General features: G+C 71.6%; 209 protein-coding genes, 1 tRNA gene, 1 other RNA gene and 2 riboswitches (2 of these 213 cut by a window edge). Of the genes, 89 read left to right on the forward strand and 122 right to left on the reverse strand.

Annotation, left to right across the window (positions count from 1 at the left end; translation table 11 throughout):
• The 4 genes in view from ACFC96_RS14150 to ACFC96_RS14165 are tightly spaced (at most 32 nt apart) and all read right to left on the reverse strand, a layout consistent with a single transcriptional unit that may run on beyond the window.
• Nucleotides 1-1,878, reverse strand: the beginning of a protein-coding gene (locus ACFC96_RS14150) for an SAV_2336 N-terminal domain-related protein (protein WP_376612413.1). 2,739 nt of this gene lie to the left of the window's left edge; the window shows 1,878 of its 4,617 coding nt (coding positions 1-1,878); the start codon lies at nt 1,876-1,878; its stop codon lies off the left edge, out of view.
• Nucleotides 1,868-2,899 (reverse strand): AAA family ATPase, encoded by a 1,032-nt coding sequence (locus ACFC96_RS14155; RefSeq protein ID WP_376225976.1) that lies wholly within the window; start codon nt 2,897-2,899, stop codon nt 1,868-1,870. Before ACFC96_RS14155 ends, ACFC96_RS14150 begins: the two co-directional genes overlap by 11 nt.
• A gap of 32 nt (nt 2,900-2,931) precedes the next feature.
• Nucleotides 2,932-4,638 carry a trypsin-like peptidase domain-containing protein gene (locus ACFC96_RS14160; protein ID WP_376612415.1) on the reverse strand — a complete coding sequence of 569 codons (1,707 nt, stop codon included), beginning with the start codon at nt 4,636-4,638 and terminating at the stop codon, nt 2,932-2,934.
• Nucleotides 4,635-4,979, reverse strand: coding sequence for a CU044_2847 family protein (locus ACFC96_RS14165; RefSeq protein ID WP_376266000.1), 345 nt, complete (start codon nt 4,977-4,979; stop codon nt 4,635-4,637). The genes ACFC96_RS14160 and ACFC96_RS14165 overlap by 4 nt, the downstream gene beginning before the upstream one ends.
• A 257-nt stretch (nt 4,980-5,236) precedes the next feature.
• Between ACFC96_RS14165 and ACFC96_RS14170 the strand changes: the two genes are divergently transcribed.
• Nucleotides 5,237-8,908 (forward strand): S8 family serine peptidase, encoded by a 3,672-nt coding sequence (locus ACFC96_RS14170; protein WP_376612416.1) that lies wholly within the window; start codon nt 5,237-5,239, stop codon nt 8,906-8,908.
• Nucleotides 8,909-9,340: 432 nt separating this feature from the next.
• Nucleotides 9,341-10,213, forward strand: a complete 873-nt coding sequence (locus tag ACFC96_RS14175; RefSeq protein ID WP_376612418.1) for an LLM class flavin-dependent oxidoreductase — start codon at nt 9,341-9,343, stop codon at nt 10,211-10,213.
• A 377-nt stretch (nt 10,214-10,590) separates the two neighbouring features.
• On the opposite strand, the gene ACFC96_RS14180 is transcribed toward ACFC96_RS14175, so the two are convergent.
• Together ACFC96_RS14180 and ACFC96_RS14185 are read right to left on the reverse strand one after the other, a co-directional pair.
• Nucleotides 10,591-11,943, reverse strand: a complete 1,353-nt coding sequence (locus ACFC96_RS14180) for a carboxyl transferase domain-containing protein (RefSeq protein WP_376612420.1) — start codon at nt 11,941-11,943, stop codon at nt 10,591-10,593.
• Nucleotides 11,936-13,393 (reverse strand): acyl-CoA synthetase, encoded by a 1,458-nt coding sequence (locus tag ACFC96_RS14185; RefSeq protein ID WP_376612422.1) that lies wholly within the window; start codon nt 13,391-13,393, stop codon nt 11,936-11,938. The genes ACFC96_RS14180 and ACFC96_RS14185 overlap by 8 nt, the downstream gene beginning before the upstream one ends.
• 168 nt (nt 13,394-13,561) lie before the next feature.
• Between ACFC96_RS14185 and ACFC96_RS14190 the strand changes: the two genes are divergently transcribed.
• Both ACFC96_RS14190 and ACFC96_RS14195 read left to right on the forward strand, forming a co-directional pair.
• Nucleotides 13,562-14,272, forward strand: a complete 711-nt coding sequence (locus ACFC96_RS14190; protein WP_376266013.1) for a FadR/GntR family transcriptional regulator — start codon at nt 13,562-13,564, stop codon at nt 14,270-14,272.
• 73 nt (nt 14,273-14,345) lie between these two features.
• Nucleotides 14,346-15,248 (forward strand): RimK family alpha-L-glutamate ligase, encoded by a 903-nt coding sequence (locus ACFC96_RS14195; RefSeq protein ID WP_376612424.1) that lies wholly within the window; start codon nt 14,346-14,348, stop codon nt 15,246-15,248.
• On the opposite strand, the gene ACFC96_RS14200 is transcribed toward ACFC96_RS14195, so the two are convergent.
• The 9 genes from ACFC96_RS14200 to ACFC96_RS14240 all read right to left on the reverse strand — a co-directional run bounded on the left by ACFC96_RS14200 (nt 15,238) and on the right by ACFC96_RS14240 (nt 26,360).
• Complete coding sequence (locus tag ACFC96_RS14200) at nt 15,238-15,837, reverse strand: hypothetical protein (protein ID WP_376612426.1); 600 nt, start codon at nt 15,835-15,837, stop codon at nt 15,238-15,240. The genes ACFC96_RS14195 and ACFC96_RS14200 overlap by 11 nt on opposite strands.
• Nucleotides 15,838-15,869: 32 nt before the next feature.
• Nucleotides 15,870-16,100: a Trm112 family protein gene (locus ACFC96_RS14205; protein ID WP_100591888.1), complete on the reverse strand. Its 231-nt coding sequence runs from the start codon at nt 16,098-16,100 to the stop codon at nt 15,870-15,872.
• Complete coding sequence (locus ACFC96_RS14210; protein WP_376612693.1) at nt 16,087-17,016, reverse strand: hypothetical protein; 930 nt, start codon at nt 17,014-17,016, stop codon at nt 16,087-16,089. Before ACFC96_RS14210 ends, ACFC96_RS14205 begins: the two co-directional genes overlap by 14 nt.
• A 14-nt stretch (nt 17,017-17,030) precedes the next feature.
• The gene (locus ACFC96_RS14215; protein ID WP_376612428.1) at nt 17,031-17,762 is read right to left on the reverse strand and encodes a class I SAM-dependent methyltransferase; all 732 of its coding nucleotides are present in this window, start codon (nt 17,760-17,762) and stop codon (nt 17,031-17,033) included.
• Nucleotides 17,759-19,057, reverse strand: coding sequence for a condensation protein (locus ACFC96_RS14220; RefSeq protein WP_376612430.1), 1,299 nt, complete (start codon nt 19,055-19,057; stop codon nt 17,759-17,761). Before ACFC96_RS14220 ends, ACFC96_RS14215 begins: the two co-directional genes overlap by 4 nt.
• On the reverse strand, nt 19,054-23,184 hold the full coding sequence (locus tag ACFC96_RS14225) for an alpha-(1->3)-arabinofuranosyltransferase family protein (RefSeq protein WP_376612432.1): 4,131 nt from the start codon (nt 23,182-23,184) through the stop codon (nt 19,054-19,056). Before ACFC96_RS14225 ends, ACFC96_RS14220 begins: the two co-directional genes overlap by 4 nt.
• On the reverse strand, nt 23,181-23,930 hold the full coding sequence (locus tag ACFC96_RS14230; RefSeq protein ID WP_376266029.1) for a class I SAM-dependent methyltransferase: 750 nt from the start codon (nt 23,928-23,930) through the stop codon (nt 23,181-23,183). Before ACFC96_RS14230 ends, ACFC96_RS14225 begins: the two co-directional genes overlap by 4 nt.
• A complete protein-coding gene (locus ACFC96_RS14235; protein ID WP_376612434.1) occupies nt 23,927-25,078 on the reverse strand; it encodes a glycosyltransferase family 4 protein in 1,152 nt (383 codons plus the stop codon). Before ACFC96_RS14235 ends, ACFC96_RS14230 begins: the two co-directional genes overlap by 4 nt.
• Nucleotides 25,079-25,349: 271 nt before the next feature.
• Nucleotides 25,350-26,360, reverse strand: coding sequence for a DUF3068 domain-containing protein (locus ACFC96_RS14240; protein ID WP_376612436.1), 1,011 nt, complete (start codon nt 26,358-26,360; stop codon nt 25,350-25,352).
• 187 nt (nt 26,361-26,547) lie between these two features.
• Between ACFC96_RS14240 and ACFC96_RS14245 the strand changes: the two genes are divergently transcribed.
• The 8 genes from ACFC96_RS14245 to ACFC96_RS14280 all read left to right on the forward strand — a co-directional run bounded on the left by ACFC96_RS14245 (nt 26,548) and on the right by ACFC96_RS14280 (nt 34,680).
• Nucleotides 26,548-26,700 carry a hypothetical protein gene (locus tag ACFC96_RS14245; protein WP_376263073.1) on the forward strand — a complete coding sequence of 51 codons (153 nt, stop codon included), beginning with the start codon at nt 26,548-26,550 and terminating at the stop codon, nt 26,698-26,700.
• A 3-nt stretch (nt 26,701-26,703) separates the two neighbouring features.
• Nucleotides 26,704-27,996, forward strand: coding sequence for a helix-turn-helix domain-containing protein (locus ACFC96_RS14250; RefSeq protein ID WP_376263072.1), 1,293 nt, complete (start codon nt 26,704-26,706; stop codon nt 27,994-27,996).
• Between the two features lie 224 nt (nt 27,997-28,220).
• Nucleotides 28,221-28,997: an IclR family transcriptional regulator gene (locus tag ACFC96_RS14255; RefSeq protein WP_376612438.1), complete on the forward strand. Its 777-nt coding sequence runs from the start codon at nt 28,221-28,223 to the stop codon at nt 28,995-28,997.
• A complete protein-coding gene (locus tag ACFC96_RS14260) occupies nt 28,994-29,842 on the forward strand; it encodes an SMP-30/gluconolactonase/LRE family protein (protein WP_376612440.1) in 849 nt (282 codons plus the stop codon). The genes ACFC96_RS14255 and ACFC96_RS14260 overlap by 4 nt, the downstream gene beginning before the upstream one ends.
• Nucleotides 29,843-29,998: 156 nt before the next feature.
• Nucleotides 29,999-31,357: an extracellular solute-binding protein gene (locus tag ACFC96_RS14265; RefSeq protein ID WP_376263063.1), complete on the forward strand. Its 1,359-nt coding sequence runs from the start codon at nt 29,999-30,001 to the stop codon at nt 31,355-31,357.
• Nucleotides 31,354-32,295: a carbohydrate ABC transporter permease gene (locus ACFC96_RS14270; protein ID WP_376612442.1), complete on the forward strand. Its 942-nt coding sequence runs from the start codon at nt 31,354-31,356 to the stop codon at nt 32,293-32,295. The genes ACFC96_RS14265 and ACFC96_RS14270 overlap by 4 nt, the downstream gene beginning before the upstream one ends.
• Nucleotides 32,292-33,161: a carbohydrate ABC transporter permease gene (locus ACFC96_RS14275; protein ID WP_376263058.1), complete on the forward strand. Its 870-nt coding sequence runs from the start codon at nt 32,292-32,294 to the stop codon at nt 33,159-33,161. The genes ACFC96_RS14270 and ACFC96_RS14275 overlap by 4 nt, the downstream gene beginning before the upstream one ends.
• Nucleotides 33,162-33,174: 13 nt before the next feature.
• The gene (locus ACFC96_RS14280; RefSeq protein WP_376612444.1) at nt 33,175-34,680 is read left to right on the forward strand and encodes an alpha-N-arabinofuranosidase; all 1,506 of its coding nucleotides are present in this window, start codon (nt 33,175-33,177) and stop codon (nt 34,678-34,680) included.
• 65 nt (nt 34,681-34,745) lie between these two features.
• On the opposite strand, the gene ACFC96_RS14285 is transcribed toward ACFC96_RS14280, so the two are convergent.
• The 7 genes from ACFC96_RS14285 to ACFC96_RS14315 form a co-directional block, all read right to left on the reverse strand.
• The gene (locus ACFC96_RS14285; RefSeq protein WP_376612445.1) at nt 34,746-37,721 is read right to left on the reverse strand and encodes a beta-galactosidase; all 2,976 of its coding nucleotides are present in this window, start codon (nt 37,719-37,721) and stop codon (nt 34,746-34,748) included.
• 19 nt (nt 37,722-37,740) lie between these two features.
• Entirely contained in the window at nt 37,741-38,979 is a 1,239-nt protein-coding gene (gene mmsB, locus ACFC96_RS14290) for a multiple monosaccharide ABC transporter permease (RefSeq protein ID WP_376263051.1), read from the reverse strand.
• A 5-nt stretch (nt 38,980-38,984) separates the two neighbouring features.
• A complete protein-coding gene (mmsA, locus tag ACFC96_RS14295) occupies nt 38,985-40,526 on the reverse strand; it encodes a multiple monosaccharide ABC transporter ATP-binding protein (protein WP_376612447.1) in 1,542 nt (513 codons plus the stop codon).
• Between the two features lie 43 nt (nt 40,527-40,569).
• Complete coding sequence (gene chvE, locus ACFC96_RS14300) at nt 40,570-41,679, reverse strand: multiple monosaccharide ABC transporter substrate-binding protein (protein ID WP_376612449.1); 1,110 nt, start codon at nt 41,677-41,679, stop codon at nt 40,570-40,572.
• 51 nt (nt 41,680-41,730) lie between these two features.
• A complete protein-coding gene (locus tag ACFC96_RS14305) occupies nt 41,731-42,699 on the reverse strand; it encodes a hypothetical protein (protein WP_376263045.1) in 969 nt (322 codons plus the stop codon).
• Between the two features lie 92 nt (nt 42,700-42,791).
• Nucleotides 42,792-43,796 (reverse strand): zinc-binding dehydrogenase, encoded by a 1,005-nt coding sequence (locus ACFC96_RS14310; protein ID WP_376612451.1) that lies wholly within the window; start codon nt 43,794-43,796, stop codon nt 42,792-42,794.
• Nucleotides 43,793-44,956 (reverse strand): mandelate racemase/muconate lactonizing enzyme family protein, encoded by a 1,164-nt coding sequence (locus tag ACFC96_RS14315; RefSeq protein ID WP_376263119.1) that lies wholly within the window; start codon nt 44,954-44,956, stop codon nt 43,793-43,795. Before ACFC96_RS14315 ends, ACFC96_RS14310 begins: the two co-directional genes overlap by 4 nt.
• Nucleotides 44,957-45,182: 226 nt before the next feature.
• On the opposite strand from ACFC96_RS14315, the gene ACFC96_RS14320 reads away from it, so the two are divergent.
• Nucleotides 45,183-45,863, forward strand: a complete 681-nt coding sequence (locus tag ACFC96_RS14320; RefSeq protein ID WP_376263041.1) for a hypothetical protein — start codon at nt 45,183-45,185, stop codon at nt 45,861-45,863.
• A 270-nt stretch (nt 45,864-46,133) separates the two neighbouring features.
• On the opposite strand, the gene ACFC96_RS14325 is transcribed toward ACFC96_RS14320, so the two are convergent.
• Nucleotides 46,134-46,640, reverse strand: a complete 507-nt coding sequence (locus ACFC96_RS14325) for a MarR family winged helix-turn-helix transcriptional regulator (RefSeq protein ID WP_376612453.1) — start codon at nt 46,638-46,640, stop codon at nt 46,134-46,136.
• A 71-nt stretch (nt 46,641-46,711) separates the two neighbouring features.
• On the opposite strand from ACFC96_RS14325, the gene ACFC96_RS14330 reads away from it, so the two are divergent.
• The 5 genes from ACFC96_RS14330 to ACFC96_RS14350 all read left to right on the forward strand — a co-directional run bounded on the left by ACFC96_RS14330 (nt 46,712) and on the right by ACFC96_RS14350 (nt 50,284).
• The gene (locus ACFC96_RS14330) at nt 46,712-47,743 is read left to right on the forward strand and encodes an NADP-dependent oxidoreductase (protein ID WP_376612455.1); all 1,032 of its coding nucleotides are present in this window, start codon (nt 46,712-46,714) and stop codon (nt 47,741-47,743) included.
• 73 nt (nt 47,744-47,816) lie between these two features.
• The gene (locus tag ACFC96_RS14335) at nt 47,817-48,239 is read left to right on the forward strand and encodes an organic hydroperoxide resistance protein (protein WP_266564579.1); all 423 of its coding nucleotides are present in this window, start codon (nt 47,817-47,819) and stop codon (nt 48,237-48,239) included.
• A 68-nt stretch (nt 48,240-48,307) separates the two neighbouring features.
• Entirely contained in the window at nt 48,308-49,090 is a 783-nt protein-coding gene (locus ACFC96_RS14340; RefSeq protein ID WP_376263036.1) for an EI24 domain-containing protein, read from the forward strand.
• Nucleotides 49,091-49,125: 35 nt separating this feature from the next.
• Nucleotides 49,126-49,935, forward strand: a complete 810-nt coding sequence (locus ACFC96_RS14345) for an NAD(P)-dependent oxidoreductase (protein WP_376263034.1) — start codon at nt 49,126-49,128, stop codon at nt 49,933-49,935.
• 19 nt (nt 49,936-49,954) lie between these two features.
• On the forward strand, nt 49,955-50,284 hold the full coding sequence (locus tag ACFC96_RS14350) for a YrdB family protein (protein ID WP_376263031.1): 330 nt from the start codon (nt 49,955-49,957) through the stop codon (nt 50,282-50,284).
• A gap of 19 nt (nt 50,285-50,303) precedes the next feature.
• Here ACFC96_RS14350 and ACFC96_RS14355 read toward each other — a convergent pair whose 3' ends face one another.
• The gene (locus ACFC96_RS14355; protein ID WP_376612457.1) at nt 50,304-50,921 is read right to left on the reverse strand and encodes a TetR/AcrR family transcriptional regulator; all 618 of its coding nucleotides are present in this window, start codon (nt 50,919-50,921) and stop codon (nt 50,304-50,306) included.
• Between the two features lie 94 nt (nt 50,922-51,015).
• Between ACFC96_RS14355 and ACFC96_RS14360 the strand changes: the two genes are divergently transcribed.
• Nucleotides 51,016-53,454, forward strand: coding sequence for a glycoside hydrolase family 3 protein (locus ACFC96_RS14360; protein WP_376612459.1), 2,439 nt, complete (start codon nt 51,016-51,018; stop codon nt 53,452-53,454).
• 245 nt (nt 53,455-53,699) lie between these two features.
• On the opposite strand, the gene ACFC96_RS14365 is transcribed toward ACFC96_RS14360, so the two are convergent.
• Complete coding sequence (locus ACFC96_RS14365) at nt 53,700-54,692, reverse strand: aldose epimerase family protein (RefSeq protein WP_376612461.1); 993 nt, start codon at nt 54,690-54,692, stop codon at nt 53,700-53,702.
• 30 nt (nt 54,693-54,722) lie between these two features.
• Entirely contained in the window at nt 54,723-55,643 is a 921-nt protein-coding gene (locus tag ACFC96_RS14370; RefSeq protein ID WP_376263019.1) for an SGNH/GDSL hydrolase family protein, read from the reverse strand.
• Nucleotides 55,644-56,024: 381 nt separating this feature from the next.
• On the opposite strand from ACFC96_RS14370, the gene ACFC96_RS14375 reads away from it, so the two are divergent.
• Nucleotides 56,025-56,519 carry a DUF3145 domain-containing protein gene (locus ACFC96_RS14375; RefSeq protein WP_376263016.1) on the forward strand — a complete coding sequence of 165 codons (495 nt, stop codon included), beginning with the start codon at nt 56,025-56,027 and terminating at the stop codon, nt 56,517-56,519.
• A gap of 129 nt (nt 56,520-56,648) precedes the next feature.
• Here the strand turns inward: ACFC96_RS14375 and ACFC96_RS14380 are convergent, their stop codons facing one another.
• From ACFC96_RS14380 to ACFC96_RS14400, 5 genes are all read right to left on the reverse strand, one after another.
• Nucleotides 56,649-57,920, reverse strand: a complete 1,272-nt coding sequence (locus ACFC96_RS14380; protein ID WP_376612463.1) for a beta-ketoacyl-[acyl-carrier-protein] synthase family protein — start codon at nt 57,918-57,920, stop codon at nt 56,649-56,651.
• Nucleotides 57,921-58,003: 83 nt separating this feature from the next.
• Complete coding sequence (locus ACFC96_RS14385; RefSeq protein WP_100591921.1) at nt 58,004-58,252, reverse strand: acyl carrier protein; 249 nt, start codon at nt 58,250-58,252, stop codon at nt 58,004-58,006.
• Nucleotides 58,253-58,322: 70 nt separating this feature from the next.
• Nucleotides 58,323-59,354: a ketoacyl-ACP synthase III gene (locus tag ACFC96_RS14390; protein ID WP_116502273.1), complete on the reverse strand. Its 1,032-nt coding sequence runs from the start codon at nt 59,352-59,354 to the stop codon at nt 58,323-58,325.
• 17 nt (nt 59,355-59,371) lie between these two features.
• Complete coding sequence (locus ACFC96_RS14395) at nt 59,372-60,310, reverse strand: ACP S-malonyltransferase (protein ID WP_376612465.1); 939 nt, start codon at nt 60,308-60,310, stop codon at nt 59,372-59,374.
• 89 nt (nt 60,311-60,399) lie between these two features.
• The gene (locus ACFC96_RS14400; RefSeq protein ID WP_266670200.1) at nt 60,400-61,614 is read right to left on the reverse strand and encodes a CdaR family transcriptional regulator; all 1,215 of its coding nucleotides are present in this window, start codon (nt 61,612-61,614) and stop codon (nt 60,400-60,402) included.
• A 97-nt stretch (nt 61,615-61,711) separates the two neighbouring features.
• Between ACFC96_RS14400 and ACFC96_RS14405 the strand changes: the two genes are divergently transcribed.
• Nucleotides 61,712-62,368 (forward strand): pirin family protein, encoded by a 657-nt coding sequence (locus ACFC96_RS14405; RefSeq protein ID WP_376263116.1) that lies wholly within the window; start codon nt 61,712-61,714, stop codon nt 62,366-62,368.
• A 57-nt stretch (nt 62,369-62,425) separates the two neighbouring features.
• Here ACFC96_RS14405 and ACFC96_RS14410 read toward each other — a convergent pair whose 3' ends face one another.
• Nucleotides 62,426-63,235, reverse strand: coding sequence for a serine hydrolase domain-containing protein (locus tag ACFC96_RS14410; protein ID WP_376612467.1), 810 nt, complete (start codon nt 63,233-63,235; stop codon nt 62,426-62,428).
• 154 nt (nt 63,236-63,389) lie between these two features.
• Between ACFC96_RS14410 and ACFC96_RS14415 the strand changes: the two genes are divergently transcribed.
• On the forward strand, nt 63,390-63,851 hold the full coding sequence (locus ACFC96_RS14415; RefSeq protein WP_376612469.1) for a MerR family transcriptional regulator: 462 nt from the start codon (nt 63,390-63,392) through the stop codon (nt 63,849-63,851).
• Between the two features lie 5 nt (nt 63,852-63,856).
• Nucleotides 63,857-64,903, forward strand: a complete 1,047-nt coding sequence (locus ACFC96_RS14420) for an aldo/keto reductase (RefSeq protein ID WP_376612471.1) — start codon at nt 63,857-63,859, stop codon at nt 64,901-64,903.
• Nucleotides 64,904-64,972: 69 nt separating this feature from the next.
• Here the strand turns inward: ACFC96_RS14420 and ACFC96_RS14425 are convergent, their stop codons facing one another.
• The 7 genes from ACFC96_RS14425 to ACFC96_RS14455 form a co-directional block, all read right to left on the reverse strand.
• Nucleotides 64,973-66,190 (reverse strand): acyltransferase, encoded by a 1,218-nt coding sequence (locus ACFC96_RS14425; protein WP_376612472.1) that lies wholly within the window; start codon nt 66,188-66,190, stop codon nt 64,973-64,975.
• A complete protein-coding gene (locus ACFC96_RS14430) occupies nt 66,187-67,317 on the reverse strand; it encodes an alpha/beta hydrolase (RefSeq protein WP_376612474.1) in 1,131 nt (376 codons plus the stop codon). The genes ACFC96_RS14425 and ACFC96_RS14430 overlap by 4 nt, the downstream gene beginning before the upstream one ends.
• 186 nt (nt 67,318-67,503) lie before the next feature.
• Nucleotides 67,504-68,181 carry a response regulator gene (locus ACFC96_RS14435; protein ID WP_376262993.1) on the reverse strand — a complete coding sequence of 226 codons (678 nt, stop codon included), beginning with the start codon at nt 68,179-68,181 and terminating at the stop codon, nt 67,504-67,506.
• A gap of 16 nt (nt 68,182-68,197) precedes the next feature.
• Nucleotides 68,198-69,562, reverse strand: a complete 1,365-nt coding sequence (locus ACFC96_RS14440) for a sensor histidine kinase (RefSeq protein WP_376612476.1) — start codon at nt 69,560-69,562, stop codon at nt 68,198-68,200.
• Between the two features lie 168 nt (nt 69,563-69,730).
• The gene (locus tag ACFC96_RS14445) at nt 69,731-70,588 is read right to left on the reverse strand and encodes a DUF4429 domain-containing protein (protein ID WP_376612478.1); all 858 of its coding nucleotides are present in this window, start codon (nt 70,586-70,588) and stop codon (nt 69,731-69,733) included.
• Nucleotides 70,589-70,664: 76 nt separating this feature from the next.
• The gene (locus ACFC96_RS14450; RefSeq protein WP_376262985.1) at nt 70,665-71,873 is read right to left on the reverse strand and encodes an alpha/beta hydrolase; all 1,209 of its coding nucleotides are present in this window, start codon (nt 71,871-71,873) and stop codon (nt 70,665-70,667) included.
• 160 nt (nt 71,874-72,033) lie between these two features.
• On the reverse strand, nt 72,034-72,678 hold the full coding sequence (locus ACFC96_RS14455; RefSeq protein WP_376262983.1) for a TetR family transcriptional regulator: 645 nt from the start codon (nt 72,676-72,678) through the stop codon (nt 72,034-72,036).
• A 115-nt stretch (nt 72,679-72,793) separates the two neighbouring features.
• On the opposite strand from ACFC96_RS14455, the gene ACFC96_RS14460 reads away from it, so the two are divergent.
• Together ACFC96_RS14460 and ACFC96_RS14465 are read left to right on the forward strand one after the other, a co-directional pair.
• Nucleotides 72,794-74,404: an MFS transporter gene (locus ACFC96_RS14460; RefSeq protein ID WP_376612480.1), complete on the forward strand. Its 1,611-nt coding sequence runs from the start codon at nt 72,794-72,796 to the stop codon at nt 74,402-74,404.
• A 219-nt stretch (nt 74,405-74,623) separates the two neighbouring features.
• Complete coding sequence (locus ACFC96_RS14465) at nt 74,624-75,019, forward strand: peptidase inhibitor family I36 protein (protein WP_376612695.1); 396 nt, start codon at nt 74,624-74,626, stop codon at nt 75,017-75,019.
• Between the two features lie 79 nt (nt 75,020-75,098).
• On the opposite strand, the gene aceE is transcribed toward ACFC96_RS14465, so the two are convergent.
• Nucleotides 75,099-77,846, reverse strand: coding sequence for a pyruvate dehydrogenase (acetyl-transferring), homodimeric type (gene aceE, locus ACFC96_RS14470; RefSeq protein WP_376612482.1), 2,748 nt, complete (start codon nt 77,844-77,846; stop codon nt 75,099-75,101).
• A gap of 437 nt (nt 77,847-78,283) precedes the next feature.
• Here aceE and ACFC96_RS14475 point away from each other — a divergent pair, with 437 nt between their 5' ends.
• From ACFC96_RS14475 to ACFC96_RS14500, 6 genes are all read left to right on the forward strand, one after another.
• The gene (locus ACFC96_RS14475) at nt 78,284-78,721 is read left to right on the forward strand and encodes a DUF3052 domain-containing protein (RefSeq protein WP_376612484.1); all 438 of its coding nucleotides are present in this window, start codon (nt 78,284-78,286) and stop codon (nt 78,719-78,721) included.
• A gap of 168 nt (nt 78,722-78,889) precedes the next feature.
• A complete protein-coding gene (locus tag ACFC96_RS14480; protein WP_100591938.1) occupies nt 78,890-79,348 on the forward strand; it encodes a peroxiredoxin in 459 nt (152 codons plus the stop codon).
• Between the two features lie 179 nt (nt 79,349-79,527).
• Nucleotides 79,528-80,103: a TerD family protein gene (locus tag ACFC96_RS14485; protein WP_116502287.1), complete on the forward strand. Its 576-nt coding sequence runs from the start codon at nt 79,528-79,530 to the stop codon at nt 80,101-80,103.
• A 98-nt stretch (nt 80,104-80,201) separates the two neighbouring features.
• Nucleotides 80,202-80,777 carry a TerD family protein gene (locus ACFC96_RS14490; protein ID WP_100591940.1) on the forward strand — a complete coding sequence of 192 codons (576 nt, stop codon included), beginning with the start codon at nt 80,202-80,204 and terminating at the stop codon, nt 80,775-80,777.
• 73 nt (nt 80,778-80,850) lie between these two features.
• Complete coding sequence (locus ACFC96_RS14495) at nt 80,851-81,999, forward strand: DUF475 domain-containing protein (protein WP_376262971.1); 1,149 nt, start codon at nt 80,851-80,853, stop codon at nt 81,997-81,999.
• Nucleotides 82,000-82,098: 99 nt separating this feature from the next.
• The gene (locus tag ACFC96_RS14500; RefSeq protein WP_116502289.1) at nt 82,099-82,839 is read left to right on the forward strand and encodes a Tellurium resistance; all 741 of its coding nucleotides are present in this window, start codon (nt 82,099-82,101) and stop codon (nt 82,837-82,839) included.
• Between the two features lie 105 nt (nt 82,840-82,944).
• Here ACFC96_RS14500 and ACFC96_RS14505 read toward each other — a convergent pair whose 3' ends face one another.
• Nucleotides 82,945-83,889, reverse strand: a complete 945-nt coding sequence (locus tag ACFC96_RS14505) for a TerD family protein (protein ID WP_376612486.1) — start codon at nt 83,887-83,889, stop codon at nt 82,945-82,947.
• Between the two features lie 187 nt (nt 83,890-84,076).
• Between ACFC96_RS14505 and ACFC96_RS14510 the strand changes: the two genes are divergently transcribed.
• The 3 genes from ACFC96_RS14510 to ACFC96_RS14520 are packed head-to-tail and all read left to right on the forward strand — an operon-like array spanning nt 84,077 to nt 88,565.
• Nucleotides 84,077-85,243, forward strand: a complete 1,167-nt coding sequence (locus ACFC96_RS14510; protein ID WP_376612488.1) for an HpcH/HpaI aldolase/citrate lyase family protein — start codon at nt 84,077-84,079, stop codon at nt 85,241-85,243.
• A 26-nt stretch (nt 85,244-85,269) separates the two neighbouring features.
• Nucleotides 85,270-87,735: a phosphoribosyltransferase gene (locus ACFC96_RS14515; RefSeq protein ID WP_376612490.1), complete on the forward strand. Its 2,466-nt coding sequence runs from the start codon at nt 85,270-85,272 to the stop codon at nt 87,733-87,735.
• Nucleotides 87,732-88,565, forward strand: coding sequence for an HAD family hydrolase (locus ACFC96_RS14520; RefSeq protein WP_376612491.1), 834 nt, complete (start codon nt 87,732-87,734; stop codon nt 88,563-88,565). Before ACFC96_RS14515 ends, ACFC96_RS14520 begins: the two co-directional genes overlap by 4 nt.
• Before the next feature lie 72 nt (nt 88,566-88,637).
• On the opposite strand, the gene ACFC96_RS14525 is transcribed toward ACFC96_RS14520, so the two are convergent.
• From ACFC96_RS14525 to ACFC96_RS14560, 8 genes are all read right to left on the reverse strand, one after another.
• Nucleotides 88,638-88,865: a zinc ribbon domain-containing protein gene (locus tag ACFC96_RS14525; protein WP_376262957.1), complete on the reverse strand. Its 228-nt coding sequence runs from the start codon at nt 88,863-88,865 to the stop codon at nt 88,638-88,640.
• Between the two features lie 32 nt (nt 88,866-88,897).
• On the reverse strand, nt 88,898-89,614 hold the full coding sequence (locus tag ACFC96_RS14530; protein WP_376612493.1) for a sugar kinase: 717 nt from the start codon (nt 89,612-89,614) through the stop codon (nt 88,898-88,900).
• 48 nt (nt 89,615-89,662) lie between these two features.
• Nucleotides 89,663-89,830 carry a hypothetical protein gene (locus ACFC96_RS14535; protein ID WP_376612495.1) on the reverse strand — a complete coding sequence of 56 codons (168 nt, stop codon included), beginning with the start codon at nt 89,828-89,830 and terminating at the stop codon, nt 89,663-89,665.
• Between the two features lie 41 nt (nt 89,831-89,871).
• Nucleotides 89,872-90,492, reverse strand: coding sequence for a bifunctional 4-hydroxy-2-oxoglutarate aldolase/2-dehydro-3-deoxy-phosphogluconate aldolase (locus ACFC96_RS14540; RefSeq protein ID WP_376612497.1), 621 nt, complete (start codon nt 90,490-90,492; stop codon nt 89,872-89,874).
• 80 nt (nt 90,493-90,572) lie between these two features.
• A complete protein-coding gene (gene dgoD / locus ACFC96_RS14545; RefSeq protein ID WP_376612499.1) occupies nt 90,573-91,718 on the reverse strand; it encodes a galactonate dehydratase in 1,146 nt (381 codons plus the stop codon).
• A gap of 47 nt (nt 91,719-91,765) precedes the next feature.
• On the reverse strand, nt 91,766-92,542 hold the full coding sequence (locus ACFC96_RS14550) for a FadR/GntR family transcriptional regulator (RefSeq protein WP_376612501.1): 777 nt from the start codon (nt 92,540-92,542) through the stop codon (nt 91,766-91,768).
• Nucleotides 92,543-92,568: 26 nt separating this feature from the next.
• Nucleotides 92,569-93,231 (reverse strand): DUF4383 domain-containing protein, encoded by a 663-nt coding sequence (locus tag ACFC96_RS14555; RefSeq protein ID WP_376612503.1) that lies wholly within the window; start codon nt 93,229-93,231, stop codon nt 92,569-92,571.
• A 238-nt stretch (nt 93,232-93,469) separates the two neighbouring features.
• A complete protein-coding gene (locus tag ACFC96_RS14560) occupies nt 93,470-94,831 on the reverse strand; it encodes a hypothetical protein (protein ID WP_376263114.1) in 1,362 nt (453 codons plus the stop codon).
• Between the two features lie 194 nt (nt 94,832-95,025).
• On the opposite strand from ACFC96_RS14560, the gene ACFC96_RS14565 reads away from it, so the two are divergent.
• A tRNA-Val gene (locus ACFC96_RS14565) sits at nt 95,026-95,097 on the forward strand.
• Between the two features lie 71 nt (nt 95,098-95,168).
• Here the strand turns inward: ACFC96_RS14565 and ACFC96_RS14570 are convergent.
• Nucleotides 95,169-96,002: a tyrosine-type recombinase/integrase gene (locus ACFC96_RS14570; protein ID WP_376263111.1), complete on the reverse strand. Its 834-nt coding sequence runs from the start codon at nt 96,000-96,002 to the stop codon at nt 95,169-95,171.
• 49 nt (nt 96,003-96,051) lie between these two features.
• Between ACFC96_RS14570 and ACFC96_RS14575 the strand changes: the two genes are divergently transcribed.
• Entirely contained in the window at nt 96,052-96,741 is a 690-nt protein-coding gene (locus ACFC96_RS14575; RefSeq protein ID WP_376612505.1) for an XRE family transcriptional regulator, read from the forward strand.
• A 19-nt stretch (nt 96,742-96,760) separates the two neighbouring features.
• Entirely contained in the window at nt 96,761-97,237 is a 477-nt protein-coding gene (locus tag ACFC96_RS14580) for an NUDIX domain-containing protein (protein ID WP_376262934.1), read from the forward strand.
• Nucleotides 97,238-97,307: 70 nt separating this feature from the next.
• On the opposite strand, the gene ACFC96_RS14585 is transcribed toward ACFC96_RS14580, so the two are convergent.
• Nucleotides 97,308-97,682, reverse strand: a complete 375-nt coding sequence (locus ACFC96_RS14585; protein ID WP_376227966.1) for a VOC family protein — start codon at nt 97,680-97,682, stop codon at nt 97,308-97,310.
• Nucleotides 97,683-98,265: 583 nt separating this feature from the next.
• Here ACFC96_RS14585 and ACFC96_RS14590 point away from each other — a divergent pair.
• Nucleotides 98,266-98,613, forward strand: a complete 348-nt coding sequence (locus ACFC96_RS14590) for a hypothetical protein (protein ID WP_376612507.1) — start codon at nt 98,266-98,268, stop codon at nt 98,611-98,613.
• Between the two features lie 478 nt (nt 98,614-99,091).
• Here ACFC96_RS14590 and ACFC96_RS14595 read toward each other — a convergent pair whose 3' ends face one another.
• The 6 genes from ACFC96_RS14595 to ACFC96_RS14620 all read right to left on the reverse strand — a co-directional run bounded on the left by ACFC96_RS14595 (nt 99,092) and on the right by ACFC96_RS14620 (nt 104,579).
• Nucleotides 99,092-100,999, reverse strand: a complete 1,908-nt coding sequence (locus ACFC96_RS14595) for a hypothetical protein (RefSeq protein ID WP_376612509.1) — start codon at nt 100,997-100,999, stop codon at nt 99,092-99,094.
• 272 nt (nt 101,000-101,271) lie between these two features.
• Nucleotides 101,272-101,718 (reverse strand): hypothetical protein, encoded by a 447-nt coding sequence (locus tag ACFC96_RS14600; protein WP_376262925.1) that lies wholly within the window; start codon nt 101,716-101,718, stop codon nt 101,272-101,274.
• 444 nt (nt 101,719-102,162) lie between these two features.
• Complete coding sequence (locus tag ACFC96_RS14605) at nt 102,163-102,669, reverse strand: GNAT family N-acetyltransferase (protein WP_376612510.1); 507 nt, start codon at nt 102,667-102,669, stop codon at nt 102,163-102,165.
• Nucleotides 102,666-103,085 (reverse strand): arsenate reductase ArsC, encoded by a 420-nt coding sequence (locus ACFC96_RS14610; RefSeq protein WP_376612512.1) that lies wholly within the window; start codon nt 103,083-103,085, stop codon nt 102,666-102,668. Before ACFC96_RS14610 ends, ACFC96_RS14605 begins: the two co-directional genes overlap by 4 nt.
• Nucleotides 103,078-104,175 carry an ACR3 family arsenite efflux transporter gene (arsB, locus tag ACFC96_RS14615; protein WP_376262919.1) on the reverse strand — a complete coding sequence of 366 codons (1,098 nt, stop codon included), beginning with the start codon at nt 104,173-104,175 and terminating at the stop codon, nt 103,078-103,080. The genes ACFC96_RS14610 and arsB overlap by 8 nt, the downstream gene beginning before the upstream one ends.
• Nucleotides 104,172-104,579 (reverse strand): ArsR/SmtB family transcription factor, encoded by a 408-nt coding sequence (locus ACFC96_RS14620; protein ID WP_376262916.1) that lies wholly within the window; start codon nt 104,577-104,579, stop codon nt 104,172-104,174. Before ACFC96_RS14620 ends, arsB begins: the two co-directional genes overlap by 4 nt.
• Before the next feature lie 79 nt (nt 104,580-104,658).
• Between ACFC96_RS14620 and ACFC96_RS14625 the strand changes: the two genes are divergently transcribed.
• On the forward strand, nt 104,659-105,144 hold the full coding sequence (locus tag ACFC96_RS14625) for an ArsI/CadI family heavy metal resistance metalloenzyme (RefSeq protein ID WP_376612514.1): 486 nt from the start codon (nt 104,659-104,661) through the stop codon (nt 105,142-105,144).
• Nucleotides 105,145-105,439: 295 nt separating this feature from the next.
• Complete coding sequence (locus ACFC96_RS14630; protein ID WP_376262904.1) at nt 105,440-105,604, forward strand: hypothetical protein; 165 nt, start codon at nt 105,440-105,442, stop codon at nt 105,602-105,604.
• Between the two features lie 45 nt (nt 105,605-105,649).
• Here the strand turns inward: ACFC96_RS14630 and ACFC96_RS14635 are convergent, their stop codons facing one another.
• Complete coding sequence (locus ACFC96_RS14635) at nt 105,650-105,994, reverse strand: hypothetical protein (protein WP_376262901.1); 345 nt, start codon at nt 105,992-105,994, stop codon at nt 105,650-105,652.
• A gap of 130 nt (nt 105,995-106,124) precedes the next feature.
• Between ACFC96_RS14635 and ACFC96_RS14640 the strand changes: the two genes are divergently transcribed.
• On the forward strand, nt 106,125-106,367 hold the full coding sequence (locus ACFC96_RS14640) for a DUF2277 domain-containing protein (RefSeq protein WP_116502304.1): 243 nt from the start codon (nt 106,125-106,127) through the stop codon (nt 106,365-106,367).
• Nucleotides 106,368-106,390: 23 nt separating this feature from the next.
• Here ACFC96_RS14640 and ACFC96_RS14645 read toward each other — a convergent pair whose 3' ends face one another.
• The 6 genes from ACFC96_RS14645 to ACFC96_RS14670 form a co-directional block, all read right to left on the reverse strand.
• Nucleotides 106,391-107,014 carry a DedA family protein gene (locus ACFC96_RS14645; protein WP_376612516.1) on the reverse strand — a complete coding sequence of 208 codons (624 nt, stop codon included), beginning with the start codon at nt 107,012-107,014 and terminating at the stop codon, nt 106,391-106,393.
• A gap of 157 nt (nt 107,015-107,171) precedes the next feature.
• On the reverse strand, nt 107,172-107,618 hold the full coding sequence (locus ACFC96_RS14650) for a hypothetical protein (RefSeq protein WP_376612518.1): 447 nt from the start codon (nt 107,616-107,618) through the stop codon (nt 107,172-107,174).
• A 350-nt stretch (nt 107,619-107,968) separates the two neighbouring features.
• The gene (locus tag ACFC96_RS14655) at nt 107,969-108,433 is read right to left on the reverse strand and encodes a DoxX family protein (RefSeq protein ID WP_376612520.1); all 465 of its coding nucleotides are present in this window, start codon (nt 108,431-108,433) and stop codon (nt 107,969-107,971) included.
• A 57-nt stretch (nt 108,434-108,490) separates the two neighbouring features.
• A complete protein-coding gene (locus tag ACFC96_RS14660) occupies nt 108,491-110,452 on the reverse strand; it encodes an FAD/NAD(P)-binding protein (RefSeq protein ID WP_376612697.1) in 1,962 nt (653 codons plus the stop codon).
• 122 nt (nt 110,453-110,574) lie between these two features.
• Nucleotides 110,575-112,251, reverse strand: a complete 1,677-nt coding sequence (locus ACFC96_RS14665) for an alkaline phosphatase D family protein (protein WP_376612522.1) — start codon at nt 112,249-112,251, stop codon at nt 110,575-110,577.
• A 96-nt stretch (nt 112,252-112,347) separates the two neighbouring features.
• The gene (locus ACFC96_RS14670) at nt 112,348-112,995 is read right to left on the reverse strand and encodes an HNH endonuclease family protein (protein ID WP_376262888.1); all 648 of its coding nucleotides are present in this window, start codon (nt 112,993-112,995) and stop codon (nt 112,348-112,350) included.
• A gap of 472 nt (nt 112,996-113,467) precedes the next feature.
• On the opposite strand from ACFC96_RS14670, the gene ACFC96_RS14675 reads away from it, so the two are divergent.
• The 3 genes from ACFC96_RS14675 to ACFC96_RS14685 all read left to right on the forward strand — a co-directional run bounded on the left by ACFC96_RS14675 (nt 113,468) and on the right by ACFC96_RS14685 (nt 117,519).
• On the forward strand, nt 113,468-114,046 hold the full coding sequence (locus ACFC96_RS14675) for a TMEM165/GDT1 family protein (protein ID WP_340461076.1): 579 nt from the start codon (nt 113,468-113,470) through the stop codon (nt 114,044-114,046).
• Between the two features lie 134 nt (nt 114,047-114,180).
• Complete coding sequence (locus ACFC96_RS14680) at nt 114,181-114,852, forward strand: HAD-IA family hydrolase (RefSeq protein ID WP_376612699.1); 672 nt, start codon at nt 114,181-114,183, stop codon at nt 114,850-114,852.
• A gap of 696 nt (nt 114,853-115,548) precedes the next feature.
• The gene (locus ACFC96_RS14685) at nt 115,549-117,519 is read left to right on the forward strand and encodes an MDR family MFS transporter (RefSeq protein WP_376612701.1); all 1,971 of its coding nucleotides are present in this window, start codon (nt 115,549-115,551) and stop codon (nt 117,517-117,519) included.
• 6 nt (nt 117,520-117,525) lie between these two features.
• Here ACFC96_RS14685 and ACFC96_RS14690 read toward each other — a convergent pair whose 3' ends face one another.
• The 4 genes from ACFC96_RS14690 to ACFC96_RS14705 all read right to left on the reverse strand — a co-directional run bounded on the left by ACFC96_RS14690 (nt 117,526) and on the right by ACFC96_RS14705 (nt 119,591).
• Nucleotides 117,526-118,032, reverse strand: a complete 507-nt coding sequence (locus ACFC96_RS14690) for a GNAT family N-acetyltransferase (protein WP_376612524.1) — start codon at nt 118,030-118,032, stop codon at nt 117,526-117,528.
• 118 nt (nt 118,033-118,150) lie between these two features.
• On the reverse strand, nt 118,151-118,567 hold the full coding sequence (locus ACFC96_RS14695) for a hypothetical protein (RefSeq protein WP_376228389.1): 417 nt from the start codon (nt 118,565-118,567) through the stop codon (nt 118,151-118,153).
• 255 nt (nt 118,568-118,822) lie between these two features.
• Nucleotides 118,823-119,140, reverse strand: a complete 318-nt coding sequence (locus ACFC96_RS14700; RefSeq protein ID WP_376262882.1) for an antibiotic biosynthesis monooxygenase family protein — start codon at nt 119,138-119,140, stop codon at nt 118,823-118,825.
• 37 nt (nt 119,141-119,177) lie between these two features.
• A complete protein-coding gene (locus ACFC96_RS14705) occupies nt 119,178-119,591 on the reverse strand; it encodes a DUF1992 domain-containing protein (protein ID WP_376612526.1) in 414 nt (137 codons plus the stop codon).
• A 108-nt stretch (nt 119,592-119,699) separates the two neighbouring features.
• Between ACFC96_RS14705 and ACFC96_RS14710 the strand changes: the two genes are divergently transcribed.
• On the forward strand, nt 119,700-120,095 hold the full coding sequence (locus ACFC96_RS14710) for a hypothetical protein (RefSeq protein WP_376262876.1): 396 nt from the start codon (nt 119,700-119,702) through the stop codon (nt 120,093-120,095).
• Nucleotides 120,096-120,125: 30 nt separating this feature from the next.
• Here the strand turns inward: ACFC96_RS14710 and ACFC96_RS14715 are convergent, their stop codons facing one another.
• The 3 genes from ACFC96_RS14715 to proP form a co-directional block, all read right to left on the reverse strand.
• Nucleotides 120,126-120,806, reverse strand: coding sequence for an O-methyltransferase (locus ACFC96_RS14715; protein ID WP_376612528.1), 681 nt, complete (start codon nt 120,804-120,806; stop codon nt 120,126-120,128).
• 41 nt (nt 120,807-120,847) lie between these two features.
• Entirely contained in the window at nt 120,848-121,981 is a 1,134-nt protein-coding gene (locus ACFC96_RS14720) for a DUF2330 domain-containing protein (RefSeq protein WP_376612530.1), read from the reverse strand.
• An 85-nt stretch (nt 121,982-122,066) separates the two neighbouring features.
• On the reverse strand, nt 122,067-123,482 hold the full coding sequence (gene proP / locus ACFC96_RS14725) for a glycine betaine/L-proline transporter ProP (protein ID WP_376612532.1): 1,416 nt from the start codon (nt 123,480-123,482) through the stop codon (nt 122,067-122,069).
• Between the two features lie 368 nt (nt 123,483-123,850).
• Here proP and ACFC96_RS14730 point away from each other — a divergent pair, with 368 nt between their 5' ends.
• Nucleotides 123,851-125,899 (forward strand): bifunctional glycosyltransferase 87/phosphatase PAP2 family protein, encoded by a 2,049-nt coding sequence (locus ACFC96_RS14730; RefSeq protein ID WP_376262865.1) that lies wholly within the window; start codon nt 123,851-123,853, stop codon nt 125,897-125,899.
• A 255-nt stretch (nt 125,900-126,154) separates the two neighbouring features.
• Here the strand turns inward: ACFC96_RS14730 and ACFC96_RS14735 are convergent, their stop codons facing one another.
• Complete coding sequence (locus ACFC96_RS14735) at nt 126,155-127,399, reverse strand: cytochrome P450 (RefSeq protein ID WP_376612534.1); 1,245 nt, start codon at nt 127,397-127,399, stop codon at nt 126,155-126,157.
• 222 nt (nt 127,400-127,621) lie between these two features.
• Between ACFC96_RS14735 and ACFC96_RS14740 the strand changes: the two genes are divergently transcribed.
• Nucleotides 127,622-128,791 carry a steroid 3-ketoacyl-CoA thiolase gene (locus tag ACFC96_RS14740; protein ID WP_116502320.1) on the forward strand — a complete coding sequence of 390 codons (1,170 nt, stop codon included), beginning with the start codon at nt 127,622-127,624 and terminating at the stop codon, nt 128,789-128,791.
• 220 nt (nt 128,792-129,011) lie between these two features.
• On the opposite strand, the gene ACFC96_RS14745 is transcribed toward ACFC96_RS14740, so the two are convergent.
• The 8 genes from ACFC96_RS14745 to ACFC96_RS14780 form a co-directional block, all read right to left on the reverse strand.
• On the reverse strand, nt 129,012-129,896 hold the full coding sequence (locus ACFC96_RS14745; protein WP_376262860.1) for an ECF transporter S component: 885 nt from the start codon (nt 129,894-129,896) through the stop codon (nt 129,012-129,014).
• Nucleotides 129,893-131,581, reverse strand: a complete 1,689-nt coding sequence (locus ACFC96_RS14750) for an ABC transporter ATP-binding protein (protein ID WP_376612536.1) — start codon at nt 131,579-131,581, stop codon at nt 129,893-129,895. Before ACFC96_RS14750 ends, ACFC96_RS14745 begins: the two co-directional genes overlap by 4 nt.
• On the reverse strand, nt 131,578-132,780 hold the full coding sequence (locus ACFC96_RS14755; protein ID WP_376612538.1) for an energy-coupling factor transporter transmembrane component T: 1,203 nt from the start codon (nt 132,778-132,780) through the stop codon (nt 131,578-131,580). Before ACFC96_RS14755 ends, ACFC96_RS14750 begins: the two co-directional genes overlap by 4 nt.
• Nucleotides 132,781-132,802: 22 nt before the next feature.
• Nucleotides 132,803-133,489: an SCO2322 family protein gene (locus ACFC96_RS14760; RefSeq protein ID WP_376612540.1), complete on the reverse strand. Its 687-nt coding sequence runs from the start codon at nt 133,487-133,489 to the stop codon at nt 132,803-132,805.
• Complete coding sequence (locus tag ACFC96_RS14765; protein WP_376612542.1) at nt 133,486-134,691, reverse strand: prenyltransferase/squalene oxidase repeat-containing protein; 1,206 nt, start codon at nt 134,689-134,691, stop codon at nt 133,486-133,488. The genes ACFC96_RS14760 and ACFC96_RS14765 overlap by 4 nt, the downstream gene beginning before the upstream one ends.
• A 137-nt stretch (nt 134,692-134,828) precedes the next feature.
• Nucleotides 134,829-134,898, reverse strand: a riboswitch (cobalamin riboswitch).
• Nucleotides 134,899-135,033: 135 nt separating this feature from the next.
• Nucleotides 135,034-136,230, reverse strand: a complete 1,197-nt coding sequence (locus ACFC96_RS14770; protein WP_376612544.1) for an SPFH domain-containing protein — start codon at nt 136,228-136,230, stop codon at nt 135,034-135,036.
• 12 nt (nt 136,231-136,242) lie between these two features.
• Nucleotides 136,243-136,506 (reverse strand): hypothetical protein, encoded by a 264-nt coding sequence (locus tag ACFC96_RS14775; RefSeq protein WP_376262842.1) that lies wholly within the window; start codon nt 136,504-136,506, stop codon nt 136,243-136,245.
• 155 nt (nt 136,507-136,661) lie between these two features.
• Nucleotides 136,662-137,699 (reverse strand): MBL fold metallo-hydrolase, encoded by a 1,038-nt coding sequence (locus ACFC96_RS14780; RefSeq protein WP_376612546.1) that lies wholly within the window; start codon nt 137,697-137,699, stop codon nt 136,662-136,664.
• Between the two features lie 191 nt (nt 137,700-137,890).
• Between ACFC96_RS14780 and ACFC96_RS14785 the strand changes: the two genes are divergently transcribed.
• Nucleotides 137,891-139,372 carry an aldehyde dehydrogenase gene (locus ACFC96_RS14785; protein ID WP_376612548.1) on the forward strand — a complete coding sequence of 494 codons (1,482 nt, stop codon included), beginning with the start codon at nt 137,891-137,893 and terminating at the stop codon, nt 139,370-139,372.
• Nucleotides 139,372-139,605 carry a ferredoxin gene (locus ACFC96_RS14790; protein WP_376262833.1) on the forward strand — a complete coding sequence of 78 codons (234 nt, stop codon included), beginning with the start codon at nt 139,372-139,374 and terminating at the stop codon, nt 139,603-139,605. The genes ACFC96_RS14785 and ACFC96_RS14790 overlap by 1 nt, the downstream gene beginning before the upstream one ends.
• A 61-nt stretch (nt 139,606-139,666) precedes the next feature.
• Nucleotides 139,667-139,843: riboswitch (TPP riboswitch) on the forward strand.
• 64 nt (nt 139,844-139,907) lie between these two features.
• Here the strand turns inward: ACFC96_RS14790 and ACFC96_RS14795 are convergent.
• On the reverse strand, nt 139,908-140,528 hold the full coding sequence (locus tag ACFC96_RS14795; RefSeq protein WP_376262831.1) for a TetR family transcriptional regulator: 621 nt from the start codon (nt 140,526-140,528) through the stop codon (nt 139,908-139,910).
• Between the two features lie 236 nt (nt 140,529-140,764).
• Here ACFC96_RS14795 and ACFC96_RS14800 point away from each other — a divergent pair, with 236 nt between their 5' ends.
• Genes ACFC96_RS14800 through ACFC96_RS14810 form a run of 3 tightly spaced genes read left to right on the forward strand, consistent with a single transcriptional unit; the run spans nt 140,765 to nt 143,966 of the window.
• On the forward strand, nt 140,765-142,159 hold the full coding sequence (locus tag ACFC96_RS14800; protein ID WP_376612550.1) for a glycosyltransferase family 4 protein: 1,395 nt from the start codon (nt 140,765-140,767) through the stop codon (nt 142,157-142,159).
• A complete protein-coding gene (locus ACFC96_RS14805) occupies nt 142,153-142,884 on the forward strand; it encodes a class I SAM-dependent methyltransferase (RefSeq protein ID WP_116502333.1) in 732 nt (243 codons plus the stop codon). Before ACFC96_RS14800 ends, ACFC96_RS14805 begins: the two co-directional genes overlap by 7 nt.
• The gene (locus ACFC96_RS14810; protein WP_376612552.1) at nt 142,881-143,966 is read left to right on the forward strand and encodes a prenyltransferase; all 1,086 of its coding nucleotides are present in this window, start codon (nt 142,881-142,883) and stop codon (nt 143,964-143,966) included. Before ACFC96_RS14805 ends, ACFC96_RS14810 begins: the two co-directional genes overlap by 4 nt.
• On the opposite strand, the gene ACFC96_RS14815 is transcribed toward ACFC96_RS14810, so the two are convergent.
• Nucleotides 143,960-144,256, reverse strand: a complete 297-nt coding sequence (locus tag ACFC96_RS14815) for a hypothetical protein (protein WP_376263101.1) — start codon at nt 144,254-144,256, stop codon at nt 143,960-143,962. The genes ACFC96_RS14810 and ACFC96_RS14815 overlap by 7 nt on opposite strands.
• Before the next feature lie 185 nt (nt 144,257-144,441).
• Here ACFC96_RS14815 and ACFC96_RS14820 point away from each other — a divergent pair, with 185 nt between their 5' ends.
• A complete protein-coding gene (locus tag ACFC96_RS14820; protein ID WP_376612703.1) occupies nt 144,442-144,960 on the forward strand; it encodes a hypothetical protein in 519 nt (172 codons plus the stop codon).
• Between the two features lie 120 nt (nt 144,961-145,080).
• Here ACFC96_RS14820 and ACFC96_RS14825 read toward each other — a convergent pair whose 3' ends face one another.
• The 7 genes from ACFC96_RS14825 to ACFC96_RS14855 form a co-directional block, all read right to left on the reverse strand.
• Nucleotides 145,081-146,091, reverse strand: a complete 1,011-nt coding sequence (locus ACFC96_RS14825) for an LLM class F420-dependent oxidoreductase (protein ID WP_376612553.1) — start codon at nt 146,089-146,091, stop codon at nt 145,081-145,083.
• Between the two features lie 111 nt (nt 146,092-146,202).
• Nucleotides 146,203-147,045 carry a hypothetical protein gene (locus tag ACFC96_RS14830; protein ID WP_376612554.1) on the reverse strand — a complete coding sequence of 281 codons (843 nt, stop codon included), beginning with the start codon at nt 147,043-147,045 and terminating at the stop codon, nt 146,203-146,205.
• A 147-nt stretch (nt 147,046-147,192) separates the two neighbouring features.
• Nucleotides 147,193-148,206: an N-acetylmuramoyl-L-alanine amidase gene (locus ACFC96_RS14835; protein ID WP_376612556.1), complete on the reverse strand. Its 1,014-nt coding sequence runs from the start codon at nt 148,204-148,206 to the stop codon at nt 147,193-147,195.
• 125 nt (nt 148,207-148,331) lie between these two features.
• Nucleotides 148,332-148,982, reverse strand: coding sequence for a class I SAM-dependent methyltransferase (locus tag ACFC96_RS14840; RefSeq protein WP_376612557.1), 651 nt, complete (start codon nt 148,980-148,982; stop codon nt 148,332-148,334).
• Nucleotides 148,983-149,106: 124 nt separating this feature from the next.
• Nucleotides 149,107-150,432 (reverse strand): M20/M25/M40 family metallo-hydrolase, encoded by a 1,326-nt coding sequence (locus tag ACFC96_RS14845; protein WP_376262813.1) that lies wholly within the window; start codon nt 150,430-150,432, stop codon nt 149,107-149,109.
• Nucleotides 150,429-151,802, reverse strand: a complete 1,374-nt coding sequence (locus tag ACFC96_RS14850) for a cytosine permease (protein ID WP_376612559.1) — start codon at nt 151,800-151,802, stop codon at nt 150,429-150,431. Before ACFC96_RS14850 ends, ACFC96_RS14845 begins: the two co-directional genes overlap by 4 nt.
• On the reverse strand, nt 151,799-152,764 hold the full coding sequence (locus ACFC96_RS14855) for a DUF1177 domain-containing protein (RefSeq protein WP_376262807.1): 966 nt from the start codon (nt 152,762-152,764) through the stop codon (nt 151,799-151,801). Before ACFC96_RS14855 ends, ACFC96_RS14850 begins: the two co-directional genes overlap by 4 nt.
• A 149-nt stretch (nt 152,765-152,913) precedes the next feature.
• Here ACFC96_RS14855 and ACFC96_RS14860 point away from each other — a divergent pair, with 149 nt between their 5' ends.
• Nucleotides 152,914-153,735 carry an IclR family transcriptional regulator gene (locus tag ACFC96_RS14860; protein ID WP_376262804.1) on the forward strand — a complete coding sequence of 274 codons (822 nt, stop codon included), beginning with the start codon at nt 152,914-152,916 and terminating at the stop codon, nt 153,733-153,735.
• A gap of 104 nt (nt 153,736-153,839) precedes the next feature.
• On the forward strand, nt 153,840-154,568 hold the full coding sequence (pepE, locus tag ACFC96_RS14865) for a dipeptidase PepE (protein ID WP_376262801.1): 729 nt from the start codon (nt 153,840-153,842) through the stop codon (nt 154,566-154,568).
• Here pepE and ACFC96_RS14870 read toward each other — a convergent pair.
• Nucleotides 154,531-156,324, reverse strand: coding sequence for an MFS transporter (locus ACFC96_RS14870; RefSeq protein ID WP_376612561.1), 1,794 nt, complete (start codon nt 156,322-156,324; stop codon nt 154,531-154,533). The two genes, pepE and ACFC96_RS14870, sit on opposite strands and share 38 nt — an antisense overlap.
• A 211-nt stretch (nt 156,325-156,535) precedes the next feature.
• Between ACFC96_RS14870 and ACFC96_RS14875 the strand changes: the two genes are divergently transcribed.
• The 8 genes from ACFC96_RS14875 (at nt 156,536) to ACFC96_RS14910 (ending at nt 168,385) form a co-directional block, all read left to right on the forward strand.
• Complete coding sequence (locus ACFC96_RS14875) at nt 156,536-158,773, forward strand: acyl-CoA dehydrogenase (RefSeq protein WP_376612563.1); 2,238 nt, start codon at nt 156,536-156,538, stop codon at nt 158,771-158,773.
• 66 nt (nt 158,774-158,839) lie between these two features.
• Nucleotides 158,840-159,754 carry a LysR family transcriptional regulator gene (locus ACFC96_RS14880; RefSeq protein ID WP_376262794.1) on the forward strand — a complete coding sequence of 305 codons (915 nt, stop codon included), beginning with the start codon at nt 158,840-158,842 and terminating at the stop codon, nt 159,752-159,754.
• Between the two features lie 207 nt (nt 159,755-159,961).
• Nucleotides 159,962-161,302, forward strand: coding sequence for an MFS transporter (locus ACFC96_RS14885; RefSeq protein ID WP_376612565.1), 1,341 nt, complete (start codon nt 159,962-159,964; stop codon nt 161,300-161,302).
• Between the two features lie 17 nt (nt 161,303-161,319).
• Nucleotides 161,320-162,996, forward strand: coding sequence for an acyl-CoA dehydrogenase family protein (locus ACFC96_RS14890; RefSeq protein ID WP_376612567.1), 1,677 nt, complete (start codon nt 161,320-161,322; stop codon nt 162,994-162,996).
• Nucleotides 162,989-164,197 (forward strand): CaiB/BaiF CoA transferase family protein, encoded by a 1,209-nt coding sequence (locus tag ACFC96_RS14895; RefSeq protein ID WP_376612569.1) that lies wholly within the window; start codon nt 162,989-162,991, stop codon nt 164,195-164,197. Before ACFC96_RS14890 ends, ACFC96_RS14895 begins: the two co-directional genes overlap by 8 nt.
• Before the next feature lie 2 nt (nt 164,198-164,199).
• Entirely contained in the window at nt 164,200-165,381 is a 1,182-nt protein-coding gene (locus ACFC96_RS14900; RefSeq protein WP_376262782.1) for an acyl-CoA dehydrogenase family protein, read from the forward strand.
• A 110-nt stretch (nt 165,382-165,491) separates the two neighbouring features.
• Nucleotides 165,492-166,685 carry a lipid-transfer protein gene (locus ACFC96_RS14905; protein WP_376262779.1) on the forward strand — a complete coding sequence of 398 codons (1,194 nt, stop codon included), beginning with the start codon at nt 165,492-165,494 and terminating at the stop codon, nt 166,683-166,685.
• Between the two features lie 260 nt (nt 166,686-166,945).
• Nucleotides 166,946-168,385: an MFS transporter gene (locus ACFC96_RS14910; RefSeq protein WP_376612571.1), complete on the forward strand. Its 1,440-nt coding sequence runs from the start codon at nt 166,946-166,948 to the stop codon at nt 168,383-168,385.
• Between the two features lie 15 nt (nt 168,386-168,400).
• Here the strand turns inward: ACFC96_RS14910 and ACFC96_RS14915 are convergent, their stop codons facing one another.
• From ACFC96_RS14915 to ACFC96_RS14930, 4 genes are read right to left on the reverse strand one after another with little or no spacing between them, the layout of a single operon-like run.
• Nucleotides 168,401-169,033: a response regulator gene (locus ACFC96_RS14915; protein ID WP_376263096.1), complete on the reverse strand. Its 633-nt coding sequence runs from the start codon at nt 169,031-169,033 to the stop codon at nt 168,401-168,403.
• Nucleotides 169,034-169,071: 38 nt separating this feature from the next.
• Nucleotides 169,072-170,355 carry a sensor histidine kinase gene (locus tag ACFC96_RS14920; RefSeq protein WP_376612572.1) on the reverse strand — a complete coding sequence of 428 codons (1,284 nt, stop codon included), beginning with the start codon at nt 170,353-170,355 and terminating at the stop codon, nt 169,072-169,074.
• An 18-nt stretch (nt 170,356-170,373) separates the two neighbouring features.
• Nucleotides 170,374-171,090, reverse strand: a complete 717-nt coding sequence (locus ACFC96_RS14925) for an ABC transporter permease (protein ID WP_376262771.1) — start codon at nt 171,088-171,090, stop codon at nt 170,374-170,376.
• The gene (locus tag ACFC96_RS14930; protein ID WP_376612573.1) at nt 171,087-172,058 is read right to left on the reverse strand and encodes an ATP-binding cassette domain-containing protein; all 972 of its coding nucleotides are present in this window, start codon (nt 172,056-172,058) and stop codon (nt 171,087-171,089) included. The genes ACFC96_RS14925 and ACFC96_RS14930 overlap by 4 nt, the downstream gene beginning before the upstream one ends.
• A gap of 299 nt (nt 172,059-172,357) precedes the next feature.
• Between ACFC96_RS14930 and ACFC96_RS14935 the strand changes: the two genes are divergently transcribed.
• The 3 genes from ACFC96_RS14935 to ACFC96_RS14945 are packed head-to-tail and all read left to right on the forward strand — an operon-like array spanning nt 172,358 to nt 175,293.
• Nucleotides 172,358-173,212, forward strand: coding sequence for a MaoC/PaaZ C-terminal domain-containing protein (locus ACFC96_RS14935; protein WP_376262766.1), 855 nt, complete (start codon nt 172,358-172,360; stop codon nt 173,210-173,212).
• 34 nt (nt 173,213-173,246) lie between these two features.
• Nucleotides 173,247-174,323 carry a Zn-dependent alcohol dehydrogenase gene (locus tag ACFC96_RS14940; protein WP_376262763.1) on the forward strand — a complete coding sequence of 359 codons (1,077 nt, stop codon included), beginning with the start codon at nt 173,247-173,249 and terminating at the stop codon, nt 174,321-174,323.
• Between the two features lie 19 nt (nt 174,324-174,342).
• Nucleotides 174,343-175,293: a 3-oxoacyl-ACP reductase gene (locus ACFC96_RS14945; RefSeq protein ID WP_376612575.1), complete on the forward strand. Its 951-nt coding sequence runs from the start codon at nt 174,343-174,345 to the stop codon at nt 175,291-175,293.
• A gap of 55 nt (nt 175,294-175,348) precedes the next feature.
• Here ACFC96_RS14945 and ACFC96_RS14950 read toward each other — a convergent pair whose 3' ends face one another.
• Entirely contained in the window at nt 175,349-175,507 is a 159-nt protein-coding gene (locus ACFC96_RS14950; RefSeq protein WP_376262757.1) for a hypothetical protein, read from the reverse strand.
• 44 nt (nt 175,508-175,551) lie between these two features.
• The gene (locus tag ACFC96_RS14955) at nt 175,552-176,712 is read right to left on the reverse strand and encodes a hypothetical protein (protein WP_376612705.1); all 1,161 of its coding nucleotides are present in this window, start codon (nt 176,710-176,712) and stop codon (nt 175,552-175,554) included.
• An 830-nt stretch (nt 176,713-177,542) separates the two neighbouring features.
• Between ACFC96_RS14955 and ACFC96_RS14960 the strand changes: the two genes are divergently transcribed.
• From ACFC96_RS14960 to ACFC96_RS14975, 4 genes are all read left to right on the forward strand, one after another.
• Nucleotides 177,543-178,604: an ABC transporter substrate-binding protein gene (locus ACFC96_RS14960; RefSeq protein WP_376262754.1), complete on the forward strand. Its 1,062-nt coding sequence runs from the start codon at nt 177,543-177,545 to the stop codon at nt 178,602-178,604.
• A gap of 105 nt (nt 178,605-178,709) precedes the next feature.
• A complete protein-coding gene (locus ACFC96_RS14965; protein WP_376262751.1) occupies nt 178,710-179,567 on the forward strand; it encodes a Nif3-like dinuclear metal center hexameric protein in 858 nt (285 codons plus the stop codon).
• A complete protein-coding gene (locus tag ACFC96_RS14970; RefSeq protein WP_376263090.1) occupies nt 179,564-180,307 on the forward strand; it encodes a zinc ribbon domain-containing protein in 744 nt (247 codons plus the stop codon). Before ACFC96_RS14965 ends, ACFC96_RS14970 begins: the two co-directional genes overlap by 4 nt.
• 8 nt (nt 180,308-180,315) lie before the next feature.
• A complete protein-coding gene (locus ACFC96_RS14975; RefSeq protein WP_376262748.1) occupies nt 180,316-181,557 on the forward strand; it encodes a bifunctional RNase H/acid phosphatase in 1,242 nt (413 codons plus the stop codon).
• Nucleotides 181,558-181,585: 28 nt separating this feature from the next.
• On the opposite strand, the gene eda is transcribed toward ACFC96_RS14975, so the two are convergent.
• Complete coding sequence (eda, locus tag ACFC96_RS14980) at nt 181,586-182,206, reverse strand: bifunctional 4-hydroxy-2-oxoglutarate aldolase/2-dehydro-3-deoxy-phosphogluconate aldolase (protein WP_376612577.1); 621 nt, start codon at nt 182,204-182,206, stop codon at nt 181,586-181,588.
• A 74-nt stretch (nt 182,207-182,280) separates the two neighbouring features.
• Complete coding sequence (yaaA, locus tag ACFC96_RS14985) at nt 182,281-183,087, reverse strand: peroxide stress protein YaaA (RefSeq protein ID WP_376612579.1); 807 nt, start codon at nt 183,085-183,087, stop codon at nt 182,281-182,283.
• Between the two features lie 321 nt (nt 183,088-183,408).
• Between yaaA and ACFC96_RS14990 the strand changes: the two genes are divergently transcribed.
• The 3 genes from ACFC96_RS14990 to rnpB all read left to right on the forward strand — a co-directional run bounded on the left by ACFC96_RS14990 (nt 183,409) and on the right by rnpB (nt 186,004).
• A complete protein-coding gene (locus tag ACFC96_RS14990) occupies nt 183,409-184,857 on the forward strand; it encodes an RNB domain-containing ribonuclease (protein ID WP_376612580.1) in 1,449 nt (482 codons plus the stop codon).
• Nucleotides 184,858-184,967: 110 nt separating this feature from the next.
• Nucleotides 184,968-185,555, forward strand: coding sequence for a Uma2 family endonuclease (locus ACFC96_RS14995; protein ID WP_376612582.1), 588 nt, complete (start codon nt 184,968-184,970; stop codon nt 185,553-185,555).
• Nucleotides 185,556-185,587: 32 nt separating this feature from the next.
• An RNA gene (rnpB, locus tag ACFC96_RS15000) (RNase P RNA component class A) lies at nt 185,588-186,004 on the forward strand.
• Nucleotides 186,005-186,087: 83 nt separating this feature from the next.
• Here the strand turns inward: rnpB and ACFC96_RS15005 are convergent.
• The 6 genes from ACFC96_RS15005 to ACFC96_RS15030 form a co-directional block, all read right to left on the reverse strand.
• Nucleotides 186,088-186,363 (reverse strand): DUF1876 domain-containing protein, encoded by a 276-nt coding sequence (locus tag ACFC96_RS15005; RefSeq protein ID WP_376262735.1) that lies wholly within the window; start codon nt 186,361-186,363, stop codon nt 186,088-186,090.
• An 87-nt stretch (nt 186,364-186,450) separates the two neighbouring features.
• Nucleotides 186,451-187,305, reverse strand: coding sequence for a glycosyltransferase family 2 protein (locus ACFC96_RS15010; RefSeq protein WP_376263087.1), 855 nt, complete (start codon nt 187,303-187,305; stop codon nt 186,451-186,453).
• Between the two features lie 132 nt (nt 187,306-187,437).
• Complete coding sequence (locus ACFC96_RS15015; RefSeq protein ID WP_376262732.1) at nt 187,438-188,028, reverse strand: GrpB family protein; 591 nt, start codon at nt 188,026-188,028, stop codon at nt 187,438-187,440.
• Entirely contained in the window at nt 188,028-188,585 is a 558-nt protein-coding gene (locus ACFC96_RS15020) for an MOSC domain-containing protein (RefSeq protein ID WP_376612584.1), read from the reverse strand. Before ACFC96_RS15020 ends, ACFC96_RS15015 begins: the two co-directional genes overlap by 1 nt.
• A gap of 158 nt (nt 188,586-188,743) precedes the next feature.
• Entirely contained in the window at nt 188,744-189,109 is a 366-nt protein-coding gene (locus tag ACFC96_RS15025; protein ID WP_376262726.1) for a MazG-like family protein, read from the reverse strand.
• 23 nt (nt 189,110-189,132) lie between these two features.
• On the reverse strand, nt 189,133-189,705 hold the full coding sequence (locus tag ACFC96_RS15030; RefSeq protein ID WP_376262723.1) for a DoxX family protein: 573 nt from the start codon (nt 189,703-189,705) through the stop codon (nt 189,133-189,135).
• A gap of 187 nt (nt 189,706-189,892) precedes the next feature.
• Between ACFC96_RS15030 and ACFC96_RS15035 the strand changes: the two genes are divergently transcribed.
• Entirely contained in the window at nt 189,893-190,216 is a 324-nt protein-coding gene (locus ACFC96_RS15035) for a nuclear transport factor 2 family protein (RefSeq protein ID WP_376262720.1), read from the forward strand.
• A gap of 34 nt (nt 190,217-190,250) precedes the next feature.
• Here ACFC96_RS15035 and ACFC96_RS15040 read toward each other — a convergent pair whose 3' ends face one another.
• From ACFC96_RS15040 to ACFC96_RS15050, 3 genes are all read right to left on the reverse strand, one after another.
• Nucleotides 190,251-191,111 carry a PhzF family phenazine biosynthesis protein gene (locus tag ACFC96_RS15040; protein ID WP_376612586.1) on the reverse strand — a complete coding sequence of 287 codons (861 nt, stop codon included), beginning with the start codon at nt 191,109-191,111 and terminating at the stop codon, nt 190,251-190,253.
• Nucleotides 191,112-191,230: 119 nt separating this feature from the next.
• Nucleotides 191,231-191,692, reverse strand: coding sequence for a lamin tail domain-containing protein (locus ACFC96_RS15045; RefSeq protein WP_376262714.1), 462 nt, complete (start codon nt 191,690-191,692; stop codon nt 191,231-191,233).
• A 105-nt stretch (nt 191,693-191,797) separates the two neighbouring features.
• Nucleotides 191,798-192,589 carry an SDR family oxidoreductase gene (locus ACFC96_RS15050; RefSeq protein ID WP_376612588.1) on the reverse strand — a complete coding sequence of 264 codons (792 nt, stop codon included), beginning with the start codon at nt 192,587-192,589 and terminating at the stop codon, nt 191,798-191,800.
• 134 nt (nt 192,590-192,723) lie between these two features.
• Between ACFC96_RS15050 and ACFC96_RS15055 the strand changes: the two genes are divergently transcribed.
• Nucleotides 192,724-194,373 (forward strand): alkaline phosphatase D family protein, encoded by a 1,650-nt coding sequence (locus ACFC96_RS15055; RefSeq protein WP_376612590.1) that lies wholly within the window; start codon nt 192,724-192,726, stop codon nt 194,371-194,373.
• 205 nt (nt 194,374-194,578) lie between these two features.
• Here the strand turns inward: ACFC96_RS15055 and ACFC96_RS15060 are convergent, their stop codons facing one another.
• Nucleotides 194,579-195,577 carry a Gfo/Idh/MocA family protein gene (locus tag ACFC96_RS15060; protein ID WP_376612592.1) on the reverse strand — a complete coding sequence of 333 codons (999 nt, stop codon included), beginning with the start codon at nt 195,575-195,577 and terminating at the stop codon, nt 194,579-194,581.
• Nucleotides 195,578-195,699: 122 nt separating this feature from the next.
• On the opposite strand from ACFC96_RS15060, the gene ACFC96_RS15065 reads away from it, so the two are divergent.
• The 3 genes from ACFC96_RS15065 to ACFC96_RS15075 are packed head-to-tail and all read left to right on the forward strand — an operon-like array spanning nt 195,700 to nt 199,182.
• Nucleotides 195,700-197,010: a multidrug effflux MFS transporter gene (locus ACFC96_RS15065; protein ID WP_376263085.1), complete on the forward strand. Its 1,311-nt coding sequence runs from the start codon at nt 195,700-195,702 to the stop codon at nt 197,008-197,010.
• On the forward strand, nt 196,944-198,134 hold the full coding sequence (locus ACFC96_RS15070) for a serine hydrolase domain-containing protein (RefSeq protein ID WP_376262702.1): 1,191 nt from the start codon (nt 196,944-196,946) through the stop codon (nt 198,132-198,134). Before ACFC96_RS15065 ends, ACFC96_RS15070 begins: the two co-directional genes overlap by 67 nt.
• Nucleotides 198,135-198,165: 31 nt before the next feature.
• Nucleotides 198,166-199,182, forward strand: a complete 1,017-nt coding sequence (locus ACFC96_RS15075) for a small ribosomal subunit Rsm22 family protein (protein WP_376262699.1) — start codon at nt 198,166-198,168, stop codon at nt 199,180-199,182.
• Between the two features lie 171 nt (nt 199,183-199,353).
• Here ACFC96_RS15075 and ddaH read toward each other — a convergent pair whose 3' ends face one another.
• Nucleotides 199,354-200,178, reverse strand: coding sequence for a dimethylargininase (ddaH, locus tag ACFC96_RS15080; protein ID WP_376262696.1), 825 nt, complete (start codon nt 200,176-200,178; stop codon nt 199,354-199,356).
• 238 nt (nt 200,179-200,416) lie between these two features.
• Nucleotides 200,417-200,599 carry a DUF6243 family protein gene (locus tag ACFC96_RS15085; protein ID WP_116502378.1) on the reverse strand — a complete coding sequence of 61 codons (183 nt, stop codon included), beginning with the start codon at nt 200,597-200,599 and terminating at the stop codon, nt 200,417-200,419.
• A gap of 166 nt (nt 200,600-200,765) precedes the next feature.
• Between ACFC96_RS15085 and ACFC96_RS15090 the strand changes: the two genes are divergently transcribed.
• Complete coding sequence (locus tag ACFC96_RS15090) at nt 200,766-201,392, forward strand: TetR/AcrR family transcriptional regulator (protein WP_376262693.1); 627 nt, start codon at nt 200,766-200,768, stop codon at nt 201,390-201,392.
• Here the strand turns inward: ACFC96_RS15090 and ACFC96_RS15095 are convergent.
• On the reverse strand, nt 201,379-202,224 hold the full coding sequence (locus ACFC96_RS15095; protein ID WP_376262690.1) for a glycerophosphodiester phosphodiesterase: 846 nt from the start codon (nt 202,222-202,224) through the stop codon (nt 201,379-201,381). The two genes, ACFC96_RS15090 and ACFC96_RS15095, sit on opposite strands and share 14 nt — an antisense overlap.
• A gap of 180 nt (nt 202,225-202,404) precedes the next feature.
• Between ACFC96_RS15095 and ACFC96_RS15100 the strand changes: the two genes are divergently transcribed.
• Nucleotides 202,405-203,130 carry a bifunctional DNA primase/polymerase gene (locus ACFC96_RS15100; RefSeq protein ID WP_376263082.1) on the forward strand — a complete coding sequence of 242 codons (726 nt, stop codon included), beginning with the start codon at nt 202,405-202,407 and terminating at the stop codon, nt 203,128-203,130.
• A gap of 37 nt (nt 203,131-203,167) precedes the next feature.
• Here ACFC96_RS15100 and ACFC96_RS15105 read toward each other — a convergent pair whose 3' ends face one another.
• The 4 genes from ACFC96_RS15105 to efeO all read right to left on the reverse strand — a co-directional run bounded on the left by ACFC96_RS15105 (nt 203,168) and on the right by efeO (nt 207,557).
• Entirely contained in the window at nt 203,168-204,154 is a 987-nt protein-coding gene (locus tag ACFC96_RS15105) for a hypothetical protein (protein WP_376262687.1), read from the reverse strand.
• Nucleotides 204,155-204,223: 69 nt separating this feature from the next.
• Nucleotides 204,224-205,081 carry an iron uptake transporter permease EfeU gene (efeU, locus tag ACFC96_RS15110; RefSeq protein WP_376262684.1) on the reverse strand — a complete coding sequence of 286 codons (858 nt, stop codon included), beginning with the start codon at nt 205,079-205,081 and terminating at the stop codon, nt 204,224-204,226.
• Nucleotides 205,082-205,088: 7 nt separating this feature from the next.
• Nucleotides 205,089-206,372, reverse strand: coding sequence for an iron uptake transporter deferrochelatase/peroxidase subunit (efeB, locus tag ACFC96_RS15115; protein WP_376612594.1), 1,284 nt, complete (start codon nt 206,370-206,372; stop codon nt 205,089-205,091).
• 30 nt (nt 206,373-206,402) lie between these two features.
• On the reverse strand, nt 206,403-207,557 hold the full coding sequence (gene efeO, locus ACFC96_RS15120; RefSeq protein WP_376262679.1) for an iron uptake system protein EfeO: 1,155 nt from the start codon (nt 207,555-207,557) through the stop codon (nt 206,403-206,405).
• A 206-nt stretch (nt 207,558-207,763) separates the two neighbouring features.
• Here efeO and ACFC96_RS15125 point away from each other — a divergent pair, with 206 nt between their 5' ends.
• Nucleotides 207,764-208,405 carry a PhzF family phenazine biosynthesis protein gene (locus tag ACFC96_RS15125; RefSeq protein WP_376262677.1) on the forward strand — a complete coding sequence of 214 codons (642 nt, stop codon included), beginning with the start codon at nt 207,764-207,766 and terminating at the stop codon, nt 208,403-208,405.
• On the opposite strand, the gene ACFC96_RS15130 is transcribed toward ACFC96_RS15125, so the two are convergent.
• The gene (locus ACFC96_RS15130; RefSeq protein WP_376612596.1) at nt 208,406-209,056 is read right to left on the reverse strand and encodes a heme oxygenase (biliverdin-producing); all 651 of its coding nucleotides are present in this window, start codon (nt 209,054-209,056) and stop codon (nt 208,406-208,408) included.
• A 146-nt stretch (nt 209,057-209,202) separates the two neighbouring features.
• Nucleotides 209,203-210,060: a type I methionyl aminopeptidase gene (gene map, locus ACFC96_RS15135; protein ID WP_376612598.1), complete on the reverse strand. Its 858-nt coding sequence runs from the start codon at nt 210,058-210,060 to the stop codon at nt 209,203-209,205.
• Nucleotides 210,061-210,118: 58 nt separating this feature from the next.
• On the opposite strand from map, the gene ACFC96_RS15140 reads away from it, so the two are divergent.
• Nucleotides 210,119-210,352: a hypothetical protein gene (locus tag ACFC96_RS15140; protein WP_376262669.1), complete on the forward strand. Its 234-nt coding sequence runs from the start codon at nt 210,119-210,121 to the stop codon at nt 210,350-210,352.
• A 390-nt stretch (nt 210,353-210,742) separates the two neighbouring features.
• Here the strand turns inward: ACFC96_RS15140 and ACFC96_RS15145 are convergent, their stop codons facing one another.
• A complete protein-coding gene (locus tag ACFC96_RS15145; protein WP_376262666.1) occupies nt 210,743-211,345 on the reverse strand; it encodes a hypothetical protein in 603 nt (200 codons plus the stop codon).
• Between the two features lie 82 nt (nt 211,346-211,427).
• Here ACFC96_RS15145 and ACFC96_RS15150 point away from each other — a divergent pair, with 82 nt between their 5' ends.
• The 3 genes from ACFC96_RS15150 to ACFC96_RS15160 all read left to right on the forward strand — a co-directional run bounded on the left by ACFC96_RS15150 (nt 211,428) and on the right by ACFC96_RS15160 (nt 213,532).
• Nucleotides 211,428-212,510, forward strand: coding sequence for an exo-alpha-sialidase (locus ACFC96_RS15150; protein ID WP_376612707.1), 1,083 nt, complete (start codon nt 211,428-211,430; stop codon nt 212,508-212,510).
• A 9-nt stretch (nt 212,511-212,519) separates the two neighbouring features.
• Nucleotides 212,520-213,224: an NADPH-dependent F420 reductase gene (gene npdG / locus ACFC96_RS15155; RefSeq protein ID WP_376262663.1), complete on the forward strand. Its 705-nt coding sequence runs from the start codon at nt 212,520-212,522 to the stop codon at nt 213,222-213,224.
• A gap of 110 nt (nt 213,225-213,334) precedes the next feature.
• Nucleotides 213,335-213,532: a hypothetical protein gene (locus tag ACFC96_RS15160; RefSeq protein ID WP_227294380.1), complete on the forward strand. Its 198-nt coding sequence runs from the start codon at nt 213,335-213,337 to the stop codon at nt 213,530-213,532.
• Here the strand turns inward: ACFC96_RS15160 and ACFC96_RS15165 are convergent.
• A complete protein-coding gene (locus ACFC96_RS15165; protein ID WP_376612600.1) occupies nt 213,522-214,322 on the reverse strand; it encodes a site-2 protease family protein in 801 nt (266 codons plus the stop codon). The two genes, ACFC96_RS15160 and ACFC96_RS15165, sit on opposite strands and share 11 nt — an antisense overlap.
• Nucleotides 214,323-214,571: 249 nt before the next feature.
• Here ACFC96_RS15165 and ACFC96_RS15170 point away from each other — a divergent pair, with 249 nt between their 5' ends.
• Nucleotides 214,572-217,937: a BTAD domain-containing putative transcriptional regulator gene (locus tag ACFC96_RS15170; RefSeq protein WP_376612602.1), complete on the forward strand. Its 3,366-nt coding sequence runs from the start codon at nt 214,572-214,574 to the stop codon at nt 217,935-217,937.
• 20 nt (nt 217,938-217,957) lie between these two features.
• Here ACFC96_RS15170 and ACFC96_RS15175 read toward each other — a convergent pair whose 3' ends face one another.
• The 3 genes from ACFC96_RS15175 to panB form a co-directional block, all read right to left on the reverse strand.
• Nucleotides 217,958-218,782, reverse strand: coding sequence for an ABC transporter permease (locus ACFC96_RS15175; RefSeq protein ID WP_227294377.1), 825 nt, complete (start codon nt 218,780-218,782; stop codon nt 217,958-217,960).
• Complete coding sequence (locus ACFC96_RS15180; RefSeq protein WP_376262654.1) at nt 218,779-219,810, reverse strand: ATP-binding cassette domain-containing protein; 1,032 nt, start codon at nt 219,808-219,810, stop codon at nt 218,779-218,781. The genes ACFC96_RS15175 and ACFC96_RS15180 overlap by 4 nt, the downstream gene beginning before the upstream one ends.
• A gap of 165 nt (nt 219,811-219,975) precedes the next feature.
• On the reverse strand, nt 219,976-220,842 hold the full coding sequence (gene panB, locus ACFC96_RS15185; protein WP_376262652.1) for a 3-methyl-2-oxobutanoate hydroxymethyltransferase: 867 nt from the start codon (nt 220,840-220,842) through the stop codon (nt 219,976-219,978).
• A gap of 206 nt (nt 220,843-221,048) precedes the next feature.
• On the opposite strand from panB, the gene ACFC96_RS15190 reads away from it, so the two are divergent.
• The 3 genes from ACFC96_RS15190 to ACFC96_RS15200 all read left to right on the forward strand — a co-directional run.
• A complete protein-coding gene (locus ACFC96_RS15190; RefSeq protein WP_376262649.1) occupies nt 221,049-222,641 on the forward strand; it encodes an MFS transporter in 1,593 nt (530 codons plus the stop codon).
• An 85-nt stretch (nt 222,642-222,726) separates the two neighbouring features.
• Nucleotides 222,727-223,335 carry a TetR/AcrR family transcriptional regulator gene (locus tag ACFC96_RS15195; RefSeq protein WP_376262647.1) on the forward strand — a complete coding sequence of 203 codons (609 nt, stop codon included), beginning with the start codon at nt 222,727-222,729 and terminating at the stop codon, nt 223,333-223,335.
• A gap of 177 nt (nt 223,336-223,512) precedes the next feature.
• Nucleotides 223,513-223,750, forward strand: the beginning of a protein-coding gene (locus ACFC96_RS15200; protein WP_376262645.1) for an endonuclease/exonuclease/phosphatase family protein. The gene runs 791 nt beyond the window's last position; the window shows 238 of its 1,029 coding nt (coding positions 1-238); it begins with the start codon at nt 223,513-223,515; its stop codon lies beyond the right edge, outside the window.

Below are 223,750 nucleotides of genomic sequence, written 5' to 3' on the forward strand. Positions count from 1 at the left end.
GAGCTGGTTCATGACGGAGGCGCGCAGAGGTGCCGGGAAGAGGTAACCCCCGGTCGAATAGAGGGTGTTGAGCGCGACACCCTCCAGGAACTCCATGACCGTGAACGCCGTGCCGTCCGCCTCGACGCCGAAGTCGTGGACCGTGACCACGTTCGGGTGGTCGATGCGGGTCAGCACGCGCGAGGCGTCGAGGAACGGGCGGCGCTGTCGCGGCGGCATCTGCCCGTACAGCTTCACGGCCACGACGCGGTTCAGCTCCTCGTCCCTGGCCTCCCACACCGTTCCGCCGGGCCGGAGCCGCCGCAGCAACCGGTACCGGCCCCCGAGTCCGCGCGAGGGTGTCCCGCCCGACAGCCTCCGCACGCTCTCCTCGCTGACCGTCGCGAACGCCTCCCCGTTCGCCCCTCGCGTCGCCGCCCGGAACTCCCCGGCCGCCATGCCGGCCCGCTCGTCGATCAACGCGCCCACCCGGCCCAGGAGCTCGGACGTGCGGCTGCGGGCGGTGCGGGGCAGGGAGCGCAGCAACAGGTCCCGTACGCCGTCCCGGAACACGTACGAGCCAGGGGGCCCCGGAGCCGTCGCGAGCATGCCGCTGAGGATCACCTCGGCCAGGTGCTGCGGGCGCGGTTCGGGTTCCAGGGCCGCGTGGACCAGGCGCATCACCGGCAGGTGCGGGACCCCGACCGCCAGGTGGCCCGCGAGGCGGACGGCCTGCGGGGACGCCGTCGCGCGAAAGCGCAGGACGAGGTCCTCGGGGGTGAGCGACGCGACGTCCTCGCGGGGCTCGTCCGTGACCGGCGACATGGCCAGCCAGGCAGCCGCGCCCGGGACGTGGACGCCCCCCGCGGTCGCGGTCATGCGGGACCAGTTCGCCAGCCAGGCCGGAGCGGGTTCGAGCACCGGCAGGGGGACCGCGTCCGGCTGCCGGGGCGGGCCGGGTTCTCCGCCGTCGTACGGGGTGAAGCCGAGGGAGGAGAGCGGGGCCGCGGCGTGCGGTGCGGTGAAGCGCCCCGGGCGGGCCGGGAGCGCCGTGGTGCGCCAGAGATGTTCGGGCAGCGGCTGGATCACGGCCACGGGCATGCGCGACGCGAGGGTGTGAAGCGTGCGGAACCAGCGTCGCCCCGCCTCGCCCTGCCGCCACTGCGGGCCCGTGCAGTCGCTCAGCAGGAGGGCGACCGTGCGGCCGTCGTGCGGCACGGTCGGATGCTCGACGCGGCCGTCGGGGGTGGCGCGGTGCACGGTGACCGTGCGGAAGATGCCCGACTGGGCCAGCGCGGCATGCAGTTCGCGGGCCAGCGGCCGCCAGACCGGCATCGTCGGGCCGGTGTCGTGGAGCAGGACCAGACGCAGCCACCGTTCGGGGGCGGGGCGCAGGACGGGCACCCAGGACGAGGGGTGCGCGCCGAGGCGGGCGATGCGGTCGGCCGTGGCCCTCTCGTCGAGGACGCGCCCGCCCGTGAGTGACGGGACACTGCGCTTCAGGGGGCGCAGCGCCCGTTGGAGGGGGAGCGGGTGGCGCAGCATCGGGGGCGCCGGGGCGAGCAGGGAGGCGGGGGTGGCGCCGGCGGGATCGTCCGACTGGTCCGGGTACAGGGGGACCCGGTCGCGGATACGGGGTGTGCGGTGTGAGGGCGCGGGTGCGGGTGTACGAGGGGTGGGCTGCGGGGGGTGGGAGACCGGTGCGGCCCCGGGCGCCGGATCCGGCGGCGGGCTTTCGCGCGGGGGCTCGGCCGATGGCCCGGAGTGGCGGTCGGCGTCCTCCATGTGCCCCGCCAGCCAGAGCAGTTCCGCCAGTTCCACCGGTGTCGGTGCGGTGCCGCCCGACGCCGCTGTCAGGGCGGCCGCGAGGTCGGTGAGTTGGGCGCGTTCAGTGCGCATCGGGGCCGGCCGCCCGGCTCAGATACGGCATCAGGCGCTCCGCCAGCTCGTCGCGGGAGGTCTCGTCCAGGCCCGCCGCGCCCGTCAGGTAGATCGCGTTGAGGAGCTGGTCCGTGGCGAGTTCGCCGCTGCCCGCGCGGGCCAGGAAGCGGGCGATCAGGGGCCGGGCGTGCTCGTCGGGCTCGCCGAGGTGGGCACGGACGATCTCGGCGAGGTGGGTCTCGTCGGGGCGGTGCAGGCGCAGCGTGACGCAGCGGCGCAGGAACGCCGGCGGGAACTCGCGCTCGCCGTTGCTGGTCAGGACGACGAACGGGAAGGCGCGGCAGCGGACCCGGCCGCGCACGACCGGGACCCGCGCGTCCGTGCCGTGCGCCATCACCTCGGCGCCGGCGTCGGGAATGTGCCGCGCGGCGCGGGCCAGCTCCGGGATCTCGTACTGGCCCTCCTCCAGGATGTTGAGGAGGTCGTTGGGCAGGTCGAGGTCGCTCTTGTCGATCTCGTCGATGAGCAGTGTGCGGGGGCGTGTGTAGGGGAGGAGCGCCGTGCCGAGGGGGCCGAGGCGCAGATGGTCCTCGACGCCGCTGTCGGCTCGGCCTTCTCCGCCGGGCCGGGGCCGGTCGGTGCCCCGGGCTGCGTACAGGCGTGACAGCGGGTCGTACTGGTAGAGGCCGTCGGCGAGCGTGCTGCGGCTCGTGATGTTCCAGCGCAGGACCGGGCCGAGGCGCAGCTCGCGGGCCACCGCGTACGCGAGCGACGACTTGCCGGTGCCGGGCGGACCCGTGACGAGGAGGGGGCGGCGCAGGTAGAGCGCGGCGTTGACGAGTTGGACGCTCTCAGAGGTGGCCCGGTAGGTGTGAGCGCGGTGCACGCGGTCCGGGGAGACCGCGGCCGTGTCGTCGCCGTCGGCCGGGGCGGGCAGGGCGGGACCGCCGTCGAAGGCACGCCACGGCGGGGGAGCGGGGAGCTGGTCGATGCCGTCGTGCGGCTCGGTCGTACCGGTGTAGACGGGCCACAGGGGCATGATCCGGATCTCCGTAACGGGGGGAGGCGTGGTCAGGCGACGGGTGAGTGGAGGTGGGTGGTCGTGGTGTGCGGGTCCGGGAAGCAGCGCGGGTCGTCCCACAGGAGCTGGACGTCCCTCGCCCAGTGTCCGTCCGGGTCGTCCGCCGCGTCGGCCGTCTCGCGCAACGAGTGGATGTGACGCGGCAGTTCGGCGGCCGTCACTCCGGCGAGGTACGGGCCGATCGCGTCGAGGAATGCCGAACCCGCGCAGCCGCCCTGTCCTTCGGTCGCCACCTCGTCCGTCCGCGCCCCCGCGTGCTCGCCGCCGCACCCCGAGCGCGGCCACAGCAGGACCGGCACCGGCTTGGTCAGTGCCGTGTCGAAGCGGGGGCGGGAGTGCTCGGCCGCGGGCGGCGCCGCGAACCCGGCGACGTCGGCCGCGCGCAGCCGCAGCCGCAGCTTCCTCGGGTCCTCGTCGCTGTCGCACTCGACGCGGTGCACCAGCGTGTTCGCCCCCGCGTCGATCCCCTGCCACCGGCGGGTGAGCCGGTGCCGCAGGCCGCCCCTGCGCCGCGCGTGGTCGGTGACGACGAGCGGGTACGAGCAGCCGAGCGGCGTGGGATCGTCGGGGCCGCTCTCCCACCGGTCGACGTCCCAGTTCAGCCACTCGCGGGGCAGCGCGAACGCGATCAACTCGTGTGTGTCGGGGGCGAGATGGGAAAAGGCCTCGTCGATGCGCTCGCGGACGTACGGGCGCAGCTCGCCGTGCGCCAGGGTGCGCGAGTCCACCGGGTGGCGGCGGCCCGCGCTGTACGCCGACACCTCGACCACCACCTGGTCGCCGCCCGCCCCGCTGCGGTCGATCTCGACGAGGATCGGCGACCAGTCGGGCCGGGCGTGGCGCGCGGCCGTCCGCGGCGCGTCGAGGAGGGCGTCGAGCCGGTCCGCGAAGCGGGTCACCGCCTCCGGGTCGTCGAGCTCGCACAGGACGTACCAGGCCGCGGCCCACAGGGAGTCGAAGCCGCCGGGCGGCACCGGCGGGCCGAACGGGCCGGCCGCGTCGAGGTAGAGGCGCTGCGGCGAGCAGGCGAGGCCCGAGCGCGCCGCCTTCGCCACGAGGACGTGCAGCCGGTCCCGGTCCGCGTCCTCGTGGGCCGGGGTGGGCAGGCGCTCGCCGAGCTCGGGCCAGTAGCGGGCCATGACGTGGGTGGGCAGCATCCGGCCGTTGCGCATGCCGCGGCCGCCGGTGGCCGTGACCATCCCGACGACCTCACCGGTGCCGGCGAGCGCCACCGCGGCGCCGCTGAACCCGGCCTCCAGGGGCTGGCCGTGCCCGTTCCACGCCTCCAGCTGGATCCATTCGCCGCCGATCAACTGGGCCGCGGTGGCACGGTATTCGGCGAGCGTCCCCTCGTCGTAGCCACGCGGGAAGCCGTACGCGACGAGCTTGCGCGGCGGTTCGCCGAACGCGGCGTCGGCCGGGGCGAAGGCGGCCGGGCCGACCGGCACGTCCTCGTCGAGTTCGAGTACGGCGAGGTCGCCGGGGTCGGTGGGGCGGCCGCCCCAGCCGCCGTGCGACACGACCCGCGCCGGTACGGCGACCGCGCCCGCCTCGTGCGGGAACGTGACTGTGACGGGCTCGGCGCCGCTGTCCGCGATCACATGGGCGCAGGTCAGGACCTTGCGGCCGGTCACCAGGAAGCCGGCTCCGATCCGGCGGCCGCACTCGATCCTGGCGTGCCAGCGCGCGCTGTTCACCCGCCGTCCGTGGTCGCGCGGTCCGGCGCCGACCAGCTGAGCTTCACCACCAGATGGCCCTCGGCCGTGCCCTTGGCGATCACCGCGCCCGCCTCGGCGGACATCTTCACGCCGAACTCGATCTCCACGCCGTCCGGCTTGAGCGGCCCCTCGCGAAAGACCCGCAGCGCCGACTCGGCCGCCGAGCGGGCCCCGTCGAGCGCGGACTCGAACGTGCCGACCGCCTGTGCCGTGGGAAGGCCCCCGCGCGAGACGAGCCGTACCCCGGAACCCGTCTCGTCGGACGCCTCGAAGACGACGGGCGCGCCGTCCTCGGTCTCGTACTCCACCAAACCGTCCATGCCGCCCCCGTGGAACCGGTCGAAACGTGTGACACATGCCTGACGCCATTGTGGCCGAGGGCTGTTGGGGCTGTCAGCCGCACGCCGGCGCCGGCGTCGGGACGGCGTCCGGACCGTGTCCGGATCGTTCCCTGGCGGGAAGGCGCCAGGGCAGCTTCCCGCCAGGTCCGGTCAATGTCGCGGTAACAGTGGGCACTTCACACTCTTCGCAGTGCTCGGGTAACACCCCGACCCGAGGCTTACGAAGAGAGGCAACGATGACCAGAGGACCAGCGAGACGGGGCGCGGCCCTGCTGTCGGCCGGGCTCGCGCTAGCGCTGCTTCCGGGCGGGCAGGCCGTCGCAGGTGACACCACCCCGGCGGCCCGTGCCACCACGCCGGCCGCCCGCGCCGCTCACACAGTGACCCTGGTGACCGGCGACAAGGTGACCGTCACCGACCTCGGCGGCGACAAGAAGGCCGTCACCGTCGACCGCGCGAAGGGTGCGACCGGCGCCGTCAGGACCCAGGTGAACGACGGCAGGATCAGCGTCGTACCCGACGAGGCGCGCCCCTACCTGGCGGCCGGGACGCTGGACGCCCGGCTCTTCGACGTGAGCGGGCTGATACGCCAGGGCCTGTCCGACACCAAGGCCGACGCGACCCCGCTCATCGTGTCGTACAGCGGGAAGAGCGCCCGCTCCGCGGCGCGCACCCCGAAGGGCGCCGACCGGACCCGCGCTCTCGCCAGCATCGGCGGCGCCGCCGTGGACGCCGGCAAGGGCCGCACGTTCTGGAACGCCGTGACCGCCCCCGAGGGCAAGGACTTCGCCGACGGCATCGGCAAGATCTGGCTCGACGGCCGCGTCAAGGCCGACATGGCCGAGAGCAACGAGCAGATCGGCACCCCCAAGGCCTGGGAGGCCGGGCTCACCGGCAAGGGCGTCAAGGTCGCCGTCCTCGACACCGGCTACGACGCCGCACACCCCGACCTCGCGTCGCGCGTCACCGAGTCCAAGTCCTTCATCGAGGGCCAGGAGGTCGCGGACCGCAACGGCCACGGCACCCACGTCACCTCGACCGTGGGCGGCAGCGGCGCCGCCTCCGACGGCAAGGAGAAGGGCGTCGCCCCCGACGCGACCCTCGCCGTCGGCAAGGTCCTCAGCAACGAGGGCTCGGGCAGCGAGTCGCAGATCATCGCCGGTATGGAGTGGGCCGCCAAGGACATCCACGCCAAGGTCGTCTCGATGAGCCTCGGCTCGTCCGAGGCCAGCGACGGCACCGACCCGATGGCCGCCGCCGTGAACTCCCTGTCCAAGGAGACCGGCGCACTCTTCGTCATCGCCGCGGGCAACTCCGGCGCCCCCGGCTCCATCGGCTCGCCCGGCGCGGCCGACTCCGCCCTCACCGTCGGCGCCGTCGACTCCTCCGACCAGGCCGCCTACTTCACCAGCAAGGGCCCCCGCTTCGGGGACAACGGGCTCAAGCCCGACCTGTCCGCGCCCGGCGTCGACATCCTCGCCGCCCGCTCCTCGCTGGTCTCCGGCAGCGGCCCGTACACCACCATGAGCGGTACGTCGATGGCGACGCCGCACGTGGCCGGTGTCGCCGCGCTGCTCGCGCAGAAGCACCCCGACTGGACGGGCGAGCAGCTCAAGGACGGGCTGATGTCGACGTCCGAGGAGCTCTCCGACTCCGCCTACGACCTGGGCTCGGGGCGCGTCAGCGTGCCTGACGCCGTGAACGCGGACGTCACCGCGACCGGCAGCGCAGATCTCGGGTACTACAAGTGGCCGTACGACAGCAACAAGCCGGTGACGAAGACGGTCACCTACAGCAACTCCTCGGACAGCGCGGTGGAGTTGACGCTGGCCGCGCAGGGCGCGGCCGACGGCGTCGTCTCGCTCGCCGACAGCAAGCTGACCGTGCCCGCGCACGGCACCGCCTCCACCACCGTGACCGGTGACGGCGCCAAGGCCGCCGTCGGGAACACCAGCGGGCGCATCGTCGCGTCCGTGGATGGCAAGCCTGTCGCGCACACGGCGTTCGGCCTGGTCAAGGAGGAGGAGCGGTACACGCTCACCGTCCATGTGAAGGACCGGGACGGCGCCGCGACGGCCGCGTACCTCGGCGTGCAGCAGCTTGTCGGCAGCACCGATCCGTTCCCCGCCACGGTCGGCGACTCCGGTACCGTCCAGCTGCGCCTGAAGCCCGGCTCGTACTACGTCGAGTCCTACCTCGACGTGCGCGGCAGTCACGGCAAGGACTCCCTCGGGCTCGGCTACCTCGCCGACCCCGAGGTCAAGCTCGACCGGGACCGCGAGATCACCCTCGACGGGCGGCAGTTGAAGGAGGTCAAGGCCGACGTCGGCCGGACCACCGAGACCCGCCACCTGCTCATGGAGGCCGACCGGAAGGCGGGCGGCGCCGACTACATGAGCGCGGTCCAGCTGCCCGTCAAGTACGACAGCATCTTCGCGGCGCCCACCCACAAGGTCACCGACGGATCGTTCGAGTACCGCACCGTGTGGCGCCTGGGGAAGCCCATGCTCCAGGTGGACGGACTCCGTGACGCCGTCGTCCAGCCCGGCGGCACCCTGACCGAGGGCCGCAGCCGGCTCGCGGTCGTGGACGCCGGGGCAGGCGCGCCGGCCGACTACACGGGCAAGAACGCGCGCGGCAAGGCCGTCCTCGTACGGCGCACCGACGCGCTCTCCCCGGCCGAGCTCGCCCAGGCCGCGCAGGACGCCGGCGCCAAGGCACTGTTCGTCACCGACGACGCAGCGGGCCGGCTCAACGCCTGGTTCGGCACCGACGACGACAGCGACCGGCCGCTCCAGATCGCCACGGTCGACGCCGCGGACGGCGCGAAGCTCGCCGCGGACGCGAAGGCGGGCCGCAGCGTCACGATGACGGGCACCCGCAACACGCCCTGGGTGTACGACCTGACCGACGAGCACAAGGGAGCCGTCCCGGGCGGCGACCTGACCTATCGGCCGGGCAAGTCCGAACTCGCCGTGCTGGACGCCAAGTTCCACGCCGTGAAGCCTCAGGCGGGCGGCGAGTTCCGCTACTCCATCACCGACGCCTTCCCCATCGGCCTCGGCTTCCTGGAGAAGATCGACTACCCGGCCGAGCGCACCGACTACGTCTCCACCGGCACCGGCCAGAAGTGGCACGAGTCCGTCCAGACCGGCCCCACCGACCTGGAGCAGCGCAGCGGCCTCATCACGTACAAGGGCGGCACCCACAAGGAGCTCGACTGGTTCAAGCCGGTCTGGCACCCGTGGCTGGGCACCGGTCTCGGCTGGGGCCAGCAGCGCTCCGGCAACAACCTCCGGTTCAACGTGCCCGGCTGGGGCGACTCCGGCCCCGACCACACCGGCTTCGGCGACGTGTGGAGCGACCCCTCCCAGACGCAGACCTCCGAGGTGTACGTCGACGGGGTGCTCGAGGACCGCAAGACGAGCTCCGGGGTGTACGTGTGGGACGCCGACCCGGCCGAGCACACCTACAAGGTCGTCACCGACACGGCGCTCGACCCCGCGCGCTGGAAGCTGGCCACGAAGGGCCACTCGGAGTGGACGTTCAGGTCCGCCGAGACCCCCGACGACCGGTTCACGTTCCTGCCGCTGCTCAACCTCGGCTTCGACGTCGACACCGACCTCGCGGGCAACGTCCGCGGCGGGCACCAGGTTTCCGTCGGGATCAGCTCCGAGTACGTCAAGGGCGCCCCGGACACCGGGAAGATCGGCGGCGGCACCCTGGAGGTGTCGTACGACGACGGCAAGACCTGGACGAAGGTCGCGCTCGACGGGCACGGCGCGTCCTGGAAGGGCACGCTGAGGGTGCCGGGTGACGCTCAGTACGTGTCGCTGCGCGCCTCGGCGAGCGACGACCGAGGTGGCAAGGTCACTCAGGAGATCATCCGGGCGGTGGGGGTCAAGTAGCCCTTCTGGTAAGGATGTTCTGACCTGTACGGGTGCACTGACCTGTGCGGATGTCTGACCGAGGGCCCGGCGCTGCAGCCAGCAGCGCCGGGCCCTCGCGTGCGTCTTCGCATCCTTGGAGTCCATCCAGTGATACGCCACTGTCCGCCATGCGGGAACGCCCTTGTGGGGGCGTCGCGGCCGCGTACAGGATGCGGACATGGCTCCGGTACTCGTCTCGCGCGTGCTCGTCTCGCGCCGCCACGTGGATCTTCTGCGGGTGTCGACGATGCTCTGTCCGGCCGCTTCCGGCACCGACGCCCTTTACTGAGGCGCCCCGGGGGCATCCCCTCGCCCGGCCCGCCCGCGTCCCGTGTCCTGCGAGCCGTTCCGGCGGCCCCGTGTCCGTTCCCGCAGTAGTCCACGCCCCCGCGCGATTCCCGAGGTGTCGTCATGCCCGAGAACCACCCTCTGCTGCACTGGTACCTGCCGGCCCGCCGGCCGGCCGACATCGACTCGCTGGCCCCCACGGCCCTGGCCGCGGAGCGCGCCGGGTTCGACTCCCTCTCGATGCCGGCCGGCGGCCCCGATCCGTGGGCGCTCGCGTCCGGGCTCTGTCGGCGCACCGAGCGGATCGGCTTCCTCGTCGCGCTGCCCACCGGCAGTGCGGGCCCCACCGTCATCGCCCAACAGGCCGACGCGTTCCGCCGGTTCGCGGGCGGTCGCCTCAGGCTCGACGTCGGCGCGCACGGCGCCGGGCTGACCCACGACCAGCGCTACGGGCGTACCGACGAGGTGATGGCTGTCGTGCGGGACCTGCTCGACGGCAGGCGCATCGACTTCCAGGGAGAGCATGTGCAGGTCGAGGGAGCCCGGTTGAGCGACCCGGCCGTCGAGCATCCGGTGCCGCTCTACTTCGGGGGCGAGTCCCCGGCCGCCGACGGCATCGCGGCCCGGCGGGCCGACGTCCGGCTGGTGAGGAGCGCCCCGCCGGCCGTCGTCGCGGAGCGCGTGGCCCGCTCGCGGGACCGCAATCCGCGGCTGCGGTACGGGCTCCGCCTGCGTCTGGTGGGCCGCGCGCAGGCGTCCGAGGCGCGGGACGCGGCGGACCGGATCCTGGACGACGGCAGGGGCGGACCGGCGGGGGACGCGGTCGTCGGTACGTACGACGAGGTGGCGCGGCGGCTGTGCGCCTACCGGCGGCTCGGCATCGACGAGTTCGTCCTCTACGGCTGTACGGGTCCCGGCGAGCCGGCCCGCGTCGCCGGCGAGATCCTTCCGCGGCTGCGTGCCCTCATGGACACGGCCGCGGTGTGCGGGGCGTGACGCGCGGCGGCGCCGCCTCCCCGTGGGACCGGGGGAGACGGCGCCGTCGCGGTTGACTCCGCGTGACCTGTGCGGTCCGGCTCAGACGAGCCAGCCGACGAAGTGGACGAGGCCGGCGAGGATGTCGGTGATCAGGTTCATGGTGACGCGTTCTCCTAGCGGTGTTGCCTGTGTGGGACCGATTCCCCGGCCACGTAAGGGACATGGGCCGGGCGGCAATCACGGTCTGCAGCCCGTTGCTTGCGCACCGTAAGCATCGTCGGTCACCGACGCCTCATGCAATTCCTGGCGGAACGATCACCTGTTCGAGGGAACAACTGCGCCCCTGTTCGTATTTGCGAGGCCGGGCGATGTCTCGTCAGGCCGTACGGAGTCGCTCACGGCGTCGCCCCCGCGATGCCGCGCACCACGCCGAGGTCCACCAAGTCCTGTGGTCTGAGGTGGAGTTGGTCGGCCGTCGCGTCCGTCTCGTCCGGGGCGCGTTTGAGGATCGCGGCGGCGAGTTCGGGCGCGATGACGGAGAAGTAGCTGTCCGGCGTCGCCCACGTGTTCTGCGGTGCGGCCAGGGCGAGCGCCCCGCCCGAGCCGCCCTCGCCCACGACCAGTGTGGTGACCGGTACCGGTGACGCGGCGAGCGCCGTGAACAGGTCCGCGATGGCGGCACCCGCCCCGGACCGCTCCGCCTCCGCGTCGTTGGCCGCGCCCGGCGTGTCCACCAGCGTCAGCACCGGGACGCCGAGCTGCCCGGCGAGCCGCACCAGGCGCGCCGCCGTCCGGTAGCCGGCCGGCCGGGTCGCCGTACCGAGCTGTGCGGCGTACGCGACCGTCCTGCCGTCCCGGGCGCTCGCTCCGAAGCCGCACAGCACACCGTCGTCGGTGCCGCCGCAGCGGTCGCCGCCGACCGTGACCCGGGACGTGAAGTAGGAGTCCAGGTACGCGTCCGCGCGCGGACGTTCCGTGGCCCGGGCGCGGCGGACGGCGTCGCGGCCCGTGGCGGGCAGATCGCCGCGGCCGAGCGCGTACGGGACCGGGGCGGGGTCGTCGGACGGGCGCGTGAGCAGCCGCAGCCACCCGGCGAGGGTGCTCGCCAGGTCGTCGTGGCGCACCACCGCGTCGACCGCGCCGGCCGCGAGCTGGCCGTGCGCCGAGTACGCCGCCGGGTCCGCGTCCGCCGGTCTCACCCGCGAGCCCGCGAAGCCCACCTGCGCCGACTCGAGCGCCAGGATCACGTCGGCGCCCGCGCCGAGCGTCGCCCAGCCGCCGCCCGTCGTCGGGTCGCGCAGGACCGCGACCTGCGCCAGGCCGGCCTCCCGCGTGAGCGCCGACTGTCGTGCCACGCGCTGGAGTTGGACCAGTGCCCGCATGCCCTCCTGCATCCGGCTGCCGCCCGTCGCGACCAGTGGCACGACGGGGAGGCGGTGCGTGCGGGCGAACGTGTACGCGGCCTCTATGCGGTCGCCGGTGCGCTCGCCGAGCGAGCCGCCGAGGAAGCCGAACTCGAAGGAGACCAGAACGGCCCTGGTCCCGCCGACCGACGCCGTTCCGCACACCACGGACTCGGCCTCGCCGGTGCGGGCGGTGGCTCGTGCCCGCGCTGCGTCGTAGCCGTCCCAGGACAGCGGCCCGTCGGGCGCGTACGTGCCGTCGGGGGCGGGCAGTTCGGTGAAGGTGCCGGGGTCGGTGACGGCGGCGAGGGCCTCGCGGGCGGAGAGCCGCACGGTGTCAGCCACGGGGGAGCGCCCGCTTCATGATCTTGCCCATGTCGTTGCGGGGCAGTGCCTCCAGGTAGCGCACCACGCGCGGGCGCTTGTGCGGGGCGAGGCGGTCGGCGACATGGGAGGCCAGTTCGTCGGCGACCGGGGGGTGTTCGGCGTCGGCCGGGACGATCCAGGCCACGATGCGCTCGCCGAGGTCGTCGTCGGGCTCGCCGGTGACGGCGGCCTCGCTCACCCCGGGGTGCTCCAGGAGCGCGTTCTCGATCTCGCCCGCGCCGATCTTGTAGCCGCCGCTCTTGATGAGGTCGGTGGCCTTGCGGCCCACGATGCGGACGTAGCCGTCCGGGTCGCGGACCGCCATGTCGCCGGTGCGGAACCAGCCGCCCTCGGCGAACGCGGCGGCCGTCGCGTCGGGCCGGTTCAGGTACTCGGTGAAGAGGTTCGGGCCCCTGACCTGGATCTCGCCGACCGCCTCCGGGTCGCCGGCCGGGATCTCCGTGACGCCGTCGTCCTCCACGAGCCGCACCGAGACGCCCGGCAGCGGCACGCCGACCGTGCCCGCCCGCGCCTCGCCGTCCGCCCGCACGCTCGTGTTCATCAGGGTCTCCGTCATCCCGTACCGCTCGATGACGCGGCGGCCCGTCGCGGCGGCGATCCGCTCGTGGTCGTGCACGGGCAGCGCCGCGGAGCCGGACACCAGGAGGCGTGCCCCGGACAGGGCCTTCGCCAGCTCCGGCTCGGCGGGCAGTGCCTCGGCGATGCGGTGGTACATCGTCGGCACCCCGAACAGCATGGTCGCCCCGCTGCCGAGCTCGCGCGCCACACCCTCCGTGCTGAACCGGCCCAGGTGGCGCACCGATCCGCCGCGGCGCAGCGGTCCGAGGATGCCCAGGATCAGACCGTGCACATGGAACAGCGGCAGGCCGTGCACCAGGACGTCGTCGCCGGTCCACTCCCACGCGTCCTGGAGCGCGTCCAGGGTCGAGGTGACCGCGCGGCGCGGCAGGACCGCGCCCTTGGGCGGGCCCGTCGTGCCGGAGGTGTAGACGACGAACGCGGGCGCCGACGCGTCCGGCTCGGGCCACTCGCGGGCCGGGACCGGCGCGGCAGTCGTGTCGATGTCCGTGCCGACGAACGTCAAGTCACCGAGCGCGTCGGGGAGTTCGGTCCCCGGCGCGGCGAGCACGACGTCCGGGGCGCTGTCGGCCACGATGTGCGCCAGTTCGCCGCTGCCGGACTTCGGGTTGAGCGGCACGGCGGGCACGCCCGCAAGCAGCGCCGCGACGACGCCGACGGCGGTCTCCAGGGTGGGCGTCGCCCACACGGCGGCCCGGCTCGCGCCGTCGAGACGCGCGGCCAGGGCTCCGGCCGCCGCGGCCAGCTCCCCGTAGGTGAGGGAGCGGTCGCCGAAGCGCAGGGCGGGGCGGTCGGGGTCGTGGGCCAGGGCGGGGAAGAGCAGGGACACGGGTGGCGCTCCTAGCGGCGGTCGACAGTGACGGCAGTGGCCAAGTGGCTGAACCAATGTGGGGGTGGCGTCGCCCGTACGTCAAGGATGCGCCGCAAGATTGGTTCAGCCACTGGGCCATTTCCTCGGTCCGCTGTTACGCTGCGGAACCCCAGGGAGGAGGGCCCCATGACCGACGCACTGCGGCCGATGACCGCCAGGCCGCGCCTGTACGAGCAGGTCCTCGACCGGCTGCGCGCCTACGTCGCCGAGGGCGGCCTGCGCGCCGGTGACCGCCTCCCGCCCGAACGCGACCTGGCCGCCCGCCTCGGTGTGAGCCGGGCCTCCGTGAAGCAGGCCATCGTCGTCCTGGAGGTCCAGGGTCTCGTGGAGGCCCGGCACGGCGGCGGCACGTACCTCATGCGCGACAGCCTCGACGCGGAGCCCGTCGAGCACATGGTGGAGCGCAGACGACGGCTGCCCGACGTCCTGGAGGCCCGCGAGGCCCTGGAGACCAAGCTCGCCGAGCTGGCCGCGGAGCGCCGCACCGACGAGGACCTCACCGCACTGCACGAGGCGCTCGACCACATGGCGGCCGACATCGAGGAGGGCGGCCACGGCGTCGAGGGCGACCGGCTCTTCCACGCGGCCGTCACCGCGGCCGCCCACAGCGCGCTCCTGGCCGAGTTCATGCGGTCCATCGCCGAGCAGGTCACCGAGTCCCGCACCGAGTCCCTGCGCCAGCCGCGCCGCCCCGCCCGCTCCCTCGCCCAGCACCGGGCGATCCTCGAAGCGATCGAGTCGGGCCGCCCCGCACAGGCCGCGACGGCGATGCGCCGCCATGTACGGACCGTGGCGAAGGTGCGGCTCCTGGACTGGGACCCGGACGAGGGCGAGTAGCCGGTACCCGCCAGGGCGGTTGTTAGCCTGCGGAGCGGTAATTCGTACGACCGTACCGACGCATGGAGTTCCCGTGGCAGACGCCCCCGACGGCAGCACGAGCCGGATCGCCCTGGTCACCAGCCGGCCCGGCATCGAGATCGACGGGGACCTGCCGCTGCTCGTGAAGGCGCTGAGCGAGCGGGGCGCCGAGGCCGAGACCGTGTTCTGGGACGACCCCGAGGTCGACTGGGCCTCGTTCGACCTCGCCGTCATCCGCTCCACCTGGGACTACAGCTGGCGCGCCGCCGAGTTCGTCGCGTGGGCCGAGCGGTGCTCGACGCTCACCCGGCTCGCCAACCCGGTGGACGTCGTGCGCTGGAACACCGACAAGCGGTACCTGGGTGAACTGGCCGGACGCGGGGTGCCCGTCGTCCCCACCCGCTACTTCGCGCCGGGCGACACCCCCGAGTTGCCCGCCGACCGCGCGTACGTCATCAAGCCGACCGCGGGCGCGGGCGCCCGGCTCGCCGCACGTTATCGGCCCGCCGAGAGCGACACCGCCCTGCGCCAGCTGGCCAGCATGCACGACGCGGGCCTCACCGCGATGATCCAGCCCTACGTCACGGACATCGACGTCACCGGCGAGCGCGCCGTCGTCTTCTGCGGCGGCCGCTTCCTGCACGCCATCCGCAAGGGCGCCGTCCTCGCCGAGGGGGTGGCCTACGACGCGCACAAGACGCCCCACCCGGCGCTGGAGCCCTGGGAGCCCACGGCCGCCGAACTCGACGTGGCGCAGCGGGCACTGGCCGCCGTGCCGGGCGCCCCCGAGCTGCTCTACGCGCGCGTCGACCTGGTCGACGGGAACGACGGGCAGCCGTGCGTCATGGAGCTGGAGCTCGTCGAACCCAACCTGTTCCTCGCGGCGGTCCACCCCGGTTCCCTGCCGGTCGTGGCCGACGCGATCATCGAGGCGGCCGCCGGAGTCAGCCGGTGAGCGTCCAGCGCTGGAGCAGCCCGTAGGTGAACTCCGCCCTCACCTCCCGAAGCGTGCCCTCCGCGTCCGGCGCCGCGAAGGCGAGGCCCCAGCGCGTGGGCGCCGAGCCCTCCAGCGGGCGGGCCGGCGGGAACGCCTCGGACACCTCGTCCACGGTGCAGGACCAGGGGACGAGGTCGTCGAGGGTGCGGAGCGTGGGGGCGGGCGCGCCGGGGGCCCGGACCAGCCACTCGTTCCACACCGCGCCGTTCGGGCCGGCCAGCGCCTCGAAGAGCAGACCGGGCCAGAGAGGCACTCGCCATCGGAGGGCCTCGCAGGTCAGGTCGCCGATCTGCCGGGTGACGGCCTGTTCGGGGGCGCCGAGGAGCGAGCGGTACAGGGACCGCGTGGTGAGCGGGCCCCTCACATGGCGCCTGGCCTGGTAGCGGCGGTTCGCCTCCCGCATCTGCGCCACCGACGCGCCGAGTTCCCGGCGCGCGTCCGCCACCAGCTCCGGGTTGTGGTCCGCCATGCGGCGCAGCAGGACCAGCTGGAAGTCGGTGACCGTGAACGGCTCACCGGTGGGGGCGGGCCCGCGTCGCGCTGACATACGGTCCATGGTCGCGCACGGCGGCCGCGCCGTCAGGGCGACATCCGATCGAGCAGCCGCTCGTGCTCGTCCTCCGGGACCTGCTCGCCCGACGAGGGCAGAAGCTGAGGGATGCCGTCGACGATCGGGTAGCGGCGCCGCAGGCGGGGGTTGTAGAGCGCCTCGCCCGACAGGAGAGCGTCCTCCTCGGGCGGGAGGAGGTGCAGCGGGCCCTTGTCGAGCGGGCAGGCCAGAATCCTCAGCAGCGGGTCATCGGGCTTCACGGTGGGCCAACTCCTTGGCGGGCGAGGGTGGTGGGGGCGGCGGGTCGTCGTGCTTCGGCATGAGGAGCAGGACGGACACGGCGAGGACCGTGCCGGTCAGTCGCAGTGTCAGGGGCACCGGCTCGCGCGGCAGTGACTCGCCGAACGCGAGTGTGCCGAGCACGGCCGTGAACAGGCACGTCACCGTCGAGCACACCGGCACGATCAGGGAGGCGCGGCACCGCTGGAGCGCCGCCTGCGACATGACGAGCCCGAATCCACCCGTGCACAGCAGGAGATAGGGGTAGGGCGAGGTCAGCAGGTGCCGCGCGGCCGCGCCGAGCCGGTCCGTGGTCAGACACCCGGCCACCCCCTTGATGGCCAGCGAGCTCACGCCGTAGAGCAGGCCCACCGCGACCCCGTACTCGACGCCGGTCGTCGGGAGGCGGTGCCGGCGGCGCGTCCTGCGCTCGGCGAGGCCGTACAGGAGGAGCCCGGCCGCGAGCGTGGGCACGCACACCCCGAGGATCAGCGCGGCGGGCGCGCCCTTGCCGACCGTGTCGCTTCCCTGGCGCAGGGACAGTACGACCATGAGGAGCGCGGCGAGGATCGCCCCGATCGCGTACCGCTCCCGGCCCGTCGTGCGTTCCCCGAGGAGCGCCGAGGACAGGAGCAGCAGGAGGACGAGTCCGGAGACGAAGATGGCCTGCGCGGCGGCTATGGGCAGCGTTCTGTAGACCGCGAGCTGTGCCCCGAACCCGGCGGCCAGGGCCAGGGAGCCACCGAGCCACAGGGGGCTGCCGGCGACCAGGCGCACCAGGTGCGCCGGGCGGCGCACACTGACCTGCGGCAGCCCGGCGAGTGCCCGCTTCTCCAGGACGAACCCGGTGCTGTAGAGGACGTTCGCGAGCAGCGCCGCGCCGACGCCCCACCCCATGGCGGTCATCCCGCTCACGTCTTCCTGGCGTGCAGCAGGAGGATCGAGGAGAGGGACGGCGCCGCGCAGGCGAGCCGGTCGAGGGGGCGCAGCGGGCGCGGCACTCCGTGGAAGGGCGCTCCCGTGACCCGTACGACGTCGAAGCCCGCCGCGGCCACGAACGAGCGCAGCGCGCGGGCCGTGTACAGCCGCAGATGGCCCACGACCTCGCTGCCGGGGCGGCCGTGCACGCCGCGCAGGCTGACCTCGGAGAAGACGGGCTGCACCCCGGCGAGCAGCAGCGCCCGGTTGTACCAGGCGGCGAGGTTCGGCGTGGACAGCATGAGATGGCCGCCCGGGCGCAGGATCCGGCGGATCTCGTCGAGCGCGGCATCGGGGTCGACAAGGTGCTCGATCACCTCGCTGAACAGGACGGCGTCGGCGGTTCCCGCCGCGAACGGCAGCCCGCTCGCGGTGAGTTCACCGCGCACCACGTCCGGGATACGGGCCCTGGCCCGCTTGAGGGCGTCCTGCGACCAGTCGACGCCGACGATGCGGTGGCCCGCGAGGAGCGGCGCCGCGGTGGCCGCGGCCTGTCCGTCGCCGCAGCCGATGTCGACGACGGTGGCGGGGAAGGGCGCGGGCGGGCCGAGCGCGGCGGCCAGCGCGCGGGCCTGGCGGTGGGAGCGCTGTGCGCCGGAGGCGACCGGCGTCGCCGGGTTCTCGTAGAAGTCCCGCAGCCCGGGCGGGGCGGACGTGGTGGTCATGGCGTCGCCTCCTGCGTCGCGTGCAGGTAGTGCTCGAACAGGTCCCGCAGCCGGTCGCCGTCGCCCGGCCCGAGCAGGGTGCGCGACCAGCGCAGGGCGAGGTGCAGCCGGCCCGCCGTGGACGCGGTCGTCACGGTCAGGCCGCGCGGCATGCGCGCGGGCGCCGAGAACCAGACGGCGTGGGCGCGGCCCGCGTCGCCGAAGTCGAGCGGGTAGGGGACGCGGCCGATGTTGCTGAGCAGCGTCGTCGACGTCCAGGGTGCGGCGGCCCTGCGCAGCCCGCGCGTGACCGCGGCGCGCCAGGCGACCGGGGCGAGCGGGGCGGTGAGGAGAGCGGCGCCGTGACCGAGCTGGGGCCGGTCGAGGGCCTTGAGCGCGCGGGTGCGGACCGCGGTGCGGTGCAGCAGGAGAGGGATGCCCGTGGAGGTCAGCTCCGCCGGTTCGAAGGTGACGTCGACGAGGCGGGTGCCGTTGCCGATGGGCATGTCCGCGCCCCGGGGCCGGTCGTCCACCGGCATCGTGATGCGCACAGGGCGCGGGCGCGCGCCGTGCTCCCTGTTCCAGTGCGTGATCATCAGGGCTGTGGCGGCCATGAGCTGGTCGTTGACGGTGTACGGGGCGCCGGAGGGCCGGTGCGGCACGGGCAGGTCCGCGACGAGGAGGCCGTTGCCGGGCGGGAGGGCCGGCGAGGTGTCCGGGGTGCCCGGGGCGACGCGGGCGGGCGGGGACCACGGCGAGGGCCCGCGCAGGTCGGGCCCCGGAGCCCCGGGCGGCGCCCGGTGTGGCGCCGGCGCGCCGGGGGCATGGGTGTGGCCTCCGTAGATCTCGGCCGCCGTCGCGAGGACGCGCAGGCAGGCCGGGCCGTCCAGAGCGGTGTGGTTGATGGTGAGGAGCAGGACCGCGGCACCGTCCTCCCGCTGCCGCACCACCTCCAGACGGATCGGCGGCGACGCGGTCAGCGGCGGGGTGCGGGTCAGCGCGCGCGTCCGGGCCTCCTCGAGCGCGTCCGGTCCCGGCGGCGGGAAGGCGACCACGTCCACATCGGGTCCGTGGGTCAGCTCCCACTCGTAGCGCCGCCGGTACCAGGGGCCCGCCGCCTCCCGCATCAGGACGCGCGGATGGCGGCGCAGCGCCTCGGCGAAAGCGGCCGTCAGCCGGGCGGGGTCCGGGGAGCCCGGCAGATGGACCTCGATGTGGACGGTCTCGGGCTCCTCGTCCTGGAGACAGTGCCGGGCGACCTCGTCGACCACGGGAAACGGGACGCGCCGCGGCGCGACGGGGGCCGGCACGCTCATGCCGATCCTTCCTGAGAGGGGCCGCCGGGCGGCCGCGGCGGTTCGGCCGGGGCCCCCGCCGGCCTCTGAGTGGTCGCCAGCGCCGCGAACAGGGCGACCAGCGCCAGGAGTTGGGCCACCGGGCCGAAGGCGCCCGCGGACGACCGGGACGGCTCCCCGGCTCCCGTCGCGGCGGCGACGCCGGCCCCCGCCATCGCCAGGAACGCGATCGGGACGAGGAGCGCGTGCCGCCGCCACGCCACGAGCGCGAGCGCCGGGACGAGCAGCGCGAGCGGACCCGCGATCACCGCGCCGACCAGGGTGAGCGCGACCGTGCCGAGCAGCAGCCCGGGCGGGGGTGCGGGCGGCGTCGCCTCCGCGGCCGCCGCGCGCCGCCGGAACAGGGTGATCCCGGCGAGCGCGAGCACGCCCGCGGCCCCGCCGAACAGTCCCGCCTCGTACGTCCGCGCCGGTTCGTAACTCAGTTTCACGGTGCCGCCCGCGCCCTGGGGGACGAGGAAGCCCTGCTGCCAGCCGTCCAGACGCAACGGGGTCAGCTCCTTGCCGTCGAGGGTCGCCCTCCAGCCGTCGTTGACGTTCTCGTACGTCGTCAGGTAGGTGGCGGGGCCGGTGCCGACGCTCACCTCCCTGCGGTCGCCTTGCCAGTCGCGGACGCGCAGGGCGCGGCCGGCGGGCGGGGTGGTGGAGGGTGCGTCGGTACGGGTGAGGGTGGCGTCGGCGAGGCGGAGGGGGCCCTTGTCCTGCTCAGTCTCCAGGGTGTGGGTGCCGGCGGGGAGCGTCAGTGACGCGGGGGCGGCCTGCCCGCACAGGGTCACGGCGATGGGGCGGCGCTCCACTAGGTCCCTGACCGTCCCCTTCGCGCCGGTCCGGTGGCGTGTGCCGTCGACCGTGACGTCCGGGCCCTTGCCGCACGGCAGGCTGAACGTGCGGGTGGGGGACGGCTGAGGCGTGCGGTACCGGTCGAGCGCCGGGAGGTACGCCTCCGTCAGGCCGACCGGCAGTTGCAGATCGGCGTCCGCCACCGGGTTGTGGACGGTGAGGGGCGCCGTCGCGGTGACGGTGATGTCCAGGCGGTCCGTGGTGATCGGGTCGAAGCGGGCGACGCCGTTCTCGTCGACGCCCGCCACGGCCGCCCCGTCCGGCGAGCTGATCTCGATCTTCTCGGGGCGGGTGGAGAGGCCGCCGGCGGCGGCGAGTACGACTTCTCCCACCGGCTGCTTGTCCGGCCAGCGCAGATGGATGGTGGGCCGGTCGCCCGCGATCCACGCCGTCGTCAGGTCGCCGTCCGTGAGATTGCGGGCCGACAGGTCGCCGCCGAGCGCGGACGTGGAGTCCGCGGTGGCCGTGATGCGGCGGCGCTGATCGGGCGCCACCTCGTAGAGGAGTTTGTCGAACGCGTCGCCCGGAGCGGGCCGCGCGCTCGCCCTGAGGGTGTACGTGCCGTCTTCGGCGGTCGTGAACCGGCGCCCGAGGCTCGGCTCCCCGGTGGTCGCGTGGAAGCTGAACTGCTGTGCGTCCGTGGAGTCCTGGGGCAGCCGAAGCAGCCGGGTCACCCGGACGCCCGGGATGTCGATGTCGGAGAAGCCCGCGCCCGCGAGACCTGTGTGGCCCGCCTGCGCGCCCAGGATCGTGATCCGCAGCCAACCGCTGCTCCCCGCGGCGGCCTTGACGGTCTGGCGCCTGCCGTTCGGCTGGAGGGTGGAGGTGGCCGAGCCGGATTCCGTCTGTATGCGGATCCGGGTCGGCGCGGCCCTGACTCCCTCCTGCGGCAGGGGAGTCACCTGGAGCGTGCCGGGCACGGGTGTCTTCGAGGAGAACGCGATCCGCAGCCACTGCCCGTCGGGCGTGCCCGGTGTTCCCTCCGCCCATGCCGTGTCGGGGTTCCCGTCGAACGCGTTCACCGGGTCGTACTGCGGCAGGTGGAACAGCCAGTTCCCGCTCGACGACGCCGTGACCCGCGCGGCGCCGCGCAGCACGGCGGTCGTCTGATGGCGGATCCCCTCACCTGGCAGGATCTGCCGCGGTTTCGCCCCCGGGTCCTGCGTGCTGCCCGGCGAGTTCCGCTCGGTCGGCGTGTACGTGTACGAGGTGTTGGAGCCGACCAGGCCGAAGCGGGTGTCGGCGCGGCGAAGGCCGTCACCGGCCGTGCGCAGCGCGGGCGTCCCGGTGCCCGGGTGGTTGTCGCCGGCCAGGACGGTGGGCCTGCCGCGCATCGCCGGGTCGGCGGACCGCGGCAGGAGCGACTCGGGGCCGCCGCTCACCTCCGCCGTGCCGGAGACCGGCAGCAGGGCGGCCCGGCCGGGGCGCCGCGCAGTGCCGGGTGCGTAGATCTCCACCGCGCGCCGGCGCGGATAGAGCCCCTCGACCTGGAGCGGGGTGCCCTCGGCGATGCGCCCGCCGGTCGTGACGGGCCCGAACCCGGTGACGCGCCGGTACCCGGACTCCTCCAGGGTGCGCTCGACGGTCGCGGTCGGTACGTAGCCCAGCTGGTCGGGGTCGAGGTCGTTGCGGACGACGACGTAGTGCAGGCCCGCCCGGCTCAAGTAGTCCTGGAGACCGGGAACTTCACCGCCCGTGGTCAGGGCCTGCTCGACGGCGTCGAGGGCGCGGCGGTTGCCGGGCGTGCCGAAGGGGACGAAGTCGCGCTGTGCCCAGGGCGAGTCGGCGAGGACGTCGAGGGGCTGGTCGATGGGGGAGCCCCAGGTGTAGATGCCGTGCGCGGTGGCGGGCACGACGAGGGCACGTGAGTCGGGCGAGTGCTTCTTCAGCCAGTGCGCCGTGGTGTCCCAGTACGCGGGCAGGGAGCGGAACGAACCCGGCTGCAGGATCGAGCCGTTGAGGTACGGCCAGGCGAGACCCGGCAGGATCAGCACCGCCGCCACGAGGGGCGCGAACCGGCGGTGGCGCAGGGGGCGGGCGCCGCGCGGCTCGGCCGCGACCGCCGTCACATGCATCAGTCCGAAGGCCAGGGTGAGCCCGAGGCCGGTCTGGAACTTGTAGATGTTGCGGAACGGGACCAGGCCGCCGTTCAGCCAGGACTGCACCGTGGTGTGGAAGGGCGCGCCGAGCGCGCCGCCGTAGCCCGCGAGGGTGATCAGCGCGACCGTGAGGACCGTCAGGACGAGCCAGCGGCGTTCCGGCAGGTCGCGGCGGGCGAGCCCGGCGAGCCCGCAGGCCGCCGCGAGCGCCGACCCGACGACGGTCACGGCCGCCGTCGCGACCGTCCAGCCCGCAGGGAGCCAGGCCTCGCCGAAGTGCAGGTACGCCACCCAGTTCCCGGCGCCGCGCAGGGACTCGGCGGCCGACATGGTGGCGGTCGTGGTCTGTGAAGTTTCCACGTACGGAAGGAAGTTCTCGCCGTACACGCCCAGGAGGAGCAGCGGCAGGATCCACCAGGCCGTCGCGAGGATCACCGACGGGGTCCACCACGCGATCAGCTTGCGGCGGCGCGGGCCCGCCGGACGGGAGAGGAGATAGAGACCCACCGGGAGGAGGGAGGCGAGCGTGGCCGCCGCGTTCACCCCGCCCATGAACGGGACGAGGAGCGCCGAGCGCGTCGCCGCCACACGCGCGCTCGTGCGGTCGTTCGTGAGCGGCAGCAGCACCCATGGCAGGAACGCGCCCGGCAGGGCGGCCGCCGACGTCGAGCCGACGACGATCGTGAACGCCGGCCACAGCGCGTAGGCCACCGCGCCGAGCAGCCGGGTCCGCGGACTGCCGATCCTCAGGCGTTCCGCCAGGCGCAGGGCACCCCAGAACGCCACCGTCACGATGACCGACAGCCACAGCCGCTCGGCCAGCCACACCGGAAGGTGCGTCAGCCGCGCGAGCCCGTAGTAGGGCAGCATCGGGAACGAGTAGCCCACGTACTGGTCGAAGATCCCGCCGAAGCCCGCCCGGTCGTGCCACAGGTCGCCCAGGTCCGTGAGGAACTTCCACGGGTCGAGCGCGACACCCAGCTTCGTGTCGAAGGTCATGCGCCCGGGCGACACCGCCACGAACAGCACGAACAGCGTCGCCCAGAAGCCCAGCAGCCAGCGCCGCGAGCGGGGCCCCCGCCCGTGTCCTGGCCGGGAGGGGGCGGGGCGGGCCGCCGCCGGGGGCGGCGCCTGGACCGTGCTCGTCATGGAGAACACCGCCGGAGGATGAGGAGGAGGTTCCAGGTGGCGAACTCGCGCACCCCCGGCACCTTCGCGACGGTCGTCGCGAGGAACGGCCAGTAGCGGGAGCGCGCGCAGACGACGGTGATGTCGTCACGGGCCCTGACCTGGCGCAGCGTCGGGCCGATGTGATGCGCGAAGAGGTTCTCGCCGAGCGTGTGCTTGGGCGCCCTGCCCGTACGCCGCCGGTAGCGGGCGCGGGCCCGGTCGGCGCCCAGGTAGTGCCAGGGCGCCCACTCGTGACCGCCCCACGGGGAGAGCCAGTTGGTGAACGAGAGATAGATGATCCCGCCGGGCCGTGTCACCCGGACCAGCTCGCTGAGGAACGTCTGCGGGTCGTCCACGTGCTCCAGGACGTTCGAGGAGAACGTGACGTCGGCAGCGCCCTCGGCGAGCGGCAGCAGGTAGCCGTCCGCCACGACAGCGGGCGTGGCGGGCCGCGCGCCCAGCTCCCTCGCGTCGGGCTCGAAGAGGACGCCGTGCGCGCCGCGCCGCCGGAACTCCCGCGTGAAGTAGCCGGACCCGCCGCCCACATCGACGACGACCTTCCCCGCGACGCCCCCGCAGACCGCCTCGACCTGGTCGGCGGCGTCGCGGGCCAGCAGGGAGTAGCAGGCCTCGGGGTCCTGCTGTTCGCGCAGGAACGCGCGGAACAGGGCGAGCGAGCGGCGAAGCGACGGGTCGGGCGGGGACGTCCGTGTCGAGTGCGTCATGGCGCGGGGCTCCTCACCGCCTCGGCGGCCACGGCTCTGAACTGCCGCACCGTGTGCGCCCAGCGGAAGGTCGCGGCGCGCTCCTCGGCGGCCTTGCCCATCAGCCGGCGCCGCTGTCCGGACAGGGCCAGCGCGCACCAGGCCGCGGCGAACGACGACTCGCCGCGCGCGAGAAGACCCGTGACGCCGTCCTCGACGGAGTCGCGCAGCCCCGGCACGTCGAATCCGATCGCCGGGGTCCCGCGCGCGGCGGCCTCCGTGACGACCAGGCCCCACCCCTCCACGGCGGAGGGGTGCAGCAGCAGCCACGCCGCGCACAGCAGCCGGTTCTTCTCCGCCTCGGAGACATGACCCATGAACTCGACGCCGGGGCCGACGAGTTGTTCGAGGCGGTCCCGCTCGGGTCCGTCGCCGACGATGAGGAGCCGGCCGCCGGTGACCGGCCGCACCCGCTCCCACAGGCGCAGCAGCAGATCGATCCGCTTGTACTCGACGAGCCGGCCCATCGCGAGGAAGAGCGGCTCACGGGAGCGGTCCGCGCGAGGGCCCGGCTCCTCGACGCCGTTGTGGACGACGCGGATGCGTTCGCGTTCGACGCCGAGTGCCCGCAGCGCGGCAGCCGTCGACGGCGAGACGGCCACCAGCAGACCGCGGCGCTCGGCGCCGGAGAGCGCCCAGTGCTCCAGTCGTCGCCCGAGCCGCGCGGCCGGCGCGAGCGGCCCGCCGAAGCGCATGCGCCACAGATCGGTGTGGACGTGGTTGACCAGGCGCAGCGTCGGGCCGCGGTGCCACAGCGGCGCGAGGTACGGCATGCCGTTGCACACCTCCACGAGCAGGTCGCAGTCGCCGACCTGGCGCGCGAACGCGGAGCGCGCCCGCAGGTAGTGGCCGAGGTCGCCGCCGGCCGACACGACGCGGTAGTCGCGGAACGCGGCGGGCCCGCCGCACAGCAGCGTCACCTCGTGGCCCAGGCGGGTCAGCCCGTCGGCCAGCCGGTCGACGAGGAGTTCGGAGCCGCCCGCAGCCGCGTTGCCGAGGTCGCGGTGGGCGAGGAAGACGATCCGGCGCGGCGGCGGGGGAAGCGCCGGGTGGGGACGTGCGTCGCCGGGGTGGGGCGTGCGCAGGGGGGTGGGCACGTGCTGGGGCATGGGTGCTCCAACTCGTCTCGGGGTGCGGAACTGTGTGGGGGGAAGGGCGCGGAGCGTTCAGGGACGAAGCCTTTGCGGACGCCGTCAGGGGGACGGGCCCAGGCTGCGGAACGGGGTGCCGGGGCGGCTGTGGCGAAGGAGCTGTGCCGGGGCTGTGCGGGGGCCGTGCATGAACTGTGCGGGGGGTGGGGTGGGACAGTTTTCGCCGAGCTGTTCGATGCGGCTACTCACCGAGGTGACAAATTCTCAGCTTTCCTGAGCTGACGTCTCATCACATCGTGGAGGGTTCCAGCACTGTTGGGGACGAATCGGGATTCGACGGCTCGCTCCCGTCGTTACCGCCCCGTCCGCCCCTGCCCCGGACGACGCACACGGCACCCAGTGCCGCGAGCACCAGGCCGGCCGAGCCCGCCCCGAGCGGGAGCGTCGTGCCGAGGAGGCGGAGCCGGCCGCTGTCGTCGCCGGCGAGAGCGACCTGCTGCCGCTGCGTGGCCGGGGTGAACGCGATGCTCTCGCTGTCCAGGAGTACCACCGCGTCCTTCGCCGAACCCGGGGCGCGCAGCGTCTTGCGCGGGCCGATCGCCGCGTAGACGATCCGGCCCGTCCTCGGATCGGCGACCAGCTCGATGCCGTGGTTCGCGTACCACTCCTCGGCCAGCACCTGATTCCGCTTCGGCTGTCCCACGATCGTCCCGGGCACCAGACGTGACCCGGTCCTCGTGGCGGGGACGGTGCCGGTGAAGCGGTAGCCCTCGTAGCCCTGGATCCTCTTCGTGCCCCGGTAGGAGAGCGTGACCGTCGCGCCGAGCGTGTCGTCCCACCAGCGGTAGGCGCGCTTTCGCACGTCGAAGGGGAACTTGAGGTACGCCTCGCCCTCGAAGGACGGCTGCTCGCCGCAGCAGTGCACCGGCGCGTTGGTCCTGCGGTCGGTGACCCAGCGCTCCAGGGTCCACTGGAGCGCGTCGTGCGGGTCCGCCGCGGGCAGCGACGCGTCGGTGTCGACGGACGTGGACACGTCCCACACCGCCCGGCCGCTCTTCTCGGACGCGGCCACGTCGCCGCGCACCTGGCGTGTGACGGTGATCCTCCTGCCGTGCACGGTCTTCACCGCGCCGGTGTCGAAGTAGCTTCCGTTTCCGGTGAACACGGTCGTCGTGTCGACGTCGACGGGGGTGCGTTCGGCGCGGGGCTCGACGTACCACGCGAGCAGCGGGGCCAGGGCGAGCAGGAACGCGCCGAGACCCAGTGTGAGCAGGGAGAATGGTGAAGCTGTACGACGCATCCGGCACTCCTGGAGGTGGGGGAGGGAGGTCTGGTGCGGGCGCAACGCGACTAGGGCCGGGAACCGTAGGCGCACCCTTGACGGAGTGTCAATGCATTGCGGAGACTGGGCACTTGCCGGAACGGGGCCCGGCACGCGCTGCGCACGGGTGGGGATTCGACCTCCAGAACGAGAGGCTGACCCTGCGATGAACCGACTGCTCGCCGCCGCCCTGACCGTCGCGGCAGGTGCCCTGCTCGCCCTCGGCGCCTGCCTGGGCGTCATCGCCCTCCTGAACGCCACCCCGGACCAGCCGAACGTGCCGCTCGTGACGTACGAGACGGCCGGCCGGGAGCGCTGAGGAGTGCCCCCCGTTCCGTCGGGCGGCCCTGCCGCCGACAGCGCCGTGCGGCCCGAGCGGTCGGCCTGGCGCGATGTGCCCCGGCTCCAGGTGAGGCGGTTCGCCGGGCTCGCCATGGCCGAGGCGCCCGCCCTCGCGGAGGACATCCTTCGGGAGATCCGCCGCGAATACCCCCACTTACCCCTCGTGCTCGACGAGTCCGGCGAGCCCATGGCGCTCGTCGGCATCCGCAGAGCCATCGAGGGCTTCGTGCAGCTCCAGCTCGCCGACGCGGAGGACCGGCCGCGCTCCCATCCGGCCGTCTTCCAGGAGTTCGGCCGCGGCCAGAGCCTGCACGGCCGCAGCCTCGACTCCCTCCAGGCCATGTACCGGCTCGGGGTACGCCTGGCCTGGCGCCGCCTCGCCGAACTCGGCCAGCGGGCCCTCATCCCGCCCCCCGCCATGTACGAACTCGCCGAGTCGGGGTTCGAGTACCTCGACGGACTCGTCGACCAGTCCGTACGCGGCTATGCCGAGGCCGCCGCCCGGCAGGCCGGCGAACGCCTGCGCCTCCAGCGCAAACTCATCGACCTGCTGCTCACCGAGCGGACCGGGCACACCGACCACCCCGAACGCGGCGCCGCCGCCCCGCCCGACCCCGCGCGGGCGCTCGCCGAACGGGCCGCGCGGATCGGCTGGCCCCTGCCCCGCCGGGTCTCCGTCGGAGTCCTGCTGCGCCCCGCGCGCGAGGCCGTCGCGCCCGCCGTCGGGCAGGGCGTGCTCCTCGACATGGAGACCGAGCAGCCCCGCATGGTCGTGCCCGACCCCGACGCGGCGGGCCGCCCCGAACTCCTGCGCCGCGCCATGGCCGGCTGGTCCGGCGCGATCGGCCCGCCCGTGCCGCTGCCCGACGCGGCGAAGTCCCTGCGCTGGGCCGAGGCCGCGGTCCGGCTCGTGGAGCGCGGGCTGCTCCCGGCGGGCGAGGTGCTCCACTGCACCGAACACACCCAGGCCCTCGTGCTGCTCCAGCCCGAGGAACTCATCGACGACCTGTCGCGCCGCGCGCTCGCGCCCCTCGCCCACTGCGGCCCCACCCACGCCCGCCGCATGGCCGACACCCTCCTCGCCTGGCTGGAGACGCGCGGCGGCGCACCCGAGGTGGCCGCCAGGCTGGGCGTCCACCCGCAGACCGTCCGCTACCGGCTGCGTCAGATCCGCGAGCTGTGGGGCGACGAGATCGACGACCCGGACCGTCGCTTCGAGCTGGAACTGGTACTGCGGGCACGGCGGTTGAGGGATCTGCGCGGCGGGCCGTGACCGGCCCTTCGGCCCGCCGGTCGCCGGCGGGCCCGCCGGCCCTCGCGGTCGACCGCCCACGGGTCCGGCACCGGGCCCAGGCGTGAGCGGCGTCACAAGGGCGCGCTCCCGTGCGCGGAGGCAATCTGCGGGCCCATTGCCCGGTCAACGCTGCTGTGAGTAGCCTATGTTCGCGATACCGACCGACTGTTGAAATTTCGAACATAAGAGAAGGGGGGCCGGCCGTGGGGCGTCTCGTACCCGCCGTGACCCGGGCTCTCGACATACTCGAGCTGTTCCTGGACGGGGACGGCACCCTGTCCGCCCCGGACATCGTCCGCAAGCTCCAGCTGCCCCGCACCACCGTGCACGAGCTGGTCACGACGCTGGCCGCCCGCTCCTACATCGTGACGGTGCCGGGCGAGCCCGGCCGCTACCGCCTCGGGGTGCGCCCGTACCAGCTCGGCAGCCGGTACGCGGAGCAGCTCGACCTCGCCGCCGAGGGCCAGCAGGTGGCCCGCGAGGTCGCCGAGACCTGCGACGAGACCGTGCATGTGGCGATCCTCGAGGACACCGACGTCATCTACATCGCGAAGGTCGACAGCACCCACGCCGTGCGGATGGTCTCCGCCGCGGGGCGCCGGCTGCCCGCGCACTGCACCTCCGTCGGCAAGATGCTCCTCGCCTCGCTGCCGCAGCCCGAACTGGCGGCCCGCGTCCCGGACGACGCCGAGCTGGTGGCGATGACGGAGAACAGCATCACCGACCCCGCCCTCCTGCGCGAGGCCCTCGCCGGCATCCGGGAGCGAGGCGTCGCCGTCGAGAGCCGCGAGTCCAACCCGGACGTCAGCTGCGTCGCCGCCCCCGTGCGCGACCGTTCCGGACGGGTGGTCGCCGCGCTCTCCGTGTCGGTGCCGATGATCCGCTGGAGCGCGCCCCGCGAGGACGAGCTGGCGCAGCTCGCCGTGAAGGGCGCCGCCGACCTGTCGGAGCGGCTCGGGTACCGGGGGGCCGGCCGATGAGGCCGGAGGTGGCCGTCCGGGCGGAGGCCACGCTCGGGGAGGGCCCCACCTGGGACGCGGAGGCCGGCCGGCTGATCTGGGTGGACATCCTCGGCAGCCGGGTCCACACCTACGACCCCGCGACCGGGCGCCGCACGGTCATGGTCACCGAGCAGCACGTCGGCGCGGCCAAGCCCCGGGCGGGCGGCGCGGGACTCGTCGTCAACCTCCGGGACGGCATCGGCCTGTACGGTCCCGGCGGCGCCGACTTCCATTGGCTGCACCGCGACCCCGTGCCCGGGCGGCGCGGCAACGACGCGGCGATCGCCCCGGACGGCTCGCTCTGGGCGGGCAGCATGGCGTACGACGAGACGCCGGGCGGCGGCAACCTCGTGCGGATCGCCGCCGACGGCGCCGCGACCGAGATCCTTGGCGACGTCACGGTCAGCAACGGCACGGGGTGGAGCCCCGACGGCACGCTCATGTACTACATCGACACCCCGACGCGGCGCATCGACGTCTTTGACGTGGACGGTCAAGAGGCTGTGCGGCGGCGGGAGTTCGCGGTCGTCGAGGAAGGTGCGGGCCATCCGGACGGGCTCACCGTCGACGCCGACGGCTGTGTGTGGGTCGCCCTCTGGGACGGCTCGGCGCTGCGCCGCTACACCCCGTCCGGCGCGCTCGACCGCGTCGTGGAGCTGCCCGTGAAGCGCCCCACCGCGTGTGCCTTCGGCGGCGCGGATCTCACCGACCTGTACGTCACGTCGGCCCGCGTCGGCCTCGACGTCCCGTCCCCGTACGCCGGTTCGCTGCTCGTCCTGCGCGGCATGGGCCATGGTCTGGCCCAGCCCGCGTTCGGAGGCTGAGCCCGGACCGAGTGCCCGGAAGGTGCGGGACCCCCACTCCGGTGGGGGTCCCGCACCTTTCTGTTGCGCAACCCATTGACGCCGTCGCGTCCCGAACCTACGGTCCCGTTCGAAGTTACGGGCACCATTCGGTATATCGAACAGTAAGGGCAGGGAATGGGACGACCTGGCCTGAACCGCAGGCAACTCCTGGCCGGACTCGGCGGGTTGACGGTGGCGGGCAGCTTCGGCTTTGCGGCACTCGGCACGGGCGCCGACGCGCTCGCCTCCAGCGCGAGCACACGCGTGCGCTACTGGAACCTCTTCAGCGGCGGCGACGGCTACAACATGATCGCGATGCTGGACTCCTTCCGTGCGGAACACCCCGGCATCGACGTGAAGGACTCGACCCTCCAGTGGGGCAGCCCCTTCTACACCAAGCTCGCCATGGCAGCGGCGGGCAACCGCGCACCGGACCTCGGCGTCATGCACCTGGGCCGCGTCACCGGGTTCTCGCCCGGCCGCCTCCTGGACCCCTGGGACGTCGGCCTGCTCGCCAAGTACGGCGTGAAGGAGGCCGACTTCAACCCGGCGCTGTGGAAGCGCGCCGTCATCGACGGCAAGCTCTACGCCCTCCCGCTCGACATCCACGTCCAGCTCTGCTTCTACCGCAAGGACGTACTCAAGAGGGCGGGCCTGCTCGGCGACGACGGGCGGATCGTGCCGGTCACGTCCACCGACGAGTGGTTCGACGTGCTCAAGAAGGCGAAGAAGGCCACGAAGAAGGGGCTGCAGACCATCGGTCTGTGGGCCAACGACCAGAACTTCCAGTGGTGGTTCTTCGTCGCCTTCTACACCCAGCTCGGCGGCACCTGGTTCAACGCCGCCGACTCCGAGGTCACCTTCGACACCGACAAGGCCACCCAGGTCCTGGAGTTCATGCGCCGGCACATCACCGACGGGTACTCCAACCCGGGCTTCGCGGGCGCCGCCGGCGCCGAACAGTTCATCAACGGCTCCCCGTTCTGCTGGGAGGGCAACTGGTCGGTGCCGGTGTTCTCCGGGGCGAAGATCGAGTACGGCGCGACCCCGCTGCCGCCCGTCTTCGGCAAGCGGGCGACCCACGCCGAATCGCACTCCTTCGTCCTGCCGCACCAGTCCGACCGCGGCGGCCCCGCCAACGAGGCCGCCCACCAACTCGCCGCCTACGTCGTCAGGCACGCACAGCAGTGGGCCGCCGGCGGCCACATCCCCGCCTATACGCCGACGCTGTCCACGGCCGCGTACAAGAAGCTCGAACCGCAGAACGAGTACGTCTCCGCGATGAACCACCAGGCCACCGAGCCGAAGGTGTGGTTCGCGGGCTCCACCGGCATCCTCGCCCAGCGCGTCGGGCCGATCGCCGCGTCCTCGATGCTGGGCTCCGCCAAGCCGGAGGCCGCCGCCCGCCGCATGAAGAGCACGCTGGCCCAGCTCCTCGCCATGAAGAACCCCATGGACGGCAGAACCGCAGCGCAGGGAGGTGCGGTCGCATGACGACGACCAGCCCACAGACCGTCCTCGCGCCCGCCCGCGCGAGAACTGCCGCCGACAGCGCCACGGCCCGCCGCAAGCAGGGCTTCCAGCACGGGGGCTGGTTCGTCGCCCCGTTCCTGGTCCTGTTCGCGCTCTTCGTGATCTGGCCCCTGCTGCGCGGCGTCTACCTCAGCTTCACGGACGCCAACATCTCCGGCGACGGCGCGGGCTTCATCGGCCTCGACAACTACCGCGAGGCCCTGCACGACCAGTTGATGTGGGACTCGCTCGGCCACAGCGCCTACTTCACGCTGCTCGTCGTGCCGTGCATCACGGTCCTCGCCTTCCTCCTCGCGATGCTCGCCCACCACATCGAGCGCGGAAAGTGGCTGTGGCGGCTGTGCTTCTTCATGCCGTTCCTGCTGCCCTCCACCGTCGCGGGCAACCTGTGGCAGTGGCTGTTCAACCCCGGTACGGGCATGGTCAACTACCTCTTCGGTCTCGAGACGCCGTGGCTGACCGACACGTCGTACGCGATGCTCGCCGTCGTCATCACCACCCTGTGGTGGACGGTCGGCTTCAGCTTCCTGCTCTACCTCGCCGCGCTCCAGGGCATCCCCGCGCACCTCTACGAGGCCGCCAAGCTGGACGGCGCGAACGGCTGGCACCGCATGGTCCACATCACCCTGCCCATGCTGCGCAACATCACGGGTCTCGTGATCGCGCTCCAGATCCTCGCCTCGCTCCAGGTCTTCGACCAGGCCGTCGTGATGCAGGACTTCGGCCCGGGGCCGGAGGGGTCGACCCGCACCTTCGTGCAGTACACGCTCGAAGAGGGCTTCACCAGCTATCGCGTGGGCTACGCCTCCGCCATCTCCATCATCTTCTTCGTGATCATCGCGGCCGTCGCCCTCGCGCGGATGTGGCTGCTGCGCAACCGTGAGGAGGGCGGCCGATGACCACCGACGCCGCGCAGATCCGTGTCAAGTCCCGTACGCACAGCGCCTGGTCACCGGGCCAGATCGTGCTCACCCTCATCGGCGTCGCCGTCTCCGTCGTCTTCCTGGCGCCGCTCGCCTGGGCCCTGTTCACCTCCCTCAAGTCGGAGACCGAGGCCGTCGAGGTGCCGACGCACTGGCTGCCGGAGCACTGGACGGGCCAGGCGTGGAAGGCCCTCTTCGACACCGGCAACATCACCGACTGGTTCGTGAACTCGCTCGTCGTCTCGGTGTGCGTGACCGCCGTGGTGCTGCTCGTGAGCGCGCTCGCCGGATACGGCTTCGCCCGCACCGAGTTCAGGGGCAAGCCGGCCTTGATGGGCGTGGTGATGGCGGGCCTGATGGTCTCGCCCGCCGTCCTCGGTGTCCCGCTGTTCACCACCGTCCAGCAGATGGGGATGGTCGACACGTACTGGGGCATGATCCTGCCGCAGTGCGCGCCGGCCGCGATGGTCTACATCCTCTACAAGTTCTTCCAGGGCGTCCCCAAGGAGCTGGAGGAGGCCGCGTTCATCGACGGCGCCGGACGGTGGCGGGTCTTCTTCACCGTCGTCGTGCCGCTCGCCCGCCCCTCGCTCGCGGCGGTGGGCATCTTCACCTTCATCGCGTCGTGGAACAACTTCCTGTGGCCGTACATGGTCACCAACAACCCCGACCTGATGACCATGCCGAACGGCATCGCGACCGTCATGAACTCGTATGGGATCCAGTGGGCCCAGCTGATGGCCGGCGGCCTGATGGCGGGCCTGCCCCTGATCGTCGTCTTCGTCTTCTTCCAGCGCCAGATCGTCAGCGGCGTGGCCCACACGGGCCTGGCCGGCCAATAAGGGGAAGGAACCCATGCACACCGCACGCTTCACCCTCGACCCCGCCTTCACCGTCGGTGAGGTGGACCCGCGCCTGTTCGGGTCCTTCGTCGAGCACCTCGGCCGCTGCGTCTACACCGGGATCCACGAGCCAGGTCACCCGGCCGCCGACGATGCGGGCCTGCGCACCGACGTTCTCGCGCTGGTCCGCGAGCTGGGCGTCACCGCGATCCGCTACCCCGGCGGCAACTTCGTCTCCGGCTACAAGTGGGAGGACTCGGTGGGCCCGGTGGACGAACGGCCCCGCCGTCTCGACCTCGCCTGGCGCTCCACGGAGACGAACCGCTTCGGCCTGTCCGAATACATCGCGTTCCTGAAGAAGGTCGGCCCCCAGGCCGAACCCATGATGGCCGTGAACCTCGGCACCCGCGGCGTCGCCGAGGCCCTCGAACTCCAGGAGTACGCCAACCATCCCGCGGGCACCGCCCTGTCCGACCTGCGCGCCTCCCACGGCGACAAGGAGCCCTTCGGGATCCGCCTGTGGTGCCTGGGCAACGAGATGGACGGGCCCTGGCAGACCGGTCACAAGACCGCCGAGGAGTACGGCAGGCTCGCCGCCGAGACCGCGCGCGCCATGCGCCAGATCGACCCCGGGGTCCAGCTCGTCGCGTGCGGCTCGTCGGGGCAGGGCATGGAGACCTTCGCCGCGTGGGAGGCGACCGTACTGGCCGAGACGTACGACCTCGTCGACTACATCTCGCTGCACGCCTACTACGAGGAGCACGACGGGGACCGTGACTCGTTCCTGGCCTCCGCCGTCGACATGGAGTCGTTCATCGAGAACGTCGTGGCGACCTGCGACCACATCGGCGCCCGCCTCAAGTCGAAGAAGCGCATCAACCTCTCCTTCGACGAGTGGAACGTCTGGTACATGTCCCGGACCCAGGCCGAGGTCTCGGCCCTGGACTGGCCCGAGGCGCCCCGGCTCCTGGAGGACGTCTACTCCGTCACCGACGCCGTGGTCTTCGGCTCGCTGCTCATCGCGCTCCTGCGCCACGCGGACCGCGTCACCGTCGCCTGCCTCGCCCAGCTCGTCAATGTCATTGCGCCGATCATGACGGAGCCCGGCGGCCCGGCCTGGCGGCAGACGACGTTCTTCCCGTTCGCGGCCGCGTCGGCGCACGGGCGCGGCCAGGTCCTCGACGTCCGTGTGGACTCGCCCACCTACGACACGAAGCGGCACGGCACCGCGGATCTGCTGCACGCGACGGCGGTGCGCGCCGAGGACGGCACGGTCACGGTCTTCGCGGTCAACCGCGACCAGAGCGAGGCACTGCCCCTCGAAGTGGCCCTGAACGGGCTCGACCTGACGTCGGTCGTCGAGCACAGCGCCCTCGCCGACGCCGACCCGGAGGCCCGCAACACCCGTACGGAGCCGGAGCGCGTCACCCCGCACCCGGTGACCGGCACGGACCTGGCGGACGGCGTCCTGACGGCCACCCTGGAGCCCCTGTCCTGGAACGTGATCCGACTGGCCTGACGCGCACACGCGAAAGCGGGCCGGCCCCTCGTGGGCCGGCCCGCTTCGTGTGCGCGGCGGATGGGTCAGCGAGCGGCGCCCGGCGACTCCACCGGCTCCACCCGCACCCCTCCCGCGGCGCTTCGCATGAGCGTCAGCTTCACCTCGCCCGGCCCCGACGGTGTGGTCCCGTCGGACAGGACGGCCAGGGCGAGTGTGTTGCGGCCCCTCGTGCGCAGCACCCCGTTCGGCAGGGCGAAGGTGTGCTGCGGCCCTACGTCGTTGATGTACTGGCCCATGTTCCAGCCGTTGAGGAAGATCTGGACGCGATAGGCGCGGCTCGCGTCGTCGGTGAAGGTGAGGCCGACGGCGGCGTCGACGTCGTGGTCGATGGCGAGCCGGAAGCCGGTGCGGTACCAGGTGACCCCCTGCCGCTGTCCGTCCGCCGGTGACGGCAGCGTGGCCGGATGCCAGTCGTCGTCCCGGAAGCCCGGCAGGTGCCACCCGTGCCGCTCCCCGTACAGGCCACCGTTGTTGAGCGGGCCGCGCACGGGGTCGGGCACCGTCTCGCCCTGGATGCGCCAGGTGAGGTCCGGGGCGGCGCCGGCGAACGTCACCGCCGTCAGGCCGCGCGCAGCCTTGTGGGAGTCGCGCGCCCCGCCGTCCTCGTCGTGCTGCATCCGGCGCACCAGCACGGACAGGGTGTGCCGGCCGGGGGTGCGCAGTGACGCGGGCACGGCGAGCGTGGCGGTGGCCGTCCATGTGCCCTGCGTGCTCTGTGACTTGTCCGGGACGGGCATCCGGTGCGTGCCCAGCGGCTCCCCGTCCAGCCACGCCATCAGCAGCCCCTGCGTCCCGGTGAGGTACGCCAGGGACACCGACTCGGCGCCGCTCGCGTCGTCGAAGGCCGCGCGGTACCAGACGTCGCCGTAGTGGAACCCGTAGTCGTCCGCGAAGAGCACGGGCCGGTCGGCGGGCACGGGCGTCGTGCTGTGGGAGGACCTCCTGTCGGCGACCTGCCAGTCCGAGTCGTCGAAGCCGGGCTCCGCCTCCGGGTTCTCGCCGCGGCGGCGCCAGCCGGTGAGCGCGGGCAGCGCGACGTCGGGCACCCCGGCGAGGCGCGCCCGGGACCGCAGGCTGCCACTGGGCGTCGGGCGCGTGGACACGGGCGCTTCGTTCCACGTCACGCGGCTGATCCCGCGCGGCGCCCACACCTCCAGGTCGGCCGCCTCGACGGTGTCGCCCTCGAGGTGGACGCTCGCTCCGTGCAGCGCGGCGGTGCGCAGCAGGGCGGGCCCGCGCACCAGGACGGGACCGGAGGGCGTGTCATGGCGCCACAGGCGAGCGGTGGCCTCGTCATCGGCGAGCAGCAGGAGCAGCGGCGTCGCCGCACCGCCGCCCTCGACCAGCACACGCGTCAGCCCACCGAGCGTGCCGCTCACGCGCAGCACACCGCTCCCGCTGTCGTACGCGGACGTGGCGGCCCCGTCCAGGACCGTGACCTTCGGCGCGCCCGTGCACTCCAGGGCCGTCACCGTCGCCTCGCCCGCCCGGCCCGTGAGGACGGCGATGTCGTGGCGAGCGGCGCCGAGCTGGAGCATGGGCTGCGCGGTGGAGTACCGCAGCCGCCGCCGGCCGACGGCGATCCCGGTCGCGAGGAGTTTGGCGTCGCGCGCGCCGACCGTGACGTCCACGGTCGTGGAGCCCCCGTCATGAGTGACGTCGAGGGCCGACGTCACCTCCGCCGTCGTGTCGTTGCGCAGGACGTAGACGTGCGCGCCCGACTCGGGGTTCACCAGGTGGTAGACCTTGATCCGCTCGTCCCCGGCGGCCGTGTCGGCAGCCCGGTCCAGCTGGGTCAGGTCGGGCACGGTGGCGAGGAGCTGCCCGATCTGATGCATCGGTACCAGCTTGGACGTGATGCCGCGCGCCTCGTCGAGAGCCGCCCCGTAGTCGTACGACGTGTAGACGACGGGCGCGGGCAGCCAGCCCCATGAGGTGCCGCCGAACGTCATGTAGACATTGTGGACCTTGATCCCGTTGGCGAGGTTGGTGAGGTAGAACCTGCGCTCGTACGCGGCGTCGCGCGTCCTGCGCGCCTCCTCGTAGCCCTTGCCCGCGAACTCGCCGCCACCCCACGGATCGAACCAGCCGCCGCCGAACTCGGCGAGGAACCCGGCGGTGTCCGGGCTCGCCGTGGAGCCGCCCTTCGCGCCGCCGGTCCCGAAGTACCCCCAGTCCGGCGGGTTCCCGGAGGGCGAGGGGTAGCCGTCGAAGGCGTACATGTAGCGGCCGCTCTCGCCGCCGGTGGGGAAGGAGCCGGGGACCCAGTAGCCGTTGCGGCCCTTGTCGTTGTGGAAGAGGGGGACGTCGATGCCGTCGGCGCGCACCTTGGCGTGGAGGTGACTCATGTAGTCGCGGCCCGCAGGGCTCGTGACGTTCGAGGCGTACTCGTTCTCCAGCTGGTAGAGCACGACCGTGCCCTCACCCTTGGTGTACAGGTGGCGGGCCGCGATCTCGTCCACGGCCGTCAGCCACTCGTCGACGTGTCCCAGATAGGTCGGGTCGGAGGTGCGGGCCGTGCCTGCGGTGGTGGTGAGCCAGCCGGGGAAGCCGCCCGCGTCGACCTCGGCGTTGATGTACGGGCCGGGGCGGAAGATGACGTACAGCCCGCACTCGGCGGCCGTGCGCAGGAACAGGTCGAGGTCCCGCACGCCGGTGAAGTCGTACGAACCGGGCGCGGGGGAGTGGTAGTTCCACGCCACGTAGATGCTCACGCTGTTGTAGCCGTGGGCGCGCAGCTTCTGCAGGACGTCCCGCCACAGGGACGGGCTCGGCAGCCGGAAGGGGTGGACCTCGCCCGACCACAGGGCCGTGCGACGGCCGTCGATGATCATGGAGTACTTGTCGAAGGCGACGGTGTGCGCGGTGCCGTCGGCCACCGGTGGCGCGGGCCGTGCCTCCGGCACGGCCGCCTGGGCCGTGCCGGACGGGCCGGTGAGCGCCCCGCCGAGGGCGGCCGCCCCCGTGAGGGCGGTGAAGGAGCGTCTGCTGAGCTCCAAGGAGGGCCTCCTGGAAGAATTACGAACCGACCTTGCGCTTGTTCCACACGTCGAAGCCGACCGCCGCGAGCAGGACCAGGCCCTTGATGACCTGCTGCCAGTCGGTGCCGACGCCGACGAGGTTCATGCCGTTGTTCAGGACGCCGAGGACGGTGCCGCCGATGATGGCGCCGAGCACCGTGCCGACGCCGCCGCTCATCGACGCGCCGCCGATGAACGAGGCGGCGATCGCCTCGAGTTCGAAGTTGACGCCCGCCTTCGGCGACGCGGCGTTGAAGCGGGCCGCGAAGACCAGGCCCGCGAGCGCCGCCAGCATCCCCATGTTGAGGAAGACCGCGAAGGTGACCTTCTTGTCCCGGACGCCGGAGAGCTTCGCCGCCGGCAGGTTGCCGCCGATCGCGTACACATGGCGGCCGATCACCGCGTTGCGCATCACGTAGCCGAAGGCGACGAGGAGCACGGCCAGGACGATCAGCACCACGGGCGCGCCCTTGTAGCTGGCGAGCAGCAGGGTGAAGACGAGGACGGCGGCGACCAGCGCGGTGAGTTTCAGCGCGAACAGCTTCGCGGGCAGCACGTCGAGCGCGTACTCCTGCTGGCGCTTGCGGTCGCGCACCTCCTGCCACACGACGAGGGCGATGAGTCCCAGGCCGAGGAGCAGGGTGAGGTTGTGGTAGTTGGTGTCGGGGCCGACCTCGGGCAGGAAGCCGTTGGCGACCTTCTGCAGCCCGTCGGGGAACGGGCCGAGCGTCTGCCCCTTGAGGAAGATCTCCGTCAGACCGCGGAAGAGCAGCATGCCCGCCAGGGTCACGATGAACGACGGTATGCCGAGGTAGGCGATGAAGAAGCCCTGCATGGCCCCCGCGAGCGCGCCGACGGCGAGGACCACGAGGGCGGCCACCGGCCACGACCAGTGGTGCGTGACCATGAGCACCGCGGCGAGCGCCCCCGTGAACGCGGTGATGGAGCCGACCGACAGGTCGATGTGGCCCGCGATGATGACGATCATCATGCCGATCGCCAGGATCAGGATGTAGCTGTTCTGCAGCACCAGGTTCGAGACGTTGCGCGGCAGCAGCAGGTCGCCGCCCGTCCAGACCTCGAAAAGGATCACGATCAGGCCGAGGGCGAAGAGCATCCCGTACTGCCGCATGTTGCGGCGCATGCCGTCGATGATCAGCCGGCCGAGGCCGCCGTCGTCCCCGGCCTTCGGGGCCGCGGCGCCGGCCGGCGACCCGGCCTTCAGGTTCGTGCTCATCGGTCCTACCTCTTGTCCTTGGTCATGTGCCGCATCAGCACTTCCTGGGTGGCCTCCGCTCGCGGGACCTCACCGGTGAGCCGTCCGGCCGACATCGTGTAGATCCGGTCGCACATGCCGAGCAGCTCGGGCAGTTCGGAGGAGATGAAGACCACGGCCTTGCCCTGGGCGGCCAGTTGGTCGATCACCGTGTAGATCTCGTACTTCGCTCCCACGTCGATGCCGCGGGTCGGCTCGTCGAGGATCAGCACATCGGGCCCCGCGAAGATCCACTTGCTGAGGACGACCTTCTGCTGGTTGCCGCCGGAGAGCCGGCCCACGGGTTCAAAGACGTTGGGCGCCTTGATGTTCATGGAGGTGCGGAAGCCCTCCGAGACCTTCCGCTCCTCGTGCTCGTCGACGACCCCGCGCCGGGCGACCTTGCCCAGCGCGCTCAGCGAGATGTTGCGGTTGATGGAGTCGATGAGGTTGAGGCCGTAGTGCTTGCGGTCCTCGGTGACGTACGCGATGCCGTGCCCGACCGCCTCCGGGACGGTGCGGGTGCGGATCTCGGTGCCGTCCTTGAGGACGCTGCCGCCCGCGTACTTCCCGTAGGCCCGCCCGAACACGCTCATCGCGAGTTCCGTGCGGCCCGCGCCCATCAGCCCCGCGATGCCGACGATCTCCCCGCGGCGCACGTTCAGGGACACCGAGTCGACGACCTTGCGCTGCTGGTCGATGGGGTGGAAGACGGTCCAGTCGCGGATCTCGAGGGCCGGCGCCGCGGTGAGGTCCCGCGGGTGCGGGGTGCGCTCGGGGAAGCGGTGGTCGAGGTCGCGGCCGACCATGGCGCGGATGATCCGCTCCTCGGTCGTCTCCGCGGCCTTCACGTCGAGCGTCTCGATCGAGTGCCCGTCGCGGATGACCGTCACGGAGTCCGCGACCCGGGCGATCTCGTTGAGCTTGTGCGAGATGATGATCGAGGTGATGCCCTGGCCCTTCAACTCCAGGATGAGATCGAGGAGTTTGCCGCTGTCCTCGTCGTTGAGCGCGGCCGTCGGCTCGTCGAGGATGAGCAGCTTCACCTCCTTCGACAGGGCCTTGGCGATCTCGACCAGCTGCTGCTTCCCGACGCCGATGTCGGCGACGCGCGTCTGGGGGTGCTCGTTCAGACCGACCCGCCGCAGCAGGTCCGTGGCGTGCTTGAGGGTCTCGCCCCAGCTGATCACGCCCCGCGTGGCGTGCTCGTTGCCGAGGAAGATGTTCTCGGCGAGCGAGAGGTACGGCACCAGGGCGAGCTCCTGGTGGATGATCACGATGCCGCGCTTCTCGCTCGCCCCGATGTCCTTGAACCGGCACGGCTCGCCCTCGAAGAGGATCTCCCCCTCGTAGCTGCCGTGCGGATGAACGCCGCTGAGGACCTTCATCAGCGTCGACTTCCCGGCGCCGTTCTCCCCGCAGACGGCGTGGACCTCGCCCGCGCGGACGCTCAGGGAGACGTCCGCGAGCGCCTTGACGCCGGGGAAGGTCTTGACGATCGAGCGCATTTCCAGGACGGGTCCCGCCATGGTCGTGCCTTTCTGCTCCGTGTGAACCGGTGGTGTGGGCGGGCTACTTGAGGTCGCTCGCCTTGATGTAGCCGCTGTCGACGAGCACCTTCTGGTAGTTGCTCTTGTCGACGCTCACCGGCTGGAGCAGATAGGACGGCACGACCTTCTTGCCGTTGTTGTACGACGTGGTGTCGTTGACCTGCGGCTTCTTCCCCTTCAGTACCGCGTCGACCATGCTGGACGCGACCTTGGCCAGCTGCCGGGTGTCCTTGTAGACGGTCTGGGTCTGCTGGCCCGCGACGATCGACTTCACCGAGGCGACCTCGGCGTCCTGCCCGGTGACGACGGGCAGCGGCTTGCTCGCGGAGCCGTAGTCGTCGGACTTGAGCGCGGACAGGATGCCGATCGAGATGCCGTCGTACGGGGAGAGGACGGCGTCCACCTTGGCGGACGAGTACGACGAGGTGAGCAGGTCGTCCATGCGCTTCTGCGCGGTGCCGCCGTCCCAGCGCAGCGTGGTGACCTTGTTCAGTGCCGTCTGGCCGGACCTGACCACGAGCTGCTTCTTGTCGATGTAGGGCTGGAGCACCTTCATCGCGCCGTTGAAGAAGTACTTGGTGTTGTTGTCGTCGTTCGAGCCCGCGAACAGCTCGATGTTGAAGGGCCCCTTCTTGGAGCCGTCCTTCAGACCCAGCTTCTCGGTGATGTACGTGCCCTGGAGCCGGCCGACCTTCTCGTTGTCGAAGGAGGCGTAGTAGTCGACGTAGGGGGAGTTGAGCAGGAGGCGGTCGTAGGAGATGACGGGGATGTGCGCGTCATGGGCCTCCTTGAGGACGTTGGAGAGCGCGTCGCCGTTGATCGCGGCGATGACCAGCGCGTCCACGCCCTGCGTGATCATGCCTTCGAGCTGCTGGACCTGCTGGTCGACGTCGTCCTCGCCGTACTGGAGGGTCGTCTTGTAGCCGGCCTTGTGCAGCGTGGTGACCATGTTCTTGCCGTCGGCTATCCAGCGCTCGGACGACTTGGTCGGCATGGCGATGCCGACGGTCATCTCCTTCTTGTCCTTCGCTTCCTTGCTGCCGCCCTCACTGCTCTGCCCGCAGGCGGTCAGGGCGAGGGCGAGAGCGGCGGCTCCCGCCACGGCGGAAACGGCACTTCTGTGGTTGCGCATGGTCATCAGTCCTTGTCGGTCGCGTCGGGGAGCGGAAACGTCCATGGGAAGTCAGCGGGAGAAAGCCGGCGGGAAACGGTCGAGAGCGCCCGGCAGTCGCGAGCCCAGCGGCGACATGCCGCCGTCCGCGCCGTGCCGGGCCAGCAGATCGAGGGCGAGCCGGCCGCGGCGCACGCGCTCACGGGCGGTGTCGAGCGTGACGTCGCGCAGGTGGGCGCCGTACGGGTAGATGGCGGGGGCCTTCGCGAGCCCGAACTTCAGGTACAGCGGCGCCCCGCGGCGGATCAGCTCCGCGATCTCGTACATCCGTACATAGCCGCCGAGGTCGTCCGGCGCCTCGATGTACAGGTCCATGGGCGCGGCGGAGACGCGGCGGATCTCGGTGAGATGAGCTGGTGTCAGGTCGCTCGGCACGTTGAGCGAGTCGGCGCCGAGCCGCTCGTAGACGGCGTAGGAAGCCGGGTTGACCGGGCCGATGAGCGCGGAGACCTTGAGCGTGGTGTCACCGGGGATCACCCCCTGCTCGCGCGCCCGGTGCAGCGTCCACAGCACGCCTTCGTCGGCGACGAGCAGGCACTTCACGCCCAGCTCCGTCGCCCGGACGGCGTCTTCCACACATCCGGCGACGGCGTCGTGGCCGCGGGCGCGCAGGCCGGCGCCGTGCGAGTCGGTGCGCACGGAGGCGCCGGTGTCCCAGGTGCCACGCGGGCCGGTGAACAGGCACAGCTCGATGTCCCGCTCGGCGACCGACTCGACCATCTCGGTGATCTCGGCGTCGGTGAGCATCCACACGCCGCTGCCCTGGCTGATCCGGTGGACCGGCACGTCGAGTCGCGAGGCCTCCTTGAGGACCACGGCCAGCGCCTCGGGCCCCTCGACCGAGGGGATCTCGGTGCGCCAGGTGCCGCCGTCGGGGAAGGTGTGCGGGGAGGTGTCGCTGTCGTCGGTACAGGGGGCGGACAGGCCCAGGGCCGCGAGGGCGGGTTCGCCGGGGCGGCGGGGAGAGGGGGAGTCGGTCACGGGCAGTCCTTCACGTTCGGTGGCGTTCGGTATTTCGAACGAAGTTCGGATCGATGGGTGCGGCACGCCCGGAACGTGCCGGGCGGCGGGAGCTAGGGGAGCAGCAGCACCTTGCCCACCTTGGGGTCACCGGATCCCACCAGCTCGATGGCGTACGGGAATTGATCCAGTCGCAGCTCGTGCGTCACCAGCGGCAACGGATCCAGGAGCCTCGCGCCGAAGACCCGCACGGCATGCGCCCAGGCGGCCGGCGGTGCCCCGAACACGGTCCGTACCTCCAGCTGCCGCACGACGAGTCCGGTCGGATCGAGTCCCGCGGCGCCGGACGCCGGGAGGCCGGTGAGCACGAGCCGCCCCCCGCGCCGCAGCAGCGACGCCGCGGTACGGGCCGACTCCGCGGACCCGGCGGTCTCGATCACCACATCGAAGTCGCCGGGCAGTTCCTGGCCGGGCGTACGGAAGTCCGTCGCGCCGAACTTCTCGGCCAGAGCGGCCCGTTCGGGCCGGGTGTCGACGGCGAGGAGCTCGGCGGGGGAGCTCGCCGCGAGGAACTGCACGGCGAGCATGCCGAGGGTGCCCGCGCCGACGACGGCGACCCGTTCGCCGGGCCGCGCGTCCGCCTTGAGCGCGGCCGCGGCGACGCAGGCCGCGGGTTCGAGCAGCGCGGCCGCCGTCAGGTCGGCGTCGTCCGGCAGGACGTGCAGGAGCCGGGCGGGCAGGGTCAGTGTGGCGGCCATGGCGCCGGGCTGCGTGAACCCGGTCTCCTCGTACCCGGCCGTGCACAGCGTGGTCTCGCCGGCGTGACACCGGTCGCAGACCTGGCAGTTGCGAAAGCCCTCGCCGACGACCTTCCTGCCGACGAGCGACTGCGGGGCGCCCGGCCCGACGGCCTCGACGGTGCCGGACCACTCATGGCCCAGAGTGAGCGGGTACCGCACGTAGCCCTCGGGCCGGCTGCCCTGGTACACCTCGCGGTCGCTGCCGCAGATGCCCACGGCGTGGACGCGGACCAGCACCTCCCCGGCACCCGGCGGCGTCGGCTCGTGAGGGACGATCCGGTGCGCGCCCGGCGCCTCGACGACGACCGCGACGCTCACCGCGTCCCCTCCGGCCGGCGCTGCTCCCAGCCCTCCGCCCACAGGTCGAACCGCGCCTGCTGCTGCGGGAACTCGGCCGCCGCGTCCACGTCCAGCTCGACCCCGAGCCCCGGCTCGTGCGACAGCTCGAAGCACCCGGTCTCCGGGTCGACCTGCGGCGCGCCCTTCACGACCTTCTTGATGTCCGCGTCCGCGAAGTCGTTGAAGTGCTCGAGGACCTTGAAGTTCGGCGTGCTGAAACCGACCTGGAGCGAGGCCGCGGTCAGCACGGGGCCGCCCACGTTGTGCGGCGCGACCAGCACGTAGTGGGACTCCGCCGTCGCCGCCAGCTTCCGCGTCTCCCAGATGCCGCCGATGTGGCCGACGTCCGGCTGGATGATGTCCGCGGCCTGGCTCTCGAACAGCTCGCGGAACTCGATCCGGTCATGGATCCGCTCACCCGTGGCGACCGGGATGTCCACCCTCGCGGCCACTTTCTCCAGCGCCTTGAGGTTCTCCGGCGGCACCGGCTCCTCCAGCCACGCGGGCTTGAAAGGAGCGAGATCGCGCGCCAGCCGGATGGCGGTGGAGGGGGAGAACCGTCCGTGCATCTCCAGCATCAGCTCGGCGTCGGGCCCGATCGCGTCGCGCACCGCCTCGATCAACGACACGGCGTACAGGCTCTGTTCGTGGTCGAGCTCGTAGTGCCCGGTCCCGAACGGGTCGATCTTCAGCGCCTTGTACCCGCGCTCCATCACGGCCTGTGCCGCCTTGTGGTACGCCTCCGGGGTGCGCTCGGTGGTGTACCAGCCGTTCGCGTACGCCTTGACCCGGTCCGTCACCTTGCCGCCGAGCAGCTGCCACACCGGGACGCCGAGCGCCTTGCCCTTGATGTCCCAGCAGGCCATCTCGATGACCGCGACACCGGACATCACGATCTCCCCGGCCCGCCCGTAGTCGCCGTACTTCATGCGCCGTACGAGGTCCTCGGTCGCGAAGGGGTCCGAGCCGACGATGTGGTTGGCCTGAGCCTCCTTCAGATAGCCGACGAGCGCGTCGGTGTGCCCCAGCATCCGTGTCTCGCCGACACCCGTGATTCCCTCGTCGGTGTGCACCTGGACGTAGGTCAGGTTGCGCCAAGGCGTCCCGACCACATGTGTGCTGATTCCCGTGATGCGCACGGCAGTTGCCCCCTGCGACGTTCGATATTTCGTCATGCGTTCGAAATCTTGGCGTGACAGTAAGGAGGTGCGTGCGGGGTGTCAATGGTTCGCGCACCAGGTCGCCTCGTACGCCGTGCGCAGAAGCCGTATGGAGGGTCAATTCTTTGGAACACGCGGTTCCGCACAGAACATTCACAGCACCGGCTTTTTCCGTTACCGGCACGGCGCCTAGCCTCCATGCGTCATGGATTACTGCCACCCGTGCCGAAGGCACCTCAACGGCGCCCTCGCCTGCCCTGGGTGCGGCACGCCTGCCGAAGCCTGCCGCGAGCACGCGGAGGCGCTCGCGGCGCAGGAGTCGGCCGAGGAGGCCGGCTCCTCTTACGCCGACGAACCCACGCACACCCGCCGCTCCCGCAGGGAACGCCGTGAGCGCGGTGCCCGCAGGGCCCACCGGCGCCGGCGCAACAAGATCGTGATCGCCGCCGCGGGGCTCGCACTCGCCGCGGGCGGCCTCAGCTTCGCGGAACTCGGCACCGAGTCGTCGGCAAGCGGCGACGGGCAGGGCTCGTCCACGTCGGCCGAGGAGGCCGCCGACCAGGAGGCGGAGGCCGCCGCGTCCTCCGCGGCCGCCACCCCGACCGGCGCCGCCGCTGCCGAGGCGGACCCGCAGACGTCCGGCCCCTCGGCGTCCCCCTCCCCGTCGGCGTCGGAGTCCAAGGGCGCGAAGGACGACAAGGACAAGACGACAGGGGAGACGAAGGAGGGGACCGAAGGGCGCGCCACCTCGGTGCCCGCGGTCACCCCGACCCCGGACACCCCGGCCGGCCCCGGTACGCCCGCCCCCGGCCCCACCACGACACCGCCCCCACCGCGGCCCACCCCGACGAAGACGTGCGACCGCTTCCTGTGGTGGTGCACCTGAGGGGTGCGCCGTGCGGCCGGTGTCGCTTTCCTGGCGGGGGCCGTGGTTTGTCGCTGTAGGTCACGGCCGGTGTCGCTTTCCTGGCGGGGGCCGTGGTTTGTCGCTGTAGGTCACGGCCGGTGTCGCTTTCCCGGCGGGGACCGCGGTTCTCGCCGTAGGTCGCGGCCGTGGTCTCTCTCGCGGCAAAGGCCGTGGATCTCGCCGGAGGTCACGGCCGGTGTCGCTCTCCTGATGGAAGCCGCGGCTTGTCGCCGGAAGCCGCGGCCGGTGTCAGGCCGTGGTGTCGCCGTCCATCATCTTGGCGAGGAGTCCGCGCAGTGCGTCCCGCTCGTCGCCGGTCAGCGAGGCGATGGCCCCGCGAGCGAAGCCCAGGTTCCCCTGCACGCCGCGCGCCATCCGCATGCCCTCCTCCGTCGGCGCGGCCAGTTTCACGCGCCGGTCGGCCGGGTCGGGGCGGCGTTCGACGAGGCCGCGCGCTTCCAGGCGGTCGATGAGGCCGGTGATGTTCGACGGCTCGCAGTTCACCTGCTGGGCTATGCGCCGCATGGGCATCGGCTCGCGGGAGAGCAGGTCGAGGACCCGTGCCTGCGCCGTGGTGAGCCCCTGGCCTCCGGCGGCCTGCTCGTACTCCTTGTAGTGACGGGAGACCAGCGCGCCGATCAGCTCGACCAGGTCGGCGGTCACCGGGTCGGCTGTCACGGGGACGGCTGTCGCAGGGTCGTCTGTCACGGGTCTCGGGGCGGAGCTGCTTGCGGCCATGTACTCCAGAGTACCCATTTACTTGACACTATGAAATATCGAGGAGCATGGTTGTTTCAGTAAGTGAAGCAATCAGGAGGCGCCCCGCCATGTCTGTCGACACCCCTCAGATCCCCGCCACCAGCCGCGAGTGGCACCTGACCAGCCGCCCGGTCGGCTGGCCCAAGCCCGAGGACTTCCAGCTCACCGAGGTGGAGATCCCCCAGCCCGGCCCCGGCCAGGTGCTCGTCAAGAACCTGTACGTGTCCGTGGACCCGTACATGCGCGGCCGCATGAGCGCCGCCAAGTCGTACGTCGCCCCGTACGAGCTCGGCAAGGCGATGCAGGGCGGCGCGGTCGGCGTGGTCGTCGCCTCGAACGACGAGGGCGTGGCCGTCGGTGACCACGTGCTGCACTTCAACGGTTGGCGCGAGTACGCCACGTTCGACGCCAAGCAGGCCGTGAAGGTCGACCCGGAGGCCGCGCCGCTGTCGGCGTACCTCGGTGTCCTCGGCATGACGGGCCTCACCGCGTACGCGGGTCTTCTGCGCACCCTCTCCTTCAAGGAGGGCGACACGGTCTTCGTCTCCGGCGCGGCCGGTGCCGTCGGCAGCCAGGTCGGCCAGATCGCCAAGCTCCTCGGCGCCGGCCGCGTCGTCGGCTCGGCGGGCTCGGCGGAGAAGGTCAAGCTCCTCACCGAGGAGTACGGCTTCGACGCGGCGTTCAACTACAAGGACGGCTCCGTCTTCGACCAGCTCACGCAGGCGGCGCCCGACGGTATCGACGTCTACTTCGACAACGTCGGCGGCGACCACCTCGAAGCGGCGATCGGCCGGCTCAACCGGGACGGGCGCATCGCGATCTGCGGCGCGATCTCGGTCTACAACAACACCGAGGCCGCCCCCGGCCCGCGCAACCTGTCCCGCCTGATCCAGACCCGTGGCCGCATCGAGGGCTTCCTCGTCGGTGACCACTACGACCTCCAGCCGCAGTTCGTGCAGCAGGTCGGCGCCTGGATCCGCTCCGGCGAGCTCAAGTACCGCGAGACCGTTGTCGAGGGCATCGAGAACAACCTGGAGGCGTTCCTCGGGGTTCTGCGCGGCGACAACATCGGAAAGATGGTCGTCAAGCTGGGTGAGTGACCCCGGTCACGCTCGTTCCTTCCGGGATTCGGTAATCTCTTTCCGCCTACCGGATCGAATGAGGGAGTACGGGATGCCCATCCAGCAGTCGGACGTCGTCTACACCGCCGTGGCCACCGCGGAGAACGGCCGTGACGGCCGCGTCTCCACGGACGACGGCAAGCTCGACGTCGTCGTGAACCCGCCCAAGGAGCAGGGCGGCAGCGGCGCCGGAACCAACCCGGAGCAGCTGTTCGCCGCCGGCTACAGCGCCTGCTTCCAGGGCGCGCTCGCCGTGGTCGCCCGCCAGGAGAACGCCGACATCTCCGGCTCGACCGTCACCGCGCACGTGGGCATCGGCAAGAACGACGAGGGCTTCGGCCTCATCGTCGAGATCTCCGCCAAGATCCCGAACGTGGACGAGGCCACCGCCAAGTCCCTGGTCGAGAAGGCCCACCAGGTGTGCCCGTACTCCAAGGCCACCCGCGGCAACATCACGGTCACGCTCTCCGTGTGACCGATGCGGCCCGGTCCCGGCCCGTACCCCGCGCAAGGGGTGCGGGCCGGTCCCATAGGGTGGGGCCCATGCGTGATCTCGGGGCGGGCTTCGGCTACTTGATGAAGGGCCAGCGCTGGGTCTCCCAGCACGGCAAGCAGTTCGGCATGGGGCTCCTGCCCGGTCTGATCACCCTCGTCCTGTACGCGGCCGCGCTGATCTGCCTGGCCGTGTGGGGCGACGACTTCATCACCTGGGCGACCCCCTTCGCCGACGACTGGACGTCTCCGTGGGCCGGCCTGTTCCGCGGCTTCCTGACCGCCGTGCTCTTCGCCCTCGTCCTGCTGCTCGCCGTGCTCGCGTTCACCGCCGTCACCCTCCTGATCGGACAGCCCTTCTACGAGTCCCTGTCGGAGAAGGTCGACCTCGCCGAGGGCGGCCACGCCCCCGAGTCGGGCCTCCCGCTCTGGCGCGAACTGTGGGTCTCCGCCCGCGACAGCCTGCGGGTCCTCGTGCGCGCCGCGCTCTGGGGCGTCCTGCTCTTCGCCCTCGGGTTCGTCCCGTTCGTCGGCCAGAGCGTCGTCCCGGTGATCGGCTTCTTCGTCACCGGCTTCTTCCTCACGGAGGAACTCGCCGCGGTCGCGCTCCAGCGCCGTGGCGTCGAACTCCGCGAGCGCCTCGCCCTGTTGCGCTCCCGCAGGGGCCTGGCCTGGGGATTCGGCACGCCGCTCGCGGTCGCGTTCCTGGTGCCGGTCGTCGCGGTGTTCCTGATGCCCGGAGCGGTGGCGGGCGCGACCCTGATGGCCCGGGACCTGCTCGCAGAGGCGCCCCCGGAACCGGCACCGGAGTCCGGGGAACCGGCCACGCACTGACCCCGGGAGTCGCCGACAGGGGCTAGCGTCGGAGCATGGAAAAGATCGCCTTCCTCGGCCTCGGTCACATGGGCGCGCCCATGGCCCGCCATCTCCTCGACGCAGGACACCCGCTGACCGTCTGGAACCGCAGCCCGGCGAAAGCCGCCCCGCTCGTCGAACGGGGCGCCGTGCTCGCCGACAGCCCCGCCGACGCCGTGCGCGACGCGGATGTGGTCATCACGATGCTCGCCACCCCGGACGCCGTGTCCGAGGTCGCCGACGCCATCGCGCCCGAGCTGCGGCCCGGCACCTGCTGGGCGGAGATGTCGACCATCGGCCCCGAGGCCGTACGGCAGCTCGCGGCGCGCCTCGGTGACGGGGTGACCCTCGTCGACGCCCCGGTCATGGGCAGCACCGACAAGGCCGAGGCGGGCGAGCTCGGCATCCTCGCGGGCGGCGACGCGGACCGGATCGAAGGCGTGCTCGCCCATCTCGGTACGGTCACCCGTACCGGCGCGCCCGGCTCCGGCGCCGCACTCAAACTCGTCGTCAACACCGCCGTCATCGGCGGCGTCGGCCTGGTCGCCGAGGCCATGGCGCTCGCGGACGCGCTCGGCCTGCCCGAGGACGTCGCGAAGGGCGCGCTCGCCGCGGGCCCCCTCGGCGGAGCCGTCGCCCGCGCCTTCGCCCAGGGCGTGCACTTCGGCTCGGACCTGGCCGTCAAGGACATCGCCCTGGCCACCGGGACCACCGAACTCCCCGCGATGGAAGCCGTGTTGGGTCACTTCAAGGAGGCCGCGGCGGACCCGTCCCTCGCCCATGAGGACATCGCGCGGGCCGTCACCCGTATCCGTGAGCGGTAGGCCGGGCCATACTGCCCCCATGAAGACGGCGAACCTGGGTGTGCTCTTCCTCATCGAACTGGCCGCCCTCGGGGCCGTCGGGCGCTGGGGGTTCACTCGCGACGTCTCGGCCCCGCTCGCCTGGCTGCTCGGCCTCGGGGTCATCGCGGTGATGATCACGCTGTGGGCGCTGTTCGGGTCCCAGAAGGCGTCGTACAAGACACGGGGCGCGGGCCGGGTCGCCTTCGAGCTGGTGTGGTTCGGGGCGGGCGCGGCCGCGCTTGTGCTGGCCGGGGCCGTCGGCTGGGCCGTCGCCTACGTCCTGGTGTGCGCGGTGAGCAAGACGCTCGCGGTCGTCTGGCACCAATAGCCGCCGCGCGCACGGGAGTTCACCCGGGGGCTGTCTCTCCTGTGTCGCCCCGGTCGCCCCGGTCGCCTTCGACGAGTGCCAGGAAGTCGCGGAACGCGCCCGGCATGTCCACCGACTCCGGGTCCAGCAGCCACTGGTACTGCAGCCCGTCCATCACCGCCACGAGCAGCGGCGCCGCCCGCTCGGGTGTGAGGCCGCCGGGCAGCCGCTCCCCGTACTCGGTGCGCAGCACGGCTGCCATGCTCTCGCGCACGTTCCCGTACCGCTGTGTGAAGTAGGGCCGCGCCGGGTGGTCCTCCGTGACGCTCTCGCCGAGCAGGGCGGAGAACGTCTGCACGATGCCGGGGCGCATCGCGTTGTACTCGACCAGTGAGGCGAGCAGGTCGAGGCGCCATCGGCTGTCCGGCACCGCGTCCCACTGGTCGCGCTCCTCCAGGACCGCGACGAGCAGCGCTTCCTTGGTGCGGAAGTAGTGCAGCAGCCCCTGCTGCGTGAGCCCGACGCGCTCGGCCACCGCCCCCAGTGTCGCGCCGCGGTACCCGCGCTCGGCGATCACCTCCAGGGCGGCACGGAGGATCTCCGCGCGCCGTTCCTCGCTCCTGGCGGTTCTCGTACCCATGCCGTCACCGTACGACATCGTTCATAACGGCAAGATAACAAAACCTACCGATCTACAGGTGGCGGGTGCAGGATGACGGACAAGGGCCGGACTTCAACGAGGAGGCGCCGTCGTGGCGGACACTCAGCAGGACCAGGTACGCGAGGCGGTCGTCGAGGCCGCACTCGGCAAGCTCGACCTCGACACCAAGGCGGGCCTCCTCGCCGGGCAGGACATGTGGTCCCTGCCCGCCGTGCCCGGCATCGGCCTCGCGTCCCTCGTGATGTCGGACGGCCCGATCGGCGTCCGCGGCATCCGCTGGACCGCCGACGACCCCTCGATCGCGCTTCCGTCACCGACGGCGCTCGCCGCCACCTGGGACCCCGAACTCGCTCGCAGGGCAGGGCGGTTGCTCGCCCAGGAGGCTCGGCGCAAGGGTGTGCACGTGCTGCTCGCCCCGACCGTCAACCTGCACCGCACGCCCGTCGGGGGCCGGCATTTCGAGGCGTACAGCGAGGACCCGTACCTGACCGGCGCGATCGGCACCGGTTACGTACGCGGCGTGCAGTCCGGCGGAGTCGGCACCACCGTCAAGCACTTCGTCGCCAACGACGCCGAGACCGACCGCTTCACCGTGGACAACGTGGTCAGCGCCCGCGCCCTGCGTGAGCTCTACCTCGCCCCCTTCGAGGCGATCGTCGCCAACGCCCACCCCTGGGGCATCATGACCGCCTACAACACGGTCAACGGCACGACGATGACCGAACACCGCTACCTCGTGAACGAGGTGCTGCGCGGCGAATGGGGCTTCGACGGCTTCAACGTCTCCGACTGGATGGCCGCCCGCTCCACCACCGGCGACATCGCGGGCGGCCTGGACGTGGCCATGCCCGGCCCGGAGACGGTGTACGGGCCCGCGCTCGCCGCCGCCGTCCGTGCCGGAGAGGTCGAGGAGTCCACCGTCGACGAGGCCGTGCGCAACGTGCTCCGCCTCGCCGCCCGCGTCGGCATCCTCGAAGGCGCCGAGCCCGTGGTCACCGAGACCCCCGCCGAGATCGACGGCGAGGCACTCGCCCGCGAGATCGCCCGCCGCGCCTTCGTCCTCGTACACAACTCCGGTGCGCTTCCGCTGCGTCCGGGTGGCGGTGTCGCCCTCATCGGAGCCGCCGCCCGTGACGCCCGTGTCCTCGGCGGCGGCTCCGCCACCGTCTTCCCCGCCCGCGTCGTCTCCCCGCTCGACGGACTGAGCGCCGCGCTTCCCGAGGGCACGCTCACCTACGCGATCGGCGCCGACCCGAACGAGGAACTCGCCGCCGCGGGCGCCGGTTTCGAGCTCCGCGCCCGCTGCCTGGACGCCGCCGGGGACGTCATCGGCACCGCCTCCGTGCCCGGCGGCCGCATCCAGTGGATCGGCGCCGACCTGCCCGACGGAGTCACCCACGACACCCTGCACACCGTCGAGTTCACCGGCACCTTCACCCCGCGCACCTCCGGGCCGCACACCTTCGGCACCCAGGGCATCGGCGGCTTCACCCTCACCGTCGCCGGACAGGTCCTCTTCGACGGGGAACAGCCGCTGGCCTCCGCCGCCGACCCGTTCGAGGCGTTCTTCGGCAGTCCCGTCGGCCGCGGGGACGTCGACCTCGTCGCCGGTGAACCCGTGGACGTGTCCCTGCGCTATGTCGTCTTCAAGCCCGAGGGCGCCCCGCTCCAGGCCGTCGCGTTCTCGCTGGTCCACCGCGAGCCGCAGCGCGACCCCGACGAGCTGATCGCCGAGGCCGTCGAGGCCGCGCGCTCCGCCGACACCGCCGTCGTCGTCGTGGCCACCACCGAACGCGTCGAGTCCGAGGGCTTCGACCGCAAGGACCTGCGCCTGCCGGGCCGCCAGGACGACCTCGTGCGCGCCGTCGCCGCCGCCAACCCGAACACCGTCGTGGTCGTGAACTCCGGCTCCCCGGTGGAACTCCCGTGGCGCGAGGACGTCGCGGCCGTGCTTCTGAGCTGGTTCCCCGGCCAGGAGGGCGGTGACGCCCTCGCCGACGTCCTCACCGGAGCCGAGGAGCCCGGCGGTCGGCTGCCCACCACCTGGGGCTCGTTCGATGACGCACCCGTCACCGAGGTCGCCCCCACCGAGGGCCGGCTCGCCTACACCGAGGGCGTGTTCATCGGCTACCGCGCCTGGGAGCGGTCGGGCGCCACCCCCTCGTACGCCTTCGGCCACGGCCTCGGCTACACCGACTGGGCGTACGAGGCGATCGAGGTGTGGGACGGGGGCGCGACCGCCGTGGTCCGGGTGCGCAACTCCGGCGAGCGGTCCGGTCGCGAGGTGGTCCAGGTCTATCTGGCGCCCGAGCAGGCCGACCCCGCCCGCCCGGCCCGCTGGCTGGCCGGCTTCGCGGGTGTCGAGGCGGCACCCGGCGAGAGCGTCGAGGTCACCGTCCCGCTGCCGCGCCGGGCCTTCGAGATCTGGGACGAGAACGCCGACGCGTGGGCCCACCAGCCGGGTGCGTACGAGGTCGAGGCGGGCCGCTCGGTCGCGGACCGCCGCGTGAGCGCGAGGATCAAGGTCTGAGCGGATTCGCGGGGGCGAGGCCTGGGCGCCCGGGCGGGTGCGGGTGCGGGGTGCGGGTACGGGTGCGAGCGTTTGTGCGAGTGCCAGGGCCGGTGGGAGTACGGGTTCCGGTTTCGACTCCGATTCTGTCTCCGGTCCGGCTTCCGGCCCCGGCGGTTCAGGCGCGGGTGCCGAACCGCCCGGGACCGGCCCTGCGGCGGCGTGCGCCGGGACCGGCGCTGCCGCGACCGGCCTGCCCCGGCGGTTCAGGCGCGGGTGCCGAACCCGTACACCGTCTCCGACCGGAACACCTGACCCGGCCTCAGTTCCGTCGACGGGAACCGGGGCCGGTTGGGGGAGTCCGGGAAGTGCTGGGTCTCCAGGGCGATCCCGGCGCCGGGCGCGAACGGCAGCGTCGCGTCGAAGTGGTCGGCGGTGTACAGCTGGAGACCCGGCTCGGTCGTCGCGACGGTCAGCGTCCGCCCCGACGCCGGGTCGTGCAGCTCGGCGACCTCCACCGGCGCCTCGGTGACCCCCTTGTCGAGCACGTAGTTGCGGTCGTGGCCGAGCCCTGGCTTCCGCGGCTCGCGGAAGTCGAAGGCCGTCCCCGTCACCTCGGTGAACTCCCCGGTCGGGATGAGATCCCCGTCCGCCGCGGTGAACCGCGAGGCCGCGATCCGCACCTCGTGCCCGCCCGCCGCGTCACCGGAGCCCGCGCCGCCCAGATTCCAGTACGAGTGGTTCGTCAGGTTCACGACGGTCGGTGCGTCGGTCACCGCCTCGTACGCGATCCGCAGCGCCCCGCCCTCGTCGAGCGTGTACGTCGCCGAGACCTCCATGCGCCCCGGGAAGCCCTCTTCGCCGTGCGGGCTCACCCGGTGCAGGCGCACACCGTGCTCCAGCCGGTCCGCGTCCCACACGCGCTTGTCGAAGCCGCGCTCGCCGCCGTGCAGCGCGTTCGTCCCGTTGTTCTGCGCCAGGTGGTGGAGCCGGCCGTCGAGCGGGAAGCGGCCGCCCGCGATCCGGTTCGCGTACCTTCCGACCAGCGCGCCGAGGAAGGGACCCGGGTGGGCGAGGTACCCGTCCAGTGAGGGGAACCCGAGTGCCACATCCGCCGTGGCACCGGCCCGGTCGGGAACCTCCGCCGACTGCACGATCCCGCCGTACGTCAGGACGCGCACCCGCACCCCGTCGCGTTCGAGGGTCCAGCGGTGGACGGGTGTGCCGTCGGGGAGCGTGCCGAAGAGTTCGCTGCGCATGTTCGAGACCCTACGCCCGGGAGCCCCGGCTCAGGTGATCGGCTCCTTCGCCGTCACCCGGCGGTACGCCATCGCCGCGAGCCGCGACTGGCCGTCCTTGCTGGGGTGGAACCAGTCCCAGTGACTCAGCTGCCGCCCGTCGAACCGGTAGTCGAAGACCGCCCCGCCGTCGTACCGGCACCGACGGTCCTTCGCGCACACGTCCCGGAGCACCTCGTTGTACGCCACCACGCGGTCCTGCACCGACGCCCGGCGCCGCGTCGCCGCCGCGGCGAGATCGTCCGGGTCGGCCAGCATCGACGAACAGATGCCGAGTTTCCACACCTGCTTGCCCAGCGGGTTCGTCCGGCCCGCCGACCACAGGCGCTTGAGGTCCGGCACGCTCGACACATACACCTGTGCTGTGGGCACCTCGCGCCGCAGCGTGCGCATCGCGTCCTCGAAGTCGGCGCGGAACGCGTCGACCGGCGTCATCGAGGCGGGTGTCGGCCGGCACGCGTCGTTGGCTCCCGCCATCACCGTGACCAGGCCCGGCGACACCGCGGCCGCCTGCTCCATCTGCGCGGGAAGGTCAGCCATACGGGCGCCTGTGCGCGCGTAGTTCCAACTGTGCGTGGCCGCTCGGTCCTTCCCGAGGAGCCGGACCGCGAGACTGCGCACCGAGGTGTCGGAACCGGTCGCCCACGAAACCTCCGGGCAGTCCGTGAGGACCGAGCAGGCGTCGAAGCCCCGGGTGATGGAATCGCCCACGGCGGCGATGGAGCGCGGGCTCGTGTCCCACGTCGGAGTGGGCTTCGGGGACGGCTTCGTGCCGGCCGTACTGCCCTTCGGCCCCGGGGAGTTGCCGCCGATCGCGTCGCACGCGGCGAGGCCCGCGGCGCCGAGCAGAACCGCCGTCACACCGGCGACGGCGGCCTGGACGGCAGCTGACCGATGGCTTCGGTTCCGCATTCCATCGTCCTCTCTCACCGCTCCTGGCCGCTGCCGGCGCCTCTGTCGTCGAACGTGACGCCGTGCACCGCGCCGCGGTTGAGTCCCCGCGGGTGAAACGTCGGCGTTTGAGGGCACCGGGACCGACGGTACGTCACACTCCTTGCGCCGCCACACGGTAGCCTCGCCCCGTGGCGGCCCGGCCACTGCTGTCACCGGCAGCGACAGCACGGTCGGCCGATCCGATGCAACCCCGCAGGACAGCTTCCGCTAAATTACATCACGTCACATCTGTCCCTTTTTTCCTGGTTCCCCTGGTTCAACCGGTCTTTGGGGAAAACTGCTCGGCACGGGCGCGAGGCCGCCGGAGAAGGCGAACCTCGTCCCACACTGGAGGTCCCGGTGACGACACGTGGAGTTCTGTACGTGCACTCCGCACCGCGCGCGCTGTGCCCGCACGTCGAATGGGCAGTCGCGGGCGTGCTCGGCGCGCGCATCAACCTCGACTGGATCCGCCAGCCGGCGGCGCCGGGAACGTGGAGATCCGAGTTCTCCTGGCGCGGTGAGGCGGGCACCGCCTCCAAACTGGCGTCCGCGCTGCGCGGCTGGCAGCTCCTGCGCTTCGAGGTGACGGCGGAGCCCTGCCCCACGGCCGAGGGCGAGCGCTACAGCGCCACCCCCGAACTGGGCATCTTCCACGCCGTCACCGGCATCCACGGCGACATCCTCATCCCCGAGGACCGGCTGCGCGCCGCGCTCGCCCGCTCCAAGGGCGGCGAGACGGACCTGGAGGCCGAACTCGCCAAGCTCCTCGGCAAGCCCTGGGACGACGAGCTGGAATCCTTCCGCTACGCGGGCGAGGGCGCCCCCGTGCGGTGGCTGCACCAGGTGGTGTGAGGCGTTTCGATGTAGTGGTTCGCAGTGGTTCGCAGTGGCCGAATGGCCGAACAACCGAGTACCGAACAGCCGGAGGGGCCCCCACCGTGATGGTGGGGGCCCCTCCGGCTACGTGCGTGTACGCGCGGGTCAGACCGAGCGGAACGCCAGCACGACGTTGTGTCCGCCGAAGCCGAACGAGTCGTTCAGCGCCGCGATGCGGCCCTCGACGGGCAGCTTGCGAGCCTCGCCGCGGACGATGTCGGCGGCAGCCTCCGCCTCCGGGTCGAGGTTCTCGACGTTGATCGTCGGCGGAGCCACCCGGTGGTACAGGGCGAGCACCGACGCGACCGACTCGATACCGCCGGCGCCGCCGAGCAGGTGGCCCGTCATCGACTTGGTGGCGGAGACCGCCATGTGGTCGGTGTCGTCGCCGAAGACCTGGCGCAGCGCCTTCAGCTCGGCCACGTCACCGGCCGGCGTCGAGGTCGCGTGCGCGTTCACGTGCACGATCTCGGCCGGGTCCAGGTCGGTGTTGTCGAGCAGGTTCTGCAGGGCCTGCGAGATGCCGCGGCCGCCCGGCTCCGGCTGGACGATGTCGTGGCTGTCGGCGGAGATGCCCTGGCCGACCGCCTCCGCGTAGACGCGGGCACCGCGCTTGGCGGCGTGCTCGGCGGACTCGAGGACCAGGACACCGGCGCCCTCGCCGAGGACGAAGCCGTCCCGGCCGACGTCGTAGGGACGCGAGGCGCCCTGCGGGTCGTCGTTGTTCTTGGACATCGCCATCATGTTGCCGAACGCGGCGATGGGCAGCGGGTGGATGGCGGCCTCGGTGCCACCGGCGACCACGACGTCCGCACGGCCCGTGCGGATCATCTCGATCGCGTAGCCGATGGCCTCGGCGCCGGACGCGCAGGCGGAGACCGGGGTGTGCACACCCGCGCGGGCGTTCACGGCCAGGCCGACGTTGGCCGAGGGGCCGTTCGGCATGAGCATCGGGACGGTGTGCGGGGAGACGCGGCGTACGCCCTTCTCCTTCAGCACGTCGTACTGGTCGAGGAGCGTCGTCACGCCGCCGATGCCGGAGGCGATGACCGCGCCGAGCCGGTCGGGGGCGACGGCGGGGTCCTCACCGGCCTTGTCGGTGTAACCGGCGTCGGCCCAGGCCTCCTTGGCCGCGATCAGCGCGAACTGCGCCGAGCGGTCCAGGCGACGGGCCTGCGGGCGCGGGATGATCTCGGTCGGTTCCACGGCGATCTGCGCCGCGATGCGAACCGCCTGGTCGGCGGCCCACTCCTGTTCGAGGGGGCGGACACCGGAACGACCGGCGACCAGACCCTCCCAGGTGGACGTCGCGTCGCCACCCAGCGGTGTGGTTGCGCCGATACCGGTGACGACCACGGTGCGATTGGTCGGGCTCACAGGAATTCTTTCTCCAACGGATGCGAGGGATTCAGCGGCGCCACCGCCGGGTGGCGGAGCGGCAGCACTAGGCGAGTTGTTGATCAGGCCTGGTGCTTGACGATGTAGTCGGTGGCGTCACCGACGGTCTTGAGGTTCTTGACGTCGTCGTCCGGGATCTTGACGTCGAAGCGCTCTTCGGCGGCGACGACGACCTCGACCATGGACAGCGAGTCGACGTCCAGGTCGTCGGTGAAGGACTTGTCCAGCTGGACGTCCTCGACCGGGATGCCGGCGATCTCGTTCACGATCTCCGCGAGACCGGCGACGATCTCTTCCTGAGTGGCGGCCATGTTGGCGCTCCTTCTTATGTATCCAGAGGGTGTGGCGGCGTTCTTGCCCGGAGTGATCCGGACGGTCTGCCTAGGGGAGGGTAACGACCGTGGCGGCGTAGACGAGACCCGCCCCGAAGCCGATGACGAGGGCGGTGTCGCCGCTCTTCGCCTTCCCGGTCGCCAGGAGCCGCTCCATCGCGAGCGGAATCGAGGCGGCCGAGGTGTTGCCGGTGGTCTCGATGTCACGGGCGACCGTGACATGCTCCGGCAGTTTCAGAGTCTTCACCATCGAGTCGATGATTCGCATGTTTGCCTGGTGCGGAATGAAGACGTCCAGGTCGTCCGCGCTGATCCCGGCCGCGTCCAGCGCCTGCTGGGCGACCTTCGCCATCTCGAACACGGCCCAGCGGAACACCGCCTGGCCCTCCTGCGTGATCGCAGGGAACTTGATGTCGCCCTTGCTGTCGAGCGGCAGCTTCGACACATCACCGACGCGGAACTCGTCCCACGGCACGGTCTGCTTGATCGTCTCGGACTTGTCGCCCTCGGAACCCCAGACGGTGGGGCCGATGTGAGGCTCCTGGGAGGGGCCCACGACGACGGCGCCGGCGCCGTCACCGAACAGGAAGGCCGTCGCGCGGTCCTCCAGGTCGGTCAGGTCGCTCAGCCGCTCCACGCCGATCACCAGCACGTACTCGGCGCTGCCCTCGACGACCATGCCCTTGGCGAGGGTCAGGCCGTAGCCGAAGCCCGCGCACCCGGCGGAGATGTCGAACGCGGCCGCCTTGGCGGTGCCGAGCTTGTCCGCGATCTCGGTGGCGATGGCCGGGGTCTGCTTGAAGTGCGACACGGTCGACACGACCACGGCGCCGATCTGCTCCGCGCTGATCCCCGCGTCCGCGATGGCCTTGCCGGAAGCCTCGATCGACATCGCCGCCACGGTCTCCGAGTCGGAGGCCCAGTGGCGCGTCGCGATGCCCGAACGGGAGCGGATCCACTCGTCGGACGAGTCGATCTTCTCGAGGATCACCTCGTTCGGCACGACCCGCGTCGGCCGGTAACCGCCGACGCCCATGATGCGCGCGTACGGGGCGCCCTGACTGGGCTTGATCTTCGACATGCTCTCGGGGCTCCTTGTCAGGCCGTCTGCGTGTCCGCCGCGGCGGAGGAGTGCTCGGCGATCAGGGCGCGGGCTGCGTCGAGGTCGTCGGGGGTCTTGAGGGCGAGGGTCTTCACACCGGGCAGGGCGCGCTTGGCGAGTCCGGTGAGGGTGCCGCCCGGGCACACCTCGACGAGCGCGGTCACGCCGAGCTCCTTGAAGGTCTCCATGCACAGGTCCCAGCGGACCGGGTTGGCCACCTGGCCGACCAGGCGCGAGACGACCTCGGCACCGGTGGAGACCGTCCGCCCGTCCTTGTTCGACACGTACGCGACCGTGGGGTCGGCGGGCATCAGGGCCTGGGCGGCCTCGTCCAGCTTCGCCACCGCGGGAGCCATGTGGCGGGTGTGGAACGCGCCGGCCACCGTCAGCGGCACGACCCGGCGTACGCCCTCGGGCTTGTCGGCCTCGAGCGCGGCGAGTTCCTCAAGGGTGCCCGCGGCCACGATCTGGCCGGCGCCGTTCACGTTCGCCGGGGTCAGACCCAGCTTCTCCAGGTGCGCGACGGTGACCTCCGGGTCGCCGCCGAGCAGGGCGGACATACCGGTCTTGGTCACGGCGGCCGCATCGGCCATGGCCAGGCCCCGCTTGCGCACGAGCTGGAGGGCGGCGGTGTCGTCGAGAACCCCGGCGAAGGCCGCCGCGGTGATCTCACCGACGCTGTGGCCCGCGACGGCGTCAGGAGTGATGTCGCCGAGCGCGGCGGCGGACAGGATTCCGGCCGCGACGAGCAGAGGCTGAGCGACGGCCGTGTCGCGGATCGCGTCCGCGTCGGCCTGCGTGCCGTAGTGGGCAAGGTCGAGCCCGATGGCGTCCGACCACGCGGCTACGCGGTCTGCGGCACCGGGGAGGTCGAGCCAGGGAGTCAGGAAGCCGGGCGTCTGGGCGCCTTGGCCGGGAGCGACGAGTACGAGCACTCTCACACTCTCTCTTGTGGACGGCCACGGCCGCCCGTGGGGACAGGGACGAAGAACCGAAGGGGGAATTGTAGACCCCCGACAAACGACTACGACTGAGGATCTGCGTCGGCCAGGCGCCCCAGGATCAGCGCGATCCGCAGCGTGAACGCCGACCTGACATCGGAGGGTGACCAGCCGGTGACGTCCGTCACACGTCGGAGCCGGTAGCGGACGGTGTTCGGGTGGACGAAGAGCATTCGGGCCGCTCCTTCGAGACTGCTCGCCTGTTCCAGATAGACGCTGAGCGTTTCCAGAAGTGCCGAGCCGGCTTCCTCGAGCGGTCTGTAGATCTCCTCCACCAACTGCTCGCGCGCGGCAGGGTCACTCGCGATCGCCCGCTCCGGAAGGAGATCATCCGCCAGAACGGGGCGCGGAGCGTCCTGCCACGCCCCGCACGCCTTGAGTCCGGCGGCCGCGGCCTGTGCCGACCTGGTGGCGGCGAGCAGGTCCGGCACCACGGGGCCGGCCACCACAGGCCCCGCCGCGTACGGGCCGATCAGCGACTTCGCGACCTGGAGCGGATTGTTGTTGCCGCCCGCGATGACGACGAGACGGTCCCCGAGCACCCCGGTCAGGACCTGGAGCTTGGCGTGCCGGGCGGCCCGTCGGATCGCCTCGACCGTCAGCTCGCTGTCCCCTTCGGGAGCGGTGCCGAGCACCACGCACACGTGCTCCGGCGAATTCCACCCGAGCGCCGCGGCCCTGCTGACGGCACCCTCGTCGGCCTCGCCCGAGAGGACCGCGTTGACCACCAGGGACTCCAGCCGGGCGTCCCACGCCCCTCGCGCCTCGGCCGCCTGCGCGTAGACCTGGGCGGTCGCGAAGGCGATCTCCCGTGCGTAGACGAGCAGTGCCTCACGCAGGATCGACTCGTCGCCGGGCGCCGCCACCTCGTCGATCGCGGACTCCATGACCTCGATGGTCGTGCGGACCATCTCCACGGTCTGGCGCAGCGTGATGGCTCGGGTCAGCTCGCGCGGCGCGGTGCCGAACACGTCGGTCGAGATCGCCTGGGGGGCGTCCGGGTGCCGGAACCACTCGGTGAAGGCTGCGATACCGGCCTGCGCGACCAGCCCGATCCAGGAGCGGTTCTCCGGTGGCATCGCCCGGTACCACGGCAGCGTCTCGTCCATGCGCGTGATGGCCTGCGCGGCGAGGCTCCCGGACGACTTCTCCAGGCGCTTCAGGGTCGCGGAGTGCGGGTGGGGGTTCGCACGGTGGTCGCGATGGTCCGGGGCTTCGTTCGCTGAGGGTTCGGGCACGGGGACAAGACTGCCTTATCGGGACGGCTCAGCGGAGTGGAGGGTGCAAGGTGGCCGCGCGGACGTCCCCGTCCCGGGGTCTACCGTGTACGGCGTGATGGATGTACGTCGCTCCGGCGACCGGTACCCCGGCGGCGAGCCGGACGCCGGAATCGAGTCGTTCCACGCCTTCTCCTTCGGGCCTCACTACGACCCCGACAACCTGCGCTTCGGGTCGATCCTGGCCTGCAACGAGGAGCGCCTCGCCCCGGGCGCGGGGTTCGACGAGCATCCGCACAGCCACACCGAGATCGTCACCTGGGTCGTCTCGGGCCGGCTCACCCACCGCGATTCGACAGGGCACGAGTCCGTGGTCGCTCCGGGCGACGTGCAGCGCCTCAGCGCGGGCGGCGGGGTGCGTCATGTCGAGCGCAACGACGGCCCCGACCCGCTCGTCTTCGTCCAGATGTGGCTCGCCCCTCTGGAGCCGGGGGGCGACCCGGTCTACGAGGTCGTGCACGGCATCGCCGACTCCACCCCCTACGACGTGCCCGAGGCCGGCTCACTGCTGCATGTGCGCCGCCTCGGACCGGGGGAGCGAGCCGCCGTCCCCGACGCGGCCCAGGTGTACGTCCATGTCGTCCACGGCGAAGTGGTGCTCGGTGGTGAGGAGTTGGGCCCGGGCGACTCGGTGAGGATCGCCGGGGAATCCGGTCTCGAGGCCGTGGCGTCAGGACCGGCGGAACTGCTGCTGTGGGAGATGGCCGCCGGCTGAGGTCCCCCTTGCGGACGGCCGCGCGCCCCTCGGGCGCGATCCCTCACGCCCGACCCCTCACACGTCGGCGAGCACCGCGTCCGTGAAGGGGGGCCACACCTCGGCCGCCCACGGCCCGAAGGCCCGATCGGTCAGCGCCACACACGCGACACCCGCCTCGGGGTCGACCCACAGGAACGTGCCCGACTGCCCGAAGTGCCCGAACGTCCGCGGCGACGACGAACTGCCCGTCCAGTGCGGCGACTTGGAGTCCCTGATCTCGAACCCGAGCCCCCAGTCGTTCGGGTTCTGGTGCCCGTACCCCGGCAGTACGCCCTTGAGGCCCGGGTACTGCACGGTCATCGCCTCGGCGACGGTGCGGGGATCGAGCAGCCGGGGAGCCTGCACCTCGGCGGCGAATCGTGCCAGGTCGTCCACCGTCGACACCCCGTCCTTGGCGGGTGAGCCCTCCAGGGTGGTCGAACTCATCCCGAGGGGTTCGAGAACCGCTTGGTGGAGATACTCCGCGAACGGGATCTCCGTCGCCTTCGCGATGTGGTCCCCGAGCACCTCGAACCCCGCGTTCGAGTACAGCCGCCGGGTGCCGGGCGCCGATGTCGCCCGGTGCTCGTCGAAGGCGAGGCCGGAGGTGTGCGCGAGGAGGTGGCGCACCGTGGAGCCCTCGGGTCCGGCCGGGTCGTCGAACTCGATCGCGCCCTCTTCATAGGCGACGAGGGCCGCGTAGGCGGCGAGCGGCTTGGTGACCGAGGCCAGCGGGAAACGGTGGGCCGTCGGGCCGTGCGCCCCGAGGACCGTGCCGTCCGCGCGGACGACGGCTGCGGCGGCGGTCGGTACCGGCCAGTTCTCGATCATCGCAAGGCTCTGCATGGCCACGAGCCTAACGGGCCCCGCGTAGACGCCCTCCTACGCCCACGGTCAGGGCCGAACCGTCGCGCGGGCCGCGTCACGTCGGCGCACGCCGTCCGGAATTCCTCCCCGATGCGCTTGCTTCGAGTGCACTTCAACGTTCTAGCGTGGGGGCATGACGGTGATGGAGACCACCCCCGCACCCAGCAAGGCCGACGTCTGCGCACCGGGCCCCACCGCTCACCCGCGCCCGGACGGCCAGGACCACTACACGATCAGTGAGGTCGTGGCCTTCACCGGACTGACCGCCCACACGCTGCGCTGGTACGAGCGGATCGGGCTGATGCCTCACATCGACCGCTCGCACACGGGTCAGCGCCGCTACAGCAACCGCGATCTCGACTGGCTCGCCTTCGTCGGCAAGCTGCGGCTGACCGGGATGCCGGTCGCCCACATGGTGCGCTACGCCGAACTCGTGCGGGTCGGTGAGGACACGTTCGAGGAGCGCCGCGAGCTTCTCGAATCGACGCGCAGGGACGTGCTGTCCCGGATCGCCGAACTCCAGGACACCTTGTCCGTACTCGATGTCAAGATCGACTTCTATGCGGGCGCCCGACGGGCGTCGGAGAGGGCCTGAACCGTATGAGCAGCACGGAACAGAAGCAGCACACGGGGGAGCCGCAGCGGATTTCCACTGTGGAATTGGGAAACAACGGGCCCTTGGTGGGCGTGCAGGGCCTCGGCTGCATGGGCATGAGCTGGGCCTACGGTCCGACGGACGCCGACGAGGCGCGGGCCACCCTGGAGCGGGGCCTGGAACTCGGCGTCACTCTGTACGACACCGCCGACGCCTATGCCGCCGGCGAGAACGAGAAGTTCCTCGCCCCCTTCCTCAAGGCACACCGTGACGAGGTGGTGCTGGCCACCAAGTTCGCCCTGGGTGTGGACCCGAGCGACCCCACGAAGCGCGTCATCAACAACGATCCCGCGTACATCCGCGCCTGCATCGACGCCAGCCTTCAGCGTCTCGGCGTCGACACCATCGACCTGTACTACATGCACCGCCGCGATGTGAACGTGCCGATCGAGGAGACCGTCGGCGTGATGGCCGAACTCGTCGCCGCCGGCAAGGTCAAGCACCTCGGCCTCAGCGAGGTCACCGGCGGCGAACTGCGCGCCGCCCAGGCAGTCCACCCGATCGCCGCCCTCCAGTCCGAGTGGTCGCTGTTCAGCCGCGACATCGAGAAGGAGGTCGTGCCGACCGCCGCCGAACTGGGCGTGGCCCTCGTGCCGTACTCGCCTCTCGGGCGCGGCTTCCTCACCGGTTCCTTCGTCAGCGCCGACAAGGAACTCGATCCGGACGACTTCCGCCGCCAGCAGCCCCGCTTCACCGGCGACAACGCCGCCACCAACGCGGCTCTGCTCGAGCCGGTGCGCCAGGTCGCCGAGGCCCATGGCGCTTCCCTCGGCCAGATCGCCCTGGCCTGGGTGCAGCAGCAGTCGCAGGCCTTCGGACTCCCCGTCGTCCCGATCCCCGGCACCCGCAAGCGCAGCCGCATCGAGGCGAACGCCGCGGCCACCCGCATCACCCTCACCGACGACGAACTCGCCCTGGTCGCCCCCATCGCTTCCCAGGTCGCGGGCAACCGCTACGCCGACATGACCTTCACCTCGGCGGGGCGCGAGTAACACCCGGGAGCCACCTGCCCGGTCCGTCGCCGGGGGCATCCCCTGCCCCGGCGGCGACCGGCCGGCACCTCACGCGAGCCCCAGGGCGAACGCGGCGAACCCCGCTGCCAGCAGCCCGGCCAGCACGCGCCGCACATGAGTCGCCCGCTTCCAGGGAGCCTCGAAGCCCCGCGTGTACCTGCCGATCAGCACGAGCAGCCCCGCGAAGACCGGAAGCCAGGCGATCCTCGCTGCTATCCAGCCCAGCGAGTCCGGACTCGTCGTCAGCCCCGGTATCGCGCCGGCGAAGGAACCCGGTATCGCCGTTGCCAGCAGCGCCGTCTGATGCCAGCAGAGGATCGTCATCGCCGAGAGGTTGATGACGACGACCGGTGCCCACAGCGCGGGCCGCCGCAGCAGCCTGCCGATCCGGTCCCGCAGGAGCATCGCCGCACCGCTCTGCGCGGCCGCCAGCGCGAGCACCAGCAAGGACGGCGGATGGGAGTTCGTCCGCGCCTCGCCCGGCACGCCCACCATCGACTCCGGGTAGTGGAACGCGAGGAGCAGCGTCGCGAACAGGGCGGCGCCTCCGATCAACAGCGCCCACGCGCCACGCCTGCCGATCCTCTTCTCGCCCCAGCAGACGCCCAGCTGGTAGGCGAACATCCAGCCGGGGAGCAGATTGAGCAGGCTCAGCCAGGACGGCATGGCGTCCGCGTACGGCCCGTACCGCAGGAAGTCGATCAGGGCCACGGACCCGAGCAGCGGTGCCGCCGCCCACGCCCCCAGCCTTCGGGCGGCGCGTACGCAGTACGGCGTGAGCGCGGTGATCACCGTGTAGACGCCCACGAACCACAGCGGCTGTATCACCAGCGTCGATCCTGTGTGGAGGGTTTGCTCCGGCACCCCGAGCGTGTACAACGCGGGGATCAGCGCGGCGCATACCGCCGTCACCCCGAGGACCGGGCGGCCCAGGCGAGCCAGCCGGCCACGCAGCCAGGCGCTCGTCGACCCGCCCGCCTCCAGCGTCCGGCGGTACGACAGAACGGATGCGTAGCCCCCCACCAGGAAGAAGATGCCGAGCATCTGCAGCACCCAGCTGATCGGGGCGAGGAATCCGAAGGAGGACAGCGGGCTCGCGTTGTGCAGCGCGCCCTCGCCGTCGCGTGAGAAGCCGCCGAGGAGCCAGTGGCCCATGGGCACGGCGAGCAGGGCGAGCGCGCGCAGACCGTCTATCGCCCGGTCCCGGTGGGCCGGTGTCCTCGCGTCGATGGCGGACGCGGTCCTGCGCAGGTTCGCGATACTCATGACGTGGCTCCGGTGGCGATGAGAGTGAAGGCGCGCAGCGAGTCCGTGCCGGGCTCGAAGTAGCCGGTGTGACCCTCGGCGTGGTGGGCCGGAATGCGGCGGGCGCCGAAGGAAGGGTCGGTGGGGTCGGTGCCGTGGCCCAGGCCGAACAGCTCGACGTTCGGCACACGGCCGATCCAGTCGCTGTCGTCCCGCGCGGCCCAGACACGGGCCTCGGTGCGCAGATCGGCCACCGTGTCGGCGCGCAGACCCGGGGAGCCGAGCACCACGAGGTCGGACGCGGGCAACCGGTTGGCGGAGAGCCCACAGACCACCGATCCGTAGCTGTGGCAGAACACTGCGGGACGGGGCGCGCCCGAGGCCGTCAGACCTTGGACGAAGCGGGTCAGCCTCGGCGCGCCCGCCTCGGCGAGCCGGCCGGTGGCGGCATCGGGTCCCAGGCCGACCGGCGTCGTGTACCCCACCCACGCCACGACCGCAGTGCGGCCGCCCGACGCCTCGTACAGCGAGCGAGCCATCCCCGCCGGGGTGCCGTACGGGTCCTTGGCACGGTCGAACGAGCTCAGGTCGATGTCCGAGCCGGGCACGACGACGGAGACATGCTCGGCGGTTGCCAAGTCCCCGAACACCTCGGCCACCTGGCCGCGACCGCGCGGGTCGAAGGCAAGTATCTGCCGTCCGTGCTCCAGGAGTTCGGTGTATCGCGTGACGAGGAAGCGAGCCTGCGCGTGATCCTGAGACGTGAGCGACGCGTCCTTTGTTCGCGCCCGGACTCGGTCGCGCTCGGCCTTCAGCGCACGGACGTTGGCCTCGTAGCGAAGGCCCACCGGAGCGCCGTCCAGATTGCCGACCACGGTCGGATGCCGCTCGACCAGTTCCTGTCGCCGGGCGTCGTCCAACCCGCGGAAGAATGCTGCCACCTGGGCCGGCTTCGCAGTCGCCGGATCGGGCAGCTCGACACCGAGCGCATGGTCCGCACGCCACGATGCCGCACCGGGCGGCGGCCCGGTGAGAGGGCTCTGCTCGCTGCCGACGGCCCAGCCCGTCGTGCCCGCCACGACGGTCGTCGTGAGCGCGGCGGCGACCAGTGTCCTACGGCCGCGTTGTTTCCATGAGCGCAGGCGCATCGCCCGTCTCCCCTCCGTCCGGTGGCGTGACGAGGGGAAGGTAGGGAGACGACGCACGGCTCCACGTCACACCGGGGAGCCAACTCTCGGGTGATACCCGGGTATTCGGAGGTGCTACTCAGGTAGGGGGTGCGCAGCGAAGGCCCGCGCCGACCTGGGTGCGGCGGGTGATACCGGAGCCCGAGCCTACGGTGCGCCGGGCGTGACGAGACCGGTCTCATAGGCGAAAATCACGGCCTGCGCCCTGTCTCGCAGCCCCAACTTCGCCAGCACACGGCCGATATGGGTCTTCACGGTCTGCTCCGCGAGCACCAGCTTCTCCGCGATCTCCTGGTTGGACAGACCCCGGGCGATGAGTTCGAGGACCTCGGTCTCGCGTGGCGTCAGACAGTTCAGCTCCGGCGAACGGTCCCTGCGGCCGGACGGGCGCTGCCTGGCGATGTCCTCGATGAGCCGGCGCGTGACCGTCGGGGCGAGCAGGGCCTCTCCGGCGGCCACCACGCGCACCGCGGCGATGAGATCGGCCGGCGGGGCGTCCTTGAGGAGGAAACCCGAAGCGCCGGCGCGCAGCGCCTCGTACACATAGTCGTCCACGTCGAACGTGGTGAGCATCAGGACCTTGGGTCGGTGGATCACGCCCGGTGGAGGGTCGAGGAGCGCGCGGGTCGCGGCGATCCCGTCCATCTCGGGCATCCGCACGTCCATGAGGACGACATCGGGATGTGTGGTCCGGCTGACCTCGACACCTTGCTTGCCGTCCGGAGCCTCGCCCACGACGTCGATGTCGCTCTGCGCGGCCAGCAGCGCGGCGAACCCCGCTCGCACCATGGCCTGGTCGTCGACAATGATCACGCGGATGGTCATGCGGTGCCGAATTCCTTCATGAAGAGGTGGAGTCGGGGTCGACCAGTGGGAGTCGGGCCGCGACGCGGAAGCCTCCCCCGGGCAGCGGGCCCACGTCGAGTGTGCCGCCGACCAACCGTACGCGTTCGTGCATCCCGATGAGACCGTGTCCCGTGCCGGTCGTCTCCACGGGCGAGGCGTGCTCGCCCGCCGGGCCGTTGACCACGATCACCAGCAGGGCGTCCTCATCCCTGGAGACGGAGATCTGCGTACGGGCACCGGGAGCATGCCGTACGACATTGGCCAGGGCCTCCTGCACGATGCGGTATGCCGAGAGGTCCACCGCCGGCGGCACATCGGTCAGCTCCCCGACCAGGGTCAGCTCGGGCATCGACAACTCCGCCGGGACGCCGCCCCGCACCGTGGCCTCCACCAGCTGCTGAAGCCGGCCGAGACCTGGCTGGGGCGCACGCTCACCACCCGACGCGTCCTCGCTGCGCAGCACCGCGAGGAGCCGCCGCATCTCGCCGAGCGACTCCCTGGCACCCGCCGCTATCGAGCCGAACTCTTCGCACGCCTCGGGCGTCAGTCCCTGGAGCCGGTACGGCGCGGAGTCCGCCTGCACCGTGATCACCGACATGTGATGAGCCACCACATCGTGCAACTCCCGTGCGATACGAGCACGTTCCTCAAGAAGAGTGCGCCGGGAACGCTCGGCCTCGTTGATCGTCTCCTGCTCGACGAGTCTGCGCTGCGCTTCCCCGCGCTCGCGCAGCAACGCCCCGAACAGCAGCACCCCACCGCTCAGCACGATCATCAACACGCTCGTGGCCTGGCTGTCCGAAGGACGGAACAGGTCGAGGGCGAGTCCGGACACCACCGTGACCAGCCAGACCCCCAGGAGCGTGCGTCTGCCCTCCCGCAGGGAGAGGGCGAAGCACAGGGCCAGATATCCCACGATGACCATGGGAGTCCAGGGCGCGGCGTGATGGGAGGCCGAACCCAGGATGACGATCGCCCCGACGACGTCCGCGACGATCACGATGCCCCATGCGAGCAACGGCCGACTGACGGCGAGCACCAGCGGAGCGGCCTGTGCGACCGCCAGGGCGCCGGCGAGTCCACCGGGGACCCCGTAGTCGTTCGACAGGACCTGGGTGGTGACCGGGATCAGTGTGGCGACGAATCCCAACGCGATCACATAAGGGACCAGCCGCACCCAACGCCTCGAGGACCGCCCGAGCAGAGGCTCGGCCGGTCCCGCGGGAGCGGCGAGCGACGCCCCGGCCGCCCGCAGCCCGCCGACGACGGTGGCGAGCGCGCGACGCAGGCCCCCCGGCGACGCGGCCTTGCCGTCCGGCGGGCGGGGCTCCTGATCAGGTGCAGTCGATGTGGTGCTCATGGCCTGCTCAGCGTAGGCAACAACCACCCGCGGCGCCGTCATACCTAGGAGCTCACCGGACCCCGTACCCAGGTATGACATGACGGGCCCGTCGATGGACGCCGAACCTCGACGAGGCCTCCTGCGCCCGACCGCACCCCATGCCGGGGTCGCCCGCGCGAGGCCGCCCTACAGCTCCGCCAGCAGCTCGGCCTTCTTCGAGGAGAACTCGGCGTCGGTGACGAGGCCGGCCTGGTGCAGCTCGCCGAGGTGACGGATGCGGTCGGCGATGTCCGCCGGGTCACGCCGGGCGGGGGAGGCGCCGGACGCGGGCGGGGCCGAGCCCTCGGCCCGCACCGCGGCGAGGACGGACGCGGCGAAGGGCAGCGACTCGTGCACGGGCCCGTATCCGAGACCGAAGATCACGGCGGCCGGGTCCTGGTCGGCCTGGGCGGGCTGCTCGGGTGTGTCCCGGTGCAGAAGTCGCAGATGTCCCTCGAAGACCTCGGGCGAGCGCCATTCGACGCCGCTCAGATCCGAGACGGGAAAGCTCTTGTCGCCGGCCTTCCACTTCGCGGACGACGCCCCGGTCCAGAACCAGCGGAACGCCACGGACCTGCCGTCGAAGGAGGCCTTGCCGTCGTAGGCCTTGAAGTGCAGCGGCGCCTCGGGAGCTGCCACCAGGTAGCGGCCCGTCGGCGCGCTGCCGTCCAGGGGCAGGACGCCACGCAGCTCGTCGGCGTAGTACTCGGCGAGTGTCTCGCGCTCGGCGGGCAGGACGAGCCGGTAGGGGTCGCACCCCTCCTTGAGCTGTCCCGCGGCCGCGTCCATCAGAGGATCGGCGCCCGGTCTCGGCGTGGCGCGCAGGACGACGGTCCCGCGCTTGCCGGGAGTGAGTGTCACGGCCGCGATCGCCTCATAGGGGATGCGGCGCTCACCGAGTGCATTCAGCAGCCTCGGCGTGCGGATTCCCCGTTCGAAGCGGATGAGCACGGAGTCGGACTCGAACTCCCAGGCGGCATGAAATCCGGCCAGTACATCACCCATGCGGCTCATCGTATGCGGCACGCGCGCCTCCGTCCCCTGTTGCGTCGTGCCCCTGTTTCACCGATTTCTACGCGCGTCAGGCGGACGTGGCGCCGGAAGATCCGTCACGACAGGTGTCATGCCCGCTCGCACACCGCAGGGTGCGGTACGACCCGACGCCGATGTCGGCGAAGTTGCTGAGGCTCTCCGTACCGGGCTCGAAATAGCCGGTGTGCCCATGTGCGCCGGCGGCCGACAGGACCCGGGCGCCGAATCCCCGGGAGACGGGGTCGGCGCCGTGGCCGATCCCCCCGACCTCCAGATACGGCACGTCCTGGATCCAGTCGTCGCTGTCCCGCATCGCCCACACGCGCGCGTGGGTACCCAGCTTCGAGGCCTTCCCGGCGCGCATGCCGGGGCTACCGGCCACCGCTATGTCGCTCACCCGGGAGGGCAGCTTGTGTGCGGCGACACCGCACACCACGGAGCCGTAACTGTGGCAGTACAGGGCCACGGGGGTGCGGCCCGGCAGGGCGCGCACGAGGGCGTTGAGCCGGGTGGCGCCTTCGTCCGCGCGCATCGCGGTGGCCGCGTCGACGCCGAGACCCGCGGGCGTCGTGTAGTCGGCCCAGGCGATGACGGCGGTCCGTGTGCCGGGTGCTGCGGCACGCTCCGCGTCGTACAGCGAGCTAGCCATGCCGACCGGCGCCGAGTACTTGCGGAAGGTCCGTTGGAAGGTGAGGAGGTTGGTGTCGACTCCGGGAATCACGACCGAGATGCGCTGGGCCTTGTCGAGGTCCCCGAAGACCTCGGCGACGCGGCCGGTGCCCAGAGGATCGAAGGCGAGGATCTTGCGGTCGGGGCGCATCAGCGACGCGTACCGGTTCATGCGCTGGCCGGCGTCGCGCTGTCCCGCGGTGGAGAGCCGGTTGTCGTGGGTGCTTTTCCGCGCCGCCTTGCGCGCCTGGTCGAGGGCGATGCGGTTGGCGCGATAGCGCAGTTCCACCGGCGCGCCGTTCATGTTGCCGACGGCGAGCGGGTAGTCGGTGACGAGCCGGGTGCGCTGCTGGCTGGTGAGGGAGGCGAAGAACTGCGCGAGGCGGGCGGGCGAGCCGTCCGGGTCCGGCAGGGCGCGCCCGTTGAGGTGGCCGTGTTCCCACGCCGTGATGGCGGCGTTGACCGGCGAGGTGACGCCCTTGTGGCGCACGGCGGTCCAGCCGGTGGTCGCCAGCATGACGAACACGACGGCCAGAGCGAGCAGTGCGCGCCAGACGCTGAGTTGCGGGGATGAGTCGAAGGAAGTCACTGCGGGACACCCTAGGAGAACCGCGGACCAACCCGCGAAAGCGGTGAGGCAGATCACGTTTCCGTCGGGGTAATTGAGACAAAACGGACCTAGCTCAGGTGGTGTCATCACGCTCTGTAGGTGCCGCTTCCGCCCCTCGCGCACGGGAGTGCACGGTCGGTCACTCTGAGCGCCACTTCCCCGCCAACACCGGCCCCAGCTGGTCGAGATAAGACTCCGTGACCTCGCGGATCGACTCGACGCTGATGTCCTCGCCGGCGCCCCATAGTCGCCCGGCCATGCGCATCACGCCGCTGAATGCGGCCACCGTCACGCGGGGGCGTAGATCCGTCTCCACGTCGAGGCCCTCACGCTCGGCGATCACGCGCGCGATCTCCTCCTCCAGCTCCGTGGAGCGGCGCAGGTGGAGGGCGATCAGGGAGGGCGTGGATTCGATCATCTGGTAGGTGCGCATGTGGAGTTCGACCGGAACGACCTCCTCGATGGGCTCGCCGAGGGTGTCCCAGGCGTCGAGCACGGCACCGCGCAGGGCCTCGAACGGACTGTCGGTCGCCGGGCGTTCGCGCAGGAGGGTGACGAAACGGGACTCCACCATGTCCTGGACCGCGAACGCGGTCTCCTCCTTGCTGGTGAAGTACCGGAAGAAGGTGCGCTGCGAGACGTCGACAGCCTCCGCGATCTCGTCAACCGTCGTGCGGTCGTACCCCTTTGTGGTGAAGAGTTCCAGTGCGGAGCGCAGCAGGGCGTCGCGGGTGCGCTGCTTCTTGCGTTCCCGTAGTCCTGAACGCGCTTCTTGCGTCTTCACTCGCGCCCCTCTTTGCGTCTGTTTGCCCAGCTCAGCTTACCTGTGAGCAACATGACAGTTACCGACTTGTGAATTGGTTGGTCAACTGTCAGTGGCTGTCATTAGCCTCGGACGCATGACTAGTCAGACCACCGTCGACAAGGCGGACAAGGCTCCGGAGCCCCTGTCCGTTCCGGCCCCGGCCAAGGGGCTTCGTGGCCACCCCTGGCTGACGCTGTTCTCCGTCGCGATCGGCGTGATGATGGTCGCCCTCGACGGCACCATCGTGGCCATCGCCAACCCGGCCATCCAGAAGGATCTCGGCGCGAGCTTCGCCGACGTCCAGTGGATCACCAACGGCTACTTCCTCGCCCTCGCGGTCACGCTGATCACGGCCGGCAAGCTCGGCGACCGATTCGGTCACCGGCAGACCTTCCTCATCGGCGTCATCGGATTCGCCGCGGCCTCGGGCGCCATCGGCCTGTCGGACAGCATCGCCCTGGTGGTCACCTTCCGGGTGTTCCAGGGCCTGTTCGGCGCGCTCCTCATGCCGGCCGCGCTCGGCCTCCTGCGGGCCACCTTCCCCGCAGAGAAGCTGAACATGGCGATCGGTATCTGGGGCATGGTGATCGGCGCCTCGACCGCGGGCGGCCCGATCCTCGGTGGGCTGCTCGTTCAGCACGTCAGCTGGCAGTCCGTCTTCTTCATCAACGTCCCCGTCGGCGTCATCGCCCTCGTCCTCGGCCTCCTGATCCTCAAGGACCACCGTGCCGAGAACGCGCCGCGATCCTTCGACATCCTCGGCATCGCGCTCCTTTCCGGCGCGATGTTCTGTCTGGTCTGGGCCCTCATCAAGGCCCCGACGTGGGGCTGGGGCGATGGCCTGACCTGGACGTTCCTGGGGGCCTCCGTGCTGTGCTTCGCGCTCTTCGCGATCTGGGAGACGCGCGTCGAGGAACCGCTGATCCCGCTGGCCCTGTTCCGTTCGGTGCCGCTGTCGGCCGGTGTGGTCCTGATGGTGCTCATGGCCATCGCCTTCATGGGCGGGCTCTTCTTCGTCACCTTCTACCTGCAGAACGTGCACGGCATGAGCCCTGTCGACTCCGGTCTGCACCTCCTGCCGCTGACCGGAATGATGATCGTGGGCTCGCCGCTGGCGGGTGCGATGATCACGAAGGTGGGTCCGCGCATCCCGCTCGCGGGCGGCATGCTGCTCACCGCCGTCGCGATGTACGGCATGTCCACGCTGGAGTCGGGCACGGGCAGCGGCGTCATGTCGCTGTGGTTCGCCCTGCTCGGCCTGGGTCTCGCTCCCGTCATGGTGGGCGCCACCGAGGTCATCGTGGGCAACGCCCCGATGGAACTCTCCGGAGTCGCGGGCGGCCTCCAGCAGGCCGCCATGCAGATCGGCGGAAGCCTCGGCACCGCCGTGCTCGGCGCCGTGATGGCCTCGAAGGTGGACAACGATCTCGCGGGCAACTGGACCGACGCCAAGCTTCCGCCGCTCACGCCCGCCCAGCTGGACCAGGCGTCCGAGGCGGTCCAGGTCGGTGTGGGCCCGGTCCCGAAGGGCACCCCGGCCGTGCTCGCCGAGAAGATCACCTCGGTCGCGCACGACACCTTCATCTCCGGCATGAGCCTGGCCTGCCTGGTCGCCGCGGGTGTCGCCGTCGTAGCGATCTTCGTGGCGCTGCTGACCAAGCGCGGGGCGAACGCGGAGGCGGGAGCGGGGGCCGCGCACATCTAGTGCGCGTTGGGGGCCCTCGTCGGAGATCCGCACTCATCGGGGAACCGCCCCTCGGGGGAAACCCGCAAGCGACCCCCGCACGCACCCCGAAATGCCCTCAGGGAAATCCTGGGGGCATTTCGCATATCCGAGTGATCTGATCTGTCAGCTCTTCCCGTTCGGTCGCCCACCGGTTCAGAGTGCAGACAAGTGACCGGCACGACACGGGGGTTGATCGATATGGGTACGAGGATGCGCGCCGTGATGGGTACGACGCTTCCGGTGACGGCCGCGGCCGCGCTGGCGGCCGTCCTGCTGACGCCGGTTCATGCGGGCGCCACCGCCCCGCCGACATCGGGGGACTGCGCGGCGGGGGAGCTGTGCCTGTGGGAGAAGCCGGAGTTCAAGGGGCATCGGCAGGCGTACGAGCTGTCCGGGATCGACATCGAGAGCTGCGTCGCGCTGCCGGAGGGGGGTAGCGCGCAGGCTCTCGCCAATCGCACCGGACGTCCGGTCACGGCCTATCAATCCGCCGAGTGCGCCGAGACGGGGGAGTTCCAGACCTATCCCGGCAGCGGCACATGGGCGCCGCAATCCCCTTATCGGGTAGGGGCGTTCAAGGTCTGGGAGCGCTGAGATGAAAGAGAGCGAGGTGTGGCGCGACCTCCGTGGCCGCACCACACCTCGAACCTCTACGACAATCGGGACCAGGCCCCTACGCGTCGCCGCCCGCAGGGCCGGGGTCGGCCGCCGTGACGTCGAGGAGCTGGTAGCGGTCGATCGCCTGCTTCAGGACCGAGCGGTCGACCTTGCCCTCCCGGGCCAGTTCCGTGAGCACACCCACCACGATCGACTGGGCGTCGATGTGGAAGAAGCGCCGGGCCGCGCCGCGCGTGTCCGCGAAGCCGAAGCCGTCCGCGCCGAGCGACTGGTACGTGCCCGGTACCCAGCGGGAGATCTGATCGGGCACGGACCGCATCCAGTCGGAGACCGCGACGAACGGGCCCTCCGAGCCGGACAGCTTCTGCGTGACATAGGGGACGCGCTGGTCCTCGTCGGGGTGCAGCAGATTGTGCCGCTCCACCTCGACGGCCTCGCGGCGCAGTTCGTTCCAGGAAGTCGCCGACCAGACGTCCGCCCTGACGTTCCACTCCGCGGCGAGGATCTGCTGCGCCTCCAGGGCCCACGGCACCGCGACACCCGAGGCGAGGATCTGTGCCGGGATGGTGCCCGAAGTCCCCGGGCTGAAGCGGTGGATGCCCTTGAGGATGCCCTCCACGTCGACATCGGCGGGCTCGGCCGGGTGCTGCATCGGCTCGTTGTAGACGGTGAGGTAGTAGAAGATGTCCTCGCCGTGCGGGTGCTCGGCGGTGGCGCCGTACATCCGTCGCAGGCCGTCCTGCACGATGTGCGCGATCTCGAAGCCGAAGGCCGGGTCGTAGGCGACGCAGGCCGGGTTGGTCGAGGCGAGCAGCTGCGAGTGGCCGTCCGCGTGCTGCAGACCCTCACCGGTCAGGGTCGTCCGGCCGGCGGTCGCACCCAGCACGAAACCACGCGCGAGCTGGTCGGCCATCTGCCAGAACTGGTCGCCGGTGCGCTGGAAACCGAACATCGAGTAGAAGACATAAACAGGGATCAGCGGCTCACCGTGCGTCGCGTACGCCGATCCCGCGGCGATCAGCGAGGCCGTGCAGCCCGCCTCGGAGATGCCGTCGTGCAGCATCTGGCCCGTCGGCGACTCCTTGTACGCGAGCAGCAGCTCGCGGTCCACGGACTCGTACTGCTGGCCGAGCGGGTTGTAGATCTTCGCGCTCGGGAAGAACGAGTCCATGCCGAACGTGCGGTACTCGTCCGGTGCGATCAGCACGAAGCGGCGGCCGATCTCCTTGTCCCGCATGAGGTCCTTGAGCAGCCGGACGAACGCCATGGTGGTGGCGATCGACTGCTGGCCGGATCCCTTCTTCACACTCGCGTACGCCTTGTCGTCGGGGAGAGCCAGCGGCTTGGACCGTACGACGCGGGTCGGGACATAACCGCCGAGCCCGTGCCGGCGGTCGTGCATGTACTGGATCTCCTCCGAGTCGCGGCCCGGGTGGTAGTACGGCGGGGCGCCGTCCTCGAGCTGCTTGTCGGTGATCGGCAGGTGCAGCCGGTCGCGGAAGCCCTTGAGGTCGTCGACCGTCAGCTTCTTCATCTGGTGGGTCGCGTTGCGGCCCTCGAAGTTGGGGCCGAGGGTCCAGCCCTTGACCGTCTGCGCCAGGATGACCGTCGGCTGGCCCTTGTGCTCCTTGGCCGCCTGGAAGGCCGCGAAGATCTTCTTGTGGTCGTGGCCGCCGCGCCCCAGGTGCAGGATCTGGTCGTCGGTCATGTGCTCGACCATCGCGCGCAGCCGGTGGTCGCCGCCGAAGAAGTGGTCGCGGATGTACGAGCCGGGCTCGGTGGCATACGTCTGGAACTGGCCGTCCGGTGTGGTGTTCAGCTTGTTCACCAGCACGCCGTCGCGGTCCTGCGCGAGCAGCGGGTCCCAACTGCGGTCCCAGACCAGCTTGATGACGTTCCAGCCGGCACCGCGGAACTGCGATTCCAGCTCCTGGATGATCTTGCCGTTGCCGCGCACCGGGCCGTCGAGGCGCTGCAGGTTGCAGTTCACCACGAAGGTCAGGTTGTCGAGGCCCTCACGGGCCGCGATCGACAGCTGGCCGAGCGACTCGGGCTCGTCCATCTCGCCGTCGCCGAGGAAGGCCCAGACGTGCGACGCGGAAGTGTCGGCGATGTCGCGGGCCTGCATGTAGCGGTTCATCCGCGCCTGGAAGATCGCGCCCAGCGGGCCGAGGCCCATGGAGACGGTGGGGAACTCCCAGAAGTCCGGCATCAGCCGGGGGTGCGGGTACGACGACAGGCCGTACGGAGCCTTCGACTTCTCCTGGCGGAAGGAGTCGAGCTGGTTCTCGGTGAGGCGGTCCAGGAGATACGCGCGGGCGTAGATGCCCGGCGACGCATGGCCCTGGAAGAAGATCTGGTCGCCGCCCTTGCCGTCGTCCTTGCCGCGGAAGAAGTGGTTGAAGCCCACGTCGTAGAGCGAGGCGGAGGAGGCGAAGGTGGCGATGTGGCCGCCCACCCCGATGCCGGGGCGCTGGGCGCGGGACACCATCACCGCGGCGTTCCAGCGGGTCGCGTTCAGGACCTTGCGCTCGATCTCCTCGTTGCCGGGGAAGAAGGGCTCGTCCTTGGTCGCGATCGTGTTGATGTAGTCCGTGCTGCGCATCTCGGGCACGGCCACACGCTTCTCGCGGGCGCGCTCGATCAGCCGGAGCATCAGGTAGCGGGCCCGCTCGCGCCCGCGCTCGTCGACGGCGGCGTCAAGAGAGTCGAGCCATTCCCGGGTCTCTTCGGGATCGAAGTCCGGGACCTGGCTGGGGAGGCCGCCAATGATGATCGGATTGCGATCGGATCCGGAAACCACGCTGTTCCTTCACTGTCGGTCGAGATGTGCAATTGGGGTGCAATAGGGCTGCGCCGCTCCCCATCGTGTACCTCGGGGGCACAATCGTCACCTCTACCGCGGGGTAATCCGAGTGATTCCCCGGGGTTCCCCGGACGGGTGCGGCCAAATCGCAACGATACGCTCATGTGGTTCACCGGTTTCGTGAGGCCGTTCGGCCGAGGTGGACGACCGTCATCCGTAGGGTGGGCAAATCCGGCAGAACGGTGTGGCATACATCACCGGCCTGCGGGGATCCTTGACTGAAGATGCGGTGACACCGCCTGGAACGTCACCGTTTCGGCGGTCTCGGGGGCCGGGTACTTGCGCGATCCGCCCCGCCCGTGTGGACTACGGCCAACGCTTCGCGCACGCGCGAAGCAGCAGACAACTTCGTAAACATGATCAGGAGGCAATCCGTGAGCGCGACCGCGGACCACGCGGAGGAGCGGACCAACCCTGCCGCGAGGCTGGGTTTCCAGCCCGAGCAGGTGGTCCAGGAGATCGGCTTCGACGACGACGTCGACCAGGAGCTCCGCGAGTCCATTGAGGAAATCATCGGCAGCGAGCTCGTCGACGAGGACTACGACGACGTCGCTGACGCGGTGCTGCTGTGGTTCCGCGAGGACGACGGCGATCTGACGGACGCGTTGGTAGACGCCAGCCAGCTGGTCGACGACGGTTCCCCTGTCTTGCTGCTGACCCCGAAGACCGGCCGCGACGGTTATGTCGAGCCGAGCGACATCAACGAAGCCGCGCAGACCGCGGGTCTCTCGCAGACCAAGAGCATCAACGCGGGCAAGGACTGGGCGGGCAGCCGCCTCGTCACGCCGAAGGCGGCCGCCAAGAAGCGCTAGCCGACGAAAGACCCCAGCAGACACTCCGTGCGGCCCCCGCCGACGCCATGACGCGTCGACGGGGGCCGCACGCTTGCCCGGCGACACGCGGGGCCCCACGCGGGAGTACCGCCTTCGGCGCCTAGGCTGGGACTCACCCGAACGGCTCCACGGAAGGAAAGCTTGACCATGACGATCGAGGTCGGTACGAAGGCTCCGGATTTCGAGCTCAAGACGCAGCATGGCGAGACCGTGCGGCTCTCGGACTTCCGGGGTGAGAAGAACGTGGTGCTGCTCTTCTACCCGTTCGCCTTCACCGGCGTCTGCACCGGCGAGCTGTGCGCCCTGCGTGACGAGCTGCCGAAGTTCGTCAACGACGACGTCCAGCTCCTCGCCGTATCGAACGACTCGCCGTTCAGCCTGCGCGTCTTCGCCGAGCAGGAGGGCCTCGAGTACCCGCTCCTGTCGGACTTCTGGCCGCACGGCGAGGCCTCGCGCGCGTACGGCGTCTTCGACGAGGAGAAGGGCTGCGCGGTGCGCGGCACCTTCATCATCGACAAGGAGGGCGTGGTCCGCTGGACCGTCGTCAACGGCCTGCCGGACGCCCGTGACCTCAACGAATACGTCAAGGCGATCGACACCCTCTGACCCCTCAGGGTTCACAGGATGCGTGTCGCGCATCTCTCGGGGATGTCCCGGGGATGACACCCTGGGATTCTTCGGGTGCGGAGCCTGTGGCCGCCGGGAACCGGTCACTAGGATCCAGACGTTGATCCGATACCAACGCACGACGGGGCTCCCCGCCCCCGACACCAATGGGAGGACTCGTGGGAGTCAGCCTCAGCAAGGGCGGCAACGTATCGCTGACCAAGGAGGCTCCTGGCCTGACCGCGGTCATCATCGGCCTCGGGTGGGACGTCCGTACCACCACCGGTACGGACTTCGACCTCGACGCCAGCGCCATCCTGACGAACGCGGAGGGCAAGGTCAGCAGTGACGCCAACTTCGTGTTCTTCAACAATCTGAAGAGCCCGGACGGCTCGGTCGAGCACACCGGCGACAACACCACGGGTGAAGGCGAGGGTGACGACGAGCAGCTCAAGGTCAACCTCGCCGGCGTCCCGGCCGATGTGGACAAGATCGTGTTCCCGGTCTCGATCTACGACGCCGAGAACCGCCAGCAGTCGTTCGGCCAGGTGCGCAACGCGTTCATCCGCGTCGTGAACCAGGCGGGCGGGGCGGAGATCGCTCGGTACGACCTCTCCGAGGACGCCTCGACGGAGACCGCCATGGTCTTCGGCGAGCTCTACAGGAACGGCGCGGAGTGGAAGTTCCGCGCCATCGGCCAGGGCTACGCCTCGGGTCTGCGTGGCATCGCGCAGGACTTCGGCGTCAACGTCTGAGCCGAGCACGACCGTATGACCGTCCGGCGCCGCACGTGAGTGCGGCGCCGGACGCGCTCGACAACTCAAGCGACATCACACCGGGGAGGACCACGATCATGGGCGTCACGCTCGCCAAGGGGGGCAATGTCTCCCTCTCCAAGGCCGCACCGAACCTCACGCAGGTGCTGATCGGACTCGGCTGGGACGCGCGTTCCACCACCGGAGCCGACTTCGACCTCGACGCCAGCGCGCTGCTGTGCAAGGACGGCCGGGTGCTCGGCGACGAGTGGTTCATCTTCTACAACCAGCTCACCAGCCCGGACGGCTCGGTCGAGCACACCGGTGACAACCTCACCGGTGAGGGTGAGGGCGACGACGAGTCGATCCTGATCGACCTGTCCAAGGTGCCGGCATTCTGCGACAAGATCGTCTTTCCGGTCTCGATCCATGACGCGGACAACCGAGGACAGACGTTCGGCCAGGTCAGCAACGCGTTCATCCGCGTGGTCAACCAGGCGGACGGTCAGGAACTCGCCCGCTACGACCTGAGCGAGGACGCGTCCACGGAGACCGCGATGATCTTCGGTGAGGTGTACCGGTACGGCGGCGAATGGAAGTTCCGCGCTGTCGGACAGGGGTACGCGTCGGGCCTTCGAGGCATCGCTCTAGACTTCGGGGTCAATGTTTCGTAAAGCCGTGCGCGGAGCGGGGGAGCCCCGTCCTACCGGCGCGGGGGAGACCCGTACTCACCTGATGGGGTAGCCAGTGGTTTTGAAAACCTTCGGCTGGTCGTTCGCAATCACTGCGCTCGGCCTGGTCGCGGCGGTGTTCTACGACGGATGGACAGCATTCGGGGTCGTCGCGATCCTTGCCGTCCTCGAGATCTCGCTGTCCTTCGACAACGCGGTGGTCAACGCCGGAATCCTGAAGAAGATGAATGCCTTCTGGCAGAAGATCTTCCTCACGATCGGTGTGCTGATCGCGGTCTTCGGTATGCGGCTGGTCTTCCCCGTCGTGATCGTCGCGATCAGTGCGAAGCTCGGTCCGATCGAGGCGGTGGACCTGGCGTTCAACCAGCCCGACCGTTACCAGCAGCTGGTCACGGACGCGCACCCGTCCATCGCCGCCTTCGGTGGCATGTTCCTGCTGATGATCTTCCTCGACTTCGTCTTCGAGGAGCGCGACATCCAGTGGCTGCGCTGGATCGAGCGGCCGCTGGCCAAGCTCGGCAAGGTCGACATGCTCTCGGTCTGTGTCGCCCTCATCGCGCTGCTGATCGCTTCGGTGACCGTCGCGACGCAGGCCCACCAGCATGGTGGTGTGCACGTCGACAAGGCGGCGACCGTTCTGCTCTCCGGCGTCGCCGGCCTGATCACGTACCTGATCGTCGGTGGCCTCTCGGGCTTCTTCGAGAACCGTCTCGAGGAAGAGGAGGAGCGCGAGCACGAGGCTGAGGAAGCGGCCAAGCGGGCCGGCAAGAAGCCCACGGCCGTCGTCCTGGCGGGCAAGGCCGCGTTCTTCATGTTCCTGTACCTCGAGGTCCTGGACGCGTCGTTCTCCTTCGACGGCGTGATCGGCGCCTTCGCCATCACCAACGACATCGTGCTGATGGCGCTCGGCCTCGGTATCGGCGCCATGTACGTCCGTTCGCTCACGGTCTACCTGGTCCGCCAGGGCACCCTGGACGACTACGTGTACCTGGAGCACGGCGCGCACTACGCGATCGGCGCCCTTGCCGTGATCCTCCTGGTCACGATCCAGTACGAGATCAACGAGGTCATCACCGGCCTCGTCGGCGTCGTGCTGATCGCCTGGTCGTTCCTCTCGTCTGTGCGCCGCAACAAGAAGCTCGCGGACGCCGAGGGAAAAGCGCCGACCTCGGGCGAGAAGGCTGAGGTTTCGTCCGGGCTCTGATCCTGGAACGCTGTGAGCGGGGCGGTCTGCGAGGAGAACTCCTCACCGGCCGCCCCGTCGGCGTAACTGGACCATGAAACATGGGCACTTGGGGGCGAAATGTCCTTCTGGGACGGACTGTGGCGGGGGCGTGCGGCGGAGTTCGAGTCGGGCAGCGCCGCGTCGAACTCCATCGAACTCACCAAGCGGCACCCGGTTGTCTCGCTCACCAAACAGGGGGCGGCCACCGGAAATCTGCGCATCAACCTGTCCTGGCGGATGCGGACCTCGGACATCGGCGGCCCCGAGCGCGAGAGCCTGCTGAGGCACCCCTTCAAGCTGTTCAAGCCTGATGTGGTGCAGGCCCATACGCAGAGCATGGTCAATGTGGACCTTGATCTCGGCTGTCTCTACGAACTGACCGACGGGGAGAAGGGTGTGGTGCAGCCGCTCGGCAGCTTCTTCGGCGCGCTCAACGCGCCGCCGTACGTGAAGCTCAGCGGTGACGACCGGTTCGGCTCGGCGTCGGGTGAGACCATCTACGTCAATCTCGATCACCGCGAGTCCATCAAGCGACTGCTTGTCTTCGTCTACATCTACGACCAGACACCGGCGTTCGACCGTACGCACGCTCACGTCACGCTCTACCCGAGCAACGGACCACGCGTCGAGATCAGCCTCGACGAGCGCGCCCCACAGGCCCGCTCCTGCGCCGTCGTCACGATCGAGAACGTCAAGGGCGAGCTGATCGTGCGACGCGAGGTGAAGTTCGTGTACGGGTTCCAGGCCGAGCTGGACCGGCTGTACGGGTGGGGACTTCAGTGGGGTCGGGGGTACAAGTCCAAGGTCGGGGAGCGCTAGGGCCCGTCTTCGCCTTCCCGCCTGCCCTGCCGGGTCTGGACCCGGCACGGGGGCCTCCGCCCGCCGCCCTGTCCGGCCCCGAGTCGCCCGGGGCCGGTCGCGGACTCAGCGGGAGATGAACTGCGGGCCCTGCGGCGGCAGGGTGAAGTTCGGGTCGGGCAGCGGCTGCACCGGCTGCGGATAGCCGTACGCGGGCTGCGTCGCCGGCACCGGCATGGCGAGCGGCGCGGGCTGCGTGGGCGCCGCCGGGGGGTAGCCGTACGACGGCTGAGAGACGGGCTGGGGCGCGGTCTGGGGGAGCGGCGCGGCGAGGGGCTGCGGCGCGGGCGCCTGCGGATACCCGTAACCCGAACCCGCCCCCGAGCCGGATCCCCAACCTGCCCCCGACCCCGAAGCAGACCCAGATGCCGGTCCCGTGAACGCGGTGTCGGGGGCCGGGGGCGGGAACGGCGGTTCGGCGGCCGGCATCGGGCCCGGCGGGGACGACGGAAGGTCCGGAGTCGGCTCCGACTCGTCCACCGAGATGCCGAAGTCCGTGGCCAGGCCGACCAGGCCGTTCGAGTAGCCCTCGCCCAGGGCCCGGAACTTCCAGCCCTCACCGCGCCGGTACAGCTCGCCGCAGATCAGTGCCGTCTCGGCGCCCGTCTCCGGCTTCACGTCGAAGTGGGCGAGCGGCTCGCCGTCGGCGGCCGCGGCGTCGTACAGGAGGATCCGCAGGGCGGGTACGCGGTCGAAGGGGACGTCGTCCGCCGAGGCCACGAGCAGGACGCGGCCGACCTCGGGGCCGAGGCCGGCCAGGTCCGACTGGATCGTGTCGGTGAGTCCGTCGGCGACGTGCTTCTTGCCGAGCCGCCAGACCTTGCCCGAGGGGTGCCGGGGCTGGTTGTAGAAGACGAAGTCCTCGTCGGACCGTACGCGACCGTCGGGGCCGAGGAGCAGGGCCGAGGCGTCGACGTCGGGCACGCCCTGGCCGCTGGTCCAGCGCAGCACCGCGCGGACCGCCGTGGCTTCGAGAGGGACGTTCGACCCCTTCAGCATCGCGTGCGTCATGCGGTCATCCTGCCTTCCCTGACCTGGCCAGGACAACGCGGGGGCCGGAGGCGGCTGGGCCGAGCGACATACTCGACATGGGCGGGTTACCTGAATTTCATGCCCGATGGGAACCCTTGACATGGGTCCCTACGTACTATTACCGGCCACTTGAATTCTGACCTGAGCGGCACGACGGGGGAGTCTCATGCGTCATTTCGGGCACATCGCCCCTGAGGTGCGGCAGCGCCTGTTCTACCGGGAGCCCGGTGACTTCACCGCGGACTCGTCGCCCCGCCTGCTCGCAGCCGCCCTCGGGGCCACGCTCTACAGCCCGGCCACGCGGCCGCGCCTCGCCGACGACGTCCTCAAGCAGGCGGGCCGGGGTGTCGTCTCGATGGTGCTGTGCCTGGAGGACTCGATCGACGACGCCGAGGTCGTGGACGCCGAGGAGAACCTGGTCAGACAGTTCGCCGATCTCGCGGCCCGGCCGGACGCGCAGCCCCCGCTGCTGTTCATCCGCGTCCGCGCCGCCGGGCAGATCACCGACCTCGTGCGCCGCCTCGGCCCCGCCGTGCGGCTGCTGTCCGGATTCGTACTGCCGAAATTCACCGAGGAGCGGGGTGTGCCGTTCCTGGAGGCGCTCTCCGTCGCGGAGGCGGCCACCGGGCGGCGCCTCTTCGTGATGCCCGTCCTGGAGTCGCCCGAGCTCCTGCATCTGGAGACGCGGGGGGACACCCTCGCCGGGATCGCCCGCACCGTCGACAAGTACCGCGACCGCGTCCTGGCCCTGCGCCTCGGCGTGACCGACTTCTGCTCCGCGTACGGGCTGCGCAGGCCGCCGGACATGACCGCGTACGACGTCCAGATCGTGGCCTCCGTGATCGGGGACGTGGTCAATCTGCTCGGGCGCGCCGACGGCACCGGCTTCACCGTGACCGGCCCTGTCTGGGAGTACTTCCGGCATCAGGAGCGGATGTTCAAGCCACAGCTGCGCCGCAGCCCCTTCCTGGAGAACCGGGCCGGCGAGCTGCGCGAGGCGCTCATCGAGCACGACATGGACGGCCTGCTGCGCGAGATCGAGCTGGACCGGGCCAACGGCCTGCTCGGCAAGACCTGCATCCATCCCTCGCACGTGATGCCCGTGCACGCACTGTCCGTGGTCAGTCACGAGGAGTACGGGGACGCCCAGGACATCCTGCGGCCCGAGCGGGGCGGCGGCGGTGTCCTCAGGTCCGCGTACACGAACAAGATGAACGAAGTGAAGCCGCATCGGGCCTGGGCCGAGCGGACTCTCCAGCGGGCCGAGGCCTTCGGCGTCGCCCACGAGGACGTCGGCTTCGTGGAGCTGCTCGACGCCGGCCTGCCCGCGTGACGAGCGCGCGAGTCATGATGAAAGCAATGAAAAGGGGCGAAGTGGTCTGGTCGGGGATGTGGGTCGCACAGCGGCTGGGAGTCGAGCTCGTCGGTGACGAGGAGATATCCGGGCTGCTGGGCCTTGCCCTGCGCCGCAATCCCAAACGGGCCCATCTGCTCGTGTCGAACGTCCTCGGCAAGCACGTGCCGCAGTCGCCGGACGTGGTCTGGCGCGCCGGGTACGACCTCGGTCTGCGGGTGCGCGAGGTGCTCGGTGACGACGCGGCGCGGCGGGCCGTCGTGCTCGGATACGCCGAGACGGCGACGGGCCTCGGGCACTCCGTGGCCGACGGCCTGGGCCTCGCGCCCTATCTGCACTCGACGCGGCGCCCCGTCGACGGGGTGGCGCGCGCGGGCGGCTTCGAGGAGTCCCACTCGCACGCCACCTCGCATCTGCTGCTGCCCGAGGACCCCCGCCTCCTCGCGGGCGACGGGGCACTCGTCCTCGTCGACGACGAGTTCTCCACGGGCAATACGGTCCTGAACACGATCCGCGCCCTGCACGAGCGCTACCCGCGCGAGCACTACGTCATCGTCGCCCTCGTCGACATGCGCTCGCCCGACGACCGGGGCCGTCTGGCCGACTTCGCCCGCGAGATCGGCGCCCGCGTCGACCTGGTCGCGTCCGCCTCCGGCACCGTCAAGCTCCCCGACGACGTCCTCGCCAAGGGCCAGGCCCTGGTCGCCCGTCACGAGTCCCTCGCCGAGGCCCCGACCGCGCGCACAGAGCCCGGCCGCGTGACGCGTGTGGACCTCGGCTGGCCCGCGTCCGTACCCGACGGGGGCCGGCACGGCTTCACGCCGGAGCACCGAGCGGCGCTCGACGCGGCGCTGCCCGCCATGGCCGCCCGCCTCACCGCGCCCCTGGGGGACGCCCGCCGCGTACTCGTCCTCGGCTTCGAGGAGTTGATGTACGCGCCGCTCGCCCTGGCCCGCGAGGTCGAGAAGGGCACGCAGGCGCAGGTGCGCTACTCCACCACGACGCGTTCGCCGGTCCTCGCCGTCGACGACCCCGGCTACGCGATCCGCACCCGCCTCGTCTTCCCCGCCCACGACGACCCGGCCGACGGGCCGGGTGAGCGGTACGCGTACAACGTCGCGGGTGGTGACTTCGACGCGATCGTCGCCGTCGTCGACTCCACGGCGGACACACCCGAACTGCACGCCCCCGACGGCCTGTTGGCGCGCCTCGCCGAGCACACCCCGCATGTGCTGCTGGCCGTCGTCCCCTCGTACGTCCCTGACGGGGCCGCCCCCGCAAAGGCCCTCTCCGAGTGGGCCGCCCCCGAAAGGCCCCTCGTGTCCCCCGCGCTCCCCGAGCCCCTCCGTGGCCCCGCCTTCTCCTCGTACGCGCCCGACGAGGTCGGCTGGCTGCTCCAGGACCTCTCGGACGTCGAGCTGGAGGCCCCGACCGAGGAGCGCGAGGAGGCGATCCAGGGCGGTGGCGCGCACTACGCCGAGTCGCTGCCCGTCGAGTACCAGCCGAGTGCCGAGTACCAGGCACTGTTCCAGTCCGCCCTGGAGGTCTCGGCCGCGCGGATCGCGCAGGCCGTCGGCGTCGTGACCGAGACCGTGCTCGCGGAGCGGTCCCCGCGCCCCGTACTCGTCTCGCTCGCCCGCGCCGGCACGCCCGTCGGTGTGCTGATGCGCCGCTGGGCGCAGGCGCGGCGCGGCCTGGACCTGCCGCACTACGCCGTCTCGATCGTGCGCGGCCGCGGCATCGACGCGAACGCGCTGCGCTGGCTCGCCGCCCACCACGACCCGGCCGACGTCGTCTTCGTCGACGGCTGGACCGGCAAGGGCGCGATCACCCGCGAACTGGCGGAGGCCCTCAAGGAGTTCCCGGGCTTCGACCCCGAGATCGCGGTGCTCGCCGACCCCGGTTCCTGCGTGCGCACCTACGGCACCCGTGAGGACTTCCTCATCCCGTCCGCGTGCCTCAACTCGACGGTCTCCGGCCTGATATCGCGTACGGTGCTGCGCGCCGACCTCGTCGGGCCGCACGACTTCCACGGCGGCAAGTTCTACCGCGAGCTCGCCGAGGCGGACGTCTCCACGCACTTCCTCGACACGGTCGAGGCCCGCTTCGACGAGGTCGCCGACGCCGTGGACGCCCAGGTCAAGGAGATGCTCTCCGCCGACCGCGCGCCCACCTGGGAGGGCTGGGCGGCCGTCGAGCGGATCAGCGAGGAGTACGAGATCCACGACGTGAACCTCGTGAAGCCCGGCGTCGGCGAGACGACCCGCGTGCTGCTGCGCCGCGTCCCGTGGAAGATACTCGCCCGCACGGGCGCCGGCGCGGACCTCGACCACGTACGCCTGCTGGCCGAGCAGCGCGGGGTGCCCGTCGAGGAGGTCGCCGAACTCCCGTACACCTGTGTCGGGTTGATCCATCCGAAGTACACGCGGGGCGCCACCGGCGCGGACGGCAAGGCGGTGGGCGCGAAGTGAGCGCGACGCCCGTCACCCTGGTCGCCAGCGACCTCGACCGCACCCTGATCTACTCCGCGGCAGCCCTGGGCCTGACCGTGCCCGACGCCCGAGCGCCGCGCCTGCTGTGCGTCGAGGTCTACCAGGGCAAGCCCCTCTCCTACGTCACCGAGGACGCGGCCGCGCTGCTCGGCGAACTCGGCCGCGGCGCACTCTTCGTCCCGACCACGACCCGCACCCGTGAGCAGTACGGACGCATCCGTCTTCCGGGACCCGCGCCGCAGTTCGCGATCTGCGCCAACGGCGGGCACCTTCTGGTGGACGGGGTGTCGGACCCGGACTGGCGCGCCGCTGTGGACGAGCGGCTCGCCGCCGAGTGCGCGCCGCTCGACGAGGTGCGGGCGCATCTGGCGCGGACGGCCGACCCGGCGTGGCTCCTGAAGGAACGCGTCGCCGAGGACCTCTTCGCGTATCTCGTGGTCGAGCGGTCCCTGCTCCCGGAGGGCTGGGTCAAGGAGCTGGCCGTGTGGGCGGAGAGCCGCGGCTGGACGGTCTCCCTCCAGGGCCGCAAGATCTACGCGGTCCCGAAGCCGCTCACCAAGAGTGCGGCCATGCGTGAGGTGGCCCGCCGCTCGGGCGCCGACCTCACGCTGGCGGCCGGCGACTCCCTGCTCGACGCGGACCTGCTCCTCGCGGCCGACCGTGCCTGGCGCCCCGGCCACGGCGAGCTGGCGGACGCGGGGTGGACGGCGCCGCACGTCACGGCCCTGGAGGACCGGGGTGTCGCGGCGGGCGAGACGATCCTGCGGGAGCTGATCGGGGAGGTCCGCAACCCCCGCCCGTCCCCGTAGGGGCCACCCGCACGCCGTACGTACGGGTCAGGCCCCCGGGCGCTCACTCTCCTCGCGCTCGTCTGCCGCAGGTCACCCGCAGCAGCCTCCGCCGCAGCAGCCCCCGCCTCCGCCTCCGCCGCCCGCGGGGCGGGCCGGGGCGGAGCTCGCCGCGGTGCCGCCGACGGCGACCGTCGACAGCAGCTTCACCGTGTCGTCGTGGCCCGCGGGGCAGTCCGCGGGGGCCGAGGACTCGGCCATGGGGCGGCTCAGTTCGAACGTGTCGCCGCAGGTCCGGCAGCGGTACTCGTAGCGTGGCATGGGCACAGGTTAGCGGCCGCGCCCGGCGGACGTCAGCGCACGACGGTCCCCTGGCCCGCCCCGAGCAGCCCGAGTTCCGCCCGCGTGGGCGCCCCCTCCCAGTCGCCCGGCTGCGCGACCGCGAAGGCGCCCGTCGTCACGGCCCGGTCGAGGCGCGCGGCGATGTCCTCGCCGTCGAGGAGCGCGGAGAGATGGCCGGCGACGAAGGCGTCACCGGCCCCGACGGCGTCCACCGCGCTCACCGGCCGCGCCGGGACGCGCAGCTCACCGTCGGCCGAGTGGGCGACCGCCCCGTCGGCACCGAGCTTGACGACGACCTCGCGCACCCCGAGATCGAGCAGGGCCTTGACCGCGTCCGGTCCGGGCGGCGCGCACAGCGGCAGCTCGTCGTCGGAGGCGATGAGGACATCCACGTACGGGACCCAGTCGCGCAGTTCGGCGGCGGCCTCCTGTGAACTCCACAGCCGAGAGCGATAGTTGGCGTCCAGGGTGACCGGAACGCCGTGTTCGCGGGCAAGCCGCAAGGTGCGTTGGCAGGCCTCGCGCGCGGGGGTGATCCCCGTCAGATGCAGGACGCGGGGCGGACCGGCCGTGAAGGCCCGCTCGACGCGGGCGGCGTCGAGCCGCGAACCCGCCGGGTAGTACTGGACCCGCGTCACCTCGGGCAACCGCGGCTCGAACAGGATCAGGCCCGTCGGGGCGCCGGTGTCACGGGTGACGCAGGACGTGTCGACGCCCTCGGCGCGCAACGTGCGCAGGACCAGTTCGACCGCCTCGTCGGCGCCGACCGCGCCCGCTCAGCGGACGCTGTGGCCGAGCCGGGTGAGCCCGATGGCGACGTTCGACTCGGCGCCCGCGACGGACAGGTCCATCGAGCCGCCCAGCTTGAACGGCCCGTGGCCGCGCAGCGCGACCATGGTCTCGCCGAAGGTGAGCACGTCGACGGGGGAGGTGGTGGGGGGCACGGCCGGGAAGGGGCTCGACCCCGAAGTCGGTCCCGACGCCGTCATCCGCACACCGCCTTGAACTCGGCCGCCCGCTTGCGCAGCCGGCCCAGGTCCCCGCCGTCCGCCGCGTCGCCGATGAGCGGCGAGCCGACCCCGACGGCGATGGCGCCGCTCTCCAGGTAAGCGGTCGCCGCCGCCGCGTCGACCCCGCCCACCGGCACGAACGGCGTCCGGGGGAACGGCCCCCGCAGCGCCTTCAGGTACGACGGGCCGCCCATCGCCGACGCCGGGAAGATCTTCAGGGCCGTCGCCCCGGACGCCTCGGCCGCGATGACGTCGGTCGGGGTGAGCACCCCGGCGAGCACGGGCAGGCCCTGCCGCAGGGACTCGTCGACTCCGGGGCCGAGCCCCGGCGTCACGATGAGGTTCGCCCCGGCGGCGGCCGCCTCGCGGGCGTCCTCGGCGGTCAGGACCGTGCCCGCGCCCAGCCAGACGTCGTCGCCGAGTTCGTCCCGCGCCCTGCGGATCACCGTGAGGGCGTCACGGCCGCTGAGCGACACCTCCACCAGCGGGATTCCGGCCTCGGCCAGGGCCATGACCGTACGGAACGACGCGTCGGGATCGCTTCCCCGGACGATCGCCACGAGGCGCTCGGCACGCAGTGCGGTAGTGAAGTCCATGGTGCTCTTCCTCGGTTCCTTTCAAGGGGCGCATCGGGGCGTTCAAGGGCGTTTTATACAGCTTGAACACTCGGCTCGGGTCACCACTCGGCGAACGAGCCGTCCTCGTACCGCCACACGGGGTTGCGCCAGGCATGCCCTTTGGCGTCGGCGGCGCGCACGGCCGCCTCGTCGACGTCCACGCCGAGGCCGGGTCGTTCGGTGCGCAGCAGCGATCCCCCGTCGAAGCGGAACGGCTCGCGATCGGCGACGTAGTCGAGGAGTTCGGCGTCCTTGTTGTAGTGGATGCCGATCGACTGCTCCTGGATCAGGAAGTTCGGTGTGGTGAAGGCGACTTGGAGGCTCGCGGCGAGGGCCACGGGGCCGAGCGGGCAGTGCGGCGCGATGTGGGCCCCGTACATCTCGGCGAGCGCGGCGATGCGGCGCAGCTCGGAGATGCCGCCCGCGTGCGAGATGTCGGGCTGCACCACGGCGACGCCGGCCTGGAGCGGGGCGAGGAACTCGCGTCGGGTGAAGAGCCGTTCGCCGAGCGCGAGGGGGATGTTGGAGGCGTTCACCAGGTCGGGGACGGCGTGCATGTGTTCCGAGAGGACGGGCTCCTCGACGAACAGGGGCGCGTACTCGGCGAGCAGCGGAAGGAGCCGACGGGCGTTGGCGGGGGAGACGCGGCCGTGGAAGTCGAGCGCGAAGTCCCTTTCGTCACCGAGGACTTCATGGGCCGTCTCCGCGCGCAACAGGCAGGCGCGGACCTCCTCGCGCGTGGCGAGCGGCGTCATGCGCCCACTGGCGTTCATCTTCACCGCCGTGAACCCGGCCTCGACTTGGGCGCTCACCGCGTCCCTGACCTCGCTCGGCTCGTCACCGCCCACCCACGCGTACGCGCGGATCCGCTCGCGCACCGGCCCGCCGAGCAACTGGTGCACCGGCTGCCCGTACGTCTTGCCCTTGATGTCCCACAGCGCCTGGTCGAGCCCGGCGACGGCGGACGACAGGACCGGCCCGCCGCGGTAGAAGCCGCCCTTGGTCATGACCTGCCAGTGGTCCTCGATGCGCAGCGGGTCCTGGCCGACCAGATGTTCGGCGAGCACCTCGACGGCGGCCCGCACCGGCTCCGCGCGCCCCTCGACGACTGGCTCACCCCAGCCGACGACCCCTTCGTCGGTCTCCACGCGGACGAACATCCAGCGGGGCGGGGCGAGGAAGGTCTCGATGCGGGCGATCTTCACGTACGGGTTCCTCTCGGGGTGTCACGGGGGTGGGGGCGGGGTCGGTGTCAGGGGTGTCCGCGCCGGGACAGCTCGATCACGTCGAGCATCGCGGCGAAAGCGCCGTCCTGGTCCCGTGCGCGCACGCGTTCGGCGACCCGGGCGTGGGCGGGCAGCGGGTGCTCGTGCCGTCCGGCGTGCACGAGCCGGTCCCGTACGACCAGGGCCGGAATGATGACGCGCCGCATCTGTGCGAAGAAGGGGTTGCCCGAGGCGGTGAGGAGCGCCGTGTGGAAGGAGGCATCGGCGCGGACGGCGAGAACGGGGTCGCCTTCGGTCATGACGGCGTCGGTCGTGACGGGCGTCTGCTCGGCGGCGGCCATCGCGCTCAGTGCGGCGTCGAGGGCGGCCAGGTCCGCGTCCGTGCGGTGCGACGCGGCGAGCGCGGCCGCGGCGGGCTCGACGGCGCGGCGCAGCTCGAGGAGATCGGTGAAGAAGGCGCCGGGCGCGCCGGAGTCGATGGTCCAGCGCAGCACGTCGCTGTCGAGGAGGTTCCAGTCGTCACGCGGGCGTACGAAAGTCCCCCGCTTCTGCCGGGCGTCCAGCAGGCCCTTGGTGGTCAGCACCTTGATCGCCTCGCGGAGCACGGTCTGGCTGACGTCCAGCTCGGCCATGAGCCCCGGCAGATCGAGGAGATCCCCCTCCGCGTACGTCCCGTCGAAGATCCGCCGCGCGAGCGCCTCCACGGCGATCCGGTGGATGCCGCGTCCGGTGTACGAGACCCCCGCCGCGCCGGCCGGGCTCGGGCTGTCCGTGCGAGGGATGCCCCTGTCCTTGCGCGTCATGGAGGGCAGCTTCGCACGTGATCCGGTTATTTATCAATTATTCTCGGCGGCCCGGGCCCACCAGTGATCTTTGTGGTCCTGGTGGCGCCGGAGACCTCGGTGGCCCAGGCGGCCTTGGCGACCTCGGGGGTGGGGTGGGGCCGCCGGGCGGCGTGTGCGCGGTCCTCGCGGGCGGCGGCCTCCGGGTGGCGGGCGCGCCAGTAGGGGTTGTCGTGCGGCAGCGTTCCGCTGACGCGCCCGTACATCCCGAAGGCCATGAGCATCACGCCGACCACGAAGCTGAACAGCACGTTCTGGATCTGGAACGCGAGGAAGTTGTAGCCGGTCTGGAGAAGGGCGAGGTTCACGAAGCCGCTGAGGATGAACAGGATGCCGAAGGTCATGTTGACCGTCGAGGCGACGTTCCGTCCGATGAGCATGCCCGCGAAAAGGATCAGACCGACGCAGATCGACAGGACACTGAGGGCACCGTTGGTGTTCAGGCCGGCGACCTTGTCACCGCCGGTGTCGAAGAATCCGATGTGGTCGATGAGCCCCAGAATGCCGAAGGCGACCAGCACGAGCCCCATCAGGCCCGCACCTATCCGGTAGACCTTGCTGAGTCCGTGGTCGACGGGCAGATGATCGTCGAGGACGACGCGCTGGTGCCGGAACCGGGCCGAGCGGGCTTCGGGTACGTGCGCGGCCATGATCGCCTCCCTTGCACATACGTACTTCAAGGATCCGCCCGCAGCCGGGAGGGCGCCAACAGGACGGCTCGGGGGTCGGGCGGGGACGGTCAGCGTCAGCCCAGGAGCCCGCTCGGGACGGGCAGCTCAGGAGGGTGCCGCTCGCAGAAGGGCCGCTCATAGGAGGGGCCCCTTGGGAGAGCGCGGTTGAAGAGAGAGTGCGCCTCAGAAGTGGGTGTGGCTCAGGAGTGGGTGCGGCTCAGGAGTGAGCTCCCCGCTCCTCCCTGATCTGGGCGACGACGCGGGCGACCGTCTGCCGGACGGCCTCCGTCTCCGTGAGGAAGTGCCAGTAATCGGGGTGGCGTCCCTCAAGAGCGGCGACGGCGCGGTCGAGGCGCCCCACGGAGTCGTCGAGGGGACGGGCGTGCCGCGGCTCGGGCGTGCTCCGCCCCGACATGGCGAGCCGCTGCGCGTCCCGGATGGCGAACCGCGTCCGGTCGATCTCCTGCTGCGGGTCCTTCGCCACGGCGTTCAGCCGCTGCAGCCGGTCGGACGCGGCGGACACGTCCTCGTCCGTCGTGTTCAGCAGGGCCCGGACCGTCGACAGACGCGACGTCGCGTCAGGCCATCGCTGCTCGTCCCGCGCCGCACGCGCCTCGCCGAGCTTCAGCTCCGCCTGCCGTACGTTCTCCGCGGCGCGCTCCGGCACGTGCTGGAGGTCCTGCCAGCAGGGGGCCGTGAACCGTCTGCGCAGTTCGCTCAGGATGGGCTCGACCTGCCCGGCCCGCGTGGTCAGGGCCTGCGCGCGGGTCCGCAGCGACACGAGGCGGCGGTCGATCTCGGCGGCACGCTCCGGCAGCCGCTGGGCCTCGGCCCGCACGGCCTCGGCATCCCGGGCGACGCGCTCGGCGCGCTCCAGGGTGTCCGGCACGCCGTGGCGGCCCGCGCCTTGGTTGAGCCGGGTGAGTTCGGGCCCGAGGGCCGCGAGGCGGGCGGCGAGATCGTCGGCCTTGAGCCCGGCACCGCGCACGGCGTCCAGGGAGTTGCTCGCCGCGAGGAGCGCCTGCCGCGCCCGCTCGACGGCGGGGGCCAGCCGCGCCAGTTGTGTCTCGGCCTTCCCGAGCAGCGGCCCGAGACCCTGCGAGAACCGGTCGAGGTCGAGCTTCACCTTGGCCAGCTCGTCCTTGGCCCGGCTCAGCTCGGCGCGCGCCCGCGAAGCGACCGACGCCTCCAGGTCGTCCCGGTCGAGGTCGTGCGCGTCCACGGCGGTGATGTACTGCAGGCTGGCCTCGTCGATCCGCCGGCCGAGAGCCTCGAAGTCGGAGACGGTGCGGCGCGCGGCGGGCGAGTCGTCGACGGCCGTGATGGTCTCGATGGAGATCCGCAGATCGCGCTGGGCGGTGTCCAGTTCGTAGAACGCGGCCGCGGCGGCGTCCTTGGCGGCCTGCGCCTCCGCCCGCTGCCCTTCCCCGCGCCCGAACCAGCGCCGGGTACCGCCCCCGGCGAACGCGGCCGGTGCCGCGGCGACGGCTACGGCGACGAGAGGCAGCGGAAGCAGGACGAGCCCGAGCAGATCGCGAAGCGCGGCGCGCGGTCGCGTGGACGACGCATACGGCCGCATCGGTGGTGTCGCCGTCACTACCCTCTCCCGTGCTGCCCTCGCCCGTGCTCTCATCCGCCCTGCCCGCTGTCATTCTCCCACCGGTTAATGACGAACACACGAGCCGGATAGTTCGCTCTGAGCTCGGGGACTTTGCCGGACGATACGGGTTTGCGGGGTACCACCACGGGCAAGGTAGGCTGTCGAATCATCCCGGGCGCGTAGCTCAGTGGTAGAGCGCTGCCCTTACAAGGCAGATGTCGGCGGTTCGAAACCGTCCGCGCCCACCTGGGAAAAGACCCCCGGCCGTTTACGGTCGGGGGTCTTTGACATCCAGAGCTGACATCAACGCCCATGATCACTCACGGTCGAGCCGCCTCCTGAGCAGCCGATCCATGTGGCTGACAGCCTCACGCTGCGTGTCCTGGACGACGTGCGTGTAGACGTTCATGGTGACCGCGATCTGACTGTGCCCAAGGATCTCCATCACGACACGAGGCGCCACGCCGGCGGCGGTGAGCAGGGTCGCGGTGCTGTGTCGAGCGTCATGCAGCCGGATCACACGCAGTCCGACGTTCCCGGCGACACGGGTGAAAGAGCGATACACATTCCGCGGCTCGATCGGCCGACCGGTGCGTGTCGTGAAGACGTAGTCGCTCTCCGCCCACCGATCCCCGGCACGCTCGCGCAAGGCCGCCTGACGCAGCCGCTGCCAACGAAGTGGCGCGACGCAGATCGCGGGAAGCGGCAAGGCCTGCTTGCGTCGCCGTCCCTTCGGATCATCGTCGTAGACCTCTCCACCGACGCGCTGCCGTTGCTTCCGGACCCGGATGACGCGCTTGTCGAGGTCGACGTCCTGCCACCGGAGACCCACGATCTCGCCCCGACGGAAGCCGAGTGCGATCGCGAGCACGAACGCGGCGTAGAGCGGATCCCTACGAGCCGCGGTGAGGAAGTCGAGGGTCTCGTCCAGCGACCAGGGCGACAGGTCCCGCGACTCGACCTGGGGCGGTTCGACGAGCGAGACGACGTTGCGCGTGATCAGTTCCTCGTGGCAGGCCGCCGACAGGGCCGAGCGCAGAACCTTGTGCGACTCCTTGGCAGTTGCCGCGGTCGACTCCCGCTCCAGTCGATTGAGGAAGCGGCGAACATCGGCGACGCTCAACGATTCGAGACGCTTCGTGCCGAGCATCGGCACCAGGTAAAGCCGAACGTGCACCTCGTACTTGGCGGGCGCTGCGATGGTTCTCACCAAGCTTGGAGCGACCGACCTTGCGTGGATCGCGGCGGACCGCGGGTTGGCCGCGGCTCAGCAGTCCGGCAACACGGTAGTCACTGGGCCGCTCTTCCGGTCCGTGGCTCACTTCCTCTTGTCCAACGGTCGGTTCGACGCTGCGGTACAGCTCGTCGGCGACGCATCGGACCACCTTCGCCCGGGACTCGACGATGCCAGTCCCGAGTTCCTGTCGGTCTACGGGACGCTCTTCCTTGCTGGCTCCATGGCCGCGGCTCGCACAGAGGCCCGCTCGACCACCCAAGCGTTTCTGGCCGAGGCAGACCAGGCCGCACAGCGACTTGGCCACGATGCCAATCACGTCTGGGCCGCCTTCGGGCCGACCAACGTCGCGCTTCACCGCGTGGCTACGGCGGCCGAGTTTGGAGACATGCAGGTTGCCATCGATCTCGGGCCGCAAATCGATGCGAGTGCTCTGCCGACCGAGCGACGGACCCGACACAACATCGAGATGGCCAGGGCCCTCAGCGCACATAACCGCGTAGATGATGCTCTGTCGATGATTCTCGAAGCAGCGCGGCGGGCCCCGGAGCAGGTACGCAGCCACTACCTCACTTGCGAGCTCGTACTGAGCTGGGTTCGCGGCCGACCGAGCCGAGACATGGCGAATCTGGCCAACCGGTTGCACGTCGTGTGACGTAGGTACGCTCGGGCGCATGGCAGCGATGAACGAGCACGAGGCGAAGATGGCGCATCCGCGAATGGCCGCGGGTGTGCTCTTCTTTGATGCCGAGGGGCGCGTCCTCATGGTCGAGCCCACGTACAAGGACTACTGGGAGATCCCTGGCGGTTACGTCGAGACGGGGGAGTCGCCGCTACAGGCTGCCGTTCGGGAGGTGGAGGAGGAGTTGGGAATCACTCCTCCGGTGGGGAGCCTGCTTGCCGTCGACTGGGCACCCAGCACCGGCGAGGGGGACAAGGTCCTGTACATCTTCGACGGCGGCCGGCTCACGCCCGAGAGCCTTGCCGCGGTGACCTTGCAAGCGGATGAGCTCAAGGACTTTGCCTTCCTCTCTCCCGACGAGATCAACGGGCGCACGATTCCCCGTTTGGCCCGCCGCATCCTGGCCGCCGTAGAGGCCCGGTCCAAGTCGACGCCGATCTACCTCGAACACGGTCAGCAGCCCGAATAGCGCTGTCACGTAGCCATAAGTCTGCCCCGGATTCGTGAACCTCAGCCGATGCGGGATGCCGACGCAACCACTACGCGTAGCCAAGGCCCGGTGGCGGATCGAATACACAGAACTCGTTACCCTCCGGGTCGGCAACGACAACCCAGCGAAATCCGTGTTCGCTCTGTTCTTCAGAGATCTTTTGGGCGCCGAGCCGTTTGAGGCGATCAACCTCGGCGTCCAGGTCCTCGGTGTCGAAGTCGAGGTCAAGATGCATCCTGTTCTTGCCCTGCTTTGGCTCCGGGACTTGCTGCAAGAGAAGCGTTGGTGCCAGCGCGGGACCAACTAGGCTCAGATAAGGCGGTCCATCGAAGCCGCGCCGATATCCCAGCGGGGCGAGCGCAGCGAGCCAGAATCCCGCCTGCGCCTCGGTGTCAAGACAGTCCAGTGTCACGACGATCTGCATGGCGAAACGGTAGGGGGCTTGGGCAGCCTTGACGATCCGATTTCGGCAACACCGATTCCCTCTTGGACCCGTGCCACACCCGTGCCAGGTCGGCCGGGGAACCACGGGGAACGGCAGGTATGAAGTCGGCCGTGCCGAAAGGGCGTTAGGACGCTCCCTCGCAGTTCAGAGGCCAAACTCCCCTAGATCACCCGAGCTTCCCATGCTTATGGCGCAAGGCCCCGGGCTCGGCCATCATGAGGTCCATGTCCGAGTTCCCTTGGCCTCCGGAGTCACCGTCGAGTTCCGGCGGGGCGCTCAGGCTCCAGGATGGCGGGGGCGCCGTTCGCGAGTGCCGGCCGATTGGTGGCGTGTGCGGGGAGCTCCCATCCCAACTGCCATCGACCCAGGCAGAGCCGAGCTGACGCGGCCCAGGGGGCCGTCTCCGTTTCCGGGAAGGCCCTGCGACCGCTGAACCAATCTGACGCACCGTACTGACAGTAGGTGCCCTGGGGGTTTCAACTCACCCAAGGGCGCGGAGGCTTGACGGCAGCACCTGTGCCGTGGCCATCAACCCATCCCGTCGCGGCACTAGGGTGCCGCAATGAGGTTGCGCGGAGTGTTCATCGCATTTTTCCTGGTCCCGCTGGCGTGGGGGGTGATCACCCTGCTGAGGGCCGGGGCGGCCCACGGCGTCCCGGACTGCCCGGGGCTCCAGCTGGGCGAGGACGGCGAGGACCACCCCGGCCCCATGCGGCAGGGCTATACCTGCGCGCTCGACTACAGCGTCCACGGCGGCGATTCGACCGGCACGGCCACGTACGACCAGCTCAAGTACGCCCAGGAGGTGAAGCGCGGCGACCTCCTGGGCCAGGGTCTGCTGTACACGCTGTACGGAACGGCGGGCACGGTCGCCACCGTGATCGCCACCCGGAAGCGCGCCGACGGCTAGTGGCGATGAGGGATCACCGCAGAATGAGGCCGCGCTCCGGAGCGCCATCGAGGCGAGTGGACCAGAACAGGTCCATGGCCGGCGCGCTGTTCGTCGTGCGCTCATGGCGGCGGCCTCACCCCAGATGTCAGGTACGTGCGGAACCGCTCCTGACATCCACAGGTGACATCAACGACAGCGGACAGCGGCATCCCGAGGTGACCGACGGGGACGTCCAGGCCGCCGAATCGCGCCGTCGATGTTGACTCCAGAGAAGGGGTACGTCGTTGCTGGGGCGGTCGGCTCCCCTGTTTCAGCCGGTCATTTTGCCGCGAGCCTAGAAGATCATGGCCCCAACGTCGCGCTTTACCGGGCAGGTTCACAGACTGCCCGACTCGCTGGAACCTCACGGGGCCATGATCACTCGCACCACAGCAGTGCCAGGCCGTCATCGCTCGGCCGACCTGGCACGCCCGACGGCGGTATTACTGGGCCGCTGTCATCTGGGCTGCGTGCTGGTCTGGGCGGGGCAGGCGGTTGAGCTGGTCGTTGCCGGGCGTGCGGGTACCGGGGTCAGGGGTGTGCAGACGGGGGTGGCGGCTCCGATGAGTTCAACCAGGCCGGTGCCACCGGTGGGTGGGACGAATTTGGACCAGTTGTTGGCCAGCCAGACGTTGCCGGACTGGTCGATCTGGATGGCGGTGAGGTGCTGGATGGAGTTGCTGCGGTAGCCATGGGGCGGCGTCAGCAGGGAGCCGGTGGAGGAGCCGGGCGGGCAGGCGCTGGTGTTCACGCCGCACAGGACGGAGACGGAGGGGGCGCCGAAGCCGGCGATCCATATGCGGTCGGATCCGTCGATGGCCAGGGACCAGGGTGCGATCGTGGTCGGCAGTTTGTACTCGCCTGTGATCTTTCCGCTCGGCCCGATTTTGGTGACCGAGTTGCTGACGAAGCTGGGCACCCAGACGTTGTTCTTGGAATCGACGGCGAGTGCGAGGGGCCAGTCGAATGAGTTGTCCTTGATGGGGGAGAACGAGGTCGGCTTGAAGTCGGGGCCGATCACGGTGACGCTCCCGCCGACGTGGCCCTTGGGTACGCGTGTCTCCAGGAGTTTTGCCCCGTTGAGGCGGGCGTTGCTGACCCAGGCCCGGCCGTAGCCGTCGATCTGGATGGAGAACGGGTGGTCGAGGCCGCCGCCCTTGATGGTGATCGCCTTTGAGGGGTCACCGTGTGGGTAGACGGTCACGCTCCCCTGGCCGCGGTTGCCTTTCAGGCCATAGAAGTTGGCGATCCAGATGTTGCCCTTCTGGTCGACGGCGGTGCCCTGAGGGTGGGTCAGGCCGCCGTTCTTGAATCCTGTGCCGGCTGACAACGGCTTTCCGGCCGACGAGTACTTCGACATGGCATCGCCGCCGTAGCTGGGCACCCATACGGCGCCATCGTGGTCGATGGCGATGCCCCAGGCGCCTGCCTTCATGCCGCCGCCGCTGATGGGGCTGTTCAGGGTGGGGTTGCCCACCGGGTCCTGCACGGTGACGTAGGGGCTGGGGTTTCGCGTCCCGGGCAGCCAGTTGTTGGACGCCCAGACGTTGCCTTTGGCGTCGATGGCCATCCGGCCGGGGGCGTAGACGTCGGGGGGAGCGTAGTGCAGGGCCAGGACCCAGGCCTCCGGGGCCGTGGTGAGAGTGGGGGCGTAGGTGTGTGCCCGGCCTGCCAGGGCGTACAGCTTGCCGGTGGCCAGTCTCGGGTTGTGGGTGAGGTTGAGCACGGCTTGTGCCGTGTCGGCGGGTTTGGTCCCGTGCTGCGGTGTTGCCAGGCGCAGCATGTCCTGGCATCGCCCGGTGTCCGCTCCCGGCGCACAGAGGGAGACGAGGTTGGCCAGGGTGCCGAGGGTGGCCAGAGTGTCGTTCTTGGTGCCGTTGTTCTGGTCGGTGACGACCTTGCCGGGCCTTCCTGAGGCCGGGTCGGCGAGGTTGTAGGACGTGGCTGCGGCGTTCTCCAGGCCGGGGCTGGGCCCGGTGATGCCGCGCTGGTCGGTGAACTGGGCCAGCGCGTAGGTGGCGGCGACGGTGGTGAATTCGTTGACCGTGACAGCGGATTCGAGGCGCTGCGGCACACCGCCGCCGGGGCCGACTCCCACGACGGAGCGCAGACGCAACGACCGGTCACCAGCGGGTACGGCTTCGACGTACAGCACCGAGCCCGTGTGCCGGCTGGGCCGGATCTGGAAGGTTCCGTCGGCGTCGGTGGTGGCGTGTCCCAGTTCCCGAGTGCCTTGCCGGTCTCCGGCGAAGAGCGTGACGTCGGCGTGGGACAGCGGCTTTCCAGCGCTGGCGGCTGTGCCGTGCAACGGGGCCGGCGTGCCGGGAGGCGTGGTTGCGGGGAGCCCCGTCAGGGCCAGTGCCATGGTCGCCGATGCGGCGAAAGCGGTGCCTGGAAGCTGTCGGCAGGGCGTGCCTTTCTCAACGCTGCGACGAACGCGGAGTGCTGATCTGCGGGGGTGAATGGCCGAGGGAAGCAAGGTCAGGGCCTTTCGTCATGTCGGCTCGTGTCAGAACCTGCGCTCACAGGCGGGGCCTGGCCCAGCAACCGAATGCCGCGACGTCCCGGAGAGACCGCTCACGACGGCGGCCCTCGTGACGGCCGTGATCACAGCGCCCCGGTTCGGCACGACCGGTTCTATCCGTCGCTGCTGTTCGGGTCGCGCAGCGTGAACCATCCGATCTTGCGGCCGCACAGCCAGATCAGGCCCAAGTACAGGTGGGAATCGACCTGACGGAGCTCGTCGCGCACGCCCCCGAACACCAGCGACGTGTTGGAGTAGTCGATGACGATGCACTCCTGGTCGTCCAGACGGCTGGGCCCCGGCCCGACCATGGCAACGATGGACAGCATGTCCAGCGGGAAGAGTCGATTGCTGAGGTAGCCGTCGGGGCTGAAGACTTTGCCCCGCCACAAGAACAGATGCACCAGGCGGGCGAGCACCCGTGCCCCCGAAAGCCCCGCCCCTGGCAAGATCGCCAGACCCTCCATCGGGCCTTTGGGGATCTCGCCCGCAGGAATCTTGCGAAAGAGCTCCTCAAGCTGCTTGTCGTCGGTCTTGAGGAGCTCGGTGTCGGTTGGCATCACGAACTTCCTTCTCGCCGTCAGTCCCGCTCTGCTCCACACCTCTGGAGACAGCCCGAATCGGGAGGCGGGGTGCCGTTCTGCACAGGCCCGTGGCATTCGGGACAGGCCCGTGGCATTCGGGTCGCTGCCCGCAAACGCCTGTGGCCAAGGACTGATCGAGTAGCGGCTCCCAGGCATCGCAGCGATCCAGCGCTCAGTGCGGGGAGCCGTGCAAGAGGAGCGGCGGGTGACGTCCGAGGGCGACTAGTCCGGCACTGCGACCATCTTTGGCTTTCAATCCGCCACTTACTCCATTTTCAACCCCATTCAGGCGGCTCACAACCGCTGGCGAACTGCTGCCGTGTCGCACTGGTGCGCGGTGCGTGCCGAGCATCATGCCGCCGGATCACACGCAGTCCGGCGTTGCTCGCCACGCATGGCAGGCCGCGATGAGTGGGACGGTCACATGATGACCGGGCTTCGTCGCTCGATCATGACAACGTCTCGCCAGATTCCGTGATGTCGGCCGATGCGTTCACGAGTGCCGATCTCGCGGAAGCCGAGTTTTCGATGAACGGCGAGACTGGTCGTGTTCTCAGGGAAGACGCCCGACTGGATGGTCCAGATGCCCGCCGCCTCGGTCGAGGTGACGAGGGCGCCGAGCAGGGCGGCTGCGATGCCCTGGCCGCGCGTGTCGGGGTGGACGTAGACGGAGTGCTCGACCACACCTGCGTACGCGCATCGGTCGGAGACCGCGGACGCGGCGATCCAGCCGAGCACGATGCCGGCGCGGTCGAGGGCGACGTGTCGTTGGCCGGTCAGCTTGGCGCCGTCGAAGGCCGCCCACGTGGGCGCGGCGGTTTCGAAGGTGCCGTTCCCTTCGTCGATGCCGAGCCGGTAGATCTTCAGGACGTCGTCAGCGTGGTCGGGACGCATCGGTTCGACGCGAACGTCCCGCGCGCGGGTCATGTGCGTGCCGTCGGTGCGACCTCGTCCAGCAAGGCGCGGATGCGCTGCTCGATCTCGTCGCGGATGGGACGCACCGCGTCGACACCTTGCCCCGCGGGGTCCGTGAGCTGCCAGTCGAGGTAACGCTTGCCGGGGAAGACCGGGCAGGTGTCGCCGCAGCCCATCGTGATGACGACGTCGGACGCCTGGACGGCTTCCACGGTGAGGACCTTGGGCACCTCGGCCGAGATGTCGATACCGACCTCGGCGAGCGCTTCGACCACGGCGGGATTGACCGTGTCGGCCGGAGCGGAGCCCGCGGAACGGACTTCGACACGATCCCCGGCAAGGTGGGTGAGGAAGGCTGCCGCCATCTGTGAGCGTCCGGCGTTATGGACGCAGACGAACAGCACCGACGGCTTTGCGGTCTCAGGCATGTGTGGGTTCCTCCTGCGGTGCGGCGGAAGTCGGGGTGGTGAAGTAGCGGCGGGCGTACAAGGCCACGTAGACCAGGCCGATCAATACGGGCACTTCGATCAGCGGGCCGACGACACCGGCCAGAGCCTGGCCCGAGGAGGCGCCGAAGGTGGCGATCGCGACGGCGATGGCCAGCTCGAAGTTGTTGCCCGCGGCGGTGAAGGCGAGCGTGGTCGTGCGCGGGTGGTCGAGGCCGACCGCCTTGCCCATGGCCATGGACCCGGCCCACATGAGCGCGAAGTAGACCAGCAGCGGCAGCGCGATGCGGGCGACGTCCAAGGGCTGTGAGGTGATGGCGTCGCCCTGGAGGGCGAAGAGGATGACGATGGTGAACAGCAGTCCGTACAGGGCGAACGGGCCGACGCGCGGGATCAACTTCGCCTCGTACCAGGCGCGGCCCTTGGTCTTCTCGCCGATGCGACGGGTCAGGTAACCGGCCGCGAGCGGGATGCCGAGGAAGACGAGCACGCTGCGGGCGATCTCCCACACGGACACGTCGAGCGCTGTCTGTTCCAGGCCGAGCCAGCCAGGCAGGACCTGGAGGTAGAACCAGCCGAGCGCGGAGAACGCGATCACCTGGAACACCGAGTTGAGCGCGACCAGAACGGCGGCCGCCTCGCGGTGCCCGCAGGCCAGGTCGTTCCAGATGATGACCATGGCGATGCACCGCGCGAGGCCGACGATGATCAGGCCGGTGCGGTACTCCGGCAGGTCCGGCAGGAAGATCCAGGCCAGCGCGAACATGAGGGCCGGGCCGACGATCCAGTTCAGCAGCAGCGAGGGCAGCAACAGACGTCGGTCACGGGTCACGGTGTCGAGCCGGTCGTATCTCACCTTGGCCAGGACCGGGTACATCATCACGAGCAGGCCCAGCGCGATCGGCAGGGACACCCCGCTCACGGTCACCGTGGCCAGCGCGTCACCCAGCCCCGGCACCAAGCGGCCCAGGCCGAGCCCGACGGCCATCGCGGCGAGGATCCACACGGCCAGGTAGCGGTCGAGGAACGACAGCCGACCCGCCACGTTCCGCTCAGGTGCTTCGGCGCTCACGAGGTGGCACCTGCTGCCGTCGAGCGGTCGGGCAGCGGGGTGCCGGCGGGGCGGGCGAGGATGCCCGCGAGGCGGTCGGTCGTCTCCGGCAGCAGCCAGTAGTAGACCCAGGTGCCGCGCCGCTCGCAGTCGATCAGACCGGCCTGCCTCAGCAGCTTGAGGTGATGCGAGATGGTCGGCTGCGACAGGTCGAAGGCCGGGGTCAGGTCGCACACGCAGACCTCGCCGCCCGCCTGCGAGGCGATCATCGACAGCAACCGCAAGCGCACCGGGTCACCCAGCGCTTTGAAGACCTTGGCCAGCTCGACGGCCTGGTCCTCGTCCAGTGGGGCAGTGAGCAGCCCGGGGCAGCAGGCCTCGGCCTCTCCGGTCTGCCCGAGCACCACAAGCTCTTGATTCGACATGCCTCTATGTTGACAGCCTTCGATCCAAGGCGCAATCTTGTATCGACAGACATCAATGCAACTCGATGGGGGTACCGCCATGTCCCGCGCTCAGCTCGCCCTGCGTGTCAGCGACCTGGAGGCGTCGATCGCCTTCTACTCGAAGCTGTTCGGCACCGAACCGGCCAAGCGGCGCGAGGGCTACGCCAACTTCGCCCTGACCGAACCGCCGCTCAAGCTCGTGCTCATCGAGGGGGAGCCCGGCCAGGAAACCCGCCTCGACCACCTTGGCGTCGAGGTCGAGTCCACTGACCAGGTCACCGCGGCAACCGGCCGCCTGAAGGACGCCGGCCTGGCGACGTTCGAGGAGAACGACACCTCCTGCTGCTACGCCCTCCAGGACAAGGTGTGGGTTCATGGCCCCGGCCGGGAGCCGTGGGAGGTCTACGTCGTCAAGGCCGACGCCGACACCCTCGGCAAGAGCGCCCAGCCCGAAGCCGCCGGCGACGGCTGCTGCGCCGGCAAGGCCGAGCCGGAGCCGGAGCCGGAGTCGGAGTCGGTGGGTTCGGCATGTAGCTGTGGCTGACCTTGGCGACGCCGGACGGAGGCGTACGCGAGAAGCGCGGTGCCGGCGAGTGCGGCGATGGCCGCGCGCGTGCCCATGTCGTAGCCCCCTCTGGGATGGTTCGTGTACAGAAAGGGCATTATGCGTCACGTGAAGGAAGTGTGAAGGGGTCTCTCGTTCTGTGGGCTCGAGGGAGGGTGAAATGTCCGCACGGGGTGGGTGTGTTGTCGGTGTACGACGTGCTTGACGTCGTAACTTCCGTCACTCCGAGGGGGTTTCACGTGGCCTTCACGCACATGGACGTAGGCTTCACGTTATGGCCACGACTTCCGAACCCGCGACCGTGCGGCCTGCCGCCGAGGTGAACGAGCAGATACGTGCCCTTTGGCTGCGCGCCGGGGGGCGGTTGAGTGCGGAGGAGCGGGTGGAGTACGACGCGCTCGTGGTCGAGTGGGCCGCCGCCGTGCGTGCGGCCGCTTGAGCATCGCCCGGACCGAGGGGGCCGCCGAGGGTCGGTCGGGGCCGGTTACTCCGGGGTGGGGATGTCCGCCTCGCGGGCCCGCTTGAGGCGCATGCGGGCGTCCACGGTGTCCGGGCCCGATATGTCCTGCCAGTAGCGGTGGCACGTCACGAAGACCGCCAGCTCGCGCTCCCGTTGGCGGAGCTTTTCGACCTCCGCCTGTTCGTCCGGGGTCCAGCCGGGGGAGGCGGGGCGCTCGCGCTTGCGCCAGCCGTGGTCGTCGCTGAACCCGTCGAGAGGGTCCACCGACCAGGGAAGCCGCTTCAGGAGGGTCAGGAGCTCCGCCCTGACCTGGTGCAGCTCCTCCTGGCCCGCCAGGAGGTCACTCGGGAAGTCATAGGTCGCTGCCACGCGGCAATGCTACGCCTGTTCGATTTCTTGAGGCGAGCGATGGAGGGCGTGTTCATTCGTACGTGTGTTTCGAACGTATGTTCTTTCGGAAGGCGTGCGCCAGGGCGGGAGTGCGCGCGAGACTGGAGGCATGTGCCGCAGCATCAAGACCCTTCGCCCGCCCGTGCTCCCCGAAGAGGCCACCGAGGAGGAGATCCGGGCCGCAGCCCTGCAGTACGTGCGCAAGGTGTCCGGCTTCCGGGCGCCCGCCGCGCACAACAAGGAGGTGTTCGACCGGGCCGTGGACGTCGTCGCCCAGGCGACCGCCGAGCTGCTCGACGGGCTCGAAATCCGTGGCCAGGGGCGCCAGTTGGCCCCGGAGTCCGCCGCCTAGCGACCGGTCGGGTCCTGGATGGGTCAGCTCGTCCGTTCCGCCGGTCGCCGCATGAGGAACGCCGCCCCCGCCCCCGCCGCGAACAGCGCGAGCAGTGACACCCCCGTGGCCAGCCAGCTGGCGCCGAGCCACTGGCCGCCGAAGTAGCCGAGGGCCACGCTGTAGCCCGCCCAGGCCACGCCCGCGAGGGCGGACCACGGCAGGAACTCGCGGACCCGGCGGTGAGCCGTGCCCGCCGTGAACGAGACGATCGAGCGGCCCGCCGGGGCGAAGCGGGCGATGACCACGAGGATGCCGCCGCCGGAGCGCGCCAGCGCCCCGCCGAGACGTTCCTGCGCGCTGGTCAGGCGGCGGGAGCGGGCGATCGCGCGGTCGAGGCGCGCGCCGCCGCGCCACGCGATGCGGTACGCGACCAGGTCGCCCAGTACCGACGCCGTGGCCGCCGAGAGGATCAGCGTCAGGATGGACGGCACCTCGTGCGTCACCTGCCCGGCCGCCGCCCCGGTCCCGGCCGCTGCCGCGGTGGCCGCGGTGATGATCAGGACGCCGCTCGGCAGGACGGGCAGGAACACGTCGAGCAGTACGGAGAGGGCCACCACCGCGTAGATCCACGGACCGCCGGTCAGCGACCCCACACTCTCCAGCACCGAGACTCCCCGTGATCCGTGTTCGTGAGTTCCCCGGTCGGAGACTGACGCCGCGGTGTCGCGGGGAGCGGCAGGGGCGGCTGATGACAGCTGTACAGCGTACGCCTCGCTTGTGGCTGGAGGGGCGCCAGGGGCTCAGGTGTTCTCCAGGCCACGTTCACCCGGGTGCCGCGTCGCACGCGCGGTATGTCCCGGTAACCCCGTACGAACGGCGGGGAGGGAGAGCCGGCTCGGAGCGGGTGAGCGAAAGCCGGAGGAGCGGGCGATGGTGACAGGGATCGTGGCGGCGGGGGTGCTCGCGGCGGGCGCCGGGGCCGAGTGGGGTGGGACTGAGCGCGGCGGGACCGCGCAGGTGCGCCAGGGCGGCGGTGGGGATCCGGCCGGGGCGGGCGGGCGCTGCCGGCACCGAGGATCCGGTGCAGCCGTCGATGGACCCGGCCTGTGCGCACCCGGAGTACGAGGCCTGGCCCGGGTCCACCACGGACGCGGCCGGTGCGAGGGCCGCGAGCGCTCGGCCGAGCGGGGAGTTCAGGCCCGGCGAGGCGTGGGCCGTCGCGCTGCACGGGACGCCGGGCGGAGCGGGCGCCCGGATCGCGTGCTTCACGGTGCCGGGAAAACCGGCCTCCGTTGAGCCGGCGTCCGTCGACGTGGCGTCGGTTGAGCGGGCCTCCGTTGAGCCGGCGTCTGTCGAGCTGGCGTCGTTCGAACCGGCCTCCGTTGGGCCGACTTCCGCCGAGGCGGCGTCGGTTGAGCCGGCCTCCGTTGAGCCGGCGTCCTTCGAACCGGCCTCGTTCGAACCGGCCTCGGTTGAATCGGCTCCGTCGAACCGGTGCCGGTCGAGTCGACGGCGTTCGGGCGGGTGTCGGTCGAGTCGCCGGTTCGCCGGGGGTGAGTGGCGGTGAGGGGGTACCGGCACGCTGTGCGCACGGGTACCCCCGTCGAGCAGTCACCGCATCAAGCCGCGGCGGGCTCCCGCTCTGCGGCGGACGCCGAGGCGGTCGGGTGCTCCGCGCCGTCGCCGCGCGAGGTGAAGAGCCGGTCGAGGCCGAGCGCGCCGGAGCCGGTGAAGACCAGGAGCAGCATGGCCCAGCAGAACATCGCGGACGGTTCGCCGCCGTTCTGGAGCGGCCACAGGGCCTCCGGCTGGTGGACCTTGAAGTACGCGTAGGCCATGGAGCCGGAGGCTATGAAGGCCGCGGCGCGGGTGCCGAGGCCGAGGATGACGAGGGTGCCGCCGACGAGCTGGATGACGGCCGCGTACCAGCCGGGCCAGGTGCCGACGGGGACGGTGCCGCCGCCCATCGCTCCGCCGAGGACGCCGAAGAGCGAGGCGGCGCCGTGGCAGGCGAAGAGCAGGCCCACGATGATGCGGAACAGGCCGAGGGCGTAGGGCTGGGCGCTGTTGAGACGTCCAGTCATGGGGGACTCCTTGAGTCGGTCGGGGACGAACCGATGGAGGCCACAGGTTAGGGGACCCTAATCAACGCTTGCAAGTTCAACATTTGGCCATGAGTGCTGCTCCGCGCGGGGTTTCGGGCGCTCCCCGGCGGTCGTCCGCAGAGCCGCTCGCGCGACCGCGTCCGCGTCCGCGAGGGTCACCGAATCCACCCCCGGCCGGGCCCCCGCCGCAGTGACCCAGTGCACCCCCTCCGTGGGTACCCCGACCGCGAACCGCCGTGCGTGCGACCGTCCTTGACGGTCTATCAGGTGGTATGGGCGCGGCGTCACGTCCAACCCGCCCGTCGCGTAACCGTCGAGCGTGTGCGGCCGGACATGGCCCGTCTTCAGTAGTCCGGCGAGCAGTTGGTCGCCGGTGCGGGCCACGTCCGTCTCCGGCAGTCGCGCCTCGACGAGTGTGGTGGCTCTCACGGATGATCCGGGCACATCGGGCGAGTGCGCGACGAACGCGCCGTCCTCGGTCCGCACGTCCAGGCGCGGTCCGACCACGGTCAGGACGCCGGACTCGATGAGCGCGGTCATCTCCTCGATGCGCCGCCGGGGCGGACCGATCGACAGGAAGGCGTTGAGCGGGGTGTACCAGCGATCGAGGTGGTCGCGGCGTGACGCGCCGCCGATCCCGCCGTGGTCGACGGCCTGGCGCAGTTCGTTGCGCAGGTCGCGCAGCACGTCCAGAGCGGCCTTCACGGGGCCGTCCGCATTGCCGAGCGCGGCGTGCGCCACGTCCTCGCGCAGATGGGCCAGGAGCCAGGTTCGCCACTCGGCGGGCGAGCCGAACGAGAGATCCGCGTGCGGCCGGGAGGCATGGTCCCAGGACCAGCGGAGAACCTCTGGAATCCCGAACTCGTAGAGGACGTCGGCCTCTTCGGAGCTCTGGTGCGGCGCGGCGAGGAAGCCCTCGCGGAAACCGGTGTCCCCCGCTCCCGCGCGGCGCAGCAGGGTCTCGTAATACACGGTCTCCACCTCCTTCGCGACGAGTGGCCAGATCTCGTCCAGGAAGTCCGGCGCGTCCCCGGAGTCCGCGCGCTTGCGGAAGCGGGCGATGACCTCGGGGGTGAGGACGGCGGGCTCGTGGCGCCCGTACGGGCCCTTGGCGTTGTCGCCGCGCGCCTGGTACGGGATGCCGCGGCGCGAACCGGCGTACAGGCGCGGTTCGCGCCCTGAGGGCTTGTACCGCAACTCCCCGGAGGACGTGCGACGGTAGCGTCCGCCGCGGCCCTCGGTGAGCAGCGCCATGTGGTCGAAGAAGTTCAGGCCGAGGCCCCTCAGCAGGACGGGCTCGCCCGGGGAGAGGGGGGAGAGGTCCAGGTCGGCCGGGTTCGCGGGCTGGATGTGGCGCAGGCCGTGCCGGCGCGCGTACTCGGTGAGGCGCGTCTGGGCGGGGCTCGCGGTGGTGGGCAGATGGCCCTGGGCGAGGACGACGGCGGACAGGCCGGTCAGTTCGCGCCCGTTGTCGAGCACGAGGGTCTGGCGGCCGTCGTGCGCGTCGTCGAGGCGCACGGCTCGCGCGCGGTGGACCTCGACGCGCACGGCGTCGGGGGCGCGGCCCACGGTCTCGGCGAACACCCACTCCAGGTACCGGCCGTAGAGGGCGCGGGTCGGGTAGTCGTCGGGGCCGAGGGTGAGGCCCTGGTGCCGGGCCCACTCGTGCAGGCTCGGCCCCCGGAGTATCGGGCCCGAGCAGTCCACGCTGTCGTCGGTGAACAACGTGACCTGTGAGGCGACGGTGTTCATCAGGAGTTCGGGCGCCTGCGAGGTCCGCCAGACGCTGCCGGCTCCCGGCGGCGCCGGATCGACGACGTGGACGGTGAGGCGGGCGCCGGGCGGCAGGAGCTCACCGGCGGAGGCGCAGAGTCGTTCGAGGACACTGGTGCCGCGCGGGCCCGCGCCGACTATCGCTGCGGCCGGCGCCGAGCACACTGCGGACAAAGAGGGACTCCCGGGGCATGTGGGGCTGCTGGAAGCGGAACGTCCGCTCATCATGCCGGGTCGCCCTGTCAAGGGAAGAGTGGAGTCCGGGTGTGCGCCGTATCTTCACCAGGCGGCCCCGTGGAGGACAGCCCTGGTCACGCACGGTCATCCACGTCATTCACTCCGTACGGTCATTCACTCAGCACGGTGTCCGCCGCTTCCCGCAGCCCGGCCTTCCCGCCGGGTGCCGCCTGTGCCTGCTGGAGGCGCAGCCGTGCCGTGCGCCCACGCAGGGTCAGTGTCATCAGCTGGTTGCCGAACCAGGGTCCGCCCGTCCTGCGCCAGGAGAGCGGGGGAGCGGCGAGGCGGCCGTGCCGGGCGAAGCGCCGTCCGAGAGCGCGGCCGAAGCGGCTCCAGCCGAAGCGGAATCCGACTTTTATCGAGCCGGGGATCGAGTTGTGCACCGGTGAGCAGGTCAGCTGGAGGACGCGCGCGGCCGGGGCCGCCGCGCCGTCGGGCCAGGCGGGTTCGGCCGTGTAGGCGTGGTGGACGTCGCCGGAGAGTACGCACACCGTCGCCGGTGCGCCCTCGCCGCCGCCCACCTCGGCGATCAGCGCCGTCAGCGCGTCGAACGACGCGGGGAACGCGGCCCAGTGCTCCAAGTCGGCCCGCCTGCGCAGCTTTTCGCCGTACCGGGCCCAGCGCACCCCGCGCTCACCCCGGCACAGCGCGGCGTTCCATCCCTCGACGTCATGTATGAGATGCGGCAGCAGCCAGGGCAGCGAGGTCCCTATCAGGAGGTGGTCGTACGCTCCCGAGGCGGCGCCCGACGACGCCCCCGTCCCCTCCAGCGCCTGCTCCCGCAGCCACGCCGCCTCCGACGGGTCGAGCATCGACCGGTCCGTCTCGGCCAGGACGCGGGCGGCCCGTGTGTCGACCATCAGGAGCCGTACACGGCCGAAGTCGCGGCGGTAGCTCCAGCGGACGGAGGCCGCGTCGGCGTCCGCGCGGGCGGCGAACTCCCTGAGCGTGTCCGTCCCGTCGGGGTCCGTGCGCACCTCCGCGTACACGGGGTCGGCGGCCAGCTCGGCGGGCGCCAGATTGCCCAGGTGCTGATGGACCCAGTACGACATGAGGCCGCTGAGAATCCGCTCGTTCCACCAGTCGGTGGCCCGCATCTCCGCGAGCCAGGAGGCGCTCGTGTTCCAGTCGTCCATGACGTCGTGGTCGTCGAAGATCATGCAGCTGGGGACCGTGGACAGCAGCCAGCGCACCTCGGGGTCGAGCCAGGACTCGTAGTAGAGCCGGGTGTACTCCTCGTAGTCCGCGACCTGGTTGCCCGGGGCGTCGCGCAGGTCGCGGCGGGCGGCGAGATAGCGGCGGGTGGCCGGTGAGGTCTCGTCCGCGTAGACCTGGTCGCCGAGCAGGAGCAGGACGTCGGGGCGCTCGGCATCAGGTGCGCAGGCCAGCTCGCCGGCCAGCGTGCCCAGGGCGTCGGGACCGACGGGATCGTGTTCGTCGGCGGGCGGCGCGGCCCACCGGCACGAGCCGAACGCGATACGGACGGGGCGTGCCGCGTCGTCGTACGCGGGCGTGCGGATCGTGCTCGGTGGGAAGGACGAGTCGGTGGGCGGCCAGACCGGGGCGCCGTCGAGCAGTACCTCGTAGGCCGTCGCGCTGCCCGGCGTGAGGCCCGTCACCGGGACCAGCGCGTAGTGGTGGCCGCAGATCTGGAACGTGCGGGCGCGTCCTGACGAGCCGTCCGCGCAGCGCACTTCGGCGGTGCACGGACGGCTCGCCTCGACCCAGACGGTCGCCGACGCCTCGTCCACGTATCTCAGCAGCGGTCCAAGTCGCAGCCGTGCCACGTGATCAGCCTCCTCAGTCGCCCCGTACGGTACGGAACGGCGGAGGCCGGCGGGGAGGTTCCGGCGGGACGGGATTCAGATCCGCGGCACGGGAGTTCAGCAGCCGCTGAGATACGACGTCAGCGCGCTCTTCTCGGCGGAGTCCACCGTGAGGTTGTAGTAGTGCTTCACCTGCACCCACATGCGGACATAGGTGCACTTGTACGCGGCGCGCGACGGCATCCACGTGGCCGGGTCCTGGTCGCCCTTGGACTGATTGACGTTGTCCGTGACGGCGATGAGCTGGGGTCGCGTGAGGTCGTTGGCGAAGCCCTGGCGCTGGGCGGTCGTCCAGGCGTTGGCGCCGGACTTCCAGGCCTCGGAGAGCGGGACGACGTGGTCGATGTCGACGTCGGACGCCGCGCTCCAGGTCGCGCCGTCGTACTCGGAGTACCAACTGCCGGACGTGGCGGCGCAGCTGGAGTTCTGCGAGACGTTCGTGCCGTCGCGCTTGAGGACGACCTCGCGGGTGTCGCAGGCGCCGGACTGGGTGATCCAGTGCGGGAAGAGGTCGCGGCTGTAGCCGTCGGAGGAGCCCTCGGCCTTGACCGTGAGCTCGGAGAGATATGTGCGGGCGGTGGCCCCGCTGACCGGGGTGGGGGGAGCGGCCTGCGCGGCCGGGCCGTTCAGCAGGGTGAGGGCGGAGACGACGGCGGTGACGGCGCCGAGTGCGGCGGCGCGTCGACGCGCGTAGAACATGCGCATGTGAACTCCCTTGAAGTGGGGGGAAGTTGGCCGAGCGGGCCCGGCCATGCTGGCGCCCCGGGGTTTCCGGGAGATGTGCGCCGAGTGACAGGGTCGCGTCAACGACGCGTACACATCAAGGGGGTGGACATGACTTCTGGTGGAGCGGGCGGGACTCCGGGTGTGGGCCGGTGGTACCGGGGTGGCGCGTCCGGGCGTGACACGGGTCATGCCGATTCGCTCAGCAGTTCGCGTACGATGGGCGGCGCAGAAGGGGAGTAGCTCTTCGCCGGACCGTCGACATACTGCTCAGCTCGTTCTGAGCCGGCGCCCGGAGGCGGGACCCGTACACCCGGTCCGGCCAGCGAGACCTTCGGCAAAGCAGTGATTCACCTGCGTGCACACCCGTGTGCGCACCTGAGCGCTGCCGTGCCGAGGTGTCGTACAGGAATGACGGAACTCTCGGCGGGGCGGCCCGACCGATTGAGGAATCTTGATCAGCATCAGCGTGATGGCGGTTGTCTTCGGCATCGTCTTCCTCGCCGAACTTCCCGACAAGACAGCGCTCGCCGGACTCGTCCTCGGCACCCGCTACCGCGCCTCGTACGTCTTCGCCGGTGTCGCCGCCGCCTTCGCCGTCCATGTCGCGCTCGCCGTGGCGGCGGGCAGCGTCCTGACCCTGCTGCCGCAGCAGCTCGTGCACGCCCTGACCGGTGTGCTCTTCCTCGGCGGCGCGGCCGTCCTCCTGATGAAGAAGGACGAGGAGGAGGAAGAGGTCCGCAAGCCCAAGGACCAGAGCTTCTGGAGGGTCTCGGGCGCGGGCTTCATGCTCATCCTGGTGGCCGAGTTCGGTGATCTGACGCAGATCATGACCGCGAACCTCGCCGCCCGCTATGACGACCCGCTCTCCGTCGGCCTCGGCGCCGTCCTCGCTCTGTGGGCCGTCGGGGGCCTCGGCATCGTCGGCGGCAAGGCCCTGATGAAGCGGGTCCCGCTGGCGCTCATCACGAAGATCGCCGCGGTCCTGATGCTGGGCATGGGCATATGGAGCCTCTACGAAGCGGTGGCGTAAGCCGTGGATCCGGCCCTGACCAGGGCCGCTGGCGTAGCCGCCACCCTGTTTTGTACAGTTGAGGAACAAAGTGGCTCCCGCCCGCTACCCCTGACCGGTGGGCGGGGTCACCTTGTTCCTACGCCTGGAGGACCCTGCCGATGACGGCCACCACTGTTCTGTCCGCCCGCGCCGTTCTGCTCGACATGGACGGCACGCTGGTCAACTCCGACGCGGTGGTCGAACGCTGCTGGCAGCGCTGGGCGGCCCGTCACGGGCTCGACCCCGTCGAGGTCATGAAGGTCGTCCACGGCCGCCAGGGCTACGCGTCCATGGCGCTCCTCCTGCCCGACCGCCCCATGGCGGAGAACCACGCCGAGAACGCGCGCATGCTCGCCGAGGAGACCGCCGACATCGAAGGCGTCGTCCCCGTGCCGGGCGCCGCCGCGTTCATGGCCTCCCTGCGTGACGGCGGCCTCGCGCACGCCCTGGTGACCTCGGCCGACGTGGCCCTGTCCAGCCGCCGCATGGCCGCCGCCGGCCTCACCCAGCCGGACCTGCGCATCACCGCCGAGAGCGTCGGCGCCAGCAAGCCCGACCCCGAGGGGTTCCTCAAGGGCGCCGCCGAGCTCGGCATCGACCCCGCGGACTGCGTCGTCTTCGAGGACTCGGAAGCCGGGATCGCGGCCGGCCGCGCCGCCGGGATGCGCGTCGTCGGCGTCGGCCCTCGCGCGGGCGCGCACGGCCCCACGGTGGTCGTGGACGACCTGACGCAGGTACGGGTCGAGGCGGGCGCCGTCGGCGAGATCCTGCTGCACATCGGCTGACCGGCACCCCTGTACAGGCGGGTCCCGCACCTCCGTATCGACCAGAGTCCCGAAACTCCCTGTCGGCGAGAGTTCCGGACCCCGTATCGGCGAGTCCCGCGGCCACGTATCGGCGAGTCCCGCAGCCCCGCATCGGCCAGTCCGGCGCGGCAGTGTCCGCCGGGCTCGTGCCGCACCGCCCCGCTGGGTCGGCGTCGTACTGTCTGCCGGGCTCGTGCCGCACGGTCCCTCGGGTCGGCGCCGCGCCGCCCCGGGTCCGTGCCGCGTGGCCCCCTCGGGTCGGCGTCGTACCGTCTGCCGGGCTCGTGCCTTGCCGCCCCCCGGGTCCGTGCCGCACGGTCCTTCGGGTCTGTGCCTTGCCGCCCCCCGGGTCCGTGCCGCACGGTCCCTCGGGTCTGTGCCGTGCCGCCCCCCGGGTCCGTGCTGCGTGGCCCCCTCGGGTCCATGTCGCGCCGTCCCTCTGGTCCGTGCCGCCGTATCCCTTCTGAGTCGCCGGCCTCAACAGGCCAAACCATGACGCACCGACCATCCTGGTAGATGGCAGAGCCCCCGTCGGCCGTGTCCGGCGTGGCGTCTCAGGAGGTGTCCATGACCCAGGACGCTAGCGGGGGCCTTCCCCGTACGGACCTGACGGCAGGCCCAGGCGTTGACCGCACCGGATCCACGATCGGCGGCGGGCACGCGCCCCGCAGCGTGATGGTCTCGATCGGTGCGCTGCTGCTCGGCATGCTCCTCGCGGCGCTCGACCAGACGATCGTCTCGACGGCGCTGCCGACCATCGTGAGCGACCTCGGCGGCCTCGAACACCTGTCCTGGGTCGTGACCGCGTACCTGCTGGCGTCGACGGCCGCCACGCCCCTGTGGGGCAAGCTCGGAGACCAGTACGGCCGCAAGAAGCTCTTCCAGATCGCCATCGTGATCTTCCTGATCAGCTCGGCGCTGTGCGGCATGGCGCAGAACATGCCGCAGCTGATCGGCTTCCGCGCACTCCAGGGAGTGGGCGGCGGCGGCCTGATGGTCCTGTCCATGGCGATCGTCGGCGACATCGTGCCGCCGCGTGACCGGGGCAGGTACCAGGGTCTGTTCGGCGCGGTCTTCGGCGCGACGAGCGTACTGGGCCCGCTGCTCGGCGGGCTGTTCACCGAACACCTCAGCTGGCGCTGGGTCTTCTACGTCAACCTGCCCATCGGCGTCGTCGCGCTCGCCGTCATCGCGACCACGCTCCACATCCCCGTACGTTCCGCCAAGCACACGATCGACTACCTCGGCACGTTCCTGATCGCCTCCGTGGCGACCTGCCTGGTCCTCGTCGCCTCGCTCGGCGGGACGACCTGGGACTGGGACTCGGCGCAGATCATCGGCCTCGTGGTGCTCGGCGTCGTCCTCGCGGTCGTGTTCGTCCAGGTGGAGCGGCGGGCCGCCGAGCCCGTCCTGCCGCTGAAGCTGTTCCGCATCCGTACGTTCACGCTCTCCGCGGTGATCAGCTTCGTCGTCGGCTTCGCCATGTTCGGCGCGATGACGTATCTGCCGACGTTCCTCCAGGTGGTCCAGGGCGTCTCGCCGACGATGTCGGGCGTGCACATGCTGCCGATGGTCATCGGACTGCTGCTCTCCTCGACGGCGTCCGGACAGATCGTCAGCCGTACCGGCCGCTGGAAGGTCTTCCCCATCGTCGGCACCGGCGTCACCGCCGTCGGCCTGCTTCTCCTGCACCAGCTCGACGAGAACAGCTCGACCGGCGAGATGAGCGCCTACTTCTTCGTCTTCGGCCTGGGCCTCGGACTCGTCATGCAGGTCCTCGTCCTGATCGTGCAGAACGCCGTCTCGTACGAGGACCTGGGCGTCGCCACCTCCGGCGCGACGTTCTTCCGCTCGATCGGCGCCTCCTTCGGCGTCGCGATCTTCGGCACGGTCTTCGCGAGCCGCCTCGGCGACAAACTCACGGCGGCCCTCGCCGGCCGCAGCCTGCCCCCAGGCATCGATGTGAACGCGCTCCAGTCGGACCCGAGAGGCATCAGCGCGCTGCCGCCCGCCCTGCGCGGACCGGTCCTGCACGCCTTCGCGTCGTCCATCACGGACGTCTTCCTCTACGCCGCCCCGGTCGCCCTCGTCGCCTTCGCGCTGGCCTGGTTCCTGCGCGAGGACAAGCTGCGCGGCTCGGTCACCGCGCCGGACGGGACGGAGACCCTGGCCAGCAACCCCGTACAGCGCTCGTCGCACGACGAGGTGGCGCGGGCCCTGTCGGTGCTCGGCACCCGGGAGGGGCGCCGCGAGATCTACGAGAAGATCACCGAGCGGGCCGGCTACGACCTGCTGCCCGCCTCGAGCTGGCTCCTGCTGCGCATCAAGCGCTACGGGTGGGCGGAGCCGTCGGCGCTCGCCGAACACAGTGCCGTACCGCTGCCCGTGATCATCGCGGCGACCCGGGAAGTGGAGGGGCGGCGCCTCGCCACGCGCGTGGGCCTCGACCTCGTCCTCACCGACGAGGGCCGCGAGGTCGCCGCCCGGCTGTCCGGCTCCCGTGAGGAGTCGCTCGCCGAACTGCTGGGCGACTGGTGGGGCCCGGACCGGCCGACGGACCTGGCGAAACTCGTGGAGGAGCTCAACGCGGAGCTGTGCGGGTCCGACGCGGAGCGCCCGCACGACGGACTGGCGGCCGGCGCCTGACGCCGCTCACGCGTCCCGTACGAGCTTCTTGGTGAACCAGTGCTCGGCGTACTCCTCGTCGTTGTGCGGGGCCGTCTCCTGGTAGCCGTGCCGCGCGTACAGCAGGCGGGCCTCCACCAGGTCGCCCCGGGTGTCGAGGACGACCCGCTCGGCGCCGAGTTCCCGCGCGGCGCTCTCCACCCGAGCGAGCAGCACGGAGCCGCCGCCCTTCCCGCGCATCTCGGGCCGTACGAAGACGCGCTTCAGCTCGCCGGTCGATGCGTCGATCATCCGCACACCCGCGGTCCCGGCGGGCTCGCCCCGGTACCGCGCGACCAGCAACACCCCGCCCGGCGCAGCGAGACAGGCGCCCGTGTCGGCGGCGACCTCGCGCTCCAGCTCGTCGGGGTCGGTGGTGCGCCCCTCGTGCAGCAGATACCAGCGGTCGCTGACCTCCGTGTAGTACGCGCGCCACAGATCCGCGGCGACGGCGGAGTCGAACGGCTCAGGGGCGACGGTCCAGGGCGAAGTCATGAGGGCATTGTCGGTGAGGGGGCAGCGCCGGGCGCAACTGGTTTCGACCCGTACACGCACCTGGGGTTCGGACATCCTCGGTACCTGTGACCGACGTATTCGTGACGTCTACGGGGGCTCAATGGACGACAACGCCGGGGACCAACGCGACCAGGCCTGAAACGAAGCTGCCCAACCCGGCCAGCGTGACGATGGCTGCTTTGCCGTCAGAGAACAGCCCGGCGCAGAAAGCCCGTAGCTGCCGACGAAGAATCAACATCTTCAGCTTCTGCCAGCGGTGCTGGCGGATGTGACACCCCAGCAACAGGCCGGCGGCGTTGTTGCGGCAACCGTCCGTCCGCCCGCGAATGGGTGCGCCACAGGTCACGGGTGCCTGGAAGAAGCACCAGATGAGTACGGCGGCAGACAGTGCGACCACCGCTGCTGGGCCGGCTGTGGAGTTGATCCATGCCGCGATCAGCAGCGCGCCCGCGAGGACGCCCCACCACTGCTCCAGCCCGCCGAAACGTGTCTTGCCCGCCCCCGAAGTCGCCATGGACAACATCGTGGCGACGCAGGGGTGGTGTCATGCCCTGCAAAGTGAATCTTGACCGAAAGCGGTCTCACGACGGCTGACAGAGGATGCCTGGCCGATGACGCGCACTGTCGGCTCGGAGGGGGCGTTGCCGACACCGGGCAGATGCATGCTCGGTCGCCTCCGACGGGGCGCTTGTCCTCGCCGTGTGCTCGCCGACGGAACGTGCCCCGCACCTCATCTGCGGTACGGGGCACTTCCCGGCGACGGCGCACGCTATGCGTTCTTGGGAGCCGCCTGCTGAACGACCTCGAAGGACCACACCGAGGACCCGCTGGCCGCAGGCTTCGGGCGGTCCGCGCCGCCCTGGTGGGCCTCCTTCATGGAGCCCTCCATCCACGCGGTGAACGACGCCTCGTCACGCCACCGCGTGTACACCAGGTAGTCGTCCGTGCCCTCGATCGGGCGCAGCAGCTCGAACCACTCGAAGCCGTCCGAGTTCTCCACCGCGCCCGCGCGCGAGGCGAAGCGCTTCTCCAGGATCTCGCGCTGTTCGGCCGGGACGGTCAGGACGTTGATCTTCACGATGCTCATGGCGCCCATCCTCGCTCACCACCGCGTGAGATCGCTGTCAGGTCCCCTGCGTCCCGCGTCGCTCGTGCCAGTCGCGGACGATCTCCTCGACGTCGTACGGCTTCAGGCCGAGGGGCGGGCCCGGCGGGGGCTTGAACATCATGTCGCGGATCTTGACGTTGATGTCGGTGACGATCTTGCGGACGATCCGTTCGGAAGGGGCCCGCGCCGCCTCGGCGAGCGCGTCCTCGGCCTCCTTGCGCAGGGCGAGTGACGGGGGCAGCACGGAGAAGCCCTCACGGGCCATCTTCTGCTTGATCCACCAGTTCTCGTCGTACGTCGTGTCGGCCGTGCTCGGCAGCGGCTTGCCGGCTCCGGCGAGGTGGGAGAAGTCTCCTGCGCGCTCCGCGTCGCGGATCTGCTTGTCGACCCATGACTCGAAGCTGACGTCGGGTGGCTTGCGTTCGGTCATGGGGCCATTGTCCCAGAGGGCATACCGCACAGGGAGGGGACAACTTAGGATGCGGCGTCGGTGGACCCGGTGCCGAAGGGCCCGCCAAGGACCGAAGGAGCTGTGCGGGTGCTGGAGCTGACCATGGCCTCCGTCGCGGGGGCGGACTCGGGTGCGACGGCCGGGATGCTGATGGCCGACGCGCCGAGTGAGCCGGGATCCGTGCTGCGCGTGGGGCGCGACCGGAACGTGTGCCGGCTCGCGACCCCCGACGACTGGCTGTTCGTCTCGCGCGTCCATCTCGAATTCCGGTGCGGACAGGACGGCGCCTGGTCCGTCTTCTGGCTGCGCGGCTCGCACGACGAGCCCTCGTCCGAGGTGCGTCTCACACTGGCCGGCGGGGAGCCGCGGCCCCTCGTGTACGGAGGGGTCGCGGCGCTCGCGCCGGGCGCGTCCGGCGAGGTCGTGGTCCTGGACCGCAATGAGCCCCGCAGCGTGAACGTGGGCTTCTACCACGAAGTGTGACGGACCGTCAGGAAACATCGGGAGCGGGCGCTACGGGAGGACGCGGGCCAGCGCGAAGCCGTCGTAGCCCTTGGCGCCCACCGTCTGGACCGCCGTCCCGTCCAGTTTCGGGTGGTCGGCGATCATCCGGAGCGCGGCGCGGGTGCCGCGGATGTCGGGGGCCGCGCCGGAGTCGTCCGTCACGTGACCGCCGCGCACCACGTTGTCGACGATGATCACGCTGCCGGGGCGGGTCAGGCGCAGGGCCCACTCCACGTAGTGCGGGTTGTTGGCCTTGTCGGCGTCGATGAAGACGAGGTCGAAGGGGGCGGGGTGGTCGGCCGCGACGCCGGGCAGTGAGTCGAGGGCGGGGCCCACCCGCACCTCGACGATCTTGTCGAGGCCGGCGCGGGCGAGGTTGCCGCGGGCCACCTCGGCGTGCCGGGGGTCGTACTCGAGGGTGACGAGGACGCCGTCGGCCGGGAGGGCGCGGGCCAGCCAGATCGTGCTGTACCCGCCGAGCGTGCCGATCTCCAGGATGCGGCGGGCGCCCTGGATCTGCGCGATCAGGTGGAGGAACTTGCCCTGGTTCGGGGCGACGGCGATGTGCGGGAGGCCCGCCGCCTCGCTGTCCGCGAGGGCCGCGGTCAGGGCCTCGTCGCCTGGGGCGAGGAGGCCGTTCAGATAGTCGTCGACGGCGGTCCACCGGTCTTCGGATGCGTGCTCAGCCATGGCCCCATCATGGGCTCACACGGCGGCGGCCCGGGTGGGATTCAGCCCAACGGCGGAGGGGCGTGCACGGGTGGCGGGGGTGGCACCGGTCGGCGGGAGCGCCGGCGGAAGCACAGGACGGCGGCCGCCGTCAGGAGAAGGGCCAGAGGCAGTGCGACGGTGAGCAGCCACACCGGGACGCCCCCGGCGGTGAGGAGTTCGTCGTCCCACACGACGGTGCGGTGCGTGGCGTCGCTCGCGGTGCGCCGCAGCTCGTGGTCGTCATGGATGCGCGACGGCTGTGGGAAATCCTGGGTGAGCGCGGTCAGGTACCGCTCGCCGTCCGCGAATGCGGGCAGCGGCCCGCCGGACTTCGCCGGGATCCGGCCCGCGTACGTGACCTTCGGTGTGTCGCCGCCGATCGTGGAGCGCGGCTCCATGCGGTGGGCGGCGAGCACGTACAGGCGCAGATGCTGTTCGGTGCGGGCGAGCTTCGACAGCCGCATCGGGTAGACGAGGCGGTCGCTGGCGAACGTGAGGTGGAGCGGGTCGAGGGCGCCGCCGAGCACGCTGTCGCCGTCGGCGGGCGCGAGGCGGATCGCCACGTACTCCCAGCCCTTGTCGACGTACGGGCGCAGCGCGGTGTCGAGGCGGTCGGGGAGCTGGAAGCCGTTCTCGTCGAGCCAGTCGGCGAGTGCGCCGGGGTCGGTCGCGGTGAGACGGGCGACGTCGAACGGCCCGAGGTGCTCGCGGCCCACCACCTCGACCGGGCCGCCGGGTGCGGGGGCGGCGGCCGTGGCACCGTCGCCGTGCCCGCCGCCGAAGGGCCAGTCGTCGGCGCCGGGCCAGAAGTGGTGCCGGGTCCGTTCGACGGGCGCCGTCACCTCGCTCAGCTGCGTGAAGAGCCCCGGGTCGCCGAGCTCGACGGACGCGCGGTGCGGCACGGGCATGATCCAGGCGGCGTCGCGCACGTTGCCGCTCACCGACAGGCTCATCACGATCTGCTCGCCGCGCCCGTCCCAGCGCACCGCGGACGTCTCGTCGTACACGGTGAGGTCCGTGCCCGCGGGCGGCACCATCGCCCCGCATCCGCACGCGTACGCCGGTGAGACGAGCGCGGCGATCTGGAACGCCATGAGGGCCAGGGCGATCAGTAGCGCCCTGGCCCTCATGGTCCGTTGTGGTGCGGTTCTCATGCCGGCCCCCGATGTCGCGCCCTGTGTCCGTGTGCCGTGTGCGGCGAAGGAGCAGACGAGGCGCGGGGGAGCCTGGTTCCTGGTGTTACGCGGCTGTTGCCGGCGCGGTGCGCGGCAGGTCGCCGGGCTCGACCGCGGGCAGCGAGCCCGGCAGCGGGCGGCGCGCCGACTCGGTCATGAACCACACCGCGACACCGCCGATGACGGCCGCGGCCATCATGTAGTAGGCGGGCATCATCATGTTTCCGGTCGCTCCGATGAGGGCGGTGACGACCAGCGGGGTCGTGCCGCCGAAGAGCGAGACGGAGACGTTGAAGCCGATCGACAGGGAGCCGTAGCGCACCCGGGTCGGGAAGAGCGCGGGCAGCGCGGACGGCATCGCCGAGGTGAAGCAGACCAGGAGCAGGCCGAGCGCGCCCATGCCGAGGGCGATGGCCCACAGGGAGCCGTCACGGATGAGGAGCAGGGCCGGGACGGACAGGGCGAGGAAGCCGATGCAGCCCGCGGCGATCACCGGGCGGCGGCCGACACGGTCGGAGAGCGCGCCCGCGAACGGCTGGACGATCATCATCAGCGCCATCACGCCGAGGACCACGACGAGGCCGTGCGTCTCGTCGTAGTGGAGCTCACTGGTGAGGTAGCTCGGCATGTACGACAGCAGCATGTAGTCGGTGACGTTGAAGACGAGGACCAGGCCGACGCACAGGAGCAGCGCCTTCCACTGGCCCGCGATCATGTCGCGCACCTTCACCTTGGGCCGGGCCTTCTCCGACGCGTGCGCCTTCTTCAGCTCGGCCGCGAACGCAGGGGTCTCTTCGAGCCGCATCCGCAGATAGAGGCCGATGATGCCCATCGGGCCCGCGATCAGGAACGGGATGCGCCAGCCCCAGGAGAGCAGGTCGTCCGAGGAGAGCAGTGCCGTCATCAGGGTGACGAGGCCCGCGCCGCCGATGTATCCGGCGAGGGTGCCGAATTCCAGCCAGCTGCCGAAGAAGCCGCGCTTCTTGTCGGGCGCGTACTCGGCGATGAACGTGGACGCGCCGCCATACTCACCGCCGGTCGAGAAGCCCTGCACCAGACGGGCCAGGAGCAGCAGGATCGGAGCCCAGACGCCGATCGTCGCGTACGACGGGATCAGGCCGATCGCGAACGTGCCCGCTGCCATCATGATCATGGTGACGGCGAGGACCTTCTGCCGGCCGACGCGGTCGCCGAGCGGTCCGAAGACCATGCCGCCGATCGGCCGGACGAGGAACGCCGCGGCGAAGGCGCCGAACGTCGACAGGAGCTGGGCGGTGGGGTTGCCCGAGGGGAAGAAGACCTTGCCGAGGGTGACGGCGATGTAGCTGTAGACACCGAAGTCGAACCACTCCATCGCATTGCCGAGCGCCGCCGCCTTGACCGCGCGCTTGACCAGCGCCGGATCGGTGACGGTGACCTCGGGGGAGGCGCCCTTCGCAGGGGCGGTGGTCCTGGGTGCGACGGTTAGAACACTCGACAAGGGTCTGCTCGCCTGCTTTCGACGGGGACAAGGACAGGTCCGCGTGGGGACGGACGCGGCCGCCCACGGCGGGGCGGCCAGAAATCGACCATAGGTGCATCGGCGATCATTGCGGGTAGTGTGCGCCTTGTTGCACAGCGTGAGAAAAGAGGGTCCGGCCAGGCACGACGCCCCGGCCCCGGCGCGGCGCAAACGGACAAATCTGTGACCTATGTCGCGGCCCTCGACCGCAACCACGCGGACCCCGCATCATCGTCATCCGGTCAAATGCCGGTGACAGGCAGGTGAAGCAGGGGTTGCCCGCGTCTCATCCCGGGGGTGGTGCGAGCCTCTTGGGACAGTACGCATGGCGGGAGGGCCGACGGCGCGTGGCGAACGTGGAGCATGGACCGGGCAAAGCCTTGGTGGCGGGGGCCGCGACAGCGCGGTTGGGCATGGTCCGGGCGGGCCTCTGGCTGATCGCCGCGGTACTCGCGGCGCGGCAGGTCGTGGCCGTCCTGAGCACCCCCAGCGGTGAGCGGCTCACGGACCTGGAGACCTGGATCGGTCCTGAAGGCGTCCTCCACGTGACGGGCTCCCTCTACGACGCCGACCGGTTCATCGGTACCCCGTTCGGGGGGCTGGTGCTGAAGCCACTGGCCCGGGGCGCCGAACAGGCGCTCGGCTGGGCCTGGACCTTCGGGACGCTCGGCCTCGTCGTCGTCCTCGGTCTCGTCGCCGCCCGCGCCCTGCCCAGGCCCGTCACCCGGCGCACCTCGCTGCTCGCCGCCCCCGTCGCGATCAGCCTCCTGATGCTGTCGCTGCCGGTGCGCAACACCCTCCATCTCGGCCAGACCAGCATCATCCCGGTCCTGCTCGTCCTGCTCGGCTGCTTCGCCGCCCGCGGCGAGCGCAGCTCGGGTCTGCTCATCGGCATCGGCGCCGCCCTCCAGCCGACCGTCCTCCTCTTCGCGCCGCTCCTGTGGTTCACCGGGCGACGGCGCGCGGCGGTGTCCTCGGGCGTCACGTTCGCGGCGTGCACGCTCCTCGCGTGGGCCGCGATGCCGCACGACTCGTGGACGTACTGGGTGCACCACGTCGCGGGTGCGGGACTCGGCTCGAGTCCCGACGGGCTCGCCAACCAGTCGCTGCACGGCGCGCTCCTGCGCTTCGGTCTTGAGGGTCCCCTCGAGATCGGGCTCTTCCTGGTCCTGGGCTGTGCCGTCGCGGTGCTCGGACTGCGGCGCGCGGTGCGCTACGCGCAGGACGGACAGCTCCTGCTCGCCGTCGCCCTTACCGGCTGCGTCGCCGTCGCCGTGTCGCCGACGACCTGGCAGCACCAGCTCCTGTGGGTGCTGCTCGCCGTGGTCGGCCGCGTCGGCAAGAAGGCGTCCGACCGGTATGTGTGGCCGGTCGCGGTCGTCCTCGTGATGACGCTCCCCGCGAGGATGCTGCTGCCGGGCACGGCGCTCGCCGATCCGCTGCGCGACAACGTCGTGCTGATCGCCGCGGTCGCCGCGGCCACGTTCGTCCCGTTCCTGTCCCGCACCGCGCCCGAGTACCGGGCGCCCGTCCCCACCGAGTACGCGAAGCCCGTCCCCGCGCGCTGGTCGCGGGTCCCGCTGCTGCCGTTCTGGCGCCGGGTCCTGACCCGTCCGAACCTGCTGCTCGAAATGCTCCTGATCCGCGTCGGCTACTACGCGTACCAGCAGGTCAGGCTTGCCGCGACGGGCGGTACGAACTCGGGGGGCCGGGCCACCGCCGAGGCGCACGGCACGCAGGTCCACTCCCTGGAGAAGTTCCTCCACATCGACATCGAGCACTGGGTCAACCACGCGGTGGCGCAGGTCACGTGGCTCAAGTCGTTCTTCAACTTCTACTACGAGTCGTTCCACTTCATCGTGCCGCTGAGTGTCCTCGCCATCCTCTATGTCCGCAGGCCCGCCCAGTACCGCTGGGCCCGCTCGGCGCTCGGCTTCGCCACGGTGCTCGCCCTGATCGGTTTCTGGTTCTACCCGCTGGCGCCGCCGCGCCTGATGCCCTCGCTCGGATTCATCGACACGCTGCACGGCGTCCAGGACTTCTCCAAGCCGGACTACGGCACACTGACCGCGCTCACCAACCAGTACGCGGCCATGCCCTCGCTGCACTTCGGCTGGTCCCTGTGGTGCGGGCTCGTCATCGCGATCCTCGCCCCGAAGTGGTGGATGAAGGCGATCGCGCTGCTGCACCCCCTGTTCACCATCTCCGCGATCATCGCGACCGGCAACCACTGGGTGCTGGACGCCGTGGGCGGCGCGACGGTCGTCGGCGCGGGCTTCGGACTCACCTATCTGCTGAGCGGTCCGCGCGCCCGCCTCACCGGCGCGGCCGTCTCCGAGCAGCCGAAGGCCGAGCCCGACCACGCGCGGCTGCCGGCCGGACACAACCGGTCCTGAGGGGCGGGTCAGGCGCCTTCCGGCCGGGGCCGGTGGCCCTGCGGATCCCGGGCCCGCAGCGCCGCCTCCGTGGTGAAGCGGCGCTCCGGGCCGGTCAGCCGTTCCCCGAAGCGCGCGCCCGGCTCGCGCAGCCCGTGACGGACCGTCCGGTCGTGGACACCCGGGACGTGGCAGCGCGGCGCACGTGTGCGGGGAGGCAGGGGCGTGGCGCAGGGGCCGGCCCCTGCCTCCTTGGGCCGGTGTGCGGCCGCCCGGTCAGCCGGTGCTGACCTGGAGTTCCTTGACGCCGTTGAGCCAGGCCGAGCGGAGCCTGCGCGGGTCACCGGTCAGGCGGAGGTCGGGCATGGCGTCGGCCACGGCGTTGAAGATGAGGTTGATCTCGAGCGTGGCCAGGGACTTGCCGAGGCAGAAGTGCGGGCCTCCGCCGCCGAATCCGAGGTGCGGGTTCGGGTCGCGGGTGATGTCGAACTCGTCGGGGCGGTCGAAGACGTCCGGGTCGTGGTTGGCCGACGAGTAGAAGATGCCGACCCGGTCGCCCTTCTTGATCTGCGCACCGCCGAGTTCGGTGTCCTGGGTCGCGGTGCGCTGGAAGGAGACCACGGGGGTCGCCCAGCGGACGATCTCCTCCGCCGTCGTCTGCGGGCGCTCCCGCTTGAACAGCTCCCACTGGTCGGGGTTGGTCAGGAAGGCGTGCATGCCGTGGGTGATGGCGTTGCGCGTCGTCTCGTTGCCGGCCACGGCGAGCAGGATCACGAAGAAGCCGAACTCGTCCGAGGAGAGGTTCCCCTCGTCCTCGGCCGCCACCAGCTGACTCACGATGTCCTTGGCGGGGCACTCCTTGCGGGCGGCGGCCAGGTTCATCGCGTAGCTGACGATCTCCATGGCCGCCTCGGCGCCGACCTCCTCGGTGATCGCGTACTCCGGGTCGTCGTACGCGGCCATCTTGTTGGACCAGTCGAAGATCTTGGTGCGGTCGTCCTGGGGGACGCCGATCAGCTCGGCGATGGCCTGGAGCGGGAGTTCGACGGCGACGTTGGTGACGAAGTCGAAGGAGCCGTCGGGCGCGGCGTTCGCGAGCGCCGTCTCGACGATGGAGGCCGCACGGTTGCGCAGGGCGTCCTCGAGCGAGCGGATGGCGCGGGGCGTGAAGCCGCGCTGCACGATCTGCCGGACCCGGGTGTGCTCCGGCGGGTCCATGTTGAGCATGATCAGCTTCTGGACCTCGATCTGGTCGCGGCTGATCGACTCGTTGAAGCGGATGACGGCGGTGTTGAGGTTGGAGGAGAAGAGCTCCGGGCGCGTGGAGACGTACTTGACGTCCGCGTGCCGGGTCACGGCCCAGTAGCCCGAGTCCTCGAAGCCGGAGATGCCGGTCGGCTGGGCGACCCACCGCACCGGTTCCGTCTGCCGGAGCTGGGCGAACTCGGGGAAGGGGACGCGGTCCTGGAGAAGGTCGGGGTCGGTGAGGTCGAACCCTTCGGGCAGCGCTGGGCACGGCATGGGCAACTCCCGGTGACGGTCTGACGGGGCGTCAGCTTGTCGGCACCGTAGTAACGGGTTCTACAACTGGCAAGACCCGTGGTACGCCCGATTGCGCGCGCGGTACGTGCACGACCCTTGCGTACCGGGAGTAGCACCGTCGAGACTGCACGGAGAACTGGTACGCGTTCTAGTTCTTACGTCTTCTGGTTCGGTCCGGGAATGTGTGGAGAGGACGAGCTCATGGCCGCGGAACCCGTCATCGTCGAAGCCGTACGTACGCCCATCGGCAAGCGCGGAGGCGCGCTCGCCAATCTTCATCCCGCGTATCTCCTCGGCGAGACGTACCGGGAACTGCTCGGCAGGACCGGCATCCACGCCGACTGCGTCGAGCAGATCGTGGGCGGCACGGTGACCCACGCGGGCGAACAGTCCATGAATCCGGCGCGCACGGCCTGGCTCACCATGGGCCTGCCCTACGAGACGGCGGCGACGACCGTCGACTGTCAGTGCGGCTCCTCGCAGCAGGCAGCGCACATGACCGCGAACATGATCGCCGCCGGTGTCATCGACATCGGCATCAGCTGCGGGGTCGAGGCGATGTCGCGGGTGCCGCTCGGCTCCGGCTCCAAGCACGGGCCCGGCAAGCCGTTCCCCGAGGAGTGGAACGTCGACCTGCCCAACCAGTTCGAGGCCGCCGAGCGCATCGCGCGCCACCGTGGGCTGACCCGCGAGAACGTCGACTCGCTCGGCCTCATCTCACAGGAGCGTGCCGCGACCGCCTGGGCCGAGGAGCGCTTCAAGCGCGAGACGTTCGCCGTGCAGGTGCCCACGAACGAGGACGAGCAGGCGGCCGGGCAGGGCATGTGGCGGCTCGTGGACCGGGACGAAGGCCTGCGCGACACGACCATGGAGGGGCTCGGCGGGCTCAAGCCGGTCATGCCGACCGCCGTGCACACCGCGGGGAACTCCTCGCAGATATCCGACGGCGCCTCGGCGATCATGTGGGCGTCCAAGCGGATGGCGCGCGCCCTGAAGCTCAAGCCGCGGGCCCGGATCGTCGCCCAGGCGCTCGTCGGCGCCGACCCGCACTTCCATCTGGACGGACCGATCGACGCCACGCGGGCCGTGCTCGGCAAGGCGGGCATGTCGCTCAAGGACATCGACCTCGTCGAGATCAACGAGGCGTTCGCGTCCGTCGTGCTCAGCTGGGCGCAGGTCTTCGAGCAGGACCTCGAGAAGGTCAACGTGAACGGCGGGGCCATCGCCCTCGGCCACCCCGTCGGCGCCACCGGCGCCCGGCTCATCACCACCGCGCTGCACGAACTGGAGCGCCGGGACAAGGAGTTCGCGCTCATCACGATGTGTGCGGGCGGCGCGGTGGCGACGGGCACGATCATCCAGCGGCTGTAGCGGGTGCCCGCGCCGGGGCGGGGCGCAGCGCACGACGAAGGCGGCACCCTCTCACGGGGGGAGGGTGCCGCCTTCTCAGGTCGGCTGTGGGCCGCCGGGCTCAGTACGAGCCGGCGGAACGCCAGTGATCACGTCCACGGCCCCACCTCGTAGGTGACCTGGGTCATGTGGGGCGCTTCACCGCGCGGGCACGATCCGGTGACGCGGCGCGCGCGAATCCTTACGGCTCGGTGCCCTCGAATGTGACGGGTGCCTCGAACGCCGCCCGGCGCGTGGCCCGCCGCAGCGCCCTCAGGAGCGCCGGTCCGACGGTGACGGTGAGGACGACCGTCAGGGCCGCCCGCCCCAGGTCCCAGCCCAGCGACGTGGCCAGGCAGTAGGCGAGGAAGCGGACCAGGTTCTCGTGCAGCGGGGCGCCCGGCTGGAACGCGACGCTCGACGACAGCGAGTCCAGGAACGGCCAGCCGGCCAGGTTCATGACGGTGCCGTACGCGAACGCGGCCAGGAACCCGTACGCCGCCAGCATCAGCACCTCGGCGCGGCCGCGCAGCCTCCCCCAAGCTCTCGGCTTCGCTCGAGCAGGGGGGACCCCCATGGCGCCGGGGAGCAGGCCCGCGCCCATCGTGAACCAGCCCATCGACAGCATCTGGAACGGCATCCACGGACCGACCCCGCCGGTGAGCAGCGCGGACGCGAACATGGTCACGGACCCCAGCACGAACCCGAACCCCGGCCCGAGAACGCGCCCGCTCAGCACCATGAGGAAGAACATCGGCTCGATCCCGGCGGTCCCCGCCCCGATCGGCCGCAGCGCCGCGCCCGTCGCGGCTAGGACCCCGAGCATCGCCACCGCCTTGGGCCCGACCCCGCCCTCGGACACGGCGGCCGCCACCACACCCATCAGCAGGACGAGCAGCCCCGCGAACAGCCAGGGCGCGTCCTGCGCATGCGCGCTGACCTGTGACGAAGGGCCCGCGAGCAGCGGCCACCCGAAGGCGGCGACCCCTATGGCGCTGACGAGGAGCAGAGCCACCACGGAGCGGGGGCCGAGGCGCACGGCGCGGGCCTGGCGGTCGGGGCGCCCGGTCTCGGGTGCGGTCTTCATGCCCCGTCCTCCGCCGGGCCCGCGGACTCCAGGGCCTCGCGGACCTGCGCCACCGTGAGCCACTTGCCCGGGGCCAGGACCTTGGCGACCTGGGGCGAGAAGGCGGGGGAGGCCACGACCACCTCGGGGGTCGGCCCGTTCGCCACGATCTCGCCGTCGGCGAGGACCACGACGCGGTGGGACAGCTCGGCGGCCAGTTCCACGTCGTGTGTGGCCAGGACGACGGCGTTCCCGTCGGCCGCGAGGCCGCGCAGGACCGTGACCAGGCGGGCCTTCGCCGCGTAGTCGAGGCCGCGCGTCGGCTCGTCGAGCAGGAGCAGCGGGGGGCGGGCCGTCAGCACGATCGCCAGGGCGAGGGTGAGGCGCTGGCCCTCCGAGAGGTCTCGGGGATGGGTGTCGTCCGCGATGCCGGGCAGGAGTCGCGAGACCAGAGCACGGCAGGTGCCCGGCTCCGCGTCCGCGTCGTGGTCGGCGGCCGCGCACTCGGCGGCCACCGTGTCCGCGTACAGGAGGTCCCGCGGTTCCTGCGGGACCAGGCCGACGCGGCGGATCAGTTCGCGCGGGCCCGTGCGGTGCGGGACCACGCCGCCCACCAGGGCCGTGCCGGACGACGGGCGGACCAGGCCGACCAGAGTGGACAGGAGGGTGGACTTCCCGGCGCCGTTGCGGCCCATCAGGGCGACGATCTCACCGGGCCCGACCGAGAGGTCGACGTGACGCAACGCCTCGACACGCCCGCGCCGCACCGCGAGCCCCGCGACCTCGGCGACGGCGGGCACCTCCGGCCGCCTGCCGGAACGCGAGCGCGACCGGCGGGAGGCGGGTGGGGCGGCGGCCTGCGGCTGCTCATGGGGCTCGCGCGGCTCGTGCCCCGCCAGGCGCTCACGCAGCCCCCCGGACCCGCGCCGCGCGTCGCGCACCGTCAGCGGCAGCGGTGACCAGCCCGCGAGGCGGCCCAGGTCCACGACCGGCGGGAACACCGGCGACACGGCCATGATCTCGGCGGGGGCGCCGAGCAGCAGGGGTTCGCCGGGCCCCGCGAGGAGCGCGACCTGGTCCGCGTACTGCACGACCCGCTCAAGCCGGTGCTCGGCCATCAGGACCGTCGTGCCGAGGTCGTGCACGAGGCGCTGCAGCACCGCGAGGACCTCCTCCGCGGCGGCCGGGTCGAGCGCGGACGTGGGCTCGTCGAGGACCAGGACCCGCGGGTGCGGGGTGAGTACGGAGCCGATGGCGACGCGCTGCTGCTGCCCGCCGGACAGTGTGGCGATGGGACGCTCGCGCAGGTCGGCGAGGCCCAGCAGGTCGAGGGTCTCCTCGACGCGGCGCCGCATCACGTCGGGCGCGAGTCCGAGCGACTCCATGCCGTACGCGAGCTCGTCCTCGACCGTGTCGGTGACGAAGTGGGAGAGCGGGTCCTGCCCCACCGTGCCCACCACGTCGGCGAGTTCGCGCGGCTTGTGCGTACGGGTGTCGCGTCCCGCGACCGTGACGCGCCCGCTCAGGGTGCCCCCGGTGAAGTGCGGCACGAGGCCGCTCACCGCGCCGAGCAGCGTCGACTTGCCGACGCCGGACGGTCCCACGAGAAGGACCAGCTCGCCCTCGGGCACGTCGAGTTCGATGCCACGGACCGTGGGTGTCGCGGCCCCGTCGTACGTCACCGAGACGTCCTCGAACCGGATCATGAAGCCTCCTTCGAGGGTGTTTCGGCGAGCGGCGGCGCGGGCGCCACGAACGCGGGGACCAGCCCGAGCAGCACCCCGGCCGCGGGCCACAGCGGCAGCGTCGGCGCGGCCAGCGGCACGACGCCGGGCGCCAGGGCCGAGGGATCGTGGGAACCGGCCCGGATCATCACGGCGGCGACGGCCGCCCCCGACGCGGCGACGAGCCACGCCCGCACGCCCCACACATCGGGCCGGTACCGGGTGCGGACCGAGCGGCGCCCGCCGAGCCAGAGCCCGCCGAGCGCGGCCGCCACCCCGGCGAGCAGCACGGGCAGCCCGTACCGCGCGCCGTCCGCGGTCAGCAGCCCGTACGTACCCGCGCACACCCCGACCAGGCCGCCCAGCGTCAGGACCGCGGTGACCCGGCGCACGGCGGCCGGTACCTCAGCCGTACGCCCGTACCCGCGCGCGTCCATCGCGGCGGCCAGCGCCACCGACCGTTCGAGGGCGCCCTCGAGGACCGGCAGACCGACCTGAGCCAGGCCCCGCAGCCCCTTGTCGGGGCGGCCGCGCAGCCGGCGCGCGGCCCGCAGCCGCCGTACGTCGGCGATCAGGTTCGGCGCGAAGGTCATCGCGACCACGACGGCGACCCCGGCCTCGTACAGCGCGCCCGGCAAGGACTTGAGGAGGCGGGCCGGGCTCGCGAGGGCGTTCGCCGCGCCTACACAGATCAGCAGCGCGGTCAGCTTCAGGCCGTCGTACAGCGCGAACACCAGGCCCTCGGCCGTGACCCGGCCCCCGATCCGCACCCCCTGCGCCCACTCGGGCAGGGGCACCTCGGGCAGCGTGACGAGCAGATGCGTGCCCGGGATCGGTGACCCGAGGAACACCGCGAACAGCAGCCGGATCCCGATCACCGCGAGCCCCAGCTTCACGAACGCCCCGTACGACCGCGCCCACGGCGCCGACGTGCGCCGCGCCGCCACCACGTACCCGGCCACCCCGACGAGCAGCGCGAGCAGCAGAGGATTCGTCGTCCGCGACGCCGCCGTGCCGAGCCCCAGTGCCCAGAGCCACCAGGCGCCGGGATGCAGCGCGTTCGAGCGGTGGGCCCGGGGCGCGGTCAGGGGACGACGGCGCGCGGACGGTCCCGTCCCCGGGTCACGCGCCAGGCGCGGACGCGGGGCGGGATGCGGTGAACCTGCGCCGGTGCTGCTCATCGTGTCGTCGTGTCCGCGTCCGTCAGCCGCGCCGGCGGCGGGCCTGCCAGACCGCGGCCGCGCCGAGCACGACGACGACGGCACCGCCCGCGATCAGGCCGACGGAGGGGCCACCGTCGCCGGACGCCGCCGCGCTGTCCTTCTCGGTGTTCTCGGACCCGCTGCCCTCGGACCCGCTGTCCTTGGAGGAGGACACCTGTTCGCCGCAGCCCGTCTTCGGGTAGCCGGCGATGGAGCACAGCAGCGCCTGGTTGTTGTAGCGCAGCGGCTTGGCGACGGTGGCGAGCGCCTCCGCGCTGGTCGCGTCGTCCGCGACGCGCGCGCACGCCGTCCGCGGCTTCGGCGGCGTCTCACCGGACGGTGCGTCCGGCGCCGTGCCGAAGTCGATGACGAGCGCGACCCGCTTCTCGCCGCCCCGCGCCGGGGTGGCCGCGCAGATGGAGTCGAAGGACACGGCCCCGCGCGGCTTCGCCGAGTCCTGCGAGTCCTCGCTCACGGAGAACCGGAACCCCTGTACGTCGCCGTCCGACGGGCGGGCCGTCGACGGGCCCTGCGAGGCGTACACCCACGCGGAGCCGTCGCGGTCCCAGAACGACCAGTAGCGATAGCCGGTGGCCTGCGCCTGGCCCGCCCCCGCAAGGAGCGCGCACAGCACACCGAGCAGTCCGAGGACGGTGACGGCGGCACCGCGGCGCCGGTGGGTGGTCACAGCTGCTGCTTCTTGCGGCCGCTGAACAGGAAGCCGATGCCGATACCGGCGACGGCCGCGACGGCGACGACGTACCAGACGCTGATGCCGCCGTCGTCCTTCTTCTCGTCCTTCTTCCCGTCGGCCGCGGCCTTCGTGGAGGCGGGCGCGGGACCGGTCGCGTTCAGGGCCTTCACGAGGTCGGTACCGCCGAAGTGGCGGGGATCGGCGCCGGCCGCGTGCGAGGCGAGGACGAGCTGGGCGTAAGCGGCGGGACCGCTCTGCGCGGCCCACTGCGTGGCGTTCTTCTCCAGCCAGCTCAGCGCGGGGGCGGCCTGGTCGCCGTGGCCCGCGGCCGAGAGCGCGGTGACCGCGTCGGCCGTGTTGCCGTAGTCCGGCTGGTCCTTGGCGCCCGGCATCGACGACATCAGGTGGTGGTCCTTGGCCAGCGCCTCGGTCAGGTAGGCGGAGCCGTTCTGCGCGGCCTGCGCCGCGTCGGGGGTGCCCGAGCCCTTGCAGGCCGGGGCCCCGGCCTGCTTCGCGCCGTCCGCGGCGAGGCCCTTGCCGAGCCCGCCGAGCACACCGGCCGCCGTCGCGTCCGCGTTGGCCGCGAGCTTGCCCTTCTTGTCGGGCTGGTACGCGAACGCGCCCCCGCCGTCCTTGCCGCACGGTATGGACAGCTCGACGAGCGCGGCCTGCGCCGACGTCACCTTCTCGCCCGCCGCGGCGAGCGCGCCGATCACCACGGACGTGGAGTTCGCGTCACTCGCGCCGCCCGGGTTGTAGCCCCAGCCGCCGTCGTCGCCCCGCACCGACTCCAGCCACTTCACGGCCTTGCCGACCTCGGCGTCGTGCCCGCCGAGCGCGGCGAGCGCCTGCACGGCGGCGCCCGTGCTGTTGGAGTCGAGAGGCGTCTTGGCGTCGCACGCCTTGCCCGGGTCGGCGCGGAACGCGGCGAAGCCGCCGTTCGCGCACTGCTGCCCGGTCAGCCAGTCCACGGCCTTCGCCGCGGGCTTCACACCGGTCGTGTGCTGGGCGAGCAGCGAGAGCGACTGCCGCCAGACACCGTCGTACGTCGGGTCGGCCTTCCCGTAGAGCCCGGAGGGGATCGCCACCGAAGGGGACGCGGAGGGCGCGGAGCCGTCCGCGAGGGCGGCCGGGGCGGTGGCCATGCCGATGACGGCGGTGGCCGCCACGAGCGCGGCGCTGCGGCGAATGTTCATGGTGGGGCGGGTGCCTCTCCCTGCGGGGAGCCGGGCGGCACGGCACACGCGGGCACCGGGCGGCTCCGGCTCCGTATGCCTCGACGGTGCCGGCCACCGGCGGGGGCCGATGACACGAGCCGGTCACGCGCCGCACGGGGCAGTCCGGCTCACCACCTACGTGGTTCACGGTTGCGGGGTCAGCGCCGGATTCGCACCGGCTTCCCCCCGTGCGCGCATGATGACGACCCGCCCACTGTACCGGCCCGTAGGTGACCGCCCCCGGGGCGCCCGAAGGGCCGGGCCGGACCGAAGTCCGCCCCGGCCCTCCGGGACGAGTGCGCCTGGCTGCGGCGGCGGGGCTCAGCGGATGTCGACCGGCCCGTCGTCGTCGCCGTCGCGGCCGTCCACCGGGCTCGACGCCGCCCCCAGGTACCGCTGGATCTCCCTCTCGCCGCCGCTGTTCTTGGCCTCGCCGTCCGGTGTGCCCAGATTGCGGCGGACCGAGTCCAGGATGGTCAGACCCTGGCCGACGAGTCCGGCCGCGATCTCGCCGAGGCCGTCCGCGCCGTTGAGCACGTTCACGTTGGCGCCCTTGAGGCCGCCGGCCGCCTCCTTCACGATCTGCGGCAGCTGGTCGATCAGCATCCGGTCGAGCGCGACCCGGTCGTACGAGGCCGCCGCCGCGGCCTGGATCTTCATCCGCTCGGCCTCGGCGATGGCCATCACGCGGATCCGCTCGGCGTCCGCCTCCGCGGGCTTCACGACCTCGGCCACCAGCTGCTGCTGACGCAGTTCGGCGGCCCGCTCGGCCAGTTCGGTGCGCGCCGCGAGCACCTCCTGCTCGGCGTGCGCCTGGGCCAGCGGCCCGGCCTGGGCGGCCGCCGCCTGCGCGCGGTCCACCTCGGCCTTGTACTCGGCCTGGACGACGGCGGTCTGCCGCGCGTACTCGGCCTGGTTGCGCTGGGCCTCCTGCTGCGCCTGGGTCGAGGCCTGGGTGGCCTGCGCCTGCGCGATCTGAGCCTGCCGCTGGATGGCCGCCTTGTGGGGGGCGGACATCGCGTCGATGTAGCCGGTGTTGCCGTCGTCGATGGACTGGATCTGGAGCGAGTCCACGATCAGCCCGATCTTCGCCATCTCGGCCTTCGAGGTGTCGAGCACCTCGGCGGCGAGCTTCTGCCGCTCCGTGACGATCTCCTCGACCGTCATCGAGCCGATGATGGAGCGCAGGTGACCGGCGAAGATCCGGCCGGTCAGGACCGACATCTGATCCTGGTCGGACAGGAAGCGCTGACCGGCGTTGACGATGGACTCCGTGTCGTTGCCGACCTTGAACGCGATGACGGCACGCACGGTCAGGGCGATGCCCTGCCGGGTCACGCACTTCTCGACGACCTCGGCCTCGGACATGGCCAGGGAAAGAAAGCGGGTCTTGCGGAAGATAGGCAGGACGAATTTTCCGTGGCCCGTCACGACCCGGAACGGCGCTCCCCCAAGTCCCCGCCTGCCACCCGAGATCAGCATCGCCTCATCGGGAGCGGGAACGCGATATCCGAACATCCTTCAGTCTCCTTAGCGGGCGTCCCCCGTGTCGCCGGAGCCGTCGGCCCAGTCGTCGAGCGACGGATCGTTCCAGGCCATGACGACGACCTGGCGGGTGCCGCGGGACTCGATCACCAGGACCGTCGCCCCGCGCTCCAGGGGTTCGTCGGACCACGCGAGAAACGTCTCGCTGCCGCCCCGCACCCGCACCAGTGCCTCGCCAGGGCCCTCGGCTCCGCGCGTGGCGATGACCAGCTTCCCCGTACAGCCGACCACGGCCTCGTCCGGCGCCATCGGTGGCCGCCCCCTTGTCGGTCCAGTTCTGAGATGCCAGACATTACGCCTGTTGCCACCCGCGGACCATGCGCCGGAAGGCCCGGGGCGCAGGCTGTTTCGCACGCCCGGTAAAGATCGCGCAACGCCGGTAAAGCACAGGTCAAGCGCGTAGGTCAGACCGGCGCATAAGTCACCGGGTCGCTCCCGGCGACGGCCTCCGCGCGGCCCAGTTTCACCAGTCGGCGCAAGTGCGCCTCGGCCTCCGAGACCGCGATGGTGCGCGAGCCGTAGGGGATCTGTTCCCAGGGCCGGTTCCACTCCATCCGCTCGGCGAGCTGCCAGGGGGTGAGCGGGGTGGCGAGCAGGGTGAGCAGGCCGGTGAGGCGCTCCTCGTGGTGGTCGAGCAGCTCCCGTACGCGGGCGGGGGCGTCGGTGAACGTGTGCTGGTGGGCCGGGAGCACCTCGGCGGGGGCCAGGCGGCCGACGCGCTCCAGCGAGTCCAGGTAGTCGCCGAGCGGATCGGTGACGGTGGCGTCGTCCGGGTCCTCGTAGAGACCGATGTGCGGGGTGATCCCGGGGAGCAGGTGGTCGCCGGAGAAGAGGCGGCCGTTGCCCGCGAGCCCGGCGGGGTGCTCCTCCTCCAGGTGCAGGCAGACGTGGCCCGGGGTGTGGCCGGGCGTCCAGATCGCGCGCAGACGGCGTCCCGGCAGGTCGAGCAGGTCGCCCGGGGTGATGGTGCGGTCGGGGAGCGCGGGGGCGAGGCCCGGGAGGCTGCGGGCCCTGCCCGAGTCGCGGGCGGCGATCAGCGGCGCCATGTGCTCCTCGGGGGCGCCGGCCGCGGCGAGCTTGGCGGCCATGAACCCGTACCAGCGCTCCGGCGGGTTCTCGCGGGTGCGGCGTACGACGGAGACGTCCGCCTCGTGCATGGCGATCCAGGCGCCGGACGCCTCACGCACCTTGGCCGACAGGCCGTGGTGGTCGGGGTGGTGATGGGTGATCAGGACGCCCGTCACCTCGCCGACGCCCGTGCCGCAGGCGGCGAGGCCCTCGGTGAGCGCGTCCCACGACTCGGGGTCGTCCCAGCCCGTGTCGATGAGGACGGGCCCGCGGTCGGTGTCGATGAGGTGGACCAGGGTGAAGCCGAGCGGGTTGTCGGGGATGGGCACCCGAAGGGACCAGACGCCTCCGCCGTGGTCGGTCACCTGCGTCATCGGGCCCCACCTCTCGTACGACGACCTCGAACTCACGCCACTGTAATAGAACTTGTTCCAATGGTCGCCCGGGTCGACTTGTCGTGCGGCGGTCGCCGTGCCGATCCGTGGACTCCTGGAACTGGAACTGGTATCAGTTTCCCTAGGTTCTGATGCAGTGTCAGAAAACGTCCCGCGAGAGGCGGTCGGTCATGACCGGGCATGAGGAACGGCTTGAGCACGAGTTCGTGGAACACGGACAGCTCTACATCGGCGGGGAGTTGACGCAGCCGTCCGGCGCGGATGTCATCGAGGTGATCTCCCCGCACACCGGAGAGGTCTTCGGGCGCGTGCCGCACGCCGCGCCCGCGGATGTCGACCGTGCGGTGGCCGCCGCCCGCAGGGCGTTCGACGAGGGTCCCTGGCCGCGGCTCCCGCTCGACGAACGGATCGCGGTCGTCACCCGGATCAAGGACGCGATCGCCGTACGGCACGAGGAGATCGCCCGCCTCATCTCCTCGGAGAACGGCTCCCCGTACTCATGGAGCGTCCTCGCGCAGGCCCTCGGCGCGATGATGGTGTGGGACTCCGCGATCACCGTCGCGAAGAACTTCACGTACGAGCAGACGCGCGACGGCGCGCTCGGGAAGATCCTGGTGCGGCGCGAGCCGGTCGGCGTCGTGGCGGCCGTGGTCCCTTGGAACGTCCCGCAGTTCGTGGCCGCGGCCAAACTGGCGCCCGCGCTGCTGGCAGGCTGCACCGTGGTCCTCAAGCCGTCTCCGGAATCGCCGCTCGACGCGTATCTGCTCGGCGAGATCGCGAAGGAGGCGGGGCTGCCGGACGGGGTCCTGTCCATCCTTCCGGCGGACCGCGAGGTCAGCGAGTACCTCGTCGGGCACCCCGGCGTCGACAAGGTCTCCTTCACCGGGTCCGTGGCCGCGGGCCGGCGCGTCATGGAGGTCGCCTCACGCAACCTCACCCACGTCACCCTCGAGCTGGGCGGCAAGTCCGCGGCCGTCGTCCTGCCGGACGCGGACCTCGAGACGACCGTCCCCGGCCTCGTCCAGTCCGCCTGGATGAACAACGGCCAGGCCTGTGTCGCCCAGACCCGCATCCTCCTGCCGCGCTCGCGCTACGACGAGTTCGCCGGAGCCCTCACGGAGGCGGCTGCCGCGCTCGTCGTCGGCGACCCGCTCGACCCGGCGACCCAGATCGGCCCGCTGGTCGCCGAGCGCCAGCAGCGCCGCTCCCTCGACTACATCCGCATCGGCCAGGAGGAAGGCGCCAAGATCCTCACGGGCGGCGGCCGTCCCGCCGGGCTCGACCGCGGTTGGTACGTGGAGCCGACTCTCCTCGGTGACGTCGACAACGCGATGCGCGTCGCGCGCGAGGAGATCTTCGGCCCGGTCATCTGCCTGCTCCCGTACGGCGACGAGGCCGAGGCGCTGAAGATCGCCAACGACTCCGACTACGGGCTCAGCGGCAGCGTGTGGACGGCCGACGTCGCGCACGGCATCGACGTCGCGCGGCAGGTGCGCACCGGCACGTACAGCGTGAACACCTTCAGCCTCGACATGCTCGGCCCGTTCGGCGGCTACAAGAACTCCGGTCTCGGCCGTGAGTTCGGGCCCGAGGGGTACAGCGCCTACCTGGAGCACAAGATGATCCATCTCCCGGCCGGCTGGGAGGCGTGATGGGGGACCGCTGGCACGTCGAGGTCGACCGGGGTGTCTGCATCGGCTCGGCGCAGTGCGTTCACCACGCTCCGGGCGCCTTCCGTCTCGACTCCGCTCGGCAGTCCCGGCCGCTCGAGGCGGAGGCCGACGCCAACGAGAAGATCCTGGCGGCGGCGGAGGGCTGCCCCGTGGAAGCCGTCATGATCACGTTGCTGGGCAGCGGGGAGCCGGTCTTTCCGCCGGAAGACTGAAGAAAAGTCCCCTTTAGAGGGTTGCGTCACGACACAGGCGGTCTATCCTGGTATTGGCCTATGAGGCGAGTGAGGGAGTCCGACCGGAGTAGCCGACTGTGGCGAGATGCAAACGGCATCCGCCGGGGCCGACGTCGACGGTAGGGCTGAGAGGCCGGAAGGCAGTAGCAGAGCCGGAAGGCGACCTCCACCACCTGATCCGGACCATGCCGGCGCAGGGAACCCGTCTCGTAGGTCTTTTCTGTGCCCTCCTGTGTGCCCCGGTGCCGCTCGCGGCCGCGGGGCACACTCCGCGGCGCCGCCTACTCCTTGGCGTCCGGCGTCGTGAGGTCGATCAGCCGGCACACCGTCTCGATGTCTATCTTCACCTGCGCGATCGACGCACGCCCCGACAGCCAGGTGATGAGCGCCGAGTGCCACGTGTGCTCGATGACGCGGACCGCGGAGAGCTGCTGCGGGGTCGGGGCGTCCAGCTCCATCGCGTCCAGGATGATCGCCGTCGTCTGCCGGGAGACCTGGTCGACCTCGGGGCTCACGCTGCGGTCGGCGAAGGTGAGGGCGCGCACCATCGCGTCGGCGAGATGCGGCTCGCGCTGGAGCGCGCGGAAGGCTCGCATCAGGGTCTCCGCGACCCGCTCCGAGGGCAGGTCGGACGAGGGCGGGCGCTTGCGGACCGTCGCGTGCATGTGCTGGAGCTGGTCCTGCATCGTGGCCACGAGGAGATGCACCTTGGACGGGAAGTACCGGTACAGCGTGCCGAGGGCGACCTGTGAGGACTCGGCGACCTCGCGCATCTGCACGGCGTCGAAGCCGCCGCGGCTGGCCAGTTGGGCGCTCGCGTGCAGGATGCGGCGGCGGCGCGCCTCCTGGCGCTCGGTGAGGGGCGGCGACGCCGGATGTGCTGTCTTCGCTTCCGCTGTCATGTGTCCCGTTCCGTGGCTGTCAAGCCGTAATCCGGTGTTTTCGAGAAGCTCATCATGGCAGGGGAGCCGGGGCTCCGTCGTGGCGCGAATCACCTGATCCGAGCGTTACAGCGAGGCTACCTGCCGGTAGATTCTGTGCTCCTTGAAGGATCAAAGAGCCGGCAACTCTGAAACTTGTTCTAGATTACCGCCCACGCGTACTCTCGCGTGAACGTGCTGCGAGAAGGGGGCCACGAGTGACCGCTGAGGCCATGGAGGCGGGCCCCCGGGCCGGTTCCTCCGCCGACGGTGACCGTCCGTTGCGTATCGCTCTCCTTACGTACAAGGGGAACCCGTTCTGCGGCGGACAGGGCGTCTATGTGCGCCATCTGTCCCGCGAACTCGCCCGGCTCGGGCACCAGGTCGAGGTCATCGGCTCCCAGCCCTACCCCGTCCTCGACGAGGGCGAGGACCTGAAGGGGCTCACGCTCACCGAGCTGCCCAGCCTCGACCTGTACCGCAGCCCCGACCCGTTCCGCACCCCCAGGCGCGACGAGTACCGCGACTGGGTGGACGCGCTCGAGGTCGGCACCATGTGGACCGGCGGCTTCCCCGAACCCCTCACGTTCTCGCTGCGCGCCCGGCGCCATCTGCGGGCGCGGCGCGGCGAGTTCGACGTCGTGCACGACAACCAGACGCTGGGCTACGGCCTGTTGGGCGGGCCCGCCGCGCTCGGCGCCCCCCTCGTCACCACGATCCACCACCCCATCACCGTCGACCGGCAGCTGGAGATCGACGCGGCGCCCGACTGGAAGCGGCGCGCCTCCGTGCGGCGCTGGTACGCGTTCACGCGGATGCAGAAGCGCGTCGCCCGCCGCCTGCCGTCCGTGCTCACCGTCTCCGGGACCTCGCGCCAGGAGATCGTCGACCACCTCGGCGTACGCCAGGACCGGATCCGCGTCGTGCACATCGGCGCCGACACCGACCTCTTCTCGCCGGACCCCTCGGTCGCCGAGGTGCCCGGCCGCATCGTGACGACGTCCAGCGCCGACGTCCCCCTCAAGGGGCTCGTCTTCCTCGTCGAGGCCCTCGCCAAGGTCCGTACCGAGAACCCGGCCGCCCACCTCGTCGTCGTCGGCAAGCGCGCCGAGGACGGGCCCGTCGCCGCGGCCATCGAGAAGTACGGCCTCGAAGGCGCCGTCTCCTTCGTCAAGGGCATCACCGACGCCGAACTCGTCGACCTCGTACGGTCGGCGGAGGTCGCCTGCGTGCCCTCCCTGTACGAGGGCTTCTCGCTGCCCGCGGCGGAGGCCATGGCCACCGGCACCCCCCTGGTCGCCACCACCGGCGGAGCGATCCCCGAGGTCGCCGGGCCCGACGGCGAGACCTGCCTCGCGGTGCCCACCGGCGACGCGGGCGCCCTGGCCACCGCGCTCGGCAGACTCCTGGACGACCCGCAGCTGCGGGCGCGGCTCGGCGCCGCCGGACGCCGACGCGTACTGAGGAACTTCACCTGGGCCCGCGCGGCGCTCGGCACCGCCGAGCTCTACCGCGAGTCCATCGCCCGCCCGGCGGCCCGGACCATCGGCGCCGCGGCCACCACCCCCCTCGAACGTGCAGGATCCGACCGCGAAAGCAGGGCCACGTGCTGACCGTCGACTTCACCCGCTTCCCGCTCGCCGCAGGCGACCGCGTCCTCGACCTCGGCTGCGGAGCCGGGCGGCACGCGTTCGAGTGCTACCGGCGCGGGGCCCAGGTGGTCGCCCTCGACCAGAACGGCGAGGAGATCCGCGAGGTCGCCAAGTGGTTCGCCGCGATGAAGGAGGCCGGTGAGGCCCCCGCGGGCGCCACGGCCACCGCCATGGAGGGCGACGCACTCAACCTCCCCTTCCCGGACGCCTCGTTCGACGTCGTGATCATCTCCGAGGTGATGGAGCACATCCCCGACGACAAGGGCGTGCTCGCCGAGATGGTCCGCGTCCTCAAGCCGGGCGGCCGCATCGCCGTGACGGTGCCCCGCTACGGCCCCGAGAAGGTCTGCTGGACCCTCAGCGACGCCTACCACGAGGTCGAGGGCGGCCACATCCGCATCTACAAGGCGGACGAACTCCTCGCCAAGATGCGCGAGGCGGGCCTCAAGCCGTACGGCACCCATCACGCGCACGCCCTGCACTCGCCGTACTGGTGGCTCAAGTGCGCCTTCGGCGTCGACAACGACAAGGCGCTGCCCGTGCGGGCGTACCACAAGCTCCTGGTCTGGGACATCATGAAGAAGCCGGCGCTCACCCGCGTCGCCGAGCAGCTGCTCAACCCGGTCGTCGGCAAGAGCTTCGTCGCCTACGCCACCAAGCCGCACCTGCCCAAGGCCGAGGCGTGACGAGCCCGGAGAAGACCGAACACCTCGTCCTGCCCGGCGTCCTGACCGCGGAGCAGGCCGCCGCGACCGTCCGCGGGCTCCTCGCCGTGCAGCGCGAGGACGGCGCCATACCCTGGTTCCGTGGCCACCACCTCGACCCGTGGGACCACACCGAGGCCGCCATGGCCCTCGACGCGGCCGGCGAGCACGACGCCGCCGAACGCGCCTACGCCTGGCTCGCCCGCCATCAGAACGAGGACGGCTCCTGGTACGCGGCCTACGCCGACGGGGACGCCGGTGACGTCACCGACCACGGCCGCGAGACCAACTTCGTCGCCTACGTGGCCGTGGGCGCCTGGCACCACTACCTCTCCACCGGCGACGACGCCTTCCTCGACCGGATGTGGCCCACCGTGTACGCGGCCATGGAGTTCGTGCTGCGGCTCCAGCAGCCGGGCGGGCAGATCGGGTGGAAGCGTGAGCCGGACGGGACACCCGTCGACGAGGCGCTCCTGACCGGCAGTTCGTCCGTGCACCACGCGCTGCGGTGCGCTCTCGCGATCGCCGAACAGCGCGAAGAGCCCCAGCCCGACTGGGAGTTGGCGGCCGGCAGCCTGCGGCACGCGATCCGCCGTCACCCCGAGCGGTTCCTCGACAAGGACCGCTACTCGATGGACTGGTACTACCCCGTCCTCGGCGGCGCCCTCACCGGCTCAGAGGCCGAGCAGCGCATCCAGGCGTCCTGGGACCGCTTCGTGGTCCCCGGACTCGGCGTGCGCTGCGTCGTCCCCAACCCGTGGGTCACCGGAGGCGAGAGCGCCGAACTCGCCCTCGCCCTGTGGGCGGTGGGCGAGTCCGACCGCGCTCTGGAGGTCCTCCAGTCGATCCAGCACCTGCGCGACCCGGAGTCGGGCCTGTACTGGACCGGCTACGTCTTCGACGACCGGGCCGTCTGGCCGAGGGAACTGACCGCGTGGACAGCCGGTTCGGTGCTGCTCGCCGTCGCCGCGCTCGGCGGCGACGAGGCCACCTGCTCGGTGTTCGGCGGCCGCCTCCCGGCGGGCTTCGAACCGGACTGCTGCGAGGGGAGCCCCGCTCAGTAACGGCGCAGCCGGCCGGCGACGACGTGCCCGACGAACAGGTACACCACCGCCGCCAGGCCGTAGCCGGCGACCACCCGCGCCCATTCGTCGTCGAACGTGAACAGGTCGTGCGACCATCCGGCGAGCCAGCGGGCCGCGTCGTGGATGAACTGCACGAGATCGTTGCCGCGGTTGGCTTCCAGCAGGTACATCAGGATCCACAGGCCGAGGATGGCGGCCAGGATGTCTGCGACGACCATGACGATCGTCGCGGCTTGGTTGGTGCCTCGCGTTGCTTGGCTGGGAGACATGAAGCACTGGTTACCGCTCACGGGCGGGTGAAACCCGTACGGGCTCGCCCGGGTCGCGCGGCCGTAGGGGCCGGGAGACGCTGCCAGGGAACAGCAGCACCGTGCCCTGGAGGTTCGCCGTGACCGGTTCCACCCTGCCCCTGCGTCGCGCTGTCGTGGCGCTCACCGTCAGCTCCGCGCTCCTCATGGGCGGGACGGCGTGCGGCGGCGGCAACGCCACCAAGGCCAAGGAGCCGGCCAGCACCGTGGCCGCGGCGGTGGCGGAACCGACCCCCACCACCTCCGCCGAGAAGCAGAAGTTCGCCAAGACGCGCTTCGTCGCCAACGCGGGGCTCGCGGCCGGCGCCACCTACCAGTGGATCATCAAGCCGTACCGCAAAGGCAAGTTCAAGAAGGGCGCCAGTGGGCGCAAGCTCGCCCTCGTCAAGGCCGGTGTCGCGGGCGCGTTCGCGTACAACAGGCTGAAGGCGGCCGTGAAGAACGCGAAGGGCGACCCGCTGCTCTCCAAGGCCGTCGCGCCGCTCACGGCGGGCATCGACAAGCTGAAGGACCTGCCGTCCAAGCTGCGCAAGGGCGAGGGCACGGACTCCGTCGTCAACTCCTTCGACGATGTCATCAACGGGGTGAAGGACGCGGGCCAGAGCGCGGGTGCCGAGGTGAAGGACAAGGTGCCGTCGGCCAAGGAACTGTCCTCGGGCTCCTAGCCTTGCGACGCACGGCACCGTCACCCGCTCCCTGGTCCGGCCCGATCCGAACGAAAGACCCCAGGGGGCCTGATCCGAACGACAGGCCCCGGCGTCCGCCCTTCGACGCGACGTGTTCCGCTACGAGTTGAGCTCGGCAAGGACGCGCAGTGTGTGCGGGTCGGGCGCCAGGACGAGCAGGTCGGTGACCGGGCCCTTGCGCCACAGTTCCAGCCGCTCGGCGATACGCCCGCGCGGGCCGACCAGCGAGATCTCGTCGGCGAAGGCGTCCGGCACGGCCAGCACGGCCTCCTCGCGCCGTCCCGCGAGAAAGAGTTCCTGGACCCGGTGGGCCTCGTCCGCGTACCCCATGCGCGCCATCAGGTCCGCGTGGAAGTTGCGCTTCGCGTGGCCCATGCCGCCGATGTAGAAGCCCAGCATCGCCTTCACCGGCAGCAGCCCCTCGGCGACGTCGTCGCATACCGTGACGCGGGCCATGGGCGCGATCACGAAGTCCTCGGGGAGGTCGGTGAGGGAGGCCTCGTACGCGTCCGTGCGCGTCGGCGACCAGTACAGCGGGAGCCAGCCGTCCGCGATGCGGGTCGTCTGCGCGATGTTCTTCGGGCCCTCGGCGCCGAGCAGGACCGGCAGGTCGGCGCGCAGGGGATGCGTGATCGGCTTCAGCGGCTTGCCGAGGCCGGTGGCGTCCTCGCCGCGGTACGGGTGCGTGTGGAAGCGGCCGTCCGTCTCGACGGGGCCCTCGCGCCGCAGGACCTGCCGCACCACGTCGACGTACTCGCGCGTCGCGGTGAGCGGCGACCTCGGGAACGGCCGCCCGTACCAGCCCTCCACCACCTGCGGCCCCGACAGGCCGAGCCCCAGCATCATGCGGCCGCCGGACAGGTGGTCGAGGGTGAGCGCGTGCATCGCCGTCGTCGTGGGGGAGCGGGCCGCCATCTGCGCGATCGCCGTACCCAGGCGGATGCGCGAGGTGTGCGCCGCGATCCAGGTCAGCGGCGTGAACGCGTCGCTGCCCCAGGACTCGGCGGTCCACACCGAGTCGTAGCCCAACCGCTCGGCCTCCTGGGCGAGTTCGAGGTGGCGCGGGTCGGGACCGCGGCCCCAGTAGCCGAGCGCGAGTCCGAGTCGCATGGACGCTCCCCTTTCTGACGTGGCGTCAGCCAGTGGTCCGGGGGCGACTGTACGACAACGGCCCCCCACCCGGAAGACGGGCGAGGGGCCGTGACGGAAGGCCGGTTGGTGTCAGCCGCGCTGGATCCCCGTCGTGTCCTGGAGGACGCCGCGGCGGCCGTCCTGCGTCTGGGCCACCAGGCCGGGGCCACGCTGCTCGACGGCCAGGTACCAGGTGCCGGGCGCCAGCTCGGCGATCGGCGTCGGGGAACCGTCCTCGGCGTACAGCGGACGCGGCACCGGCACCGCGAACCAGAACGGCGAGAAGTCGCCGGCCGGGGCCTGCGCGGCCTGCGGCGCGGGCGCCGCCTGCTGCTGCGGCTGGGCGGCGCCGAAGGGCTGGCCCGGCTGACCGGGCTGCGCGCCGTAGGGCTGGCCCGGCTGCTGGGCGCCCGGGTAACCGTAGCCGCCGGCGGGCTGCGCGCCGTACGGCTGCGGGGCCTGCGGACGCGGGGCGCCGACGAGGGCACCCTTCAGCGCGGGCACGAGCGGCGTCGCGACAGCGGCGCCCGCGAGCACGAGAGCGGCGATCAGGCCGAGGATGGCGCCGGTGCCGGCGCTCAGCATGCTTTCCGAGCTGCCGCCGGTGTTGTTGAAGCCACCGGCCGGGTCGAAGATGTTCCCGAGCGCGCTCCACGCCGAGAACACGGCGAGCGCGATGCCGAACTGGCCGAGGTCGAGACCGGCGACCTTCGGCACGGTGGGCAGCCCCCGGGCGACGACGATCAGCGCCGCGGCGATGATGCCCGCGAGGAAGACGCTGAACAGGAGCGGTGCGCTCCCCCACGCGTTCGGGAGGTCTGCGCTGCTGGAGATCCCGTCGATCGAATAGATGTCGAGGAACGAGGCGATGAACAGCAACACCGCTGCTCCGATCACCACGCCGTCGCCTCGAGTGAGGGAGCGGATATTCACTTCAGGTGGTCCTTCGTCAGTCGTCCGGTCGTCGGCGGAGGCGTCGCTGTCGCTGCTGTGCCGTGCGAAGCGCGGGGGTGGCCCCATCGTAGAGAGACACTATCGTCCGCGTGATGGGGGTGTCTGCCGCGATCCGCAGCGTGACAACTACCCGCGCAGGAAACTCACGATTCCGTCAGACATCCCCTGCGCCGCCTTCTGCCGCCAGGCGCCGCTCGTCAGCAGGGCCGCGTCCTTCGCGTCGCGCATGTTGCCGCACTCGATGAACACCTTCGGCTGGGTGGAGAGGTTGAGACCTCCCAGGTCCTTGCGCACGTCGAGGCCGGTGCCGCCGCCGATGTAGTTCGAGGGGGCCGAGCCCGTGGCGCGCAGGAAGTTGCCCGCGACGCGTTCGCCGAGGTCGCGCGAGGGGCCCGCGATCGCCGTCGTGTTCGCGGAACCGGAGTTCACGGATGCGGGAAGGATCACATGGAAGCCGCGATTGCCCGCCGCGGAGCCGTCGGCGTGCACGGAGATCACCGCGTCCGCGTGCGCCTTGTTGCCGATCCGGGCGCGCTCGTCCACGCACGGGCCCCAGGGGCGGTCGCCGTTCTGGGTCAACTCGACGGTGGCGCCCTGCTGTTGGAGCAGGGTGCGCAGCCGGCGCGAGACGTCGAGGGTGAACTGGGCCTCGGTGTAGCCGGCGTTGGTCGACGTGCCCGTCGTATCGCATTCCTTGCGGTTGGTCCCGATGTCGACGAGCCGGTTGATCTCCGCGGTGTGCCGGAAGTTGCCGGGGTTGTGGCCCGGGTCGATGACGACGACCTTGCCCTTGAGGGGGCCGGACCCGGCGGGCTTCGCGGAGGAGGCGGACGGCTTCGGCTTCGACGGGGTGGCGCTCGGCGACCCGTCGCCCTTCTTGCCGTCGTCGGACTTCGAGGGGGAGGGGGCCGTCGGCTCCGCCCCCGCCGTCGACGACCGACTCGCGGCGGGCAGCGTCTTCGCGGGCTCGTTCTCGCCCGGGCCGCCCACCACCTGCCAGATCAGCCACCCCGCGAGAGCCGTGGGCACGAGCGCGGCGAGCGCCACGGTCAGCGGACCGCCGCTGAACCGGCGCGGCCGCCGGGGGCCGTCCCCGTCGCCGTCGAAGAAACCGTCGCTGTCCGGACCTACGTATGACACGTGACCGAGCCTAACGGTCGGAGCCTGTGACCGGGTCCCGGACACAGGCTCCTGTCAGATCCCGGGGCCTGTCCGGCGCAGGACGCGCAGGGAGCCTGTGACCGGGTCCCGGACACAGGCTCCTGTCAGATCCCGGGGCCTGTCCGGCGCAGGACGCGCAGGGAGTCCGTGGCCGAGACCTCGGTGAACGCGCCGGATTCCAGAGCCCTGAGGTAGACGCGGTACGGGGCCTGGCCCGTCCACTCGTCGATCTTGACCGGGAACACGTCGTGGATGAGCAGGAGACCGCCCTCGGCGACGTGCGGGGCCCAGCCCTCGTAGTCGGCGGTGGCGTGCTCGTCGGTGTGGCCGCCGTCGATGAAGACGAGGCCGAGCGGGCCGCCCCAGACGGCGGCGACCTGCGGGGAGCGGCCCACGAGGGCGATGACGTGGTCCTCCAGGCCGGCCGCGTGCAGCGTGCGCCGGAACGTGGGGAGGGTGTCCATGCGGCCGACGACCGGGTCGACGGTCTCCGGGTCGTGGTAGTCCCAGCCCGGCTGCTGCTCCTCGCTGCCGCGGTGGTGGTCCACGGTGAGCGCGCTCACCCCGGCCTGGCGGGCCGCGTCGGCGAGCAGGATCGTGGAGCGCCCGCAGTACGTGCCGACCTCCAGGAGCGGGAGCCCGAGCGCGGCGGCCTCGGCGGCGGCCGCGTAGAGCGCCAGCCCCTCGCCGAGCGGCATGAACCCCTTGGCGGCCTCGAAGGCGGCGAGGATCTCCGGCTTGGGCGCCGCGCTCATGGTGGTTCCCCTGTCCTAGGCATGTGTGCAAGGCCGCCCATGCTGCCGTACGCCCCCGTCGCTGGGTGCGGCGGGGGCGTACGGGGGGTGAGCCCGGGTCAGGGGCGATCGGGGGAGCCGCGGGTCAGCAGCTCTGCCAGAGGCGGGTCATGACGCGGACGCCGAACCGCAGGCCCTCCAGCGGGACGCGCTCGTCGACGCCGTGGAAGAGGCGGCCGTAGTCCAGGTCGTGCGGCAGCTTGAGGCCCTTGAAGCCGAAACAGCGGATGTCCAGCTTGGTGAAGGCCTTGGCGTCGGTGCCGCCCGGGTTGCAGTACGGGACCGGGTGGCCGTCGGGGTCCTCGGCGCGCACGGCCGCGCACATGGCGTCGACGAGCGGGCCGTCGAACGTCGTCTCCATGGCGATGTCGTGATTGACCCACTCGCGCCGCACGGACGGCAGGAGCAACTCGTCGATGGTGTCGACGAGTTCCTGCTCGTGGCCGGGCAGGAAGCGGCCGTCGACGCGGGCGGTGGCCTTGCCGGGGATGACGTTCGTCTGGTAACCGGCGGTGAACATGGTGGGGTTCGCGGAGTTGCGGAGCACCACCTGCATGAAGTCGGCGACCGGTCCCAGCTTGGCGAGTTCGGCGTCGAGGTCGTCGGCCTCGAAGTCGATCTTCACGCCCTTGAGTTCGGCGGCCTCGGCCAGCAGCGCCCGTACGGGCTCGATGAGGCGGATCGGGAACGTGTGGCGGCCGATGCGGGTCAGGGACTCGGAGAGGTCGGTGACCGCGTTCTCGTCGTTGGGGGACGAGCCGTGGCCGGCCCGGCCGGTCGCCGTGAGCTCCATCCAGGCCATGCCGCGCTGGGCGTTCTCGATCGGGTAGATGCGCTGGGTGTCGTCGAGCGCGTACGAGAATCCGCCGCCCTCGCCGATCGCCTCGGTGACGCCCGCGAAGAGCTCCGGGTGGTGCTCGACGAGCCAGTGCGCGCCGAACTTGCCGCCCGCCTCCTCGTCGGCGAGGAACGCGAGGACTATCTCCCGCGAGGGGCGGGTGCCGGTGCGGGCGAAGTGGCGGGCGGTGGCCAGCATCACGGCCACCGTGTCCTTCATGTCGATCGCGCCGCGGCCCCACAGGTAGCCGTCGCGGATCTCGCCGGAGAAGGGCGGCACCTGCCACTCGGCGGCGTCGGCGGGCACGACATCGAGGTGGCCGTGCACGAGGAGGGCGCCGCGGGTGCTGTCCGCGCCGGGGATACGGGCGATGACGTTCGCCCGGCCCGGCGCGCTCTCGACGAGGGTCGAGTCGATGCCGGCCTCGGCGAGGCGGGCCACGACCCAGTCGGCGCAGGCGCGCTCGTCGCTCGTCGGGTTGGACGTGTCGAAGCGGATCAGCTCCGCGCACAGTCCGACGACCTCGGCCTGGGCCTCTTCGGACGCGGGGGTCAGGGTGCCGGGGGTGTTCATGCCGCTCCCAAGGGGGTCGCTTCGGGGGCGGCGGGGACGGTGTCCTCGTCGTCCAGGGGGGAGGTGCCGTACGGCCGCACGAGGCCGAGGAGGCCGAGGACGGAGTACAGGACGAAGGCGGTGGCGAGCGAGTTGAGCGCCGGGATGCCGACGGTCACGTACTTGCCGACGCAGAACGCGGCGATCCAGATCACGATCGACAAGGGCACCCAGGTCGGCGACGACGCGGGCAGTGTCCCGGCCTCGCGGGTCTCGTCGAGCGGCTTGCGCATGCGCCGTACGACCCAGTACTCGGCCACGATGATGCCGCCGATGGGCGGGATGGCGACGCCGAGCACGGACAGGAACTCGGTGAAGTGGGTCATGATGCCGACGGCCGAGAGCAGGGTGCCCGCGAGGCCGAGGGCCACGGTGACCGCGCCGCGGTGCAGGCGCTTGCCGAAGACGACCTGGAAGAAGTTGACGACGCCGAGCGAGGAGCCGTACAGGTTCCAGTCGTTGATCTTCGCGGTGGACATCAGGACCACGATCACACCGAAGGCGCCCGAGGTGGAGAGCACGATGTGCGACACCTCGCTGGACTTCACCAGGTGGCCGAGCAGTACGCCCGTGAGGCCGACGATGTACTCGGAGAGGATCATCGACGAGGCGCTCTGCAGGAAGACGTGCGAGCCCTTGCGGTTGTAGCGGGTCATCTCGGGCGAGACGATCGCGCCGGTCATGTATCCGCCCGCGATGGCGGTGGCCGCGACGGCGAGCGGGATCGTCTGACCCGGCGCCGGCGAGCTGATCAGGTCGCCGATGGAGTGGTCCGTCAGGGCGTCCGTGACCGACCAGGCGACCATGGCGAAGAACAGCGGGGTGACGATCTTCGCGAAGAGCGCCATGTAGCGGAAGCCGAAGATGACCAGGACGGTGATGGCGAGGCCCGCGGCCACGCACCACATCCAGGACGGGCCGCCGACGAGCGCGGACACGCTGTTGCCGAAGATCGTGTTCTGCACGCCGAACCAGCCGACGAGGCTGACGGCGATGACGAAGCTGACCAGCGCGGAGCCGTTGCGGCCGAAGCCGATCCAGCGGGTCAGCATCGGGGTCGCGAGGCCCTCGCGCATGCCGGCCAGGCCGATCGCGAAGATCACCACTTCGAGGATGACCGCGCCGAGCGTGAAGGCGAGGAACGCGTTCCCGAAGGTCATGCCGACGCCGATGGTGGCGCCCAGCGTGAACTGCGAGATGGAACCCGACTGGGCGAGCCACTGGAGCAGCATCGTCCAGAAGCCGAGGCGCTGCTCGCGCGGGACGCGGGAGAGCGAGTAGTCGTCGCTGCCCAGGTTCGTGCCCGGCTTCTGAGCTGTGGTGGCGGTCATGAGGACTCCCGGGGCTCACGGCTCTCACGGCCGAGCGTCTGAAGGTGGGACAGGGAGCCGTAGCGGCTCACGAGGTTGTCGAACTCCGCCTCGTCGTGGAAGTCGAGGCGGCCGCCCCCGTACGCCTTGGCCGTCTCTACGGCGAAGCGTGCGGCACTGGCGATGTCGGTCTCATGGCTCGCGCCGGTCTGGCAGCCGGGGACCGCGGCGGCCGAGGTGACCGCGAGGCCGACGACCGGAGCGGGGGTCGCCGTGGCCGGCTGGAGGATCGAATTGATGTGATGTGCACCGTTACCGTACGGCGTGATGTCCTGTGTGGTCACCGGATATGTGACCAAGGGCTCACCCGTGACGACCGCGAGCAGCTCGCCCAGCGCCTCGCTGACCCGCAGCACCCACCCCTCCTTGACGGTGGGGGACAGGGCCAGGCCCTTGTGGTTGATGATCCGGTTGCCCTTGGTGGTGTCGATGGAGAGCACGGCCTCCATCTCGCCGGTGACCTCGTGCCGGTTCATCGTGGCGATGTCGACCGGGGAATCCATGAAGGGGACCGGGTCGTGCGGCGCGGTCGGCGCGTCCGGGCAGATGTGCGTGGCGACGATGACGTCACCCGGCAGCACGTCGCCCTTGCGGCGCATGTCGAGCAGCTTGGCCGCGGTGGCGAGCGCGGCGGCGGCGCCGTCCGCGTCGGAGACCAGGCCCGTCATCTCGGGCCGGGCGCCGACGCCGCCGAGGCGGCCGACCACGCCGAGCGTGCGGGACGGGCCGCCGCTCGTGCGTCCCGAGCTGCCCGGGATCCGTACCAGCACGAAGTCGGTCGAGCCGCGCTCGCCGGTGACGGTGGTGACCTCGGCGCCGGAGCCCTGCGGGCCCGCGACCGAGTCGAGGTACTCCACGGCGCGTTTGCCGTCGGCGTTCGGGTCGTCGAGGAGTTCGACGATGTCAAGGACGTACTTCAGCATTGGGCGGCCTCTCTCGCTCCCGACACTCACTCCAGGTCGGGTGGTGCTGACAGCAGATTCGGGATCGGTTAGCGTTGTCGGCAACTGTTTCCCGTTATCTGCAATTAAGGTCTGCATGCTGAGATGCGTAGATCTTGAGAGGTGTGGCGATGAGTGAGATCCCGCTGGACCGCAGGACGCCCGCCGGCGCGCTGCAGACGGTCGACCGGGCCCTGCTCGTGCTGCTCGCCTTCGAGCGGACACGGCCGGACTGGGGCGTGACCGAGATCGCGGCGGAGTTCGGCTGGGACACCTCGGTGGCGCAGCGACTCCTGTCCACGCTCGCCGGCCGCGGCTTCCTGGTCTCCGACCCGGCGACGCGCCGCTACCGGATGGGCCCCGCCGTGCTGCGGCTCGGCCGGATGTGGGAGCGTTCGGGCTCGCTCGAGCTGCTCGCCGCGCCCGTCCTCGAGGAGCTGGGCCGGGCGACCGGCGACACCGTCCTGTTCTGTCTGCCGGACAGCTTCCACATGCGCTGCGTCGCCGCCGTCGAGGGCGAGTCGGGGCCGCTGCGCTACTACCCTCTGGTCGGCGAGCTGTATCCGGCGCACGCCGGAGCCACCAGCAAATCCTTCTACGCGTTCCTGCCCGACGAGCAGCGCCACCGGCTCTTCCGCGGCCGCCCCATGGCCCGCTTCACCGACCGCACGGTCACCGACCCGGACGAGCTGGAGCGGGAGCTGGTGCAGGTGCGCGCCCAGGGCTACGCCTGGACGGTCGGCGAGTACGACGCCGGGATCGCCACGGTCGCCGTGCCGGTCTTCCTGGGCCGCGAGGCCTACGGCAGCCTCAGCCTCGGCGGCGCCAAGGAGCGCTTCGCCGACGGGCCCGAGGGCCGGCTCGACGCCCTGCGCAAGGCGGCGAGCCTGCTGGAGAAGCGGCTCACCCATCCCCCGCAGCGCACGCGCAAGCCGCGCGCCCCGCAGTCCTGAACCCGCAGTCCTGAACCCTCTGCCCTGAAGCCCGCCGCCCTGAAGCCCCTCCAGCCCCGCCCCCCGGCCCTGAAGTGCCGTTCCACTCCTGAGGAGTTACTCCCTTGAACCTGCTGCTGCTCTCCAACTCCACCCAGTACGGCCGCGGTTACCTCGCACACGCCCTGGACACCGTCACCGGCTTCCTGCCCCCGAAGGCCCGGCTCGCGTTCGTGCCGTACGCCCTCGCGGACCACGACACGTACACGGACCGGGTGCGGGGCGCGCTCGAAGGCGCCGGGATCGGCGTGCGCGGCGTGCACGAGGGCGACGACCCGGTGGCCGAACTCGCCGCCGCCGACGCCGTGTTCATCGGGGGCGGCAACTCCTTCCGGCTGTTGAGCGCCCTCTACCGCACCGGTCTGCGCGACGCCCTGATCAAGGCGGTCGGCGGCGGCCTGCCCTACATGGGCGCGAGCGCCGGCACGAACATGGCGGCGCCCAGCCTGCGCACGAGCAACGACATGCCGATCGTGCAGCCCCCGTCGTTCGAGGCGCTCGGCCTCGTCCCCTTCCAGATCAACCCGCACTACCTGGACCCGGACCCGGCCTCCACGCACAAGGGCGAGACCCGCGAGGAGCGCCTCACCGAGTTCCTGGAGGAGAACGATGTGCCGGTGCTCGGCCTGCGTGAGGGGTCCTGGCTGCGGGTGAACGGCGAACGCGCCGCGGTTCAGGGCGAGCGTGCTGCCCGCCTCTTCACCCGCGACGCGTCCCCGAAGGAGCTGCCGGTCGGCTCCGATGTCTCCGAACTGCTCAGCTGCGCGCCGCGGTTCGACTCTCCTGCGCGATGAGCTCCAGGGCCAGGTCGACGTCGACCGGCCGGTCCTCGCCGTGGTGCGTCGCCGCGGAGGCCCGCGGCGCGTGCCCGCCGGCGGTTGCGGCCAGCACGTACGAGCCGCCGGCCGGGACCTCCAGGGCGTAACGGCCCTCGTGGTCGGTGAGCGCGGCGCCCGCCTGGCGGCCGCGCCGGTCGATCAGCGTGACCTTGGCCCGGGCGACGGGCAGGCCCGCCGCGTCGAGGACCTGGCCGCGGAATCCCCTGGGCTCTCGGCCCGGCTCGAGCAGGGCGGACTCCCACTCGACCTTCTCGGCGCGCTCCAGTGCCGCGTCCTCCTCGCTGCTGGCGCGCAGCTGCGGCTTGGTCGCCTGTCGCTGCTTCGGCAGGAAGACGGCGAGCAGGACGCCCATGGCGACCGCGCCGGTGGCGATCAGGAACGAGATGTGGAAGCCGTGCAGGGTGGGCACGGCCGCGCCGCCGACGTGGTTCGCCGTGTTGGCGAGGACCATGCCGATCACGGCGCTCGACACCGAGGTGCCGATGGACCGCATCAGGGTGTTGAGGCCGTTGGCCGCACCCGTCTCGGACGCGTCGACGGCGCCGATGATCAGGGCGGGCAGCGAGGAGTACGCGAGTCCGATGCCGGCGCCCACGACCACCGAGATGATGATGGTCTGCCAGGCGGCGCTCATCAGGCCGAGGCCGGCGCCGTAGCCGATCGCGATGATCAGCATGCCGAGGATCAGGGTGATCTTCGGGCCGTACTTCGCGGAGAGGCGCGCGTACACGGGGGCCGTGAGCATCATCGTGAGGCCGAGCGGCGCCACGCACAGGCCCGCGACGACCATCGACTGGCCGAGGCCGTAGCCGGTCGTCCTCGGCAGCTGGAGGAGCTGCGGGAGGACGAGCGAGATCGCGTAGAACGCGACACCGACCATGATCGAGGCGAGGTTGGTGAGGAGCACCTCGCGCCGGGCCGTGGTGCGCAGGTCCACGAGCGGGGCCTTGAGCCTCAGCTCCATCACGCCCCACAGCACGAGCACGACGAAGGCCGCGCCGAACAGGCCGAGCGTCATCGGGTCGGTCCAGCCCCAGTCGCTGCCCTTGGTGATCGGCAGCAGGAAGAGGACGAGCCCGGCGGACAGGCCGAGTGCGCCGAGGACGTCGAAGCTGCCCTCGGCCTTGACGGAGCTCTCCGGGACGAAGACGAGGGTGAGCAGGATCGCGACGACGCCGAGGCCCGCCGCGCCGAAGAAGAGGGCGTGCCAGTCGGCGTGCTGGGCCACGAGGGCCGCCAGCGGGAGCGCGAGTCCGCCGCCGACGCCGATGGAGGAGCTCATCAGGGCCATCGCGGACCCGAGCTTCTCGCGCGGCAGCTCGTCGCGCATCAGGCCGATGCCGAGGGGGATGGCGCCCATGGCGAAGCCCTGGAGGGCGCGGCCCACGATCATCACGAGGAGATCGCTGGTGAAGCCCGCGACGAGCGAGCCGATGACCATGATCGCGAGGCTGGTGAGCAGCATCCGGCGCTTGCCGTAGAGGTCGCCGAGGCGGCCCATGATCGGCGTGGCGACGGCGCCCGCGAGGAGGGTCGAGGTCATGACCCAGGTCGCGTTGGAGGGGGCGGTGCCGAGCAGGACCGGGAGGTCCTTGATGACCGGTACGAGAAGCGTCTGCATCACCGCGACGGTGATACCGGCGAAGGCGAGTACGGGGACGACTCCGCGTATTCCGCGTTGCGCGGTCGGCCGTTGGGTCGTCTGCGTCATTACGTAGTGCCTCCGGGGGCAGAGAGTTCAGGCGTCGCGCGGGCGGCGGGTTTCGCGCGTCGGGTACGTGGAAGCTGAACCCGTTACCTGGGGCGACTATTCCGACGGGTGTCGTACAAGGGGAAGTCTTGAAGGTCTTTACCTTTTGATTACATGCCTCGCTCGCTTTCTGACCTTCCGTCAGATTGGAACGTGTTCTACCGTGCGCCGCATGGGCATCGCGATCACGCAGGAGCAAGAGGAGCTGTCGGACGCCGTGCGCGGCTGGCTCGCACGCGCCGTACCGCCCGAGGAAGTGCGCAAACTGCTCGACGCCCCCGCGGCCCCCGCGGGCCGCCCCGCCCACTGGGACGGACTCGCGGGACAGGGGCTGCTCGGCCTCCATCTCCCCGAGGAGTACGGCGGCGGGGGCGGCGACCTCGTCGACCTCGCGGTCGTCCTCGAAGAGGCGGGGCGGGCCGCGCTGCCCGGGCCCTTCGCGGCCAACGCCGCCGCCTCGCTGGTCCTGCGCCACGCGGAGGCCCGTGGCCTCGCCGCGTCTGTCGCGTCCGGCGACCGCATCGGCGCCGTCGCCCTCGGTACGGGCACGCTGACCGCCGTCACCGTGTCCGACGGGCTCGTCCTCGACGGGACGGCGCCGCCCGTCCTGTCCGGGGGCGACGCCGACCTGCTCCTCCTGGCCGCCGAGTCCGCGACCGGGACCGTGTGGGTCGCCGTCGACGCGGGCACCGCCGGAATCGGGGTCCGCGTCCACGAGAGCGCCGATCCCACCCGCCCCACCGCGGAGATCATCGCCCGGGGCGCCCTGGTGCCCGGCGCCCGGATCCTCGCCGTCGACACGGCCACCGTCCGTGACCTGGCCTCCGTCGTCCTCGCGGCCGACGCGTGCGGCGTCGCGGCATGGGCGCTGCACACGGCGGCGGAGTACGCGAAGGTCCGGGAGCAGTTCGGCCGGCCGATCGGACAGTTCCAGGGCATCAAGCACCTGTGCGCGGACATGCTCGTCCGGGTCGAGCAGGCCCGGGCGCTGGTGTGGGACGCGGCGCGGGCGGCGGGCCGGACCGGCGCGGAGGGGGAGCAGGAGCCGGCCGGCGCCGAGGCGCCGCGTTCCGTCGAGGGGGCGGAGCAGGGCGCGGCGCGTGAGCTGGCCGTGGCTCTCGCCGCCGGGGCCGCGCTCGATGCCGCGTACTCCTGCGCCAAGGACTGTGTGCAGGTCCTCGGCGGGATCGGGTTCACCTGGGAGCACGACGCGCATCTGTATCTGCGGCGGGCCGTCGTCGCGCGGCAGCTGCTCGGCGCGGGGGACGCGCACCGGCTGCGGGCGGTGCGGCTCGCGGAGGGCGGGGCGCGGCGCGAGCTGCGCCTGGAGCTGCCGGCGGAGGCCGAGGCGTTCCGGGCGCGGGCCCGCGAGGCCGTCGAGGGGGTACGCGGCCTCGACCCGGGCGCCGCCCGCCGCGCCCTCGCACCCGCCGGGTACGCGGCGCCGCACCTGCCCGAGCCGTACGGCCTCGGCGCGGGCCCCGTCCAGCAGCTCGCCGTACAGCAGGAGCTCGCCGCCGCGGGCGTCCGTGTCAGCGATCTCGGCATCGGGACCTGGGTCGTTCCCTCGCTCCTCGCCTACGGCACCCCGGAGCAGCGGGACCGCTATCTGCTGCCCACCCTGCGCGGCGACGTCCTGTGGTGCCAGCTGTTCTCCGAACCCGGCGCGGGCTCCGACCTGGCCTCGCTGCGGACGAAGGCCGAGCGCACCGAGGACGGGCGCTGGCGCGTCAACGGACAGAAGGTGTGGACGAGCGCCGCCCAGTGGGCCGACCACGGGATCCTGCTCGCCCGAACCGACCCGGACGCCCCCAAGCACAAAGGGCTCACCTATTTCGTCGTCGACATGAAGCGGACCGAGGGCATCGACATACGGCCCCTGAAGGAGATCACCGGGGACTCGCTCTTCAACGAGGTGTACTTCGACGACGTGCTCCTGCCCGAGGACGCCGTGGTGGGGCGGGTGGACGACGGCTGGCGTGTCGCCCGGAACACGCTCGGCAACGAACGGGTGCACATGGCCGACCAGCTGACCTTCGACACGGGCCTGGAGGCACTGATCGCCCGCGCCGGAGCGCTCGACGGCGCGTACCGGGCGCGGATCGGCGCGCTCGCCACGGAGGCGCACGCCCTGGCCTGCATCGGGCTGCGCACGACGATGCGGCAGGTGGCCGGCGCGGAGCCCGGCCCCGGGGCGTCCGTACGGAAACTGGTGCAGACGCCGCACCAGCAGAAGGTCGCCGAACTCGCGCTGGAACTCCTCGGCCCCGAGGGCGCACTCGGGGAGGGGCCGGGGGAGCGGGCGCTGCACGGGTTCCTGATGTCGCGCTGCCTGACGATCGCCGGCGGCACCACGCAGGTGCAGTTGAACGTGGTGGCGGAACGGATCCTGGGGCTGCCTCGCGACTGAGGAGCGGGTTCACGGGGGTCCGGGCTCGGCGGCGTCCGGGCCGCCCGAGGGCCGTATCGTCGCCGCGTGGAGCTCAGACACCTCTCAGGATTCGTCGCCGTCGCCGAGGAACTGCACTTCGGGCGGGCCGCCGAGCGGCTGCACATCGCGCAGTCGCCGCTCAGTCAGCAGATCAAGCTGCTGGAGCGGGATCTGGGCGTCAAGCTGTTCGACCGGACCACCCGGACCGTGCGGCTCACCGCCGCCGGGCACGCGCTGCTCGGGCCCGCCCGGCATCTGCTCGCCGAGGCCTCGGCGGTGCGCAGGACCGTGCAGGCCGCGCACCTCGGGGAGGTGGGGCGGGTCACCGTCGGGTTCGCCGGGGCCAGCAGCTACTCCGCGCTGCCGCTGCTCACCCGCGCCGTCAACTCCGAACTCCCCGGCATCGAGCTGGTGCTGGAGGGCCAGACCTACACCGGTGAGGCGCTCGGGAGGATCGCGGACGGGTCCCTCGACGTGGGGTTCGTGGCTCTCCCGGTGCGGCGCGGAATCACCGCGCGCGTCGTGCGGATGGAACGCCTCGTCCTCGCCCTGCCCGACAGTCATCCGCTCGCCCGGCAGGACGAGGTCCACTTCGCCGAGCTGGCGCACGAGCCGTTCGTGACGTTCCCTGTCGCCCGTGGCTCGGCGGTGCGCGAGGCCATGGTGCAGGCCTGCCACGACGCCGGGTTCGCCCCGCGGATCGCGCAGGAGGCGCCGGACTCGTACAACATGCTCGCGCTCGTCGGGGCGGGCGTCGGGCTCGCCGTCGTCGTGGCGTCCGCGCGCGCCATCCATCTGGAACACGTCGTGTTCCGCCCGCTGGTCGGGGACGACGTGCCGGTACTCCCCATCGCCCTCGGCTGGCGCACCGGAAACCGCTCGGCGCCGCTCCAGGCGGTCCTGCGCGTGGCGGAGGACGTCCTGCCGACGCCCCCGGACGCGCCCGACGCCGGCGCGTGACGCTCCTTATCTTGATGGATGACGTCTGACTGGAGCCCGGTATTGGTCTTGGACACATCCTAATGAGCGGGTGCAGAGTGATCCACGTCTCGCGACGGAGCGATGAGCGCCGGGCGGGGAACGTGGACGGTCCCCGGCCGCTCGGTGACCCCGCCTCTCCGGCCCGTCCCCTCTCCGGCGGGACGCCGCTACGAGAGGACGCTCGTCATGCAGCACGACGCCCCAGTCCCTGGGGTCAGCGCAACCCAGGCCCGTGACGCCCGCCGCGCCGGCGTCACCGCCTTCGTCGGGACCACCATCGAGTGGTTCGACTTCTACATCTACGGCTCCGCATCCGCGCTGGTCCTCGGCAAGATCTTTTTCGCCGAGGCCTCGCCGGCCGTAGCCACGCTCGCCGCCTTCGCCACCTTCTGGGTCGGCTTCCTGGCCCGCCCCCTCGGCGGCCTGATCTTCGGCCACTTCGGCGACCGCTACGGCCGCAAGAAGGCCCTCGTCACCACGCTCACCATGATGGGCGCCGCCACCTTCTGCGTCGGGCTGCTGCCGGGCTACGCCCGGATCGGCGCCGCCGCGCCCGTCCTCCTCGTGCTGCTGCGCATGATCCAGGGCGTCGCGATGGGCGGCGAGTGGGGCGGCGCCGTCCTCATCGCCACCGAGTACGCCCCGCCCAAGCGCAAGCTCCTGTACGGGGCGTTCGCCCAGCAGGGCTCGCCCGTGGGCAACCTTCTCGCCACGCTCGCCTTCCTCGGCATCGCCCAGCTCCCCGACGCCGCCTTCGAGTCCTGGGGCTGGCGCGTCCCGTTCCTCTTCTCCGCCGTGCTCGTCGCCGTCGGCCTGTTCATCCGCCTGCGGCTCGCCGAGACCCCCGAGATGGCCGCGGCTCTGGAGCGCAAGCAGACGTCCAAGCTGCCGATCAAGGACGTCCTGACCCGCTCGCCGATGCTGGTCCTGCTCGGTGTGCTCGCCGGTACGGCCGGTGTCGCGATCACCTACGTCAAGACGACGTTCGCCCTCTCCTGGGCCACCTCCGACCTCGGCTTCGACCGCACGTCGTTCCTGACCGTCATCTCGCTCGCCCTGGTCGTGCAGGTCGTCGTGCAGCCCTTCGGCGCCGTCCTCGCGAGCAAGTGGCCCGTGCGCAAGGCCGTGTTGTGGATGCTGCTGCCCGAATTCGTCGTGCTGCCGCTGATGTTCGTTCTCGTCGGGACCGGAAACTTCTGGCTGGCCGTCCTCGGCATGGGCCTCGCCACCTTCCCGCACGCCATGTACTACGCGGCGCTCGCCGGCATCCTCGCGCGAGTCTTCCCCGTCGAGGTCCGCTACACGGGCATGTCCCTCTCCTACCAGCTCTGCACGACGCTGTTCGCCGGGACCGCGCCGATCGTCTCCCAGTACCTGCTCAACTCCACCGGCTCGATCTGGCCCGTCGTCGCGCTCGGCCTCGGCTACACCCTCGTGACCCTCGTCGGTGTCCTGCCGCTGCTCGCCCGCACCGCCGCCGCGCCGGAGCCCGCCGCCGTCACCACCCGCACCGCCTCCCACGCCTGACCCGGAGTGATCCCCCGATGAACTACGCCGACCGCGACCCCGCGCTGCGCCCCTTCCTCGACCGTGTCCTGTCCGCCGACGACCGCGCCCGCGTCGAGCCGCTCCTGACCGAACTCGGCGCGCTCGCGGCCGGCGACCTCGACCGGCAGGCCGCACTCGCCGACGCCCATCCGCCCCGCCTCGTCCAGTACGCCCCCGGCGGCGAGCGCGTCGACGAGATCGCGTACCACCCGGCCCACGACCGCGCCGCCGCCATCGCCTACGAGGAGTTCGGGCTCGCCGCGATGTCGCACCGCCCCGGCGTCCACGGCTGGCCGTCCAAGGTCCCGCACACCGTCAAGTACGCCCTGTCCTACCTCTATGTGCAGTCCGAGTTCGGCATGGCCTGCCCCCTGTCGATGACGGACTCGGCCGCCCGCGTCCTGCGCCTGTTCGATCCCGAGCGGTACGCGGCCGAGATCGCCGCCCTCTCCTCCACCGACCCCGAACTGCGGGCCACCGGCGCGATGTTCATGACGGAGAAGCAGGGCGGCACCGACGTCGGCCTGACGGAGACCGTCGCCACCGACCAGGGCACGCACTGGACGCTCACCGGCAAGAAGTGGTTCGCGTCCAACCCGGGCGCCGACGTGATCCTCACCCTCGCCCGTGTCCCCGGCCAGGGCGAGGGCACCCGCGGCCTCGGCATGTTCCTCGTCCCGCGCCTGCGCCCCGACGGCACCCGTAACGCGATCCGCATCGACCGCCTCAAGGACAAGCTCGGCTCGAAGTCCATCGCGAGCGGCGAGGTCACCCTCGAAGAGGCGTACGCGACCCCCGTCGGCCGGCTCGCGGACGGATTCCGGCAGATGGCCGAGATGCTCAACGTCTCGCGGCTGTCCAACGCCATGCGCGCCACCGCCCTGATGCGCCGCGCCGTCCGCGAGTCCGTGGACCACACGCGTGTCCGCCACGTCTTCGGCAAGCCGCTCTTCGAGCAGCCCCTGATGCGGGCCACGCTCCTGCCGATGATCATCGACACGGAGGGGGCGCTCGCGCTCGTCCTGGAGGCGGCCGCCCGCCTGACGGCCGCCGACGAAGAGGCCGCCCGTGGTGAAGAAGGGGTGGCCCGCGCGCTCGTCCGCGTCCTCACCCCGCTCGCCAAGCACACCCTGTGCAAGCGCGCCCGCTCCGTCACCGGCGAGGCCATGGAGATCCGCGGCGGCAACGGCTACATCGAGGACTGGGTCAACCCCCGGCTCGTGCGCGACGCCCACCTCGGCTCCATCTGGGAGGGCTCCTCGAACGTCATCGCGCTCGACGTGCTGCGCTGCATGCGCCGCCAGGGGGCCCACCGCACCCTCGCCGACGCGTACGGCGACCGCGTCGAGACGCGGGGCCGCTGGGAGCTGCTGCGCAAGAAGGGTGACGGCCTCCTCGAACTCCCCGCCGACGAGCAGGAGATGAGGATCGGCCGGTACGCCGACGAGCTCACGCGCGCCGTCATGGAGACCCTCCTGTACGACCAGGCCGCCCATGAGGCGAAGGCCGGCGGCAACGGTCGCGCCCTCCTCGTCGCCCGCACCTGCACCGCGCTCCTCGACGACCCGGACACCCCGCCCCGCGACGCACTGGACCACCTGGCCGAACTGGCCGAGGGTGGACACGTCGCCCCCGAGGAGAACACGGTCAAGGAGTCCGCCGCACATGCCTGAGCAGCCCCGCCCCGCCGCACCGCTGGCCGGTATGAAGGTCGTGGACCTGTCCAAGATCCTCGCCGGGCCCTACGTCACCATGTCGCTCGCCGACCTCGGCGCCGACGTCATCAAGGTCGAGCACCCCGACGGCGGCGACCCGACGCGCGCGTGGGGCCCGCCCTTCAACGGCCCCGACGCGACCTACTACCTGGCCGCCAACCGCAACAAGCGCTCGGTCACCCTCGACCTCAAGTCCCCCGAGGGGCAGGAGGCCGTCCACCGCATGCTCGCCGACGCGGACGTGATGGTGGAGAACTTCCGTCCCGGCAGCTCGCTCGCCCGTGTCTTCGACTACCGAGAACTCAGCGAGCTCTATCCGCGGCTGGTCATCCTGCACATCTCCGCGTTCGGCGACACGGGCCCCCTGCGCGACGAGCCCGGCTACGACATGGTGGCCCAGGCGTCGGCCGGCCTGATGTCCCTGACCGGCGAGCCCGACGGGCCGCCCGTGAAGGCCGGGTACGCGATGGGAGACCTGGGCGCCGCCCTCTTCGGCCTCATCGGTGTCAACGCGGCACTCGTCGAACGCGAGCGCACGGGCCACGGCCAGTACGTCACCACCTCCCTGTACGAGTCCCAGCTCGCCCTGCACATCAACTGGGCGACCGGCTACTTCGCCACCGGGGAGCGGCCCACCCGCCTCGGCTCCGGCCACCCGAGCCTCGTCCCGTACCAGGCCTATCCGGCGTCCGACGGGCACTTCGTGATCGCCGTCGGCAGCGACGGCCTCTTCCGCAGACTGAGCGAGGCGCTCGGCCACCCGGAGTGGGCCGACGACCCGCGCTTCGCCACCAACCGCGCCCGCGTCACGCACCGAACGGCCCTCAACGCCAAGCTCGAGTCCGTCCTCGTCGACGACACCGTGGCCAACTGGTGCGCCCTGCTGAAGCCGCGCGGCGTCCCGGTCGCGCCGATCCGCACCCTCGACGAGGTCTACGACTGCCCGCAGACCGAGGCGCTCGGCATGGTGCAGAAGGTCGACCACCCGGAGGTGGGCCCGCTCCAGCAGGTCGCGTTCCCCGTCACCTTCCGCGGCGAGCGCCCCGCGGTGCGCACCGCCCCGCCCACCCTCGGCCTGCACAGCCGGGACATACTCACCGAACTCGGCTACGACGAGTCCGCCATCGCCCGCCTGCTCGACCACCCTCAAGGAGCCTGATCATGCCGTTCGCCGCCCTCGACCCCGTCGACCCGCTGAACCTCGAAGCGCTCTTCACCGACGAGGAGCGGGCCGTGCGCGACACGGTCCGCCAGTACCTCGACGACAAGGTCGAGCCGCACATCGCCGAGTGGTTCGAGAACGGGGAGCTGCCCGCCCTGCCCGAACTCGCCCGCGAGTTCGGCAAGATGGGCCTGCTCGGCATGCACCTGGAGGGCTACGGGTGCGCCGGCATGTCGGCCCGCGCTTACGGCATCGCGTGCCGCGAGCTGGAGGCGACGGACTCCGGTCTGCGCTCCTTCGTGTCCGTGCAGGGTTCGCTGGCCATGTTCGCGATCCACCGCTTCGGCTCCGAGGAGCAGAAGCAGGAGTGGCTGCCGCGCATGGCGGCGGGCGAGGCCATCGGCTGCTTCGGCCTGACCGAGCCCGACCACGGCTCCGACCCGTCGTCCATGACGACGCGCGCCCGGCGTGACGGCGACGACTGGATCCTCGACGGCCGCAAGATGTGGATCACGAACGGCTCGGTCGCGGCCGTCGCCGTCGTGTGGGCGCAGACCGAGGACGGCGTGCGCGGCTTCGTCGTGCCCACCGACACCCCCGGCTTCTCGGCGCCGCTGATCAAGCACAAGATGTCGCTGCGGGCGAGCGTGACCAGTGAGCTGGTCCTCGACGGCGTGCGCCTGCCCGCGTCCGCCCGGCTTCCCGAGGCGCGGGGCGTGGGCGCGCCGCTGACCTGTCTGAACGAGGCGCGTTACGGCATCGTGTGGGGCGTCACCGGTGCCGCGCGCTCGGCCTGGCAGGCGGCCGCCGACTACGCGGGCCAGCGCACGCAGTTCGGCAAGCCGATCGCCGCGTTCCAGCTCACGCAGCAGAAGCTCGTGGACATGGCGCTCGAACTGCACAAGGCGACGCTGACGGCGCTGCGCCTGGCCGACCTGAAGGACTCGCCCGCCGGTGTCCACCCGGCGCAGATCAGCTTCGGCAAGCTGAACAACGTGCGTGAGGCCATCGAGATCTGCCGCACCGCCCGCACGATCCTGGGCGCCAACGGCATCTCGCTGGAGTACCCGGTGATCCGCCACGCCAACAACCTGGAGTCCGTGCTCACCTACGAGGGCACGACCGAGATGCACACCCTCGCCCTCGGCCAGGCGCTCACGGGTCACGCCGCCTTCCGCTAGGGCCCTTCATTCGGATCAGGCCGGAGCGGGGAGCGGGGAAGCCCTTCCCTCGGCGGCCCCCTCCTGCCAGTATCTGACGACTCGTCAGATACTGGCAGGAGGCCGTTTCCATGGGCAAGGCGTACATAGTCGGCGTCGGGATGACCAGGTTCGAGAAGCCCGAGAGCCGCGACTGGCAGTACTGGGACATGGTGAAGGAGGCCGGGTCCAAGGCCCTCGACGACGCCGGCGTCTCCTACGAGGACGTGGAGCAGGTCCCCGTCGGCTACTGCTTCCAGGCCTCGACCGCCGGGCAGCGCGCGGTCTACGAACTCGGCCTGACCGGCGTCCCCGTCTACAACGTCAACAACAACTGCGCGACGGGATCGAGCGCGCTGATGCTCGCCCGGCAGTTCGTCGAGGGCGGCATCAACGACTGCGTGCTGGCACTCGGCTTCGAGAAGATGCAGCGCGGCGCGCTCGGCGGGGGAGCCGACGGGGGAGACTTCAAGACGTCACCGGTCGCCCGGCACTACGGCATCATGGCCGCGAAGCACGGCTTCGAGATGTCCCCGCCCACCGCCCAGATCTTCGGCGACGCGGCCCGCGAGCACATGGAGAGGCACGGCACGACAGAGGCACAGCTCGCCGCCGTGGGGGCCAAGAACCACCGGCACTCCGTGAACAACCCGTACGCCCAGTTCCAGGACCCGTACACCGTCGACGAGATCCTCGCCGCGAAGACCATTCACGCGCCGCTCACCAAGCTCCAGTGCTCGCCCACCTCGGACGGCGCGGCGGCGGCCGTCGTCGTGTCGGAGCGGTTCGTCGAACTCCACGACCTGGGGGACAGGGCCGTCGAGATCGCCGCGCAGGCCATGGCGACCGACACGGGGGAGTCCTTCGCCTCCGGCTCCTGCATCGACGTCGTCGGACAGCCCATGTCGCGCGCCGCCGCCACCCGCGTCTACGAGGCGTCCGGGCTCGGCGTCGAGGACGTCGACGTGATCGAGCTGCACGACTGCTTCTCCGTCAACGAACTCCTCACCTACGAAGCGCTCGGGATGTGCGCGCCGGGCGCCTCCGGCAAGCTCGTCGAGGAGGGCGCGACGACGTACGGCGGACGCTGGGTCGTGAACCCGTCGGGCGGCCTCATCTCCAAGGGGCACCCGCTCGGCGCCACCGGCATCGCCCAAGCGGCGGAACTCACCTGGCAGTTGAGGGGCGAGGCCGGTGCGCGACAGGTCCCGGACGCCCGCGTCGGACTCGCCCACAACATCGGACTGGGCGGCGCCGCCGTCGTGACGATGCTGCGCAGGTCGTAGGACCTGAGGACGGGTCCTAGGACCTGTCGTCACATTCCCGTCTGCCCGGCGGCGTCTGGCACGCCCGCTCGCGGCGTTGCCGAAAAGCCCTGGTAGCTCCGCTACAAGGGCTCTCCGGCGCCTTGCGATCGCACGCACCAGACGCCGCCGGGCCCACCCCTCGGGCGGACGACGGGAATGTGACGACAGGCCCTAGTCCCCGGGGACCAGCGCCGGGTGCGCCGAAATCCTGATGTACGGACCGACAGCGGACTGAGACCATGACACTCATGCTTGAAGCCCCTGTCGACACCGCGATAGCCCGCAAGGCAGCGCCGCCCACCTGGCTCGTCGTGGCCGCCGCCTGCGCCGGACAGTTCCTCGTCGTCCTCGACGTCTCCGTCGTCAATGTCGCCCTGCCGTCCATGCGAGCGGACCTGGGGCTCAGCGCCACCGGGCTGCAATGGGTGGTCAACGCCTACTCGATCGCGTTCGCCGGGTTCATGCTGCTCGGCGGGCGGGCCGGCGACCTGTTCGGGCGCAAGCGGATGTTCCTCGTGGGGCTCGGGCTCTTCACGCTCGCCTCCCTCGCGGGCGGCCTCGCGCAGGAGGGCTGGCAGCTCCTCGCCGCCCGCGCCGTCCAGGGGCTCGGCGCCGCGGTCCTCGCGCCGTCGACGCTCACCATCCTGACGTCCGCCGTCCCCGAGGGCGCCGCCCGCGCCCGGGCCATCGCGACCTGGACCGCCGTCGGGGCGGGCGGCGGCGCGGCCGGCGGCCTCGTCGGCGGCGTGCTCACCGAGGGCCTCGACTGGCGCTGGGTGCTGCTGATCAACGTTCCTCTGGGCGCCCTGGTGTTCACGGCCGCCGCCCGCTGGATCCGGGAGTCGAAGGCGGGCGGCGAGCGGCGCCTCGACCTGCCGGGCGCCGTCCTCGTCACGGCGGGCACCGCGACCCTCGCCTACGGCGTCGTCCAGACCGAGGCCGAGGGCTGGGGCGCCGCCGCCACCCTGGTGCCGCTCGGCGTCGCCCTGGCGCTGATCGTGACGTTCCTCGCGGTCGAGGCGCGCACACGGCTGCCGCTGATGCCGCTCGGCCTCTTCCGCGTCCGCGCGGTCGCGGCGGCCAACGCGGCGATGTTCGTGTGCGGCATGGGCAGCTTCGCGATGTGGTTCTTCATGACCCTCTACGCGCAGAACGTCCTCGGCTACACCCCGATCGAGGCCGGCCTCGCCCTCGTCCCCAGCTCGCTCGCCGTCGTCGCCGGGTCTAAGATCGCCCCGCGCCTGATGCGTCGCGTGGGCGCGCGGGCCGTCGCGGTGTCCGGCGTACTCGTCACGACCGCCGGGTTCACCTGGCAGTCGACGATGAGTCCGCACGGCGGTTACGTCACCGCGATCATGCTGCCGGGCATGGTGATGATGGCGGGCGCCGGGCTCGCGATGACGCCGCTGGCCTCGCTCGCCACGTCGGGGGCCGCGCCCGGGGACGCCGGTCTGGTGTCCGGGCTCGTCAACACCTCCCGGACGCTGGGCGGTTCGCTGGGGCTCGCGATCCTGTCGACCGTGGCGGCCGACCGCTCCGGCGGGGGAACCGGAGCCGAGGACCTCACCGACGGGTACGCGGCCGCGTTCCGATGGGGTGCGGGGATCCTCCTGGTGGCGGTGATCCTGCTGGTGACGTGGATGCCGCGCGCGAAGGAGGCCCGGCAGAGCGGGGGTTGAGGGGCCGGGAGGCCGTCACAGCCACCCCTGCCGGCGCGCCTCCCGCATCGCCTCCATGCGGTTACGGGTCCCTGTCTTGCCGATGGCCGAGGACAGATAGTTGCGCACCGTCGACTCCGACAGATGGAGCTTGCCCGCGATGTCGGAGACCGTGGCCCCGTCCACGGACGCCTTCAGGACGTCGCACTCGCGGGTCGTCAGCGGGTTCGGGCCCGCGCTCAGTGCGGCCGCCGCCAGGGCCGGGTCGATGACCGTCTCGCCGCGCAGGACCCGCCGGACCGCCTCCGCGAGATCCTCCACCGGACCGTCCTTGACCAGGAATCCGGCCGCGCCCGCCTCCATCGCCCGGCGCAGATAGCCCGGCCTGCCGAACGTCGTCAGGATCAGGACCCGGCAGTCCGGGCACTGCGCGCGCAGGTCGGCCGCCGCGTCCAGGCCGCTGCGGCCCGGCAGTTCGATGTCGAGCAGCGCCACGTCGGGCCGTGTCTCCAGCGCCGTCCCGACGATCGCGTCACCGGTCGCGACCTGCGCGACGACCTCGATGTCCTCCTCCAGCCCGAGCAGCAGCGCGAGAGCGCCCCGCATCATGCCCTGGTCCTCGGCGAGGAGCACTCGTACGGACTTCGCGGGCCGGTGATCCCGGGGCATCTCGTTCACGCGCCCAGAGTAGAGCGCCCCGCGCGCCGTCACCCCGCGCGTTCCGGCTCCAGCGCCGCGCCCGGCTCCACCTCGTCCGGCAGGACCGGGAGTTCGGCCGTCACCGTGAAGCCGCGCGCGGCCGGGCCCGCCTCCAGAGAGCCGCCCGCCGCGCCGAGCCGCTCGGTCAGGCCCCGCAGGCCCGTACCGCCGACGCCCGGCTCCGGCGGCTCGGCCGCGGCGCCGCGCCCGTTGTCGTGGACCCTGAGCCGCACGCGCTCCGGGCCGCCGTCCACGGAGATCTCGCAGCGCGCCGCCCCGCTGTGGCGCACCGCGTTCGTGACCGCCTCCCGCACCACCCAGCCGAGCAGCGCCTCCGTCTGCGCGGCGAGCGGCGGTCCCGACTGGCGTACGACGGGCTCGATCCCGGCCGCCGTGAGCGCCGAGCGGGCGCGGTCGAGCTCGGTGGTGAGACTGCCCTCGCGGTAGCCGGTGACCGCCTCGCGGATCTCGGTGAGCGCCTGCCGGCCGACGGACTCGATGTCCGAGATCTGCGTGAGCGCCGCGTCGAGGTCGCGGTGGGCGAGCCGGCGGGCCGCCTCCGACTTCACCACGATCACCGACAGCGTGTGCCCGAGCAGGTCGTGCAGGTCGCGCGAGAACCGCAGCCGCTCCTGCTCCACCGCGCGGTGCGCCAACTCCTCCCGGGCCGCGCGCAGTTCACGTACCGCCTCGGCCAGAGAGAGGATCGCGGCGGTCACCATCGTGGACAGGAACGTGCCGTACGCGATGTTGAGCGCGTCCCAGCCCTCCTTGAGGCCGCCGATGGTCCCGGCGAGCGCGCTCAGGCCGAGGCCGACCTGGCCGAGGCGGCGGCCTCGCACGACCGAGCCCGCCGCGAGGCCGAGCAGCGGGAAGAACATCAGCCAGCTGCCGCCGTAGGCGAGGGCGAGCCCGCAGGTGAGCAGGCCCATCGCGATCAGCGCCAGGAGCGTGTAGCGGGCCTCGCGCCGTTTCTTGTCGAAGGCCTGGAACACGACCGAGATGTAGAGGCTGTTGAAGACGAGCAGGCCGATGCCGCCGATCCAGGGGTCGGCCGTCTTGCCCTGGAGGAGGTTCGAGAAGGCGCCGAGCCCCATCAGGAGCCAGGGCAGCAGCGCGAATCCGTTCGGCGGCGGGCCCATGGGTCCGCCCTCCGCAGCCGTCCCGCCGTTCTTCGCGGCCTTGTCCCGGGCCCGCCACTGTGCCTTCCACACGTCGCGCTCCGCCTTCCACTCCCGGCGGGCGTCCCGCAGTCCGGCCGTCCGGCAGGTGACTCGGCGCTTGAAGGACATGCTTCCCCAGCTCCCCGTTCAGATGGTCCGTGCGGCCCTGCGGTACGACACCACAGCGTACGAACCGAAGGCCAGCAGCCAGGCGGCGAGCACCATGACCGCGGCGGCCGACGGCGCGTGCCCGTCGGCCACGGCCGTACCGAGCTGCGCGAACCGGTTCGTCGGCGTGTACGACGACACGGACCGCAGCCACCCGGGGAAGAGCGCGATCGGGAACCACAGACCGCCGAGGACGGAGAGCCCCAGATTGCACACCATGTTCGCGACACCTGTGGTCTGCGCGGTCAGCCGGTAGCCGTTGCCGAGACCGAGCAGGGTGAAGGGGATCGAGCCGAGCCACAGCAGCAGCGCGAGGGCCGCCCACTGCCACACGTCCAGCCGCACTCCATTGACCAGGCCGCCGGCGACGAGCACCGCAGCGATCGCCGGCAGCACCGTCACGGACCCCGTCAGGGCCCGGCCCGCCACCACCTGGCGCGGCGTCATCGGCGTGACCCGCAGCTGCCGCAGCCACCCGATCGTCTTGTCCTCGGCGACCCCGCCGCCGGTGCTGAGGGCCGCGCCCACCGCGCCGTACGCGGCCATGCCCACCATGGAGACCGTCTTCCACTCGGGGTCGTTCTCGCCGAGGTTGGTGAACAGCAGGTACATCATCACCGGCATCCCGACACCGAAGATCACGAATCCGGTGTCGCGCAGGGTTCTGCGCACTTCGAGCCTCAGGTAGTCGATCATCGAACCGTCTCCAGATCCGTGTCGGAACCGCTGTCGGTGAGGTTGCCGGAACCGCTGCCCGGACGACTGTCCGAGCCGCTGGTCAGCGCCATGAACGCGTCGTCGAGCGAGGCCGGGGCGACCTCCAGGCCCCGGATCGCGTCCAGTGCGGCCAGCGCTATCACCGTCGCGTCCGAGTCGTCCGTACGCAGCCTGGCCCGGTCCCCCCGGATCTCCACGGCCGTCACCCCGGGCAGCAGCGACAGTCCCTCCGTGCCGCGCCCGCCCAGGTCGAACGAGACGAGGCTGCCGCCCGCGGCCCGCTTCAGCTCCTCGCCGGACCCCATCGCGACGATCCTGCCGTGGTCGATGACCACGATCCGGTCGGCGTGGGCGTCGGCCTCCTCCAGGTAGTGCGTGGAGAAGAGCACCGTGTGGCCGCGCCGCGCGTAGGCCCGCATCGAGGTCCAGAACGCGTGCCGTGCCTCCACGTCGAGGGCGGCGGTCGGCTCGTCGAGCACCAGCAGGTCCGGGTTCCCGGCCAGGGCCACGGCGAACCGGACCCGCTGGGTCTGGCCCCCGGACAGCTTGTCGACGCGCCGCTGCGCGATCTCCTCGATGCCGGCCAGGGCGAGCGCGTCGGCGACGGGCATCGGCGCCGGATAGCGCCCCGCCACGAAGGAGACCAGCTCACGGACCGTGACCCGGGGGACCGCGCGGCCCTCCTGGAGCATCGCGCCGACCTGACCGGCACGTACCGCCTGCTCCGGCGTGCCTCCGAAGAGGGAGACCGTGCCCTCGTCCGGGGTGTCCAGGCCGAGCAGGAGGGCGATCGTGGAGGACTTGCCCGCGCCGTTGCGGCCGAGCAGGGCCACGGTCTCGCCGCGCCGTATCTCCAGATCGACCCCGTCGACGGCGCGCACCGCGCCGTATGTCTTGACCGCCCCCGTGAAGGACACGGCCACCGGTGTCCCGTCTGTCTTCGTCATGACAGGGACGCTACGGACCGGGAGCCGGGCGCGGCAGATGCCGTGTGTACGGAGCCGGGCAGTACAAATGTCACGGCCGTCCGCCCGCCCGGCCGTACGCGCACCGGATCTGACATGGCGTCAGGAGTCTTCACAACTGCCGCGGTCTTGGCTATACATGGGATCGCCGGACTGGAACGCGTTCTAGAACGGGCGCGTGACGTTCCACCAGAGTTCCTCCGGCCCAGCAACGACCTCGGTGCGACCGACGGTGCGGACGGCCGCACCGAGGTCTTTCCCGCACAAGGAGTCTCTGTCTGATGCCGATCGACGCCGCCAAGGCCGTAGCCGCCGAACCCCGGTCCGCCGAGATCACCTGGGACCACAAGGACATCCAGCTCTACCACCTCGGCCTCGGCGCGGGCACCCCCGCCACCGACCCCGACGAGCTGCGCTACACCCTCGAGTCCCGGCTGCACGTCCTGCCCAGCTTCGCCACCGTCGCCGGCGCCGGAATGGGCGTCGTCGGCGGCCTCTCCGCCCCCGGCATCGACGTCAACCTCGCCCACGTCCTGCACGGCGGGCAGACCGTGGCACTGCACCGGCCCATCCCGGTCAAGGGCAGCGCGACCTCCACCTCGCGCGTCGCCGCCGTCTACGACAAGGGCAAGGCCGCCATCCTCGTCCTGCGCACCGAGGTCGCCGACGCGGACGGCCCCCTGTGGACCAGCGACGCGCAGATCTTCGTCCGCGGCGAGGGCGGCTTCGGCGGCGACCGGGGACCCACCACCCGCCTCGAAGCACCCACCGGCGAACCCGACCGCACCGTCGACCGCCCCGTCCGAGAGGACCAGGCACTCCTGTACCGGCTCTCCGGCGACTGGAACCCCCTGCACGCCGACCCGGAGTTCGCCAAGCTCGCCGGCTTCGACAGGCCCATCCTGCACGGCCTGTGCTCGTACGGCATGACGCTCAAGGCCGTCGTCGACACGCTGCTCGACGGCGACGTGTCCCGCGTGCGGTCCTTCGCGACGCGGTTCACCGGAGTCGTCTTCCCGGGCGAGACGCTGCGGATCCGGATGTGGCGCTCCGAGGGCCGGATCCAGGTCACGGTCACCGCCGTCGAGCGGGACGAGGCGCCCGTACTCGCCGACACCATCGTCGAACACACCTGACCATCGGGACCCTTCGGGAGAGGAGCCGCACGCCATGCGCGCAGCCGTACTGCACGAGATAGGCCAGGACAAACTCGAGGTACTCGACGACGTCGAGGCGGTGGGCTTCGGTCCCGGCAAGGTGAAGATCAGGGTCAGGGCCACCGGACTGTGCCACTCCGACGTGTCCGCGATGAACGGTGTGCTGCCGCAGCCCGCCCCCTTCATCCCCGGACACGAGGGCGCGGGCGAGATCCTCGACGTCGGCGACGGCGTCACGAACGTCAAGCCCGGCGACCGCGTCCTCGTCTGCTGGCTCCCGGCCTGTGGCGCCTGTCCGGCGTGCAAACGCGGTCAGACCCAGCTCTGCCTCGCCGGGTTCATGAACGCCGGCACCCCCAACTTCAAGCGCCCCGGCGGTGATGTCTTCGGCTTCGCGGGAACCGGCACCTTCACCGAGGAGGTCGTCGTCGACGCGGGCTGCGCCGTGCCCATCCCCGACGACGTGCCCTTCGACATCGCGGCCCTCATCGGCTGCGGCGTCACCACCGGGCTCGGTGCCGCGATCAACACCGCGGACGTGGCGGCCGGTTCGTCCGTCGCCGTCATCGGCTGCGGCGGCGTCGGCATCTCCGCGATCCAGGGCGCCCGGCTCAAGGGTGCCGCGCAGATCGTCGCCGTCGACCCCGTCGCCTCACGCCGCGAGGCCGCCCTCGGGTTCGGCGCCACGGAGGCCGTCGCGCCCGACGCCCTCGGCGACGCCAAGCAGCGCATCACCGCGGGCGAGGGCTTCGACTACGTCTTCGAGGTCGTGGGCAAGTCCGCCACGGCCCGTACCGCCTACGAGACGACGCGGCGCGGCGGCACCCTGTGCATCGTCGGCGCGGGCGCCCTCGACGACTTCCTCCAGCTCAACATGTTCGAGCTGTTCTTCGACGAGAAGAAGATCCTGCCGTCCATGTACGGCGGCGGCGACGTCCTGACGTCCTACGAGCGGGCCATCGCCCTGTGGCGGGCCGGCCGCATCGACCTGGAGAGCCTCATCACGCACCGCGTGCAGCTCGGGGAGATCAACGAAGCCCTCGACCAGATGCGGTCGGGCACCGCGCTGCGCACCTGCATCGAAATCTGAGAGAGGACCCCGATCCCCGATGGCTTCAGAGTCACTGCCGCTTCAGGGCCTGTCCGCGATCGTCACCGGCGCGGGCCGCGGCCTCGGCCGGGCGGAGGCGCTCGAACTCGCCCGGCTCGGCGCGAGCGTCGTCGTCAACGACTTCGGACAGCCGGGCCGCGACGGCTCCGGCGACGCCGACGCCACCCCGGCCGAGGAGGTCGGCGCCGAGATCCGGGCCGCGGGCGGGCAGGCCGTCGCCCACCTCGGCGACGTCGCCGACCACGAGCAGGCCCGCGCGCTGGTCCAGTTGGCCGTCGACACGTACGGAAAACTCGACATCCTCGTCAACAACGCGGGCATCCTGCGCGACCGCATGATCTTCTCGATGAGCGAGGACGAGTGGGACACGGTCATCCGCGTCCACCTCAAGGGCCACTTCAACACGACCCACTTCGCGTCCGTCCACTGGCGCGCACGCTCCAAGGCGGCGGGCGCACCGGTCTACGGCCGCATCGTCAACACCTCGTCCGAGGCGTTCCTCGCCGGCTCGGCCGGACAGCCCAACTACGCGGCGGCGAAGGGCGGCATCGTCGGCCTGACGACCTCCACGGCGCTAGCCCTCGGCAAGTACGGCGTCACGTCCAACGTCATCTGCCCCCGCGCCCGCACCCGTATGACCGAGGACGTCTTCGCGGGCTTCGGGGAGCCCGGAGCCGGCGAGCTCGACCCGCTGGCTCCCGAACACGTCGCCCCGCTCGTCGGCTACCTCGCGTCCCCGGCCGCCGGGAACGTCAACGGCCAGCTGCTCGTCGTGCACGGCGGCATGGTCGCCGTCGTCGAACGCCCCAAGGTCTCCGCCAAGTTCGACACCGCGAAGGACGCGTTCAGTTACGAGGAGCTGGACGCGCTGCTCACCCCGCACTACGCGGACCGGCCGCCGAACGAGACGTTCGCCGCGGCCGAGGTACTCGGCCTCAAACACGCCTGACCTCATGACGGAGGGGCCCGGAACCATGCGGTTCCGGGCCCCTCCGTCATGCCGTTCAGCCCTGTTCGGACTGGTCCTTGCGGTGCCGTCCGTGCGGCGCCGCGTTCTCGTCGCGCGAGGACGCGCCACCACGGTGCCGGCCGGGACCGGCGGACCGGTCCGCCGCCTCCCTGGACTCCGTCGTGGTCATCTCCGCGTTCATCGTCTCGGCCATCGAAACTCACCCCGTAACAAGATCCTTCAAACAGCCGGGCGAGTCTAACCGGCGGGTGCCGCCCGTGTCCCGGCGGTTGCCGCGCGTCGCATGAGACCGGCGAGAGGCGCCTGCTGGAGCGGGACGGGACGGGCCGCCGAGGGCGGCTCGGGCGCCGTCCGCGGGTCCGGCTCCTCGACGGGCTCCGGCACCGACGTACGCGCGATCCCGCAGGGCACCGACTCGGTGACGTAAGGGAGTTGCAGCTCACCGCCGCGCGTCCACAGGCCCGCACCCGCCAGCCAGCCCTGCGGGGCGGCGAGTTGATGCATCTGGCGCCCGGCGGGCCGCCACAGGCCCAGCCAGGTGCCCGCGGCGCCGTCGATCCGCAGCGCCACCGCACAGCTCTCCGGCATCAGCGTCTGACCCGGCTGGATCGCGAACGGCGTCACCGCGCAGTCGGAAAGGCGCAGACACTCCGGGAAGCGCACCGGCAGCGTCGAGCCCAGCACGCCCCAGCCGAGGCGCTCATGGCCGGGCGACGGCGCGTCCGAGCGGATCAGGAGCAGCCCGCTGTCCGGGTCGGCGAGCACCAGCCGGTCCGCGCTCGCCTCCGCGATCTGGAGGAGCGGCGTGACCTCGCCGCCCCGCCCCAGGTCCACCGCGACGGTCTTGACGGGCCCCCCGTCGAGGGACCGGTCGAGTGCCAGCATCCGGCCGGCGCGGTCCAGCCACACCCCGCCCGAACAGCGCCCCGGGACCTCGGCCAGGAACTCGGGCCCGAACGCCCCGCCCGCCACCATCCACACGCCCGTCGACCGCTCGCCCACGGCGATGGCGTACGCGCATCTGCCGCCCGGCGCCGGCGGAAGCAGCGTCAGCTCCCCGCCGCTCACCGCCCCGAGCGGCACCTCGCCCGTTCGCGGGCCCGTCGGATACAGCAGCGAGAAGGAGTGCCGGCCGTCCACCACGCGCCGGATGAGGACGCGCCCGTCGCCCATCGGGACGACCTCGGTCCCGGGCTCCTCCGGCTGGTTCCCCGGCAACGGCACCGCGTACGGCTCGGGCCCGTCCAGGGTCCACCGCTCCGGGAACCAGGACGTGCCGTCGGTCGCGAGCCGCGCGGCGTAGGCCCCGTCGGCCGTGATGACAAAGGCGGGGCGAGGAGTGAGGGGAGCGGACTCGGGGGCGCTCGCGGGGCTGGCGCCGGGGGCCTGCGCGCTCAATGAGGCTGGACCGGGGCCAGGGGGTTGGGGGCTCGCCGGGGCCGGGGCTGTGTCCGCGGTCTGCGGGCTCACCCGGGCCGGGTCGGTATCCGGCGCTTGCGCGTACTCCGGTCCTGGGGTGCTGTCCGGTGCTTGCGCGTACTCCGGTCCTGGGGTGCTGTCCGGTGCTTGCGCGTACTCCGGTCCTGGGGTGCTGTCCGGTGCTTGCGCGTACTCCGGAACTGGGGTGCTGTCCGGTGCTTGCGCGCGCGCCGGGCCCGGCGCGGGGCCGTCGTCCGGCGCTTGCGCGTACTCCGGGGCGGGCCGGTTGCCCGGCGCTTGCGCGTACTCCGGGGCGGGCCGGTTGCCCGGTGCTTGCGCGTACTTGGTGGTGTGCTCGCTCTCCGGCGCTTGCGCGTACTTGGTGGTGCGCTCGCTCTCCGACGCCTGCCCGTACTCGTTGATGCGCTCGCTCTCCGGCGCCCGCCCGTCCTCCCGGTCCTGGACCCCGCCCGGTTCCGGGTCCGGGTCCTGTCCGTTCTCCGGATCGTTTCCGCTGTCCGGGGCCGGTCCGCGCGCCGGGCCCGGTCCGCTCTCCAGCTCCGTCGTGGGCTCGATCGCCAAGGCCGTCATGGGATCACTCACCTCCGGTTCGTCCGAGCCGAAGCTAGTTTTCGCACGCGCTGCCGTGGCACGCGCGGCTCAGGCTTCACACCAAAGGGTGGCCATGTCCGTATCTGCCTGAAAGGGGTGGGCCGGATGTGCTGGCACGTCCGGAAGTGCCTGATGTTAGGTTTGCCTAACCACACTTGAGGCGGTCTGACGCCACGACGTTCGGAGCTGGAACACCCATGGCCCTGCGAACAACTCCTCGCACCCGCGGCACCGCCGCCGTAGCCCTCGCCGTGGCGGCCGCCCTGTCGCTCGCGGCCTGCGGGTCCGGGGACTCGGACTCCGGCTCCGGCTCCGGCTCCGGCAAGTCCGACAACGGCAGCGGCTCCAAAGCCGTTGCCCAGGGCGGCGAGGACTTCGCCAAGGCGGCCTCGCAGACCGCGAAGATGGGCACGACCGCCGAGGCCGGCCAGTTCCCGCGCACCATCGAGCACGCCATGGGCAAGACGGAGATCAAGGCGCAGCCCAAGCGGGTCGTCGTGCTCGACGTCGGCGAGCTCGACAACGTCGCGTCCCTCGGCGTCAAGCCCGTCGGCTACGCCCCCACCGAGGGCGACGACGGTGTCCCGTCCTACCTGAAGAAGACGGCGGGCACCCCCAAGGACGTCGGCACGATCAACTCCCTCAACCTCGAGGCGATCGCCGCTCTCCACCCCGACCTGATCCTCGGCAGCGAGCTGCGCGCGGCCAAGCTCTACCCGCAGCTCTCCAAGATCGCCCCGACGGTCTTCTCCATCCGCCCCGGCTTCACGTGGAAGGAGAACTACCTCCTCAACGCGTCCGCCCTCGACAAGACCGCCGAGGCCAAGGCGAACCTCGCCGCGTACGAGAAGAAGGCGAAGAAGCTCGGCGACGACATCGGTGAGAAGAAGCCCACCGTCACGATGCTGCGCTACATGCCCGGCATGATCCGCCTCTACGCGAAGGCCTCCTTCATCGGCACGATCCTCGACGACGCCGGCATCCCGCGCCCCAAGAACCAGCAGGTCGAGGACCTCGCCACGGAGGTCAGCCCGGAGAAGATCGACCAGGCCGACGCCGACTGGATCTTCACCGGTGTCTACGGCGACGCGAAGAAGACCGACCGCGCGACCGCCGAGGGCAACCCGCTGTGGAAGAAGCTCGGCGCCGTGAAGGACGGACAGGCCAGGAACGTCCCGGACGAGACCTGGTACCTGGGGCTCGGCGTCACGGCCGCGAACCTGGTCCTCGACGACCTGCACGGCTACCTCGTCAAGTAGCCGACCGTCGGTGGCCGGTAGCGGTACGTGAGCCCGTACCGCCCCCGGCCGCTGCCGTACGTGAGCCAGGGCCGACGGGGCATGGAGGGAAGGTAGCCTTTCACCGTGCCCCGTCTGTCTGAAGTCATCGCCGCGCTCGAGAAGCTGTGGCCCCCCGAGCGGGCCGAGTCGTGGGACGCGGTCGGCACGGTCGTCGGTGACCCCGACGCCGAGGTCTCCCGGGTCCTGTTCGCCGTGGACCCCGTCCAGCAGACCGTCGACGAGGCGGTGAAGCTGGGCGCGGACCTCCTGGTCACGCACCACCCGCTTTATCTGCGCGGCACGACGACCGTCGCCGCCACCACCTTCAAGGGCCGCGTCGTCCACACGCTGATCAAGAACGACGTCGCGCTGCACGTCGCGCACACCAACGCCGACCGTGCCGACCCGGGCGTCTCCGACGCGCTCGCGGGCGCCCTCGACCTCCGGGTCACGGGCCCCCTCGTACCGGACCCGACCGACCCCGCGGGCCGCCGCGGACTCGGCCGGATCTGCGAGCTCGAACACCCCCTCACCCTGCGCGAACTGGTCGGCCTCGCCGCCGACCGGCTGCCTGCCACCGCGCAGGGCATCCGCGTGTGCGGCGACCTCGACGCGACGATCCGCACGATCGCCGTCAGCGGCGGCTCCGGCGACAGCCTCTTCGCCGACGTGCGCGCCGCGGGCGTCGACGCCTTCCTCACCGCGGACCTGCGCCACCACCCCGCCTCCGAGGCCCGCGAGCAGAGCCCGCTGGCGCTGCTCGACGCCGCCCACTGGGCCACCGAGCAGCCCTGGTGCGAGCTGGCCGCAGCCCAGCTCGACGAGATCTCCGACCGCAAGGGATGGGGACTTCGCGTCCACGTCTCGAAGACGGTCACCGACCCCTGGACCGCCCACGCGGCGTCCAACGCCACACCGATTCCAACTGGAGCCCCCAACTGAACGCCGCGCCCGCCGACCAGATCCGACTTCTCGACGTCCAGGCCCTGGACGTACGACTGTCGCAGCTCGCGCACAAGCGCAAGTCGCTGCCCGAGCACGCCGAGATCGAGTCGCTGAACAAGGACCTCACGCAGCTGCGCGACCTGCACGTCGCCGCGCAGACCGAGGAGAGCGACTGCGCCCGCGAGCAGACCAAGGCCGAGCAGGACGTCGACCAGGTCCGCCAGCGCGCTGCCCGTGACCAGCAGCGTCTGGACTCCGGCGCCGTCACGTCCCCCAAGGACCTGGAGAACCTCCAGCGCGAGATCGCCTCGCTCGCCAAGCGCCAGGGTGACCTGGAGGACGTCGTCCTCGAGGTCATGGAGCGCCGCGAGTCCGCGCAGGAGCGCTTCGAGGAGCTCACCGGCCGGGTCGCCTCCGTCCAGGGCAAGATCGACGACGCGACGGCCCGCCGCGACGCCTCCTTCGAGGAGATCGACGGTGAGACGGCCACGGTCACCAAGGAGCGCGGCATCGTCGCCGGCTCCGTCCCCGACGACCTGCTGAAGCTCTACGACAAGCTGCGCGTCAAGGAGGGCGGCGTCGGTGCGGCCCGCCTCTACCAGCGCCGCTGCGAGGGCTGCCAGCTGGAGCTGAACATCACCGAGCTGAACGAGGTGCGGGCCGCGGCGCCCGACTCCGTGGTGCGCTGCGAGAACTGCCACCGGATCCTGGTGCGCACGTCCGAGTCCGGCCTGTAGGAGCCTTCGTGGTGCGGGAGTTCATCGTCGAGGCCGACGGCGGTTCCCGGGGCAACCCGGGGCCCGCGGGCTACGGCTCGGTCGTCATCGACGCGGCGACGGGGGAGACCCTCGCGGAGGCCGCCGAGTACATCGGCGTCGCCACGAACAACGTCGCCGAGTACCGGGGACTCGTGGCCGGCCTGCGCGCCGCGCACGCCCTGGACCCGCAGGCGTCGGTGCACGTCCGGATGGACTCCAAGCTCGTCGTCGAGCAGATGTCGGGCCGCTGGAAGATCAAACACCCCGACATGCGGCCCCTCGCCGCCGAGGCGGCGACCGTGCTGCCGGCGTCGCAGGTGACGTACGAGTGGATCCCGCGCGAGCGGAACAAGCACGCGGACCGGCTCGCCAACGAGGCGATGGACGCGGGCAAGCAGGGCAGGCAGTGGGAGGCCTCGCGCTCGACCGCCGAGCTGGACACCTCGCGTCCCCAGGCGGACCGGGAGTCCCCGCCCGGGGACGCGGCGGCCGGGGCGGCGAAGGCGCGGGCCGCGCTCGCGGGGGCCCGGGGGAACGCGGACGCGCGGGCCGCGCGGAACGTGGCGAGCACCGCGTCCCAGGGCTGGTCGGCGGCGCCCGATCTGGGGGCGCCCGCCACCTTCGTCCTCCTGCGGCACGGCGAGACCGCGCTCACGCCCCAGAAGCGGTTCTCCGGCTCCGGCGGCGCCGACCCCGAGCTGTCCGCGGTGGGACGCGCGCAGGCCGAGCGGGTCGCCGCGGCGCTCGCCGCGCGCGGCACCGTCCAGGCGATCGTCTCGTCGCCGCTCAAGCGGTGCCAGGAGACGGCGCGGACCGTCGCGGCCCGCCTCGGCCTCGACGTCCACATCGAAGAGGGCCTGCGCGAGACGGACTTTGGCGCGTGGGAGGGCATGACCTTCGGCGAGGTCCGCGAGCGCTTCCCGGACGACATGAACGCCTGGCTGGCCTCGTCGAAGGCGGAACCGACCGGGGGCGGCGAGAGCTTCGCGGCGGTCGCCCGCCGGGTCGCGGCGACGCGGGACCGGCTCGTCGGGCAGTACGCGGGACGCACGGTCCTCCTGGTCACACACGTCACGCCGATCAAGACGCTCGTACGGATCGCGCTCGGCGCGCCGCCGGAGGCACTGTTCCGGATGGAACTCTCGGCGGCGTCGCTCTCGGCGGTCGCGTACTACGGGGACGGCAACGCGAGCGTGCGCCTTCTCAACGAGACGGCGCACCTGCGCTGAGGGCCGGGCTGTCGCGCTGACGTCCGGGCTACTCGAGGCCGGCCGCCTCGCGGGCCAGCGTCTCGATCCGCGCCCAGTCCTTCGCGGCGACCGCGTCCGCGGGAAGCATCCAACTGCCGCCCACGCAGCCGACGTTCTTGAGCGCCAGGTACGAGGGCGCCGAGCCGAGGGAGACGCCGCCGGTCGGGCAGAACCGCGCCTGCGGCAGCGGACCGGCCAGCGACTTCAGGTACGGCACGCCGCCCGCGGCCTCCGCGGGGAAGAACTTCATCTCGCTCACCCCGCGCTCCAGGAGCGCCACGACCTCCGAGGTCGTGGAGACGCCCGGCAGGAACGGCACACCGGACTTCTTCATCGCGTCGAGCAGTGTGTCGGTCCAGCCGGGGCTGACCAGGAAGCGCGCTCCGGCGGCGACCGAGTCGGCGACGTTCTGCGGGGAGATGACCGTGCCCGCGCCGACGACGGCGTCCGGCACCTCGTCCGCGACGGCGCGGATCGCGTCCAGCGCGGCCGGCGTGCGCAGCGTCACCTCGATCGCCCGCAGGCCGCCCGCGACGAGCGCCCGCGCGAGCGGCACGGCGTCGGCGACGTCCTCCACGACGACGACGGGTACGACAGGGGCGAGATCGAGCACGGAGGAATCAGTCATGGGGCCATCCTGCCCCGTGCCGCGCAGCATGCGCAAAGGGCGTTGCGCATGCTGCAATAGGCTCGGGTGGGTGTTCAGTGGATCTGCGTCACCACCACGTCGAGCGCCCACGCCGTCCCCGCCTTCGCGGGCGCCTGCGCCTCCACCACATGGCCGAGATCCCGCAGCGCCTCGACCAGCTCGGCGGGGTGCGCGGGCGTGGTGCCGGTCTCCAGGAGCGTGCGCACGATCCGGCCCTTCGTCGCCTTGTTGAAGTGCGACACGACCGAGCGCTTCTCCGCACCCGTCACCGGGTCGGTCTGCGCGTGCAGCACCCGCACCGTCGCCGTACGCCCCGCGACCTCCCCCTTCGGCCTCCACGCGCTCGTGTACGCGGACGACCTCAGGTCGAGCACGAGCCCGTCCCCGGCAGCCTCGGGAAGCGCCTCGGACATCGGCCCGCGCCAGTGCGCGCCGAGCGCCCCGAGCCCTGGCAGCTTCACACCCATCGAGCAGCGGTACGAAGGAATCCGGTCGCTCACCCGCACCGCGCCCCACAGGCCCGAGAACACCAGCAGCGAACGCGCCGCCCGGCGCTTCGCCGCCGTGTCCAGGGTGGCGAGACCGAGCGCGTCGTAGAGGACCCCCGTGTAGATCTCGCCGGCCGGGCGCGCGCCCGCGGTGCGCAGCTCCACGTTCTTCGCGATCTCGCCGCGCAGCCCCTCGCTGAGGCCGAGCACCTCGCGCGCTTTGTCCTCGTCGTCGGCGCACAGCTCGACCAGCTCGTCGAGCACGGCCTGCCGCGCCCCGGCGAGCCCCGGCAGGGACAGCGACTCAGGCTTCAGCGGGGCGCCGCGGCCCGACGGGGCCTTGCCTTCGGACGGCGGCAGCAGCACGAGCACGATCGGACTCCTCGGGACAGTGATGCGGAACAGGGGGTGCGGCCCCAGCGAAAGCGTACGGAAGGGAAGGCGGTGCCGGGGAACGAGGGGCGCGGCGGATCATGGGGTGGCCAGGTCGTGGGGTGCCCCCGGTTGCGGGACGCCGGGGAGCGGGGGGTGCCGGGGATCACGGGTGCCCGCGGATCATGAGGCGCCGCGGTCATGGGACGCCGGGGAGCGCGGGGGCCGCGGTCACTGGGAGCCGCGCTCATGAAGTGCCGCGGACCCGGCGCACCTCGATCACCGGGTGCCGACACCCCCGCCCCGTCCTACGCTCGGTGCATGCCCCGCCGTCATCTCCGTGTGACCGGCGCAGCCGAGGCCCCGCTGCGTGCCGCACTGCGTGAACTGCGTACGACCCTGGACGTCCCCGGGGCCTTCCCGGCCGACGCCCTCGCGGACGCGGAGCGGGCCGCGGCGGCCCCGCACCCGCCGGAACCCGGCGGCAAGGACGCCATCGACATCCCCTTCTTCACGATCGACCCGCCGGCCTCCGTCGACCTCGACCAGGCCATGCACCTCTCGCGCCGCGACGGCGGCTACCGGGTCCGCTACGCCATCGCCGACGTCGCCGCGTACGTCACGCCCGGCGGCCCTCTCGACACCGAGGCCCACCGCCGCGTCACCACGCTCTACTTCCCCGACGAAAAGATCCCGCTGCACCCCACCGTGCTCAGCGAGGGCGCCGCCAGCCTGCTCCCGGGCCAGACCTGCCCCGCCGTCCTGTGGACCCTCGACCTCGACGCCGAGGGGCGCACCGTCGCCACCGACGTGGCCCGAGCCACCGTCCGCAGCCGCGCCAAGCTCGACTACGAGGGCGTGCAGCGCGCCATCGACGACGGCACCGCCGAGGAACCCGTGGCGCTGCTGCGCGACATCGGGCGCCTGCGTGAACAGCTGGAGACCGAGCGCGGCGGCATCTCCCTCAACGTCCCCGAACAGGAGATCACCGAACGCGACGGCCGCTACGAGCTCGCCTACCGCGCCCCGCTCCCCGCCGACGGCTGGAACGCCCAGATCTCCCTGCTCACCGGCATGGCCGCCGCCGACCTCATGCTCGCCGCCGGCACCGGCATCCTGCGCACCCTGCCCGCCGCCCCCGACGGCGCCGTCGGCCGCCTGCGTCGCACGGCCCGCGCCCTGCACATCGACTGGCCGCACCACGTCCCGTACGCCCAGCTCATCCGCTCCCTCGACCCGCGGAAGCCGCACCACGCCGCCTTCCTCCAGGAGTGCACGACGCTCCTGCGCGGCGCCGGCTACACCGTGTTCAGCGGCGGCGCGCTCCCCGACCTCACCGTCCACGCCGCGGTCGCCGCGCCCTACGCCCACTGCACGGCCCCGCTGCGCCGCCTCGCCGACCGCTACGCCTCCGAACTGTGCCTGGCCGCCTGCGCGGGCACCCCGCCCCCCGAGTGGGTACTCGCCGCGCTGCCCGGCCTGCCGAAGGAGATGGCGGACGGTACGCGCCGGGCCAACGCCGTCGAGCGCGGCTGCGTCGACCTCGTCGAGGCGGCGCTCCTCGAGGACCGGATCGGCGACGTCTTCGAGGCGTGCGTCATCGACGTGGAGGACCACGAACCGGCCGTCGGCACCGTCCAGTTGGCCGATCCCGCGGTCGTCGCCCGCATCGAGGGCGGTACGGCTCCGCTGCCGCTGGGGGAGCGGCTGCGGGTACGGCTGACGCGGGCGGACCCCGGGGCGGCGAAGGTCCGGTTCGCTCCCGCGTAAGCCCCCTCGCCCCGCGCTCATGTGCCACGATCGAGGCAGAACTTCCGATCTCACGGACGGTGGATCCCCCGATGGCCGAGTCTGGCGAGCGACCGAGGGAGGGGCGTGACATGACGGCCATGGCGCACGAGCCGCACGAGTCGCTCACGCAAGCGGACGTCCTGCTCGAAGGCTTCCTTGCCCTGGACACCCCGGAGGGTTTCCGGGCGGAACTGATCGAGGGGGAGATCGTCGTGACACCGCCGCCGGACGGGGACCACGAGGACTACATCGGACTGATCGTGAGCCAGGTGATCAGGCGCTCGCTCACGGACATGCAGTTCTCCGGGAACAAGGGCCTGACGTTGAAGGACGTCCCCGGCAGTCCGCGCGACCACGTCATTCCCGACGCCACTTTCGCGCCATTCCAAGCACGGCTGTTCCGCGGCGCCGCCTCCTGGATGCCCTGTGGCGGCGTGGCCATGGTCCTCGAGGTCACCTCCACCCGTCCGAAGGCGGACCGCGGGACGAAGCGACGCTGCTACGCGCACGGGGGCATCCCCCTCTACCTCCTCGTCGACCGGGACGCCTCGGCGGTGACGCTCTTCAGCGAGCCAGAGGGCCGCGACTATCTGCAGCGCCGTACGGCTCCCTTCGGCAAGCCGCTCCCGCTGCCGGAACCTTTCGGGTTCGACCTGGACACGGCGGAATTCCTCTGAGCTGCGGCGGGTACCATGGTCCGCACGGCAGACGAGCCGGGCGGACGGCCGCGTGAGAACCCTTTCACCAGGGTCTTCCCGAGGAACGTCCGGGCTCCACAGGGCAAGGTGGTGGCTAACGGCCACCCGGGGTGACCCGCGGGACAGTGCCACAGAAAACAGACCGCCGGAGGCTTCGGCCCCCGGTAAGGGTGAAACGGTGGTGTAAGAGACCACCAGCGCCTGAGGTGACTCAGGCGGCTAGGTAAACCCCACCTGGAGCAAGGTCAAAAGGAGCCGCATCTTCGCAAGAAGGGCGACTCTGCGCGGACGTTCGAGGGCTGCCCGCCCGAGTCCGCGGGTAGACCGCACGAGGCCCGTAGCAATGCGGGCCCTAGATGGATGGCCGTCTCCCCGGCCGCCGCGAGGCGACCGGGCGACAGAACCCGGCGTACAGCCCGACTCGTCTGCCTGCCAGGTCCTTGGCCTGCGCCAACCCCTCGGCTGCCGTGGACGGTGCCCTGCCTGGGGAGAATCTTGGGGACGACCAGCCTCACCGCAACATGTGCGACGTCCGGCCCGACGCCTCGTCGATCTCGTCGTGCGCCTTCGTCAGCATCTTCATCGCCAGCTCGTTGAGCGCCCTCGCTCCCGCGACCTCCTCGCCGACCCGCGGCTGGTTCGCGTCGGAAGGGTGCCGACTCGCGTAGCCATGGGCCCGCATCTCGCTCCCGTCGGGGAGACGGACGAGCGCGGCGGCACGCGTGCGATGGGTGTCTTCCTCGAATTCCAGCTCGACATGCCATCCGACAGTGGTCTGTGCCGACATCCTGATCACCTCCGGGACTGCTATTACCAGGGTGCGCCTGTCGGGCTCCCGACGCACCATGTCCCGCCCCGCCGCCCGCGAACCGGCTCAGATCACCGGCGGCCGCCCGAGACGCGTCATGCGCCATGCGGTGCGCCAGCGCATCGGCCGCCGGTCCCCGCACGGTGTGCGCACGCCCTCCACGAAGCCGCCCGCCCACGCGCGCAGCCCCCCGGCGGACCGGGTGCGGGCGAGCGTGAGGAGGGTCCAGGTGCCGAGGTAGAGCGGGATCAGGGGGACCGGGAGCCGGCGGCGGGCCAGCCAGACGCGGTTGCGGGCCGTCATCCGGTGGTAGACGGCGTGCCGGGCGGGCGAGGTCTTGGGGTGCTGGAGCAGGAGCGACGGCTCGTAGACGACTTTCCAGCCGGCGTCGAGGGCGCGCCAGGCGAGGTCGGTCTCCTCGTGCGTGAAGAAGAAGTCGGCGGGCCAGTCGCCGGTCTCGGCGAGCATCCGCATCGAGAACGCGTGGCCGCCGCCGAGGAACGCCGTCACCTCACCGCCCCGCATCGGGTCCTTCGCGCGCAGCCGCGGCACGTGGCGACGCTGCGTCTCGCCGTGCTCGTCCGCGATGCGGAAGCCGACGATGCCGAGGCGCGGGTCGCCGGCGTACAGGTCACGGACCGTACGGAAGACGTCCGCGTCGACGAGGAGTCCGTCGTCGTCGAGTTCGACCGCCACGTCCACGTCGCCGAAGTCGCGCAGCCGCGCCAGGGCGACGTTGCGGCCGCCGGGGCAGCCGAGGTTGTCGTCGAGTTCGACGGCCGTGACGGTGAAGGGCAGGCCGGAGCCGCTGAAGTCGGGCAGCGGCGAGCCGTTGCCGACGAGGACGACCCGCGTCGGCGGCACGTCCTGCTTCGCCACCGCCGCCAGGAGGGCGTCGACCTCCCGGGGCCTGTTGCCCATCGTCACGATCGCGACGCCCAGACGCGGCGGTTGCTCCACGGCCGACTCCCCATTTCCTCGGACATCCCGGTGCGGTGCCCGCGATCGTATCCGTTCACCGGGAAGTCACCGCGCAGCCAAGGGGAGTTGGGGTCAGGTGCCGGATTCCGCCGTCCACCCCGTCTCGGCCGCCCAGGGTTCCGCGACCGCCACCACCAGGTCGACCACCGGGTCCTTCACGTCGGCGTAGGTGCCGGTGTCGGCGACCCGGGAGGCGAGGGCGTACTTGAAGTGGGCGTAGGCCGTGACCGCCTCCGGGTGGGTGCGGAACCAGTCGCGGAAGAGCAGGGCCAGACGTTCGTTGGGGGAGCCGGCGAGGCGTACGTGCAGGTTGACCGGCTCGGCGGGCGCGCCGCGCCGGGACCAGAAGCGCTTGGCCCAGCGCGTCGGCACGTCGTCCAGGCCCGCCGGTACGTGGTCCCGGCGGTAGGGCGAGAGCCGGAAGCCCAGGTCCGCGAGGGGGCCCGCGAAGGCGGCCTCCGCCTCGTCGAGGTCGGCGACGCTCACCTGGAGGTCGTAGACGGGCTTGGCCGCCATCCCGGGGATCGCCGTGCTGCCGATGTGTTCCGTCCGCAGGGCCAGCGGGCCGAGCGCCGCGCCGAGTTCGGCACACAGCGCGCGGCCCCGCTCCGGCCAGTCCGCGTCGTACGGGGCGACGACGGGGATCTCCGGCTCGGGCATCATCAGACGGCTTCCAGCGCGACGTGCGGCCCGGCCGGCAGGACCACGCGGATCGCGTCGCCGGGGCGCACCACGCCGCCGGTCCGCACCACGCTCATGATCCCGCCCTTGCGGACGACCGCCCCGTTCTCGTCGCGGCCGACGACCTGCTTGAGCAGCCCGTCCTGGAAGTGGTCGATCTGCAGGCAGGGGTTGCGCAGGCCCGTGACCTCGACGACGGCGCCGCCCTCGCCCAGGTGCAGGAGCGTGCCCGCGGGCAGTGCGAGGAGGTCGATGCCGGTCGTCGTGACGTTCTCCCCGAGGTCGCCGGGAGCGACGTCGTGGCCGTGCTCGGCGACCTCGGCGAACAGTTCGGTGTGCATCAGGTGGACCTGCCGCAGGTTCGGCTGCGTCGGGTCCTTCGCGACGCGGGAGCGGTGCTTGACCGTGACGCCCGCGTGCACGTCCCCCTCGACGCCGAGCCCGGCGAGCAGCGTGATGCTCTCCCGGTTCGGTTTCGTGAAGGAGTACGTCTCGTTGCTGCTGACCGCGATGACCTCGCCGCCGTCGAACCTGCCCATGCCGGGCCCCCGTTTCCGCGCCGGTGATCCGTGATCCCGGCCGCCTGATCCGTGATCCCGGCCGTCCGGACCGCGATCCACGCCGAGCCTAACCCCGGCGGACACGCCTGCGAGGTGGTGGTCCCGATGGGGCCGTCAGCTGCCGTCCGGTCGGACGATCACGAGCCGAGCGACCTCTCCGCCACCCGGCGCAGATGCGCTGCCAGCACCTCGGGCGCCCGAGGGGTGAGCGTGCGCAGGGCGACCAGAGCCGTCACCACGACGTCGCAGAGTTCCGACTCGACGTCCTGCCACGAGTGGCTCTCGCCCTTGCGCGGGTTCTGGCCCGTCGCGCCGATCACCGCCTGGGCGACCTCGCCGACCTCCTCCGACAGCTTCAGCACCCGCAGCAGAAGGGCCTCGTCGGCGCCGCGGCGGTTGTGCGATTCGAGCCAGGCATGCAGCCCGTCGACGGTCTCCCACACGCCGTCGTACGTGGGCGGGGCGAGGTCGTGCCGGGCGCTGGGCCGCGTGGTGTCGGACATACCCGCAGCCTGCCACGGACGGGCTACTCGTCCATGGTGTCCGGGGAATACTCCCCAGGACCCGGCTGCGGACCGGGCCCGCCCACCCGCCTGTTGCGCGAGGCCACGACCGCGAGCGCCGCCGCGGCGCTGCCCACGAGCGCGGCCGGGACCATCCAGTGCCGGTCCAGGGCGTGGCCGAGCGCATGGTCGAGGGAGTAGCGGCCCGCGCCGGTCACCGCGAGTCCCGCCGCGACGAAGCCGAGGAAGGCCGGGTACTCGTAGCCGCCGCCCTGGGCGAAGAAGCCGTTGGGCGCGTGCACCGCGGCCGCGCCGGCCATCGTGCCCGCCGCGGCGGCCCCGCCGACGGGGGTGGCGAGGCCGAGGGCGAGCAGGAGGCCGCCGCCCGCCTCGCCGGCGCCGGCGGCCAGGGCGCTCGCCTTCGGCGGGGCGTAGCCCATGGCCTCCATCGCGGCGGTCGTGCCGCGCAGGCCCCCACCGCCGAACCAGCCGAGCAGTTTCTGCGCTCCGTGCGCGGCGAGCACACCGCCCGTGCCCACGCGCAGCACGAGCAGCCCCAGGTCTTTGCGGTCCACACAACGCTTGTGACAGGTCATGGTCCTACGGTCCGGCAGGCGGGGCCGCGTCACCCGGCACGCGGGCCCGTTCGGGTGGCGTGTCCCGGGCCGCGGTGTGAGTCTGGGCCGGGGGCCCGGGTCCCGTGCGGCCGGGGTCCCGACCCGGTGACGCACGACCGGAAGGGCCGGCACCGTAGCGCCGGGAGGAGAGGCAGGAGACGACGTAATGCCCATCCAGACGACCAAGCTCAGCGACCCGGCGGTCCGGGCCTTCGTCACCGCGGTGAACGCCCACGACCGGGAGGCCTTCCGCGCCGTCCTGGCGCCCGGCGCGACCATGTCCGACGACGGGGCCGACCGGGACATCGACGAGTGGACCGGCCGCGAGATCTTCGACTCCAACGGGCACATGGAGATCGAGAAGGAGTACGCGCACGGCCTGGCCCTGACCGCCCTCTACCGCAACGACGCCTGGGGCGAGATGCGGACGAAGTGGCAGTTCGTCGTGGCGGGCGGCAAGGTGACCCGCTTCGAGACCGGCCAGGCGTAGCTTCCCGGCCGGCGCTCCCGGCCGGCGCTCACGGTCAGCCGGGAATGCGCACCGCCGCGCCGCTCACCCGGACCCGAGGGTCGCCCTCGCGCAGTGTCACCGTCAGCTCGCCCGGGCGGCCCATGTCCTCACCCTGGTGGAGGGTGAGGACCGCCTCGGAGGGGACGAGTCCGAGTGTGCGCGCGTACGCGCCGAACGCGGCCGCGGCGGCGCCCGTCGCCGGGTCCTCGACGACGCCGCCGACCGGGAACGGGTCACGTGCGTGGAAGACGAACTCCGAGGCGCGCCACACCAGTTGGACCGTGGTGAGGCCGATGCGGTGCATCAGGGCCTCCAGGCGCGCGAAGTCGTAGGAGAGGTCCGCGAGCCGCGCGCGGGTGGCGGCCGCGAGGACGAGGTGGCGGGCGCCCGCGTACGCGATGCGGGGCGGGAGCGCCGGGTCGAGGTCGGAGGCGGCCCAGTTGAGCGCGGCGAGCGCCTCGGTCAGGTCGTCGGGCGTCACGTCGGTGATCTGCGGCTCGACGCTCGTGAGCGTCGCGCGCGGAGTGCCGTCGGCGCCCCGGGTGACCGTCACCGGCACCTCGCCGGCCGGCGTGGCGAAGAGGTAGTCGCCGGGTCCGTGGATCTCGCCGAGCGCCACGGCCGTCGCCACGGTGGCGTGCCCGCAGAACGGGACCTCGGCCTTGGGGCTGAAGTAGCGCGCGGTGTACGAGCGGCTCGCGCCGTCGGGCGCCGGCGTCAGGAACGCCGTCTCGCTGTACCCGAGCCGCGCCGCGACGGCGAGCATCTCCTCGTCGTCGAGCGCACGTGCGTCGAGCACGACACCGGCGGGGTTGCCGCCCGAGGGGTCCGTGGCGAAGGCGGTGTAGCGCAGCACGTCCGAGTCGGTGTTCATGACAGGGGAGCGTAGCGCGGGCAGCCGCGGCGCGGTCCGGGTTCTCCTGCGGTCCCGTCGGCAGGTCCCCCCGCCCCCGGGCCGCGGCACGGCTGCCCGCCATCCCCCTCGGAAGTGGCTCAGTGGCAGCTGATCCCGCCGGGCCCGTCGCCCCACGAGCAGGAGTCGAGCTGGGCGCCGCTCGGCTTGATGAGGCGGGCCTTGTCGCCGGTGTTGTTCCAGACGTACGCGCCGCGGCCCCAGTAGCGCACGCCGGAGGCGTTGGTGCCCTTTCCGGTGCGGACCTTGACCGTCTTGCCGGCGCCGATGTTGTAGCTGCCGAACGTGTACGTGTAGCCGGTGTTGTCCTTGAGCTTGTAGCCCTTGAGCTGGATCGCGGAGCGGGTGTTGTTGTGGATGTTCACCCACTCCGCGTTCAGCGAGGAGTTCGACCGGTTGTCGCTGCCGGGGCTGTCGTACTGGATGTAGCCCAGGTGCAGACCGCCCTGGTGGGCGGCCGCGGAGGCCGGGGACGCGGCGAGCAGGGAGACCGACAGGACGCCGGCCGCCAGGGCGGCCGAGGCCGTGGAACGTATGCGCAAGGTGTGCTCCGAATGTGAAGTTCTCGTGGAGAGATCTCGAGCATACGGGCCGCGCTGCCCTGAATTAGGCCGGTAGGTCCCATTCCGCTTGTGGAGATTCGTTCCTCAACCGCGCCCGACGTACGGCATGTTGGTCGCCAGGACCGTCGCGAACTGCACGTTTGCCTCCAGGGGCAGCTCGGCCATGTGCCGCACCGTGCGCGCCACGTCCGCGACGTCCATCACCGGCTCCGGCGCCAGCGTTCCGTTCGCCTGGAGGATCCCGGTCTGCATGCGCTCCGTCATGTCCGTCGCCGCGTTGCCGATGTCGATCTGGCCGCACGCGATCCGGTACGGACGCCCGTCCAGGGACAGCGACTTCGTCAGCCCGGTCAGCGCGTGCTTCGTCGTCGTGTACGCCGTCGAGCGCGGCCGCGGCGTGTGCGCCGAGATGGAGCCGTTGTTGATGATCCGGCCGCCCTGCGGGTCCTGCTCCTTCATCTGCCGGAACGCCGCCTGCGCGCACAGGAACGCGCCGTTGAGGTTCGTGTCGACGACGTGGCGCCAGGCGTCGTACCCCAGGTCCTCGACCGCGACCGCGGGCCCGAACGTGCCCGCGTTGTTGAAGAGCAGGTCGAGGCGGCCGAACCGGTCGCGTACCGCGGAGAAGAGGGCGGCCACGTCCTCGGGGTTCGAGACGTCGGTCCGTACGGAGAGTGACCTGGCCGCGGCCTCGGGGGCGAGGGCCGCCGTCGCGTCGAGGGTCTCGGTGCGGCGGCCCGCGAGCGCCACCTGCCAGCCCGCGCGGAGCAGTTCGACGGCGACGGCCCGGCCGATGCCGGAGCCCGCGCCGGTGACCACGGCGGTCGGTGCGGCGGTCGGTCCCTGCGGTTCCGGGGCGTTGTTCTGAGCGTTCATGGCCCCGGAGCGTACGGCAGGAGGGGTCATGCGGAGATCACTCATCCGCCATGTGGCGGCCGTGCGCATGACAGGTCACCGTCGCCCCCCGGCACTCCAATTTCCTCTGACAACAACCGTCAGGGGAGGGTCACATGACAGCCGAAGGACGCCATCCGAACCAGCACTCGCCCGAACTGCGCGCCGCGGCGGGCCACTTGGGCCGCCGCCGCTTCCTCACCGTCACGGGCGCCGCCGCCGCGCTCGCCTTCGCCACGAACCTGCCGGCCGCGGGCACCGCGAGCGCCGCCGAGTTCGACGCGCGGAAGATCACCGCCGACCCGTTCACGCTCGGCGTGGCCTCCGGCGACCCGCTGCCCGGCTCCGTGCTGCTGTGGACACGCCTGGCCCCGTCCCCGTACGAGGCGGACGGCGGACTGCCCGCCCAGCGCATCGCCGTCGAATGGGAGCTCGCGCACGACGAGCGCTTCCGGCGCGTCGTCAGACGCGGCACGGCCACCGCGCACCCCGAGTTCAACCACTCCGTCCACGCCGAGGTCGACCACCTCGCGCCGGGCGGCGTCTACTACTACCGCTTCCGTGCCGGCAAGTGGGTCAGCGGGACCGGCCGGACGCGCACGGCGCCCTCCGCCCACGCCCGCACCTCGGCCCTCACCCTGGCCGCGGTCTCCTGCCAGGCCTACCACGACGGCTACTTCACGGCCTACAAGCACCTGGCCGCCGACCCCGCCGTGGACGTCGTCTTCCACCTCGGTGACTACCTCTACGAGTACGCCGTGAACTCCGCCGGCGGCGCCCGCGCCTACACGGGCGGCGACGTACTGCCCGCTGGGTTCAACCACGAGACCGTGACGCTGGAGGACTACCGGCTGCGGTACGCGCTCTACAAGTCCGACCCGGACCTGCGGGCCGCGCACGCCGCGCACCCCTTCGTCGTCACCTGGGACGACCACGAGACCGAGAACAACTATGCGGACGACATCGACGAACAGGACGGCCCGCCCGCCGAGTTCCTGCTCCGTCGCGCCTCCGCGTACCGCGCCTACTGGGAGAACCAGCCCCTGCGCCGCCCGCAGCTCCCGCAGGGCCCCGACGCCCAGATGTACCGGCGCCTGACCTGGGGAAAGCTGGCCCAGTTCGACATCCTCGACACCCGTCAGTACCGCTCCAACCAGGCGTACGGCGACGGCTCCCACGTCCCCGGCCCCGAGTCGGACGACCCGGCGCGCACGATCACCGGCGCCACGCAGGAGCGGTGGCTGATCGACGGCTGGCGCCGCTCGCACGCCCTGTGGAACGTCGTCCCGCAGCAGGTCACCTTCTCGCAGCGCAAGCTCGACCTGAACGCGGCCGCGAAGGTGTCCATGGACGCGTGGGACGGCTACCGCGCCTCGCGTCAGCGCGTCCTCGCCGGCGCCAGGGCGGCCCGCGTCGAGAACCTGATGGTGCTCACCGGTGACGTGCACGTGGGCTACGCCTTCGACATCAAGGACAACTTCGACGACCCGTCGTCGAAGACCCTCGGCACGGAGATCGTCGCCACGTCCATCAGCAGCGGCAAGGACGGCGCGGACAAGCCGGCGAACTGGGGCACGTACACCCAGGCCAACCCGCACCTGAAGTTCTACAACGGACGCCGCGGCTACGTGACGGTCGCGCTCGGCGAGCGCGAGGCCCGCGCCGACTTCAAGACGGTCCCGGCGGTGACGACACCGGGAGCCCCGATCACCACGGCGGCGTCGTTCGTGACGGAGGTGGGGAAGCAGGGGCTGCGCCCGGCATGACGAGGCAGCGGCCACCCCGCGCCCCCGGATGTCTTCCGGGGGCGCGGGGGTGGCCTCTTCGGCGCGGGCGGCTGCCTTTCGAGCGCGCCGAAGCCGCCTCCTCAAGGGCGCGGGCACCGGTCTTCAGGGGCACGGGGAACGGCGTGACAAGCCCCCACCCGGCGTCACCCGGCGCCGAAACGGCAGTGTGCCGACCGGGATGCCGCTACCCCTCCGACGGATAGCGCACCCCGATCCGCTCCCGGACGGAGTCCAACGTGCGCATCACCGCGAGCGACCCCGCCAGCGGCACCAGCGGCGACTCCGTGTCCCCGGCCCGCACCCGGTGCATCACCTCGCCCGCCTCGTGCCGGAGGCTGTCGCGCGGCCCGTCCCCCGCCTGAGCCGTGAACTCCTGCGGCTCCCGCCCGTCGCGGTGCAGCACGAACCGGTCCGGGTAGAAGAAGCCGTGCGGAATGTCGATACGGCCCTGGGAACCGGTGATCGACGCGGTGACGGGAGTGCCCGCGTCGATCGAGCAGTCGAGCAGCGCGTGGGCACCGCTCTCCCACGAGAGCAGCATGCCCGTACGCAGATCGACGCCCTCGTCCGAGAGCGCCGCCCGCGCGGTGACCTCCGACGGCTCCCCGAGGATCAGGTGCGCGAACGACACCGGATAGACGCCCAGATCGAGCAGCGCGCCGCCGCCCTGCGCCGGGTCCCGCAGGCGGTGCGCCGGAGGGAAGGGGCCCGCGAGCCCGAAGTCGGCCCGCACCGTGCGGACCTCACCGACCGCACCGTCGTCGACCAGCGCCTTCAGCTTCCTGATCAGCGGGTGGCAGTACATCCACATGGCCTCCATCAGGAAGAGGCCACGGCTGCGGGCGAGCGTCACCAGCTCCTCCGCCTCGCGCGAGTTGAGCGTGAACGCCTTCTCGCACAGGACCGCCCGGCCCGCCTCCAGGCACAGCCCGGCGGCCGCGCGGTGCGCGGAGTGCGGGGTCGCGACGTACACGACGTCGACGTCCTCGTCCTCGGCGAGCGAGGACCAGTCCCCGTACGCCCGAGGGATCCCGAAGCGCTCCGCGAACGCCTTCGCCGAGGCGTCGGAGCGGGACGCCACGGCGACGACCTCCGCGTCCGGCATGTCGAGAAGGTTCGCCGTGAAGGACGCGGCGATGCCCCCGGTCGCCAGGACGCCCCACCGCACACGCTCACGTTCCACCACTGAAGGCCCCCTGCCCGGTTCCGGCCGCTGCCCGCCGGCACGTCATGAAATGTGGTCTCAACCAATGCACCTGAGCTGAGAGCATAGGTAATCGAATGAACGACCGGGAGGGGAACCGCATGCCGGACCACGGCAGCCAGCAGACGACAGCGAGTACGGAACAGCGCATATCCGCGGCACCCGTCGCCGGCCCCACGCTCACCGCCCGCCGCCGCACCGGCTTCCTGGTCACCCTCGTGCTCGGCGGGCTCACCGCCGTACCCCCGCTGTCCATGGACATGTACCTCCCGGCCCTGCCGGAGGTCACCGGCGCGCTGCACACCTCGGCCGCCACCGCCCAGCTCACCCTCACCGCCTGCCTCACCGGCATGGCGCTCGGGCAGCTCGCCGTCGGCCCGATGAGCGACAAGTGGGGCCGCAGGCGCCCCCTCCTCATCGGCCTCCTCGTCTACATCGCCGCCACCGCGGTCTGCGCCTTCGCCCCTTCGGCCCCGCTCCTCATCGGCTTCCGTCTGGTGCAGGGCCTCGCCGGGGCCGCCGGCATCGTGATCGCCCGGGCGGTCGTGCGCGACCTGTACGACGGTGTCGAGATGGCGCGCTTCTTCTCCACCCTCATGCTGATCTCCGGCGTCGCCCCGATCGTCGCGCCGCTCATCGGCGGCCAGGTCCTGCGCATCACGGACTGGCGCGGCATCTTCGTCGTCCTCACCGTCGTCGGCATCGCGCTGACCACCCTCGTCTGGAAGGGCCTGCCCGAGACGCTCGCCCCCGAACGGCGGCACGGCGGGGGCACCGCCGAGGCGCTGCGCACCATGCGCGGCCTCCTCGCCGACCGCGTCTTCACCGGCTACATGATCGCGGGCGGCTTCGCCTTCGCCGCGCTGTTCGCCTACATCAGCGCCTCGCCGTTCGTGGTCCAGGAGATCTACGGCGCCTCGCCCCAGACCTTCAGCCTCCTGTTCGGCATCAACTCCGTCGGTCTGATCGCCGTGGGCCAGATCAACGGCAAGCTCCTCGTCGGCCGCGTCAGCCTCGACAAGGCGCTCGCCGTCGGCCTGTGTGTCATCGCGGTCGCCTCCGCCGCGCTGCTGCTCATGGCGACCGGCGTGTTCGGCCACGTGGGACTCGTGCCGATCGCGGCCGGACTGTTCGTCCTCATGTCCGCGATGGGCCTCGCCATGCCCAACACCAACGCCCTCGCCCTGATGCGCACCCCGCACGCCGCGGGCTCCGCGTCCGCGCTCCTCGGCACCTCCTCCTTCCTGGTCGGCGCGATCGCCTCACCGCTCGTGGGCATCGCGGGCGAGGACACCGCCGTCCCGATGGCCGTGGTCCAGCTGGCCTGCGCCCTGGCGGCCATCGCATGCTTCATGGGACTGTGCCGCCCCTGGCGGCGCGGGACCGGCCCGATGCGGGAGGCGGAGCACTGAGCACCCCACGACTGCGCCCCGGCACCCCCGAACGTGCCGGGCTCGACCCCGACGAGCTGCGCCGGCTCGTCCAGGACGTGCGCGAACTGCCCCGCGGGGCGCGCCCCTGGTGCGCGGGCGCCGTCGTGCTCGCGGGCCGCGGCCCGGTCGTCGCCGCCCACGAGGCGGCGGGCTGGGCGATGCGGTACCTCGCCTACGACGAGACGGCCGACCGGGGCGTGGAACTCCCGCAGGCGTCCCGCGTCCCCATGCGCCCCGACACGGCCTTCGACCTCGCCTCGCTCACCAAGCTCTTCACCACTGTCGCCGCCGTGCAGCAGCTGGAGCGCGGCACCCTCGGCATCGACGCGCGGGTGGGCGCCTACCTTCCCGAGTTCACCGCCGCCGCCGAGCACGACGTCACGATCCGCCGGCTCCTCACCCACACCTCGGGCCTGCGCCCCGAACTCCCGCTGTACGACTGCCCGGACGACGCGGCGCGCCTGACGGCCCTGCGCGCCGAGGCCCCGTCGTCCCCACCCGGCGCGTACCTCTACTCCGATCTCAACATGCTGCTGCTCCAGCACGTCCTGGAGCGCGTCGCGCGGCGCCCCCTCGACGTCCTCGTGCGCGACGGCATCACCCGGCCCCTCGGCATGACCGCGACGGGCTTCGGCCCGCACCCCGGGGCCGCCGCCACCGAGGACCAGCGCCGCCCCTGGGCCAAGGCCGACCGTGGCCTCCTGCGCGGCGTCGTCCACGACGAGAACGCCTGGGCGCTCGGTGGCGTCGCCGGCCACGCCGGCCTCTTCTCCACGGCCTACGACCTCGCCGTCCTGTGCCGCACCCTGCTGAACGGCGGCTCGTACGGCACCGCCCGCATCCTCGGCCCCGACTACGTCGAGCTGATGCTCACGGCGCCCGGCCTCGGCTTCCAGATCGACCAGCCCTGGTTCATGGGCGAGCTCGCGGGCCGCGGCGCGGCCGGGCACTGCGGGTTCACCGGCACGTCGCTCGTCCTCGACCGCGTCACGGACACGTTCCTGATCCTCCTCGCCAACACGGTCCACCCGCGCCGCAGGCCCCCGCAGAACGGGCCGCGCGCCTCGGCGGCGACGCGTCTCGCGCGGGCCGCGGGCGCATAGGCGGCCCCCGGGGCGACCGTAGAATCACGGGGTGAACGCCCCCCTCTCCTCTTACTCGCCTGCCTCACCGGCCGACACCCTGCGCGCGGCCCTCGCGGGGCTGCTCGACGGGCTGCCGCCCACGCAGGCGGCGCGCGCCGTCGAACGGCTGATCGCGAGCTATCGGGGGACCACCCCGACGGACGCGCCGATCCTGCGGGACCGTGCCGACGTCGCCGCCTACGCCGCGTACCGGATGCCGGCCACCTTCGAGGCGGTCCGCTCGGCGCTCGGCGCGCTCGCCGACGCGGCGCCGGAGGGCTGGGCGCCCGGGAGCCAGGTGGACGTGGGTGGCGGGACGGGCGCCGCGGTCTGGGCCGTCGCCGACACCTGGGCGGGCGAGCGCGATGTCACCGTCCTCGACTGGGCCGAGCCCGCGCTCGCCCTCGGGCGTGAACTGGCCGGTTCCTGCGACCGGCTGGCCTCAGCGCGATGGCAGCGCTCACGTATCGGATCGGCACTCACCATCGAGAGCACCGATCTCGTGACGGTGTCGTACGTCCTCAAGGAGCTGACCCCCGACGACCGCCGTGCCGTGGTCGACGCCGCGGCCGCCGCCGCGAGCCCCGACGGCGCCGTGGTCGTCGTCGAGCCCGGCACCCCCGACGGCTACGAGCGGATCATCGAGGCACGCGGCCGCCTGACCGACGCCGGATTCCACATCGCCGCGCCCTGCCCCCACAGCGCGGCCTGCCCCATCGAGCCCGGCACCGACTGGTGCCACTTCTCGGCCCGGGTCAGCAGGTCGTCACTGCACCGCCAGGTCAAGGGCGGCTCCCTCGCGTACGAGGACGAGAAGTTCAGCTACGTGGCGGCGACGCGGTTCGCTCCCGAGCGCCCCGCGGCCCGGATCACCCGCCGCCCCCAGATCCGCAAGGGCCAGGTGCTCCTGGACCTGTGCGAGGCGGAGGGTGCGCTGGGCCGCGAGACGGTGACGAAGCGGCACGGGCCGCTGTACCGGGCGGCCCGCGACGCGGACTGGGGCGACGCCTGGCCTCCGGCCCCTTGAGGTCTTTCGTCCGGATCACGTCGGCACCCGCTCCCTGATCCGGCCTGACCCGGACGAAAGGCCCTGGGGGGCGCGGGCCCGTGGCGCTGTGCGGCTGGGCCGCGCGAGTGCGGACCACCACATGCCCTGCCTCCGGTGAACCGGTTCGGGCCCCGGGTCCAGACTGTGCGGCTACGCGCCGCCGCGAAGCTCCGACGTGCAGCACTTCACGCTGCCGCCGCCCTTGAGGAGCTCGGAGAGATCCATCCCGACGGGCTCGAACCCGCGGGCCCTCAGCGGCTCGAACAGGCCGACGGCAGCCTGCGGCAGCAGTACGTGCAGCCCGTCCGAGACCGCGTTCAGGCCGAACGCCGCGGCGTCCGGCTCCGTGGCGACCAGCGCGTCGGGGAAGAGGCGTTCGAGGACGGCCCGGCTGCCCGGCGAGAACGCCTGCGGGTAGTACATGACCTCGTCCGCCGCGTCGTCGAGGACGGCGAGCGCGGTGTCCAGGTGGTAGTAGCGCGGGTCGACGAGGTCGAGGCCCACGACCGGGCGGCCGAAGAACTCCTGTGCCTCGGCGTGCGAGAGCGGGCTGGAGCGGAAGCCCCGGCCGGCCAGGACGTACGAGGCGGTGACCGCGAAGTCGCCCTCGCCCTCGTTGATGTGGACGGGCTCGTGGACCGCCGTGTAGCCGCGCCGCCTGAACCAGTCCAGGTGGGCCGCGGCCTCGTCGGTGCGCTGGGGGTGGGCGAAGCGGGCCCCGAGCACCCGTCCGTCGACGACGGTCGCGCCGTTCGCCGCGAAGACCATGTCGGGCAGTCCGGGGAGGGGTTCGAGCTCGTCGACGCGGTGACCGAGCGAGCGGTAGCGGTCCCGCAGGTCCTCCCACTGCGCGAGCGCGAGCGGGACGTCGACCGGCTTGGCGGGGTCCATCCAGGGGTTGATCGAGTACGTGACGGCGAAGTGTGCCGGTGGGCACATCAGGTAACGCCGGGGTGTGGCGTGGCGACCAGGCAATGAGGGCTCCTCACGACCGCAGTGGCAGATGCGCCCATGGTGCGGTGTGAGGAGCCCCTACCGCTGTGCACCGAACGGGTGGTCCCTCTGAGTCACCGCCCGCGTGTCACCAGCTCGTATGGCGCGGGCGGCAACCCGCCGGCCCGCGTGCCGCCGGTACACCACCCGCCGGCCCCGCCACGCACCCGCCCGACCACCCGCCGCCCCGCCCCGCCGGGGCCGCGCTCTCACGACGGCGTCACGAACCCTCGCCCGCCGTGCGTTCCTCCCGGAGCCTGCGCAGCAGCTCCCGCTTCTGCGCCTGCGGGTCGAGACCGCCGCCGACCCGACCGCCGCGGCCGCCGCCGCGCAGGGTCTTGCGGGAGAGATTGCTGCGGGTTCCGCCGACGCCCAGCATGTTCCCGGATCCACCTCGGCTCATCGTGGTCTCCCTTCGACCTTCGAACGACGTTGTCCCGGGCGGGAGTTGAACCGCCCGGAGCGAGACGGGTCGTCTCGCCAACGATGTCCACTGTCGGCGAGACGGACCGTCTTGTCAAGGGGATTGAGACGGTACGTCTCGCCTCGCCCGCTGATACATTCGAGCCATGGCCCAGAAGACCGCTCCCGACTCCAACCGCCGCAGCGAGCGTTCACGCCGCGCGATCTACGACGCCGCACTCGCCCTCGTCGGTGAGATCGGCTACCCCAGGACGACCATCGAGGGCATCGCCGCCCGCGCGGGCGTGGGCAAGCAGACGATCTACCGCTGGTGGTCCTCCAAGGCGGAGGTCCTCATGGAGGCCTTCATCGACCTCGGCGTCCAGGCGGCGGAGGCGGCCGGAGCGGGCGACTGGGCGGAGGCGGACGGCATCCCGGACACCGGCGACATCGAGGCCGACCTCAAGGCGGTCCTGCGCGCCACCGTCGACGAACTGCTCGACCCCCGCTACGACGCCCCGGCCCGCGCCCTCGCCGCCGAGGGCGTCGCCAACCCCGCCTTCGGCGAGGAGTTCGTCGGCCGCCTCCTGATGCCCTCCCTGGAGCTGTACGCGCGCCGGCTGCGCGCCGCGCAGGACGCCGGCCAGATCCGCGCCGACGTCGACCCGTACATCGCCCGCGACCTGTTCTCCGCGCCGCTCGCCCAGCGCTGGCTCCAGGGCACGGGTCCCCTGGACCACGCCTACGCCGACGCCCTCGTCGAGTACGCCCTCTACGGGCTCAGCCCGCGCTGACCCCCGTCCGCACGTGCGACGGAGTGCGGGCCAGCAGGCCGGGCGCGTCCGAGATCACGCCGTTGCAGCCGAGCCGCAGCACCCGGTCCCGCTGCCGCGGCGAGTTCACCGTGTGCGCCCACACCCGCGGGATCCCGGACCGCGCGGCCCGTACGAGATCGGCGTCGCGCGCCTGGTAGTCCACGTCGAGCAGGTCGACGAACCGGGCCCAGCGCGCCGGGCGGTCCGTGCGCATCTGCTGCTTCGAGCGCCACAGCTGAGCGATGAGGCCCATGTCGTGGGCGCGCAGGGCGACGGCGGGATCGTTGGAGTTCACGAACACCGACCTGACCAGGCCCCGGCGACGGATCATCGCGGCGAGCCCGTCCAGGCTCCGCGGGTCCTTCGCCTCCAGTGTCAGCACGATCCGCCCGCCCAGGCGGTCGAGGACCTCGTCGGCCGTCGGCAGGGGCTCGGCGTGCCAGCGGCCCGGCAGTGAGGCGCTGGGGCGCATCCGCACACGCGTCCACTGTCGCGCGTCGAGCCTGTCCACCGGGCCCGACGAGTACGTCGTGCGGTCCAGGGTCGGGTCGTGCATGACCACGACCGTGCCGTCGCGCAGCATCCGGGTGTCGAAGTCGAGGACCTGCGCGGTACCCCGCGCGTAGGCGGCCGTCAGGCCCGACATGCTGTTCTCCGGGACCTCCCGGGCGCCGCCGCGGTGCGCGGTGTAGACGATGCCGTGGAGGCTGTCGACGGTCAGGGGGCCGGAGTCCCACTCGAGGGGGGAGAGGGTCAGCGGGGCGAGAGCCAGGAGCCCGCCGAGGCCCGTCAGCGCAATCCGTGTGACCATGCCGACCACGTTAGGTGGGCAAATCACCGTAAACCCGCTAATGACACCTGATTATCTTCCGCGTCTCGTATCGCTCGGCATCGCCCTGGGCACCCCGGATGTGGACTGTGGCCACCGGCGGCGCAGGATGGTGCGACCATGGGACATGCTTCTCGGTACTACGGCGAGGTGAGGGGATTGATGGGCGCGGAGTACGGCCGCCGGTCCGGCGGACAGGGCAGGATCTCCCAGTGGCTGCGCGCCAGGCGCCCCAAGGAGACAGAGGGCGACGACGGCCGCGAGGCGCTGCTCCTGGCCGCGGCCGACGCGGGACTGCCGCTCGCACCCGCCGCCTACCCCACCGACTACCGGTGTTCGTGCAGCCGCATCGGCTGTCCCACGCCCGGCAGGCACCCCGTCTCGTTCGCCTGGCAGACGCAGTCCACGACGGACCGCGGCCAGATCGAGCGCTGGGCCAGGCATCAGCCGCAGGCCAACTTCATCACCGCGACCGGCATGGTCCACGACGTCCTGGACGTTCCCCTGGAGGCAGGCCGCGAAGCCCTCGAACGCCTCCTCGCGGCGGGCATCGACGTCGGCCCCGTCGCCGAGTCGGGCGGGGACCGCATGCTGTTCTTCACCGCCACCCGCGGCACCCCCGAGGACGAGGACGAGTGGTGGCCCTGCGAGCTGGACTGCCACCCCGAGACCCTGGAGGAGCACCCCGGTCTGCGCTGGCACTGCCGCGGCTCGTACGTACCCGTGCCGCCCGCCCGGCTCCCCGGTGACCTGACCGTCGACTGGCTGCGCGGCCTCGAACACCCGCTGCCGGACCCGCTCACCCTGCTCGAAGCCCTCACGGACGCCTGCGCGCGCTACGTGGGCGAGGAGAAGGACTTCACGGCAGCCTGGCCCTCGCGCGGCTGACGGGCGAGGGCCCAAAGCCCGCAAAGGACGACAGGCCCTAGCTCCCCTTCGCGCCCGTCAGGCCCTCGAGCCGCGTCAGTATCTCGACGTCGCCGCCCTTGGCCGGTTCGACGGCGACCTGGTTCGAGATGCGCTCCAGAGTCAGTGACTGCTTGACGTCGCCGGTCATCAGGGCCTTCACGTTCTCGTTGTCGACCGTGATGCTCAGGCCCTTGGACGCCGTCTGCTTCTCGTAGTGGTGCGTCGCGAAGAACACCATCGCCCCGCCGTCCGCGGTGCGCAGACCCAACGGCGCGTAGTCGCCCGACGTCATCGGCTCGTCGACGTACTGCCGGGCGAGACCCGGACGGCTCGCGTTCTTCTCCCGCGTGGTCCGCCACTGCGAGGTGTGCCGGCCCGGTGCGAAGCCGTCCCCGCCGTCCTTCAGATACGTCGCGTACTTGCCGCTCATGTCCTGCGGCGCCACCGCGAGCCCCGCAGCGTCCGCCGGCACGGGCTGCGCCCAGCCGTCCTTGTCCTTCTTGAACTCGGGGACGTCACCGGGCGACATGAGCGTCAGATACGCCACCTGCCAGGGCCGGTTCACATCGTCGCGGGTGAAGACGAGCATCCACCGGAAGTCGCCGCCCCGGTTGGCCTTCGTGTTCGCGACGAACCAGCGGGGCCAGCCCGCCTTCTTGGGGATGGTGAACTCGGCGTCCGACAGCTCCAGATCCGCGTGGCCGGGGTTGCCGTCGGGGTGGTTGGTGTGACCGGCCTTCAGCTTGGCGGCGTCTATCGCGCCGAGGGCGCCCGTCACATGGTCCTCGTCGAGGGACGCGTCGTACGCCTTGTCGGCCTTGTTGTACGCGGTGGTGAAATCCTTCAGGGCGCGGGCTGCCTCGGCCTTCGTGGCCGCCGGGAGGACCTCCCGCTCCCCGTGCACCGTCACACACCCGCTCGCCGTCAGCGCCACGGCGGTCGCGAGGGCCACCGCCGTCACCGGCTTCCTGAGGCCATGAGGCCTGCGGAGGAGCTTGCTCATCGGTTCTCTTCACCTTCCCCTTCCCGGGCCCGAACCCTATCGGGGAGGGGAGCGGCGTGAGCGTCCGGATCAGGCTTTGGCGGACTCGCGAGGAGACTGCGCCGCGTCCTTCGGCTTCCGGGACAGGAAACCGGCGGGCGCGAGGAACACCGCGAGCGTCGGGATCAAGTACAGGATCCAGACGACGACTTGGAGGACGGTCGGATCGGGCTGGAAGTTGAACACGCCCTTGAGGAGCGTGCCGTACCAGCTGTCCGGTGGAACGGTCTCGCTGATGTCGAACGCCTTGCTGGACAGACCCCCCAGGAACTGCGCCTCCTGAAGGTCGTGCACGCCGTACGCGAGGACGCCCGCCGCCACGATCACCAGCATGCCGCCGGTCCACGTGAAGAACTTCGCCAGGTTGATCCGCAGGGCGCCCCGGTAGAACAGCCAGCCGAGGGCGACCGCCGTCAGCAGGCCCAGCAGGACACCGATCAGCGGCCCGTGCGTGCCGTCGTTCGACGCGCGCACCGACGCCCATACGAACAGGGCGGTCTCCAGTCCCTCGCGGCCCACCGCCAGGAACGCGGTCGCGACCAGCGCGGCCGTACCCATCTGGAGCGCCGCGTCCAGCTTGCCGTGCAGCTCCGACTTCAGATGCCGCGCGGTGCGCCGCATCCAGAAGACCATCCACGTCACCAGGCCCACGGCGACGATCGACAGCGAACCGCCGAGCGCCTCCTGCGCCTCGAACGTCAGCTCCTGTGAGCCGAAGGTCAGCGCGAAACCGAAGCCGAGTGCCACGGCCACGGCGATCGCGATGCCGATCCAGATCGGACGCAGCGCGTCACGCCGGTCCGTCTTCACCAGATACGCGATGAGGATGCAGACGACGAGGCTGGCCTCGAGTCCCTCGCGCAGACCGATCAGATAGTTGCCGAACATCGTGTCCTCATGCCTCCTTGGAGAACAGCGCCCGGCCCCACCAGTCGCCGGAGTCCCGGACGCCCGGCGGGACGGCGAAGACGGCCGAACCCACGTGCTGGATGTACTCGTTGAGCGCGTCGCTGCGCGAAAGGTTGCGCTGTACGCGGATGAACCCCTTGCGCACGTCCTTCTGGTAGGCCAGGAAGAACAGGCCGGCCTCCAGACGGCCGAGGCCGTCCGTGCCGTCGGTGAAGGAGTAGCCGCGGCGCAGGATGGTCGCCCCCGCGTTGGAGTCGGGGTGTGCGAGCCGCACGTGCGCGTCCGGCTTCATGGCCTTGAGGAACGGCTCGTCGCGCTCCTTGGCCTTGCCGACCGGGGCGCCCTCGCCCTTGTCGCGGCCGAAGACGTCCTCCTGCTCCTGGAGCGACGTGCGGTCCCACGTCTCGATGTTCATCCGGATGCGCCGTGCGACGAGGTAGGAACCCCCGTTCATCCAGGCCGAGTCGGCGTCCGTGTCCTTGGCGCCGACCCACACGTGCCGGTCCAGACGGGCCGTCTCGGTGCCGGCGATGTTGCGGGTGCCGTCCTTGAAGCCCATCAGGTTGCGCGGGGTCTGCGCGTCCGGAGTGGTCGAGGACGTCTTGCCGAAACCGAGCTGGGACCAGCGGATGGCGACCTTGCCGAAGCCGATCCGCGCGAGATTGCGGATGGCGTGCACGGCGATCTGCGGGTCGTCCGCGCAGGCCTGGATGCACAGGTCGCCGTCACTGCGGGCCTTGTCGAGATTGTCGCCGGGGAACTTGGGCAGGTCGACCAGAGCCTGCGGCCGCCGGTCCGCAAGCCCGAACTTCTCGAACAGGGACGGGCCGAAGCCGATGGTGAGGGTGAGCCGGGACGGCTTGAGGCCGAGCGCCTCGCCGGTGTCGTCCGGCGGCGCCTCGGGCAGACCGCCGTACGCTCCCTCGCCGACCGCGTGTCCCTCCGTCATGCGGGACGCGGCCTTCGTCCAGTCCTTCAGGAGCTGCACGAACTCGTCGCGGTCGTCGGTCTTCACGTCGAACGACGCGAAGTGCAGACGATCCTGTACGGCGGTGGCGATTCCGGCCTGGTGCGCGCCGTGGAACGACACGGCGCCGCCCGAGTCGGCGACCGGCTGCGGATCGTCACCGGTCCGCGTCACGGCGACGGCGCCCCCCGCGGCGGCGGCACCGAGCGCGAGCCCGGCTCCGCCCACCGCGAGCAGCGAACGACGCGACGGCGTACGGGAGCTGTCCGGTCCGACCGAGACATCGGCGGTGGTGTCCGTCATCCCTGACCCCTTACCTGAGTATCCGCAGGACTACTTGACGACGGCGGCGGCGAGCTTGGACAGCGGCTCCGCGAGCGCGTTCACCGCGTCCGAGAGCTCCTTGCGGTCCGCCTTGCCGACCTTGTCGTAGGAGGTGAACTCGTAGGAGGTCTTGTCCTTGCGGTACTTGTCGAGCAGCGTGTCGAGGGCGGCGAACTGCTTGTCGAGCTCCTTCGTCAGCGCGGCGTCGTTCTCCGTGGCGACGGGCTTGAGCAGGTCGTACGCCTTCTCGGCACCCTCGACGTTGGCCTTGAAGTCGACGAGGTCGGTGTGCGAGTAGCGCTCCTCCTCGCCCGTGACCTTGCCGGTGGCGACCTCGTCGAGGAGCTCCTTGGCGCCGTTGGCCATGGAGGTCGGCGTGATGTCCGCCTTGCCGACGCGGGTCTGCCAGTCCTTGAGGTCCTTGTCGAGCTGGGTCGCCAGCTCCTTCTCCCGCGAGCCGATCTTCTTGTCCTGCCACAGCGCCTTCTCCAGGCGGTGCCAGCCGGTCCAGTCCGTCTTGGGGTCCTGCCCCTCCTCCAGGCCGTCCGCGCGGACGTCGACCTTCGGGTCGATGTCACCGAAGGACTCGGCGACGGGCTCGGTGCGCTCCCAGCCGATGCGGGACGGGGCGTACGCGGCCTGCGCGGCCTTCAGGTCCCCCTTGCGCACGGCGTCGGTGAACGTCGTGACCTTGGGCAGCGTCTCGTCGGCCTGCTCCTGCGCGTACGTCCGGTAGGCGGCGACGGCCTTGTCCAGACGGGCGTCACGCTTGACGGCCTTGCCGCCGGTGACGGTCACCTTCTGCCGGATGCCGTCGCCCTTCATGCCGGGCTTGCACGCGATCTCGTACGAGCCGGCCTTCACCTCGGCGGTGAGCTTCTGCCTGGTGCCGGGGCCGATGTTCTCGCGCTCGCTGACGATCCGGTCGTCCGGGAACAGGACGTAGACCTCGGTGACCTTGGAGCCCTTGTTCTCTATGGACAGCTCGACATGGCCGGCCGGGAACTCGGTCTTGGAGACGTCGCACTTGTCGTCCGTGGCGGTGACCTCGACGACGCGGTCGCCGCCGGACTTGGCGTCGCTCTTCTGGGTGCAGCCCGTGACGGCGGCCAGGGTCGCCGCGGTGGCGGCGGCGGTGACAACAGTGAGTCGGACGGCTCGCATGCGGGCTCCAAGACGGTGAGGCACAGTGGGTGAGGCGGACCTAACTTAACCGAGGCTTACCTCAGTGCTACCCGGGGGTCCAGTGATTCAGCTCTCACAAAAAGGCGCCGATCGCACCCAGGCCACAAGCGACCCATGGACGACCCGGGAAAAGGCAAACGAATGGCAAAACCCCACGATCTCCCGCCGGGTGATTGACTGTCCCGGTGACGGACTACGACGTGCTCCGCGTCTTCTGCGGACCCCATGGCGACCACGGCAATGAGCTCGGAGTCGTACGAGAGGGGAGCGACGTCCCCGGCGAGGGCGACCGGCAGGCGCTGGCGGCGAAGCTCGGCTTCAGCGAGACGGTGTTCGTGGACGACCCCGAGCGCGGCGTCATCGACATCTACACGCCGACCGCGCGCCTGCCCTTCGCCGGGCACCCGTGCGTCGGCACGGCCTGGCTCCTGGACGTACCCGAACTGGTCACGCCCGCCGGGGTGGTGGGCACGCGACTGGACGGCGAGTTCACCTGGATCGAGGCACGGCCGCAGTGGGCGCCGCCCCGGACTCTGCGCGAGTACGGCTCCGCGGCGGAGGTGGACGAGCTCCCGGTGCCCACGCCGGGGGAGTGGATCTACGCCTGGGCGTGGGAGGACGTGGCGGCGGGCAGGGTGAGGGCCCGGGGGTTCCCGGGCAGGAACGACGGGATCGAAGAGGACGAGGCGACGGGAGCGGCGGCACTCCTGCTCACGGCACACCTGGGCAGGGCCCTGAACATCACGCAGGGCAAAGGCTCCCAGATCCTCACGGCCCCCCAGCCCGAAGGCCTGATCGAAGTGGGCGGCAGGGTCCGCCTGACCTGATCAGGCGGCGCTGCTGAACTCCTCGCCCAGGGCCCTGAAGACGGCGGTGTTGAGAGCGAACGCCCGCTTGCACTCGGCCACCATGCGCAGCTTCTCGAGCTCGTCGACGCGCACTTCGTCGAGCAGGACGCGATAACTCCGTTTGAAGGCGGCGGGGTTCGGGACCCCTTCGAACACGTAGAACCGCACGCCATCGCCCTTGCGGGCGAAGCCCCAGTTCTTCTCGGCCTTGTCGCGGATGATCTGGCCGCCGGACAGATCTCCCAGGTACCGGGTGTAGTGATGGGCGACGTAGCCTCCCGGCCACTCCCGGGCGCACTCGGCGACGCGCGAGGCGTAGGCCCGGGTGGCGGGGAGCGCGGAAACGCCGTCGCGCCATCCGGCCCCCCTCAAGTGGGCCAGATCCCGCTCGATGGCGGGCACCCGGAACAGCTCGTCCTGGATGAACGGACCGGCCACGGCGGACGCTTCCAGCCCCTCCGCCGCCTCCTCCAAAGCCCGGTAGACGAACCAGAGTTGCTCGGTGTACCGGGCGTAGGCGTCGACGCCGAGGGCTCCGCCGAGAAGGTCGCTCATGAACGTGGTGCTCTCGGCCTCTGTGTGCTGCTCGTGAGAGGCGGTGCGGATCAGGGTGGAGAACGGCGTGTCCATGGGGCCTCCAGACCGCTAAACTTAGGCTTGCCTAACCTACCAGGTTCCCGACGCCCTGTCGGTAAAAACGCTACCCCGATCGCTCGCCGGGGCAACACAAAAGGCCCGCCCCCGTGAGAGGGGCGGGCCCGGGGGCGAAATCCTCGTCAGGGCAGCGTGAGGATGTCCGCGCCGGAATCGGTGACCACGAGTGTGTGCTCGAACTGAGCGGTCCGCTTGCGGTCCTTGGTGACCACGGTCCACCCGTCGTCCCACATGTCGTACTCGTGGGTGCCGAGCGTGAGCATGGGCTCGATGGTGAAGGTCATCCCGGGCTGGATGACGGTGGTGGCGTGCGGGCTGTCGTAGTGCGGGATGATCAGACCTGAGTGGAACGACGAGTTGATCCCGTGCCCGGTGAAGTCCCGCACGACTCCATAGCCGAAGCGCTTGGCGTACGACTCGATGACGCGGCCGATGATGTTGATCTGGCGCCCGGGCCGCACGGCGTTGATGGCGCGCTTGAGGGACTCACGGGTCCGCTCGACAAGAAGCCGGGACTCCTCGTCGACATCACCGACCAGATAGGTCGCGTTGTTGTCGCCGTGGACCCCGCCGATGTACGCGGTGACATCGAGGTTGATGATGTCGCCGTCCTGGAGAACGGTCGAGTCGGGGATCCCGTGACAGATGACCTCGTTGACGGAGGTGCACAGCGACTTCGGGAAGTTGCGGTAGCCGAGGGTCGAGGGGTAGGCGCCGTGGTCGCACATGTAGTCGTGCGCGATGCGGTCGAGCTCGTCCGTCGTCACGCCGGGCGCGATGGCCTTGGCGGCCTCCTCCATGGCCCGCGCGGCGATCCGGCCGGCGAGGCGCATGGCCTCGACCGTCTCCGGGGTCTGGATCTCCGGACCCTTGTACGGCGTGGGCGTGGGCTTGCCCACGTACTCGGGACGCCGGATGTTTCCGGGTACGGAACGAGTGGGAGAGAGCTCCCCTGGTACGAGCAGCGACTGGCCAGACATGCCAGCGAGTGTATCGAGCGGCCGTGGGGGACCATGGTCATGGCGAGAGGAGCCGCAGATGGCCCTGTTCAAGAAGCGGACCGTCGGGAAGCCCGGCGAGTGGTACTACTGCCTGGAGCACCAGAAGGTCGAAGAGGGGCCCGAATGCCCCAACAAGGACCGTTTCGGCCCGTACACGACGCGCGCTGAGGCGGAGCACGCGATGGAGACGGCGCGTGAACGAAACCTCGAATGGGAGACGGACCCCAAGTGGCACGACGCCACGGCCAAGGACGAGAACGACAAATCCTGAAGCCGCCGAGGGGCGCCCGCAGGACGGCTGAGCCACACCCGACCCGGGCGCCCCACCGCCACCACTGAGCCGCGCACGGCCGAGGCCGGACGCCACCGAGCAGCGCAGCCCCTTCGAACGCCGAACGGTCGGGCGCGTACGAGACGAGGCCGGGCGTCAGGGAGCAGCGCAGCCCCACCGGCCGCGAGTCGCCGACGAGACGGGAGGGGACGTGGGGGCATGTGCGCGCGGAGCCACCAGCACCACGTACAGGCAATCAGCTAGCCGGCGTGCACCCGTGGAACAGCGAGCACGTACATGCCCCCGCGGCCCCGCACCCGAAAACACAACGGCCACCGACACCCCGCACCCGCCGGGGCCCCCGCACCCCCACCCACCCTTCAAGCGCCCCTACCACCCGGCAGGCGGCGGCGACGTCAGATGGTCCGCCAGCCGGGACAGCCGGTCGCGCAAGCGCCGCCGAGGTCCCCGGGCCGGGCCCCCGACGGGATTCTCGCCCGCCGCCGCGCTGACCAGATGCTGCGCCGTGTCGAGGTCGAGCTCGGGCCCGGGCGTGAGGGCCTCATGAGCCATGGCATGCAGATCGCGGTCGCCCGCGTCGATCGCGAGAACCGTGGCCCCCGCCCGCCGGGCGTCATGCACCCGCTCCAGCAACTCCTCACCGGGCGCCCCGGGCGCCACGACGAGCAGGGTCTCGCCCCGCCGGGCCGCCTCGATGCGCCCGAGCCCCACCGCGAGATGGGCCGGATCCCCCACCCCCGCCCGGTGCCGCACGAGCGTGGGCGACAGCTCGGGCATGCCGGACCACGCGGCCTCGTCCACCAGGTGCGCCGCGAGATGCCACGGCTCGTACTCGGGCGTGCCGACGAGGAGCAGCCCGCCCCCGTGCGGCACGACGGAGGTCCTCAGCGCACCCGCGAAGCGGCGTGCGGCGCCCAGCCATTCGGTTCCGGCGAGCACTTCCCGCAGCAGTGCGACCCGTACGGCGTCCATGCCTGGGCATACTGCCGCAACGGTCCACTCGTCAGGCCGAGTTCACCGGGAATTCCCTCGGGGTGGGGAGGGACGGGGGGTGCTGACTGAGACGTCTGTTCCCTTCCGCGCGGGGCGCGAGGGATACGCGAGTTTCCGGATCCCCGCGGCTGTCACGACACACTCCGGTGTGCTGCTCGCGTTCTGCGAGGGACGGGTGGGGTCGAGGGAGGACCACGGGAACATCGACGTGGTCCTGAAGAGATCCACGGACGGCGGCCGCACCTGGGGCCCGCTCCAGGTGGTGGCGGCGAACGGCGACGACCTGGCGGGAAACCCCGCGCCGGTGGTCCTGGACACGGGACGGGTCCTGATCGTCCACGTACGGAACGCGGCGCAGGCCACCGAAGCGGCGATCAGACGAGGTGAGGTGGCTCCGGAGGACGGGCGCCGGATCTGGGTGCAGCACAGCGACGACGAGGGGGTGACCTGGTCCGCGCCCAGGGAGATCACGGCGCAGGCGAAGGACAGGACCTGGCGCTGGTACGCCACGGGCCCGGGCCACGCGATCCAGACACGGAGCGGACGCCTGGTGGTGCCCGCCAACCACTCGCTCCCGCCCGCCGGGGGCGACACCGGCACGGAGGGAAAGTACGACGGAGGCCACTGCCTGCTGAGCGACGACAGGGGAAGGACCTGGCGGCTGGGCTACGTGGACGACCGCCCGGACGGCCAGGTGAACGTGAACGAGACGACAGCGGTCGAACTGCCCGACGGGCGGCTGTACTTCAACGCCCGCAACGACTCGTCGGCGCCGGGCACGAGGGCGGACGCGATCTCGGAGGACGGCGGCGAGAGCCTGGTCAGGGCGTTCCGGCCACAGGCGGGCCTCGTGGGCCCGGTGGTGGAGGGGAGCCTGCTGAGGCTGGGGGAGGCGCTGCTGTTCGCGGGCCCGGCGGATCCCCGGGCCAGGGCGCTGATGAGTGTGCGGGCGAGCGAGGACGGAGGCGTCACCTGGCGAGTGGCCCACACGGTGGACGGCCTGCCCGCGGCGTACTGCGACCTCGTGCAGATAGACGCCTCGACGGTCGGACTCCTCTACGAGACCGGAGACTTCGGCGCGTACGAGACGATCACGTTCAGACGGATCCCGGTCGCCGTGCTACTGGCCCGTACGCCTGAGTAAGGTCACCGTATGACCTCTACCGACAGTGTGCAGAAGGCACCCGCGAAGGACCCCTGGGACCTCCCCGACGTATCGGGCCTGGTGGTCGGCGTGCTGGGCGGCACGGGCGACCAGGGCCGTGGGCTGGCGTACCGGCTGGCCCGGGCGGGCCAGAAGGTGATCATCGGATCCCGCGCGGCGGAGCGCGCCGAGGCGGCAGCGCACGAGCTGGGCCTGGGCGTCGAGGGCGCGGACAACGCGGAGTGTGCGCGCCGCAGCGACATCGTGATCGTGGCGGTGCCGTGGGAGGGCCACGGCAAGACGCTGGAATCGCTGCGCGAGGACCTCGCGGGCAAGCTCGTCGTCGACTGCGTCAACCCGCTGGGCTTCGACAAGAAGGGCGCGTACGCCCTGAAGCCGGAGGAGGGGAGCGCGGCGGAGCAGGCCGCGGCGCTGCTGCCGGATTCGAGGGTGACGGCGGCGTTCCACCACCTGTCGGCCGTGCTCCTCCAGGACGAGGCGATCGAGGAGATCGACACGGACGTGATGGTGCTGGGGGAGGAGCGCGCGGACACGGAGATCGTCCAGGCGCTGGCGGGGCGCATCGCGGGCATGCGGGGAGTCTTCGCGGGCCGGCTGCGCAACGCGCACCAGGTGGAGTCGCTGGTCGCCAACCTGATCTCGGTGAACCGCCGCTACAAGGCCCACGCGGGGCTGCGGGTCACCGACGTCTAGAGCGCGGCCACCGCGCCGCGGCCGGACGCGGAGCCGACGTACGAGCACGGAAGGGGCATGGGGGACACTGGTCGGTGTACGACCTCTCCGCCCGACAGGAGCCGACCCCCATGCCCCGCCTCGCTCTGTACGCCCTCGTCGTCTGTGTCCTCTCGGTGGCCGCCGCCGTGGTCGCCTTCGTGCAAGGCAGCCTGCTCGGCATCGTCTGGGTGCTGCTCGCGGGCCTCACCTCGAACATGACCTGGTACTACGTGCGCCGGGCCAAGGCGGAGAAGCAGGCGAAGGCGGCGGTCGCGCCTACTGCGTGACGACGGGGATCTCAGGGGTGCCCTGCCAGAAGCGATAGAACTCCTGCCCCCAGTAGGTGTCCCACTCGGTGACGCCGAGGGAGCGCAGGATCGCGTGGATCGCGTCGAAGAACACCTCGTTCACCCCCGGGATCCACAGGATGCCGAAGACGGCGAGCAGTCCGAACGGGGCGAACGGCTCCACCTGCTGCCGGAAGCTCCGCGACAGCCACGGCTCGATGACGCCGTAGCCGTCCAGGCCGGGGATCGGCAGGAAGTTCAGGATCGCCGCGGTCACCTGGAGCAGGGCGAGGAAGCCGAGCGCGTAGCGGAACGTGTCCGGCACGCCGTTCAGCGCGTCCAGCCAGAACGGCGCCGTGCACACGACGGCGAACAGGACGTTGGCCAGCGGGCCCGCCGCCGAGATGAGGCTGTGCCGCCAGCGGCCCCGGATCCGGCCCCGCTCGATGAAGACGGCGCCGCCGGGCAGACCGATCCCGCCCATGATCACGAAGATGACGGGCAGCACGATGCTGAGCAGGGCGTGTGTGTACTTGAGCGGGTTCAGGGTCAGATAACCCTTGGCGCCGATGGAGATGTCCCCGCTGTGCAGGGCCGTGCGCGCGTGGGCGTACTCGTGCAGACAGAGCGAGACGATCCAGGCGCCCGTCACGAACAGGAAGACGGCGAGGCCGGGCGTCGCGGCGAAGTCCGTCCACACGGCCCAGCCGGCGACGGCGGTGACGGCGGCGATGCCGAGGAAGACGGGGCTGATCCTGCGATCGCTGCGACGGGTGGCGGCGGTGGTCATTGGAGGATGGCTCCCGGGGTACGTGCGGCCTGGTGCGGTGCGGGGTCGACGGGCTGACCGTATCGGTGGTGCGGTGTGGGGGGAACGTTCCGGGGCGGGCCCCGGGTTCCGCGAAACCGGCGGAAAGGTGCCCACTGCCCCGCCCGCACGGGTGTCCGCCCGCCGCCGAAACCCATGCTCCACGCCCCGGACGGCCCTTCCGCCGAAACCCGGGCGCGGTCCGGCGGCCCGTTTGGGGACAATGGGCCGGTGCGCTACCGCATCCTCGGCTCCACCCAGGCACTCCGCGACGACGGCACGGCCGTCCCCGTCGGCGGGGCGCGGCTGCGTGCCCTGCTCACCGTGCTCGCGCTGCGCCCCGGCCGGACCGTCCCGCCGCAGGTGCTCGCTGACGAGGTGTGGGGCGCCGAGCCGCCCGCCGACGTGACCGGCGCGCTCCAGACACTCGTGGGCCGGCTGCGCCGCGCGATCGGCGCCGACGCGGTGCACCTGCTCGACGGCGGCTACCGACTGGCGGCCGCCCCCGAGGACGTCGACCTGTTCCGCTTCGAGCGGCTCGCGGGGGACGGCGTACGGGCGCTGGCCGACGGCGACCCCGGCAAGGCCGCGGCCGTCCTCGACGACGCGCTCGCCCTGTGGCGCGGCCCCGCGCTGGCCGATCTGCCGGACCGCTCGGCGGACGCCGTCCGCTGGGAGGCCCTCCACCTCGACGCCCGGCGCACCCGGCTCGCCGCGTCACTCGCGCTGGGCAGGGCCGAGACCGCCCTGCCCGAACTGACCGCGCTGTGCGACGCGCATCCGCTGGACGAGCCGCTCCAGGCGCTGCGGCTGCGCGCTCTGCGCGACGCGGGCCGCACCGCCGAGGCGCTGGCGGCCTACGAGGGGGTACGCGTCGAGCTCGCGGAGCGGCTGGGCACCGACCCAGGTCCGGAACTGCGCGCCCTGCACGCCGGCCTGCTGGCGCCGCATCCCGCTGCCCCTTCCTCGCTCTCCCCGCACCGGGCCGGCCCGTCCGCCCCCGTCAGAGCACCCGCCCCCACCGGAAACCTCCGCGCCCGGCTCACCTCGTTCGTGGGGCGCGCCGGGGACATCGGGGCGATCCGTGAGGACCTAGGACGCGTGCGGCTCGTGACACTGCTCGGCCCGGGCGGCGCTGGGAAGACCCGGCTGTCCCAGGAGGCCGCCGAGGGCATGGATCTGCCGGACGGCGTGTGGCTGGCCGAACTCGCGCCCGTCGAGGACCCGGACGCCGTACCGGAGGCCGTCGTCACGGCGCTCGGGGCCCGCGAGACCGTGCTGTGCGGCGCCGGCGCCGAGGAGCTGCGGGTCGCGTCCGAACGGCACGGCGAGGACCCCCTCGTACGCCTGGCCGAGCACTGCGCGCACCGCCGCATGCTGCTGATCCTCGACAACTGCGAGCACGTGATCGAGGCCGCCGCCCACCTCGCCGAGCAGCTGCTCAGCCAGTGCCCCGGCGTGACGGTTCTCGCGACGAGCCGCGAACCCCTCGGCGTACCGGGCGAGTTGCTGCACCCGGTGGAGCCGCTGCCGGAGCCGTTCGCCCTGCGCCTGTTCGGCGAGCGGGGCGCCGCCGTGCGGCCCGGGTTCCGGGTCGGGGACGACGAGCGGGCCGCGGCCGAGATCTGCCGGCGCCTCGACGGGCTGCCCCTCGCCATCGAACTCGCCGCCGCCCGGCTGCGGATGCTCACGCCCCGCCAGATCGCCGACCGGCTCGACGACCGCTTCCGCCTGCTCACCTCGGGCGCCCGCACCGTCCTGCCCCGCCAGCAGACGCTGCGGGCCGTCGTCGACTGGTCCTGGGACCTCCTCGACGAGGAGGAGCGGACCGTCCTGCGCCGGCTGTCGGTCTTCAGCGGCGGCTGCGACCTCGCGGCCGCCGAGGCGGTGTGCGGCCCCGGCGCCCTGGACGCGATCGGCTCCCTCGTGGACAAGTCCCTCGTGGTGGCGGCCCCTTGGGGCGGCGACGAACCTGCGGGGGACGGCGAGGCGGAGGGCGCACACGCCGCGGACGACACCCACGACCGGGCCGGCGCCATGCGCTACCGGCTCCTGGAGACCGTCGCCGAATACGCCGGCGACCGCCTGGACGAGGCCGGAGACCGGGCCGACGCCGAGCGTGCCCACCTCACGTACTACCGCGAACTGGCCCGCACCACCGACCCGCAGCTGCGCGGCCACGGGCAGCGCGCCGCCATCGCCCGCCTGGAACGCGAATACGAGAATCTGCGCACCGCCCTGCGGCACGCCGTAGCCGCCCGTGACGAGCAGGAGACGCTCTCCCTGGTGCTCTCGCTGGCCTGGTTCTGGCAGATGCAGGACCTGCGCCTCGACGCCCGCAACTGGTCGCGGGAGGCCACCGAGCTCGGCCCCGACCCGTTCGCCCCGCCCGCCGCCCCCGCGCCCCCGCTCCACGAGCGCTGCACCGACGTCCCGCCGCCGCTCGGCCCCGAACTCCTCGTGGAGGCGCGGCGCGGGGTGCATCTGCTCCGCCTCGCCTACATGGACATGGAGATGGAGACCTGGCAGACGGAGGAGGGCGGCGCGAAGCTGCGCGCCATCGCGCAGGCGTACCGTCCGGGCCTCCCGCAGACCTGCCGCCCGCCGGGCAACCTCTGGTTCTACGCGGTGATGATGGGCGGCGACATGGAGGCGCTGTGGAACCTCGCCGACGTCACCGTGCAGACCTGCCGCGAACTCGGCTACACCTGGGAGCTCGCCCTCACGCTCCAGCTGCGGGCCAACATCCTCGCCAACCGCAGCGACTGGGCGGGCAACGCCGTCCGGGACGCGGACGAGGCACTCGAACTGTTCACCCGGCTCGGCGACGGGTGGGGCGTCGCAGAGGCGCTGTCCGCGCGCGGCGAGGCCCATGAGCGCAGCGGGGCGTACGCCGCGGCGGCCGAGGACTACAGGGCCGCCATCGAGGGCGCCGAACGCCTCGGCGCGCAGGCGCAGGTGGCGATCCTGAACGCGCGGCTCGGGCAGGCCCTCATCGAGGACGGTGACGGCGAGCGCGGCGAGCAACTGCTGCTCGGCATCCTCGACCCCGGCAAGCGCCATGCGAACGAGGCCTGGCCCGCCGCCCGCATGTTCCTGTCCGGGCGGTACGGCGCCACCGGCCGGGTCGCCGAGGCGCGTGAGCAACTGCGGCTCCTCCAGGAAGAGTTCAAGGCGATGAACTTCGTCGTCTTCCGGGGCTTCATCGTCGGGATGAACGCCTGGCTCGACTCGGAGGAGGGCCTCGCACAGGAGGCCCTCGCCAACGTCACCGAGGCCCTGGAGCTGGCGACCGACCCGCTGTCCCTGGTGATCGCCCCGCACATGCCCGCCATGCACCTGGTCACCGCCGCCCGCTGCCTGAACCTGGGCGGCGACACGGCCGACGCGCTCGACGCCGCCCGTCTCCTGGGCGCCGCCGACGGACAGCTTCCGTCCCGGCACGTGCGGTCCTACCTGGAGCGTGACGCCCGCGCGTCCGCCGAGTCCGCGATCCGTGCGGTCATCGGCGACCCTGCCTACGAGGCCGCGTACGCCGAAGGCGGCGACCTGTCTCTCGACGAGGCCGCCGCCCTGCTGGGACGCCGTCGCGGTTGATCTTCCGGTCCGGCTGAACGTCAGTTCTTCGTGCGGAACTTGTGGATCGCGATCGGGGCCATCACGAGCGTGAGGACCGCGGACCAGATCACCGTCACCCACACGTCGTGCGCGACCGGTCCGCCCACCATCAGGCCGCGCGCGGAGTCCGCGAGCGAGGAGAGCGGGTTGTAGTCGGTGAAGGCCTGGAGCCAGCCCGGCATCGACTGCGTCGGCGCGAAGATCGACGAACCGAACTGCAACGGCATCAGGACCAGGAAGCCCATGCCCTGCACGGCCTGGGCGCTCTTCATCACGACGCCGAGGACCAGGAAGATCCACATGATGGACGTGCCGAAGAGGGCGGTGAGGCCCACGGCGGCGAACAGGCCCGGCCAGTTCGTGATGTCGAAGCCCACCAGGATGCCGACGATCATCATGATCGTCGTCGCGATGAGGAGCCGCATCAGCTCCACCACGATCTTGGCGAAGAGGACCGAGCCCTGGCCGATCGGCAGGGTCCGGAAGCGGTCCATGATGCCGTTCTGGAAGTCCTGGTTGAACCCCGTGCCCACCGCCATGGCGATGTTCATGCTCATCATCGCCATCATGCCCGGGACCACGTACTGCACGTACTGGTCCTGGCCGCCGCCGAGCGCCTGGCCGATGGAGCCGCCGAAGACGTACACGAACAGGAGCGTGAAGACGATCGGCATCAGGACCGCGTCGAACATCGACTCGGGGTCCTGGCGGATCCACAGCAGATTGCGGCGGACCAGCGCGCCGGTGTGACGGATGTGGGAGCGCAGGGAGATGCGCGAGTCGGCCTCGAGGTTCAGGGGAGGCGTCAGCGTGGTGGCGCTCATGCGGCGGCCCCTTCGAGCTCGGAGGTGCGGGTGTCGTCCTGCGGGGCACTGGCCTTCTGGCCGGTGATGGACAGGAACACCTCGTCCAGACTGGGCAGTTCGGTGGCGATCGAGCCGATCGTGATGCCGCGCGCGGTGACCGCGCCGACCACGGCGGTGAGCTGCTCGTCGCTGAGGATCGGGACCAGGACGGCGCCGGCCTCGGCGTCCACCGTCGACGTGGCGAGCCCGGTGAGGCCCATGTCGTCGAGGGCGGCGGCCAGCGGGCGCAGCTCCAGCGGGTCGGCCGGGCGGATGCGCAGGGTGCGACCGCCGACCTTCGCCTTGAGGTCGTCGATGGCGCCGCCCGCGATGACCTTGCCGCGGTCGATGACCGTCAGCTCGTCGGCGAGCTGCTCGGCCTCCTCCATGTACTGGGTGGTGAGGAGCACGGTGACGCCGTCGCCGACCATGCGCTTGACCTCGCTCCACACCTCGTTGCGCGTGCGCGGGTCGAGGCCGGTGGTCGGCTCGTCCAGGTAGAGGACGGCCGGGCTGCCGATCATCGACGCGGCGAGGTCGAGCCGGCGGCGCATACCGCCGGAGTACGTCTTCGCCGGGCGTGTGGCGGCGTCGGTGAGGGAGAACCGCTCCAGGAGCGCGTCGGCGCGGGAGCGGGACTCCTTGCGGGACAGGTCGAGGAGGCGGCCGATCATGTACAGGTTCTCGCGGCCGGAGAGCTTCTCGTCGACCGCGGCGTACTGGCCGGTGAGGCCTATCACGCGGCGCAGCTGCCGGGGCTGCTTCGCCACGTCGTACCCGGCGACGAACGCCGTGCCCGAGTCGGGGGTGATGAGGGTGGACAGGCAGCGGACGAGAGTGGTCTTGCCCGCGCCGTTCGGACCGAGCACACCCATGACCGTGCCTTCGTGCACGTCCAGGTCCACGCCGTCCAGCGCCTTGGTCTCGCCGTAGTGCTTGACCAGCCCCCGCACGGTGACGGAGGCCGTCCGGCCGCCGTCGCTGGGGTTCTTGTCGATTCGCGTCATGACGAACAAGGTGCCAGGTGCCACCGACAATCCACCGACAGGCGGCCGACAGCCCCCGTACGGCACCTGCAGAACGCCGACAGGGGCGGCGGAAACGGCAGCAGCCCGCCGACGGGGGAAGATCGACGAGCTGCCGTGGTGCCACTGTGGTTCAGGCGGTCCGGGTCAGTGGACCGAGTGCTCCTCCTGGGGGAACGTCCCGCCGACCACGTCCTGCGCGAAGGCCTTCGCCGCCTCGCCCATGACGCCGCGCAGATCGGCGTACTGCTTCACGAAGCGCGGCATCTTGCCGCCGGTGAGGCCGAGCATGTCGGTCCACACGAGGACCTGCGCGTCGCACTCGGCGCCCGCGCCGATGCCGACGGTCGGGATGTTCAGGGACCGGGTGACCTCGGCGGCCAGCTCGGCCGGGACCAGTTCGAGGACGACGGCGAACGCGCCGGCGTCCTGCGCGGCTTTGGCGTCACGCAGCAGCCGGTGCGCGTCCTCGTCGCCGCGGCCCTGGACGCGGTACCCCATCGTGTTCACGGACTGCGGGGTGAGGCCGAGGTGGGACATGACCGGGATGCCGGACTGCACGAGCAGCTCCGTCTGGGCCAGCGAGCGCTCACCGCCCTCCAGCTTCACGGCGCCGACCCCGGCCTCCTTGACCAGGCGCGTCGCGGACCGCAGGGCCTGTACGGGACCCTCCTGGTACGAGCCGAAGGGCAGGTCGCCGACGATGAGGGCGCGCTTGGTGCCCCGCACGACGGCGGCCGAGAGCATCGTCATCTCGTCGAGGGTGACGGGCACGGTGGTCTCGTACCCGAGGTGACAGTTGCCGGCGGAGTCGCCGACGAGCATGACCGGGATGCCGGCCTCGTCGAAGACGGACGCTGTCATCGCGTCGTACGCCGTGAGCATCGGCCACTTCTCGCCGCGTTCCTTGGCGAGCGTGATGTCGCGCACCGTGATGCGCCGGTTGCTCTTGCCTCCGTACAGCGCCTTGCTGCTGCTGTCGGGGGTGTTCTGGGCAGCCGAGAGCTGCGTCATCGCAACGGCTCCTTCTGTTGTCTCGAGGCGCCCTCACGGCGTCCCCGGATCCCCTCCATGGTGGCACCGCGTGCCGAGGAATGGCTAGAGGGGTGGGTGCCGGGTGGGTCACCCCGCGCGCGGGGTGACCGCAGGGTTCGTAAAGTCTTCCTCAGGACTTCAAATACGAGACGGTCTCGTATCGAAATGCCCTTAGGCTGAGCCCCATGACCACTCCTGCCGTTCCCGAATCGCCGCGCATACCGGAGGCTGTGCACCGCCGCCGCTGGGCGATCCTCGGCGTGCTGATGCTCAGCCTGCTGATCGTCGTGCTCGACAACTCCATCCTGAACGTCGCGATCAAGACGATCTCGACCCCGGCCCCGACGGGCCTCGGCGCCACGCAGGGCGAGCTGGAGTGGGCGATCAACGCCTACACGCTGGTCTTCGCCGGACTGCTCTTCACCGCGGGTCTGCTCGGCGACCGGCTCGGGCGCAAGAAGGTGCTCGTCGGCGGCCTCGTCGTCTTCGGTCTCGGCTCCGCCCTCGCCGCCGAGTCCGGCTCGCCGGTCCAGCTCATCGTCTTCCGGGCGGTCATGGGCATCGGCGCGGCCTTCGTGATGCCCGCGACCCTCGCCGTCCTCATGAACGTCTTCGAGCGGGACGAGCAGCCCAAGGCCATCGGCATCTGGGCGGGCGGCGTCGGCCTCGCCATCGCCATCGGCCCCATCACCGGAGGCCTGCTCCTCGACCACTTCTGGTGGGGATCGGTCTTCCTGGTCAACGTGCCGATCGTGATCATCGCGGTCGTCCTGATGCTGGCCCTCGTGCCCGACTCCCGGGACCCCAAGCCCGGCCGCATCGACCTGGTGGGCGTCGCGCTCTCCGTCGTCGGACTCGTCCTGCTCGTCTACGGCATCATCAAGGGCGGCCAGCTCGCCGACTTCACGGACCCCACGGTCCTGCTGACCAGCGTGGCGGGCCTCGTCGTCCTCGTCGGCTTCGTCCTGTACGAGAAGCGCAGCGACCACCCGTCGATCGACATCGCGTACTTCAAGAACAAGGTGTTCTCCGCGGCGATCGCCGCCATCGCGCTCGTCTTCTTCGCACTGATGGGCGTCACCTTCTTCTCGGTCTTCTACACCCAGAGCGTGCGCGGCTACTCGCCGCTGCAGACCGGCCTCCTGATGCTGCCGCTCGCCGCCGCCCAGCTGATCTTCGCGCCGCGCGCCCGGCTCGTCGTCGACCGTTTCGGCGTGCGCGCCGTCACGACCGGCGGCCTGGTGATCCTCGCCGCGATGCTCGCCGCGTTCACGACCCTCGACGCGGACACGCCCATCTGGATCCTGGAAGTCATCTTCTTCCTCATGGGGATGGGCATGGCGCACGTCATGACCCCCACGAGCGTCGTCATCATGCAGGCCCTGCCCCGTGAGAAGGCGGGCTCCGCGTCCGCGCTCAGCAACACGTTCCGCCAGGTCGGCGGCGCCCTGGGCATCGCCGTACTCGGTTCCGTGCTGTCCACCGCGTACCGCGGTGGCATCGAGGACAAGCTCGGCCTGCTGCCCCCCGGACTGCGGCACACGGCCGGCGAGTCCATCGAGGCCACGCTCGGCATCGCGTCGAAGCTCGGCCCGCGCGGCGACGCACTGGTCGGCGCGGCCAACGACTCCTTCCTGCACGCCATGCACGTGACCGCGCTGTGCGGGGCCGGAATCGCGCTGGTCAGCGCCGTCGTCACCGTCCTGTTCCTGCCGGGGCGCCCGCCGGGAGCAGCGGCCGAGGAGAGCAGCGAGGAGGCCGTCAAGGTGGGGCGCTGAAGGCACCTGTCTCAGCAGGTCGGTGACCTGCTGAGACAATCGCCGCTACACCGGGCGGCGGGAAAGGCGGAGAGGCGGAGTGGTCGTGGACGTGGACGTGGATGCGGGGCGCGCGGTGCGGGGCCGCCCGCGCAGCGAGGCCGTCGAGCGGGCCATCGTCGAGGGCGTCCTCAAGCTGATCGAGGAGGGCGTCCCGCTCACGGAGCTGTCCATCGAGCGGATCGCCCGCACCGCCGGAGTCGGCAAGGCGACCATCTACCGGCGCTGGTCCGGCAAGGAGGAGCTGTTCGTCGAGGTCCTGCGCATCATGGAGGAGCCCGAGCCCGAACTGCCGGGCATCTCCGTGCGCGACGACCTGATCAGCCTCCTGGAGCACCTGCGCAGACGCGGTGTGTCCCTCCGTTCCTCGGCCCTGCTGCACAACGTCTTCGCGCAGATGAAAAGCCTGCCCAAGCTCTGGGACGCGTACCACGCCACCGTGATCGAACCGCGCCGCCGCGTCATGTTCGATGTGCTGCGGCGCGGCGTCGAGAACGGTGAGCTGCGCGCCGACGTCGACATAGAGCTAGCCAACGACTTCATCGTCGGGCCGATGCTGCTGCGCACGATGATCCGGCCCGACGCGCCGCTCGCCGACGACCTCTCGGAGCGGATCGTCGACTGCGCGCTCGCCGGATTGCGGCCACCGGACTGAATGTGCGCGTTTCGTCACAGAGGCCCCATCCGCACCGCCGAGCCGGAACCCCGGGCGCCCCTGCGCTCGTCCTCGTGCCCGTACGGCCGTCGTGGACGGCGAGGAGGGCGCCGATCATCCCCTAGGGTTTCCAGGGCGAGGTCGGTGTGCACGGCAGGGCAGTGAGGCGACGACGGTATGGCGCAGGGGTTCAGGACGGAAACGGGTGGCGGCGGCTCGGGGTACCAGCCTTCGAGAGACCCGTTGCGCCGCCTGACCGGCGGGTGGCGTGAGCGGGGGATCTGGCGCCGCGGGGCGGTCCTCGCGGTGCTGGCCGTCCTGGTCGCGCTGGTGATGCTCTTCCACGCGCAGATCCCCAACACCCTCGGAAACCTGGGCTCCCTCACCGAGACCTTCCTTCCCTGGCTCGGCGTGT

It is taken from the genome of Streptomyces sp. NPDC055955, assembly GCF_042270245.1.
Lineage (GTDB): Bacteria > Actinomycetota > Actinomycetes > Streptomycetales > Streptomycetaceae > Streptomyces.

Bases quoted from the DNA above. Each gene is read 5' to 3' on its own strand.
- ACFC96_RS14155 (WP_376225976.1), bottom strand. From the start codon at position 2,899: ATGCCCCTGTGGCCCGTCTACACCGGTACGACCGAGCCGCACGACGGC.
- ACFC96_RS14165 (WP_376266000.1), bottom strand. From the start codon at position 4,979: ATGGACGGTTTGGTGGAGTACGAGACCGAGGACGGCGCGCCCGTCGTC.
- ACFC96_RS14170 (WP_376612416.1), top strand. From the start codon at position 5,237: ATGACCAGAGGACCAGCGAGACGGGGCGCGGCCCTGCTGTCGGCCGGG.
- ACFC96_RS14175 (WP_376612418.1), top strand. From the start codon at position 9,341: ATGCCCGAGAACCACCCTCTGCTGCACTGGTACCTGCCGGCCCGCCGG.
- ACFC96_RS14190 (WP_376266013.1), top strand. From the start codon at position 13,562: ATGACCGACGCACTGCGGCCGATGACCGCCAGGCCGCGCCTGTACGAG.
- ACFC96_RS14200 (WP_376612426.1), bottom strand. From the start codon at position 15,837: ATGTCAGCGCGACGCGGGCCCGCCCCCACCGGTGAGCCGTTCACGGTC.
- ACFC96_RS14210 (WP_376612693.1), bottom strand. From the start codon at position 17,016: ATGGGGTGGGGCGTCGGCGCGGCGCTGCTCGCGAACGTCCTCTACAGC.
- ACFC96_RS14215 (WP_376612428.1), bottom strand. From the start codon at position 17,762: ATGACCACCACGTCCGCCCCGCCCGGGCTGCGGGACTTCTACGAGAAC.
- ACFC96_RS14220 (WP_376612430.1), bottom strand. From the start codon at position 19,057: ATGAGCGTGCCGGCCCCCGTCGCGCCGCGGCGCGTCCCGTTTCCCGTG.
- ACFC96_RS14225 (WP_376612432.1), bottom strand. From the start codon at position 23,184: ATGACGAGCACGGTCCAGGCGCCGCCCCCGGCGGCGGCCCGCCCCGCC.
- ACFC96_RS14230 (WP_376266029.1), bottom strand. From the start codon at position 23,930: ATGACGCACTCGACACGGACGTCCCCGCCCGACCCGTCGCTTCGCCGC.
- ACFC96_RS14235 (WP_376612434.1), bottom strand. From the start codon at position 25,078: ATGCCCCAGCACGTGCCCACCCCCCTGCGCACGCCCCACCCCGGCGAC.
- ACFC96_RS14240 (WP_376612436.1), bottom strand. From the start codon at position 26,360: ATGCGTCGTACAGCTTCACCATTCTCCCTGCTCACACTGGGTCTCGGC.
- ACFC96_RS14245 (WP_376263073.1), top strand. From the start codon at position 26,548: ATGAACCGACTGCTCGCCGCCGCCCTGACCGTCGCGGCAGGTGCCCTG.
- ACFC96_RS14260 (WP_376612440.1), top strand. From the start codon at position 28,994: ATGAGGCCGGAGGTGGCCGTCCGGGCGGAGGCCACGCTCGGGGAGGGC.
- ACFC96_RS14265 (WP_376263063.1), top strand. From the start codon at position 29,999: ATGGGACGACCTGGCCTGAACCGCAGGCAACTCCTGGCCGGACTCGGC.
- ACFC96_RS14270 (WP_376612442.1), top strand. From the start codon at position 31,354: ATGACGACGACCAGCCCACAGACCGTCCTCGCGCCCGCCCGCGCGAGA.
- ACFC96_RS14275 (WP_376263058.1), top strand. From the start codon at position 32,292: ATGACCACCGACGCCGCGCAGATCCGTGTCAAGTCCCGTACGCACAGC.
- ACFC96_RS14280 (WP_376612444.1), top strand. From the start codon at position 33,175: ATGCACACCGCACGCTTCACCCTCGACCCCGCCTTCACCGTCGGTGAG.
- mmsB (WP_376263051.1), bottom strand. From the start codon at position 38,979: ATGAGCACGAACCTGAAGGCCGGGTCGCCGGCCGGCGCCGCGGCCCCG.
- mmsA (WP_376612447.1), bottom strand. From the start codon at position 40,526: ATGGCGGGACCCGTCCTGGAAATGCGCTCGATCGTCAAGACCTTCCCC.
- chvE (WP_376612449.1), bottom strand. From the start codon at position 41,679: ATGCGCAACCACAGAAGTGCCGTTTCCGCCGTGGCGGGAGCCGCCGCT.
- ACFC96_RS14320 (WP_376263041.1), top strand. From the start codon at position 45,183: ATGGATTACTGCCACCCGTGCCGAAGGCACCTCAACGGCGCCCTCGCC.
- ACFC96_RS14325 (WP_376612453.1), bottom strand. From the start codon at position 46,640: ATGGGTACTCTGGAGTACATGGCCGCAAGCAGCTCCGCCCCGAGACCC.
- ACFC96_RS14330 (WP_376612455.1), top strand. From the start codon at position 46,712: ATGTCTGTCGACACCCCTCAGATCCCCGCCACCAGCCGCGAGTGGCAC.
- ACFC96_RS14335 (WP_266564579.1), top strand. From the start codon at position 47,817: ATGCCCATCCAGCAGTCGGACGTCGTCTACACCGCCGTGGCCACCGCG.
- ACFC96_RS14340 (WP_376263036.1), top strand. From the start codon at position 48,308: ATGCGTGATCTCGGGGCGGGCTTCGGCTACTTGATGAAGGGCCAGCGC.
- ACFC96_RS14345 (WP_376263034.1), top strand. From the start codon at position 49,126: ATGGAAAAGATCGCCTTCCTCGGCCTCGGTCACATGGGCGCGCCCATG.
- ACFC96_RS14350 (WP_376263031.1), top strand. From the start codon at position 49,955: ATGAAGACGGCGAACCTGGGTGTGCTCTTCCTCATCGAACTGGCCGCC.
- ACFC96_RS14355 (WP_376612457.1), bottom strand. From the start codon at position 50,921: ATGTCGTACGGTGACGGCATGGGTACGAGAACCGCCAGGAGCGAGGAA.
- ACFC96_RS14365 (WP_376612461.1), bottom strand. From the start codon at position 54,692: ATGCGCAGCGAACTCTTCGGCACGCTCCCCGACGGCACACCCGTCCAC.
- ACFC96_RS14370 (WP_376263019.1), bottom strand. From the start codon at position 55,643: ATGCGGAACCGAAGCCATCGGTCAGCTGCCGTCCAGGCCGCCGTCGCC.
- ACFC96_RS14385 (WP_100591921.1), bottom strand. From the start codon at position 58,252: ATGGCCGCCACTCAGGAAGAGATCGTCGCCGGTCTCGCGGAGATCGTG.
- ACFC96_RS14390 (WP_116502273.1), bottom strand. From the start codon at position 59,354: ATGTCGAAGATCAAGCCCAGTCAGGGCGCCCCGTACGCGCGCATCATG.
- ACFC96_RS14405 (WP_376263116.1), top strand. From the start codon at position 61,712: ATGGATGTACGTCGCTCCGGCGACCGGTACCCCGGCGGCGAGCCGGAC.
- ACFC96_RS14410 (WP_376612467.1), bottom strand. From the start codon at position 63,235: ATGCAGAGCCTTGCGATGATCGAGAACTGGCCGGTACCGACCGCCGCC.
- ACFC96_RS14415 (WP_376612469.1), top strand. From the start codon at position 63,390: ATGACGGTGATGGAGACCACCCCCGCACCCAGCAAGGCCGACGTCTGC.
- ACFC96_RS14420 (WP_376612471.1), top strand. From the start codon at position 63,857: ATGAGCAGCACGGAACAGAAGCAGCACACGGGGGAGCCGCAGCGGATT.
- ACFC96_RS14425 (WP_376612472.1), bottom strand. From the start codon at position 66,190: ATGAGTATCGCGAACCTGCGCAGGACCGCGTCCGCCATCGACGCGAGG.
- ACFC96_RS14430 (WP_376612474.1), bottom strand. From the start codon at position 67,317: ATGCGCCTGCGCTCATGGAAACAACGCGGCCGTAGGACACTGGTCGCC.
- ACFC96_RS14435 (WP_376262993.1), bottom strand. From the start codon at position 68,181: ATGACCATCCGCGTGATCATTGTCGACGACCAGGCCATGGTGCGAGCG.
- ACFC96_RS14440 (WP_376612476.1), bottom strand. From the start codon at position 69,562: ATGAGCACCACATCGACTGCACCTGATCAGGAGCCCCGCCCGCCGGAC.
- ACFC96_RS14445 (WP_376612478.1), bottom strand. From the start codon at position 70,588: ATGGGTGATGTACTGGCCGGATTTCATGCCGCCTGGGAGTTCGAGTCC.
- ACFC96_RS14460 (WP_376612480.1), top strand. From the start codon at position 72,794: ATGACTAGTCAGACCACCGTCGACAAGGCGGACAAGGCTCCGGAGCCC.
- ACFC96_RS14465 (WP_376612695.1), top strand. From the start codon at position 74,624: ATGGGTACGAGGATGCGCGCCGTGATGGGTACGACGCTTCCGGTGACG.
- ACFC96_RS14480 (WP_100591938.1), top strand. From the start codon at position 78,890: ATGACGATCGAGGTCGGTACGAAGGCTCCGGATTTCGAGCTCAAGACG.
- ACFC96_RS14490 (WP_100591940.1), top strand. From the start codon at position 80,202: ATGGGCGTCACGCTCGCCAAGGGGGGCAATGTCTCCCTCTCCAAGGCC.
- ACFC96_RS14500 (WP_116502289.1), top strand. From the start codon at position 82,099: ATGTCCTTCTGGGACGGACTGTGGCGGGGGCGTGCGGCGGAGTTCGAG.
- ACFC96_RS14505 (WP_376612486.1), bottom strand. From the start codon at position 83,889: ATGACGCACGCGATGCTGAAGGGGTCGAACGTCCCTCTCGAAGCCACG.
- ACFC96_RS14510 (WP_376612488.1), top strand. From the start codon at position 84,077: ATGCGTCATTTCGGGCACATCGCCCCTGAGGTGCGGCAGCGCCTGTTC.
- ACFC96_RS14515 (WP_376612490.1), top strand. From the start codon at position 85,270: ATGAAAAGGGGCGAAGTGGTCTGGTCGGGGATGTGGGTCGCACAGCGG.
- ACFC96_RS14525 (WP_376262957.1), bottom strand. From the start codon at position 88,865: ATGCCACGCTACGAGTACCGCTGCCGGACCTGCGGCGACACGTTCGAA.
- ACFC96_RS14540 (WP_376612497.1), bottom strand. From the start codon at position 90,492: ATGGACTTCACTACCGCACTGCGTGCCGAGCGCCTCGTGGCGATCGTC.
- ACFC96_RS14550 (WP_376612501.1), bottom strand. From the start codon at position 92,542: ATGACGCGCAAGGACAGGGGCATCCCTCGCACGGACAGCCCGAGCCCG.
- ACFC96_RS14555 (WP_376612503.1), bottom strand. From the start codon at position 93,231: ATGGCCGCGCACGTACCCGAAGCCCGCTCGGCCCGGTTCCGGCACCAG.
- ACFC96_RS14560 (WP_376263114.1), bottom strand. From the start codon at position 94,831: ATGCGGCCGTATGCGTCGTCCACGCGACCGCGCGCCGCGCTTCGCGAT.
- ACFC96_RS14570 (WP_376263111.1), bottom strand. From the start codon at position 96,002: ATGCTCGGCACGAAGCGTCTCGAATCGTTGAGCGTCGCCGATGTTCGC.
- ACFC96_RS14575 (WP_376612505.1), top strand. From the start codon at position 96,052: ATGGTTCTCACCAAGCTTGGAGCGACCGACCTTGCGTGGATCGCGGCG.
- ACFC96_RS14580 (WP_376262934.1), top strand. From the start codon at position 96,761: ATGGCAGCGATGAACGAGCACGAGGCGAAGATGGCGCATCCGCGAATG.
- ACFC96_RS14585 (WP_376227966.1), bottom strand. From the start codon at position 97,682: ATGCAGATCGTCGTGACACTGGACTGTCTTGACACCGAGGCGCAGGCG.
- ACFC96_RS14590 (WP_376612507.1), top strand. From the start codon at position 98,266: ATGAGGTTGCGCGGAGTGTTCATCGCATTTTTCCTGGTCCCGCTGGCG.
- ACFC96_RS14595 (WP_376612509.1), bottom strand. From the start codon at position 100,999: ATGGCACTGGCCCTGACGGGGCTCCCCGCAACCACGCCTCCCGGCACG.
- ACFC96_RS14600 (WP_376262925.1), bottom strand. From the start codon at position 101,718: ATGCCAACCGACACCGAGCTCCTCAAGACCGACGACAAGCAGCTTGAG.
- ACFC96_RS14605 (WP_376612510.1), bottom strand. From the start codon at position 102,669: ATGACCCGCGCGCGGGACGTTCGCGTCGAACCGATGCGTCCCGACCAC.
- ACFC96_RS14610 (WP_376612512.1), bottom strand. From the start codon at position 103,085: ATGCCTGAGACCGCAAAGCCGTCGGTGCTGTTCGTCTGCGTCCATAAC.
- ACFC96_RS14620 (WP_376262916.1), bottom strand. From the start codon at position 104,579: ATGTCGAATCAAGAGCTTGTGGTGCTCGGGCAGACCGGAGAGGCCGAG.
- ACFC96_RS14625 (WP_376612514.1), top strand. From the start codon at position 104,659: ATGTCCCGCGCTCAGCTCGCCCTGCGTGTCAGCGACCTGGAGGCGTCG.
- ACFC96_RS14630 (WP_376262904.1), top strand. From the start codon at position 105,440: ATGGCCACGACTTCCGAACCCGCGACCGTGCGGCCTGCCGCCGAGGTG.
- ACFC96_RS14640 (WP_116502304.1), top strand. From the start codon at position 106,125: ATGTGCCGCAGCATCAAGACCCTTCGCCCGCCCGTGCTCCCCGAAGAG.
- ACFC96_RS14655 (WP_376612520.1), bottom strand. From the start codon at position 108,433: ATGACTGGACGTCTCAACAGCGCCCAGCCCTACGCCCTCGGCCTGTTC.
- ACFC96_RS14660 (WP_376612697.1), bottom strand. From the start codon at position 110,452: ATGAGCGGACGTTCCGCTTCCAGCAGCCCCACATGCCCCGGGAGTCCC.
- ACFC96_RS14670 (WP_376262888.1), bottom strand. From the start codon at position 112,995: ATGCGCATGTTCTACGCGCGTCGACGCGCCGCCGCACTCGGCGCCGTC.
- ACFC96_RS14685 (WP_376612701.1), top strand. From the start codon at position 115,549: ATGGTCTCGATCGGTGCGCTGCTGCTCGGCATGCTCCTCGCGGCGCTC.
- ACFC96_RS14690 (WP_376612524.1), bottom strand. From the start codon at position 118,032: ATGACTTCGCCCTGGACCGTCGCCCCTGAGCCGTTCGACTCCGCCGTC.
- ACFC96_RS14695 (WP_376228389.1), bottom strand. From the start codon at position 118,567: ATGGCGACTTCGGGGGCGGGCAAGACACGTTTCGGCGGGCTGGAGCAG.
- ACFC96_RS14700 (WP_376262882.1), bottom strand. From the start codon at position 119,140: ATGAGCATCGTGAAGATCAACGTCCTGACCGTCCCGGCCGAACAGCGC.
- ACFC96_RS14705 (WP_376612526.1), bottom strand. From the start codon at position 119,591: ATGACCGAACGCAAGCCACCCGACGTCAGCTTCGAGTCATGGGTCGAC.
- ACFC96_RS14715 (WP_376612528.1), bottom strand. From the start codon at position 120,806: ATGGCTGAGCACGCATCCGAAGACCGGTGGACCGCCGTCGACGACTAT.
- ACFC96_RS14720 (WP_376612530.1), bottom strand. From the start codon at position 121,981: ATGAGAACCGCACCACAACGGACCATGAGGGCCAGGGCGCTACTGATC.
- ACFC96_RS14735 (WP_376612534.1), bottom strand. From the start codon at position 127,399: ATGCCGTGCCCAGCGCTGCCCGAAGGGTTCGACCTCACCGACCCCGAC.
- ACFC96_RS14740 (WP_116502320.1), top strand. From the start codon at position 127,622: ATGGCCGCGGAACCCGTCATCGTCGAAGCCGTACGTACGCCCATCGGC.
- ACFC96_RS14745 (WP_376262860.1), bottom strand. From the start codon at position 129,896: ATGAAGACCGCACCCGAGACCGGGCGCCCCGACCGCCAGGCCCGCGCC.
- ACFC96_RS14750 (WP_376612536.1), bottom strand. From the start codon at position 131,581: ATGATCCGGTTCGAGGACGTCTCGGTGACGTACGACGGGGCCGCGACA.
- ACFC96_RS14755 (WP_376612538.1), bottom strand. From the start codon at position 132,780: ATGAGCAGCACCGGCGCAGGTTCACCGCATCCCGCCCCGCGTCCGCGC.
- ACFC96_RS14765 (WP_376612542.1), bottom strand. From the start codon at position 134,691: ATGAACATTCGCCGCAGCGCCGCGCTCGTGGCGGCCACCGCCGTCATC.
- ACFC96_RS14770 (WP_376612544.1), bottom strand. From the start codon at position 136,230: ATGTTCGGATATCGCGTTCCCGCTCCCGATGAGGCGATGCTGATCTCG.
- ACFC96_RS14775 (WP_376262842.1), bottom strand. From the start codon at position 136,506: ATGGCGCCGGACGAGGCCGTGGTCGGCTGTACGGGGAAGCTGGTCATC.
- ACFC96_RS14780 (WP_376612546.1), bottom strand. From the start codon at position 137,699: ATGACGCAGGTGACCGACCACGGCGGAGGCGTCTGGTCCCTTCGGGTG.
- ACFC96_RS14785 (WP_376612548.1), top strand. From the start codon at position 137,891: ATGACCGGGCATGAGGAACGGCTTGAGCACGAGTTCGTGGAACACGGA.
- ACFC96_RS14790 (WP_376262833.1), top strand. From the start codon at position 139,372: ATGGGGGACCGCTGGCACGTCGAGGTCGACCGGGGTGTCTGCATCGGC.
- ACFC96_RS14795 (WP_376262831.1), bottom strand. From the start codon at position 140,528: ATGACAGCGGAAGCGAAGACAGCACATCCGGCGTCGCCGCCCCTCACC.
- ACFC96_RS14815 (WP_376263101.1), bottom strand. From the start codon at position 144,256: ATGTCTCCCAGCCAAGCAACGCGAGGCACCAACCAAGCCGCGACGATC.
- ACFC96_RS14820 (WP_376612703.1), top strand. From the start codon at position 144,442: ATGGGCGGGACGGCGTGCGGCGGCGGCAACGCCACCAAGGCCAAGGAG.
- ACFC96_RS14825 (WP_376612553.1), bottom strand. From the start codon at position 146,091: ATGCGACTCGGACTCGCGCTCGGCTACTGGGGCCGCGGTCCCGACCCG.
- ACFC96_RS14840 (WP_376612557.1), bottom strand. From the start codon at position 148,982: ATGAGCGCGGCGCCCAAGCCGGAGATCCTCGCCGCCTTCGAGGCCGCC.
- ACFC96_RS14845 (WP_376262813.1), bottom strand. From the start codon at position 150,432: ATGAACACCCCCGGCACCCTGACCCCCGCGTCCGAAGAGGCCCAGGCC.
- ACFC96_RS14850 (WP_376612559.1), bottom strand. From the start codon at position 151,802: ATGACCGCCACCACAGCTCAGAAGCCGGGCACGAACCTGGGCAGCGAC.
- ACFC96_RS14855 (WP_376262807.1), bottom strand. From the start codon at position 152,764: ATGCTGAAGTACGTCCTTGACATCGTCGAACTCCTCGACGACCCGAAC.
- ACFC96_RS14860 (WP_376262804.1), top strand. From the start codon at position 152,914: ATGAGTGAGATCCCGCTGGACCGCAGGACGCCCGCCGGCGCGCTGCAG.
- ACFC96_RS14870 (WP_376612561.1), bottom strand. From the start codon at position 156,324: ATGACGCAGACGACCCAACGGCCGACCGCGCAACGCGGAATACGCGGA.
- ACFC96_RS14875 (WP_376612563.1), top strand. From the start codon at position 156,536: ATGGGCATCGCGATCACGCAGGAGCAAGAGGAGCTGTCGGACGCCGTG.
- ACFC96_RS14885 (WP_376612565.1), top strand. From the start codon at position 159,962: ATGCAGCACGACGCCCCAGTCCCTGGGGTCAGCGCAACCCAGGCCCGT.
- ACFC96_RS14890 (WP_376612567.1), top strand. From the start codon at position 161,320: ATGAACTACGCCGACCGCGACCCCGCGCTGCGCCCCTTCCTCGACCGT.
- ACFC96_RS14895 (WP_376612569.1), top strand. From the start codon at position 162,989: ATGCCTGAGCAGCCCCGCCCCGCCGCACCGCTGGCCGGTATGAAGGTC.
- ACFC96_RS14900 (WP_376262782.1), top strand. From the start codon at position 164,200: ATGCCGTTCGCCGCCCTCGACCCCGTCGACCCGCTGAACCTCGAAGCG.
- ACFC96_RS14905 (WP_376262779.1), top strand. From the start codon at position 165,492: ATGGGCAAGGCGTACATAGTCGGCGTCGGGATGACCAGGTTCGAGAAG.
- ACFC96_RS14910 (WP_376612571.1), top strand. From the start codon at position 166,946: ATGACACTCATGCTTGAAGCCCCTGTCGACACCGCGATAGCCCGCAAG.
- ACFC96_RS14915 (WP_376263096.1), bottom strand. From the start codon at position 169,033: ATGCCCCGGGATCACCGGCCCGCGAAGTCCGTACGAGTGCTCCTCGCC.
- ACFC96_RS14920 (WP_376612572.1), bottom strand. From the start codon at position 170,355: ATGTCCTTCAAGCGCCGAGTCACCTGCCGGACGGCCGGACTGCGGGAC.
- ACFC96_RS14925 (WP_376262771.1), bottom strand. From the start codon at position 171,090: ATGATCGACTACCTGAGGCTCGAAGTGCGCAGAACCCTGCGCGACACC.
- ACFC96_RS14930 (WP_376612573.1), bottom strand. From the start codon at position 172,058: ATGACGAAGACAGACGGGACACCGGTGGCCGTGTCCTTCACGGGGGCG.
- ACFC96_RS14935 (WP_376262766.1), top strand. From the start codon at position 172,358: ATGCCGATCGACGCCGCCAAGGCCGTAGCCGCCGAACCCCGGTCCGCC.
- ACFC96_RS14940 (WP_376262763.1), top strand. From the start codon at position 173,247: ATGCGCGCAGCCGTACTGCACGAGATAGGCCAGGACAAACTCGAGGTA.
- ACFC96_RS14945 (WP_376612575.1), top strand. From the start codon at position 174,343: ATGGCTTCAGAGTCACTGCCGCTTCAGGGCCTGTCCGCGATCGTCACC.
- ACFC96_RS14950 (WP_376262757.1), bottom strand. From the start codon at position 175,507: ATGGCCGAGACGATGAACGCGGAGATGACCACGACGGAGTCCAGGGAG.
- ACFC96_RS14960 (WP_376262754.1), top strand. From the start codon at position 177,543: ATGGCCCTGCGAACAACTCCTCGCACCCGCGGCACCGCCGCCGTAGCC.
- eda (WP_376612577.1), bottom strand. From the start codon at position 182,206: ATGACTGATTCCTCCGTGCTCGATCTCGCCCCTGTCGTACCCGTCGTC.
- ACFC96_RS14990 (WP_376612580.1), top strand. From the start codon at position 183,409: ATGCCCCGCCGTCATCTCCGTGTGACCGGCGCAGCCGAGGCCCCGCTG.
- ACFC96_RS14995 (WP_376612582.1), top strand. From the start codon at position 184,968: ATGACGGCCATGGCGCACGAGCCGCACGAGTCGCTCACGCAAGCGGAC.
- ACFC96_RS15005 (WP_376262735.1), bottom strand. From the start codon at position 186,363: ATGTCGGCACAGACCACTGTCGGATGGCATGTCGAGCTGGAATTCGAG.
- ACFC96_RS15010 (WP_376263087.1), bottom strand. From the start codon at position 187,305: ATGGGCAACAGGCCCCGGGAGGTCGACGCCCTCCTGGCGGCGGTGGCG.
- ACFC96_RS15015 (WP_376262732.1), bottom strand. From the start codon at position 188,028: ATGATGCCCGAGCCGGAGATCCCCGTCGTCGCCCCGTACGACGCGGAC.
- ACFC96_RS15020 (WP_376612584.1), bottom strand. From the start codon at position 188,585: ATGGGCAGGTTCGACGGCGGCGAGGTCATCGCGGTCAGCAGCAACGAG.
- ACFC96_RS15025 (WP_376262726.1), bottom strand. From the start codon at position 189,109: ATGTCCGACACCACGCGGCCCAGCGCCCGGCACGACCTCGCCCCGCCC.
- ACFC96_RS15030 (WP_376262723.1), bottom strand. From the start codon at position 189,705: ATGACCTGTCACAAGCGTTGTGTGGACCGCAAAGACCTGGGGCTGCTC.
- ACFC96_RS15035 (WP_376262720.1), top strand. From the start codon at position 189,893: ATGCCCATCCAGACGACCAAGCTCAGCGACCCGGCGGTCCGGGCCTTC.
- ACFC96_RS15040 (WP_376612586.1), bottom strand. From the start codon at position 191,111: ATGAACACCGACTCGGACGTGCTGCGCTACACCGCCTTCGCCACGGAC.
- ACFC96_RS15050 (WP_376612588.1), bottom strand. From the start codon at position 192,589: ATGAACGCTCAGAACAACGCCCCGGAACCGCAGGGACCGACCGCCGCA.
- ACFC96_RS15055 (WP_376612590.1), top strand. From the start codon at position 192,724: ATGACAGCCGAAGGACGCCATCCGAACCAGCACTCGCCCGAACTGCGC.
- ACFC96_RS15065 (WP_376263085.1), top strand. From the start codon at position 195,700: ATGCCGGACCACGGCAGCCAGCAGACGACAGCGAGTACGGAACAGCGC.
- ACFC96_RS15070 (WP_376262702.1), top strand. From the start codon at position 196,944: ATGCTTCATGGGACTGTGCCGCCCCTGGCGGCGCGGGACCGGCCCGAT.
- ACFC96_RS15085 (WP_116502378.1), bottom strand. From the start codon at position 200,599: ATGAGCCGAGGTGGATCCGGGAACATGCTGGGCGTCGGCGGAACCCGC.
- ACFC96_RS15090 (WP_376262693.1), top strand. From the start codon at position 200,766: ATGGCCCAGAAGACCGCTCCCGACTCCAACCGCCGCAGCGAGCGTTCA.
- ACFC96_RS15095 (WP_376262690.1), bottom strand. From the start codon at position 202,224: ATGGTCACACGGATTGCGCTGACGGGCCTCGGCGGGCTCCTGGCTCTC.
- ACFC96_RS15100 (WP_376263082.1), top strand. From the start codon at position 202,405: ATGGGCGCGGAGTACGGCCGCCGGTCCGGCGGACAGGGCAGGATCTCC.
- ACFC96_RS15105 (WP_376262687.1), bottom strand. From the start codon at position 204,154: ATGAGCAAGCTCCTCCGCAGGCCTCATGGCCTCAGGAAGCCGGTGACG.
- efeU (WP_376262684.1), bottom strand. From the start codon at position 205,081: ATGTTCGGCAACTATCTGATCGGTCTGCGCGAGGGACTCGAGGCCAGC.
- efeB (WP_376612594.1), bottom strand. From the start codon at position 206,372: ATGACGGACACCACCGCCGATGTCTCGGTCGGACCGGACAGCTCCCGT.
- efeO (WP_376262679.1), bottom strand. From the start codon at position 207,557: ATGCGAGCCGTCCGACTCACTGTTGTCACCGCCGCCGCCACCGCGGCG.
- ACFC96_RS15130 (WP_376612596.1), bottom strand. From the start codon at position 209,056: ATGGACACGCCGTTCTCCACCCTGATCCGCACCGCCTCTCACGAGCAG.
- map (WP_376612598.1), bottom strand. From the start codon at position 210,060: ATGTCTGGCCAGTCGCTGCTCGTACCAGGGGAGCTCTCTCCCACTCGT.
- ACFC96_RS15140 (WP_376262669.1), top strand. From the start codon at position 210,119: ATGGCCCTGTTCAAGAAGCGGACCGTCGGGAAGCCCGGCGAGTGGTAC.
- ACFC96_RS15145 (WP_376262666.1), bottom strand. From the start codon at position 211,345: ATGGACGCCGTACGGGTCGCACTGCTGCGGGAAGTGCTCGCCGGAACC.
- npdG (WP_376262663.1), top strand. From the start codon at position 212,520: ATGACCTCTACCGACAGTGTGCAGAAGGCACCCGCGAAGGACCCCTGG.
- ACFC96_RS15160 (WP_227294380.1), top strand. From the start codon at position 213,335: ATGCCCCGCCTCGCTCTGTACGCCCTCGTCGTCTGTGTCCTCTCGGTG.
- ACFC96_RS15165 (WP_376612600.1), bottom strand. From the start codon at position 214,322: ATGACCACCGCCGCCACCCGTCGCAGCGATCGCAGGATCAGCCCCGTC.
- ACFC96_RS15175 (WP_227294377.1), bottom strand. From the start codon at position 218,782: ATGAGCGCCACCACGCTGACGCCTCCCCTGAACCTCGAGGCCGACTCG.
- ACFC96_RS15180 (WP_376262654.1), bottom strand. From the start codon at position 219,810: ATGACGCGAATCGACAAGAACCCCAGCGACGGCGGCCGGACGGCCTCC.
- panB (WP_376262652.1), bottom strand. From the start codon at position 220,842: ATGACGCAGCTCTCGGCTGCCCAGAACACCCCCGACAGCAGCAGCAAG.
- ACFC96_RS15190 (WP_376262649.1), top strand. From the start codon at position 221,049: ATGACCACTCCTGCCGTTCCCGAATCGCCGCGCATACCGGAGGCTGTG.